Raw genomic sequence first — 223,591 nt, 5'->3', positions numbered from 1 at the left:
GGTGTACAAGACCCACCGCACCTTCGCGCTGCCCGATGACATCTATGCCGCCATCAAGCGCAGCGCCGAGTTCGTCCAGCCGATCAACGATGGCAATGGCCTGGAGAACTTCGAGAAGAGCCGCTACTACGCCTTCCCGCTGCCCAAGAACGGCGTGCAGGCGCTGTGGAACCACCTGACCCGTTACCACGGCGGCAACATCTCCCGCTCGGTAGTACAGGTGGTGCCGCAGACCAACGGCAGCTACACGCCGATCCGCTTCGAGGAATCGATCGCGGTGCCGCAGAACATGGGTGACCAGGATGTCAGCAAGACCGGCAACATCCTCACCTACTTCAAGCAGCAGGTAACGGCGCCGGCGCGCCTGGCCGGTAACGTCCTGCTGGTGCACGAGACCCTGGACCAGGTGAAGGAACCGCGCCTGGCGTGGATCTACAACGCTGGCCAGCGCCGTGTGCGCCGTGCCCCGCAGGTTGCGTACGACGGTCCGGGCACCGCCTCGGATGGCCTGCGTACCTCGGACAACTACGACATGTTCTCCGGCGCCCCGGACCGTTACGACTGGAAACTGGTGGGCAAGCGCGAGATGTACATTCCGTACAACAGCTATCGCCTGAACTCGCCGGCGCTCAAGTACGACGACATCGTCAAGCCGGGCCACATCAACCAGGACCTGACCCGTTACGAACTGCACCGCGTATGGGAAGTGGTGGGCACCCTGAAGTCCGGCGAGCGCAACATCTACGGTCAGCGCCACTTCTACCTCGACGAGGACAGCTGGCAGATCGCGGTGTCCGAGTTGTACGACGGTCGCGGCCAACTGTGGCGCGTCGGCGAGGGCCACGAGATGACCTTCTATACCGAGCTCGCCACCGGCTATGCCGCCGAGTCGCTGTACGACATCCTCGCCGGCCGCTACGTGACCTTCGGTCTGAACAACGAGGAGAAGCGCGGCTACCAGTTCGGCCAGAAGGCCAGCATGGCCGACTTCACCCCGGCAGCGCTGCGTAACACCGGCGTTCGCTGAAACAACGCTTCACTCCTTGGCCCCGGCATTCCTCGTGGATGCCGGGTTTCTTTTTTTGCACCGCCGGCACGGGAGCGCAATCGCTATCAAAGGCCTGAGCGCGGCCCGCGCTATACCGTCCCATGAATCTGGCTGATGGTCCTTTGCCCGCTCCGCTCACGGGCATAGTCTGGCCTGCAAATGGCCGGAAGAAGCCCATGTCGACGATCGCCCAGCACAGTCTTGCACAGCACGGTGCGGCGCTGCCTCGCCTACCCCGCCAGCACCTGCCACGCGAACGGCTGCATGCCAGCCTGAGCGCCACCGAGTGCCGCCTGCGCCTGCTGGTGGCGCCGCCCGGTTGCGGCAAGACGGTGCTGATGAGCGAATGCGCGCGCCTGGCGCCGGCTGGCACCCGCGTGGTCTGGCTGGGGCTGGGGGGCCGGCAGCTTGCGCCCGAGCAGTTCTGTGAGCGTCTGGGCGAAGCGCTGGGTGTGCCCTGGTCCGGTGAGGCGGCCCTGGCGGCCTGGCTGGAGAGCGCCGGCGACCCGGTCTGGCTGATGCTCGACGACTACCCCCGGGCACCCGATTCCGCCCTCGACGACTGCTTCGACCGCCTGCTCGCCGTGGCCTCGCCGCAGATCGGCTGGTGGCTGGCCAGCCGCCGTCGCCCGGCCTGCAACCTCACCCGCTTGCTGCTTGAAGGCGAGCTGCTGGAACTGGGTGCCGGCACCCTGGCCCTGAACCAGGGCGAGCTGGACGCCTACCTGCAGACTGCCGGCCTGGAATGGCCCCAGACCCAACGCCATGGGCTGCAGGACGCAACCCTGGGCTGGTTCGCCGGCGTGCGCCTGCGCCTGCTCAGCCTGGGCAACGATTCCATCGCGCCCTGCGCGACCCAGATGGCCGAGACCGGTAATGGCCTGCTGCAGGATTATCTGCAACGGGAAGTCCTGGCGAGCCTGCCGGCGGAGCTGGCGGAAACGCTCTGTGGCCTGGCGCAGATCGCCCGCTTCAACCGCGAACTGTGCGACTACCTGTTCGATGAGCCCGGCCTCGGCCTGGACGGCCTGCAGGCGTGGGGCGTGTTGATCGAGCCGGTGGACAACACCCAACACTGGTTCCAGGTGGCGCCCATGCTCGCGTCAGCGCTGGCGAGCCTGTCGCGCTGGCCGGCGGCGACCTTGCACCGGCGCGCCTGCCAGTGGTTCACCCAGTGCGGAGAAATCCACTCGGCGTTCGAGCACTCCCTGTACGCCGAGCAGCCGGACGTTTCCGCCAGCCTGCTGCAACGCCTGACCGAGGAGCAACTGCTGCACGGCCGTAACGTCGAGCGGGTCCTGCAACTGCGCGAATCGCTTCCCGAAGAACTGCTGTGCAGCACGCCGCGCCTGCTCATCCTCAATGCCTGGACCTTGCTCTTCGTTGGTCGCCTGGACGACGTGGAAGCGCTGCTGGCCGGTTTCGATCGCTTCCTGCCGATGCCTGGCGAGCACCGCCAGCGCGCGCTGATCGCCCAATGGCAGGGACTCCACGGCATGCTCACCCACGGGCGCGGCCTGCCGGGCGCTCGCGAACAATTGCGCGAGGCGCTTCAGTACCTGCCCGAAGAAGCCTGGGCGCAAACGCTGATCTGCCTGTCGGCGCTGACCCAGCAGGCCCAGGCCGAAGGACGGCTGACCGAGGCTCGATTGATCAATCGCGAAGCCTTGCGCCGCGCGCGTCTGCAAGGCAGCACCACCTTCGAAGCGCTGCTGGAGCTGGACCGCGCCCAATGGCTGGAGCAGCGCGGCGAACTGCAGCGCGCGGATGCGCTGCTGGCGCGGGTGCAGGAATACCTCGACGAGATGCGCATCACCTGTAACGCCATGGCTGGCCGCGTCGCCCTGCGCCGGGGCTGGCTGTGCCTGCGCCAGGGGCGTGACGATGAGGCGCGCGAGCTGTTCATCGCCGGGCTCAACGAAACCCGCCGCAGCCACGATCCCAGTTCGATCTACGGCTTTACCGGCATGGCCTGGCTGGATGCGCTGGACGGCGATACCGATGGCGCCTTCAGCCGCCTGCTGGAGGTGGAGCGGCTGATGCAGTTGCAGCATGTGCCGGAGCCGATCTATCGCGGCCCGTTGCTGCTTGCCAGTGGCGCACTGCATCTGCGCCAGAACCGGGCGGGGCCTGCGCGGGAAATCCTCCAGCGGGTCGCCTCGCGCTACCGCATGGACCGCCTCAGCCCGCCAGCGGCGGCACCGGACCAGATCCTGCGGGTCGAACATCACTTGGCCCTGGCAGAGCTCTACGATGGCGACGTGGAGGCCGCCCTGCAGCGTCTGCTACGGATGCTGCCGGACCTGCTGCGCCAGGGCCGCAACACCCTGGCCTGCGACGTCTGGCTGGCGTTGGCGGAAGCGCACTTCATCGCCGGTAGCCTCGATGAGGCGCGCAGCGCGTTGGACGAAGGGGTCTCGCTGGCGCAGCGCTTCGGGCTGCTCTCCAGCCTGCGCGATACCCAGCGCCGCCAACCTGGTTTGTTCGGCCTGCGCCCCCACGCTGGCGAAATGGCCCCGCACAACCTGCTGAGCCTGCGCGAACTCTCGGTGCTGGAGTTGATCGCCCGCGGCTGCTCGAACCTGGAAATCGGTGAGCGCCTGTACATATCCCTGCACACCGTGAAGACCCATGCGCGCCGGATCAACGGCAAGCTCGGCGTGGAGCGGCGCACCCAGGCGGTGGCGCGGGCGAAGGAGCTTGGTCTGCTGAAGGTCTGAGGCGTCAGTGCAGCGCCTTGGGCGGCACGCTGATGTCGGCCAGGCGCTGGGCCAGGCGCATCTGCTCGGCGGCATCGTCACTGAGCAGCATGGCGCGCTCCAGGTCGTAGCGCTCCGCCTGCGGGCAATCCAGCACGTGGTAGAGGTCGGCACGGGCCAGGTGATCGCTGGCGCTGGGCGGCCCCAGTTCCAGCACGCGCTGGGCGTCCCTGAGCGCCGCCAGCGGTTCACCGGCGGCCAGATGCAACTGCCGCAGATTGCGCGACAGGCGCTGCAGCATGTCGACGGCGCTGGCCGTGCGCAGGTGTTCGGCGGATAGCTCGGCGTGGGCGCCCATCTGGCGTGCCAGTAGATCGCGGCAGTCGCGGGTATAGAGGCGGCGGCCGGTGGCGGGGTCGAGCAGGTGATCGGCGCCGGGGACGCGCAACAGGAAGCGCCCTGGGAAATTCACTCCGACCAGGGTGATGCCGTTGCGCCGCGCCATCTCCAGGGCAATCAGCGCCAGCGACAACGGCTGGCCATGGCGGCGCTGCAACACCTGGGGGAGCAGGGCCGCACGAGGGTGCAGCGGGTACTCGTCGTCTTCGGCGAAACCCAGCTCGCTCAGCCGGCGCAGCAGATATTGCGCGCGCTCCGTATCGCCGGTGCCCTGGGGCAGCGCTACCGCGACCTGGTGCGCAAGCGAGTCGAACAACCGCAGCGCCTGTTCCGGTGACAGGTGCGGTTCGTGCTCGGTGGCGATCCACAGGGCCGCTTCGAACAGAGCGGGCGGCTCCTGGGCAAGACAGGCAAGGCAGGCTTGACGCGGGTCCATGGCGTTCTCCGGCTGACCCTGCGGTTGTAACCGGAGCGCTGGGCACTCGTCCAGTGGCGCGGTCGTCGCCCGTGAAGGTGATGTGACAGGCACTGCCTATACTGAAAGCGTCCGCCTTCGGACCGCTGTCCATTCCCAGCAAGGGAGCGCCGCCATGTTCGACATGATGGAAGCCACCCGGCTCGAGTCGCTGCATCTCGCCCAGGACCCTGCCACGGGACTCAAGGCCATCATCGCCATCCACAACTCCCGGCTTGGGCCGGCGCTGGGTGGCTGCCGTTACCTGCCCTATCCCAGTGATGATGCCGCGCTGCGCGACGCCGCGCGCCTGGCTCAGGGCATGAGCTACAAGGCGGCGCTGGCGGGCCTGAGGCAGGGCGGCGGCAAGGCCGTCATCCTGCGCGCGCCCCACGTCAACAACCGTGGCGAACTCTTCGAAGCCTTCGGCCGCATGATCGATTCCCTCGGCGGCGCCTATATCACGGCAGTGGACAGCGGCACCTCCAGTGCCGACATGGACTGCATCGCCCAGTTCACCCGGCATGTCACCAGCACCACCAGTGGAGGCGATCCCTCCCCGCATACCGCATTGGGGGTGTTTGCCGGCATCCGCGCAAGCGCCCAGGCGCGCCTGGGCAGCGATGATCTGGACAGCCTGCGCGTAGCGATCCAGGGGCTGGGCAATGTGGGCTACGCGCTGGCCGAACACCTGTCCGCCGCCGGCGCGGAATTGCTGGTCAGCGATATCGATGCCGGCAAGGTCCAGCTCGCCGTCGAGCAATTGGGCGCCCGTCCGGTACCCAATGAAGCGCTGCTCACCACGCCGTGCGACATCCTTGCGCCCTGCGGGCTGGGCGGCGTGCTGACGTCACACGTGGTCGGGCACCTGCGCTGTGCCGCCGTCGCCGGCGCTGCCAACAATCAGCTGGCCCATCCGGACGTCGCCGATGAGCTGGAGGGGAGGGGGATCCTTTATGCGCCGGACTACGTGATCAACTCCGGCGGGCTGATCTACGTCGCCTTGCAACACCAGGGCGAGTCCTTGCCGACTATCACCGCGCACCTGTCGCGCATCGCCGAGCGCCTGACCGAGGTCTACGCCCATGCCCAGGCCGATCACCTGTCACCGGCGCGAGTGGCCGACAAGCTGGCTGAGCGAATCCTGTACGGGTAGGCGGCCTGTCGCCGCTGGTCAGTCGAACTCTGCCAGCAGCTCGCCGCCAGCGCTCTTGCAGGCGGCCTGTTGTGCGAGGCTGAGTTGTGCGCGCCAGACGTTGATCCGCCCGACGTCCGGTGGCAGGGTCGTACGCCACTGCTGCCGCAAGCGCTGCTCCTTGCTGACGAGTAACTGTCCGTCGTTCTGGAAGCGAGCCTGGTGCTCCTCCAGGCGCTTGGCTGTTCCCAGGTGGTAGTTGAGCATGGCCGGATGAAAGTCCAGCTCGATGAACTCGCAGATGCGTCTGACCTGTGTCTGTGGATCTTTCAGCAACTGGTCGTAGCGCAACTCCAGATAAGGAAGACCGTGTGCCTGTTGGCGGGCTTCGGCGATCATGCCAGCCCAGCGTTGCACCAGCCGTTCCGGCTCACGCTCGGGGGCAAACCAAGTCTGGCTCCAGGACAGGGCGACGTCCCGGCCGTCGCGCAGAATATGAATGAAGCGGGCTTCGGGCAGCTGTCCGGCGATTGTTCGCATGTGCTGCAGGTAAGCGGGCGTCTTGTCACCGAATCTTGGTTTTCCCAGGCGCGCGGCATAAAGCTGGTAGAACAGCCGTAGCACCTGCGGCAGCCCCGAGGATTTCGGAAGACGGGCTGCGGTTTCGACGAAGTGCTCTGCGTCCAGGGCAAAGTCCGCCCAGGCAGGTGCTGATTCCGGTAACTGGGTCAGTCTTCGGGCGAGCTCTGCGGGAGTCGCTGCCTCATGCAACAGTGGCCCATTCATCAGGAAGCCGGTTTCCGGGGGAATGGCCAGTTGCGGGTGGGCGTCGAGAATGAAGCGCAGCAAGGTCGTGCCCGAACGCGGTACACCCACGATGATCGGCATTGGCCGTGGTACCTGGGTTATAGCGCTCACGCGGGCAGTCCCTTGAGCAGTACGTCGATGACATGTTGTTGTGCTGTTTCTCCCAGCGTGGGGTATAGGGGCAGGCAGAGCACCTGCCGGGAAGCCTGCTCCGCGTTGGGCAGGGCTTCGAAGCGGCAGCGCTCGGCGAAGGCGGGTTGCTGATGGGCGGGGATCGGATAGTGCACGGCCACCTGGACGCCTGCTGCGCGCAGGTGCTCGGCGAGGCGTTCGCGTCCATCGACCAGGATGCCGTACTGCGCGTAGACCGAGCTCGCACCGGCCAGCATCACCTGGCGTCGCAGGTGGCCGCCGGCTGCAGCCAGGCCCTGGTCGTAGCGACAGGCCACTGCTTGTCGCAGGGCCAGTTGCTCCGGTAGACGCTGGAGAGCGACCAGCAGCGCACAGCAGGACAGCGCGTCCAGGCGGCCATTGGTTCCCACCGAGCTGTGCAGGTATTTGGCTGACTGGCCGTGGTCCCGGGCTTCGCGAATACGCTGGGCGAGTTGCTCGTCTTGGGTGAACAGGGCGCCACCTTCTCCGGCGCCGCCGAAAGGTTTGGTGGGAAAGAAACTGGTGCAGCCGATGTCTGCCAGGCTGCCGCTGCGATGACCGTGGAGCGTTGCGCCGTAGCTCTGCGCGGCGTCCTCGATGACTCGCAGGCCGTGCTGGCGCGCCAGGGAATTCAGCGCATCGAAGTCTGCCGGCTGGCCGAACAGCGAGACGGCGATAATGGCGCGGGTACGGGGGCCGATCAGCCTGGCGCAGGACTCCACGTCGAGGTTCAGCGTGTCCGCCTGGATATCGGCCAGCACGGGCGTGGCGCCCTGCAGCAGAACGGCCTCGATGGGGGCGGCAAAGGTGAACGCCGGCACTATCACTTCGTCGCCAGGGCCGATGTCCAGGGCCATCAGCGCCAGCTGCAGGGCCATGGTCCCGGAGCTGCAGGTGAGGGCATGGGCAACGCCGACGTCAGACTCAAGTCTGCGCTGCAGCTCCACCACCTCAGGTCCCATGATGAACTGCCCATGCTCGAAGAGGCGGGCCACTCGTGCCAGGACCTCTTCCCTGAGTGGCTGCCAGTCGGCCACCAGGTCGATGAAGGGAACCGCAATCGTCATGAGTCGCTCCGGGAAAGATTCACAGTACGGCTTCGCCCACACGGCAGCCATTGCGGATACGCTCGCCTAGCAGCACCGCTTGCAGGGCCTGGTTGCCCAGTGCGATGGGGGAGGGTTCGCCACGCAGCGCCATCAGGAATGCCTGCGCCTGGCGGGTGAGGGCGTCCGGTTCGTGGCTGGCATAGCGTACGTCCAGGTCGATCACGCGGTTTGCCACGTCTCCCTCGTAGAGCCGAACATGGCGTTGGCGGTTGGTGCTTTCGCGGCAGGCGGTGAGGTTCACCCGGCGGCCGTCGGCAAAGGTCAGCTGACAGCGGACGTGGGACAGTTGGCCTTCCTGCCGGCGCCATTCGAGGACGCGAACATCATCGTCGGGGGTTCCCAGGGTATCCAGCAACCAGTCGATGTCATGGATCATCAGGTCCTGCACCACATCGCTGTCACTGCGTTGCGAGCCTTGCGCAGCCGGGGCCGCGCGTATCACCTCGACGCAGGGCACATGGCCGGACAGCGCGCTGCGTGCGAGGTGCAGCGCGGGGTTGAAGCGTTCGCTGTGGCCGACGGCCAGAAGGGCGCCGCAGCGCCGGCCGGCTTCGACCAGCTGTCGGCACTCGGAGAAAGTCAGCGCTAGGGGCTTTTCCACCAAGCAATGAATGCCGGCCTCGAGCAGCGGCAGGGCACTGTCGACGTGGCGGTCGCTGGGGGTGGCGATTACCGCTACATCTACTTTGCCCACCAGCGCCTGGGCGCTATCAAGGCAGGGCAGACCCAGCGTTGTCGCCCAGGCGGCCTGCCTGGCGTCGCACTCCACCAGCGTGGTGAGTCGGACATCGGGAATGCGCTGCCAGGCCGAGCAATGCAGGCGGCCCATTTTTCCGAGGCCGACGACTGCGACGCGCAGTGGCTCGTACAGAGTGGCGCTCATCCCTTGCGCAACCAGCGCCTGAGGCGTCGGTACGGAGCAAGGGCGCGCCAGGTACGCGAGCCAATGACTTCGGCCAGGTCTGCTTCGATCTTGCGCAGGTGCTGCTCTCGGCCGGTCGCCAAGGCCAGCAGTTCCTGGTTGTGCAGGTCCTGCTCGGCCAGCTGGCTTTGCGTCTGCTGGTTGTGCTGCTCGTGCTCAGCTACCCGTGCCTGCAATTGCTGATTGTATTGCTCTCTTTCATCCAGTTGCGCCTGCAGATGCAGGCTGTGCCGTTCCAGCCTGTCCCACTGGGTGTGATGCCCTGCAAGTTGTTCGCTGAGCTGGCGAATCCGCTCTTCGGCATGGGCGAGTTGCTGCCTGGCCTGCGCGGCCTCGTGTGCGGTCTGGTGCTGTCTCTTGATGGTCGGCGCCAGCCAGCGCAGGTAGGCGGCGCCGGCTCGCAGTTGGGCCTGCGGTGCGGGGGCGGAGTTGTGGTTCGCCGACTCGTCGATGAGCTGGGTGTAGATCTGCAACCAGCGATCCACCACGTGCTCCATGTCGGCGTCCTGACGGATCCAGTCGCTGACGCGGCGCGCGTCCTGGCTGTCGTAACGGTTGATCTGCGCCAGCAGGGTGTCTTCGTCCAGCGGCAGACGTTGCATGCTGCGCACGCCGAAATTCAGGCGACGCAGCTCGGCCAGGTTATTGCTGTCGACCATCCCCGCCAGGCCGACCTGGTCGGCGACAATGACGGCGCAGCCGCTCGCCATGGCTTCGATGGCGGCTCGTGCCTTGGCGAACACCAGGTCGTAGTTGCCCAGAAGCGTTGCGGGCTCAATGGCCGCGTTGCCCATTCCGGCGCCGATTACATCGATCTTTTCGATACCCGCGCGTTGGCACGCGCTACGAATGGCTTCGAGGCTTGGCTGGCCTGCGGCGTAATTGCTGAAGATCAGCGCAGAACGCGGGCGTTCAGGCAGCGCGGATCGTTGCTTGAAGCGCTGCAGATCGACGAAGTTGTACAGCACCTCGCAACGCTCCGGCGCAATCCCCGGTGTAGTCAGCAAGCGCTCCAGGCACAGGTCGTCCACTGCCAGGTAACGACCGATCGCCGGCAACACCGGGGGGATTTCCTCCCAGGGCAGCCAGCCGTGGCAGATGTACAGCGCCGGTACCTGGGGAAAATGCAGCATCGCGGTGACGGCATCCAGGTGATGCTGGCCGTGGATGACATCGGGCGGGCTGTTCAGCGAATTTAGGTCGTCGATGACCGGAACGGTGGCGCGGCGCAGCTCTTCGGCGACCTCGCCGAGCTGCGAGCTGTAAGCTACCGGCAAATGGCCGCGACGCATGAGCGCCAGCGCCAGGTCGCGGACGTAGAGTTCGGAACCGGCACGGCTCCCCAGCGTGTTGTTGGTGATGAGAATCCGCAGGGGTTTGAAGGGTGCTTCAGACATGGCGTAGCCCCAGGGCGTGGCGTACCGACTTGGCGCTGGCAGGACGCTGATCGAAGTGAGCGGCGAGGTCGACCAGACGCTGGACCATCTGCGCGTTGTTGGCGAGCTGGCGGCGTTGCGGGTCGAGCCACAGGTAGTCTTCCAGGCCAGTACGGGCGCCATTGCCGTACAACAGGCCCTGGGTATTCATCGCCAACTGGCAGGCACCCACGCCGCCACCGCACCAGAGCGCGCCTTGCGGCAATTCGCTGAGCAGCAGCGCCAGGGCTCCGGGCCGGGCCTGGGCGCCGGCCACGTTGCCGAGGATGAAGTTGAAGTACAGCGGTGGCTGGATCAGTCCGCGATCGAGCAGGTAATGCGCGTAATTGAGCATGCCGGCGTCGAACACTTCCAGCTCAGGACGGATGCCTGCTTCCGCCATGCGCTCGGCCAGGCGCTGGATCATCTCGGGGCTGTTGACGCTGGCGCTGCGGCTGAAGTTCAGCGACGACAGCGTGAGGCTGGCCATGTCCGGGCGCAGGTCGCCGGTGAGTCCCAGTGGGTCCGCGCGTTGTTCGAATTCACCGAAATCCCGGCCACTGAGGGACACGCAGATGACCACGTCAGGATGTACCTCGCGGATGCCGCCGATGATGCGCGCGTAAATTTCCCGGTGGTAGGTCGGGCGGCTCTGCTCGTCCCGCGCATGCAGGTGCAGCATGTTCGCGCCCAGGGCAACGCAGCGGCATGCGTCGGCGACTATCTCATCCACGCTCAGCGGCACGTGTGGACTCATTGCCCGCGTAGGCAGCATGCCGGTGGGCGCCAGGTTGAGGATGAATCCTTCCATGGTCGTGTCAGTCTCGTTCGACGGTCACACCAGCGCGGCTGCGCGCCGGGTTGCCAATCACGGTGGCCCCCGCCGGAACGTCCTTGGTGACGACGCTGCCGGCGCCCACCACGGCGTTCTCGCCGACCGTCACGCCCGGCAGGATGACGCTGCCGCCGCCGATCCGCGCGCCACGGCAGATGCGTGGATAAACCATCGGGCCGCCCTTGAGCTTGTCGTTGAGGGTAACCACGTGCGGGCCGATGAAGACATCGTCCTCGATGACGACGCCACGGGTGATGTGACAAGCGGTCTGGATCGATACACGCTCGCCGATACGGCAATCGCAGATGTTGCAATGCGAACCGATAGTGACACCGGCGCCGATCCGCGCGCCGTTGTGGATCAATGTCATCGAGCCCACCCGGCTTTGTGGGCCGATCTCGACGTTGTCCTGCACTTCGGTCAATTGCGGATTGTAGAAACGGACTTCGGGGAAGCGTTGTTCGAGTTCATGCATGGCGTCAGGCGTTCTCGTTCTCGAGTTGGAATTGGTCCTGCCATTGGCGGACGTTCACCTGGTTGGGCAGGTAGCTCTGGGTGTAAATCCAGCCACGCTCGGCTGGCAGCACCTTGAAGGGCAGAGCCACCTCGATAATGTCGTGGAAGATCGCCTGCATGTGCCTGTCGACGGGCTCCGTGATTGACAGGCGCAGGCTGTAGTCGCCGTGCATGAGCGGCAGGCGGGTGCGGTATTCGATGCAGTGGATCTCGCCGGGCTGCATGGCCAGCAGCGGCTGCTCGGTGATCAGGAAGTCAGCGCCGATCACCGAGACCAGATGGCGGTCGCGCACCTTGTAATTGACTGAAACCTCGGCGCTCCGCAGGCATTGGACATGGATGCGGATGATCGCCGGGGCATCGAAGTCAAACAGTTCGGTCGGCTCGCCGGCTGCATTGAGCAACTCCACCAGGCGTACACGGCTGTCTCCGGTGCCCTGGCGCTTGTTGACCCAGCGCTGCTGGAAGTCCTCGCAACGGGCGAGGAAGGCCGCGTCAGTGATTTGCCCGGCCAGCGACTCTCCCTCGGAGTGCGTCACAGGTCGCGCCAGCACCTGGTTCTGAGTCTGGTGGATGTCATGCAAGTAGAGATCGGTAACCTCGCCGCAGGGGCCTTCCGCCTTGATGCGCCCGGTTTCCAGGTAGATGGCACGGTTGCAGATGGCGCGGATGGTGCCCACGTCGTGGCTGACCAGCAGCAGGCTACCGCCGGCTTCCTGGAAACCGCGGAACCAGTTCATGCATTTCGCCTGGAAAGCTGCGTCGCCCACCGACAGCGCTTCGTCGACGATGAGCAACTCCGGATCTGAATGGGCCAGCACGGCGAAGGCCAGGCGGACGTACATACCGCTGGAGTACGTCTTCACCGGTTGCTCGACGAACTCACCAATTTCGGCGAAATCGACGATCGAGGGCAGCCGCTCTTCGATCTCCTTGCTGCTCATGCCCAGCACCGCGGCGTAGAGGCGAATGTTCTCGATGCCGGTGAATTCGGGATTGAAGCCGACGCCCAGTTCGAGCATGGCGCAGACCCTGCCGCACACCTGAACACTGCCGCTGCCGGGGCTGAGCGTACCTGCGATGATTTGCAGCAGGGTCGATTTGCCCGAACCATTGCGCCCGATGATCGCAACGGCCTCACCTGCGTGCAGGGTCAGGTCGATGCCGCGTAGGGCATGGAATTCATTGGCGCTGTTGCGTGGGCGGCCGCCGAGCCAGCGCGGCCAGAAATGACTGAGGTCATCCAGAAGACGATCGCTGGGCCTCGGGTACTGCCGGAAACTCTTGCTCAGGGCGGTGCAGCGGATGAGTTCGGCAGCGGGCGCATCGTGCATCGTCGGTCGTCCTGATCACGACCACGCGGAGGACGTTCACGCACCGGCTAGGCCGGCGCGCCGACAGTTCCCGGTGCACGGTGCGTTAAGAATTTTATAGGAATTTTCTTAGCGCATTCTGGCATCAGCGTGAGTGCCCGGACAAGCCACTGGCCATCGCTGTCATCCGCCGTCAGTCGGGAGACCAGGCGAGGTGGGCAGGGCGATGGGGGAGGCGGACTCGGGCATCGCCGCTGGCCGGTTTTGAAGCGGTTACTCGCTGGCTTCGTGAAGCTCGCCCAGTGCATCGGGCTGGTTCTTGAAGGCGCGGGCAAAGGTGTCACGGTGACGGGCCATATAGATACCGATCTCCTCGACCTGCTCCTCGCTCAGCGAAGGCACTGCCTTGTGCAGGACACTGGCGAGGTTCTCCGCCAGCTCCAGCATCTTGTCGTGCCGGTCGGCTTCTGCCTTATCCATGAACAGACGCTCCGGATCGCGGCTGCTGCGGTACACCACTTCGACGGCCATTCATCACCTCTGTGCCTTCTCTTTGATTGGGGGAATTCCAGATAACTGTTTATTTATACAGTAAAGTGATTGCGCAATGCTACTGCTGCTGTGCGAATCCTTGCCAGCAGCGTAGACGTCAGGGAGGGCGGTGCCTCTATTGGGCCACTATTGGTGGCGGCCCAAAGCAGTGCGCGCGCCCTGTTGGCGCGCGCAGCGAAGCCACGTGACTGGCGCAAGGAATCGTCAGTCAGATGGCTCTGAAGGAAGGAATTATTGCAGGGTGATGCGTCAGGACGCGATCGGCAGGCCGTTCTCGCCGCGTGTCATGGCAGCCAGCAGCTGCGGCGCCGTGCCGCCTTGTTCGATGGCGATGCCGAAGCGGATGCTCTGGATGAAGCGCTGCAGCTGTTCCGGGTCCTGCAGCTGGGTGTTGCGGATGAGGCGGCGCGCGGCCACGCCTGCCTCGGTGGAGAGGGTCAGGACAATGCTGCCGTCGGGCCGTTCAAGGCTGAAATTGACGCGGTATTGGTCCTGGAATGCGTCGGTCAGCTTCTGAAAGGGACTTTCCATCACTCGTTCCTGCCTGTTTTGTGGCGTGCCTCTGGATGGACTCAGGGCGGGCCGAAAAAGTTCGCAGTCATATTCGCGCAGTCGATCTGTGCCATGACTGCGCAAGATCAATGGCGTAGCACTTGCAGGCTTCACGCCAACAAAGCCTTGTATTGCGGAGAACCGACGAATGAAACAGAACTGGGCCGAGCGCCTGAGCGAGCGGATGCACGGCTGTGCCGAGTCCCTGGGCAACCTGCTGGTGGAGGGCTTCCACTATCTGGCGCTGTTCGCCATCGGCGGCACCGTGTTCTGGTCGGCGGCGGTGGCTTTCGGCGAGATGGTTGGCAAGGGGCACGCCAGCATCGATGACATTCTGCTGCTGTTCATCTATCTCGAACTGGGCGCCATGGTCGGCATCTACTTCAAGACCAACCACATGCCGGTGCGCTTCCTGATCTACGTGGCGATGACCGCGCTGACCCGCCTGATGATCGCTGATATCCAGCACAACCATGTGCCCGACGACGGCATCATCCTCGTCTCGGTGGCACTCCTGCTGCTGGCGCTGGCCATCCTGGTGGTGCGCTATGCCTCCTCGCGCTTCCCCTCGCCGAGTTCGCCCCAGCGTGGCGGCGAGCGTGACCTGATCAGCGATGACGAGCGCTGATCGCCCGGCAGCTTGATCCAGGGCCGCCACCCAGGCGGTGGATGCACTACCATCGGTGCATCCGCTGCCTGAGAAGACGACTTCATGAAGGGATGGAAGCTGTTTGCACCCCTGCTGATCCTGGTGATCATCGCCATTACCCTTTACCTGCGCCTGCACACCCAGCCGCTGCTGCTGCAGGGTGAGGCGGACGCCACCAACGTCATTGTCGCGTCCAAGGCCAAGGGTCGGGTCGAAGTGCTGCACGTGCGACGCGGTGATGATGTGAAGCAGGGCCAACTGCTGATCAGTCTCAGCAGCCCGGAGCTGCAGGCTCAGCTGGATTCCCTGCGCGCCGCGCGCAATCAGGTGCAGGCCAACCTCGACGAGTCCCTCCACGGCACCCGCGAGGAAACCCTGCGTGCCCTGCAGGCCAGCCTGTCCCAGGCCCAGGCCGAGTTGCGCAACGCCGAGCTGGAGTACCAGCGCAATGAGGAACTGGCCGGCCGCGGCTTCGTTTCCCAGGCGCAGCTGGACCTGTCCCGCCGTGGGCGCGACGTCGCGCGCAATCGCGTGGCCGAGGCCCAGGCCAATCTCGATGAAGGGACCCAGGGCGACCGCGAGGAACGCCGTCGCGCGCTGGAGGCTGCGGTACGCCGGGCTGACGCGCAGATTCTCGAACTGCAGGCGCAGACCGACGACCTCAACGTGGTTGCGCCGGTGGATGGTGAGGTCGGGCCGATCCCGGCGGAGCAGGGCGAACTCGTCAATGCCTACAGTCCACTGCTGACGCTGGTGCGGCTTTCCGACAGCTATTTCGTCTTCAACCTGCGGGAAGACATCCTTGCCGATATCAAAAAGGGTGACGAAGTACTGATCCAGGTTCCGGCGTTGAAGGGAGCTGAGGTGAAGTCCAAGGTCAGCTATATCGCACCGCTCGGAGATTTCGCCACCAAGCGCGCGACCCGCGCCACCGGCGACTTCGACCTGAAGACCTTCGAGGTGCGGCTGTACCCGGATCAACCGGTGCCCGGCCTTCGCCCCGGCATGAGCGCGCTGTGGCAGTGGAAGCAGTAAGGAGCAACCTGCGGCGTTTCGCCCAGGCCTTCGGCAGCGAAACGCGGGTCGCCCTGCGCAGTTGGACCATCCACTGGCTCGGCTGGCTCTGGCCGCTGCTGCTGTTCGTGGTGATCAGCGGCGTGTACCAGGCGGGCACGCTGTTGGACATGCCGGTGGCGGTGGTCGATGCGGACCACAGCAGCCTGTCGCGGCGCATCGTCCGTGAGCTGGACGCGGGTTCGCACGCCAAGGTCGAAGTGCTCGGCGGCGGCTTGCAGGAAGGCCTGCGCCGCCTGCGCATGGCTGATGACTACGCGCTGCTCTACATCCCCCGTGATTTTGAAGCGGACGCCCTGGCCGGTCGCCAGCCTGTCGCTGAGCTGTACTACAACTCGCTGTTCTACTCCGCCGGCTTCTACTCGACCCAGGATTTCAGCGGCCTGATGAGTTCGGTCAACGCCGAGCTGCGCCCGCGCCTGGCGACTGGCATGGACCGAAGCATGCCTGCGTTGGCCAGCATCAGCGTGTCCTACGAGAGCCTGTTCAATGCCAGCGGCAACTACATCTACTTCCAGCAGTTCGCCGCCATCGTGCACCTGCTGCAATTGTTCGTGATCGTCGCCACGGTGCACGTCCTGGCGCGGGAGGCGCCGGAGCTGCGTGCCTCCTCGCCGCACATCCTTCGCGCCAAGGCGCTGGGCGCGCGCCTGCTGGGCAAGATGGCGCCATACACGCTGCTGTTCAGCACGTTGCTGATGGTCGAGTTGTTCCTGCTGGTCGAACTCAATGGTGCGCGGATCAACGGCAATCCCTGGTGGATGCTGGCGATCACTGTCTGTTACGTGGCAGCGGCGCAGAGTGTGGGGCTGATGCTGTTCATCTTCACCGCCAACCGCTTCAGCGCCTACTCGCTGATCGGCCTGCTGATCGGTGTGGCGCAGACCTATTCCGGCGTGCTGTTGCCGGAGCTGGCGATGCCGCAGATCGCGCGGATCATCTCCGAGGCCGAGCCGCTGACCCATACCTTGCATGGCCTGTTCGACCAGTTCCTGCGCAGGGCGCCCGCCGAATCCGGCCTGTACACCTGCTGCAAGCTGCTGCTCTACCCGCTGATCGCCTACATGATTGCCAAGATGCGCCTGCGCCGGCGCCTCGACCTGAGCCCGGCGTAAGGAGCGGCCATGGAAAACTTCTGGAATGTCTTCCGCCAGTCGCTGAACAACATGCTCGGCAAGCCCTTGTGGTTGATGATGGTGCTGTCCGTGGCGCTCACCACCTTGCCCTACGCCCACCGCACCATGGATGACCTGCCGGTGGCGGTGATCGACATGGACCACAGCGAAGTGTCTCGCGAGCTGGTGCGCCAGCTGGACGCCGCACCGAAGATCGCCACGCGCGCCTACGACCAACTACCCGAAGCCCAGCATGATCTCGCCTGGCGCGAGCTGTTCGGCATCGTGGTGATTCCGGTGGACTTCGAGAAGCGTGTGCTGCGCGGCGAGTCGGTCACCGTACCGATCTTCGGCGACGCCACCAATCGCATGGCCAACGGGCAGATCCAGCAGGACATCAACGCCACCTACAACGAGCTGACGTTGCGCTACAACCGCGAGCGGCTGATGCGCGGCGGCTTCTCCGAGGTGCAGGCGAGCGTCCTGCTGCAGCCCGCCGTCGGCCAGATCACCGACCTGTTCAACCCCGGCACCAGCTTCGCCGCTATCGTCCTGCCGGGGCTGGTGACGCTGATCCTGCAACATAGCCTGCTGCTGTCATGCACACGGGTGAACCTCAACCTGCGCGGCGGCACCCCGCGCTCGCTGCGCCAGCCGACCTCCACGCGATTCGGCCGCTATGCCGCGCAGCTGCTGATCTGGACGGTGCTGTCGATGCTCTTCTACGTGATCTGGCCGTGGATGATGGGTTACCGGCAGACGGCCTCGTTCTTCATGTTGATGGGGCTGGTGCTGCCTTTCCTGATGGCAGTCATCGCCATGAGTGAATTCATCGCCGAGGTGCTGCCCTCCGAGGAGGCGGTGTACCTGACCATGACTTTCATCACCCTGCCGCTGTTCTACATGGCCGGCTTCACCTGGCCGCCGCAGGCCATGCCGCAGTGGGTGCAGCTGCTGGCCGACGCGATCCCCTCGACCTGGGCGATCCGCGCGGTGGTGGAGATGAACCAGATGAACCTGCCGCTTTCGGCCGTGGCCGACCGTATTCTTATCCTTTTCGCCATGGCGGCGGCCTATGGATTGCTGGGTACACTGATCTACCAGTACCGCAACTGGCGCTGGGACCAGCTCAAGGGCTGGTAGCGCGGATCGTTGAGAGGGAGTTTCGACATGAATATGCACCTGACCGGGCTGCTGCTCGGCGCCGCGTTGCTCAGCGGTTGTGGGTCTTACCACACGCTGCGCAGTGACGATGTGGCGAATGCCAGTGACCTGAATCTGAAGGGCAGCTACTGCGGGGCCATCCCGCGGGTATACGGCGGCGTGGTCTGGGACGCCTGCCAGTTGTACGGCGAGCCCCCGGCCAACACCGGCTATACACCGCCCGCCACGCCGGCCAACCACACCTTCGGCCCACCGATCCTGCCGGTGCTGGATATGGCGTTCTCCGGTGTCGTCGATACCTTGGCCTTGCCCTATACCCTCTATCGGCAGAGCCGGGACGGCAGTATCGAGCTACGCCGGAACTGAGCGGAATCCGAACTTCACGGGAGATGAACGATGCTGAGTCGTCTGTTCGCAGTGCTGATAGTCACTGCCGGGGTTACCGGGTGCGGGTCGGTTCGGACGCTGGACAGTGAAAAGCACGAGAGCGTGAGCGATCTGAAACTGGGCAGGACCTACTGCACCGAGATCCCCCGCATCTACAGTGGTGTCGCTTACAACTTCTGCGCCTTGCATGGTGATCCGGGCGGCAGCAATCAGCGTACCGCAGGGCTTTCGCCACCGCTTCCCGACGCTCCCCAGGGGCTTTACTGGCCGCTGTTCGATGGTGTTCTTTCCGCTGCCACCGATACGCTGGTGCTGCCTTACACGATCTATCAGCAGCAACGCGATGGCAGTATCGAGCTGACCCACGACTGAGCCGTCTAGAGTGAGAGTTTCAACTTCTCCGGGAGCTCTCTGATGGACGCATTGAACGGCAAGGTCGCGGTGGTCACCGGCGCGGCCAGCGGTATCGGCAAGCAGATCGCCCTGACCCTGGCGAAGGCGGGCGCGGCAGTGGCCATTGCCGACCTGCAGCAGGACGCCGCCCAGCGTGTAGTGGAGGAGATCGAAGACGCCGGTGGAAAGGCCCTGGCGGTGGCGATGGATGTCACCGACGAGCAGGCGGTGGACGCCGGCATCGACCGCGTAGTCGCCACCTTTGGCGGCATCGATATCCTGGTCTCCAACGCGGGCATCCAGATCGTCAATCCGATCCAGGATTTCGCCTTTGCCGACTGGAAGAAGATGCTCGCCATCCACCTCGACGGTGCCTTCCTCACCACCCGCGCGGCGCTGCGTCATATGTACCCGGCGAAGCGCGGCGGCGTGGTGATCTACATGGGCTCGGTGCATTCCCACGAGGCTTCCCCGCTCAAGTCTGCCTATGTCACCGCCAAGCATGGCCTGCTCGGGCTTGCCCGTACGCTGGCGAAGGAGGGCGGGCCGCACGGTGTGCGCGCCCACGTCGTGTGTCCGGGTTTCGTGCGTACGCCGCTGGTGGAAAAGCAGATTCCCGAACAAGCGAAGGAGTTGGGCATCAGCGAGGAAGCGGTAGTGAAGCAGGTCATGCTCGGAGGCACCGTGGATGGCGAGTTCACCACCGTGGAGGACGTCGCACAGACGGTCCTGTTCCTTGCCAGCTTCCCTTCGGCCGCGCTTACTGGGCAGTCGGTGCTGGTCAGTCACGGCTGGGGTATGCGCTGATTGGATGCGGTTCGCGAGCAAGCTCGCTCCTACAAAAAAGCAGATCAGTCTCGCCTGTAGGAGCGAGCTTGCTCGCGAACCGCTCTGGTGGAGATCAGACGGCCTTGGGTAACGGCGCGAACAGGGCGTCTATATCGGCGTCATCCAGCTGCCAATCAGTACCCGAGCCTTCGAGGATACCGGCTGCCAGCGCGGCCTTGTCGCGCTGCAGCAACTGGATCTTCTCTTCCACGGTGCCACGCGCGATCAGCTTGTAGACGAACACCGGCTTGTCCTGGCCGATGCGGTAGGCGCGGTCGCTGGCCTGGTTTTCGGCGGCCGGGTTCCACCACGGGTCGTAGTGGATCACGGTGTCGGCGGCCGTCAGGTTCAGGCCGACGCCGCCGGCCTTCAGGCTGATCAGGAACAGCGGCACGCGGCCTTCCTGGAAATCCTTCACCGGTGCGCGGCGGTCGCGGGTGTCGCCGGTGAGCAGTGCGTATTCCAGGTTGCGTTCGGCCAGCGCCTCGCCGATGAGCGCGAGCATCGAGGTGAACTGCGAGAACACCAGCACACGGCGACCTTCGGCGAGCAGCTCTTCGAGCATGTCGAGCAGGTAGACGAGCTTGCCCGAGGTCACCGCGCGTGCGGATTTGCCGGTGGGCGGAGGCGCTTCCTTGTTCACCAGGCGTATGTCGCAGCAGACCTGGCGCAGCTTGAGCAGCGCCTCGAGGATGATGATGCGGCTACGCGCCAAGCCACGGCGGGCGATCTCGTCGCGCACCTTGCGATCCAGCGCCAGGCGCACGGTTTCGTAAAGGTCGCGCTGCGCCTCGGACAGTTCGATGTGCTGGATGAACTCGCTCTTGGGCGGTAGCTCCGAGGCCACCTGTTCCTTGGTGCGACGCAGCAGGAACGGGCGGATGCGCGCGGCCAGGTGTGCCAGGCGGCCCTGGTCGCCGTGGCGCTCGATGGGCGTGCGGTAGTCCACAGCGAACTGCCGGGCATCGCCCAGCCAACCGGGTAGCAGGAAGTGGAACAGCGACCATAGCTCGCCCAGGTGATTCTCCAGCGGCGTGCCGGTCAGGCACAGCCGATGGCGCGCACGCAGGTGCCGCGCGGCCTGGGCGGCCTTGGTGGTGGCGTTCTTGATGTTCTGTGCTTCGTCGAGGATCAGCAGGTGATACTCGTGCTGCGCGAGCTTCTCGGCGTCGCGCGGCAGCAGGGCATAGGTGGTGAGAATCAGGTCATGCTCGGCGATCTTCGCAAACGCCTTGCGCCGCCCGGCGCCGTGCAGGGCGAGCACGCGCAGGTCGGGGGTGAAGCGCTCGGCCTCGTCCAGCCAGTTGGGGATCAGGCTGGTGGGCATGATCACCAGCGCCGGGCTGGTCAGGCGGCCGGCCTGCTTTTCCAGCAGCACGTGGGCGAGGGACTGCAGCGTCTTGCCCAGGCCCATGTCGTCGGCGAGGATGCCGCTGGCGTCGACTTCGCGCAGGGTCTGCATCCAGCTCAGACCTTCGTGCTGGTAGCCGCGCAACTCGGCGTTGAGGCCGGCGGGAATCTGCGCCGGCTGGGCGCGGTAGTCGCGCAGGCGGTGGGCAATCTCGCGCAGTTGCTCGCCTCCCTGCCAGGTCAGCGGCAGTTCTTCCAGCTCGGTGAGGCGCGCGGCATCCGGCGCGCCCATGCGCAGACGGCGCACCGGCGGCTGTTCACTGATGTAGAACTCCGACAGTGTGCCCAGCATCGGCTTCAGCTTGCCGAACGGCAGCGAGACGCGCAGCGGGCGGTCGGATGCGGTCTGCCAGGTATGAATCGGATTGCGCCCGGCATCCAGGCGCAACACCAGTTGTTCATCGTCGGCATGGCGGGCGAGGGCGACCGGGTCGAGCAGGGCCGGCATCCGTCGGATCAGTTCGATCAGCGCGGGCAGCAGGCTGATTCGCCGGCCTTCCACTTCGATGCCCAGTTCCAGGTCGAACCACTGACGGTCGTCGGTTTCCTCGATCTCGGCGTACCAGTTCTCCACCGGCGTGAGGTCGAAGACGAATTCGGGGCGGATATCGATTTCCCAGCCCTGTTCGCGCAGCTGCGGCAGGCCTTCGCGCATGAATTGCTGCCAGGCGGAATCGTCGGGCAGTTCGAACATTTCCCCGGCGCTGTCCTCCAGCGCATCACTGCGGCGCATTGCCGGCTTGAAACCGAGGTCGCGCAGGTCGGCGCGCCAGGCGTGTTCGAGTTCCAGCTCGCGGCTGACGCGGACGATCTGGTCATCGCGGAACACCCGGATCTCACGGCCCGAGCGCGGGGTGACGCTGCCTGAAACCGGCATGTCGCCGTACAGAAAGGCCAGTGCGGCACGGTGCCGGGAGATGTTCTGCATGCGCCCGCTGCGCAGGTCGAAGCCGCTGTGTACGTGGCTACCCAGGGTCAGCCGTGGACGGGGCGCGAGTTCGTCGCGCTCCACGTCGAGCTGTGGAGATTCGGCGGGTGGCTTCATCCGAGTTTCCTTCCGGCAGTCCAGCCGAGTACGCAAACGCCCGATGATACCGCGATTATTCTCGGGCGTGACGCGGAAGGAAACCGGCGGTCAGCGGGCGAAGCGTTTCGCCCCCGCTACGCACAGCACCACGGCGACGGTGGCGCCGGCCATCAGCGGGCTGATCTGCTCGTGCAGCAGCAGGCCGGCCAGGGCCAGGCCGAAGAACGGCTGCAGCAGCTGCAACTGGCCCACCGCGGCGATGCCACCGGTGGCCAGACCGTGGTACCAGAAGAAGAAGCCGATCAGCATGCTGAACAGCGACACGTAGCCCAGACTCAGCCAGGCCGGCCAGCTGGCACCGGTGAAGGTCTCCGGCTGGGTGTACCAGGCCAGCGGCAGCATCAGCGGCAGGGACAGCACCAGTACCCAGCAGATCACCTGCCAACTGCCCAGGTGGCGGGCGATGCGTCCACCTTCGGCGTAGCCCAGGCCGCAGACCGCCACGGCCGCCAGCATCAACAGGTCGCCAGTGAAGTTGCCTGCGCCGCTCTGCGACAGGGCGAAGCCGGCCACCACGGCGCTGCCCAGCAACGAGCAGATCCAGAACGCCGGGCGCGGCTGTTCGCCGGCGCGGATCACGCCGAACAGCGCGGTGGCCAGGGGCAGCAGGCCGACGAAGACTATGGCGTGGGCCGAGTTGACGTGCTTGAGCGCCAGCGCGGTGAGCAGTGGGAAACCCACCACCACGCCGCCGGCGACTACCAGCAGGGGGATCAGGTCCTTGCGCGCGGGTAGCTTCTGCCGAAGTACGAGGAGGATCGTCGCCGCCAGCAGGCCGGCAATACTGGCGCGGGCGAGGGTGAGGAAGGTCGGGTCGAAGTCGGCCACCGCTACCCGCGTCGCTGGTAGTGAGCCGCTGAAGATGAGTACGCCGAGGAAGCCACTGAGCCAGCCGCCGAGGTTGCTGTTCGTGGCGAGGGTGTGGGTGCTGTTCATGGTGGGCATCCGGCAGGAGAGCGAGCTTGGAGGATGCGCGCGGAGCTGCCGGGCGGCCAGTGACAGAAGGGTACAATTTGCGCAAACTGTCTGTAAATTATCCCGGTACACATTATTCCCGGGTCGTCGAGGACGGTATGGGCAGACCAAAGAGCACGCGGGTCGATTCGGTGATGCACCACGTGCGCGAGCGTCTGGCTGCGCGAGCCCTGGTGCCGGGGGAACGGCTGCCGTCGATTCGCCAGTTGGCCGAGCAGTTGGAGGTATCCAAGACCACCGTCGTGGAAGCCTACGACCGCCTGGCCGCCGACGGCGTGATCGCCGCCCGGCGCGGATCCGGCTTCTATGTCAGCGGCCACGCGCCGCCGCTGTCCCTGGCGGATGTGAGTCCGGCGTTGGACCGCAGCATCGACCCGCTGTGGATATCCCGACAGTCCCTGGAGGCTGCGGACACCTCGCTCAAGCCCGGTTGCGGCTGGCTGCCGCCGTCCTGGCTACCGGAAGAGGAGCTTCGCCGCGCGCTACGGCAGATCGCCCGTGCGCCGCAATCGAGCCTGCTGGAGTACGGGCGGCCCTACGGCCATTCCGGCTTGCGTGAGCAGCTTGCGCGGCGGCTGGCGGACTACGGTGTGCCGGTCGGCCCGCAACAGATGGTGCTCACGGACAATGGCACCCAGGCCATCGATCTGGTCTGCCGCTTCCTGCTGGAGCCGGGCGATTGCGTGCTGGTGGACGATCCGGGTTATTTCAATTTCCAGGCGCTGCTGCGCGCGCACCGCGTGCAGGTGGTGGGCGTGCCATACACGCCGACCGGGCCGGACGTCGCCGCCATGGCGAGCCTGCTGGAACAGCACCGCCCCCGCCTGTACATCACCAATTCGGCCTTCCACAACCCCACCGGCGCGGTGCTCTCGCCGCTGGTCGCCCACCGCCTGCTGAAGCTGGCCGAGGCCCATGACCTGCTGATCATCGAAGACGACATCTTCGGAGACTTCGAGCACGAGAGTGCGCCGCGCCTGTCGGCCTTCGACGGATTGGAGCGGGTGATCCAGGTCGGCAGTTTCTCCAAGACGCTGTCGGCCTCGGTGCGCTGCGGCTATATCGCCACCAAGCCGGAGTGGTGCGAGCGCCTGGTGGACCTGAAGCTGGCCACCAGCTTCGGCAACAGTCCCTTCAGCGCCGAGATGCTCTACGAACTGCTGCGCAAGGGCAGCTACCGGCGGCACCTGGACAGCCTGCGCGGGCGCCTGGCAGATGCCATGGGCGAGACGCTGCAGCGCCTGCGTGCGCTGGACATCCAGCCCTGGCTGGAGCCGCGCGGTGGAGTATTTGTCTGGGCCTGCCTGCCGGGCGGGCTGGATGCCGCCGAGGTGTCCCGCGCCGCCCTGGCGGACAACCTGGTGCTGGCGCCGGGCAACGTCTTCAGCCTGAGCCAGAGCGCCACCGGCTACCTGCGCTTCAACGTCGCCCAGTGCCTGTCGCCCCGCGTCTTCGAGGGGCTGGAGCGGGCCATGGTGCAGGCGTCGAGTCGCCGATAACGACGACCGGCCCCGCGCCGAGCGAAACGGCTGCGGGGAATTGAACAGTTGGACGAGGGCGTCTTGGACGGACACCTCGCGTGGACGGGGAGATTCCCTCGTGGGGCCGAACCTGTTCAGCCCCCGCGAACAGCCGCTGCCTCGCCGCTCCTGGCAGCGGCCGACGGGACGATGAACAGCCTGCTGCGCACCCTGGGCCTGGTTGCGACCGGCACCGTTCAGCGAATTTTCGACACAGATACTCACAAACAGCGCTGTCAGGTTCTTTTAATTGAGAACCAATATCATATAATTCCGCTTTTCAATCGCGTGCCCGGGAGTTGCCTGGGCCGCCTCGCAGGATCCCGTCCGATGTGCGTCTCCCAGCGCCTGACCCATCCGAGAGCCGACGTATGAGCGGAACCCGATTCGGCGCCGTCGCCGCGCGCATCTTCAGCGCCGTGGTCGTCGGTTATGCACTGGCCTATTCCGCCACGGCCTTCTTCAGCGTGTACCTGCCGATGTCGCGCTCGGACCGTGTCTCCCTCGCGAGCCTAGCCTGCTTCATCGTCTGGGTCGCCGCGATCCTCTACGCATTTGGCGCGAAAAGCCCCTGGCGCGCGGTCTGGGCGCCAGCGGCGCTGAGTATCGCGCTGGGCCTGGCGGCTTTCCTGCCGACAGCCTACGGGGTGCGCCCATGAGCCTGCGTCAGTCGATGTCCGGGCTGCACACCTGGAGTGGGTTGCTGGTCAGCTGGATTCTCTTTGTCGTGCTGTTCTCCGGCACGGTTGCGGTGTTCGACAAGGAACTCACCCGCTGGATGACGCCGCAGCTGCACAAGCTCGAAGCGGTGAACGTCGGCGCCGATCAGGTGCGCGAGCTGATCGTCGAACGCGCGCCCAAGGCCCACGGCTACTGGATGCACCCGCCCAGCGAGCGCATGCCGTACTGGACCGCCGGCTGGGAGCCGGCGGACTTCAGCGAGTTCCAGTCCTTCCTGGTGGACGCGCAGAGCGGCGAGGTGCTGTCCAAGACCGTCGGCGGCAACTTCTTCCTCGAACTGCACTACGAACTGCACGGCGGGATGATCGGCCTCTACGTGGTTGGCGTCGCCGGCGTGTTCATGCTGGTGGCGCTGGTCAGCGGGGTGATTGTCCACCGACGCATCTTCAAGGACTTCTTCACCCTGCGCCCCAAGGCGGCCAAGCAGCGTGCCTGGCTGGATGCGCACAACGTGCTGGGCGTGATTGGCCTGCCGTTCCATCTGCTGATGGCCTACACGGGCCTGGCGATCTTCATCACCTTCTATATGACCGCTGGCATCAAGGTGGCCTACAAGAACGACATGGAGCATTTCTTCCATGACGTGCAGGGCGCCTTCGACCGCGAGGAATTGGGCAAGCCGGCGAAGCCGCCCAAGTCCATCGACAACATGATTATCAAGGCCCGCCAGGCGTGGGGCGACGACAGCCAGGTCGGCTGGATCAACATCGAACATCCCAACGACGCCGCAGCGATGGTGCAGATCCGCAAGGCCGTGGACAAGGGCATGGTCAACGACCAGCGCACCGTGTCCTTCGACTCCGGCACCGGCGCGCTGCTGCACGTGCAGCAGCCCTACAAGCCGGGCTACAAGACCTACGCCTGGCTGACCGGCCTGCACATGGCGCAGTTCGGCAACGATCTGGTGCGGGTCATGTATTTCGTCCTTGGCCTGGTGGGTTGCGTGATGGTTTTCGGTGGCCTGCAGGTATGGGTGAGCAAGCGCGAAACCCGCGGCCACCGAGGCTTGGCGCTGGTGCGGACGCTCAATGGCGCGGTCTGTGGCGGTTTGCCGATCGCATCCCTTGGCTTGCTCGCGGCTTCGCGCCTGCTGCCGGCCGATCTCCTCCAGCGCACCCGCTGGGAAGCCACCGCCTTCGTGGTGATCTGGCTGTTGGCGCTGGCGCACGCGCTGCTGCGTCGTGGCAGCCGTGCCATGGCTCGTGAGCAGTTTGCCGCGCTGGCGGCGCTGGCGCTGCTGCTGCCGATGCTGAGCCTGTTCGGCCCCGAGCCGGGCCGGGTGACGACGCATGTCGCCAACGGCGACTGGATGATGGTCGGTATCGATTTCGGCCTGCTGCTGATTGGCGTGCTCTGTGCCTTGCTCGGTTGGCGACTGGGGCGCGAGCGTGCCGAGCGTGTCCGCCCACGTCGTGCCCGTAGCGAGGAGTACGCCTGATGCTGCTGGTATTCGGTCTCAACCTGCTGGCACTGGCGGCGGCGTGCCTTTCTCTTTCCCGCCATCATCGCGATCTGTTCGGCAGTGCGCCGTCGCAGTCCCGTGTGCGGCTGCTGCGTATCGTCGCGGTGGTGGATGGTGCGTTGGCGCTGGCGTATTCGATCCACGTCATCGGCGTTGAACTGGGGATCGTCTACTGGGCGTGTCTGCTGATGATTGCCGGGGCTGTGCTGGTCCTGCTGCTGGCCTGGCGGCCGCGCTGGGCGTTGCCGGCAGCCGCGGCGATGCCGGTGATCGGCGGCGTGCTGGCCGTACTGGGCTGACGCTTCAGGACTCTGTAGGAGCGAGCTTGCTCGCGAACCTGCAGGGCACGGTGCCAGGCGGTTCGCGAGCAAGCTCGCTCCTACAGGTCGGTTTTTTCCGAAGGATCGGACCTCGTTTCGGACGCACTTTTCAGCGCGCTACTCCTCGAACGCCTGCCGATACTCCCCCGGCGTCCCGCCCACCACTGAGCGGAAGCGGTTGGCGAAATGGCTGGCGCTGGAGAAGCCGCAAGCCAGGGCGACCTGGCTCAGCGGCTGGCGCGTATCGCGCAGCAGCCGCTGCGCCAATGCCACGCGGCGAGCCAGGACATATTGGTGTGGCGGCATGCCGAAGCTTTCGCGGAACATCCGCGCGAAGTGGTATTCCGACAGCGCGGTCTGCATCGCCAACTCGCCCAGCGACAACGGCTGATCCAGGCGCTGCTCGATGTAGTCCGCCACACGCTTGCGCATGGTCGGCGCCAAGCCGCCTTTGAGTTTCAGCCCTTCCCGCAAGCCCACCTGGTTCAACAGCAGATGATCGATCAGGTCATGGGCCAACGTGCTGGTGCGAATGCGTTCGCCCGGCTCGTGCCAGTCGAGCTTCACCAACTGGCGGAAGCGCGCGGCCTGCTGCGGGTCGTCTAGAAAGGTGCGTTCGTGCAGTTGAAGTTCGCGCGGCTCGCGATCGAGCAGGCGGATGCAGCCGAGGGCGAACTGTTCCTGGCCGATGTACAGGTGCGCCAGGCGGATGTCGCCGTTGACGATCCAGGCCGATTCCGCGCCGGCCGGCATCACACAGAGCTTGTCCGGCGCACCCTTGGTTCCCGGCGCGCCGCGGCGGAAGGTGCCGGTGCCGTCGTTCAGGTAGCAGGACAGCGTGTGATGGCTGGGGGCGTGGTAGTCGCGGGCGTCATGGCTGTTGCTCCAGATCGCTGCGGACAGCCCGTCGCCCAGCTCCGCACAGCGCTCCAGGCGGGCGTTGGGCGAGGCGTTCATCGACTGGAAGACTTCGAGCTGCGAAATGGCTGACATGGAGATTCCTCTGTTGTCTTCACTCTACCCGCGCGGGCGCGCCTTGCCAGCCCGGTTGTCGCAATAAGCGCAAGAATCTGCAAGCCGGTGCCGGGGCAGGGCGGGAGACTGTTTGGGTAGGATTTTCGGAGACCGCCATGAACCTTTCGCTCTACCTGCTCACCGTGCTCATCTGGGGCACCACCTGGATCGCCATCAAGCTGCAGGTCGGCGTGGTCGCCATTCCGTTGTCCATTGCCTACCGGTTCAGCCTGGCGGCGCTGGTGCTGTTTGCCCTGCTGCTGGTGTCGCGGCGGCTGCAACCGCTGGGCCGGCGCGGGCAGGCGATCTGCCTGGCCCAGGGGTTGTGCCTGTTCTGCGTGAACTTCCTGTGCTTCTACACCGCGAGCCAGTGGATCCCCAGCGGGCTGGTCGCCGTGGTGTTCTCCACCGCCACCCTGTGGAATGCGTTGAACGCGCGGATATTCTTCGGCCAGCGCATCGCGCCCAATGTGCTGGGCGGCGGCGCGTTCGGCCTGGCGGGGCTGGCGCTGTTGTTCTGGCCCGAGCTGTCCGGGCACCAGGCGACGCGCGAGACCTTCTACGGACTGGGGTTGGCGCTGCTTGGCACGCTGTGCTTCTCGGCGGGCAATCTGCTGTCGAGCCTGCAGCAGAAGGCCGGGCTGCGGCCTCTGTCGACCAATGCCTGGGGCATGCTCTATGGCTCGCTGGTCCTGCTGGTGATCTGTCTGGTACAGGGCGTGCCGCTGACCTTCGACGCCAGCCCGCAGTACGTCTGGTCGCTGCTGTACCTGGCGATTCCTGGCTCGGTGATCGGCTTCACCGCCTACCTCACGCTGGTCGGGCGCATGGGGCCGGAGCGGGCGGCGTATTGCACCGTGCTGTTCCCGGTGGTGGCGCTGAATGTGTCGGCCTTCGCCGAAGGCTACCAGTGGAGCCTGCCGGCGCTGGCCGGGCTGGGGCTGGTGATGGCCGGCAACGTGCTGGTGTTCCGCAAGCCCAAGCCGGTGTTGCAGCCAGCACGGGCGTGACCCTGCAGGAGCGAGCTTGCTCGCGAACAGCCTCGCGGCGGGGTTGGTTCGCGAGCAAGCTCGCTCCTACATGGATACCCTGGCTTTCAGCGCTGGGCCATCAGCTTCGTGGGGCGCATCAGGCCTTCCAGGCCTGCGGATTGACCAGATTCTTCGGGCGCTCGCCACGCAGGGCGGCTTCGAAATTGTCCAGCGCGCACTCGGCCATGGCCTGGCGGGTTTCGTGGGTGGCCGAGCCGATGTGCGGCAGCGTCACGGCATTGGGCAGCGAGAACAGTGGCGACTCCGCCAGCGGTTCGTTCTCGTAGACGTCCAGGCCGGCGGCGAGGATGCGCCTCTCCTGCAGCGCTTCCACCAGCGCGGCTTCGTCGATCACCTGGCCACGGGCGATGTTCACCAGGATGCCGCTGGGCTTCATCAGTTCCAGCTCGCGCTTGCCGATCAGCTTGCGGGTCTTCTCCGACAGCGGCACCACCACGCAGACGAAATCCGCCTCGCCCAGCAACTCCTCGAAGCCGCAGAAACGCGCGCCCAGTTCCTGCTCCAGCTCGGGCTTGCGGCTATTGCCGTGGTAGAGCACGTCCATATTGAAACCAAAGCGGCCGCGACGGGCGATGGCCGCGCCGATGCGACCGAGGCCGAGGATGCCGAGCTTTTTGCCGTGCACGTCGACGCCGAAGTGCTGGGCGTCCACGGTGCGCTTCCACTGGCCGGCCTTGGTCCAGGCGTCCAGCTCGGCGGTGCGCCGCGCGGCCGCCATGATCAGCGCGAAGCCGAGGTCGGCGGTGGTTTCGGTCAGCACGTCCGGCGTGTTGGTCAGCGGGATACTGCGCTGGTTCAGGTAGTTCAGATCGTAGTTGTCGTAGCCCACCGAGACGCTGGAGATGACTTCCAGCTGCGTGGCCTGGGCCAGTTGCTTCTCACCCAGCGGGCGACCGACACCAATCATGCCGTGGGTGGTCGGCAGGGCAGCGGCCAGTTGCGCGTCGACGTCGCCTTGCTTGGGGTCGAGCACGGTGACGTTGAACTGGCTGCGCAGGCGGTCGAGGTGTTCCGCGGCAAGGCGGCTGAAGACGAAGACGTTCTTTTTCATGGCTCTCGGGCGGCGGGGAGGCTGAGGGGGCTTAACCCTACCATTGCCGGGCTAGAGCGGCGCAAGGCTTGCGTGTGCGCCGGGCGATTATCGAACAAGGCCCGTCATTGTAGGAGCGAGCTTGCTCGCGAAGCGCTTGGCGCCGAGGCTGCCGGGGAGTCTGTTCGCGAGCAAGCTCGCTCCTACAGAGGCGGCGGGGTGCGGGAACGAGGGTGGGTTCGCGGGCAAGCTCACTGAACACCGGGGTAGGGAGTTACACAGTGAGCTTGCCCGCGAAACACGACGAAAAGGGTGGTCAGGGTCCCACATCGGCGAGCCCGGCGCCATCGGCCTGGAGCACACCTGGGAGATTTTCTCGCAGATACGCTACCCAGGTCTTGATCTTCGCGTCCAGGTATTGGCGCGACGGGTACAGCGCGTAGACGTTGAGAATCTGCAGCTTGTAATGCGGCAGTACGCGCACCAGCGAGCCGTCGCGCAGGCCGTCGATGGCCGAGTAGACGGGCAGGGCGCTGATGCCCATGCCCGAGCCGATGGCCTCGGTCATGGCGTCGCCGACGTTCACCTGGAAGGGCGAGGGGCCAAGGGTGATCATTTCCTGGCCGTTGGGGCCGTCGAACAGCCACTTGTCCAGCGGCAGCACCGGGCTGATCAGGCGCAGGCAGTCATGCTCCATCAACTCGGTAGGCGTCTTCGGCGTGCCGCGCCGGGCCAGGTAGTCCGGCGAGGCGCAGAGGATGCTGTAGGTCTCGCCGATGCGCTGGGACACCAGGCCCGAGTCGGGCAGTTCCGAGGCGACCACGATGGCCACGTCGAAACCTTCGTCGAGCAGATCCGGCACGCGGTTGGCCATGGTCAGTTCGAAGGTCACGTCCGGGTGCTGCTGGCGATAGTTGGCGATGGCGCGGATCACGTAGTGCTGGCCGATGCCGGTCATCGAATGCACGCGCAGGCGGCCGGCGGGTCGGGCGTGGGCGTCGCTGGCCTCGGCTTCGGCTTCCTCGACGTAGGCGAGGATCTGCTCACAGCGCAGCAGGTAGCGTTGGCCGGCCTCGGTGAGGGCGATACGCCGGGTGGTGCGGTTGAGCAGTCGGGTCCGCAGGTGCGACTCCAGATTGGCGACTGCGCGGGATACGTAGGCGGTGGTGGTGTTCAGCTGCTGCGCGGCGGCGGTGAAACTGCCGGTTTCCGCGACGCTGGCGAACGCACGCATGGTCTGCAGTGTGTCCATTGGGGCCTCGTCAGTGGGGCATCTGTCCCGGGTGGCGACGCCAATGAAGGGATAGGTCGTCGCCGGCGGCATGTCCTTGATGGGTGGCAATGCGCGGAGCAGAGCGGGGGCGGCCTATTGTCACATGGATGACGACACACATTGTTTCATTATCGGTAATAAACAATCACAAAACAGCCGGCTTATCCGTTCCCTTTCCCGTCCCTAGAATTCAATCGCCGCAACTGGCTTTGCCGGCTCTCCACGCTTAAAAGCCCCACGCTGAAAAGCTAGACCACTTCCAGGACCTCCACCGTGTCGCGTCACCTCGTGAAAGGACTGACGTTCGTCGGCTCCTTTGTCATTTTTTCAACAATCGCCGGATGTATCAGCACCAATGGCATCGCCCCGCAGGAACAGCGCCTGGGCGACACCGAGCTGGCCACCGACGCCGCCATCGCGCACGCCAACCAGGAAGCTGGCTGGCCCGCCGAGCAGTGGTGGCGCGCCTATGGTGATCCGCAGTTGAATACCTGGGTGCAGACCGCGCTGGACGGCAGCCCGACTCTGGCACAGGCCGAGGCGCGGGTGCGCATGGCCATGGCCATGGCCGGCGTCGCCGAGTCCGCCGAGTCGCCGCAGATCAGCGGCGATGCCTCGCTGACCCGCCACCGTTGGCCGACCGACTATTTCTACGGCCCGGGCGACCTGGCCGACACCACCACCTGGAACAACAACGCCGCCCTGGGCCTGAACTATTCGCTCGACCTCTGGGGGCGTGAGCGCAGCAACACCGAGCGCTACGTCGACATCGCCAAGATGACCGCCGCCGAGGCGCGCGTTGCCCAGCTGGAGCTGGAGAGCAACATCGTCCGCGCCTATATCCAGCTGTCGCTGCAATACGCCGAGCTGGACATCGGCAAGGCCATGCTGGCGCAACAGCAGGGCATTCTCGCCCTGGCCCAGCGCCGCCTCGATGGTGGCATCGGCACGCATTTCGAAGTCAGCCAGGCGGAAGTCCCGCTGCCGGAAACCGAGCGCAAGATCGAAGCGGTGGACGAGGAAATCCAGCTGACCCGCAACCAGATCGCCGCTCTCGCTGGCAAAGGCCCTGGCGCCGGCGCCTCGATCCAGCGCCCGAGCCTGAAGCTCGCTGGAGGCCCCGGCTTGCCCAGCAAGCTGCCGATGGAGCTGCTCGGCCACCGCCCGGACGTGGTTGCCAGCCGCTGGAAGGTCGCCGCCCAGGCCAAGGGCGTGGACGTGGCCCGCGCTGAGTTCTACCCCAACGTCGACCTGGTCGCGAGCATCGGCTACAGCGCCGTCGGCGGCGGCATGCTGGAATTCCTCAACGCCGAGAAATTTACCTACGGCGTCGGCCCGGCCATCTCCCTGCCGATCTTCGACGGTGGTCGCCGTCGCTCGCAACTGAGCCAGGAATCCGCCGGCTACGACGCCGCCGTGGCGCAGTACAACCAGACGCTGATCAATGCGCTCAAGGGCATTTCCGATCACCTGATCCGCATGCATTCCATGGAACTGCAGCAGGGCTTCGCCGAGAAGTCCGTGGCGTCGGCCCAGCGCACCTACGACATCGCCACCAAGGCATACCGTGGCGGCCTGACCGACTACCTCAATGTGCTCAATGCGCAGACCCGCTTGTTCCAGCAGCAGTTGGTGGAACAGCAGGTGCGCGCCGCGCGCCTGGCTACCCATGCCGGCCTCGTCGTCGCCCTGGGCGGCGGCCTGATGGACAAGCAGGAAGGCCCGAAAGAACACAAGATGGTCCCGGAAACCGTCGACGTGCGCGCGGCACAGGGCGCCGGGCGCTGATATGGCGGCGAACGACTTCAGCGCCCACCCGGCGCCGCTGGACGCCCTGCGTCGCGCGCTGCTGGAGTGGGGGCGCAGCGACGGCGTCACCTGGGTCTACATCGCCAAGGTGCTGCTCGCCGCGCTGCTGACCCTGTGGCTGGCGATGCGTCTGGAGCTGCCGCAACCGAGCACGGCGACCATCACCGTGTTCATCGTCATGCAGCCGCAGAGCGGCCAGGTGTTCGCCAAGAGCTTCTATCGGATTCTCGGCAGCCTCGTCGGGCTCTCCGTGATGGTCGCGCTGATCGCGATCTTCGCCCAGCAGCGCGAGCTGTTCCTGCTGGTTTCGGCGCTCTGGATCGGCCTGTGCACCGTCGGCGCTGCGCGCTACCGAGACTTCCGCTCCTACGCCTGCGTACTGGCCGGCTACACCGCCACGCTGATCGGCCTGCCCGCCACCCTGCACCCGGAAGCCGCCTTCATGTCGGCCATCTGGCGGGTGTTGGAAATCAGCCTGGGCATCCTCTGTTCCATGGTGGTCAGTGCCACGCTGTTCCCGCAGACCTCCAGCACGGCCATGCGCAGCGCGCTGTACCAGCGCTTCGGCGCCTTTGCCGGCTTCGTCCTGGACAACCTGGGGGGTGGTGATCGCAGCAAGTTCGAAGCGTCCAACGTGGCCTTCGCCTCCCAGGCCGTGGGTCTGGAAGCACTGCGCAGCGTCACCCGTTTCGAAGACCCGCACATGCGCCTGCGTTCGGGCCGTCTGTCGCGCCTGAACAACGAGTTCATGGTCCTCACTACCCGCTACCACGCGCTGCACCAGTTGCTCTCGCGCCTGCGTGCGCAGGAAGCGGAAGCCGTGCTGCGCGCCCTGCAGCCGTGCCTGGATGAGCTGACCCAGGTGCTCGCGCCGTGGCGCGGCCAGTCGGTCACCGACCGCGACGCCGAGCGCCTTGCCGCGCAACTGGAAAGCCACCGCACGCGGATGATGCAACGCATCCGTTCCGGCCGCGCGCAACTGCTCGCGGAGCAGGACGAACCCGCCGCATTGCTGGACTACAACACCGCCGGCGAGCTGCTCTACCGGCTGGCCGATGACCTCTACAACTACGCCCTGACCCACGCTTCCCTGGCCGCGCACAAGCACGAGCGGGAGAACTGGAAGCACGGCTTCTCGCCCAAGGCCAACCTGGTCGCCTCGCTCGTAGCCGGCGGGCGCACCGCGCTGATGGTGCTGGTCTTCGGCCTCTTCTGGATCGAGACCGCCTGGCCCAGCGGCAGCACCTTCGTGCTCAACGCCGCCGCCGTCGCCGCCCTGGTATCGGCCGCGCCGGACCCGGCGAAGATGGCCATGCAGATGGCCGTGGGCACTTTCTTCGCGGCGATCCTCGGCTTCTCCGAAACCTTCTTCGTGTTCCCGCACCTGGACGGCTTTGCCCTGCTGGCCTTCGCCCTGGCGCCGGTATTCGCGGTGGGCGCGTTCTTCTCGATCAAGCCCAAGTACGCCGGCTACGGCCTGGGCCTGCTGGTGTTCTTCAGCTTCGGCGCGATCCCGGCGAACCTTACCGTCTACGATCCGGGCCGCATGCTCAACGAGTACATCGCCCTGGTGCTGTCGCAGAGCCTGGCCGCGGTGGTCGCCGCGGTGATCATGCCGCCGACCAGCGCCTGGCTGTGGCGCCGCCTGGAGAAGGACCTGCGCCTGCGCGTGGTGGAAGCCATCAGCGGCAAGCTCGACGGCCTGGTCTCCTCCTTCGAGAGCGGTACCCGCGACCTGCTCAACCAGGCGTACGGTGTCGCCGCGCGCAGCCCGCAGATGCAACGCCGCCTGCTGCGCTGGACCTTCGTGGTGCTGGAGATCGGTCACTCGATCATCGAATTGCGCGTCGAGCAGGAGAACCTGCCGGCCGAGCCCTGCTACGCCGAATCCACGCCCTGGCGGCAGTCGATCCGCAGCATGGGCCGCGCGCTGATCCGCCTGTTCGTCAAACCCTGCGAGGCCAACCGCGAGCGTGCCCTGGCCGCCGTGGAGCTGGCCATCGACTGCGTGAAGACCACCGACGAGCCGCGCGCGCCGGACTTCGAAAGCTCGCCGCTGCGCCGCGTGCTCAGCTACCTGCACTTTATCCGCAGCAGCCTGCTCGACCCGCAGTCGCCGCTGCGCGATGGCGAAACCTCTTCTGGAAGATCGACCCATGTTGCCTGACCTGCCCCGCGAGATCGCGTTCCACGGGGTCTACATGCCGACCCTGACCCTGATGTTCCTGGTTGCCGCGCTGCTTTGCTGGGGCATCGACCGCATCCTCGCCTCCGTCGGCCTCTACCGCTACACCTGGCACCCGGCGCTGTTCCGCGTGTGCCTGTTCGCCTGCCTGTTTGGCGGGCTGTCCCTCACTATCTATAAGTAACGAGCGTGCACCCATGACTCTCAAATCCATCATCAGCCTGCTGGCGACCCTGATCATCCTGGCGGTCGCCGCGTTGATCGGCCGCGCCCTCTGGGTGAACTACATGGATACGCCCTGGACCCGCGACGGCCGGGTGCGCGCCGACATCATCAACGTCGCCGCCGACGTCTCCGGCGTGGTGGTGGACGTGCCGGTGCGCGACAACCAGCAAGTGAAGAAAGGCGACCTGCTGATGCAGATCGACCCCGACCACTACCAGATCGCCGTGAAGCAGGCTGAAGCGCTGGTTGCCTCGCGCAAGGCCACCCTGCAGATGCGCCAGCTCAACGCCAAGCGCCGCCGCGCCATGGATGAGGAAGTGGTTTCCCGCGAGAGCCTGGACGACGCCAGCAATACCGCCGCCGCCTCCGAGGCCGACTACCAGCAGGCCCTGGCCGCGCTGGACGCCGCCAAGCTGAACCTGGAGCGCACCCAGGTGCGCGCCTCGGTGGACGGCTACGTGACCAACCTCAACGTGCACCGTGGCGACTATGCCCGTGTCGGTGAGGCGAAGATGGCGGTGGTCGACGAGAACTCCTACTGGATCTACGGCTACTTCGAAGAGACCAAGCTGCCGCACATCCGCGTCGGCGACCCCGCCGAGCTGCAACTGATGAGTGGCGAGCGCCTTAAGGGCCATGTCGAGAGCATCGCCCGCGCCATCTACGACCGCGACAACCCCGAAAGCCGCGAGCTGGTGGCCGACGTCAACCCGACCTTCAACTGGGTGCGCCTGGCCCAGCGCGTGCCGGTGCGCATCCATATCGACGACGTGCCGGACGGCGTGCTGCTGGCCGCTGGCATCACGGCCACCGTGATCGTCAACCCGCAGAGCCGCAACGCGGAGCATTCCGATGCAGCCGCTGCGCCTGCGCAGTAAGTTGATCGGGTGAATGAAAACGGGAGCCTTGGCTCCCGTTTTCATTTCCATGTACACCACAAGACGCAACCTGGCTGTGTAGGGCCCAGCCCCGGGGGCTCTTCGTAGGAGCGAGCTTGCTCGCGAATAGCCCAGCTCCAGTGCCTTGTGGTTCGCGAGCAAGCTCGCTCCTACAAAAGAGGTTCAGCCTTCGGCGTGCTCGCGTTTGCGGTTCTTGTAGCTGCCGCGGATGTTCATTGCCGCCAGGCACAGTTGCAGCAGCACCAGCGCATACGCCTTGGCCGGAATACCCCAGGCGATCCACAGCGCGTTGCTGGCGAGGAATACCCAGAAGCCGACCTTGCGCCGCTTGCGCTCGCGGGAGCCGACCAGCCAGGCGGCGAGGACGGTGACCAGCATGGCTGGCCATTGCAGCAGGTCGATCAGCTCGTTCATGGGCGGTCCGGTTCAGGTGGGTGTCCTGAACTCAGACCAGCCCTGGTGCGGCAAAGTGCGGACGAACTGGGTAGCCATCGAGCAGTGCGTTGGTTTTCTCCGCGTCCAGTTCGCCATTGAATGGCACGCCCAGCGCCTGGCGGTGGATCCCGGTAGCCGCCAGCCACAGGGTGTCGATGCGCGCCGCCAGTGCACCGGGAACGTCGGTCACCAGGGAGTCGCCGACGAAGAGGATGTGCTTTGCGCCGCGCGCTTCCAACTGGCGCTGGGCGACGCGGAACGCGGAAGGGTCGGGCTTGCCGTACCAGTGAACCTTCCCACCCTCCTCGGCGAAGGCTTCGGCCAGGCGGCCAGCGCCGAATACCGTCTGGCCGCCGGAGACCACCACGCGGTCCGGGTTGGCGCAGAGGAAGGGTTTGTCGGTGGCGCCGCGTAGCGGGGCGAAGCGCTCTTCCAGCTCGTCCTGCGGGAAGCTGCCGACGCCCAGGATCAGCGAAGCGGCGTGAATGTCGTCGCAGAAGCGCTCGCGAATATCCGCCGGCCAGGTGGTCAGCGCATCGCCTACGCCGACGGTGTAGATGCCACCGCGCTGGAACTCGCGCTCGTGGGTGAAGGCGTCAATGGCCAACTGGCCAGAGGTGGTAATGCCGGCGAACAGCTCGCGGGCGACGCCCAGGCGCACCAGGGTGTCGGCCATTTCCGGGACGCTGCGCGAGGCGTTGCTCAGGAACCACACCGGCTTGCCCTCGGCCGCGCGGCGCGCGAGCCAGTCCAGGGCGCCGGGGAAGACGTCGACGCCATCGATCAGCACGCCCCAGAGATCGAGCAGGAAGCCGTCGTAATCGGCGCAGAAGGCATCCAGGCCGGCGTGGTCGATGTAGCGGGTGTGGGTGACGGCGCTGAAGCGGGAAGAAGTCATGGCGTGCCTGTGCAACGGTGGGAGTGCGCCCACGTTAGCGCACTCTCGCCCCTTCGGTGTGACAGACGCGCCGATCAGTGTGTCGGGTGCAGCGGGCGCTCGTCGCCGAAGGTGTCCGCCAGCCAGCCCTTGAGCTGGCAGCCGGCCAAGGCCGAGGTGCTGCATTCGCCGCTGGCCAGGGCTTGCTGCAGTTGGCCGATGTCGGCCTTCTGCACGTACGCGATGGCGTCGGTCATGTCGTCTTCGGTGCCATAACCGCCCTGGGTCATCTCCTTGAGCGCATCTTCCTTGCTCCAGCCCTGGATCACCGTGCGGTACATGGCGGCGAACAGGCCGGTACGGTCACGCCCGTGCTTGCAGTGCATCAGCACCGGGCCGTTCTGCTCGGCGCCCTGCAGAATGCGCAGGACTTTCAGCACATCGGCGTCGTCGACGCGGTCGGCGTGGGTCGGGAAGCTCACGGCCTCGATATCGTGCTGGCCGATCCACTCGCGGTCGTCGTCCTTGATGAAGCTCACCACGGTCTTCACCTGCAGGCGCTGCAGCTCGGGCAGGTCGGCGCTGTCGGGCAGCGCGCTGCGGTAGAGGGTTGGCGACATCTGGTAGAGGTTGAACGACTTGTCCACAGGCTTGGCCCAGTCGGCCGGTGTCTCGCCAGCGGCCAGGGCGAGCGGGCTGATGCTCTGCAGTGCAGCGCTCAGCAGGGCGGCGGCGATGGCGCCACGGAGAATCTGGGGCAGGGACATGGGGACTCCTCTAAGGTCCGCGTCACCTTAGAGGGAGGCCGGTTGTGCCCGGATGAAAAGCAGGTGAAGAAAGCGTGAAGGCCGCTCAGCGGCTGTCGGCGGGGAGAAAGCGCACGAGCACGCCGGGGCGGAAGAACCACCAGACGCATAGCGGATAGCACAGATAGTTGAGCGCGTAGATCAGCAGGGCCGCCGGGCTCGGCGTGTTCTTCCACGCCGCCATCCCGACCAGGATCGCGTAGAGGATTGCCAGGCCGCCGCCGTACAGCGCGGTCAGCCGCCAACGCTCGCCGGCTTCCGCCAGGCGCTTGTGCCGGCGAGCGAACCAGAAGGCCATGGCGGCGGCGATCACGGCTGCTACCAGCAAGGTCGCCGGCACACCGCCGACCCGCAGCAGTCCACGGGCCACCACGTTGAGGAAGAAAGCGGCGAGGATGCCGGCGAGGGCGAGGTAGCGAACGCGATAACTCATCAGAGTTGTCCGTCGAGGCCAAAGCGCTTCTTCAGCACCTTGTCCAGCAGGCCAGTGGGCAGCCAGCGCGAGAGCAGCGGCAGGGCACGGCTGCCATTGCCGATGCGCACCAGGCGCGGACGCGGGGATTTCTGCGCGGCGGCCAGCAGCTCGCGGGCGAAGTCGCTGGCGGGTGTGGGTTTGTCCTGGGACGCGGCGGCGCGCGCCTGGATGAGTTGACGCAGCGGCCACCAGGCGGAGTCCTCGCTGACCACCGCGGCCATTTCGCGGCTGGCGTTGGCGCCGAAGTTGGAGGCGATGGCGCCGGGTTGGACTTCCATCACCTCGATACCGAAGGGCGCCAGCTCCAGGCGCAGCGCATCGTTCAACGCATGCACCGCGGCCTTGGAAGCGCAGTAGGCGCCGGCGAAGGGTGTGACCAGCACACCGGACACGCTGCCGATGTTCACCACCAGCCCGCGCCGTGTGCGCAGCGCCGGGAACAGCGCGCGGGTGATGCCGACCACGGCGAACACGTTGGTTTCGAACTGCCGGCGGATCGCCTGGCTGCCGCCATCGAGCAACGGGCCCATGGCGCCGTAGCCGGCGTTGTTGATCAGCACATCGAGGCCACCGGCTTCGCGCTGCAGCAGCTCGGCGAGGCGCTCGACGGCAGGTTCGTCGTTGACATCCAGCAGCACGCCCCGGAAACCCGCCTGGCCTAGGGCGGCGACGTCTTCATCGCGGCGGGCGGTGGCCCAGACCTGGTAACCGGCGGTCTGGAAGGCATCAGCGAGGGCGCGGCCGATGCCACTGGAGCAACCGGTGATGAGGGCGACGGGTTGGGGCATGGTGGGGCAGTCCTTGGGCTGTGGGCGGGACTACCGTACCGGATTGTGCGGGGCAGGTGAATCAGTTGCCGAAGCGGCCGTTCACGCGCTCGGCGCGGAATTCCAGAGTGCTGGCGCGGTAGCCGGGGCGCAGGGGCGGCAGCGGCAGGCAGTCGCTCCAGCTGTCGCCGGCGAGCAGGGCGCCAGGACCTCGGTAGCGTGGGGCTTCGTAGAGGTTTTCGGCAAGGTCGGTGGTGTCGCCGGGGCGGTAGGCGGCAACCTTCCAGCGCAGCTCCAGCAGCGGGCGGTTGGCGCCGTTCTTCAGGCTGACGGCGAGCGGGCGGCCGGGTTGGCATTGGTCGGGCTGATAGGCGATGCGCAGTTCCAGGTGCTGGAGCTGGCGGGCGTCACTGTTGTCCTGCCAGATGGCAATGGCGATCACACAGGCCAGCCCGACCAGGCCGGCGCCGGAGATCGGAAGAGCGCGGGAGGGGTAGCGGATCAGCAGGATGATCCAGGTGACGATCAGCAGGATGCCGTACAGCATGGAGCGCTCCGCGCAGGGTATCGAGCATTACCTTAGCAGGCCGCGGCGTGGCGCGGGTTGATGTGGCGGGGGTGTTCCCTGTGGGAGCGAGCTTGCTCGCGAACCTGCCTGGGTGCGGTTCGCGAGCAAGCTCGCTCCTACAAAAAAACGGCAGGTGTGGGGCGGGGCTCGCTATGCCTGGCTGCCTGCTCGTTGCTGTCTGCGCGGGATTGCTGCACGTACTCAAACCGGCGAGCGAGGTGGTGGCAGCAGCCCGTTGTTGAGCAGGTGAGCAGCCAGCCAGAGCAGGGTGCACAGGCAGATGGCGAGGGCGACCCACATGAGGATTTTCATGGCCAGGGTGGACTCGGTGCTGCCCGCTGACGGGAGAGGAGCCTCGACAGCGGCGGCAACCACTTCCGCAGGCGGTGCGCTATCGCTGATAGGTGCTACGGCAAGCGCCGGCTGGGCGGGTTCGGCGCTCTGCAGCAGGGCTTCGCCGAAACGCTCCAGGACGCTTTCCACCCGCGACGGCGCGGTTGTGGTCGGTGGTGCCAGCACCTTGCGCCGACTACGGATGATTCGGCTTTCAAGCAGGATGAAGGCTGCGCAGCACAGCGGCACGGCCACCAGCAGCGCGGGCGCCTGTTGTTCGATCCAGTCCGCCACCAGCGGGTCGCTACAGGCGAGCCGTCCGCCGATCCAGGCCAGTACCACGCTGCCGAGGGGAACCAGCCAGGGATTGCGCTCCAGGGTTCGGGCGAGGAACAGGCTGCCGTACATCAGCAGCGGAATGCTCAGTAGCAGGCCCAGCAACAGGGGCAGGATCGCCCCCTCGGTGGCGCCGGCGAGGCCCATTACATTGTCCAGGCTCATCGCCACGTCGGCACTCACCACTGTCAGAACTGCCGCACCCAGGCGGGTAGCGCTGGACTGCACAGGTGGGTGGTTGTCGTCTTCGCCGAGCAACAGGCGCAGGGCTATCAGCAGCAGGACGCCGGCACCGATGATCTTCAGCAACGGGATATATAGCAGCAGGCTGGTCAGCGCCGTGAGGACCAGCCGCAGGCCGATGGCGAGCCCGGTCGCCAGGAAGATCGCGCGCTTGCGCAGTTCCACTGGCAGGGTGTTGCAGACCAGGGCGATCACCAGGGCATTGTCGCCACTGAGCAGCAGGTCGAGCAGGACGACCTGCAGCAGCATCCCCAGTGACTGATTGAAGTGCTCCATCTCCATCACCCCAGCGCTCCCATGCAGCCGGCATACAGGCCGATGCTGGCAGTGAGCAGAAATACCAGACCGACGCAGGCGGCATAACCGCCTTTGAGCCGGTATGGCTCGGGCAGTTCACGGCGCGCCAGAACGAACAGCAGGCCCAGGACGATGGGCAGCAACAGCGCATTGATCACCCCGGTGGCGATGGACAGGCGCAACAGATCGATGCCCGATGCGACCAGCAGCCCGCCAGCCGCGAGCACTGCGCCGAAGGCCGCATAGAACCAGGGCGCCTCCGAGGGTTTGCGGGCCAGCGAGTGGCGTTTGCCGAGCAGCTCGCCGAAGGCCCAGGCGGCCGACAGGCAGATCACGATGGTGGCGACCAGGGCTCCGCCACTCAGCGCCAGGGCGAACAGCAGCTTGCCGCTGCGCTCGCCGAGGACCTGGGTGAAGGCCTCGGCGATCTGCGGAATGCTTTCCAGGGTGATGCCACTGTCGTGCCCGGAGAAGGCGGCGGCTGCGGCGATGAGCACGGCGGCCGTGATGATCTGGCAGAGGATCGCGCCGCTCAGCGTATCGACACGGGCTGCGCGCAGGTGCGAGGTGTCCAGGCCTTTGTCGACCAGGGCGGACTGCTGATAGAAGATCGTCCAGGGCATGATGCTGGTTCCCAGGTTGGCGGCGAGGAGGTACAGGTAGTCGCGGTTGGCGAACGGCACGTGGGCAAGTTGCGCGGCAATCTGTCGGTAGTCCGGATGGGCCCGCCAGGCCACGGCAAGGAATGCCAGTTCGAACAGGCCCAGGCCGATGGCCAGCCGCTCCACGGAGCGGTAGCTGTTGGTGCAGACCATGCCGAACAGGCCGCCGCACACCACCAGCACCACCAGCCAGACCGGCACGCCGAATAACTCGCCCACGCCGGCCAGTCCGCTCAGCTGGGTGACCAGTGCGCCAAGGCAACTGATCGCCAGGGTGAGCATGGCCAGTGTTGCCAGGCCGTGCCCGAAGCGCTGCAGCACCAGTTCGCCGTAGCCTTTGCCGGTGCAGAGGGCGAGGCGCACCGTCAGTTCCTGCGCCACGAACAGCAGCGGCACGATCAATGCCTGCAGGAGCAGCAGCCGATAGCCCCACTGCGCGCCGCTCTGGGCGGCGGTAATGATGCTGCCGGCGTCGGTATCCGCCAGCATCACCACCAGGCCCGGCCCGAGCAGTGCGAAGGTGCGCCGGACGTCCAGCAGCGCCGGTTTCATGGGGCAGCCTTGGTGGGCGGACCATTCTTCAACGCCCGCAGCATGGCGGAGTCGGGCGACAGCAGCAGCGTGGGGGCGGCGCCCGCCAGCGATTGCGAGTAGCTTTGCAGCGCGCGGTAGTAGGCGTAGAACTGCGGGTCCCTGGCATAGGCCGCGGAGAGGATACGGTTGGCCTCGGCGTCCGCCTCGCCACGTGTCACCGCGCTCTGGCTCTGCGCCTGGGAGAGGATCACGGTGCGCTCGCTGTCCGCGGCCGCCTGGATCTGCTGGGCCCATTCCTCTCCCTGGGCGCGCAGTTGCTTGGCTTCCTGCTGGCGCGCTGACTTCATCCTGGCAAAGATGGCCTGGCCGGTTTCGATGGGCAGGTCGCCACGGTGCAGGCGCACTTCCTCCACTTCGATACCCAGTGGGATCGCCCGTTGTGCCACTTCCGCGCGTACCCGCTCGAGGGCCTGGCTGCGGTCATCGGAAAGCAATTGCTGGATTTTCACCCGACCCAGTTCGCGGCGCAGCGAGGTGCTGACCAATTGCGCCAGTTGTTCGCGCGCCTGTGTCTCGTCGCGTACCGCCTGGTAGAAGCGCAGCGGGTCGGCGATCCGGTAGCGGGTGTAGGTTTCCACCTCCAGGCGCTTTTCGTCGCCGAGGATTACTTCCTCGGGAGGCGAGGCGAGCATCTGCAGGCGAGCGTCGTAGTACTGCAGGCTGTCGATGAAGGGCAGTTTGAACTTTGGCCCCGGCGTCTGATCGATGTCTGCCAACGGTGCGCCCATGCGGATCACCAGGGCTTTCTGGCCTTCCGACAAGGTGTAGAAGGACGAGCTGGACAGCCAGAGTGCCGCGATCAGCCCACAGGTGCCGATAACCGGCCAACGCGCGCGCATCAGTGCACCTCCCGCGCAGGTGTGTCCTGCAAGGGCAGGTAGGGCAGTACGCCGGTGGCGGATTTGCCGGAGCCATCGACGATCACCTTGCCCGCCTTCTTCAACAGGGCATCCATGCTTTCCATGTACAGGCGCCAGGCTGTGACCTCGCGGGCCTGGGCGTAGCTCTGGTACAGCGCATCGAAGCGGCTGGCTTCGCCCTTGGCCAGCGCCAGTGTCTGGGTCTTGTAGGCGTTGGCTTCCTGGACGGTGCGGTCGGCGTCACCGCGGGCTTTGGGAATGATGTCGTTGGCGTAGGCTTGCGCTTCGTTGCGGGCGCGCTCCTGGTCGGCGCGGGCGCGTTGCACGTCGTTGAAGGCATCGATCACCGCCGCCGGAGGGTCGACTCGCTGCAGTTGTACCTGGGTGATCTGGATGCCGGCCTGCTCCTCGTCCAGCCACTTCTGCAGCAGTTCGCTGGTCTGCTCGGCGACTTGCTGGCGCCCATGGGACATCGCTGCCTGGATCGGCGTGCGTGCCAGAACGTCGCGCAGGGCGCTTTCCGCGGCGACCTGCAGCGCTGCCTGCGGGTCCTTGATCTGGAACAGGAACTTGCCGGCATCCTTGATTCGCCAGAACACCGTGCATTCCGCCTCGATGATGTTTTCATCGCCGGTGAGCATCTGCTTGTCGCGGATATCGCTTTCGTAGCTGGGTTTGTTGTCGTACTGGTTGCTCAGTTGCAGCTGGTTGATCTGCGTGACCCTGGGCAGCAGCAGCGTTTCCACTGGCCACGGCAACCGGTAATGCAGCCCTGGCGCGCTGCTGCGCACCCATTGGCCGAGGCGCAGCACCACGCCCTGCTCATCGGGCTGGACCTTGTAGATGCCACTGGCCAGCCACAGCAGTACCAGCAGCCCGCCGATCAGCAGTGAACCCTTGCCGTTCAAACCGTAGAGCTGGATGCGATAGGCCAGGATCTGGCCCCAGGCAAAGAGCGGCCGCTCTCGTGCCGCCGCAGGAGTGGGTACCTCGGTGATGCTGGACTGCATGATGTTCTCGCGCTGGGGAGGGGCGCCCTGAGCAGGCGGGTGTTACAGAATGTGTCGGGTATTCAAGGCGTCATCCTCGGTGAAAGGAATGACCCCGATCAACAATCGGCGGGCGGCTTTTTCCCTATCGCACAGTTGTTCAGTTGCCGTTCAGGCAGCCCGGCGCGCGGGCATAAAAAAGCCCCCGCACCGGAGGTGCGGGGGCATTGGCGCTGATGGGGGGAAGCGCCGGGTTCTCGCGTGGAATCAGCGCACCACGGCGCGTAGCTCCACGTTCTCGGTAGTACGGCCGTAGACGTCTTCCAGACGCTCGATGTCGTCTTCGCCGAGGTAGCTGCCCGATTGCACTTCGATGATTTCCAGCGGGATCTTGCCCGGGTTGGCCAGGCGGTGGACCGAGGCGATCGGGATGTAGGTGGACTGGTTCTCGGTGAGCAGGAAGGTCTTGTCGTCACAGGTCACCTGGGCGGTGCCGGAAACGACGATCCAGTGCTCGGCGCGGTGGTGGTGCATCTGCAGCGACAGGCGCGCGCCCGGCTTGACCGAGATGTGCTTGACCTGGAAGCGGCCGCCCATGTCCACCGAGTCGTAGGAGCCCCACGGACGGTAGACCTGGCAGTGGTTCTGGGTCTCGCTGCGGCCGGCGGCGTCGAGCTGGTTGACCACCTTCTTGACGTCCTGCACGCGGTCCTTGTGGGCGATCATCATGGCGTCCTTGGTTTCGACGACCACGATATCTTCCAGGCCGATCACCGAGACCAGCTTGCCGTTGCCGTGCACCAGGCAATTGTGGCTGTCGTGGACCATCACGTCGCCCATGGTGACGTTGCCGTCGCCGTCCTTGTCGTGCACTTCCCAGATCGACGACCAGCTGCCGACGTCGTTCCAGCCGGCGGACAGCGGCACCACGCAGGCGCGGCGGGTCTTTTCCATCACGGCGTAGTCGATGGAGTTGTCCGGGCAGCACTCGAAGGTGGCGGCGTCGATGCTGATCAGGTCGCCGTCGTGCTGGCTGCGCTCCAGGGCGAGCAGGCAGGTGTCGTAGATGTCGGCGTCGTGTTTCTTCAGCTCTTCGAGGAAGCGGCTGGCGCGGAACAGGAACATGCCGCTGTTCCAGAAGTAGCCGCCCTCATCGACGAACTGCTGGGCACGCGCCTCGTCGGGTTTCTCGATGAAGCGTTCGACGCGGATCACGCCATCCGGCAGGCCGCGCTCGTCGCCGGACTTGATGTAGCCGTAGCCGGTTTCCGGGCGATTGGCTGGCACGCCGAATAGCACCATCTCGCCTTTTTCGGCGGCGTTGGTGGCCAGTGCCAGGGCGCGCTGGAAGGCGCGCTGATCGTCGATCACGTGGTCGGCGGGGAGGATCAGCAGCAGCTCGTCACGGCCTTCGGCGAGCAGCTTCATGGCGGCGATGGCGACCGCTGGAGCGGTGTTGCGGCCGAAGGGCTCGAGGAGGATTGACTGGGTCTTCAGGTCCAGCGCTTCGAGTTGCTCCTGGACGATGAAACGGTGTTCCTGGTTGCTCACCACCACCGGCGGCTCCATGCCTTCGAACACCAGGCGTTCCAGGGTCTGCTGGAACAGGGTGTGGTCGCCGGTCAGGGCCAGGAACTGCTTGGGATACTGTTTGCGCGAAAGAGGCCAGAGTCGCGAGCCGCTACCACCGGAAAGGATTACTGGGATCATCGGGTTTCTCCTAAAGCGTTTGCGTTCTGTCGGCCGGCCCACGTCATGCGGGCCAGCGTGCGGTTTGGGTGACCTCTCCTGTGCATGCCGTCGCTGCGGCGCACTGGTTCTTCTGCCGGCGTGGGGCCGGTCTTGTTGTTTGGCTTGGGAGCGGTTGCACAGCGCCCTCTCCCTAGCCCTCTCCCTGAAGGGAGAGGGGACTGTTCGGAGCGAAGCGGGGCTTCCCCGCTAGCCGGGTAGTACTGAACTTTTCGTTCGCACGGATGGCTCCCTCTCCCTTCAGGGAGAGGGCGGGGGAGAGGGGCGGAACTCTCCAACGGCACGCTGCTCACCATCCGCTTCAAGGCCTCAGTCCGCCTTGACCGGACGCTTGACCCATACCGGGTTCAGCTTGCCGGCGTCACCGGTGACGTACAGGCAGACCACTTCGCCGCGCTCGAGGGTGACGGGCTTGAGGTCGCTGACTTTCTTGGCGCCGTCGAACAGGGCGAGGTTGACCTTCACCGGGTTGATCTCGCGGTCACCGTGGCTTTGTGGGGCGACGTTGGCGACGACATCCGTCTTGCCGTCGGCAGTCTTCAGGGTGAGGGCCTTGCCGCTGAGGTTCTGTACGCGGACGAGGGCCTTCTGCTTGTTCTTGAACGGCGGCTCGGGCACCAGGCGCGGTTGGCCGCCGGGTTGGCTGACGAGGGTGTAGTAGGCGTCCGGGTCGAGCTTGACCGGCAGGCTCTGGCTACCGACCTTGGCGGTGTAGTTGCCCGGCGGGAGGAACTTGAAGTCGCTGGAACCCAGCGGGGAAATGTCGTTGAGGGTGGCGTTGCCGACGCTGACGGACAGTTCGCCGCTGCCGGCGTTGTAGGCCCGTACGAAGGTGGAGCCCTTGGGAGCCTGTGGGCCGTAGAGCGCGCCTTCACCACCGGCGAAGGCACCGAAGGACGCCGCGCCCAGGGCAAGGGCCAGGGCAGAGGACTTCAGGGTGCGAATGCTCAGTCGGTTAATGCTCAGTCGGTTCATGGGGTGTACCTCCGTCTATCTCTCGTGTGGGCACGGGAGGTGCCCTGTTCCAGCGCTCGGTGCGCCGTGGGTTTTCGGGTCAGTGAGCGGCCTGGTTGGAGGCCAGGCGTTCGTCGCGGTTACCGTCCGCACGCAGTTGCGCCAGCCAGTCCTGGTTGAACTGGCTGAGGTCGCTGTGCATGGGCAGGTAGCGTTCGGGGAATTCCCAGACCAGCAGTTGCGCCGGCTTCTGCTTGAAGCCTTCGTCCTGCAGGAGTTCGAGCATCGGTTCCAGGGGGCCCTTGCCCTCCTTGGCGTAGTTGATGACATCCGCCGAGAGCGCCTGCTTGAGGGCGCCGGCGAAGTTCCAGCGCGCATTGGCGCTGTAGCTGGTGCCGACCAGGGCGACCTGCGGCTGGGCGCTGTCGCCGAAGAGGTCGCCGCCGCTGCCGTCGGTGGAGCCAGCGGAGCCGGTGGCGTCCTCGGCCGGATGGGTCTGGCGCTGCTGCAGTTGGTCTTCTTCAGGCAGCAGGTTGGTGAACAGCGGGTCCAGGGGCAGGAAGGTCAGCAGGTCGCCCTTGTGTGCGCCGCTCTTGCCGACCTCGGTGACGAAGCTCTGGGTCGGCAGGCCGGAGCCAACGCCCGCGCGGATGCTTTCGCCCAGTCGCTGGGCCACGGCTTCGGCGCCCAGCGGGGTCCAGTGGGTATCGGTGCGCAGGAAGACCTGGCCGTTGTCCTTGGCTTTTTCCATCGTCTCCAGCAGCTCGGGCGCGGCCATGCCGGCCTGGCGGGCGCGCTGCAGGAAGTCGGTGTAGAGCGAGGCGTGCAGGGCCGCCGGTTGTTCCTTGCCGACGTATTCGGGGTAGAGGCGGGTCTTGGCCGGGATGATCGCCAGGACCAGCTTCACGCCACGCCGCTCCAGTTCCTGCTGCACGCCGCGCACCAGCGCCCAGTTGTCGTCGAGCTGCTGCTGGGTGGGGGCTGGCTTGAACTCTTCATCGGTGAACAGCCAACCGTCCTTGCCGATCACCACGCCCGGGCGGCCTTCGTCGAAGACGGTGTAGTCCAGTGCGGCCCAGAGGTTGGTGCCCAGGCGCTTGATGGGGAATTCGTCGTCGTAGTGGCCTTCGAAGGCGTGGGCCAGCTTGCCGTTGAGCACGGTGGTGCCTTCGGCGGCGGAGAAGCTGGGGAAGGCCTTCAGCGACCAGCCGGCAAGGCCCAGCAGCATCCCGCCGAAGGCGGCGATGTAGGCGTACTGGAGGGGTTTGCTGATCTTGGGTTGAGTGGTCGATTGCATGATCCGGCCTCGCTCAGAACTGGAAGTAGAGGAACGGCGAGTAGCTCTGCGCGGAGAGCTTGAGCACCGAGGCGGCGAACAGCAGAAGCAGGGCAACGCGGGTGGCCAGCATCGGCAGCTGGGTCATCCAGTGCGGCTGGTAGACGGCGGCGCCGCTGGGCGAATAGGCGATTGCCGCCGGGTCCTGCTGGGCCATGGCCGGGGTGCGCGGCTGGGCGCTTGCCGGGCCGTCAGCGTCGACCTGTTCGGTCTTGGCGGCGGCCTTGGGTGCCTTGCTCTGCATCGGCTGGTTGTAGAACTGGCGCAGGCCGAAGAAGGCAAGCACGAGGTAGGCGATCACCAGGGTGCCGACCTGCAGGCCGGTGAGGCTGGCGCGGTTGAGCTCGGAGAGCTTCCAGTCGCTGAAGCTGAACATGGCTTCGTACATGCGCCAGGCCACGTGCAGGTTCTCGGCGCGGAAGATCACCCAGCCGACGATCACCAGCAGGAAGGTGAACACCCACTTCAGCGGATTGAGCACGCGCGGAGCGGCGTTCACGCCCAGGGCGCGCTCGATGGCCAGCCACACGCCGTGCCAGGCGCCCCAGATGATGTAGGTGACGTTGGCGCCATGCCACAGGCCGCCCAGCAGCATGGTGAGGATCAGGTTGCGGTAGGTCTGGAAGGTGGTGCCGCGGTTGCCGCCCAGGCTGATGTACAGGTAGTCGCGCAGCCAGGTGGAGAGGCTGATGTGCCAGCGCCGCCAGAACTCGGTGATGGACTGGCTGATGTAGGGCTGGTTGAAGTTCTCCATGAAGCGGAAGCCCATCATCAGGCCCAGGCCGATGGCCATGTCGCTGTAGCCGGAGAAGTCGAAGTACAGCTGCGCGGTGTAGGCCAGCGCGCCGAGCCAGGCGTCGCCCGTAGTCGGGTCCTGCAGGGCGAAGCAATGGTCGGCGACCGCTGCCAGGGTGTCGGCGATGAACACCTTCTTGACGAAGCCCTGCATGAAGCGGGTGCAGCCTTCGGCGAACTTGTCGACGGTGTGGGTGCGGTGGTTGAACTGGTCGACCAGGTCCTTGAAGCGCAGCACGGGGCCGGCGATCAGGTGCGGGAAGATCGCCACGAACGCCGCGAAGTCGATCAGGTTGTGCGTGGCCGGGGTATCGCCGCGGTACACGTCGATGATGTAGCTGATCGATTCGAAGGTGTAGAAGCTGATGCCGATGGGCAGCAGGATGTGGGTCAGCACGAAGGGCTGCATGCCGAACGAGGTGATGATCTCGTTGAGGCTGTCCACACCGAAGTTGGCGTACTTGAAGTAGCCCAGCACGCAGAGGTCGACCACCACGCCGAGCAGCAGCCAGCGCTGCGCAGGTTTGGTACGCACGCCGGCGGCGCCGATGCGCAGGCCGATCCAGTAGTTGAACAGCGTGACGCCGGCGAACAGCAGGAGGAAGTCCACCCGCCACCAGGCGTAGAAGATGTAGCTGGCGACCAGCAGCAGGAGGTTCCGGTAGCGGTTCCCACTCAGGTAGTACAGGCCGAGGAAGACCGGCAGGAACAGGAACAGGAACACGTTGGAAGAAAAGACCATTCCGCGTCTCTCTCTGGAGCTTCAAATCAAAGGCCGCTCCAGCCCTTCTTCCGGCGCCGCGTTGGGCGCCCAAGGAAAGGCCGGATCAACCCGCCAATTCCTCCCCTGGTGGTGCTTAATCTGTTGCGCCCGCCCGCGTCTTTATTGCGTGGGTCGGGTGTGTTGCCGTGTCCCGCGTGTGCGGGATGGGTAGCTCTTCGTAGGAGCGAGCTTGCTCGCGATTCGCCCGGCGCCGGAGCTCCCGCAGACACTGTTCGCGAGCAAGCTCGCTCCTACAGGTCCCGGCCGGATGACGCGGAGCGTTATCCGCCGTGGTTTCTTGCCAGGCCCTAGGTCTACGTCGTTGACTCAGTGCTTCCCGAACACTCGCAAAGCTCCCTCTCCCTTCAGGGAGAGGGTGGGGGAGAGGGGCTCTTGCCTTTCGGCCTCAGCTCCCCGCCCCCTGACGGTTGAAAACCTTGGTCACTTCACCCCCCAGGCGGAAGCTGTTGAACGGCTCCATCTTCTTCTTCCAGTCCTGGGTCTTGGGCGCGCAGCTATAGAGCGCGCAGTAGGGTTCCAGCCAGGCGAACTTGCTGTTCTCCTTCAGGTCACCCATGTCCTGGTCGTTGCCGGTCTTCTCGTCGAATGCGTCCTGGTCGTCCACGCCTTGCATCACGCGGTTGGCCAGGCGCTGCAGGGCGCCGTTGTTTTCCTGGCGCAGGTCGACGCCGTTCACCTGGGCGAAGGCGGCGATCATGGTCAGCGGCGGCAGCGAGTAGTTGTGGTACGACAGCGCGCGCTGGCGGCGCTTGAGTTCGTTGGGCAGGTAGCCGTCGTTGTCCACCTGGTTGGCGGCGACCTTGAACTCCTGCACCGACCAGTCGAACAGGTCGCGGCGGTTGGTCACCACGGCGGTGGACATCACCGACCAGGCGGCCCAGTAGGAGTGGTTGTTGATCTTCTTCAGCGGCAGATCGCTCCAGTCGCGCACTACCTGGCTGCCCAGGGTACTGAACCAGTTCTCGATCTCCTTCGACTGCTCGGAGTAGGCGGCCAGCGGGCGGCTGCTGGAGAACTTCAGGCGCATGTAGGAGGACGACAGGCTGCCCAGCGCCCATTTGCGCATGGACTTGCCGGTGTGGTTGTAGTCGCTGCTCTCCAGGGCGCCGGCTTTTGCCCATGAATCCAGCCAGTTCATCGCGCAGTCCAGGTCACCCTTGTTGCCGCTGCGCATGTACTGGGTGATGAGCTTGGTGGCGCCGCGCTCCATGTCGGTGATGTCCTTGATCTGGCTGCGGAACTCTTTCTCCGCATCCGCGTTCAGGGTTGAGCGCGCCGAGTCCGACCCCTTGTACTTGCTGGTGAACTGCAGGCTGCCGGTGTACGGCGTCGGCGCGGTGGGGCAGCTGTCCGAATCCTTCTTGCTGCCCTTGTCGCCGACGGCGGAGAAGTAACCTGGCGGTGGCATCAGGTCAGCGGCGTAGGTGGCGCTCTCGCCACCGAACAGGGCGCCGAGCACGGCGATGGTCAGGCCGATGCGGGCGACAACGGGCGTCTTGATCTTGTGGAGGCTGGGCATGGTGCTTGTCCCTCGCTTCAGTTGGCGGCCACGTCGGCCGACTTGGCTTTGGGCGTCTGACAGAGCTTGGCCTCGACTTCCAGACCCGCCGGCATGTCTTCCGGCGCCTCGATCTCCAGGGAGAGGAACTGCTGGTTCGACCAGTCTTCGTCGTTGCGCAGTTCGAAGACGTAGCGTCCGCCGGTATCCACGGCCTTGGACTGCTCAATCTTCAGCTGCTCGCGACGACCGTTCATGTACCAGATGGTGTTCTTGAGTTCGTGCACGCCGGGGTCGGAGTAAGTGACGTCGGCGGTGTAGCTGCCCGAGCGGATCGGCAGGGCGCCGCTGTTGAGCAGCACCTCGTTGCTGCCCGCGTGCAGCTTGACCTTGCGGCTGATAGCCGGCTTGCCGTCGGCGCAGCCGTTGTCCACCAGCGGCATGGCCTGGCGGTAGAAGCTCTTCTGCGCCATGTCGTAGTGGGTGGCGAATTCCCAGATGAGGATCTTCGGCGGCTTGTCGTGGAATTCCTTGCTGGTCATGTAGGCCAGCAGGGAGCTATCGAAGCCGCCGCCGGACACGGCGTTGTTGAGGATGTCGACCTTGCCGTACTGCTCCAGGAAACCGGCGAAGTTGTACGCCGGGCCACTGTTGGAGGTACCCACCAGCGCGACCTGGGCATCGCCGCCTTCACCGAACAGATCGCCGCCGCCGGAGTCGCCCACCGGTTCGGTCTCGAAGCGGTCGACGTACTGCGGTGCGTAGCTGCTGCCGCACAGCTGCGCGGCGGCCTTGTGGAAAGTGCCGAGCTTGGACAGCAGGCCCACGCGCTTGCTTTCGAATTCCTTCTTGGGAATGTCGTTGTAGGCGGGGATTTCCTTCAGCGTCTCGGCCACGATTTTCGCGCTGCGCATGGCGCCGTACGGAGTCCAGTGGTGGTCACCCTTGAAGTAGAACGGGTGCTCTTCCTTCTCGTCGAACAGCGGTGAGAAGTCCGGGGTATAGATGCCCGCCTTGCGGAACTGGGCGATGGTCGCCTGGTAGTTCTGCTTGGCCAGGTCGTAGTTGAAGCTGGCCTTCTCCTGCGGGTTGAGCTTCTCGCGGTTCACCAGGCCACGGGTGGGCTGGTAGACGACCACCAGGTCGATGCCCTTGCGCTTGAGTTCATCGCGCAGCTGCTTGAGCTCGCGCCAGCCTTCGGCGCTGGTGCCGAAGTCGGTGCGCAGGTCGTAGGTGGTACGGAACAGCCAGTCTTCCTGGGCCGGTACCAGGTGGGTGAAGAAGCCCAGGTACTTGGTGTTGTATGCCGCTTCATTGGAAGCGGTGGGGCACAGCCCGGCGGCCGGCTGCGCGGAGTAGCTCGGTGCGTCGGCGGCGTTGGCCTGGTGGGCGAGCAGCAGGGCGGCAGAGAGGCCCGACAGGCGCAGCAGGTTGATGGTCAGTCGTTTCATGTGTCGGGTCCTCAATTTTGCAGTTCGGCCTGGCTTTCGACGGGGTCGATCAGCACCGCGCGTTGCTGGCGCACCAGCAGGTCCAGGATCTGGTCCTGCTTCTCGCCGAGCACGCCGTTGAAGGAGATGCCGGAGGATTTGGTCGGGCCGAGCATGGCCACCTTGTAGAGCTCCAGCGACAGCGGCGAATCCACCGACAGCGGGCCCGAGCCATTGCCGGCCAGCTTGCCGCCCACCACGATCAGCGAGACCTTGGTATCGAAGGGGTCGAGGTCGATGTTGCGGTCGGTGTCGGACAGGTCCTTGATGTGGCCGTAGACGCCGATCAGCTTGTTGCCGGCCGCGAGGTTCTCGTACAGGCGGATGTTCACGCTGTTACGGATGCGGATGCCGTGGCGCAGATTGGCCAGCACCTGGTTGCCGTAGATGAGGTTGTCGCCCGACTCGTAGAGCGTGATGCCGTCGGAGTGGTTGCGGTACACCTCGTTGTAGGCCACCAGATTGCGCTCGGAATTACGGTCGAGGACGATCCCGGAGAGGTGGTTGTCGTAGGTCTTGTTGTGGATGATCCAGCTGTCATTCACCTCACGGGAGACGATGATGCCGTGCTTCTTCTTCGTCCCGTAGACGGTGTTCTCGGCGATGATCAGGCGGTGCGAGCGGTCATGCGGGTCGATGCCGTAGACGATGTTGTTCTTGTAGGTGTTGCCGCGCACCACCAGGTCGTCCGCCTCGTAGCAGTAGAAGCCGTACCAGGCGTCCTCGAAGGTCGAATTAAGCACCCAGCCCAGGGGGCGCGGGCGCTTCATGGTCTTGTCCATGCCCGGGCTGTACTGCGAGATGGAGATGCCGTAGGCCTTGGAAGCGTTGTAGCCGAAGCTGGTGAAGTGGCTGTTCACCAGGTAGGCCTCGGCGCCGCCCCAGGAGATCAGGAAGGGGCGGAATTCGTTGGGCGTCTTGTACCAGGCCGGCTCTTTCTTCGCTTCGTTCCAGGCAGTGACCTTGGTGTCCCGCACGAACAGCTTGCCGTCGTTGACCAGGAACGAGCCGCGGTCCTGGGACAGGCGCAGTTCCTTGACCTTGCCGTCGATCTCCAGGGTCGCGCCCTGGCTGACGACGATGGGCAGGCGGGCGATATAGACACCCGGCTCGACCTGTTCCAGCGCGGTCTTGGGCAGCTTGCCGACCAGCTCTGCGAGGTTGACGTAGCCGCCGTCGATGAAGATCGCCTGGGGCATCTGCCGCTGGCGCTTCACCCACTCGGCCAGGCGGTTCTTGCCGCCGGTGAATTCCTTCAGCGGTTGCTGCTGGACCATGCGTTCGACGTGGGCCTGGCCACGCTTGTTGCGCTCGATCTTCTTCTCTACCGCCTCGGCGGTGTAGCCGGTGAGGTCGGGCAGCTTGGGCGGTTCCAGGTGCAGCGGCTCGCTGGGAGCGGCGGTGACGGTGTAGTTGCCGGACTCCTTCAGCGTCTGGGTCTTGCCCGGCTCGCTGCCCGGTTGTTCTGCCGGGGCCTTTTCGTCTGTGGTGGTCTTGCCGGCTTCGGCTTTCGCGGCGTCGGTCTTCTTCGCATGCGCGCTGCTGGCTTCGGCCTTGGCCGCGGGCTGCGCCGCCCAGGCTGGAGTGGTGGCCAGCAGTACGCTGCCCAGCAGCAGGGTGGACCACTGCACGGCGCTGGACTTGCGCTGGCCTTGCGGCCCCCTCACCCCAACCCTCTCCCGGAAGGAGAGGGAGCTGTTCGGAGCGATCGGCTGGCACGGCACGCAACCCAACGCCAGAGCGCCCCCTCTCCCCCTGGGAGAGGGCTGGGGTGAGGGTGTTGGAGCGGGGAAGGGTGCTCGGATAGTCATCGCTACAATCCTCAGAAGTGCCAGATCACGTCGACGAAGGCGTGGTGCATGGTCGAGTCGACGTGGCTGCCGTAGGCATCGCCGGGCTTGAAGACGCCGCCGCGGAAGCGGATCAGCGCCGACGGCTCGTCGATCGCCTGGCTCATGGAAGCCGGCAGCAGGCCCTGCTTGAAGTACTTGGTGACGACCAGATCGACTTCCTGGCCGATGTCCTTGGAGTCATTGACCAGCGGTGCGGTGATGCCGCTGTTGCCGATGTCCGAGTCGCTGTCCACGCGGCGGAACTTGTTGTAGATGACGCTGGCGTCATAGTCGTCGCGCAGCTGCCAGGAACCGAACAGCGTGGCGGCCTCAAGGTTCGACAGCTCACCGCGGAAGGCTTCGCCGAAGCGGTGCGCGCGGGCGCGGGTGCCGGTGAAGTTGGAGCGGTTGCTCTCAAGGCCCGTCTGTTCGAACTGGTCTTCGCCGTTCTTGCCGCCGCCGCTGCCACGGGCGTAGGCGCCACCGACGCGCCACTGCTCGTCGATGTTCCAGCGCAGGCCCAGGTCAGCGCCGTAGGCATCCACATCGCCGCTCTGCTTGCCGGCGGCGACACGCTCGCCGTTCACCGGGACGGTGGTCAGGCGGTCGCGGTTACCGGTGAGCCAGGTGGCGCTGGCCCAGTAGTTGATGGGCATCTGCGAGCGCCAGTTGTAGCCGTCGCCGTTGGCCTCGATGCCAACCCAGGTGAGGTCGCCGGTGGAGCGCTTGTCCAGCGAGTCGACGGTTTCACCCGGGTCCGGCAGGCTGCCGCTGTCGTCGGCGTGGTGGACGCGCAGGCCGACCCAGTGCTGGGGCATCCACTGCGTGGAGATGTCGCCGAAGACGTGGGTGCGGTCCTTGTCGTCCGGCGCCAGGTCGGTGATGTCGGTACGGTAGTCGGAGAAGCGCTGGGCGGCGCCGACATGGGCACGCAGCAGGGTGGTGTCGAAGGTCCAGTTGAGGGCCTCGATGTTGGTGTCCTGCCACATGCCGCTGTCTTCGCGCAGGCGCTGGCGACCGAAGCGCAGGTGCTCGCCGGGGTACTGGGTGAGGCCGGCGTAGTCCACCCAGAATTCGCGCAGGGCGAGGTAGGCGTCGTCGGGCTCGCGCTTGTTGTCGCTGCTACCGCTGCTGTCGTTGTTGACGTCGTCGTTCTGCAGGGTGTCGGTCTGAATGGTGTCAGTGGCGGCAACCGCCTGGCCCATCACATAGGCGCTCCAGTTGCCCCACTGGCCGAAGGCCCAGGGCCGCACATCCAGGCCGAGGCCGTTGAGGTCGCCGCCGTGGGCGGTGCCCAGGTCGCGATCGTCCTCGGATTCGGCGGTCACCTTGATGTCGATGCCGAAGTTCTTCGGTGGCTCTTCCGCCGCGTGGGCGAGGCTGCCGAACAGAGTGCCGGCGAGGCTCAGGCCGACGCCGAGCATGGCGGGGAACAGGCGGGCGCGGCGAATAGCGGTAGCCAGAGCACGCGGCTGAACTCCATCAACGAGAGCAAACAGCGGGGTGGTCATCGGGTCGGTGCGCTTCATAGATTTTCTTGTTCCTGGTTGTTCTGCAGAAGGCTGACGGTGGCTTGCCAGTTGGCGCCGCGAGCCTGTTCTTCACGCTTGAGCAACTGCTGGGCCGCACTGCGGTCGGCCGGCTGGATCTGCGGTTCGATCTGTGCCATCAGGTCGCTTGCGGTGGGGACCTGCTGGCGCTGGGCGAGCTCGCCGAAGACGTAGGCGTTGACCAGGTTCGGGCGGATGCCGCGACCCTGCGAATAGAGCTGGGCGAGGGCCATGTCGGCGCTGGCCTGGCCGGCGCGCGCGGCGATCAGCAGGTGATCCACGGCCTTCTGCGGGTAGACCTGGCCGAGGAAGCCGCGGCGGTAGATCTGGCCCAGGTAGTAGTGCGCCTGGGGCTCGGTGGCGGCGGCCTTGAGCAGGTGCTGTTCAGCCTTCTGCGGTTCCTGCGGGGCCCACTTGCCGTCGTAGTAGAGGCGGCCCAGCAGCAGTTCGGCGCGCGGCTGGGCGGCGTCCTGGGCTTTCTTCAGGTAGTCGAGCATCTGGTCGAGGTCGCCCAGGTCGGGGTTGTCGTACTGCAGCTTGGCCAGGCTGACCCAGGCGGCCGGGTAGGTCGGCGCGATCTCTGTGAGCAGCGCCTGCGCGGCCTGCGGGTCGGCGGTGCCGATGTTCGGATCGGCCAGCACGCCGGCCACCGATTCGACACGCTCGGACGGCACGCGCCCGGCCTTCCAGCCTGCCTTGAGCGCTTCGATGTGGGCCTTCTGCTTATCCGCGTTGCCCTGCTTCTGGTACACGGTGGCCAGTTCCATCCAGCACACGTCCATGCGGTTCAGCCAGCGCTGGCAGACCTGCTCGACTTCGCCCAGGTGCTGGTCGTAGGTGCCCTGGGTGCGGTACAGGATGATCTGCGCCAGGTCGGCTTGCGGCAGGCCCTGGGCGCGCCACTGGTCGATGCGCTGCTGTGGGTTCACGTTCGGCCAGGCCTGCGGGTACTGCAGGTAGAGGACGATCAGCGGCACCAGCGCGCTGTCCTCGCCTTCGTTGAAGGCGCGGCTCAGCAGTTGCTCGGCTTCGCGGTGCTCGGCGTCGGTGCCGCCGGGCTTGGCCGCCAGCCATTTGCCCAGGCGGGCGCGGGCACGCGGCGAGCTCTCGGCCGCTTCGCGATAGAGCTTCTCGGCGCGGGCCTGTTCGTCGGGGTCGCCGGTGGCGGCCTGCATGTCGGCCAGTCCTACCTGTGCGTCGGCGTAGCCCATGGTGGCCAGGGCCTGGAAGTTGGCCTGGGCGGTGGCGATGTCGCCGCGCTCCAGGGCTTCCTGGGCCAGCCGCTGGTCGGGCAGGCCGGCGCAACCGGCGGCTGCGGCGATGGCCAGCGCCAAGGCTAGGTTCGGGGCAAGTCGTGAGACAGGTCGATTCATGGCAGGCGTCCTCTTAGCGGGCGGTGGCCAGGGCCATCGCCTTGTTCAGCAGGGTGCGGCCCGGCAGGCCGCCGATGCTGACTTCAGTCGGGCGGCCAGCCATCTGGCTGTCGAGCGGCTGGTCGGGGGTAATCTGCACGCGGATTTCCGAGGACAGGTCGCCGTCCACCGGCGCGGTGCGCAGGATGCGGCCGCCGCGGACTTCGCTGTCGCCGGCGACCTGGAAGTTCACGTGGGTGCCGGGCGAAAGCTCGGCGGCGTTGCGGTAGGGGAAACGGGCTTCGACGGTGGCCAGGCTGTCGCGCGGGGTCAGGGTGAAGATCACGTCGCCCTTGTTGGCGAACTGGCCGTTGGCGACGCGCTGCTCGACCACGCGGCAATCGCACGGGCTGGTCAGGGTGCCCTTCATCTGGTGGCCGAAGAGCTTCTCGATGTTGCTCGGGTTGAGCTGCTCTTCGGTCAGGTTGCCCTTGAGCAGGTCCAGCAGGTTGGCGGAGAAGGAGGCGATCGGCGCGCCCTTGGCAACTTCGGCGCCGGGCTCCACCAGGCTTTCCACGGTGCCTTCGCGGGGCATGGTGATCTGCTGGTTGGCCACGCTGACCACGCCCGAGTCGGCATGGGTGACGAAGTACAGGTTGTAGATCTGGTTGAGGATCACCGCGAAGGCGCCGACACCGACCACGAAGATCGCGGTGCTCACGGTGACCGCGCGGAAGCGGCCGAAGAAGCCCATGCCGCCGGAGCCTGCGCCGTGCTTGCGGGCCTTGGTGAAGTTCTCGCGCTGCAGGGTGTTGAGCATGTCGCCCACGCTCACCACTTCACCGGCCAGGTAGGAGGTGATCAGGTAGCGCAGGGCGGCGATCTCGCGCGGCTTCAGGTGCTGGAATTCGCAACCGACGCGGCTGGTTTCGCGGTCGTAGGAGCGCACCTGGAATTCCACTTCCAGGGAGAAGCTGATGCTGTCGATCTGGAACAGCAGCTTGCCCTTGTGCAGGTCGCCGACCTGCACCGGCGTGTTGTTCGCGGAAGTGAACGCGAAGCCACCGGCGGACAGGTCCAGCAGGCGGGCGTCGACGCCCTCGCGGTGGGATCCGATGTAGCGGATACGGGCGGGCAGCTTGACCCGTGCGTGCTGGCGCTGGGCTTCGGATTCATGCACGACATTGACGTTGACGGCGGTATTCATGAGGTCGAGTCCTGTTCGTAGCTAATTGGGGAGGGCTTTGCCAAAAAGAGTCAGACGATGGTCAGCAGTACGGCGACGAAAACGCTGGCCGCGGAAAAGGTCATGGCGCGCGAGGACCAGGTGTTGAACCACTGCTGGAAGCTGGCCAGGCCGCGGTCGAGCTTGGTGTTCTGGCGGGTCCACGACTGCTGGTCGAGGCGGAAGAACACGTAGATCTTCACCAGGGCACCGACGATCTGGTTGTAATAGAGAATCGCGGGATAGGCCGGCCCGATGTGGTGGCCCGACAGCGAAAGCAGCAGGGTCAGCACGAAGCGGGTGATGCCGATCCACAGCAGGTAGATGAGCAGGAACGCGATGCTGTACTTGATGCTGGCGATGATCGCGGCGACCAGGCCGAGCAGGCAGGTCCACATCGACAGGCGCTGGTCGAACAGCACCACGCTGGTGAACCAGCCCAGGCGTTGCGGGCCCAGGGCCAGGGCGCGGGAGTTCTGCCGCAGGTTGTTGCCGTACCAGCGGAACATCAGCTTGCGGCTGGCCTTGATGAAGCTCTTCTCCGGCGGGTGCTCGACCGTGTTGATCGCCGCGTCCGGCACGTAGAAGGTGTCGTAGCCCAGGCGCATCAGGCTGTACCAGCTGGACTTGTCGTCACCGGTGAGGAACTGGAAACGGCCCAGGCGCCAGTGGTCCAGGTGGTCGCTTTCCACGTCGGTGATGAAGTCCGGGTCGGTGACCACGGCGGCGCGGAACACCGACATGCGCCCGGTCATGGTCAGCACGCGCTTGGACAGGGCCATGGAGCACATGTTGATGTGGCGCTGGGCGAAGCGCAGCTTGTGCCACTCGCTCATCACGTAGCTGCCCTGCACTTCGCAGAATTCGTTGGTGGTCAGGCCGCCGACGTTGGGGAAGAGCTTGAACCAGGGCACGGTCTTTCTCACCACGCCGGGTTCGAGCACGGTGTCGCCATCGATCACTGCGACCACTGCATCTTCGTCGGGCAGGTGGCGGGAGATGGCGCGGAAACCGTGGGCCAGGCCGTCGCGCTTGCCGGTGCCAGGGATGCGCACGAAGTCGAGTTCGACATGCTCCGGCGGGTTGAGCTTCTGCCACTGCTGCTTGATCAGTACCTCGTCGGACATCTCGACGATGGAGCACACCACGGTGGTGGGGTAGCCGCAGCCGATGGCTTCTTCGATGACCGAGCGATAGACCATGGAGGTGGTCAGCGCGTCGATACGGAAACTGGTGACCATCAGGTACACATGGGACGGGGCGGCCGCGTCGCCGAGCTTGCGCATCTTGCGGCGGTAGTGCGGGTAGACCACGTAGAGGAACAGCATGCCGCGCAGGAAGTGCAGGCCGCCCATGGAATAGCGCCAGATACCGACTGCGCCGATCAGCAACAGGAAGTCCTTGGATTCGGCGTCGAATACGGTTGGCGGCACCAATAACGCCAGCAGCATCAGCAGGCTGAGGAAGACCAGCCAGCCCGTGGCTTCACCGATCACTCGTTTGTAGGTTTCCATCGTCGAAATCCGTCTGTCGCTTGGTGGGCGGGTGGCTCTTGTAGGAGCGAGCTTGCTCGCGAACCCGCCTGGCACACTTGTGCCGTCGGAAAGTTCATTCGCGAGCAAGCTCGCTCCTACGAAGAGCAGGTGGCGCTTACCAGCAGATGCCTTCGGCGCGGTCGTCCGTGACGCTGGGCATGAAGCCGATCAGGTCGACGACCTTCGTGCCTTCGGGCGCCTGCTTCACGACATCGACGAACAGCTCGTCACCGTTGCCCAGCACCAGTACGTCCGAGGACTTCACGACGGCGTCCAGGTCCGAGACCAGCAGCGAGGAGACGTGCGGGATCTTCGATTCGATGTACTCCTTGTTCGCGCCATGGACGCGGGCGTACTCGACGTTGCGGTCGAAGATCTGCAGCTCGTAGCCCTTGCCGATGAGCATCTCGGCCAGTTCCACCAGCGGGCTTTCGCGCAGGTCGTCGGTGCCGGACTTGAATGACAGGCCGAGCAGGCCGACCTTGCGGCTGCCGTGGGCGGCGATGATGTCGAAGGCCTTCTGCACCTGGTGCTGGTTGCTGCGCATGATCGAGCCGAGCATCGGGTGTTCGATGTCCAGCTGGCTGGCGCGGTAGGTGAGGGCGCGTACGTCCTTGGGCAGGCAAGAACCGCCGAAGGCGAAGCCGGGCTTCATGTAGTAGCGCGAGAGGTTCAGCTTGCGATCCTGGCAGATCACGTCCATCACCTCGCGGCCATCGACGCCGACGGCCTTGGCGATGTTGCCGATTTCGTTGGCGAAGGTGACCTTGGCGGCGTGCCAGACGTTGCAGGTGTACTTGATCATCTCGGCGACCTCGATGGTCTTGCGGATGATCGGCGCGTCCAGCTCGCGGTAGATTTCTTCCAGCAGGTCGCCGGTCTGGGCGTCCAGCTCACCGATGACGGTCATCGGCGGGAAGTCGTAGTCCTTGATCGCGGTGGACTCGCGCAGGAACTCCGGGTTGGTGCCCACGCCGAAGTCGTCGCCGGCCTTCTTGCCCGAGCAGTCCTCGATGATCGGAATCACCACGTTGTTCACGGTGCCCGGCAGCACGGTGCTGCGCACGACCACGGTGTGGCGCTCTTTCTTCTCGCGGATGGCGTAGCCGATCTCACGGCACACGGACTCGATGTAGCCCAGGTCCAGGTCGCCGTTCTTCTTGCTCGGGGTGCCGACGCAGATGAACGACACGTCGGTGTCCAGTACGGCCTTCTTGAAGTCGGTGGTGCCCGACAGGCGACCGGTGCGGATGCCCTGTTGCAGCAGTGGCTCCAGACCCGGCTCGACGATGGGCGACTTCCCGTTGTTGATCAGATCGATCTTGGTGGTGGAAACATCCACCCCAACGACTTCATGGCCTCGCGCGGACAGGCAGCCGGCACATACTGCGCCAACATACCCAAGACCAAAGATGCTGATACGCATCGCATTCACCTCTTCAATGGTCGAACTGTTTAAAGTTGCCCGGTAGGGCGATTTTCAAAGGGTGCAAGAACCCCCGGAAGAACCATTAAAAGTTTCTTCCGTACTTCCTTTCAGGCAGGCATGGGAATCGAGTGCTAAACTTTCGAGCACAGTCTTGGCGCAAACTTTGGATGTTTGCCCTGTTATGTTTCAGGCAGATTGCAAAGTTGGTGCAGTCTCTGCCTGGCGTGCTCCAGTTTGGTTAGATGATTGCCTCGTCATCTGAAAAGTTCATTTATTTCATTGAGTTATGGTCCAAGGTCGGAATCGGAAAGAGCTGATCGAAATAACCTTGGAACTAAAACTCCAATTTCCATCGGGGCACTTTTGCGTCGTCATCGATGGATGTTGCGCAAATAGGATTTATCTCAAATGCGGTTAGTTCCTTCCGCCCATCCCGTCTCTGAAATCATTTGAAATATCCAATTGACATCACTTGATGCTGCGCTAATGGCAAAACGCATGTCGTGTTCGTCAGTGCAAAGTGCAATGCCTGGGAAAGTTCCATTGAATTTTTCGTTAAAAACGACCGTGTATCGTCGTTAAGACATTCGTTCAGCTGCCGTTCAGCTTCATCTCTTGCAAAGTGCAATCGTGAAATGCATGTCATGGCCAAAGGCTGTTAATGGCCAATGGATTACAACGCAGGGAGCGAATCAGGACGATTTCCATCCTTCCGACCGGTTCGGACGGTCGAAAAAATTTCTCACGATTAATCCTGAAGCAGACGAACGGTCAATTTGACCATTTCAGGTGTGTGGTCTTCAGGGGGTGTTTTGGGCATTAAACGTACAGAACCGCCACCCATGATCGGTCAGTTCCATGGCCGATGGCTTACAGGCCAGTTGGCATCAACCGCCCCCACCGCGCCTTTCTTGTAGGAGCGAGCTGGCTCGCGAACCGCATTCGCTTCATCGATCGAAGGAGATTCGCGAGCCAGCTCGCTCCTGCATAAAGCAGGCGGCTGCGAAGGAAGGAGGGGGGCGAAACGAAAACGGGAGCCTTTCACGACTGGAAAGGCTCCCGTTTGGTGCAGCAGGGGGGGAAGATCAGTCTTCGCTGTGGTCGCGCAGGAACACCAGCTGATCGGGCTTGGAGTGCTCGGAACTGTAGGCGTAGCCCGCGTAGTTGAAGTCCTTCAGGCCTTCGGGGTTGGTCAGGCGTTCCTTGATCACGTAGCGCGCCATCATCCCGCGGGCCTTCTTGGCGTAGAAGCTGATGATCTTGTACTGGCCGTTCTTCAGGTCCTTGAACTCGGTGTCGATCACCCGTGCGTTCAGGGCCTTGCGCTTTACAGCGCCGAAGTACTCGTTGGAGGCCAGGTTCAGCAGCACGTCGTCGCCCTGCTCGGCCAGGGATTCGTTCAGCCAGCCGCTGATGCGTTCGCCCCAGAAGGCATAAAGGTCCTTGCCGCGGGCGTTGGCCAGCTTGGTGCCCATTTCCAGGCGATAGGGTTGCATCAGGTCCAGTGGGCGCAGCACGCCGTAGAGGCCGGAGAGCATGCGCAGGTGGCGCTGAGCGAAATCGAAGTCGCCCTCGCTGAAGTCCTCGGCCTGCATCCCGGTATAGACGTCACCCTTGAAGGCCAGCAGTGCCTGCTTGGCGTTGGCCTGGGTGAACTGTGGGTGCCAGCTGCCGAAGCGCGCGGCGTTCAGGCCGGCCAGCTTGTCCGACAGGTGCATCAGTTCGGCGATCTGCGCCGGGGTCAGTTCCCGCAGGATGCCGATGAGCTCCTGGGCGTCGTCCAGGTGCTCGGGCAGGGTGTAGCGCTGCGTCACCGGCGCGGTGTCGTAGTCCAGGGTCTTGGCGGGGGAAATCACCATCAGCATCGTGCGGTCTCCTACAAGCGAGCAGCGATTGTAGGGATTCGCGGCCGCCGGCTCCACCTATGGGGACGATAGGAGTCGCTGCTCCACCGGGACCTGTTCCATGCGCTTGAGCAACTCGCCGAGGAAACAGCGCTCGGCCTGCGTGTGTTTCTGTTCGCGGTTCCACAGCAGATGGATATCCACATCGGCCACGCCTTCCTCGGGCGGCAGCGCCCACAGGCGCCCCTGGGCCACGTCGTCAGCGACTATGTGGCGCGGCAGGCAGCCGATGCCGAAGCCACAGCAGACCAGGCGGCGGACTTCCTCAAGACTGGGGGAGGAGGCCACCAGCTTGCCGGTGAAGCCTTGTTGGTCACGGAAGATGGTCAGCGGCGAGAGCACTTCGCCGATCTGGTCGCTGGTGAAGGTGACGTAGTCCTCGCCCTGAAGGTCGGCCAGGCGCAGCTCGCGACGGCCATAGAGCCTGTGGTGGCGGCCGCAGAGGAACACATAGCGCTGGCGCAGGAAGGCGCGCTGCTCCAGGCGTGGCGAGGGCTGTCGGCACAAGGCCAGGCCAAGGGTGGCGGTCTTCTGTTGCAGGGAGCTGAGCACGTCGGCGCTGCGCATGACCTCTACATCCAGTTCCACGCCGGGGTGCGCGCGGTGGAAGTCGGTGAGGAAGTCGTCGTAGAAATCCGACTGGATGCGGCTGATGCTGAGCAGACGAACCTTGCCGACCACCTGGTCGGCAGGTTGCTCCAGGGCGGCGGCCAGGCGCGAGACATTACCGTTGACGTCGCCGGCGATGCGCAGGATTTCCTCGCCCAAGGCGGTGATCTCGAAGCGTGGTCCACGCCGCTGCACCAGGTCTGCTCCCAGTTGTTCCTCCAGCCGGCGCAAGGCCTGGCTGACCGCCGGCTGCGTCAGGTGCAGGCGTGCGGCGGCGCGGCTGATGCTGCGTTCCTGGCCGATCACCAGCCAGGTGCGCAGCAGGTTCCAGTCCAGGCGGTCATTGAGAAAGCGGCCAAGCTCCATCGCAGGGCTCCAGCGGGGGAATTCCTCGATTATAAGCTGTAATTATTCTTTGAATAACGATTAGAAAATTGACTGATTATCCGGCCGGGGGCGATAACGTCCTCAGGCGCCGGAGAGCGCCGAGACCTTGCATACGCTGCCCAAAACAATCGACAAGATCCGGGAGCCTGAGATGTCCCAGCCCGCACCGCAGCCGGTCCGCGCCGCCACGGCCGCTTTCATCGGTACCATGATCGAGTGGTACGACTTCTATATCTACGCCACCGCCGCCGCCCTGGTGTTCGGCACGCTGTTCTTTCCCTCCGACAGCCAGTTCCTCAGCACCATGGCGGCCTTCGGGACCTTTGCCGTGGGCTTCTTCGCCCGACCGCTGGGCGGCCTGATTTTCGGCCATCTGGGCGACCGCATCGGCCGCAAGAAGGCACTCCTGGTCACCCTGGTGATGATGGGCGTCGCCACCGTCTGCATCGGCCTGTTGCCGACCTATGGACAGATCGGCCTGCTCGCCCCGGCGTTGCTGGTGCTGCTGCGCATTGTCCAGGGCATCGCCGTTGGCGGCGAGTGGGGCGGCGCGGTGCTGATGGCCGGCGAACACGCGCCCAGTGGCCGACGCACCTTCTTCGCCTCGTTCGCGCAACTGGGCAGCCCTGCCGGGCTGATCCTTTCGTTGCTGGCGTTCAAGGCGGTGACCAGCATGGACAACGCAGCGTTCCTCGACTGGGGCTGGCGTCTGCCGTTCCTCGCCAGCGCGCTGATGCTGGTGGTCGGCCTGGCGATTCGTCTGGGCGTCAACGAGTCCCCGGAATTCGCGCGGGTGAAGGAGCAGGCCCGACAGCACAAGCTGCCGGCGCTGGAAGTCGTGCGTACGGCCTGGCGGCCGTTGCTGTTGTGCATCGGCGCCAACACCATCGGCATCGCCGGGGTCTATTTCACCAATACCTTCATGATCTCCTACACCACCCAGAACCTGGCCATCGACCGCAAGCTGATCCTCGATTGCCTGTTCTACGTGGCACTCATCCAGTTCTGCGTGCAGCCATTGGCAGCACGCCTGGCCGAGTCCATCGGCTCGGCGCGCTTCCTCAAGCTGGCGGCGCTGCTGGCGGTGGCATCTCCCTACCCGATGTTCGTGCTGGTCAGCCAGGGCCACACGCTAGCCATTGTGCTCGGCATCGCCACGGCCGTGGTCTGCATGTCCAGCTTCTATTCAGTGATTGCCGGCTACGTCAGCGAGGTGTTCGACACCCGGGTGCGCTACTCGGCAATTTCCATCGCCTACCAGGTCTGCGGCGCCATCGCCGGCGGCCTGACTCCGCTGATCGGCACTTGGCTGGCGCACCGTTTCGAGGGCCAGTGGCTGCCGCTGGCGCTCTTCTATTCGCTGCTGGCCGGCCTTTCGCTGTTGTGCATCGTCGGTCTCGACCGTCGTTTGCGCGTGCGCACAGCGTCTGCCGCGGCGTGATTTCCAGGAGACTGCAATGCTGAAGATCGATGGAGCCCGCCTGTGGGCAAGCCTGATGGACATGGCCAAGGTCGGCGCCACCGCGCGTGGCGGCTCGCGGCGGCTGGCGCTGAGCGAAGAGGATCGGGACGGCCGTGAGCTGTTCGAAGGCTGGTGCCGCGATGCCGGCCTGAGCCTGCGCCGCGACCCAGTGGGCAACCTGTTCGCCCGCCGCACGGGTGAAGACGACAGCCTCGAGCCGGTGGTGATGGGCAGCCACCTTGATACCCAGCCCGAGGGCGGTCGCTTCGACGGCGTCTACGGTGTGCTGGCCGGACTTGAGGTGCTGCGCAGCCTGAACGACCGCGGTATTCGTAGTCGCCGTCCGCTGGAAGTCGCGGTCTGGACCAACGAAGAAGGCGCGCGCTTTACCCCGGCCATGCTCGGCTCGGCCACCTTTACCGGCGCCATGTCGCTGGATGCCGCGCTGGCCTCTCGGGATGCCGAGGACGTGAGCGTCGGCGAAGCGCTGCAGAAGCTTGGCTGGCAGGGCGACCTGCCGCTGGGCCGGCGCCTGGATTCTTATTTTGAGGCGCACATCGAGCAGGGGCCGATCCTCGAGGACAATGGCGTCGACGTCGGCGTGGTCACCGGCGGCCAGTCGATTCGCTGGCTGGACGTTCGCGTCAGCGGCCAGGCCGCCCACGCCGGCACCACGCCGATGCCGCTGCGCCAGGATGCTCTGTTCGGCGCTGCCGAGATGATCCAGGCGCTCGAGGCGTTGGCCCAGCGCTTTGCGCCCCACGGGCTGGTGACCGTCGGCCAGCTGGAAATTGCCAAGTCCTCGCGCAACACCATTGCCGGTCTGCTGGACTTCACCATCGACCTGCGCCACCACCGTGACGACGTGATCGCCGCCATGGAGCAGGAGGTTCGCGCGTTGCTTCACGCCATCGCCGTGCGCCGCGGACTGGCGCTGGAGATCGGCCTGCACTGGATCAGCCCGGCCACACCCTTCGACGCCGACTGCGTGGGGCATGTGCGCGAGGCCGTGCGGGCGCTGGGCTACTCGCACCAGGATATCGTCAGCGGCGCCGGTCACGACGCCATCCACCTGGCGCGTATGTGCCCGACCGCCATGGTGTTCATCCCCTGCGTCGGCGGCCTGAGCCACAACGAGGCCGAGGACGTGATTCCCGAACAGGCGACCCAGGGCGCCGACGTACTGCTCAACGCCGTGCTGGCCCGTGCCGGCCGGATCGACTGAAGGAGACACCGATGCAGACCTTCTTCCATCCCGACCAGTTGCTTCACATCCCGCGCAGCTATTTCTCCCGCGGCCAGATGCGCACCCCACAGGAGGTGCCGCAGCGCGCCGAGCACCTGCTGGCCGCCGTGCGCGCGCTGGGCTTTCCGCTCGCCGCACCGCAGGATTCTGGTCGCGAGCCGCTGTTGGGCGCACACAGCGCGGCGTACCTGGAGTTTCTCGAACACGCCTACGAGCGCTGGCACGAGGTGCCGGAGGACTGGGGCGACGAGGTGATGTCCAACGTGTTCATCCGCGAGGGTAATCCGCTGCGTGGAATACTCGCCCAGGCGGCGCGTTACCTCGCCGACGGCAGTTGCCCGGTGGGCGAGCACACCTGGCGCGCGGCCTACTGGTCGGCGCAGAGCGCGGTGGCGGCAGCTCGGACGGTGCGTGATGGCGCCCCGGCGGCCTATGCCCTGTGCCGCCCTCCGGGACACCATGCGCGGGAGGAGGGCGCCGGCGGCTTCTGCTACCTGAACAACGCCGCTATCGCCGCCTCCGAGCTACGCGCGCGTTTCGGCAAGGTCGCCATCCTTGATACCGATATGCACCACGGCCAGGGCATCCAGGAAATCTTCTACGGCCGCGACGATGTTCTCTATGTCTCGGTACACGGCGATCCGACCAACTTCTACCCCGTGGTTGCCGGCTTCGACGACGAGCGCGGCGAAGGCAGCGGCGAAGGGTTCAATCTCAACCTTCCGATGGCCCATGGCGCCAGCGAGCAGGACTTTTTCGTCCAGGTCGGCAAGGCGCTGCGGGCTGTGCGTGAGTTCGGCGCACAGGCGCTGGTGTTGTCCCTGGGTTTCGACATCTATAAGGAGGACCCGCAGTCCAAGGTGGCGGTGACGACCGAAGGCTTCGCCCGGCTCGGGCGCGAGGTGGCAGCCCTGGGATTACCGCAGGTCATCGTGCAGGAAGGCGGTTATCACCTGGCGACGCTGGAGCGCAACGCACAGGCCTTCTTCGGTGGGCTGAGGGGCTGATCCGCGGAAAAAAGGAGATGCTGCAGCGGTAGGTGGGACCCCTAAAACTAGCGCTGTCCGAAGCGCCCGCCAAGGTATTTCGTCGTACGACGAAAAAAACCTTCTTAGGAAGGAAAAAGACTTTTTATCGTCATGTTTTTTCCTGTATTTCTGGAGACGTAGACCGCCGAACCCTGCAGACAGGTGGCGGCCCCGGCCCGGCCCGTCCCCTTCTTGCAGTGCTCTCGAGCCCACATCTCGAGAGCCGGTGGCTCACCGCACGGCGGAGCGCTGTTACGGCATTCCGTCGAACGCCCCCACAAGAGGTGACCCGCGTATGGATGACCACGGACGCTCCCGCCCCACCCAGCCCACCCTGTACGTCCTCGACACCAACGTCCTGATCCACGATCCCAACGCCCTGCTGAACTTCCAGGAGCACCACGTCGCGATCCCGATGACGGTGCTGGAGGAACTGGACAAGCTCAAGACCGGAAAACATACCGTGGCCGCGGAATGCCGTCAGGCGATCCGTCTGATCGATTCGGTGCTGGGCGAGGCCTCGCCGGAGCAAGTAGAGGATGGCGTGCCCATCCAGCGCGGCAAGAGCGGCCCCTGCGGCAGTCTGTCGATCCTCATGAGCAAGCGCGCGGAGCCGATCACCTGGCTGCCCGAACACCTCAACGACAACAAGATCATCAACCAGCTGGTGGAGCTGAAGAGTCGCCATAGCAGCAAGCGTGTGGTGCTGGTGACAAAAGACATCAACATGCGCCTGAAGGCGCGTGCCTGTGGGGTATTCGCGGAGGATTACCACACCGACCAACTGGTCGATGACATCAACCTGCTGTCGCGTGGCTACCACTCGCTCAGCGGGTCGTTCTGGGATCGCGTCAGCAAGGTGGAGACTCGCCAGGACCGCGGGCGCACCTGGCACCGCGTGCAACTCACCGACAACCTGCCAGCCGTGCACATCAACGAATTCATCGTCGATGAGCAAGGCTTCGTCGGCTGGATCAAGGGCATCGACCAGGACGAGCTGACCATTCTCGACCTGCACCAGGAACCGCTGCTGCACCAGGAGGCCTGGGGCCTGCGTCCGCGCGATGTGTACCAGTCGCTGGCGCTGTACGCGCTGCTGGACCCGGACATCCACCTGGTCAACCTGTCCGGTGCCGCCGGTTCGGGCAAGACCATCCTGGCGCTGGCCGCCGCCATCGAGCAGACCATGGTCACCAAGCGCTACAAGCGCATCATCGCGACGCGCAGCGTGCAGGGCCTGGACGAGGATATCGGCTTCCTGCCCGGCACCGAGGCCGAGAAGATGGAGCCCTGGCTCGGCGCGATCACCGACAACCTCGAAGCGCTGCATTCGGATGATGAGTGCACCCATGGCAGCGTCGACTACATCCTCAGCAAGGTGCCGCTGCAGTTCAAGTCGCTGAACTACATCCGCGGTCGCAGTTTCCAGCAGAGCCTGATCCTGATCGACGAGTGCCAGAACCTCACCCCGCACCAGATGAAGACCATCATCACCCGCGCGGGCAACGGTTCGAAGGTGATCTGCCTGGGCAACCTGGCGCAGATCGACACCCCCTACCTGTCGGCCACCAGCTCCGGCCTGACCTACCTGACCGAACGCTTCAAGGACTTCCCGCACGGCGTGCACGTGACCCTGCAAGGGGTGCCGCGCTCGGTGCTGGCGGAGTTCGCTGAAGCGCATATGTAACCGAACTGGGGCAATCGGCTTCCGCCGATTTCCCCTCTCGCTCCAGACAACCCCCTCTCCCTTCAGGGAGAGGGCAGGGGAGAGGGCGGCGGGGTTCGGCCATACCCGGTGTTGGGGCCGATTCCGTTCCCCGTCCCTAACCCTCCCCCGCAGGCGGTGGAGGGGAGTGTTGGGCAGAGCCTGCAGCCGAGTTGTCAGCCGAATGTGCTTTGTTCGCGAGCAAGCTCGCTCCTGCAAGAGCATGTCGTTCCTACAGGTTCTGCGTCCGAGGTGCTGGCTGGCTTTTCGTAGGAGCGAGCTTGCTCGCGAACCCGTCCGGGCTCCCAGCCATCCCGCTTCTACCTCTTCTTGTATACAATCCTCCCCCCAACGCGCCGCTCGCCGGTCTGCCAGCCCCGCGTGTCGGGGTTAAACTGTTCCCCTGATTCTCCGGAGAGTTCCCACCCGTGCTGACCCATCTCGATTCCCAGGGCCGCGCCAACATGGTCGATGTCACCGAAAAAGCCGTGACGTCCCGCGAGGCGGTGGCCGAAGCCCGGGTGCGCATGCTCCCGTCCACCCTGCAACTGATCCAGGACGGCGGCCATCCCAAGGGCGACGTATTCGCCGTGGCGCGCATCGCCGGTATCCAGGCGGCGAAGAAAACCCATGAACTGATCCCGTTGTGCCACCCGTTGCTGCTCACCAGCGTGAAGGTCGAGCTGGCCGCCGAGGGTGAAGACACCGTGCACATCGTCGCCCGCTGCAAGCTGGCCGGGCAGACCGGTGTGGAGATGGAAGCGCTGACCGCCGCCAGCGTCGCCGCGCTGACCATCTACGACATGTGCAAGGCGGTGGACCGCGGCATGACCATCGACAGCGTACGCGTGCTGGAGAAGCTCGGCGGCAAGAGCGGCCATTACTTGGCGACAGATAGTTCCGCAGGAGACACCCCATGATCCGCGTGCAGTACTTCGCCCGCTACCGTGAAGCCCTCGGGCTGGATGGCGAGCAACTGAACTGGAGCTCATCCCTGGCCAGCCTCGACGACCTGCGCCGGCTGCTGCTGGAGCGCGGTGGTGCCTGGGACGTGCTTGGCGAGCAGAACCTGATGTGCGCGCGTAACCAGGAACTGTGCTCCCTGGACGAGCCCCTCGCCGATGGCGACGAGGTGGCGTTCTTCCCCACCGTTACCGGAGGCTGAAGCCATGGCGATCCGCGTCCAGCCGGCGGCGTTCGACCCGGGCGCCGAACTCAACGCGATGCACGCCGCCAACGTCGGCGTCGGCGCGGTGGTCGGCTTTGTCGGCTACGTGCGCGACTTCAACGACGGCCGCGAAGTCGGCGGCATGTTCCTCGAGCACTACGCCGGCATGACCGAGAAGGCGCTGGAAAAGATCGAGGTGGAAGCCAACCAGCGCTGGCCGCTGTTGCGCCTGGAAATCCTGCACCGCATCGGCCGCCTGGAACCGGGCGAGCCCATCGTCTTCGTCGGCGCCGCCAGCGCCCACCGCCAGGCGGCGTTCGATGCCTGCAACTTCGTCATGGATTACCTGAAGACCCGCGCGCCCTTCTGGAAGAAGGAAGACACCAGCGACGGCCCGCGCTGGGTCGAAGGCCGCTGCAGCGACCAGGCTGCCGCCGAGCGCTGGAAGAGCTGAGCCGGTTGGCGATGGCGCCAAGGCTTTCGTAGGAGCGACAGTCTTTCAGCGGGAAATCCGTGTGCGTGCATTCCCCCTCACCCCAGCCCTCTCCCTGTGGGAGAGGGGGCAGATTGCGCCGGCGGACGCTGTGGTTTCATCCTGAACTGAACGGTCCCCTCTCCCTTTGGGAGAGGGTTAGGGTGAGGGCTGATCCGAGCGCGGGACTATCGAGTGAGGCTCGCTCCCAATCATTCGCGCGGCGGACTACTGCCCCGCACGCGCCGGGGCAGTACCTACTCCGAGGAATGGGCGGTAACAGGGAAGGGGCGCAGGCTGGCGCCAGCCCTTTTTGCTCCGAATCGGAGAGCCCCTCATGAGCCATCTCAGCACCCCGGACTTCCAGCCGCTGGAGATCGCTGTCCTCACCGTCAGCGATACCCGCAGCCTGCACAATGACACCTCCGGCCAGGCCCTGGTGACCTCGCTGCAACGCGCCGGCCACGCCCTTGCCGAGCGCCAACTGGTCATCGATGACATCTACCAGATCCGCGCCGTGGTCTCGGCCTGGATCGCCGACCCCAAGGTCCAGGTCGGCCTGATCACCGGCGGCACCGGCTTCACTGCCCGCGATAACACCCCGCAGGCCGTCGCGCCTTTACTGGAGCGCACCGTGGATGGTTTCGGCGAGCTGTTCCGGCAGATTTCCCGCGAGGAAATCGGCACCTCCACCATCCAGTCCCGTGCCATCGCCGGTATCACCAACGGCACCCTGATCTGCTGCCTGCCCGGCTCCACCGGCGCCTGCCTGACGGCCTGGGAAAAGATCCTCGTGCAGCAACTGGACAGCCGCACCAGGCCGTGCAATTTCGTCCCCCATCTCAAGCGCCTGCCCGAGCGCCCGCTGCTGGCCTGTGGGACACGTTCATGAGCGCCTGCGGCTGTTCCGGCTCCGGCCTGCGCCCGGTGGACGAAGCCATTGCCGCGCTGATGGACTTCGTCCCCGTGGCGCCGCCGACCGTGCGCGTCGACCTGGAAAACGCCCTGGGCCGCATCCTCGCCGAGGACATTCACTCGCCCATCGACCTGCCGCTGTGGGACAACAGCGCCATGGACGGCTACGCCTTGCGCAGCGCCGACATGGGCCTATCGGGCGCGCGGCTGAAGATCGTCGGCTACATCGCCGCCGGCGATGCCGCCCAGGTTGAACTGCAACCCGGCCAGGCCATGCGCATCTTCACCGGCGCGCCACTGCCGCCGGGAGCGGACAGCGTGATCGCCCAGGAAGACTGCGAGGTCGATGGCGACTGGCTGCAGGTGCCCGTGGTCGAGCACGGTAGCCACGTGCGCCGCCGCGGTGAAGAGCTCCGCCAAGGCGATGCCTTGCTGAGCGCCGGGAAGAAACTGCGTGCCCAGGACCTCGGCCTGCTGGCCAGCGTCGGGCTGGATCGCGTCAGTGTCTATCGCCCGTTGCGCGTCTGCCTGCTGAGCAGCGGTGACGAGTTGCGCGAACCCGGTGAGCCGCTCGCTCCCGGGCAGATCTACAACGCCAACCGCTTCAGCATCAGCGCGCTGCTGCGCGGCTGGGGTGTCGAGGTACACGACTACGGCGTGCTCGCCGATACCCTGGCGGCCAGCCGCGATGCGCTGAGCCTCGCCGCGTCCGAATGGGATGTGCTGATCACCAGCGGCGGGGTGTCGGTCGGCGACCGCGACTACCTCAAGCAGGCGATCCGCGAACTGGGCGAACTGCACCTGTGGAAGCTGAAGATGCAACCGGGCAAGCCGCTGGCGTTCGGCAGCATCGCCGGCAAGCCGTGGATCGGCCTGCCGGGCAATCCGGCTGCCGCGCTGGTGACTGCACTGGTGGTGGCGCGGCCGTTCCTCTGGCGTGCCCAGGGGCGCAGTACGGCCGATACCTTGCCGGTGACGCTGCCGGCTGGCTTCGACTGGCCCACGGCCAACTCGCGGCGCCAGTACCTGCGCGCGCGCCTGGAACTGGACAACACCGGCGTGGCGCGCATCTGTCTGCACCCGCAGCAGGGCTCGGCCATGCTGCGCGCGGCGAGCTGGGCCGATGGCCTGGCAGTGGTGGAGGCCGGGCGCACCTTGCACACCGGCGAGCCGCTGCCCTTCTTGTCTTTCAGCGAACTCGGCGCCTGACGCCGTTTCCGGCTGCCGGCGGGGGCCGGCGGCCTCCGCACTGCCCGGGGGAAGCATGCAACTGGTCTGCCCGGCGGGAAGTCTGCCCGCCTTGAAATCTGCCTTACGCGAAGGCGCCGACGCTATCTACGTCGGCTTTCGCGACGACACCAATGCCCGGCACTTCGCCGGCCTCAACCTCGATGACCGTCAATTGCGCCAGGGCGTGGAACTTATCCACAGCGCCGGCAAGCAGATGTACGTGGCGGTCAATACTTATCCCGGCGCGGCCGGCTGGGCACGCTGGCAACGTGCTGTGGACCACGCCGCCGATCTGGGCGTGGACGCGCTGATTGCCGCCGATTGCGCGGTGCTCGGCTACGCCGCCAAGCGCCACCCGAACCTGTCGCTGCACCTCTCGGTACAGGGTTCGGCCACCAATGTGGCGGCGCTGGCGTTCTACCACGAGCGCTACGGCATCCGCCGCGCCGTGCTGCCGCGCGTGCTGTCGCTGGCGCAGGTGCGCCAGGTGGCGGCGAACAGCCCGGTGCCCATCGAAGTCTTCGCCTTCGGCAGCCTGTGCATCATGGCCGAGGGACGCTGTCACCTGTCCTCCTATGTCACCGGCGAGTCGCCCAACCTCTGCGGCGTCTGCTCGCCGGCCAAGGCGGTGCGCTGGAGTGAGGAGCCCGAAGGCCTGACCTCACGCCTCAATGACGTGCTGATCGACCGTTACGCGCCCGACGAGCCGGCGGGCTACCCGACCCTGTGCAAGGGCCGCTTCGTGGTCAACGGCGAGCGCTTCCATGCCCTGGAAGAACCCACCAGCCTGAACACCATCGACCTGATCCCGCAGCTGGCGGAAATCGGCGTCGCGGCGGTGAAGATCGAGGGTCGGCAACGCAGCCCGGCCTATGTCGAACAGGTCACCCGCGTCTGGCGCCAGGCGCTGGATGCGTGGCAGCGCGCACCGGCGAACTACCGCGCGCTGACGCAATGGCAGGACGCCCTGGACAAGCTTTCCGAAGGCCACCAGACGACTCTGGGCGCCTACCATCGCTCCTGGCAGTGAGGACATCGTGATGCAACTCAGCCTGGGCCCCGTGCTGTTCTACTGGGACCGCCGGACACTCCTGGATTTCTACGCGCAGATGGCGGAGCAGCCGCTGGACGCCATCACTCTCGGTGAGACCGTCTGCTCCAAACGCCGCGCGCTGTCGTTGGACGATTGGCTCGGCCTTGGGCGCGAACTTCAGCAGCAGAGCGGGGCGCAAATTTTCATCGCGGGGCTGGCGCTGATCGAGGCGGCTTCGGAGCTGTCCGCGCTGCGTCGCCTGTGCGCCAACGGCGAGCTGCAGGTCGAGGCCAACGACATGGGCGCGGTGCAGATTCTCAGCAACCTTGGCGTCGAGTTCGTCGGCGGTCCGGCGCTGAACATCTACAACGGCCACACGCTGGCGGAACTGCACGCAGCCGGCCTGCGCCGCTGGGTGCCGCCGGTGGAGTGCTCCGGCGAGCAGATCCACGCGGTGATCGAGCAGGCTCGCGAGCTGGGCATCAGCGAGGTGGAAACCGAGGTGTTCGCCTACGGCCATCTACCGCTGGCCTACTCGGCGCGCTGCTTCACCGCGCGGGCGGAGAACCGACCCAAGGACGACTGCCAGTTCTGCTGCCTGAACTACCCGGAGGGCATGTCGATGCTCAGCCAGGAGGGTTTCCCGCTGTTCACTCTCAACGGCATCCAGACGATGTCCGGCGAGGCCAGCAACCTGTTGGCGGACTACGCCTCGCTGCGTGATTGCGGCGCCGATTGGTTGCGCCTGAGCCCGCGTGCGGAAGGCATGGTGGACGTCGTGCAGGCCTTCGACCGCGTGCGCAATGGCGCCACGCCGCCGTTGGCGGTGGAGGGTTGCAACGGATACTGGCATGGCCGACCGGGCATGCTGCGCAGTGATGAGGCGAACCTGTGCTGACTCTGGAAACCGGCGCCCTGCGCGCCGCCGATCGACTCCTGCCGCTGGCCGCGCGCGTCCCCTCTGGATTGCAGCGCGCGGTGCTGCAGCGTGCCGCCAACCGGCTGTTCGCCGATGCGCTGGCCGAAGGTGCTTTCGACATACTCGACGGCCACTGGCTGCGCCTGGAGGTAAGCGACCTCGGATTGGCCTGGAGCTTCACCCACGATCGCAACGGCCTGCGCTTCGCCGACGCCTGCTTGCCGAGCGTGACCATCCGCGGAGGCTGGCGCGACTTCCTGCTATTGGCGGGGCGACAGGAGGACCCTGACACGCTGTTCTTCCGCCGGCGCCTGGTGATCGAGGGTGATACCGAACTCGGGCTGGCCGTGAAGAACCTGATCGACAGTCTCGACCCGGACAGCCTGCCGGCCTGGCTGTGGAGCGCCATGCGCCGCGCCAGCCGGGTGGTGCAGGAAAACGCCTGAGTTTCAGGCCGGGGTGCGCACGAGGAACTGCAGTTCCTCGTAGAGCATCTCGAAATCCTGCACCGGCGCGTCCTGGCCGTAGCGTTTCTTTAGGCCATATTCGGTCAGGGTGATCTCATGCCTGGCCTTCACTCCGTGGCGCGCCAGGCAGTTCTGCACGCAGTGCAGGTGGCAGCCGTCGAGGGCAATGATCCGTCGGCCGGAGCAGGCTTTCTTCACCAGTGCCGGCACATCACCGCCGACTCCCGCGATGCAGGACATCTCCGCCAGTCCGTCACGGTCCAGGCGCAGGGCGAGGTCGTTGGCCAGTTGTGCAAGATTGGAGCAGCCGGAGCAGGAATACACGAGGGGCAGGTGCGGCGAGGGCGGCATGGGGACCTCCTGGGTGAGTTCCGCAGTGTCCTGCCGCTGTGGGCTGGCGCGACATGATCTGAATCAAGTCGGCGAGCGGACTACTACCAGTGAGGTAGAGGCTTCCCTGTAGGACCGAGGGGGACGCCCAGACCTTGCCCGCGAAGAGACTCCGTTGCGGGGCTGGTTCGCGAGCAAGCTCGCTCCTACAGGTACGGTCGCGGTCGGGGCGGGCGATCAGACCAGGTGGTTCTCCACCGCCCACACCGCCGCTTCCACGCGCGAGCGCATGCCCAGCTTGTGCAGTACGCGCTTCACGTGGACCTTCACGGTGCCTTCGGTGATGTCGAGTTTGCGCGCGATCATCTTGTTGCTGTAGCCGTGGGCGAGCTGGCGGAGAATCTGCCGTTCGCGGTCGGTGAGCTCCTCGATGCCCTTGGGGCGGTCATCGCCGCGCAGGGCCTGGGCCAGTACCTGGGTCAGCTGCGGGCTGATGGTGAGCTGGCCGGTGGCGGCCTGTCGGATGTGCTCCAGCAGGCGCTCGGGCTCCATGTCCTTGAGCAGGTAGCCGTCGGCGCCGGCCCGCAGCACGTTGATCACGTCGTTGCGGTCATCGGAGACGGTGAACACCACGATGCGCGCGTCCTCGCCGTTCTCGCGCATGGCGCGCAGGGTGTCGAGGCCGGTCATGCCCTTCATGTTGAGGTCGAGCAGGATCATGTCCGGTTCCAGCTCCGCGGCCATGCGCAGCGCTTCCTCGCCACTGCCGGCTTCGCCCACCACTTCCAGGTCGTCCTCGAATTCCAGCAGTTGGACCACGCCCTTGCGCATCATCGGGTGGTCGTCGACGAGCAGGATGCGCGCGCGGTCATCGGTGGGGGCGGCCGTCATGGGTGGGTCTCCGGATACTGCGACAGGGGTTTGTGGGTGAAGCGCACGCTGACCCGCGTGCCTTTGGGCTCGAGCGGGGCAATGTGGAAGTTCGCCTCCAGGGTCTGGCTGCGCTCCCGCATGATGCTAAGCCCATAGTGCCCATTGCGGCTCTGCGCTGGGTCAAAGCCCACGCCGTCATCGTCCACGGTGACGCACACCTGGTCTTCGGCATCCTCGAACAGAGTGACTTTCGCGTGCTGCGCCTGAGCGTGGCGCACCACGTTGGACAGCGCTTCGCGGACGATCTGCAGGATGTGGATTTCCTCGTTGGGGTTGAGCGGGATGTGCGCCAGGTGATTGTCCAGCTCAACGGCAAGGCCACCGCGTTCGCCGAACTCTTCCACGGTCTTCACCAGGGCCGCTTCCAGGCTCGATTGCTCCAGGCTCAGGCGGAAGGTGGTGAGCAATTCGCGCAGTTGGCGGTAGGCGCTGTTGAGGCCCTCGCGCAGTTCGTCGAGGGTCTCGTCGATCTTCTCGGCCGGCACGTCGCGCTTGAGCAGGGTGGCCAGGCGGCTGACCTGGATCTTCAGGTAGGACAGCGACTGCGCGAGCGAGTCGTGCAGCTCGCGGGCGATGGTGCTGCGTTCGGCGAACAGCGCCAGGCGATTCTCCTGTTCCTGCTGCAGGGACAGGGCGAAGGTGCGCGCGATGTTGTCGCAGAAGCCCTCGACGAACTGCTGCTGCCAGTCCTCCAGATGGCCGTCGGGGGTCTCGATGAACAGCTCGCCAAAGCGGTGCTCGCCGATGGACAGCGGCTGCATCAGCAGTGGGTTGATACCACGGATCGGATTGTTGCAGTGGTCGGCCTGGGCACGGCAATCGCCGCAGTTGCCCTGCAGGCAGAAGCTGCCGGTGATGCCGTCGGTGGTCAGCGAGGAATAGGCGCGCTCGACGCCGTCCTTGTTCAGGCACAGCGTTACCTTGCCGGCCTGCAGCACGCGCTCCAGCTGGTTCAGTAATGGTTGCAGGGAGCGCTCGTCGTAGGGGTCCTGGCCCAGCCGGCGGGCACTGTCGTAGAGCAGTTCCAGGCGCTGGTGGCTGTTGGAGAGGGCGCGGGTCTTCTCTTCCACCCGTGCTTCCAGTTCGCGGTAGCTGGTTTGCAGCTCCTCGGCCATCTGGTTGAAGCGCTCGCCGAGCTGGCTCAGCTCGTCCTCGCCGCTGCTGCTGACTCGCGCGTCGAGGTCTCCTTGACCCAGCCGGCGCGCGGTGGTGGTCAGTTCGCGCAGCGGGCCGACCACGTGATAGCTCAGGTCGTAGAGGCTGATGAACACCACCAGCAGGCTGAGGAACAGGCACAGGCCCTGCACCGTGCTGAGCATCTGCGAGCGGTATTCGGCATTGCGCTGCAGGGTGCCGACGAAGCCGTCGATGTGCCCGACAAAGGTGTCCAGCGTGGCCAGCGCCGGGGCTTGGGAAAGGTCGAGTTTCTGCAACTCCTCGCGCAGCTGCTTGTGCTGCTGACGGATCGGCGCGTCGGCATCGGCACGGCGCAGCAGGCGGGTGATCTCGTCGTTGTCCAGGCGTGCGGCCAGGGTCGCTTGCAGTGCCTGGCGGTTGATCGGCGACGGATCCAGCGCCAGGCGGTAGGTGAGCATGCGCAGCGAGCCGGCCTGGTTGATCACCGCCGCATCCTGGTGCGAATAGTCGGCGAACAGCAGGGCGCTGAACATGCCGGCCAGGGCCAGCGACACCAGCAGGGTGAGGTAGCAGCCGAAGCGCACGACGATGGATTTGCGCAGGGAGGTGCGTCCGGCGGGAGGGCTACCTACAAAGAATCGGTCGCTGGCGGTGGTCTCGGATCGAGAGCTGATGCTCATGATAAATGCCTTTTAAAACAATAGGTTAAGCATTCATTTTGGTGATACCCACTAAGGAGTAGCGGCGCGCATCTGCTCATGAATCGCCGTTTCGCTCATTGATGACGATCAAGAGAAGGCGACTAGTCCTTACCTAACGTGCGGGCAAAGGCTGTCAGGAAGTGAGCTTAGCCATGCTGTCCCATCGTCAGAAACAGTACTCCGTGCTCGGCATGAGCACACTGGCGTTCGCCGTGAACTTCGCGGTCTGGACGATGTTTTCGATCATCGGTATCCGCATCAAGGAGGAGCTGGGGCTGAGCGAAGCCCAGTTCGGCCTGATGGTGGCGCTGCCGATCCTTACCGGTTCGCTGGTGCGCTTGCCGCTGGGGTTGATCACCGACCGCTTCGGCGGGCGCATCGTGTTCTTCATCCACATGCTGCTGGTGGCCATCCCGATCTACGGCCTGGCCTTCGCCACGCTCTACTGGCACTACCTGGTGCTCGGGCTGTTCGTCGGCCTGGCCGGCGGCTCCTTCGCGGTGGGCATCGCCTACACCTCCTCGTGGTTCGAGAAGGAACGCCAGGGCACCGCCATGGGCATCTTCGGTGCCGGCAACGCCGGTGCGGCGATCACCAACCTGGTGGCGCCGATGATCGTGGTCGCCTTCGGCTGGCGCATGGTCCCGCAGATCTACTCGGTGGCCATGCTGGTCACCGCGCTGCTGTTCTGGTTCTGCACCTGGACCGACCCGGCCCACACCAAGGGCGGCGACGCCGACCCGAGCCGTCCGCGGCCGACCCTGGCCAAGCAGCTGGCGCCGCTGGGCGAACTGCGCGTGTGGCGCTTCGGCCTGTACTACTTCTTCGTCTTCGGTGGCTTCGTCGCCCTGGCCCTGTGGCTGCCCAAGTACTACATCGCCGAGTACGGCCTGGACCTGCGCACTGCGTCCTTCATCACCATGCTGTTCACCCTGCCGTCGGGCCTGATTCGTGCCCTGGGCGGCTGGTTCAGCGATCACTACGGCGCCCGTTCGGTGAACTGGGGCGTGTTCTGGATCTGCCTGGTCTGCCTGTTCTTCCTGTCCTATCCGCCGACCACCATGACCATCCACGGCATCAAGGGTGACGTCAGCCTCGGCATCGGCCTGAACGTCTGGCTGTTCACCTTCCTGGTGTTCGTCGTCGGCATCGCCCAGGGCTTCGGCAAGGCCAGCGTGTACCGCATCATCCACGACTACTACCCGCAGAACATGGGTACCGTCGGCGGCATGGTCGGGGTCATCGGCGGCCTCGGCGGCTTCTGCCTGCCGATCCTGTTCGGCTTCGCCGCCGACCGCATCGGCGTGCGCTCCTCCTGCTTCATGTTGCTGTTCGGCCTGACCGTGATCTGCATGGTCTGGATGCACTACGCGATCAAGCAGCAACAGCGTCTCGACGGCCAGGCCCGCGCGGCCGACGTCGACGCCTCTCCCATTCCTTCCAGTCATTCCTGAGGTAATGCCGTCATGGGCATGATCGCCAATTCCCAATTCAAAGCCGCCAAAGGACCCCTGCTGGTCGACTGGCGCCCGGAGGACCCGGAGTTCTGGGCCCGGACCGGCAAGCGCATCGCCGCACGCAACCTGTGGATTTCCATCCCGGCGCTGCTGCTGGCCTTCGCCGTGTGGATGATCTGGAGCACCGTCACCGTGCGCCTGAACGCCGCCGGTTTCAGCTTCAGCAACGACCAGCTGTTCCTGCTCGCCGCGCTGCCGTCGATCTCCGGCGCCACGCTGCGAATCTTCTACTCCTTCATGGTGCCGATCTTCGGTGGCCGTCGCTGGACGGCGCTGTCCACTGCCTCGATGCTGATCCCCTGCCTGTGGCTGGGCTTCGCCGTGCAGGACCCGACCACCCCTTACTGGGTGTTCGCGACCATCGCGCTGCTGTGCGGCTTCGGCGGCGGCAACTTCGCCTCGAGCATGTCCAACATCAGCTTCTTCTACCCGAAGAACCAGCAGGGCACCGCCCTGGGCCTGAACGCCGGCCTGGGCAACCTGGGCGTCTCGGTGATGCAGTTCGCCGTGCCGCTGGCCGTGGCCGGTGGCCTGTTCGGTGCCTTCGGCGGTGAGCCGGAGACACTCTCCGACGGCACCCGCCTGTGGCTGCAGAACGCTGGCTGGATCTGGGTGCCGTTCATTGCCGTGGTCTCCGTGGCCGCCTGGTTCGGCATGAACGACATCGCCGACGCCAAGGCCTCGTTCCGCGAGCAATCGGTGATCTTCAAGCGCAAGCACAACTGGCTGATGTGCTGGCTGTACGTGGCCACCTTCGGCTCGTTCATCGGCTTCTCCGCCGGCTTCGCCATGCTCAGCAAGACCCAGTTCCCGGATATCAACCCGCTACAGTACGCCTTCCTCGGCCCGCTGGTGGGCGCTCTGAGCCGGCCGCTGGGCGGTTGGCTGGCGGACAAGTTCGGCGGCGCGCGCATCACCCTGTGGAACTACGCGGCAATGATCGCCGGCGTGTTCGCGGTGATCAGCTTCCTGCCGGGCGCGAACGGCGCTGGCAGCTTCTTCGGCTTCCTCGGTTCGTTCATCGCGCTGTTCTTCTTTGCCGGCATCGGCAACGGCAGCACCTTCCGCATGATCCCGGTGATCTTCCGCAACGAGTGGGCCGCACGCCTGAAGAAAGGCGGCTTCAGCGAGGCCCAGGCCGCCAAGGGCGCGAGCATGGAATCCGCCGCGGTAATCGGCTTCTCTGCCGCCATCGGCGCCTTCGGCGGCTTCTTCATTCCCAAAGCGTTCGGCACTTCGCTGGCCATGACCGGCAGTGCCGAGGGCGCCCTGTACCTGTTCGTCGCCTACTACCTGAGCTGCATCGTCGCCACCTGGTGGTGGTACGCGCGCAAGGGCGCGGAAAGCCCCTGCTGATTTCCCTGCGCGGTCGGCCCCGCCGGCCGCGCCACGAACCGTTTCGCGAGCTTGATTAGCGTTTGAACGCCCGGCGCAGACCGGGTGAGGAGATACCGATGAGTTACCTGCTCGACCGCCTGCAGTTCTTCAAGAAGAAGCAGGGTGAATTCGCCGATGGTCACGGCGAGGTCACCAACGAAAGCCGTGCCTGGGAAAACAGCTACCGGCAGCGCTGGCAGCACGACAAGATCGTTCGCTCTACCCACGGGGTGAACTGCACCGGCTCGTGCTCCTGGAAGATCTACGTGAAGAACGGCCTGATCACCTGGGAAACCCAGCAGACCGACTACCCGCGCACCCGCCCGGACCTGCCCAACCACGAACCGCGCGGCTGCCCTCGTGGCGCCAGCTACTCCTGGTACATGTACAGCGCCAACCGCCTGAAATACCCCAAGGTGCGCAAGCCGCTGCTCAAGCTCTGGCGTGAGGCCCGCGCCACCCACAACGACCCGGTGGATGCCTGGGCCAGCATCGTCGAAGACTCCGCCAAGGCGAAAAGCTACAAGAGCGAGCGCGGCCTGGGTGGCTTCATTCGTTCGAGCTGGAACGAAGTCACCGAGATCATCGCCGCCGCCAACGTCTACACCGCCAAGACCTACGGCCCGGACCGCGTCATCGGCTTCTCGCCGATCCCGGCCATGTCCATGGTCAGCTACGCCGCTGGCGCCCGTTACCTGTCGCTGATCGGCGGCGTATGTCTGAGCTTCTACGACTGGTACTGCGACCTGCCGCCTGCGTCCCCGCAAATCTGGGGCGAGCAGACCGACGTGCCGGAGTCGGCCGACTGGTACAACTCCAGCTACATCATCGCCTGGGGCTCCAACGTCCCGCAGACCCGTACCCCCGATGCGCACTTCTTCACCGAAGTCCGCTACAAGGGCACCAAGACCGTGGCCGTCACCCCGGACTACTCCGAAGTGGCCAAGCTCACCGACCTCTGGCTCAACCCCAAGCAGGGCACCGACGCCGCATTGGGCATGGCTTTTGGTCACGTCATCCTCAAGGAATTCCACCTCGAGAAGCCCAGCGCCTACTTCGTCGACTACTGCCGCCAGTACACCGACATGCCGATGCTGGTGCTGCTCGAACCGCACACCGAAGGCGTGCTCAAGCCGACCCGCTACCTGCGCGCCGCTGACCTGGCGAACAACCTTGGGCAGGACAACAACCCCGAGTGGAAGACCATTGGCCTGGACGAAATCTCCGGCGAGCTGGTCTCGCCCACCGGCGCCATCGGCTACCGCTGGGGTGAGTCGGGCAAGTGGAACATCGAGGAAACCGAAGGCGGCGAGAAGCGTGAAACCCGCCTGGCGCTGACCCTGATCGACGGTCCGGAAAAGGCCTGCGACGTCGGCTTCCCGTACTTCGCCGGCCAGGAACACCCGCACTTCAAGGGCGTGGACAACGACGAGGTGCTGGTGCGCCGCGTACCCTTCCGCGAATTCACCGGCGCCGACGGCCAGACCCTGCGCGTCGCCACCGTGTACGACCTGCAGATGGCCAACTACAGCGTCGACCGTGGCCTGGGTGGCCGCAACGTCGCCGCCTCCTATACCGATGCCGATGTGCCCTACACCCCGGCCTGGCAGGCGCGCATCACCGGTGTGCCGGCGGCACGCGCCATCCAGGTGGCCCGTGAGTTCGCCGACAGCGCCGACAAGACCCACGGCAAGGCCATGGTCATCATCGGCGCGGCGATGAACCACTGGTACCACATGGACATGAACTACCGCGCGGTCATCAACATGCTGATGATGTGCGGCTGCATCGGCCAGAGCGGCGGTGGCTGGGCGCACTACGTCGGCCAGGAAAAACTCCGCCCGCAGACCGGCTGGGTCCCGCTGGCGTTCGGCACCGACTGGAGCCGTCCGCCGCGGCAGATGAACGGCACCAGCTTCTTCTACCTGCACAGCTCGCAATGGCGCCACGAGAAGATCTCGATGCACGAGGTTCTTTCCCCGCTGGCCGATACCAGGCAGTTCCCCGAGCACGCGCTGGACTACAACATCCGCGCCGAGCGCATGGGCTGGCTGCCGTCCGCCCCGCAGCTCAACCGCAACCCGCTGCACATCGCCGCCGACGCCGAGCGCGCTGGCATCCCGGTGCAGGACTACGTGGTGCGCGAGCTCAAGGCCGGCAACCTGCGCGTGGCCAGCGAGCAGCCGGACGATCCGCAGAACTTCCCGCGCAACATGTTCATCTGGCGCTCCAACCTGCTCGGCTCTTCGGGCAAGGGCCACGAGTACATGCTCAAGTACCTGCTGGGCGCGAAGAACGGCGTGATGAACGACGACCTCGGCAAGGCCGGCGGGCCGTGCCCGGGCGAAGTCGACTGGGTCGACGAAGGCGCCGAAGGCAAGCTGGACCTGGTCACCACCCTGGACTTCCGCATGTCCTCCACCTGCATGTACTCGGACATCGTCCTGCCGACCGCGACCTGGTACGAGAAGGACGACCTCAACACCTCCGACATGCACCCCTTCATCCACCCGCTGTCCGCCGCCACCGATCCGGCGTGGGAAGCGAAAAGCGACTGGGAAATCTACAAGGCCATCGCCAAGAAGTTCTCCGAGGTTTCCGTCGGCCACCTGGGTGTGGAGAAGGACCTGGTTACCGTGCCGCTGCTGCACGACACCGCCAACGAACTCGCGCAGCCGTTCGGCGGCAGCGATTGGAAGAAGGGCGAGTGCGAACCGGTTCCCGGCCGGACCATGCCGACCCTGCATGTGGTCGAGCGTGACTACCCGAACACCTACAAGAAGTTCACCTCCCTCGGCCCGCTGCTGGACAAGCTTGGCAATGGCGGCAAGGGCATCGGCTGGAACACCGACAAGGAGATCAAGCTGCTCGGCGAGCTGAACCACAAGGTCACCGAGACCGGCATCAGCCAAGGCCGTCCGCGCATCGAGAGCGCCATCGATGCCGCCGAGGTGATCCTTGCCCTGGCGCCGGAAACCAACGGCCAGGTGGCGGTAAAGGCCTGGGAAGCACTGTCGAAGTTCACCGGCCGTGACCACACTCACCTGGCGCTGCCCAAGGAAGAAGAGAAGATCCGCTTCCGCGACGTCCAGGCGCAGCCGCGCAAGATCATCTCCAGCCCGACCTGGTCAGGTCTGGAAGACGAGCACGTGAGCTACAACGCCGGCTACACCAACGTCCACGAGATGATCCCGTGGCGCACCCTCACCGGTCGCCAGCAGTTCTACCAGGATCACCCCTGGATGCAGGCATTCGGCGAAGGCTTCGTCAGCTACCGGCCGCCGGTCAACACCCGCAGCACCGACAAGCTGTTCAACAAGAAGCCCAACGGTCACACCGAGATCACTCTTAACTGGATCACCCCGCACCAGAAGTGGGGCATCCACTCCACCTACAGCGACAACCTGCTGATGCTCACCCTGTCGCGCGGTGGCCCGATCATCTGGATGAGCGAGCACGACGCGAAGCGCGCCGGCATCGAGGACAACGACTGGGTCGAAGTCTTCAACGCCAACGGCGCCGCGACCTGCCGCGCAGTGGTCAGCCAGCGCGTGAAGGACGGCATGGTGATGATGTACCACGCCCAGGAGCGCATCGTGAACCTGCCGGGCAGCGAGACCACCGGCACCCGCGGCGGCCACCACAACTCGGTGACCCGCGTGGTCCTCAAACCCACCCACATGATCGGCGGCTACGCCCAGCAGGCGTGGGGCTTCAACTACTACGGCACCGTTGGCTGCAACCGCGACGAATTCGTCGTGGTGCGCAAGATGAACAAGGTCGACTGGCTCGACGAGCCGGAGCAGGGCGGACTGGGCGGTGACTCCCTGCCGCAACCGCTGCCCCAGGACATTTGAGGATTACTGCCATGAAAATTCGTTCGCAAGTCGGCATGGTGCTGAACCTCGACAAATGCATCGGTTGCCACACCTGCTCCATCACCTGCAAGAACGTCTGGACCAGCCGCGAAGGCGTCGAGTACGCCTGGTTCAACAACGTCGAAACCAAGCCCGGCATCGGTTACCCGAAAGAGTGGGAGAACCAGGAGAAGTGGAAGGGCGGCTGGAAGCGTAACGCCGATGGCTCCATCGTCCCGCGCATCGGCGGCAAGTTCCGCGTGCTGGCGAACATCTTCGCCAACCCGGACCTGCCGGAAATCGATGACTACTACGAGCCCTTCGACTTCGACTACCAGCACCTGCACACCGCGCCCAAGGCCCAGCACCAGCCGGTCGCCCGCCCACGCTCGCTGGTCTCCGGCCAGCGCATGCAGAAGATCGAGTGGGGCCCCAACTGGGAGGAAATCCTCGGCACCGAATTCGCCAAGCGTCGCAAGGACAAGAACTTCGATCAGGTCCAGGCGGACATCTACGGCGAGTACGAAAACACCTTCATGATGTACCTGCCGCGCCTGTGCGAGCACTGCCTGAACCCGGCGTGCGTGGCTTCGTGCCCGAGTGGTGCGATCTACAAGCGCGAAGAGGACGGCATCGTCCTCATCGACCAGGACAAGTGCCGCGGCTGGCGCATGTGCATCAGCGGTTGCCCGTACAAGAAGATCTACTTCAACTGGAAGAGCGGCAAATCCGAGAAGTGCATCTTCTGCTACCCGCGCATCGAGGCCGGCCAGCCGACCGTCTGCTCGGAAACCTGCGTGGGCCGCATCCGCTACCTCGGTGTACTGCTGTATGACGCCGACCGCATCCACGAAGTAGCCACCTGCGAGAGCGAGCGCGACCTGTACCAGAAGCAGCTGGAGATCTTCCTCGATCCGTTCGACCCGAAAGTGATCGAGCAGGCGCGCAAGGACGGTGTACCGGACAGCGTCATCGAGTCCGCGCAGAAGTCGCCGGTCTACAAGCTGGCCATGGACTGGAAGCTGGCGCTGCCGCTGCACCCGGAATACCGCACGCTGCCGATGGTCTGGTACGTGCCGCCGCTGTCGCCGATCCAGAACGCCGCCGCCGAAGGCCATATCGGTAGCGACGGGGTGATCCCGGATGTCGAATCCCTGCGCATCCCCGTGCAGTATCTGGCCAACCTGCTGACTGCCGGCGACACCGCCCCGGTGCTGCTGGCCCTCAAGCGCCTGCTGGCCATGCGTGCCTACAAACGCTCCGAGCACGTGGAAGGCAAGCAGGACCTGGACGTGCTTAAGAAGGTCGGCCTGACCGTGAACCAGGTGGAAGAGATGTACCGCTACCTGGCGATCGCCAACTACGAAGACCGCTTCGTCATCCCCACTGCGCACCGTGAAGAGGCGCTGTCGGATGCCTTCGCCGAGCGTTCGGGTTGTGGTTTCAGCTTCGGCAACGGTTGCTCCAGCAGCTCTGGCAGCAATTCTGGCGTCAACCTGTTCGGCGGCAAGGCCGTGGACAAGCGCAACGTCATCCAGACCGTGCAGATACAGGAGTGATGGCCATGGATACGCATAGCCAATTACTGAAGCTCAGCGCGCTGATGCTGGATTACCCGCGCCTCGAGCTGCGCGAGGAAAGCCTGGCGCTGCATGCCCTGATCCGCACCTGCGACCTGCCGGAAAAGCAGCGCGACGGCCTCGCCGCGCTGCTCAACGAGCTCTGCAAGGGCGACATCCTCGACGTGCAGGCCCGCTACGACGGGCTGTTCGAGCGCGGTCGCTCGGTCTCGCTGCTGCTGTTCGAACACGTGCACGGCGAAAGCCGTGACCGTGGCCAGGCGATGGTCGACCTGATGGACCGCTACACCCAGGCGGGCCTGGTCATCGACGTCAACGAGCTGCCGGACTACCTGCCGCTGTACCTGGAGTTCCTCGCCCTGCAGGACGCCGAGTCGGCCCGCGCCGGCCTAGCCGAAGTCGCCCACATCCTCGCGCTGATCGCCCTGCGCCTGGAAGAGCGTGGCAGCGCCTATGCGGCGGTCTTCAACAGCCTGCTGGAGCTGTCCGGCGAGCAACCCGACCTCGGCGCGCTCAAGCGCGACCGCGAGCAGGAGGTGCGCGACGACAGCCTGGAAGCCATCGACAAGGCCTGGGAGGAAACCCCGGTGAGCTTTACCGAGCCCGCCGCCGGTTGCCCGTCCACCAGCGCCCGGCGGATTTCCTCCGCCGCCGAACAACCCATGCAGTGGGTCGCCCAGCCGGTGCCGCAGATGCAGTACCGGGCGGCCAGAGAAGGAGTCTGAACATGTCCCTCGATCTTCTAGCGTTCGGGATCTACCCCTACGTCGCGCTCGCCATCTGCCTGATCGGCAGCTGGGCGCGCTTCGACCTCTCGCAATACACCTGGAAAGCCGGCTCCAGCCAGATGCTGAGCAAGAAGGGCATGCGCGTTTACAGCAACCTGTTCCATGTGGGGGTGCTGTTCATCCTCGCCGGCCACTTCGTCGGTCTGCTGACCCCGCACTCGGTCTATGAGCACCTGATCAGCACCGAGCAGAAGCAACTGCTGGCAATGGTTTCCGGCGGCTTCTTCGGCATCCTCTGCTTCATCGGCCTGACCGGCCTGATCCTGCGCCGCCTGACCAACGAGCGCGTACGCGCCACCGGCAACGCGTCGGACCTGATGATCCTGCTGGTGCTCTACGTCCAGCTGATCCTCGGCCTGTCCACCATCGTCGCCTCCACCCATCACCCGGATGGTTCGGTGATGGTCATGCTCGCCAACTGGGCGCAGTCCATCGTCACCTTCCAGCCGCTGGCCGCCGCCGAAGCGATCGCGCCGGTCTCGCTGGTCTACAAGCTGCACGTGACCCTTGGCCTGACCCTGTTCGTGCTGTTCCCCTTCACCCGCCTGGTACACATCGTCAGCGCTCCGGTGTGGTACTTCGGCCGCCGCTACCAGGTGGTCCGCACCAAGCGTCGCGCAGCGTGAAGCGGCGGCGGATAACGCTGGCGCGTTATTCGCCCTCCCTGAAGCTCTTCCCCCTCTGCCTTCAGGGAGGGGGAAGAGGGTTACCAGAGGTGATCGAAAATGAGTTGCTCCCACTATGAAGCCAAGGTCGAACACGTCGACCTGCCGAAAATCGCCGTCAACGGCATTGTCATCGACGAAGACGAACTGGCCCGCGAGCTGCAATACCATCCCGCTTCCAGCCACGCCGAGGCGCTGTACTCCGCCTGCCGTGCGCTGGTGGTGCGGCAACTGCTGCTGCAACGCGCCCAAGCGCTGGGCGTAACTGGCGAGGCAGAGGAGGGCGAGGCCGCCGAAGAGGCGAACATCCGCGCCTTGATCGACCGTGAAGTCGGTGTCCCCGAAGCCGACGAAGCCAGCTGCCGGCAATGGTACGAAGCCAACCCGACCCGCCTGACCTCGCCCTGGCGCATGCGTCTGCGTCATGTGCTGCTGGGCTGCGCGCCGGACGATCTGGAAGGCCGCGCCAAGGCCCGCGAACAGGCCGGGGAACTGCTCGCCGAACTGCGCGAGCACCCCGAACGCTTTGCCGAAAAAGCCATGCGCTTCTCCGATTGCCCGTCCAAGGACGACGGCGGTGACCTGGGCTGGATCGAACCGGGACAGACCGTTCCCGAGTTTGAGAAACGCCTGCTGCAACAACACCCCGGCCTGCTCGGCCATCCGCTGGAAAGCCGCTACGGCCTGCACGTGGTCGAGCTGATCGAGCGTGAAGGCGGTGAGCCGCTGAGCTTCGCCGAGGCGCGTCCGCGCATCGCCGGCTACCTGCGTGCCCAGGTGCTGCAGCGTGCGGTCAGCCAGTACATCAGCGTGCTGGCCGGTGAATCGCGGATCGACGGCTTCGTCTTCGACGGAGCGGAGTCGCCGCTGGTGCAGTAGAGCCGAACCCCTCTCCCTAACCCTGGCTACGCGCCCCGCTCCGAAGGGAGAGGGGACCGTCCGGTGCAGGATGAAATATTGGTGTCAGCCGGCACGGATAGCTCCCTCTCCCTTCATGGGGGGACGCCTAGTCAGAGGGCGGGGGAGAGGGATCGCCCAACTCTGATCTGCCATGGAGCAATGTCAGATGTCCGAATGGATCGACGGCCAGGGCCGCAGGATCGACTACCTGCGCCTGTCCGTAACCGACCGCTGCGACTTTCGCTGCGTCTACTGCATGTCGGAGAACATGCGCTTCCTGCCGCGCCAGCAGGTGCTCACCCTGGAAGAGATCGAGCGGGTAGCACGCCTGTTCGTCGAGCGCGGCGTGAAGAAGCTGCGCCTCACCGGTGGCGAACCGCTGGTGCGCCCCGGCATTGTCCACCTCTGCGAACGTCTTGCTGCGCTGCCGGAGTTGCGCGAGTTGTGCATGACCAGCAACGGTTCGCAGCTCACCCGATTGGCTGGCGATCTAAAGGCCGCTGGCCTGACCCGCCTGAACATCAGCCTCGACACCCTGGATGCGCAACGCTTCGCCGCCATCACTCGTACCGGGCGCCTGGATCAGGTGCTGCGTGGCATCGACGCCGCCCAGCAAGCCGGTTTCGAGCACATCAAGCTGAATTGCGTGGTGATGAAGGGCCGCAATGCCGACGAAGTGCCGGCGCTGGTGGATTACGCCATCGCCCACGGGCTGGATATCAGCTTCATCGAGGAAATGCCTCTGGGCCAGGTGGGCCGTGAGCGCGAGGAGAGCTTCTGCTCCAGCGATGAAGTCCGCGGACTGATCGCCGAGCACCACGAGTTGCTGGACAGCGCCGAGCACAGCGGTGGCCCGGCGCGCTACGCACGCCTGGCACAGCATCCGGGCACACGCATCGGCTTCATCTCGCCGCATTCGCACAACTTCTGCGCCACCTGCAATCGCCTGCGCCTGACCGCCGAAGGTCGCCTGCTGCTGTGCCTGGGCCACGAGAATTCCCTGGACCTGCGCGGCCTGCTGCGTCGCCATCCGCTGCACGATGAACCCATCCTCGACGCGCTTCGCGGCGCCCTGCAGCGCAAGCCGGCGCGCCACGAATTCAGCGTCGGCGATGTTCAGGTTCTGCGCTTCATGAACCTCAGTGGCGGCTGAAACAGACCTCCCTTGGCGGGCATCATGCCCGCCGCGTGCCTTGCGTCCCTGACTAAACCCGTAGGGCGAATAACGCGCAGCGTTATCCTCCACTTCGGTGCGTGCACAGCGAACCCCTTCGCTCCATGAAACGTCGCGGATGCTCGCTTTTCGTAGGAGCGAGCTTGCTCGCGAACAACCCCCGACTTCGGAGTCAGGCGGTTCGCGAGCAAGCTCGCTCCTACAAGCCCCTGCGTTCTTCCCTGGAAACAGGCACAAAAAAGCCCCTGCGACATGAGCGTATCGCGGGGGCTTCGGGCATCTGCCAAAGGTAAAACCGTGGAAGCTACGGTAAATCATGCGAAAGAATCGTTTCGAGTCCTCCTCGGATCGCGTCGGAACGCATCCAGACTAAGGCGCCAGCCCGGTGCGCAACATTCCTCCGAAGGAGTAGCGCAGGCGTCGCAAAGGGGAGTGCGCCGCGCGGTCGCAGGGCGATTGACGTTGTGTACTTTTTAGTCCAGATTGGATTTTAAGTTTACGCGCGCCCGCGCGTGGATGGACCAGAACAAGAAGCCGTTCGCCTGGGTGAGGGCAAGGCAATGCCGCTGCGACCTACTGCGTCGCGCCCCTGGACGAACCAAGAAATGCCGTACTCACTGCCACGACGTATCGGCCGGCGCTCGCCCCGGCGACCACACAACGGAGTTCATCGATGAATCGCAAAGCCCTGCTGGGCGGCCTGATGCTGGCTGCCTTCGCCACCTTCTCCCACGCCGACGACAAGCCCCTGCGCATCGGCATCGAGGCAGCCTACCCGCCTTTCGCCTACAAGACCCCGGAAGGCGGCATCGCCGGCTTCGACTACGACATCGGCAACGCGCTGTGCGCAGAGATGAAGCGCAAGTGCCAATGGGTCGAGCAGGAATACGACGGCCTGATCCCCTCGCTGAAGGTGCGCAAGATCGACGCCGCGCTGTCTTCCATCACCATCACCGAAGAGCGCAAGCACTCGGTGGACTTCACCCACAAGTACTACTTCACTCCGGGCCGCCTGGTGATGAAGGAAGGCTCGCAGCTGGACGAGCAGTTCAGCCAGCTCAAGGGCAAGAACATCGGCGTGCAGCGCGGCTCCACCGCGGACCGCTTTGCCACTGAAGTGCTGGGCAAGGCCGGCGCCAACGTGGTGCGCTACACCAGCCAGGACGAGATCTACCTGGACCTGCTGGCGGGCCGCCTGGACGGCACTTTCGCCGACTCCATCCCGCTGGAGATCGGCTTCTTGGAAACTCCGCGTGGCAAGGGCTTTGCCTTTATCGGGCCGGAATTCAAGGACCCGAAATACTTCGGCGAGGGCGCCGGCATCGCGGTGCGCAAGGGCAATACCGAGCTGGTCGGCCAGCTCAATGCCGCCATCGACGCGCTGCGCGCCAATGGCAAGTACAAGGAAATCGAAGGCAAGTACTTCAAGAGCGATATCTACGGGGACTGATGTTTCCGTCGCGTTGCAACAAAGGCCGCCTTCGAGCGGCCTTTGCTTTTCGTAGGACCGAGGGGGACGCCTAGTCCTTGCTCGCGAACTGCACTCTGCCGTCCCTGTCGATGAGTGCATTCGTAGGATGGGTCGGGCGGCGTTTCGCGAGCTTGCGATACCCATGCTGGCTATGCGCTGGTTGGCTTGGGCATTTTTGCGCCGCTTTGGCGTGTTCGGTTACTTCTTGTTTCGCCCCCTCGGGCGAGTCACTTTCTCAAACGCCAGAAAGTAACCAAAGGGCTTGCCCCCGGACATCCGGTTTTTTGCTTGGGGCGAAAAATACCCTCGTTGAATCGAAGTTTCAGGGGCACGCGGCGAAGGGCCATCCCTGGCCCATCGCCGCTCTCGCGACATCCATGTCGCTCAACCCCTGAAACTCCGCTTCAACGAGGCCTCCTGAACGGGGCATTCGGCGTGTGCGGACGTTTCTCTGGAAGGTTTTTAAAAGCCAAAGCCAAAGCCAAAGTGAGGTTCGCGAGTGTAAGCGCGCGACGGTTTTGGCACTGCCTCGCGGGACTCTTGGCATAGGGCGCCAGTTGGTGGCGCCCCATGTTCTTGCGGGACATTTGGCACGCCGCTTGGTGCATCGCGACTCAGCCTAGGATGGGCCAGTTTTCTAAGCCGCTGGCTGCATCTGCGCGGCGATCACCGTGGCGTCGTAGTACCGCACTATCCGAAACACGTTCGCTCCACTCGGAATGGTGAAGGTGACGGAGTTGTCACCATTCTCCGTCGGCGCGCCCGCCGACTCCGGCACCAGGTAGACCTCGTGGGTGTTCACCGCGTAATCCACCCCCGGCACGATCTTCAAGGTCTTCGCGCTGGAGCCACCTATCACCACTAGCAGCAGTTCGTGGACGTTGTCCTCGGCTGCCATGCCGCGCAGATTGATTGTGTAAGTGGTGTAGCTTCCCGACATGCGGAAGACGACCACCCGACGCCCCAAAGGCCAATTGAGGGCGCTTTGGCCGCCCACCATGAAGTCGTCGTCATTGACGGTCACGGCGTATTCAATGCCGTTGCTCCCGCCGCCGCCTCCAGCTGGCGTGCCCTTGAAGATTGCCTCACCCCAGTCAGCGGCCGAGGCGGTGCCGGTGGACAGGTAGGTCTTTTTGTTCGTCGTATCGACGTACTGTGCCCCTACGCTGGGCGGGGCGCTGGTAGGTGCCCCAGCGCCAGTTACTAGCCCGCTGGCGCCGGTCACAATCGGGAGCCAGTCGGAGGCCGAGGCGGTGCCCACTGCTACGTATGTACGTTTGGCCGCCGTGTCGACGTAGTGCGCTCCAACTATCGGGGGCGCCGCTGCGGGCGCGCTGGTGCCGGTAACGATGGGCAAGACCCCGGTTTGTAGAGGCTGCCCCCAATCTGCCGCAGCAGCGGTCCCCGTGGAGACATAGGTCTTCTTGTTCGTGGTGTCGACGTAGTGAGCGCCGATGCTGGGAGGCGCGGCAGCGGGCGCCCCGGCGCCAGTGACGATGTGTTGTACGTTTGCCATGGTCATACCCCTTTCAGATAGTTTCCTTGTTCATCGGTTAAGCGATTGCCGCCCTGATCGGCGAGCACGTCCTCAGACGGCCCTCCATCCTCCAAAGCCGAAACGCGCTGCTGCAGGTCCTGCACCTGGGAGGCCAGCGCGTCGACCTGGGAAGCCTTTGCCACTAGGCCGGCGATGGTTCCCGCCGTGGGGCCACACAGCACCCAGTCCCCGGCGACGAACGCCCCGGCCTGGGTGCTCTCCTGCTGTCGCACCAGGGCGATAGCGCCGCCAGGCGCCGCCGATGCCTTGACGACCTCCACCCGTGTGCGCTCCCGAATGTCGAGGGAGTCCACCAGGGTGAGCAGGTAGAAGTCTTCCGCCGCCATGGGAAGGCGGGCCGCATCGGCGGCCGCGATGGGCAGCGTGCCTCCAGCTGGGGCCAGCGGCCCGGTCAGCTGGATGAAGTAGTCGTTAACGAATCTCTGCATGGGATTACCTACGCGAAGTTGACGGGCAACTGCTCACCTACCGCCACCTCACCCGTGACCGGGTTCCAGCTGCCGTAGCGCGGCGAGCCGCCTGAGACGAGGAAGGTGCGCGAGTCGACCCCTGAGGGCTGAGCGCTGGGGCCGTAGAGCTGCTGATTGCCGTTCCCCGCCCCCGTGGTGAGCAGGCAGATCAGGTGATTGCCGTAGACCCACGGCCGCGCACTGAGGCCGCGCGTGCCATCGAAGCTGCCGACGACCAGGCTCCGCATCGCCCTGGTGTTGTTGGCGCGGTCATTCGGGTCGAACGGCAGCTCAAACAGCATGTGCGGTGCGATCCGGCTGCCAAAGGGCTGGAAGCCGAGCAACTGGCCGGTGGCATCGGAGACGCTGGTGTCCCAGGTCTCGCCGTTCAGCTCCAGGCGGTACGTCGAGCGCCCCTCATACGGAACGAGCGAGAGATCGCTGGCGCGGCCGGCGCCCTCATTCTTCCGCTCGACGTGGTAGTGGATCGAGGCGCTGTCGAAGATTTCGCCGTCGAGCAGGAGGGAGATGTCGTAGTGCTCGTCGTAGGTGTTGCTTATCAGCGTCTGCCAGTCATAGAGCCCCCCGGTCGAAGAGGTCGACTCGAAGTTACACTCGGTGTTGCTGGAGTTGGGCTTGTAGTGCTGCCGCGTCTGCGCGGGCGTCACTGCGGTGGCACTGCCAGTGTGCGAGTTCTGCTCGTTCAGTGTGTACTCGGCCTGCAGCTCGACCACTCCGATCTCGCCGTCAGGCTTGAACCAGAACGCGACCGGGTAACGGATGCTGCAAGAGCGTGTGCCTTCCCAATACCCGAACTCGTTGACGGGCAATCCTTCCGTCACTGGTAGCAGGGCAATGTTGTAGGCGTCGATGGACCGCACGAAGTCCTTGGGGCAGCTTGCGGAGCTGGGCTCCCAGCGCTCGCTGATAGTGGTTTGCGCCGACCACCGCTTGCGTACAGGGCCCCAGCTACTTGAAGCGCTGTAACCCCCATCGTCCGGCGCATGAAGCACTTCGAGGCGGGCGACGAACTCATCACCTGGCTGCCCGGAGCCACTGATGCGAAGTATCAGAGCACCATTCCCTGCGGCCGGCAGCTCACTACTGCCAGCGATGAACAGCCCCCGGCCACCGTTGGCGTCGACGTCCCAGAGCACGTTTGCCTCCTCGATCCAGGTGTCTGCCGGGCTGATACCGACCAGCTCGACCGGCACCAGGACGGTCTGGGGCTCCCAGGAGTCGGTGGATTTGCGAAGGCGCAGCTCACCAAAGCGTGTGAGCGTCAAAGGCTGAACCAAGGTGCCGCCGTTGATCGCGAATGCCGGGGCCTGAACCCTCCAGAGGTTGCCGGGCGCTACTGCGTACAACCAATGGCACGGCCTGGCACGCTGGGCGCCATGCAGCAACACCTGATCGCCGCCAGGAAAGACAATTACCTCGTTTCGCCACGTCCACCCGCGTATGGCGTCCTGCGCCACCTCTTCAGGGGAGCGTTCGATAGGCGCAACATTTGGCACTTTCAAGCGCCAGGACCAGCCTGGAACCGCGCCGGCATCGTACCCCTCGCGGGTCTTGCCATTCGGCAGTCGCAAGGTGTTGCCCGTGATCCTGCCGTGCCACGGGCAGCCCCAGGCGCTGACCTTGGTCAGTTGCTCAATCATCGGCGGGCTCCAGATAGCGGAATTGCGCCTCGGCGTTGTTGGCGTCCTCGAAGGTGACGCTCTTGATGGGTTTCAGCTCCATGACGTAGACGCCATCGGAGCTGTACAGGTACTGGGTGTCCCAGGTCGTGCGGCTGGTTTCGGTCAGGGGGCTGGCGATGCCTCCCCCCGGCGTTGCTGCGGCGGGCTCCTGGTAGTCCGCACGACCGCGCTGTGCTGCAAGCGCCCCCCGTGGCTCCAGAGTTTTCAGCTGCTTGCTCTGCGCGGCGCTGCCGCCAGTGAGGGCGCGCAGGTCTGCAACAATCGAGGCGCTGCGCGTGGTGTTGGATGCCATGTATCAAAGCTCCAGCAAATCGTCGGGTATGCCGACGCGATAGATGACGGAGACGGGAACCTCGCGCTCATCGCGCAGGGCAGAGTCGATCTCCGGCGCGGTAATCGTCATGCGGCGCGGGAACTCTTCCAGGTTCGGGTTGATGTCGTCGTCGCGGTCGTCGTAGTTCCCCGCGAACCCGTCCAGGGCGTCGTCGTAGATCGGGCTTTCGTTGCGCAGGCCCAACTGGCTGGCTAGCGGGTCGTGGACGAAATCAGCCTGGGTGACGTCGACAGCCGGCTTGGCGGGGGGCGTGAGAGGATCGGAAACACCGCCGCCCCTCATCACGGCGATGGCCAGGGTGGTGATGGCGGTGCCCGCGTCGAAGTCGTACTCATCGACGATGCGGCGGCACTTGCCGCGCACCTTCACCTGGTCGCGCAGTTCAAGCGTATGCACCAGGTCGCAACCGACGCCCATGGGAGTCGGCACTTGCCAGCTAACGGTGGTGCCGCGATGCGCGCCAATGACCGAGACTGCCGCGCGCTGCAACGTGCAGAGGAAGGCAGCCTCGCGGCGTTCGTCGTTCACCAGGTCGGTGGCTCCCGGCTCGCCGGCATCGAACTCGTCGCTCTCCCAGGACTCGCTGCGGCCGTCCTCGATCTCAAACGCGGCGCTTTGGCGGTTGAGTACCTGGACCTCGCTGGCGCCCTCAAGACCGACTTGAGTACCCATGAGGATCGAATAGCGCTCAGTGACCGGCTGCGCCCAGCGGCGCCCGCCTGTCCAGGTCGCGCCCAGCACCAGGTTGGGGAATCTGTTGGTCCAGCCCTGGCCAGTGCCGCAAGGGTCGCCATTGGACGGCGGGAGCCTGTTGTACTCCGCATCGGCCAGCAGCTTCATCCCGGCGCTGGAGGTTGCCTGCTCGATCATGTCGACGTCTGGCAGGTCGGTGGACTGCGGCCGCCAGTGACAGAAGCCGCCCACGCCACCAAGCCCGCCCGTACCGGGGTGCTCCCATGAATAGTGGTCGTGGCGCTCCCACAGCCGGCTGTATCGATAGTCGACGTTCAATTCCACGCGGTTGGTGGCGCTCTGTGCCTGGGCCAGCTCGACGCTCACGGTCTGGTAAAGCGTGCTGCCCTCGGCGAAGACGAACGCCGGGGCCTGGGAGTACCAGGAGGTCACTCGGATCACGCCATCGGCGCTGACGTCCAGCGCTGCTGGCACCGTGCTCAGCCGCTCGGTGGTGTAGTCGAAGCGGCTGCGACCCTCCGCAGCCTCGAAGACGTCGGGCGACCAGGCGCCTCCCACCAGGCCGTCAATCTCGGCAATCTGCATCTGCTCGATGCGCTGCTGCAGCTTGTCGCTGCAGGTGATTTCCATCACCCGGTTGACCGCATCCCAGCGTGGCTCAACGGCCACGCCGGTATATCGGCGGGCGGTGGTCGTGGTGCCGCCTGTCTCGCTGATGAAGTCGACCATCACAGCATCACCGCCCAGGTCGGTCGGAACCGATGCCCCTGGCGGGTAGTACAGCGAGAAGGTGGCAACGCCTGCCGCGCCTTCCTCACGGTCAATCTGCATACGGCCGGTCAGGTTCCCGGCTACCTGCGCGCCGCCGATCAGCACCGACACCCACCAGCGGAACGCATAGCCGGATGCCGGTACGCCCAGCCCTGGTGGCTCGGGCGGCTGGATAACAACGGGCTCACCTGGCGCCTGGCCAAGCACCAGCGCTCCATTGAACGTGACCGAGTTGAACGGCGCGCCGAACATCAGATTTCCTCCGCGCTCAGCGACCAGTCATAGAGCCCACTGGCCTCGTCGAACTCGTAGGTCAGACCAGGAGTGAACACCACCAGGCGCGGCAGCCAGAACACGCGGTAGGCGGTAGCTCCGGCGACCGCCTGCAGCTCGACGCTGTCGCCGTTCATGAGGACAGCCACGTCCAGCCATTGGCCACCAGCGAACGCCCATCCCCAGGGCGCCACATCGGGACGGCGTTGAGCGGCTGGCGGGAGGACGAACTGCCGGCCTGTGCCAATCATCGCGCGAGGGGCAACGCACAGCAGCTCAAGCGGCTGGCTGACATCGAGGGCGAACAGACCGGGGTCAAGGTTGCCAGCCCCGCTGGCGGTGGTCGCGGTCTTGCCCCAGTTGGTCATCTTGATCCCGGTCCCGCCATTCAGGCGCAGCGCGGTGCTGCCTCCAATGGGCTCATAGCTCTGGCGGATCGGACCGGCGCCCGCGTGCTGGATGATCGACAGGCCGCCCAGGATCAGCGGCGTTGGCGTGTTGCTCATGTCAGTTCGCTCCGAACTTGAGGCGGGCCTTGCGCAGGTCCTGGTCGAATCGCTGGACCTCGGACGGCGAGCCTTCCAGGGCGTAGGAGCCGCCCCACGGCATCGCGAGATTGAGCGGCTGGCGCTCTCCGCTTCGCTCCATGGCCGGAAGGCTTGGGATATAGGGCACAAGGTCGGCCCGGCCAGGGGGCAGCGTGCCGGAGCGGTTCATGTGCTCCAGGGCCGTCGCGCCCAGTTGGCGAGCCGCGCGGGCCTGCAACACGAACTCTCCACGGGAGGCGTTCAGGCGGATGCTGTCGCTGGTGTTGCTGCCGGGGCCATCGATCCAGCCGCCCGCCGCGCGGCTGACGCCCTTGTCGATGATGGCCCCGGCATCCTTCTCGCTGCTGGCGACGCTCGGGTCCGCGCCGACGTAGTTGACCGGGATGGTCATGTATTGCTTAAGGCGCGCGGCCAGGTCCAGCGCCTGCTGCTCCAGGGCCTGGACGCTTTTCTCATCGCCGCTGAACTCGATGTTCACCCGCTTCATGGCTTCGGCCTTGGCGAGGATTTCGTCCATGTCGGCCTTGATCGTTGCGAGCTTCGCCGCCTGGTCGCCCTCGATGTTGCCGGCCGCCTTGTTGGCGATGTTGCCCAGCTCATCGGCCAGGCCGCCGAGGCCGTAGCCGTTTTCCCCGGCGTCTTTCAGCTCGCGCAGGACCTTGGCCGCCTCGCGCGCCTGGCGCAGGGCGTCATCGTTGCGCCCGGCCCGAAGCGATTGATTCGCCCTGGACTTGAGGTCGTATACGTCGAACAGCGACGATTGCCCTTGAGGCGCGGCGCGCACGTCCTTGGACAGGTCGGCGAACTCCTTCGCTACCGCTTCGCGTTGCTTCTTCGCGGCCTCCAGAGCCTTGTTGGCGGTCTCGTAGGCGCGCAACTGGGCAGCAAGGGCAGTCTTGAGCTTGCCCAGGTTGTCCGCCCTGATCTTGTCCATGTTGTCGTTGTGGCGCTTCTCGGCGGCCTCCAGTGCCTCCGCCGCTGCGGCCTGGTCGGTGTTCATCTGCTCCAGGGCCTGGCCGTATTCACGCGCTCGGCGAGCAGAAGCCAATGCCTCGTTGCTCACTGGCGCGGTCGGGCCGTCCCGCTGCATGTCGCGCCGGCTGATCAGTTCGGACTGTTTCCGGTAGTGCTCTTCCGCCAGGCGCAACGACTCGGCATAGGCCTTGCGCTGCTCATCGTTCATACGAGCCAGCGCCTGGGTCGGCTGGATCACCACGTCGGCATATTCCACCGTCTTGGTGATGGTGTCGCTGAGCGCCTTCTCGTAGTCCTGCTGGCTCTGGATCAGCTCCTGGTTTTGCTCGTACAGGTCGTACAGCTCCAGGAGCTTGCCGCCGGTCCACGAGAACACGCCCAACGCCAACGCGCCTTTGGCAACGCTGGCGACGGATGCGAGGTTCCGCAGCGTCGGAATCAAGCTGGTAGCGCTGGTGCCGACCTGGGCTAGCCCTCCAGCCGTGGCGGCGGCGGCGGCTGGAGTTGCTGCCAGGTGCCCCAGGAATAGCTGTACGGGGCTCCTGAGCGTTGCGATAGCGCTACGCAGAGCGATAGCTGTGATCGTCATAGCGGCCATTGCCGCGATGCTCACCCGGATGGGTTCTGGCAGGCCGTTGAATGCCTTGAGCGCGTCTCCTGCAACTTCAACGAGTGGGAGAAACGCTGTAGCGGCTTCTCCGAGCTGGAGCTTGGTCTCCGCGAGCGCCGCGTTGAATCGGTCCAGGTCGGCCTGCGGGGTGTCGGCCATCTTCTGATACGCCGCCTCCATGGAGCCCCCAGCCGCGCCCATGGCTGTTACTTCAGCACGCATCTCTTTGATGTATTGGGTCAGGCTTAGAACGGCAGTGCGCGCCTCAACATCAGGGATCAGTTGCCGCATTGCATCAAGCCCGAGCTTGCGGGATGCGATGTCCTCCAAGGTGGCGGTGAGGCCCTTCCAGGTGATGCCCAGCTCATCCATTTTCTTCTGAGCATCCGGCGTTGGCGCGGCCAGAGCGTTGATCGCACCTTTCAGGGCAGTCACGGCCTGCGGAGTGCGAATGCCGGCGATGGTCATGCGGGCGATTGCCGCCGCAACTTCATCGAATCCGACGCCGGCCGCTTTCGCGCTGGGCAGCACGTCGCCCAGGTACTGCGACAGCTCGGGGAAGGTTGTCACGCCGTCGCGCACGGCCAGGAACATCTGGTCGTATCGCAGTTCCAGATTCTCGATGCTTTCGCCATAAGCGTTGACAACGGCCAGGCCGCCAGCCGCCGCCGCCTTTGTTTCGGTGAGGCCCGCGATTGCGGCTTTCGTCGAAAGGGTGAGAACAGAAATACCGTTGTTCTCTGAGACGCCAGACGAAAGGATATCGTTGAGCGCTTCCGCCGATTGCGCCGCATCCCTGCCCATGGCAACCGAGAGCTGGCGGACGTCGCGGGACATGGCCTGCAACTCCGGCCTGGTCATGTTGGTGATGCTATCGACCGCCGCCATTTCCTGGGCAAAGCGGGCATAGAAGGCCAGCAACTGGCCGCCGCCGTACGCGAGAGCGCCGACACTGGCCAGGGCAACGCCGGCCTGGAGGTGGACCTGGCCGAGGGATTTCGCCCAGCCATTGGTACCTTCCAGCAGCTCGGAGGTTCGCTCCCGCAGCCGTACCTGCGCCTGGGCTAGTTCAGCAGAGGACAGACCGCCAACACGCTGCAGCGTCTGGTACTGCTGCTGGAGCAGCGCAACCTCATTGCGTATCTCGCGGTGTGGTCGAATGTTCAGGGCCGCGCGAGCCCCTGCAATTCGCGCCTGCTGGTCGGAGGCCTTCGAGGCCTGTGCCAAGTCTGCCGCCAGACGCTTTTGCTCGTTGCTCAGGTAGTTGGTGTCTACCCCGGCCGCCTTCAGCGATGCAGACAACTGCGCCAACTGTGAGCGCTGGGAGGCAATAGCTTGTTCGAGGGATTTGGCGTCAGCCGTAGCCGCGCGGTAGGCCATTTGCTGGGCCTTCGTCGGCCGCTCGGCGCTGATCAACTCGTTGGAAAGGTCGCGTACCTTGTCGCGGACGGCGTTGAGTTGCTTGTCGTTCTCGACTAGGCTGGATTGCAGGTCGCGCAGGGACGCGATTTGATTGAGCGGGCGCCGCAGCTGATCGACCAGCGCAGAGTAGCCGGCTCGAAAATTCTGCATTTCGGTGCGCCCTTGGCGCGCATCGACGGTTAGAGAGAGGCGAACGTCCGTCATGAAGTTCTATCACCTGGTGCTTATCGTTGGCCTGGTTGCCCTGGTCGCGCCTAAAGCTGCGTGGGGCTTCGTGGCCTTTACCGCTGTTGCAGCGGTTGCACTCTGGCTGCTGGTCCTGTCCGGGGTAGGCAAGAAGCGCGGAGCGCCTAAAGGCTGATCATTACGGCGAAGCATCTACTCGCCGCCGCCTTCGCCTTACTGGAAACACTTCAGTGGAAAGCAGAAGCCCCGCATCGCGCGGGGCTTCTTCGTTGTGGGCTATCGCCCTTCCTTGGTTCTCTCGGCGGCCGCTATAGCCTCTGCGTGTGCCGCCTGCCAGGTGCCCCAGGGGTATTCCCATAGGCCGGTGTGGCCGTGCCGGATTAGGGCACTGGCGTTTCGCTCGAGCTGCCGGAGAGCTTCGCCAGCACCACTCGCCCCGTCTCCTCGACGCGAGCGCGCAGGGCGAAAAAATCCTTATTGATCTCGCGGCAGGCCTCATAGACCTTGCGCAGCTGACTCGGCGCTAGTCCTTCGATGATCTCTTGTTCAAGGTCGGTCATCAGTAGCAGTTCGCGGAGCCCGATCTCTTCCAGGACCGCGTAGTCCACCATGTCACCGTCGCCGCCCTCGGCCATGCTTTTAAGCATCTGGCGGATTTCTCCCACCGTCAGCTCCCGCACCTGCACGATGACTTCGCCAAGGCGAACAGTCTGCGTTAGGGCCATGCTCATTTGCAGTTACTCCAGGAGCCGACCCCAAGCGGGGCCGGGGAGGTGGATGGGTTACAGCCAGTCGATGCGGTAGAACGGCGACTCGTCGGTTGGGCGGCTGGAGTCCGCGAGCACTTCCCCCTTGGCCAGCAGCTTGCCGGGGTTCTCGGCATCGATCAGGGACAGTTCCTCGGCCGGCGGCGCCTTCCAGCGGTGGACGGTAACCACCACCGGACGCCCGCTGTCAGCTTCATTGAGGCCATCGAATACCAGCTTGTACTCCGCACCGGCCTCGATGATGGGCTGGATGCGGGTGCCCTTGGTGCTGGTGTACGCAATGGTGGCCGGAGTCGCTTCCGTGATGGCCGTGCTGTCTGCTGGAACCCGGACCCCAGCCGCCGAAACCACCACGGCGTCAGCAGGAATCGGTGTGCTGCCGGCGGTTTTGGTCAGTACCACGTTAGTGGGGCCGGGGAACTCGGTCGGCGACAGGCCGCCCGGAACCAGGACGATACTCTCGCCGGTTACCGTCTCGACAGCCAGGTTTTCCAGCCCACCCTGCAGAAACAGCGCCTGGTTTTCCGGCGTCCACTCCTGCGCCTGCACGGTCAGGTCGATCCCCTCCAGAGTGTCGAGCTTGGCCAGGTTCCCACCGCCGGGGCGGCGGTGCTGTTTCCAAGTGGTGGAGGTCGTGCGGTGGGCAAACTTAAGCTGCTCCACGTCGCCCATGTCACGCAGGATCGCATCGGCCAGGCCCAGGCGCTGGATGTACAGGACGCCGACGCCCTTGAATACTTGAGGTTGTGCCATGGCTTACTTCGCCTCCACTCGTTCGCCGACCTTGAAACGGTCGATGATCAGTTGTGCATCACCCTCGGTCACGGTGATCACCGCGTCCTTCGGGTGCTTGATGCCGGCGTGACGGTGGCCGCCCTCGGCGGTGATCTTCACCTTCACATCGGCCGGTTTGGATTCGCCCGCCGAGGCGGGGCTCTTTTCGTTCTTCATGTGTCCTCCTAATGGACTCGGGGGTGTTCAAACTTCACCGGCCAAGTCAGCACCCAGGCTGCGGTGCCTTTCTTGTCCAGCTCGGCGTGGTAGAGGTTGGCGGCGCGCATGTCCTTCGCGTTGATGCTGTCCATCAGGGCCAGGCCGCAGCGGCTGCCAGGGAGCGCCGCTTGCAGCGCGGCGGTCACTCTCAACACGTTGCTGGCGCGGCTGCCGCCCTTGCCCAAGTCGCCGGCCAGGGCAACCACCACCGCGTGGGCGGTGACTATCAACTGGCCCTTGCCGTTGGTTTCGAACTTCAACCCCTCCAGGGCGAGCCGGCAGGCCGTGGTGCTGGTCGAGTAGCGTTCTAGGTCGGTCGGGGTAAAGCGCCCGCCGTGAAGTGCCGTCTCAACCTTCATGCCGGCCAACTCGAAAACTTGAACTGCCCAGGTCTTCAGACCGGCCAGCACCTGGTCGGCGGTTAACTCACTCATCTGCGATGTCCTCCAGGTAGTCCTCGATCAGGCCGACGACGTCTTCCAGGTCCTCGCCCTCCAGGCCAAGGTACTCGCGCTGCGGAATGCCTCGATCCTCGTCGCCGAACTGGTGGGTTGCGGCATACACCAGGGGACTGCCGACCAGGACGCTGTCAGCAAGTACCTGGTACGTCAGGCTGTTCAGCAGGTGCCCGCCCCCTTGCAGCAGGCTCTGCCCGCTGTGCCGGGTCTCGGCGTAGTCCGCAGACCACTCCGGCCACGGAGTGCCGGAGGGACTGGCCTTGTCGACCTGGATGCGTCTGCGCGTCTGGCTCTCTACCTCGGCGCCGATGCCCTCCAGAAGGGGCCCCAGGTCCAGCTCGGCCAGGCGGTCCAATCGCCGGGCCAGGCGCTGGTCCTGGAGCAGGTTGACGTTGATGGCTGCGCCGCTCACAGCAGCCCCCTGAAGCGCACGGGCTGGGCTTCGAACCACGCATCGCCGCTGCTTTCCTGCTCAGGCGGTGTCGGCAGGCCAAGGGAGACCTCCCCCGAGGCGATCCTGCGCAACAGGGCTACCGCGTCCTCATAGCGCTTGCGCTTCTCTTCCGTTGAGCTGTTCCCATCTGCCGACAGTCGATAGAGCGCGATGTCGGAGCAGAGCCGCACAAGAACTTCAGGAACCGAGGGCAACGGCAGGCGGTTCTTGGCGCCGACGTAGGTGTCGATTTCGGCGCTTGCATCCAGCAGCGCCTGGTCGACCACGTCGTCATCGAGCACGCCGTCCTGGTCGCGATCCGCTACGACCAGGAGGGCGTCCATGCCCCAGCGTTCCACCATGTTCGTGCGCGTGGCGTAGGGCATGGCGTTTACTCCTTGCCACCCTCGGCGCCTTCACCTTCCGCAGACTTTGCGGAAGAGTTGGCGCCGTCGCCGCCCGGCTGGTCGTCCTTGGCAGCCGACCCTGCCGGCTTCCCTGCCGCCTTGGCCGCGCCATTGCTCTTGGCCGCGCCAGGCTTGGCGGCGGTATTGGGCTTGGGCGCCTTTGCCGGCGCCTTCACGGCCTTTGCGACGGGCGCAGCAGGAGGCTCAGCCGAAGCGGAGCCACCATCCGGGGGTGCTCCATCGCCACCAGACTGACCGGCTTCGCCGGCCAGCTCGCCATCCTCCAGGGTGACGGTCAGCACCGGGTCGCCCTGGAGTCGCTCCAGCTCGTCCTGGGTGAAGCGGTCCTCGGCGAAGTCCTGGGGCTGCTTTCCGAACACGACGCCCAGGCGGCGGTAAACGGGGCGACCTGCCTTGATGCGCACGATCATGACGACGCCCCCTTAGGCCAGCTCGTTGCATACGAACAGCTCGGCGGTGCCGGCCCATTCGTTGCCGCCGTTCTCGTCCTTGATCAGCAACCGGCGCGCTGCGGCTTCCAGCTGGGGTGGAACGACCAGGAGTCGAGGCGTGATGTTCAGCGGGCGACCGCCATCGGCCTTGAACTGGCCCATGGCTGCACGTGCCTTGCCGTAGAACTCACCGGTCAGCGGTTGCTGACTGGCATAGGCCATCTGCCAGAAGCCGAAGCCGGCATTGCAACGGTAGCGAATACCGTGCTCGAACTGGTCTTCGTCGAAGACAGTGTCGCTGCTGTTCGGGTTGGTCTTGCTGGTCAGCTCCGGCCTGGTACGCTCCTGGAAGATGATCGGCTTGATCGCGCGCGAGACGTCCAGCAGATACCAGGTCGGCCCCGGACTAGCGCCGGGAATGTCCAGGTTGCTGACGGGCACCGCAGTACCGGTGCCGTCGACCTCGGGATACACAGGGTGTTCGGTGTCGAAGAAGTTCTGGCCGTCGTAGCAGGCCGAGGTCATACCCGCTTTCAGCGCCTCGAACACCAGGGAGTCGGGGTGATAGGCAGCGGCGCGGCCCATCTCCTCGAACATGGGCAGATAGATGCCGGCCTGGTCGTCCTCGATGGCGGTACGCGGAACGCCGACGGTGCCTTCGAACAGCTTGTTCGTGATTTCGTAGCCTTCCGCCGCCATCTGCTTGACGACGCGAGCGCCTACCCACTCGCGCAGCATGGGGAACTGGCCCAGCCAAGCGTAGAGGCTGGAAGCGCTGACGCTGGGCACCAGCGTGGCGATGTTCTTCCATTGGGCTTTGGCTTGGTTTTCGCTCAGCGCGCGCTGGAACTCGGAGCGGTAGCCCTTGAACAGCGGGGCGAGTACGGCCGGCGTGATGATAGTAGGCATGGTTACTTGATCCCCTTGGTTTTTTCGAGGTACTGCTCATCGGTCCAGCCGAACTGGCGGGCGGCCGCCTGCTCTTCCGAGTTGAGCGCTGTCTTTTCGGTCCGGCGCTCGCCGTCCGGCGCGACCGGATCGGTTACGGAAGGCGCGGCGGCCACGAACTGGCGGAAGCGCTCCAAGCCGCCCGCCTCCTGGCAGGCCGCCAGGTGGTAGTCCTTGGTTGCCGGGGTGATCTTGCCGGCCTTGAGGGCGTCCTCGATCTCGGCGTTGATCGCCGTAGCGAGTTGGGTCTTAGCCTGCTGGTCGAGCTTCTGCTCGGCATTGAGGGCGCGTTTTTCCAGGTTGTTGTAGTCCTGGCGCGGGACGTAGAGGTCCAGCGACGGAACGCGCGTCTCGCTGTTCGCGGCGGTCTGCAGGGCGACTTTCTTGTCTTCCAGCAGCTTGTTGATGGCTGCCACGGCTTCCTCTTCCGTAGCGGTTTCCGGCAAGCCAAGGGCCGCCAGGATGGCTGCAAGCGCCATATCGGATTCCTCCGGTTGTTGGGATAGGGATGGGGCCTGCTCGGAGTTGAGGGCCTTGGTGACGAGGTTCGGCTTGTTGACCAGGCCAAAGCTGCTGAAGCGGTAGATGTGGCCGGTGCGGTCGTCGTAGGCGAAGACGGGCGAGATGTAGCGGTACTGGCGCGCTTCAATAGCGTTGCGGGCTTCTTTGGTCCACTCGACGCGGGCTTCCAAGGCGCCGCGTTCGTTTATGCGGTACTCACGCGCCCAGCCGGAGGCCTCGGCCTTCTCGCCTTTGGGGGCTTTCAGCTCGGTAGCGTGCTCGTAGTCGAATGGCAGATCGGCGCCCTGGGTGTGGGCAACCGTCTCGGCGATGACCTGATTAGCGTCGTAGGTCCACTTCCGGCCATCGCGGCCGGTCACGTTCGGACCTGGCGGGAGCACCTCGACCCACTCGGGCACGTCGGTGCCCAGCTCAAAACAGAGCGCGGTGGCGAGGGAGGATTGCAGAGTGGGCTTCTTCATGCCGCCATAGTCGGCGGCATGAAGGTGGCGGTTTACCGGAAAGGTTTCAGTGGATCTTTGAAGCTGCTTTAACACCCATAGGTGTTAGTGCATAAAGCCTTCGTTCGTATCGATCAGTATCCCATTCAACCAAACCGTCATTGCTTAACTTCTCTAATATTTTTATGACGGTTCCCACCTTTAATTTTCGCTTGTCTGCTATCTCCACGGCCGTTGCTGGCCTATCGACTGAGTGCAGAAACTTTAATGCCGCCGCCGAAATTATGTTGTAGGTGAAAGGCCTCACGTCGGGGGTATCGGCCCCAAGGCTAGCCTCAGGAGCGGGGGCGGACTGACTCACCGTAGGTGCAGGTACCTTGGGCGCATCTTGCCCAAGCAGTCGAGCAACCTCCTCAGTGACCCGAGCCAATTCTTGCCGCCTCTGCTCAGCGATTCTGGATTGGCGCAACTCGGATTTAGCCCGCCAAATGACGAAGGACCGCCGTCCCAACTGAACAGAGAGAGCAGCTAATGCAGCGAGGACCGCAATGTAGGCAATCATGATTACCCAAATCGGCACCTCAAAAGTAAAGGGAAGGGGCGTGGCTAACCATTCAACGAGCCCAGATGCAGCGCTGCTGTAGTTGTCCCACCCCTTTTTTGCTAGCGACCAAAGCGCGGCAAGAATGGCTAAATAGACGCCGCCCAGCAGTGTGTCTCTGACCGTTTTGTTCCAGAAGTGCTCTTTCCAGTTTGTCACTGAACTAATCCCTAGGTTTCTCCCTGGGCGTTAGATTATCGGCACTTTGCCACTAGCGCCTACCCTGGCCGACGAATTCCCCGTCCAAGTCACCATGGTGAAGCGCCTATCGTCAGGACGTGGGCCTTTCCTCCATAAAATGCTGCATTTATGAGCAGTGCGTCGCCAGCGGCTGGGGAGCAAACGCGGGCTCCCAGGTCGCCAGGGTTTCATCCTGCGCGGCCCCCGTGCAGGGTTCGCCTCTGGCGAGAGCCGCGAGCGTCTCAGCAAACAGGCTCACGCCCATTGGCCCCAGTTCGCGGCGCCACAGATCAGCGGCGCTATCCCCCGGCCGCACATGGCACCAGCGCTGGGCAACTACTGCACCAGTGTCGGCGCCGTCATCCATCCAGTAGAGAGACCCGCCAGTTACCGGCTCCCTCATGTGCAGCGCCCAGCGGATGGCGTCTCGCCCCCGGTGCCTTGGCAGTAGCGACGGGTGATAGCCGAGCGCGCCAAGCCTGGCCCGGCCCCTCGCGCCGGCCGTGATGAAGGCGTGTGCGTGTGCCGCCAGTACCACGTCGCAGGCAGGGACGTGGTCCGCAGTTACCCGGCGTGCCTCCTCAATCACCGGAAGCCCCCGGTGCTGTGCCTCTGCCGCCAGGCTGTCGCCTGGCGGGCAGATGACAGCAACAACGTCCTGGTCGCTCTCCACGCAAAGGCGAAGCACCTGCAGGGCCAGCCACTTCTGTCCAACGATCACGACTTGCATTCGGACTCTCCCAGGTAGCGGAAGCCCTGGACCGCTCGGAAGTGGCCCCCATATCCAGCGCCGGATGCAACATGCCGGCCCAGCCGCCGGTTGCTTTCGAGCATCGACTCCTTCGACCTGGCCTTGTTGCCGCCCAGCAACTGGGCAGAGACCTGTGTCCAGTGCCGGTCGCGCCGCAGCGCCGCTGCCAGTCCGGGGTGGCTGGTGTGGAACAAGGTGCGCAGCGGCTTCTGATATCGGTTCTCGCCTTCCAGCCAGCGAGCGCACAGCGCATTGAGGAACCTCATTCCAACTCCCGCGCCTTGCCATTCCGGCATGACCACCAGGCGGCAGGCCCGCGCCTCGATCAAGCCGGGCCGCGTCGAGAAGGCTATGTGCGCCACTGGCTCGCCGTCGACCCAGCCCGTGTAGTGAGACGCGGCAACCATCGGGGGCAGCTTCAGATAGTGATGCGGCTCAAACAGGGCATAGTCGCGCTGGCGAGACTCCCGAATCTCAAGGTCGAAGCGGGGCCTTGGCCGATGCCACCCCCTGTGGAACTGGCCAGATGCGGTGTCGTACACCCAATCCGGCTGGACCCAATCCAGGATGTCGTAGTGGCAGGACAGAAGGACCGCCCGCCCGCCTGTCCGGCGCCAGGCTTTGGCGAAGGCGCCCGCGCCGATCCGGGCGATCTGCCTGTCGACCACCGAGCTGAACTCATCAACGACCGCCAGCTCGGGCGCCTCGCAAACAAGGCGCGCAAGGTTCGCCCGGAACTGCTCGCCGTTGGACAGCACCGGGAAGGGGCGGAGCCAGGCCGGCACGCTGCCCAGGCCTACCGCAGACAGCGCCGAGGTAACCGCATCAAAGGAGCCGTCGGGCGCAATGGCGTCAATGATGGGCTTGCGAGCCGGCCAATCCGGCGCGTAGAGGTCGCCGATTGCCCGGCCAAGCGTGGTCTTGCCGCTGCCGGATGGGCCAACGATGACGCCGATCTGCCAGGCCATGTCCTCGATTGGCAGGTCTGCCTGGACTTCCACCTGGTTGCCGGCCTCCACGTTGAACAGCGACTTCACCCGCGCGGCGCGGTAGCTATCGAAGTCTGGGCACTGATGAAGTGTCGAGAGCCTCATACGCACACCACCCGGACCTTGAAGCCCTGCGCCTTGAGGCGCTGGTAGGCCTCCTGCTGCTGCTGTTCAGTGGGGCAAACGACGATCACGCCGAAGCGCGGTTTGTACTGGAACCCGTTACGTCCGGGCGCCTTCTTTTGTTGTGCCATGGTGGCCTCCGTGTCCGGCGCTCGGCGGCGCTCTATTGGGGAGGCTCTCGGCCTTCTGGTGGTTTAGCGTCCCGCAACGGGAGCACTTGATCTGCAGCTCGGTCAGTTGCCCGACCTTGGCGAGCAACCGCCCGCACTTTCCACAACGAACCTCTTTCAACATCTCTGCTAAGCCTTCTGGTTTCTGGTAGGCTCGCCCGGCTCGACGTCGAGCGGGAGGGCCTCGGCTGGCTTGCAGGAATCGTCTGCTTGTCGGCGCCTGACTGGGGTGTTCCCGCACACCAATCTGGCGCCCTCTCTTCACTTCTCCTTCGACTACCGCTTCATCCTCACCCCCCGCTTACCGTTAGAGCCCCGTTAGATTTGCGCGCAAGGCCTCTCAAGCCTTCTGCCGCGCCCATGGCCTAGCCCCGCAGCCGTTTCGCTTAAACAGGGGCCTTCTAGGGCGTTTCGCCTTTTTGCAGCACGGTCGATGCCTTCTCCTTGTCCTCCAGAAGCTGCTGCGCCTGTTTCAAACGGGGCACCGCGCCGGGGTTGTACGCCCAGCCGGGCTCGATTCCTTCCGGCACCTGGAGCACCTGGCCGGTGCGGCGGTTCACGTACTCCTGCAACTTGCCGTTGGGCGCCTCGGTCGAGTACTTGCCGCTAGCTTGCAAGCGCTCGGCCTCTCGCCGGCTGACCTGCCGCACCCAACACTTGCAGCCCCACCCATTGGGCGGGAAGTGGGTTTGCCAGAACGGGTCGTCTGCGCGCAGCAGGAGGCCTGACCATGCGACGTGCTGGTCTCGGTGGTGCCGGCTGGGGCCGAGCTGGTAGAGCAGGTACGGGTGAGTCTTCCTGGTGCGCTCGATGCGCTCCCATTGCCCCGCTGCGTTGGCTGTGCGCAGGTTCGTGTCATAGATGACGCGAAGTCGGCGCGGGCTGCCCAACTGCACCTCGCGGGTCTGCCCGGTCAGCGGGTCCGCCATTTCAGCCTTGCCCCACCACCCAAGCTTGACCAGGAGCGGCTGCAGCTCGCGCCGGAAGGTGTTGTAGTCCTGGCCGCCATCGACCATCTCGTCCACGGCGGCGCGGATCGCTTCCAGGATGTCCAGCTTCATCGCCTTGGCCACCGTCCAGGTGGTGGCGTGTTCCTCCTGGAATACGTCCCGGTGGTCAAAGCTGGGCTTGATGCCCTTGGCGCGAAGCCAGTCGAGCGCTTCCTTTGGCACTGGAACCTTAGGCTGTTCTGGCGTCACAGCGCATCTCCAGCGTCGCCCAGCGCGCGGGCCTTAAAGCTGGCCAGCGCAAGCGCCTCGACCAGCTTGGCCGGGTCCATTTCGGCGAGCAGCCCGCTTAGGCCGGCGCGGAACTCTTCAAAGCTACCGGCCTTGTCGGCCAGCGCCTGGATGGGGTCCAGCACTGGGCGCACCAAGGGCTCCCAGTCGCTCAGGTCGTTGTCGGCCAGTTGGTCCAACTGGTCGCGCTGCCCCTCGGCGTTGAGAGCCTTGCGGTGCGTTGCGCCGGCACCACACTGGCAAGCGTGCTCTTGGTTGATGGCCGACAATGGCTGCATGCCGCCGGATGGGCGGAGCACGGCAGCGCCTTCGGCGGGTGCGGCCAGACCGAACCTGTCCAGGATCGCGGCGGCCTCGACCGGCAGGCCTCGGTCAATGAACGGGGTCAGCGCGTCGGCCAAGGTCTTGAGGTCTTCCGGCTCCGTGACCTGGAGGACAACACGCGGGTAAATCTTCTGCGGCCCATAGTTCAGGTCGATGAAGATGCGCACCAGGTGATTGACGGTGGCGGCCAGTTGTTTGGCATCGGCGCGCAGGATGTCTTTGCGAACTTCGTTATGGACGTTCGCCTGGCTCTGGCTGGACCCGTCATCCGTGGTCATGGTCTGCCCCAGGACGGCCTTGCTGATTTGCTTGTCCAGCCACTCGGCCAGCTTCTCGAACAGATCGGCGCCGCCCGCCGCGTTAGCGATCTCCTCGAAATCGATCTTCATCCCTTCCGGGAGAATCGCTGCAGCGTCCGCCGCAAGCTGGGCAACTGCCCGCCGCAACACGGCGATGTCGTCAGGCTTCGCGCCTGGGCCATAACGCCCGATCCGCAACGGCATGCCGAACAACTCGGCAAAGCGCATCCAGTCCTTCAGGGAGAACGACTTGCACATGTACGACACGGCCACCAAGCGCGCGACCCCGCCGCGAATGGGCAGGCCCGACTTGAGGCGGGGCCGGTGGATCAGAAGGCGATCCGGGGGCAGCTCCAGGCCCTGGCCGGTCGAGTCGATCAGTTGCAGGCGCTTGCCCGTCACCCGGTCGAACTGGAACCAGCGCGGGTCGCGGTACTCGTAGCTCTTCGGCCAGAACTTCCCATCCCTGTATTCCCAAAGCGGCTCGACTACGGAGTAGCCCTTGCCGATGGCGTCCAGAAGGTCGTCCAACATGTCGCCGAACTCGGGCAGCTCCACCAGCTCGCGCACCGCGACCGCCAGCTCTTCGGCGCGCGGGTCTCCGCTGGCCGCTTCCACGCTGATCGGCAGCCCTGAGACTGCGCGCTTACGAGTGCCCAGGACTGCCGCGTAGTGCGGGTCCTTCTCTTCCATTTCCTCGGCAAGGGTCAGGTAGTCGCGGGCGTCTCCCGTTGCAGCGGCGTTGAGGATGGCGCGAAGCCGCGCCGGGTCCAGCGAGGTGGATACGGTATCGGTCGACCACGCCTGATAGACACCCGTGACGCTTGCGTGTACGACCTCTTGCAGGATGTTCACCTGTTCGAAGGGGCGCCCGCTGGCGTCGAGGATTGCGGATTCAGCCATTACAGAACACCTCTAATGCCCCAGCCGGAGGGCTGGTCATCATCGAATTTATCGGAGTTGGTGGGCCTCACGGCCTCATAGGCGTACCGCTCGATTTCCATGCGGCTGGCGAAGCGCGCCAGGGCCATGGCAATGCCCGCGTCGCCATGGCGCTTGCCGCCTTCTTTCTCGGTCGTGCGAGTGTCAGGAACTCGAGCCACGCCCCTGACCATCTTGAATGCGCGCAAGTCGCCGATGACGTCGCGGTCGCTTGGCAGGTCGTAAAGCGTCCCATCTTCCAGGTCGGCCTTGAGGCCCGGCATGTTGTCCCGATACCAGCCCTCGGTGAGCATCACCTGGCTGATACGGTTGTGCCCGTACTTGATCGCCGCTGCCTCGGCCAACTGCTGGCCATTGCCGCGCGCATCGTTGGCGCCTGCCATGAAGCTGGGCAGCCGGTCCACGATGTAAAACAGAATCTGTTCCTGCTGCTTGAACGGCACGCCCCTCAGCTCCACCAGGAAGGGAGGCCGCTTGCGGCTGTCCTGCTCCTGGAGCAAGGGCACGATCACGGACAGGTCGCCGCTGCGGGCGAAGTCCATGCCGTAGAAGCTCCAGGCGTTGGGCGGCAGCAGTGCCAAAAGCGGCGCAAGCTCTCGCTCGCACCACGCGAAACTGTCCGCCAGGCGCAGCGCCTCGTCAGTGGTTACATAGCCCGGCTTGTACGCCAGGCGCAGCACCGGAACGCCGGACCTGCTGCGCTGTTCCAGCAGCGCCAGAGACAGGTAGGTGCCGCCACCCTGGCTGGGTATGCAGTCCAGCTCTTCCTCAGCGGCGTCGCCGTAGAAGGCGTACACGTCATCCACCCAAGCCTGTTCCTCGGCGGCTTCGTAGGGGATGCCCTTGCGCAGGCATACGCGGTTGTACAGCCCATCGGCTACAGCCTTCTTGAAGTCGCAGTGAAAGAGCACGCCCTTGCGTTTGCCAGCGCGGATCTGCTCGATCAGCTCATTGAAAGGGTTGTCCGTGCCGTCGTGGGTGCTGATGACGTGTACCTCGCCGCCCCAAATCAGCAGGGCAAGTGCGGCCTTGAGCAACTGCGCCAGGTCGGCGTGGAAGGCCGCCTCATCGATAACCACAATGCCCTGGCGGCCCCGCAAGTTGGAGGGCCGACTCGTAAGGGCGACGATGCGGTTGCCGCTGGGGAAGGTGATCGCATAGGTCTTGATGTTCTTGTCCGGGCCATCCGGCCAGATGCCTTCCTCGATCTCCCCGGCGGCGTAGTCGAACGCGCGGGCCCACATCGCGCAGGCCTGGATGTACTCGACTGTCATGTCCTGGTTGTAGCCGAGGTAATAGACCGTCTGTCCCCCGGCATTCTTTGCGGCGGACGCGACCAGGACGTTGTCTGCCGCCTCGGCCCAGGTCAGGCCGATACGACGGCTTTTCTCGCCGACCTTGAGCGGCGCGCGAATACCAATCCACTCCTTCTGGTAACCCAGGAGCACCGCAGGCACCGACAGGTCCGTAGCTTGTGGCTCGGCCTCAAACAGCGGAGAAACTACATTGCTCATGTTCGGGGGCTCACGGTTATAGTTTTGGTGGCCGATGTGGCTTGTATAGGAGAAGCAACATGCTGGAATGGTTTGCGGCAGCGGTCAGCAGTACTCAAACGGCTACAGACATTGCCAGGGCGCTGGTGGAGCTTCGAGACGGCGAGCTGATCCGCAGCAAAGTTTTCGATTTGAACCAAAGCTTGATGAGTCTTCAGCAACAGCTCATGACAGCTCAGGTACAACAAATGGAAATGCAGCAACGCATCTCTGACCTTGAGGCTGCCTTGCGCAAAGCGCAGGAGCGAAATGACGACCGAAGCAAGTATCAGCTCGTCAGGCTCCCAGCAGGAGGGATGGCGTATGAATGCATGGAGCCCGGAAGCCACCACTTCGTCTGCAGCAATTGTTTCGACCAAGGAGAAAAGTCGGTACTGCACCTTCACTATCTTGCCATCGGCAGCAATTACTCCTGCCCCCGCTGCAAAACGGTCGCTCGGCATTACCGGCATGAGGGGTAGCGAGGTCAACTCGCGACTCCCAGAATTTCTCGACGTATTTCGGCCACAGTGTCGGCGCTGAGGCCGCCTTTTTTGGCGATCTTCTCGACCTTTGCGGCGGCATCTTCGGCGCGGTCGCGGTACTCGGCCTTCCACTTTGCCTGCACAACCGAGGCGCGCCCCAGTTCGGCCACCGCCTTGGCGACCTTGGGCAGGTCGAGCTTGCCCTCGGAGGCCATCAGCAGCTTGAACAGGTGGTCCTGGACCAATCGCATGAGCGCTTCGTTGACGGCGCCCTCGTCATCAGGGGCGGCCCTGACGACGGCCTGTGCCTGCTCGCTGGACTGGCGTAGAGCCGCCAGCCGGTCTTCGAAGTTCTGGCCATAGGCGTGCAGGGCAGACTTGCCGATGCTGAAGCCGCGCGCTTCCAGCTCGGCTGAAAGCGCCTCATAGCCGGAGAAGTTGGACTCCACCAGCGACTGGTCGAGCCATTCCTTCACCGAGGGCGGAAGCTGTTTGACCTTCGAGCGGGGCGGCATATCAGGCGCCCCCGTTTGCCCAGTACTTCTCGGGGCGTGCAATACCTGGGTGGCACTCGATGGTGTACTCGGCGATGTCCGCGCCGATGTGGGTCAGGCCACATACCCAGTGGCCGGAGGGCTTTTTATCCAAAGTGACCAGCATACGGTCGGCTAGGTAGTCCAGCTCCCTCCGCAGCTCCAGGGGAGTGGCGTCCGGGTAGATGCCCTGGATGGTGGAGAGCACGACGGTTTCGTGTGGGTCCACGGGCCGCGAGGTGTTGAGGGTCAGCAGGATGAACCAGCGTAGGGATTCCCGGCGAGCCTTGGCGGGGTCAATCATTGCGTGCTCCTTTGAGCAGGATGTTTTCGAACTTGAGCGCCAAGCCGTCGAGCTTGGCCTCGATCACTGATTGCCCGCGTACCCAGTCTTCGCGGCGGACGTACTCCATGGGCAGCTCGGCCTTGAAATTGAGGAAGGCTCGCTCCAACTGCTGAACCGCAAGCGCGTCCTTGTCCTGGCGCTCCAGGACCTTGGCGAAGTTCTTCTCCCAGTGCTCGCCAGCCTCGCGGCGCGCCTCGTCCTGGGCGGCGAACTTCTCAGAAAGGCGTTTCTCGAACTGCCACAGCAGTAGCCGGACCAGGCCGACCACAATCCCGGCGAAGGTGGACAGCAGCGTGATTGCCCAGCCGATCATTTCGGTTGCCATCAATGGCCCTCCAAGACGTTGATCAGAGCGTCCAGCTGAGTGGCGGTGCCTTGGCACTGCTCGGCATAGCGGACGTGGTGGGCCAGGACGGCGCGCTGGTCGATGCCTGAGGGGAGTTGCTCAGCGGGGTCGCCTGTGGTGGCCGGCGCATCAGCTCCTGCGGGATCAACCACGGCTGGCATCCGGGCTCCGGTTGCTTCGTCGTAGATTCGCACCCAGCCGCGAGTAAGCACGCAAGCAGGCACAGGCTTAGGCGGCGCGTCGAGCGCGTCCCGGTATAGGTCGTTGACACGGGCTATCTCTCCAGAGAGTCGGTCGGTGGTGTTGCGGTACTGGCGTTTTTGCTCGGCCAGGTCGGCGGCAAGCCGGTCAGCTCGCGCGGCCTGTTCTGCCTCCCGCTTCGCGCTGGCTTTGGCATCAGCCGCTACCTGCTGGGCTCTGCGGGCTTCCGCCTCGGCGTATTTGCGCTGCTGCAGCTCCAGGGCGGCCTTACCCTCGGCCTGTGCTGTGGCGTACCCCTGAGCCCGCGCGGTGGACTGCATGGCCTCGGCCCCGAGTACGACCAGGCCAAAGATGATCAGGACGGCTACTACACCGGAGAGTCGTTGAACCCAGTTCACAGGTTGGCCTCGCACAGTTCGCGCTCGGCCGCACGTCGACGGACCAGGCCGCGAAGTTGCACACCGCCAGCGCGGGTCCAGTTGGAAAGCTGCGCGCAGGCCTGGGCGATCCGGCCCGCCTGCAGCTCGCGCAGCATGGTTGAGTGGGCGCCGCCCTTGAGCCAGACGAATCCATCCTTCACGCCCGGACCACCGGGGCCGACGTTGTAGATGAAAGACAGGTAGGCGGCGATGGTCTTGGCCGGCAGGCGGTCGATGACGTCCTGAGGCACCCAGGCGCCGAACACCTGGGCGGCTTCCTCCAGGCCCTTGCGGGTCAGTGCGTCGCACTGGGCCGGCGTGGCCTGGTCGCCCAGCTTCACGCCTCGGGTCCAGCCGTCGCAGATAGTTGGGATGCCCACCGGATCGGCGTAGGCCAGCAGATTGCGGCCTTCGAAGTAGCCCACCAGGGGCGTGGCGACGCTCAGCGCGACGGCCAGCACACGGGTCTTAATCCCCATTGCCGCCTCCCACCAGGGCCTTGAGCTTGGCCAGCTCGCGCTGGCCTACCTCGGGCGCCGATTTCTTGAAGTCGCTGATGCGGTAGCTGGTGTCATCGCGGCGTGGTGCAGGCTGCGGGCCCTCGGCCATCGACTGACGGCGGCCGCTGATGAACTTGCGGTAGGCCTGGATACGGGAATAGCCCGTCTTGACGTGCTCTTCGACCAGCTCGCGCCAGTGTTCAGGGCAGCGCTCCATCAGGCTGCGGCGGCGTTCCAAGCCCGGCTCGGCAAGCACCATCGCGGCGTAGTCGCGCGGGCTGGTGGGGGCGTGAGAAATAGGCTGCGTGTTCATGCCGCCATATTGCTAAGGCGGTGACCGCTACCTCAGGTGAAGGGTTTCAGTGGAAACGAAAAGCCCCGCAGGGTGCGGGGCTTAGTGGAACAGGTCGGGCGTCTGCGGCCCAGGTTCCTGAAGCGGCTGCTTGAGGATGTTCCAGATTTGACGGTCGCTGAGCTTGTTAGTTCGCGCCAGCTCCGCGACCACGGTATTGGCGGTGACGCCCTCGCGTACCGCCTGGACGAACTGCTGGTTAATCTCCAAGTCGCGCAAGCGCCGGAGGGCTACGGCGCAGCGCGGGATGTAGATGTTGTTCCCTTGCAGACGGTCGGTGAGGCGCTGCGCGGCCTCGTCGCCCACGATATCGGCCAGTGCGGCGACACGGATGCGGCCGTTGCGGTTCGCCCCCTTGGCAAACTCCCAGGAGGTGCCGCCCAGTTCCTCAACCAGTTGCAGGGCGGAGGACATTCCCACCGCCTCAGCGATCTCCAGGACTACAGCGGGAAGCTGGTCGCGCACCTGCTCCAGATTCATACCGGCCGCCCGTTGCGCTTCGCGTCGTAGGCCAGAGCCGCAACCAGCTTGCCGAGCTGCTTGCAGTCCATCCACTCGATCTGATCCACCTTGCAGATGCGCTTGCCCATAGCTTCTGCGTAGCTCCAGGGGCGCCCGGCCTCTGCCAAGAAGGCCTCGATCTTGGCCACCAGGGGCTTGCGGTCTTCGGACACTTCCGGCGCCGGGCGATCTGCTGGCTTCGCGGTGGACGTCCAGCCCAGGCGCTCCAGCTCGGCCAGGACGCGGCCGATCTGGCGAGGGGTCAGCTTGGTCGATGACGATACGCCAGCCACGCGCTCCAGGAGCGCGCGATAGGTGTCGTCTTCCATGCCCAACTGGCGGCGGGCGATCTGGATCAATTGGCGGCCTTTACTACTCATGCCAGGTTCCTCGGGTTGAGGGCGCGGCGATATTCCTCAGGCTCATTCCGCGCCATGTTGCCCAGGTAGCGGAGGCCGAGAGTGATGGCCTCGTCTTCTTCTTCGAAGCCGCCGACCCGGCACATGTCGTCAATGTCTGCGCGAGTGCCGGCGTAGATTTCAAGCTTGAGCTTTTGCGCGCCCACCGCATGTTTGTGTGCCGCTTCTCGGTCGCGCAGATTCTGCTGGCGCTTGGCGTCCTGATTTCGGACCCTGTCAGTGCGTGGCTTCTTCATAGTGATTCATCATTTCCTTGGCTGCTCATCAGTACCCAGCCACCACGCTGGGCAGACCATCCCGGCCTCACCGGGGTGGTTTCGCTCAGTGGACGGCGTTGCTGCTCTGCTGCCGATGAATCGGGATCGCCTGCAGGGCCATTTCGAAGTTGATCAGCTCCAGCACTTTGATGGAGGTGAGCTGCGCGGGTGTCCCCCCCAGGTGCTCGCGGGCACCTGACGCGGTGCGGCGCATGTCGAGCGACATACCGCTCGGGGTGTCTTCCAGGGTGATAGTGACTTTGGCCATGTGATTCCCTCAGCGCTGGCGGTGAAACTTGATGTTGAAATCGCGGATGATCTGGCGGGCGTGCTTCTCTCCAATTCCCACCGCTTTGGCTGCTTGGCCGGGAGCGGCCCCCAGCGCGGCCTGGACAATGAGTCGGGCTGCCAACGTGCGTGCATCGAGCAGCGGAGCCGGGGTTGCCCGCTCGGGCTTGGCCTGCGCGGTTAGCGGACGTTCCACGGGCGGGGCCTCCGGCGCCGGGGCCGGCTGCTCGAACAGGTGGGCGTAGACCGGGCTCCTGGCGGGGTTCAGGACAAAGGTGTACTTGTCGCGCATCTGGTGGCCGACCTGCTGAATCTCGCCGCCCTGGGCGAGAAAGTCGGTGGTCAGTTGCTCCAGGCGCTGCCGCTCGGCTTCGTGGTATGGCGAGCGCAGCGGTAACGGGTCAGTCTGAGTGTCGTGGTAGCGCTGCATCTCAAACCCCCGCGATATCAAGCGAGAGGGCTTTCCACTGGTCGCTATCTCCGACCCGTTCATAGACCCGGATGTAGTCCTTGGAGCCGGCTACTTGGCAGGCATCGCCGATGGCGTCCATCGCCTGTTTCCAGCGCTCGTCCTTGATATCCAGGCGGCGCAGCGCCAAGACTCGGGCGGTGCGAATTTCGCCCTTGGTGTCTACCCGGAAAGCGTCGTTGATGAGCACGACCACCTCGGGGCGAGCGCCCTCGGTCCATTCGAGCAGGCATGCGTCGATCAGCTCGCGCGCGGCAACAAGTCGCTCATCGAACCGAATAGATTCCTGCACCGCCTTGGTGATCTTGTAGCGCCCGTCGAAGGACAGCAGAGAGACGTTGCCCTTCGTGCCGCGACGTTTGACTCCGTACTGCTCGACGGACAGGTCCACGAAGGCGGCAACATCACCGAAGGCGCTCACCTTGAAATCGGCCAAAGCCTTGTTCAGGGCTTTGGCCTTGTCGACAAGCTCCAGCACTAGCTCGTCGCGCTCCCGGTCGATGGGCTTGATCATGTCTTCGTGAACCAGGCGGCGCTGGGCGTCGTATCGGTAGCCGGCGGGGATTGCAGTTGCGTTCATATGGTTGCTCCTTGGGATCAATGCAGGGTTAGGTCGATGGCGGCGGGGCTGGCGAAGTCGCGGTAGCTGATCGGTTCGGACCAGGTGACTTCCACACCCTGGAACAGCGCGCTGTAACGGGTGCTCCCCGCAGAGGCGTGGCGCTGGTAGCCGCAGACCTTCTGCAGGCCAAGAAGGCGGCGGCCGTCCTCGGGGCTAACGTCGAGGCGGTAGGCCACGGGGTCAATGGCGTGCATACGGATGCCCAGGCGCTGCAACTCCCGTGCGGCGTCGTTGAAGGTCTTCAGGCGGTTAGCCAGGTGTGGAGTCAGGACTTTCAGGGGAGCTTTAGTGCTGGGTTGCATGGCTCGCCTCCAGGGCTTTGGCGCAGTTGGGGTTGTGGGCGCAGTGCTGGCAGGCCTTCCACTGCTGCATGGCCTGCGGGTTGTGCGTCGGTGCCTTGCGTTCGCGGTAGCTTTGGCACTCGATCAGGCCGATCACCTCGCCCTGAGCCGGGCACTCCATCGCGCCGAGTGCGGCCACAACGCGGCGCTCGACAGCGGAAGTACTCGGCGAGGGGTAGCGGTTGGAGAGCACCAAGCTGACGGCAGAGCGGCTCATGCCGATGCGCTCACCGGCACGGGTGCGGTTGGTCTGCTCGACCTCGGCGGCTAGCAGGCAGACCCATTGCGGGGGCTGCTCACCCCAGGCGGACAGATCGACGCGGGCATTCATGCGTGCACCTCACGCACCAGGTCGTTGAACAGGCGCAGCACCTCGATGCCCTCGGCGCGCTCGCTGTCGGCGCTGTGGAACTGAGCCACCATCCGATCAGCCAGCCGGCCAACTGGCTTGGCAGCCGCGCACAGGTCCGCCAGCAGCTTTTCCAGACGCGCCTTTTCGAGCCTCAGACCGGACAGCTCGGGGCTATCCGGTACGTCTTTGCTCCACACCACCTGGTCTAGGTTCGGGTCGTAGACCTGTTCGAAGGTGCTGCGCTGATAGACCGGATGCTGCGGGCCGGTGTATCGCTGGCGGACCAGGTGGTAGCGGGCAGGCTTGCCTGGCGTACCATCGGTGCGGGTGACGTAGCCGGCCAGGGTCAGCCCTTGCAGGTAGGTGCGGGCAGCCAGCTCGGTCATGGTCACACCGTTGACGCTGGCGTGTTCCGCCGCCTCCGTTGCGCTCAGCGAGCCCAGAATGCGCAGGGTGCGCCAGACGTTCTCGACGGCGGAAGACGGGACGCGCTGGCCACTCTTGTTCACACGGGGCGCTTCGGCGCCTTCGTCACGGGTGAGCTTCCAGCGCGCATTGCGCTTCCCCAGGGACTCCAGGTGCTCGACGATGCCGGCCTTTTTCAGCGCCCGCAGGTAGCTGCTCACGGCTTCGTCATCCTGACTGGAGAGACGTGCCACGTTGTAGGTGGTTAGACCTTTGGGGTCGCGAGACAGCGAGCGGAGGGCTTCCCACATGTGCTGGCGTGGCAGCTTGCCGCCGGTCATGGCGAGGTGGATGGGTTTGCGGGCCATCTTTAAGCCCTCCGCGCTGCCGGGGCTTCGCCGGTAAACCAGCCACGATTACCCCACAGGGCCATGCCGAAGCTGTTGACGCCGTGGGCTTGGGCCTCGGTATTGATGCGGTAGAGGTTCACCGCTGCCCGGCGCAGGCAGCCGCGAACTTTGCGGCGCAGGTCATCGAGCAGCTCGTCCTCGATCTCCAGGCCCGGATAGGCTGTCTCGGCCAGGGTGCGTAGGTCGTCCAGCGTGGCGGGCTGAGCGGGAACCCACTCCAGGACGCGGTTGTGCAGGCGCTCCAGCTTGGCCAGGCTGGATGGCACGCGCTCTTCACCGATCAGCACGATGGTTCCCTGACTGGCGTTGTATATGTCGGTGATGACGTTGGCGATGGCCTTGTCCAGCAGGTACTGGGCATCGTCGATCAGCAGCGGGCGACCGGAAAGGGTCAGCTGCTCGGCCACCTGGTCCACCATCTCGCTCAGGGTTCGACTGGGAACGAGCCCCATTTCACGCAGGATCGCCAGGAGGAACGCCTTTTTCGTCCAGGTATCGCGGCACTCCACGTAGTAGGCGCGGTGGCGGTTGGCGGCGACTGCGGCGGATACCGACTTGCCCAGGCCTGATGCGCCGTACATGGCCACCAGCCCCGGAAGCCCCAGCGGGCGTTGCAGTGCGCGGTCGATGGCGCTGGACAGCAGGCCCACGTTGGTCAGCGGTGCGATTTTGGCGTTGCTCATTTTGCTCACTCCTTGGCCGCTCTCATGCGGCCGTCTGGTTATGCGGTGGTCGCGACGAACTCGAAGGTGCGGCGGATCGAATCAAGGTTTGGGTTGTCGGCGTAGCTCTCCAGCCACGCGGCTTCTGCTGCGGTTAAGGCGTGGCCGGCATCGCGGCGGGCGGCCAGGCGGTTCCACAGGCGATAGCGGGCCATGTCGTCGTCAGGCAAGACGAAGGCCGGCTCGTCAGAGATCAGCTCCAGGGCGGTCTGGCGAGCGTCAGCAAGCTGCTCAGGGGCAAGCTCACGGCTCGGGGCATCGGTCGTGGCGATCAGCTCGACACGGCGGCCGGTGAGCGTCTCCAACTTGTTGATGGAGCGCTTCATCTGGCCGTGCTCGCGGCGCTCGTAGGCCTGTTCCAGCATGGTCTTGGGCATGTAGTCGCTGGCGTTGCCATCGAGCAGGGCCTCGCCGATCAGCACACCTTCCAGGGTGCGAACCCAAACGCGGGAAGCATCACGCACGTCGTAGGCGACTCGGACTTCTTCCTGGTGCAGGGCCACTAGGTCCTGGAGGAAGTAACGCTGATTGGCCCAGGTGACTTCGCCGCGACGAGTCGGGCGCACGACCTGGGGACGCAGCAGGTCCTGTACCAGCTCGGCGGGCGCCATCATCGGTTCCCAGCCACCGTCAATGGCGGCTTCCCATGCTTCGTTCGGACTCATGTGGCGGGGCTTGCCACTCTGCGGGTCGCGAATCTTGGCCAGTCCACGATGCGGGCGGTTGTTGTACTGCTCCAGTTCGTACTCGACGCCGGCTATGAACTCCGCGAAGGTCGGAATCAGGCGCGTGGCCCCCGACTCGCGCAGTTGCTTGCGACTGATGCGGTGCACAGCGGTCCCCGCGTGCTTGTCCATATCGGCGCCGATGTAGCTGGTCAGCTTCTTCGCCGCCGTCACCCAAATGGACTGGTGCGCACGTTCGACCAGGCCGCGCGCCTGGCTGTTGTAGGGCAGCGCGTGGGTCATGGTGCCGCCCAAGCGGTCGACCACCTCGCGCACTGTGTCGTTGGCAAAGCCCGACCCGTTGTCCACATAGAAGATGGCGAACATGCCGCCGCGCTGGATGGCATCACGCAGCGCATCGAGCACACCCACGGTGGACTCGGCTTCGCCGATGGAGATGCCCATGGCGCGCCGAGTCGCCACGTCCAGGACAGTGGTCGTTTCCGGGCGGTACGGCTTGCCGGTGCGGGGGTTGATGACCTCGGCGTCGAACTTGTGGCCGTCGGCGGTATAGACATCGCCCGGCATCAGGTTCTTGGTGTCGCGGCGCTTGAAGCCCTGCAGAGCCTTAAGTTCTTGCGGGCTACGGCGCCCCTGCTCACGCGCTTCTGGCGACAGCTTGTCGAGGAAGCGGCGGACCTGGTGAATGCTGGGGCGGTTGCCTTCGCATTTCGCGGCATATTCGGCATAAGCCGCTTCGACGCTGGGCTTAGTCGGCCGCTGAAAGTGACGCAGGAAAGCCTGCGCCCAGTCGGGTACGCCCATGTCCGGTTTGCGGCGTGCGGGAGCAAGCGCCACCTCGCCACCGTTGCGGTAGTCGCTAAGCCAACGCTTGAGGGTCCGCTCGGACAGGGTACGTTCTGCTGTCTTGCGGTCGTTTGCTTGCGCCGCCTTGCCGGCCAAGTACGGGCTGAGTTGTCCATCGCGCGCCAGGGCAACGAGCGTTTCGATGGCCCGCTGCTGGCTGACCATACCGCTCATGCGCTCGATTTCACGCACGAAGGCGATGCGCGCACTCATGACGTTGCGCTGATCATCGGTTAAGCGTGACGCAGAAATAGCGTCACGCTTGGGCGCTGGATTGGCCTGTACGGGGACCACCTGCTGAGAGGGTGCGCTCTGCTGATCGGCTACAAGGCGAACTAGCAAGGCGGACTGGGATTCCTTCGGCAGCGCAGCGAAGCTGTACTCCACGGCCTTCGACCCAAGTCGGCGCTGTCCTTCCCAGCCCTCGCGCTTGGCCAACTTGAGGACCCCGCGCTCAGTGCCCGGCAGTCCGGGGAGCCCGGCCAGTTCGCTGGCGGTAAACCACTTATGCATGGGGAGCCTCGCTTGCCGCATCTTGGGCGAGCAGGGCTTCACCGAGCTTCAGAGCGGAGCTAGCAAGCCACGTGCGTGCGGCCTCCTTGGTTTCTTCCTTGGCTTGATCCTGAGTCGCGTTATAGAACTCAGTCGCGGCGCACAGGTCGTCAAGCAGGCTCTTCTGGATGCTCAGCAGGCGAGTCATTGGGCACCCCCAATCTGGCGGCGCAAGGCGCGGGCGAGGCGGCCGGCTTCATCGCGGACGCTTTCGAGTCGGCCCAGTTCGGCCAGAAGTGCGTCCCGCCCCCAGGCTACGCGGCCGCCTCTCACCGAAACGATCAGGTCAGAAAGGCGGTGGCCACCGCAGACCTCCTCCAGGAGCGCGGCGCGGTAGAAAGGCAGGTTGTGGTCAACCCGAGCGGGAGAGGACCAGGCGTCAAGCATTGCCTTGCTGATGTCTTCACCAGCAAGGCGGGACATTTGGGCCGCTACGTCAGTGCGGCCGTGTCCGCAGCCCTTGGCGCTTTCCAACATCTCGCTGACGATTTCGCTAACCTGAACCCGGAAGTCGCAGGCCGTAATCAGCTTCGGCTGGGGCACGTCAAAATCAATGTCAATCGTGCGGTCGTCTTTTCCGTGACGCATGTTCAAGCCTCCGTTCCGGTTTTACGGTGCCCTTCGGCACAACCTGCGTTATGCTTTTGGCGCGTTGCCCCAGCGCTTTCCGCGCGGTTTGGGCGCTGCCGGTAAGGCTCATCGTTGGAGGCCCAGCGCTCCGGCCAAATTTCCATGGTTTGGAGCCCAAGCTTTTGGGCGATAGCGCGCTCGACGTGTGGGTACGGGCGCCGCTTGGCGTTCTTAACCGCTGAGCCGGTGAGGTCTAGTTCGCGAGCCAGAATGGCTAGCGACGAGCCCTTGGCGCGGAGCTGGTACTTGATCCACTCCCAGCGCTGGGAAATGTCGTTTGGAATCTCGGCTGTGTTCATACCTGACGTCTCACTGCCACCCTTGAGTGGCATTTTTGGGATGTCTAACGTGACTTACGGCACAAACATAGCCCGTATTTGGGAATAGGTAAACCCATAAGTGAGACGTTCCGATTCCACATTCGGAAGTTTCATACCCAAAAACAGGAATAGAGTCTTATAAATCAATGCCTTACGAACAATCGGAACTGACTGCGCAGGATGATCGTCCAGTTCCGTTCCCGTTTACGGGATTCGGAACCAGGATCGGGGCGGTAGCGGACCTGTATGTGTCGCGTAAAGCGGCAGCTGCAGCGGCTGGCGTATCGCTCTCGACGCTTCAGCGATGGATTGCAGAAGAAGGGGCGCCAGCTTTCGACTCGCTCGCAAGGCTGGCCTATGGAAATGGCGCCTCATTGGATTGGATCGCCACCGGGCAGGGCGCCATGCAGCCCAATGGAATAGCTACGACGCAGGGCGCGCCGGTTGCTCAACCCGAGCCGGACGCGGACGGCGCCTATGCGTTCATCCCGCTCTATGACGCACGTTGCAGTGCGGGCCACGGCGCTTGGAACGAGCGGGCCAAGGTGCTCACCAACCTGGCATTTACGCGCTATTCGCTGCGGAAGAAGGGCCTCAACCCCGCGAACCTGGCATGCCTACGGAATGACGGCGACTCGATGCTCGGCCTTATCAATGATGACGATACCGTCATGATTGACCTGAGTCGTGACAGCCTTGAAGGAGAAGCTGTCTACGTCATCCTCCTGGATGACCACCTGTACGCGAAGCGCCTGCAGCGCCAGTTCGATGGCTCTGTGCTGATCATTAGCCACAACAAGGACTATCAGCCCATGACGGTTCCCAAGGATCGCCTGGCTGAGTTGCAGATCGTGGGTCGTGCGGTCTGGGCGGGCGGCTGGCTGATCTGATCGCGTTGCCATGGGGTATGCCAATTACCCCGCTAGTTTTATCCGTTCGCCCTGCTTGCCAGCTTTGGCACTACTCAGCAGGGCATATCCGGGGAGGCCCCATTATCCGGGGCTCTCCGGTGTCTTCCGGTTTCTTCCGGCTTCCTCCAGCCCTGTGCCAATACTTCCACTAGCTCACAGCGAGCAAGCTCGCTCCTACAAAAAGCGCGCTGCACGTTCCGGCTACCTGTAGGAGCGAGCTTGCTCGCGAACCGGAGCAAAAGCGCGGGAAGAAGTCGGCTCAAACCTCCTCCTTCAACTCCTTCAGGTGCTTGTACACCGTCGCCCGCCCCATGTTCAGCACGTTGGCCACATAGTTCGCCGCGCTCTTGCCCTTGAATGCGCCCTCCGCATGCAGCGCCAGGACCAGCTCGCGCTTGTGGTCGCGGCTGAGGGTGGACAGGCTCAGCTGGCGCTGCCGCAACCAGGCATGGAGGAAGGTATTGATGCGCTCCTGCCAATCATCGCGGAACAGCGCATCGGGTTGCGGCACGATCTTGCTCGAGGACAGGAACAGGTCCAACGCCGCCTTGGCGGTCTCGAACAGGGTGATGTTGAGGTTGATGCACAGCACCGCCAGCGGCTCGCCCTTGGCGTCGCGCAGCACGGTGCTGATGGAGCGGATCTTCTGGCCGTCCCAGTTGAGCTTCTCGTAGGGGCCGATGTTGCGCTCGTCATGGCCGCCTTCGAGCATGTCCTCCAGCGCCGAGTCGTCGCCGATCTCGCGCTTGGAGATGTTGTTCGCCAGATAGGCCACGCGCTGGTTGCGCAGGTCGTGAATGACCACTTCGGCGTGGGGGAAGAACAGCGCGGCGATGGCGTCGGCAATGGCCTTGTAGTTGTCCAGCGGATCAGCGGTGGTCATGGGCAAGGCTCTCGAGGGCGAAGAGGCGGGCGATGGGCGGGCGCTGGCGAGTGTGCCGCAAGCGCCCGCAGGCTGTCACGACTGGCGGCTCACTTGGTCAGCAGGCGCGCCGGGGACAGCATCTCGGCGCTCAGGCCGTGGCGGGTCAGGTGCTCGGGCAGCGCTTCATGGCGGATCAGCGCGGCGCTGGCTTCACCCATCGCCGCCGAGGTCTGGATGCCATAGCCGCCCTGGCCGGCGACCCAGTACAGGCCGGGCGTGGTCGGGTCGTAGCCGGACACCAGGTCGCCGTCGGCGAAGAACGAGCGCAGGCCGGCCCAGGTGTGGCTCGGGCGGCGGATGCTCAGCGTGGTGTGTTCCTCGATCTGGTAGATGCCCATCGCGATGTCCAGCTCTTCGGGCTGCACGTCGTGGGGTTCCACCGGGTCGGCGTTGGCCGGCGAGCCGAGCAGCATGCCGGCGTCAGGCTTGAAGTAGAAGGATTCGTCCAGGCTGACCAGCACCGGCCAGGCGTGGCTGTCCACACCCTCGGGCGGGCTGAACAGGAAAGCAGCGCGGCGCTTGGGCGTGAGGCCCAGGGGCGTGGCACCGGCAAGTTCGGCAATCTTGTCGGACCAGCTGCCGGCGGCGTTGACCAGCACCGGCGCGCGGTAGGTCTGCTGTGCGCAGCGTACTTCCCATACGTCGTCGATACGGCTGATTTCCAGGGCTTCGCTATCGAGTTGAACGCTGCCGCCGTTGCGGCGGACGCCGCGGAGATAGCCTTGCAGCAGGCCATCGGTGTCGATGTCGGCGGCGCTGGGGTCGAGCATCGCGCCGTGGACTTTCTCGCGGCGCAGCACCGGCACGATGGCGCAGGCTTCATCGGCATCCAGCAGGCGCATTTCCGGCACGCTGGCGAGGGCGCTGTCGTACTGGCGCCGGAGCTCTTCCGGGTTGCCTTCGAAATCCACGGTCATCTCGCCGCGCGGGGTGAGGATCGGGTGTTCGACGAAGCCTTCGGGCGGGGTGTCGAAGAAGGCGCGGCTGGCAGCGGTCAGGGCGCGTACCTGCGGCGTGCCATAGGCGACGGTGTAGAGCGCGGCCGAGCGGCCGGTGGAGTGGTAGCCGGCGTGGGACTCGCGCTCCAGCACGGCGACCTTGCCGTGGCGGGAGAGGAAGTAACCAGTGGAGGCGCCGGCAATGCCGCCGCCGATGATGAGGAAGTCGACTTCGATCATGTTCGTCCCCGGCTCAGGCTTTGGTGGTCTGGAGATGGTAGAGCGCATTGGCCAGGGCGACGTCTTCCAGGCCCAGGCCGATGGAGCGGAAGAAGGCGTGGCGCTGGTAGTCCGGTTTCGCGGCCTGGCCGCTGACCAGTTCCGGCAGGTCGCCGTGGATGGCGCCGTCCCAGCCGTGCTCGTCGCGGGCCAGGCGCATCTCGCCGGCGGAGGCCGGGGTGGTGGCGCGGTAGTCGCAGTAGACATCCATCTGCGCCAGCGATTGCGGCGGCACTTCATGGGCGCGGGCGACGTTGGTGCTGATGGAGGTGATCAGCGCCGGTTTGCCGAGGATCGCCGGGTCGAGCACCGGGGTACCGGAAGAGGTGCACAGCAGCACGACGTCGGCATCGGCCACGGCGGACTCGACACTGGTGGCCGGCTCGGCGCGGGAATCGATAGCGCCGAACTGGGCCAGCACGCCGGCGTTCAGGTTCGGCGAATAGACGCGGATGCTCTGCCAGTCGCGCAGGCCTGCTACATAGCGCAGGTGCGCACGAGCGACCGGGCCGCTGCCAACGATGGCCAGGCGCTTGGCGTCCGGGCGGGCCAGTTCCTGTACCGCCAGGGCGGTGGTGGCGGCGGTGCGCGCCGTAGTCAGGCTGCCGGCGTCGCACAGCAGCAGCGGCTGGCCGCTTTCCATGGACATCAGCAGGCTCCAGGCGGTGACCAGCGACTTGGGCTGGCGCACGATGTACGGCGAAGTCTTCACGCCATAGACCTTCTGCGAGGCCAGCACGCCCAGGTAGTTGATGAAATCGCCGCCGCCATTGGGGAACTCCACCAGTTGCTGCGCGGGTTGCACGGCGCTGCCGCCAGCCAGTTCGACGAACATGTCACGCATCGCCTGGAGCACGTCGACCTGTTCCAGCAGGCGTTCGGCGTCAGCCTGGTTGAGGGTGAAAGGTGTGGCGGCGGACATGGCGAAACTCCAGATATGGATTTATTTTTCCATTCTGGACTCTGTTGTCTTGATCAGCAAGGGCGAGTGGTCGGATGAGCGCCGTGTAGGAGCAAGCTTGCTCGCGAACGCATTTTGCCGGAGGCTCCGGTGCCGCGCGGTTCGCGAGCAAGCTCGCTCCTACAGGGGGCGTTACAGCTTGAACTGCGCCACCAACTCCTCCTGGCTGCCGGCCACGCGGCGCAGGTGCTCGCCGCAATCACGGGTGTGCGCAGCGGTCTTGCGGTTTTCCACGGTCATGTCGCTCAGGCGGTGCATGTGCTGATTCACTTCCTGGGTCGTCGCGGCCTGCTGTTCGGCAGCGGCGGCGATCTGGAAGGCCATGGCGTGCACGCCCTGCAGCGAGTCGTCCAGCGCGCCGAGGGCTTCGATCACGGCCTGGGTGTCCTGTTCCAGGGTGTGGGCCTGCTCGCTGGCGCCGCTCATGCTCGACTGCGCCTGGATGGATGAGTCGCCCAGGCTGCCGACGATGGCGACGATCTCGTCGGTGGCGCTGCGGGTGCGCTGGGCGAGGCTGCGCACCTCGTCGGCGACCACGGCGAATCCACGACCCGCTTCGCCGGCGCGGGCGGCTTCGATGGCGGCGTTGAGCGCGAGCAGGTTGGTCTGTTCGGCGATCGAGCGGATCACGTCCAGCACCGAGCCGATCTGCTGGCTCTCGCCGGCCAGGGTCTGTACCACGCCGTCGGCCTGGCGCAGGCCGACCAGCAACTGGTCCTGGCGGCCGATCATGTGCTGCAGGGTGCCCTGCATGGCGACGAAGGCCTGCCGCGCGGCGGCGCTGCCATCCGCGCTGCGGCTGGCGCTGCCAGCGATCTCCTGCACGGTGGCGGCCATCTGGTCGACGGCGCTGACCACCATTTCCAACGCTTCCTGTTGCTGGTCGAGGTGATTGCTGGTGCGTCCGGCGGCGTCGAGGATGTCGCCACTGGCATCGCCCACGGCCTCGCTGGCCTGGCGCAGGCGCTCGACGACCTGGCGCCAGGCCACGGTCATCTCGCGCAGGGCCTGCATCAGGCCGCTGCTGGCGCTGGCGTCGTCGCTCAGTTTGAGTTCGCCGCTGGCCAGGCGCTGGGCGAGGGCCGCCATGCTGGCCGGCTCGCCGCCCAGAGGGCGCATCACGCTGCGGCTGACCAGCCAGGTGCCGGCTGCCACGCCCACCAGCGTCAGCAGGCCGAGCACGAGAATCTGCCACATCAGTTTGCGTACCGGAGCGAAAGCCTGGGCCTGGTCCATCTCCGCCACCAGTGCCCAGTGCAGGCCGTCCAGGTTCAGCGGGACGAAGGACTTGAGTGCCGGCTCGTCGCTCAGGCCCGCTTCGGTAAGACGCCCCTGTTCACCGGCCAGGGCTTTCTCGATGGCCTGTCCGGGCAGCGCGGTGGGGCTTTCCTTGTCGCGGCGTACGTGGTGGTCGGCGAAGCGCACCGAGTCCGAGCGCAGGCTGCCGTCGCCGCCTACCAGGTAGGTCTCGCCGTCGTCGCCCAGGCCCTGGCGGTTCTGCATCACTTCGTTGATTGCCGCCAGCGGCAGTTCCAGCACCAGCAGCAGTTGCAGCTTGCCGTTGTCCTTGATCGGCGCGGCCAGCCATTGCACTGGCTGCTGGTCGTTGGGCGCCTGCTCCAGGTCGCTGATGCTGGCCTTGCCGCTGTCCAGTGCCTTGCGGATGAACAGGCCGAACGGCGTGTCGCGCCACTGCGGATCACCGATGTTCTGCTGGTAATCGACGCCGCGGCCGAGGCTGAACACCACCTTGCCGTCGCCAGCGACCAGCCGCAGCTCGCGGTAGCCGAAGGTCTTGATGAAGTTCTCGAACACCGGGCGGTCGTAGTTGGCGGTGGTCACCAGGGATTCGCTGTCCAGCCCGGCGTAGTTGCTGCCCAGGTTGGTGGCGAGGCTGCTGAGTTGGTCGTTACGGGCCTTCCACGCGTCCATCAGCTGCCGCTGCTTGATGCTGGCGACCGCCTCCAGGGCGTTCAGGCTTTGTTCTTCGAGGGCTCGGCTGGCCTGGAGATAGACCACGATGGCCATCACCAGCACGGGGATCAGGCCGACCGAGAGGAAACTCAGAGCAAGTTTGGCGCGCAAGGGCATGGGAGGATTCCGACGAGTTCTTGGAATTGTTCTCGCGTGCTTTGCAAGAAGCGTGCGAATTTTTTTACGTCTGTAAATAAAACTGATCAGAAATGGCCGGGGCGGGGCTGATTTCCTGGCTGAAGATGGCGCGGTGCCATTGTTTGCGCGGATTCCCGTACGGTCGTCCCAGCGGGTCCGGCGGGAAAAACCCGAGGCTCTGGTGCGTGGATAGGCTTGGGGGTGAGCGGGGGAGAGGAGGTGGCGTCACCGGACGTAACGTCGATGGAAACAAAAAAGGCGAAGCCCAGGGGCTTCGCCTTCTTGTGGTGCAGTACTCGATCAGTGCTTGCGCGGTACCGGCTTGAGCAGCTCGGTGGGCGGCATTTCGCAGGTGATCTTGCGGCCCAGCAGTTCCTCGATCGGCGGCAGGGCGAAGGCATCGTCCTCGCCGGCGAAGCTGATCGAAGTACCGGTGCTGCCGGCGCGGCCGGTACGGCCGATGCGGTGTACGTAGTCGTCCGGATCTTCGGGCAGGGTGAAGTTGATCACGTGGCTGATGCCGTCGACGTGGATGCCGCGGCCGGCAACGTCGGTGGCGACCAGGACGCGGATCTTGCCTTCTCGGAAACCTTCCAGGACCTTGATGCGCTTGTGCTGCGGCACGTCGCCAGACATCTGGGCGGCGCTGATGCCGTCTTTGGTCAGGCGTTCTTCGATGCGGCGCACCTCGTCCTTGCGGTTGGCGAAGACCATCACGCGGGTCCAGTCGTTCTGCGCGATCAGGTTGTACAGCAGCTTGTACTTGTCGCTGCCGGCAACGGCGTAGACGTGCTGCTCGACGGTATCGCTGGCGACGTTCTCCGGCTCGATCTCGACGATGGCCGGGTCGACGGTCCACTGCTTGGCCAGGTTCATCACGTCGTCGGTGAAGGTGGCGGAGAACAGCAGGGTCTGGCGTTCGCCCTTGTACGGGGTCTGGCGGATGATCTGGCGGACCTGCGGGATGAAGCCCATGTCGAGCATGCGGTCGGCCTCGTCCAGCACCATCACCTCGACCATGTCCAGGTGCACCTCGCCGCGCTGGTTGAAGTCCAGCAGGCGGCCGGGGGTGGCGACCAGGATGTCGCAGAAACGCGATTCCAGGGTGCGCAGCTGCTTGTCGAAGTCCATGCCGCCGACGAAGCTCATGACGTTCAGGCCGGTGTACTTGGCCAGGCCGATGGCGTCGTTGGCGATCTGCACCACCAGTTCGCGGGTCGGCGCGATGATCAGCGCACGCGGCTCGCCCATGTAGCGCTCTTTCGGCGGCGGGGTCTGCAGCAGCTGGGTGATGATCGAGATGAGGAACGCGGCGGTCTTGCCGGTGCCGGTCTGGGCGCGGCCGATGGCGTCCTGGCCACGCAGGGTGAAGCCCAGTACCTGCGCCTGGATCGGCGTGCAGTAGGGGAAGCCCAGGTCATGGATGGCATGCATCAGGCGCGGGTCGAGGTTGAAGTCGTGGAAACGCGTCTTGCCTTCGGCCGGCTCGACCACGAAGTCTTCCAGCTTCCAGTTGTCCACCACCGGTGGGCGCGGCTTGCGCTCGCGGCGCGGTTTCGGCTCGCGGGGTTTGTCGGTGCCTTCGGCCTTGGCATGCTCCTGCTTCGGAGCGTGCTCGCGTTTCTCGCCGCGTTCACCTTTGTCGGAACGCTCGGCGCGGGGTTTGTCGCTCTTCGGGCCGCGGGCCGACTTCTCGGCTGCATCGGCTGTATCGGCCGCTTCGCGGGGCGGGCGCGGGCTACGCGGTTTGCGCGGACGTTTCTCACCGCTCTGGGCGGGCTTTTCTGCGGCGGGAGCGGGGGCCGCTGGCGTGGCTACGGGTTGCTCGCCGTCGCCCTTGCTGAAGATTTTCTTGAGTGCTTTGAGCACGGCTGTCTCGTGTTGGTTAAGGAATGAACGGCCGCCAGTGTAATGCAAGATGCCCGCAGGGCGAAGTGCCGCGGGCATCCTGCCCATTGACTTGGGCTACGGAAGGTTCTCCAGCAGCAGGCGGCGCACGTTGCCACCCATGATCGCAGCGATGTCCTGGTCGCTGAAACCGGCCTTCGCCAGGCCCTGGGTCAGTTGCGCCAGACCTGTGGTGTCGAAGGGGGCATTCACTGCACCGTCGAAGTCCGAACCCAGCGCGATGTGCTCGACGCCCACCTTGTCGGCGGCGTAGCGCATGGCCTTGACGATGGCGTTCACCGACGTTTCGCAGACTGCGCCGTCCCAGTAACCGATGCCGATTACACCGCCGGTATTGGCGATGCCGCGCAGATGGGCGTCAGTCAGGTTGCGCGGGCCGGGGCAGGTGCCGGCGACGCCGGTATGGGAAACGATCACCGGGCGCCTGGCGATGGCCAGCACGTCGTCGATAAGCGGGCGCGAGGCGTGGGCCAGGTCGATCAGCATCTTCTTGTCTTCCAGGCGCGGGATGACCTGGCGGCCGAACTCGGTCAGGCCACCCTTCTTCAGGCCATGGGCGGAGCCGCCGACCTCGTTATCGAAGAAGTGGGTCAGGCCCATGATGCGAAAGCCCGCGTCGTACATGCGGTCGATGTTTTCCAGCTTGCCTTCGAGCGGGTGCAGGCCTTCGGTGGCCAGCACGCCGGCGAGTTGTTTCGGGTCTTTCTGCCAGGCGGCGAGGTAGCGGGTCAGGTCCTCGCGGCTGCGGATCAGGGTGAGCCTGCCCTGGCTGTCGGCGGCGGCCTTGTCCAGCAACTCGCCTTGATAGAGGGCGCGCTCCAGCAGGCTGTTCCAGGTCCGCGCCGGCCAGCGCTGGGCGATGATCAGCGGGGTGATGTTGTCGCTGTCGGCGCTGTTGCTCTCGTAGTTCAGGCCGCGTGGGGTCTTGGTGACGGTGGAGAACACCTGCAGGCCGACATTGCCCTCGATCAGGCGAGGCAGGTCGGTGTGGCCGTGGTTGTGGCGGTCCAGCAGGTTGCGATCCCAGAGCAGGGCGTCGTCATGCAGGTCGGCGACGAACAGGCTCTGGTGCAGCGCCTGGGCCTCGGGGGAAGCAGGGTAGGGCGGCGGGCTGGCCACGGTATTCATCTTCCGGTCCATGTAGCCCGGCAGGTTGAAGAAGATTCCCAGGCCAACGGCCAGCAGGACGAGCAGAACGATCAGCAGCTTGCGCATGTCAGCTTCCCAGCTTTGTTGTTATTCGAGTTTTGCCGGGATGGAATCTAACAGACGGGAAAGTACAGCGGGAGGTCAGCCGCAGAGGCAGTTGCGGCCCTTCTGCTTGGCCTGGTAGAGAGCACCGTCGGCGCGCAGGATCAGGCTCGGCAGGTTTTCCTGGATGTCCATCTCGGCCAGGCCGAGGGAGACGGTAACGCCGGGCAACACGCCCACCGGCGAATAGAAGGAGGCGATCTGCTCCAGGCTCTGGCGCAGGCGATTGCCAATGCGCCGGGCTTCGTCGATGGCGATCTCCGGCAGGAGGATGACGAACTCCTCTCCACCGTAGCGTGCCATGCTGTCCTTGGGCCGCAGCTGGCTGCGCAGGGTGTGGGCAACCAGGCACAGCGCATAGTCGCCGGCCAGGTGGCCGTGTTCGTCGTTGTAGTTCTTGAAGTGGTCGACATCGAGCATGAGCATGCACATGGGCTGTTCATTGAACGCGCAGCGCGTGCTTTCGCGATCGTAGATGTGCTCCAGCCAACGTCGGTTGAACAGCCCGGTGAGGGTGTCGATGTTGGCGTTCTGCTCGGTGTCGAGAATGATCCGGTTACCCTCGCGCACCCGCTCGCACAGGACCGTGAGGAGATTCTGCATGACTTGCGGTGAGTGCTCGAACAGGCCGATCAGCGCCTCGCGGTGCAGGCGCAGCACGGTGGTCGGTTCGCTGGCGACGACGTATGCCGAAGGGTGGTCGCTGTCGATGAAGCTGATCTCGCCGGCGCAGTCCCCCGGATGCAGGGTACTCACCGGCTGGTTGTCCAGCGAACCCAGGTACACCGTCAGGTGCCCGGAGAGAACCATATAAAGGAAGTGATTGCGGTTGAACGGCGACAGCAGGATTTCCCCGCGCTCCAGTTCGCAGGCGCGGAAATCCTTGAGCAACTGCTGCAGGTGAGCCGCGGCCACGTTCTGGAACAGGCGCAGATGCTGGAGCTGGCGAATGTCCTCGTTCCACTGCGCGGCTTTCATGACGCAGCGGAGGACGGGTGATGGCTGGTGATGTGCACGACTGACTCTCCCTGTAGTCCTCTTCGCACATTGAGACATCAGTATTAGTCAGATTTGATTACTGGCAATTCGCAGCCACACCCGGCCGACCGGCGGTCGGCCGGGTGTTTCATCAACTTTCCAGCAGCTCCACATGCACCGCATAGCCGCCCAGACGGTCGGCCAGTGCAGCGCGCGAGTCCAGGCCGAGGCCGCCGACGAACAGGCGGGCTTTCTGGCCAAAGCGGTCATCGGCGATCACTTCGATGCGTGGCGCCGGGGACAGGTGCCGGGTCTCGTCCTCGAGCACGCGACGAATGGCATCCAGGCGCAGCGCCGGCTTGAAGGTCTTGCCCACTGCGGTGACCGGGATGGCGTCCAGCAGCCAGACGTCCTTGGGCACCGCCGCACGTTCGGGGACATGGCGGGCGGCGTGCTCCAGCAGCTCCTTCTCGCTCGCCTGCATGCCGGGCTTGAGCTGGATGTACACCACCGGCAGCTCGCCAGCCTTCAGGCACGGCTTGCCCACGGCGGCGGCCATGGCCACGGCAGGGTGGCGATGCAGGGCTTCCTCGATCATCTGCGGATCGATGTTGTGCCCGCCGCGGATGATCAGGTCCTTGCTGCGGCCGGTGAGCCAGATGTAGCCGTCGGCGTCGATGCGCCCCAGGTCGCCAGTGTTGAACCAGTCGCCGTCGACCCAGATGTCCTTGTTCTTGCTGGCCTGCAGGTAACCCTTGAACACGGTGGGACCGCGCAGGCAGATGTTGCCGATCTCGTCCACGGCAGCATCGCGCAGGTATCGGCCTTCACCGTCGAGGATCACCGATTTCAGTTCGCAGTAGGGCAGGCGCAGGCCGATGGAACCGGGCCGCCGCTCGCCGCCGCGCGGGTTGCAGCTGGTGCCGCAGGTGCCTTCGGTCATGCCATAGCCTTCGATGATCGCAAGGCCCGTCTTCGCCTCGAACTGGCGGATCAGCTCCACCGGCATCGGCGCCGCGCCGCACAGGGCGAAGCGCAGGCTGGAGAGGTCGCGGCCTTCGCTGGGCACCTGCAGGAGGGCGGCGTAGATGGTCGGCACGCCGCTGAAGCTGGTGACCTTGTAGCGCTCCACCAGTTTCCAGAAGTCCTGGATCAATGTCGGGTTGCGGTAGCCCTGGGGGCCGGCCAGCAGTACTTCACCGCCACGCATGAAAGGTGCGAGGCCGGTAACCATCACACCGTTGACGTGGAACAGCGGCAGGCCGCAGAGCAGCACGTCGTGGCCGTCGTAGTCGGCGTTCAGGCCCATGATCTCGGCCATCGCCACTTCGTTGAAATGGCTGTGCGGCGCAAGCTTGGGCGTGCCGGTGGTGCCGCCGGTGTGGAAGTAGGAGGCGACTTCGTCCGGACCGATCACCCGGCCGCTTTCCAGGTGGTCGTCCGGGCACTGGGCGAGCAGTTCGTCGAAGTCCAGCACGCCCTCGGGCAGCGCGCCGCGGGCGGTCTTGATCGCCGAACGCTGCGGTTCTGGAAGCAGGTTGGCGATGTCGACGGTGACGATGGCGTTGAGGTCGGGCAGGTGGTCGCGCAGGGCGGCGACCTTGTCCCACAGGTCTGTGCCGGGGAAGGGCGCCAACGTGACGAGAACACGGGAGTCGGCGGCGCGCACCAGGTCGGCGATGTGCTCGGGGTCGAGCAGCGGGTTGATCGCATTGACGATCCCCGCCGCTTCGCCGCCCCAGATCACATAATGGGTCTGCGGCAGGTTGGGAAGCAGGAACGACACCGAAGTGCCTGGACGCACGCCGAGACGGTGGAAGGCGTTGGCCGCCTGGGTGAGGCGGGCAAACAGCTCGGCGTAGCTCACCCGGATCGGCTCCTCGGCCGCCGAGCCCTGCAGCAGGAAGCTCAGGGCGGTGGACGTGCCGAACTGCTGCGCGGAGCGGCGCAGCAGTTCATAGGTGTTGGGTGGCAGGTCGCGATCGTGCAGGGGGACCTGTTCCAGGGCTTCGACGTCACGCAGGCTACTGATCGGGGCGTTCATGCTTCTTCTTGTTCTCCGCAGGGTCAGGGGATCACAGGCGCTCCCGCAGCCAGGCGCCGATATCGCCAAGCTCCTCGTTGCTCACTTCGTGGCTCATCGGGTAGGTGCGCCACTGGGCGGGCACCTCGTTGGCCTGCAGGAAGTCGTACGCGGCGCGGCCCATGGCAGGCAGCACCACGTCATCGAAAGTGCCATGCAGGCAGAGTGCGGACAGTTGTCTTTTTGTAGCCGGCAGGCTTATGCCTTCGCTGAATGTCGGGCCATAGGTGGAGAGCGCCATGACGCCGCCCAGTTCGCCGTCCCAACGCAGGTAACCGGTATGCAGCACCACCGCGCCGCCCTGGGAGAAGCCGGCGAGGATGATGCGCTTGGCCGCGACGCCCTGGTCGATCTGCCCCTGGATCAGTGCGATCACGCTGTCGGCCGAGGCTTCCAGCTGCGCTTCGTCGATGGCGCGGGCCGGGGCCATGGCGAGGATGTCGTACCAGCTGGGCGCCGGCATGCCGTTGAACACGGTAACCGGGCGGGTCGGCGCCTGGGGCAGGATGAAGCGCGTCGACTTGAAGCTGCGTTGCAGCATCTGTGCTACCGGCTCGAAGTCGTAACGGTCGGCGCCCAGACCGTGCAACCAAATGACGCAGGAATCGGCAGGTTGGGACGGATCGAGGATCAGCGGCTGGGTCATGAAGGCTCCAGGATGGGGCAGGCGCTCTAGGAAGGGGCGCTGCGTGCGAGAAAGGGCGGAGGGGCGATGCAAGAAGATGTCGCATGGCCATAACTTGTGGGACTTGACTGAACGAAATTGCACGAACGTTCCTCGGCTGGTACGCCCCTTGCTATCGCTACTGGCAGGCTGTGCGGCCCCACTTCCGGTAACACTCTACCGACCCCATCCGGAAAGCTGTACCGGAAGTGGCGCCGCGAAAGCCTTGGGCTGCTTCAGGGCCTGTCGCGCCGGCTGCGGTCAACAGCCGGCGCGGCGGGCCTTCGCCTTCACGCAATGATCCCTTGATGACCCGTTCCAGCGCGCAAGACCTGCGCGCTCGAAGGTGTGTTCGCGGCTCGGCGAAGGATTTTTCGCAGGCCGTCTAGACTCACTTTCAGGTCTCCATCCCGTTTGTTGTCTTGCTGGTGCCTCACAAGGGTACGGCGGTGGAACCGGGACTCCAAAACACTAAAAAAGCAACGGAGAAGATCGATGAAGATGGTGAAATCCACCCTGGCAGTGCTGACCACCGCCGCCGTGTTCGGTATCAGCGGCCTGGCGCATGCTGGCGCCACCCTGGATGCTGTGAAGAAGAAAGGCTACGTGCAGTGCGGTATCAGTGACGGTCTTCCCGGCTTCTCCTATGCCGACGCCAAGGGCCAGTACAAAGGCATCGACGTGGACGTCTGCCGCGCCGTGGCGGCGGCCGTGTTCGGCGACGCCAGCAAGGTCAAGTACAGCCCGCTGACCGCCAAGGAACGCTTCACCGCGCTGCAGTCCGGCGAGATCGACATCCTCTCGCGCAATACCACCTGGACCAGTTCCCGCGACAGCGCCATGGGCCTGAACTTTGTCGGCGTGACCTACTACGACGGCCAGGGCTTCCTGGTGAACAAGAAGCTCGGCGTTTCCAGCGCCAAGGAACTCGACGGCGCCACCGTGTGCATCCAGGCCGGCACCACCACCGAGCTCAACCTGTCCGACTACTTCCGCTCCAACAACCTCAAGTACACCCCCATCACCTACGACACCTCCGACGAGAGCGCCAAGTCACTGGAGTCCGGCCGTTGCGACGTGCTGACCTCCGACCAGTCGCAGCTTTACGCCCAGCGCATCAAGCTGGCCGCGCCGGACGACTATGTGGTGCTGCCCGAGGTGATCTCCAAGGAACCCCTCGGCCCGGCCGTGCGCCAGGGTGACGAGGAGTGGTTCGACATCGCCCGCTGGACGCTCTTCGCGATGCTCAACGCCGAGGAGCTGGGCATCAACTCGAAGAACGTCGAGGAACAGGCCAAGAGCACCAAGAACCCCGACGTCGCGCGCCTGCTCGGCGCCGAGGGCGACTATGGCAAGGACCTCAAGCTGCCCAAGGACTGGGCGGTACAGATCGTCAAGCAAGTGGGTAACTACGGCGAGATCTTCGACCGCAACGTCGGCGACGGCAGCGAGCTGAAGATCAAGCGTGGCCTCAACGCCCAGTGGAACAAGGGTGGTCTGCAGTACGCACCGCCGGTGCGCTGACCTGACCCGTTCCGGCGCCCGGAGTGTGGGCGCCGGACTGTTTCGAACGACGTGAAGCCTTCCGGGCGGCCACGGGCGTAGCCCCGTGGTCGCCCGGCGGCCTTCCGAGAGGGCTTACATGCAGAATTCCGTCAAGGCCCAGCGCCCGCGGGGGGTATCGCTCAACGATCCCGTCGTGCGCGGCTGGGCATTCCAGGTCATCGCCGTCATCTTCGTCGTGGCGGTCGGCTGGTTTCTCTTCGACAACACCCAGACCAACCTCGCCCATCGCGGCATCCAGTCCGGTTTTGGTTTCCTTGACCACAGCGCCGGCTTCGGCATCTCCCAGCACCTGATCGACTACAGCGAAAGCGACACCTACGGACGGGTGTTCATGGTCGGCCTGCTGAACACGCTGCTGGTCACGGTGGTGGGGATCTTCTTCGCCACCATCCTGGGATTCATCCTCGGTGTGGCGCGGCTGTCGCCCAACTGGCTGATCCGCAAGCTGGCGACCCTGTACATCGAGACCTTCCGCAATATCCCGCCGCTGCTGCAGATCTTCTTCTGGTACTTCGCGGTACTCGGCCCGCTGCCGGGCCCGCGCCAGAGCATCAGCTTCGGCGACCTGTTCTTCGTCAACAACCGCGGCCTGCAGATGCCCGCGCCGATCGCCGCCGACGGCCTCGGCCCGTTCATCGTCGCGGTGATCCTGGCGCTGGTTGGCTGGGTAGTGATCTGGAAGTGGGCCAAGGCCCGCCGACATGCCACCGGCAAGGCCTTCCCGGTGTTCCTCAGCGGCCTGGCGCTGCTGATCGTGCTGCCGGGGCTGGTGTCGCTGGTCGCCGGTGCGCCGTTCCACTGGGACGTGCCAGTGCTGCAGGGCTTCAACTTCCGTGGCGGCTGGGTGGTGATCCCCGAGCTGGTGTCCATCGTGCTCGCCCTGTCGGTCTATACCGCCGCCTTCATCGGCGAGACGGTGCGCGCCGGTATCCAGGCGGTCAGCCATGGGCAGACCGAGGCCGCTGGATCGCTGGGCCTGCGCCCGGGGCAAACGTTGCGCCTGGTGATCATCCCGCAGGCACTGCGAGTGATCATTCCACCGCTGACCAGCCAATACCTGAACCTGGCGAAGAACTCCTCGCTGGCCGCCGCCATCGGCTACCCGGACATGGTCTCGCTGTTCGCCGGCACGGTACTCAACCAGACCGGCCAGGCCATCGAAACCATGGCCATCACCATGAGCGTGTACCTGGCCATCAGCATCAGCATTTCGCTGCTGATGAACTGGTACAACAAGCACATCGCGCTGGTCGAGCGGTAGGGGAAGCAGACTATGACAACGCATACCTTCAAGCCCGACCTGCCGCCACCGGCGATGAGCGTGGGCGTGCTCGCCTGGCTGCGCGCCAACCTGTTCTCCAGCTGGTTCAACACCCTGCTGACGCTGGTCGGCATCTACCTGGTCTACCTGATCGTGCCGCCGCTGCTGGAGTGGGCGATCATCAAGGCCGACTGGACCGGCACCACCCGCGCCGACTGCTCCCGCGAGGGCGCCTGCTGGGTGTTCATCGGCTCGCGTTTCGGCCAGTTCATGTACGGCTTCTACCCCGAGGAACTGCGCTGGCGCGTGGACCTCACCGTGCTGTTCGTTGTGTTCGGTGCCGCGCCGCTGTTCCTCAAGCGCTTTGCGTACAAGGTGAAGTACGGCCTGGGCTTCCTCGTGGCGCTGCCGATCGTGGCCTACTGGCTGCTGCACGGCGGCTTCCTCGGCCTGGAAACCGTGCCGACCAGTTCCTGGGGCGGGTTGATGCTCACCGTGGTGATTGCTGCGGTCGGCATCTGCGGGGCGATGCCGCTGGGCATCCTGTTGGCGCTCGGGCGGCGTTCGAAGATGCCGGCGATCAAGGTCATCTGCGTCACCACCATCGAGTTCTGGCGTGGCGTGCCCCTGATCACCGTGCTGTTCATGTCCTCGGTGATGCTGCCGCTGTTCCTTCCCGAGGGCATGAACCTCGACAAGCTGCTGCGGGCCATGGTGATGGTGGTGCTGTTCGAGGCCGCCTATATCGCCGAGGTGGTGCGCGGTGGCATGCAGGCCATCCCCAAGGGGCAGTACGAAGCCGCGGCGGCGATGGGCCTGGGCTACTGGCGGACCATGGGCCTGGTGATCCTGCCGCAGGCGCTCAAGCTGGTGATCCCCGGCATCGTCAACACCTTCATCGCGCTGTTCAAGGACACCAGCCTGGTGATCATCATCGGCCTGTTCGACTTCCTCAACAGCATCAAGCGCGCCACCGCGGACCCGGCCTGGCTGGGCATGGCCACCGAAGGCTACGTGTTCGCTGCGGTCGTCTACTGGATTTTCTGTTTCGGCATGTCCCGCTACTCCATGCACCTGGAGCACAAGCTGGACACCGGCCACAAGCGTTAGGAGCGATTCGTCATGTCTGAAGCCACCCAAAAGACCGCACAGCCGGCCGTCGGCGATCACGTGATGATCACCATGAAGGGCGTGAACAAGTGGTACGGCCAGTTCCACGTGCTCAAGGACATCAACCTGGAGGTCAAGCAGGGCGAGCGCATCGTGCTCTGCGGTCCGTCCGGATCGGGCAAGTCCACCACCATCCGCTGCATCAACCGCCTGGAAGAGCACCAGCAGGGCAGCATCGTGGTCGACGGCACCGAGCTGACCAACGACCTCAAGCAGATCGAGGCGATCCGCAGCGAAGTCGGCATGGTGTTCCAGCACTTCAACCTGTTCCCGCACCTGACCGTGCTGCAGAACTGCATCCTGGCGCCCATGTGGGTGCGCAAGATGCCCAAGCGCCAGGCCGAGGAAGTCGCCATGCATTACCTGGAGCGCGTGCGCATCCCGGAGCAGGCGCACAAGTTCCCCGGCCAGCTCTCCGGCGGCCAGCAGCAGCGCGTGGCGATTGCCCGCGCGCTGTGCATGAAGCCGAAGATCATGCTGTTCGACGAGCCCACCTCGGCACTCGACCCGGAAATGGTCAAGGAAGTGCTCGATACCATGATCGGCCTGGCGCAGAGCGGCATGACCATGCTCTGCGTGACCCACGAAATGGGCTTCGCCCGCACCGTGGCGAACCGGGTGATCTTCATGGACAAGGGGGAGATCGTCGAACAGGCGCCGCCGGACCAGTTCTTCGACAACCCGCAGTCGGATCGGACCAAGTTGTTCCTCAGCCAGATCCTGCATTGATATAGCTCTTCGTAGGAGCGAGCTTGCTCGCGAACGGGTTTTCCGGCCGCGACAGCGTTGGGCGGGTTCGCGAGCAAGCTCGCTCCTACAAGGACGCCACGCCATCTTTCACGTGACGGGGCTGACCTCGTCACGCTCGTCCCCCCCGATAGCAAGCCCACGCTGCAACGGCGTATGCTGCCAACTCCACCGCACACACCGGCGGCATCGCGACAAACCGGCTGAACTCGGCCGTCGGATCGGTGTTCCCATGTGCAGTGGTTCGTCAGGGATGGGCTACCGTTTGAAGTAGCTCCCCTGCACCCGCCGTCCAAAGGAAGAGAGCCGACGTGAACCTGATCCTATCGCCAATGAACCTCAGCAAAGCCAAGGCCTGGGGCGCCCACGCGGTGACCTCCAGCGGTGTCATCCTCGCGCTGCTTGCGCTCCTCGCGCTGGTCGACAACAGGCCCCAGGCCTGCCTGCTGTGGCTGGGCGTGGCGCTGCTGGTGGACGGCCTGGACGGCACCCTGGCACGCAAGTTCGATGTCAAGGCGGTGCTGCCGCACTTCGATGGCTCGACGCTCGACCTGGTGATCGACTACCTCACCTACGTCTTCATCCCCGCGATCTTCATCTACCGCTACGTGCCGCTGCCCGTGCATACCGAGCTGCTGGCCGTGGGAGTGATCCTGGTGTCCTCGCTGTTCTGCTTCTGCAACGTCAACATGAAGAGCAAGGACAACTACTTCGTCGGCTTCCCGGCGGCCTGGAACGTGGTGGCGGTTTACTTCTTCGTGCTCGACCTGCACCCCTGGGTGAGCTTCGTCACTGTGCTGGTGCTGGCCGCGCTGACCCTGACTCGCATGAAGTTCCTGCACCCTTTCCGCGTGCGTCAGTTCATGCCGCTGAACATCGCCGTGACCTTCGTCTGGATGCTCAGCAGCGCGCTGCTGATTCTCCAGCAGCCGATCGACCAGCCGTGGCTGCTCGGCCTGTGGTTTGCGGCTTCGGCCTACTTCGTCGGCGTGTGCGTATGGCGCACGGCAATGGAGTGGTTCCACTGATCGCGGAATCTCCATTCCCTCCATCCATCCTGTGATGCTGATCCTCACCCTGTAGGAGCGAGCTTGCTCGCGAACCGCCCAGCGCTGGAGTGGCCGGGAAATGGTTCGCGAGCAAGCACGCTCCTACAGGTTCACCTTAAGCCTGCCGCCCCAGCAAGCGCTGGCGGAAAGCCCCCGGCGTCTCCCCGCAAACCTGCTTGAACAACCGCGCGAAGCTCGCCCGATCGGCGTAGCCCACGTCGCTTGCGATGCGCTCCAGCGAGCGCGCCGGATCACCCAGCGCCTCCTGCGCCGAGGCGATGCGCAGGCGCTGCACATAATCGTTCGGCGACATTCCCACCTGCTCGCGAAAGCGCCGCAACAGCGTGCGCGTGGAACAGTGCACGCGTTGCGCAAGCGTGGCGAGATCGAAGGGTTGCGCGTAGTTATCCTCCAGCCACGCCAGCAGCGGCTCCAGTGGCGAGCCAGCGGGCAGCGGCTCGGGCAGCAGCGGAGTAAAGCGCCGCTGGCGGCCGCGCCCATGCTCGAACACCAGGGTTGCCGCCGCGCGCCGCGCCAGCGCCGCCCCGGCGTGCCGCTCGATCAGGTACAGGCAGAGGTCCAGCCCGGCCTGTGCGCCACCGGAGCAGAGCCGGCCCTTGTCGTCGGTGCACAGGGCATCGATGTCCAGCCGGACCTGGGGATAACGCGCGCGGAATGCTGCTTCCAGCGCCCAGTGCGTAGTCGCGCGGCGGTCGTCCAGCACGCCGGCTTCCGCCAGCAGAAAGGCACTGCTGCACAGGCTGCCCAGTTGGACGGTGTCAGGTGCGCGGCGCAGCCAGTCGAGCAGTGGTTGATTGGCGGCGAAGGTGGCGTCGATGTCCGCGCCGGTGGCGGGGATCAGCAACAGGTCGCAGCGCGCAGCAAGATCGAGCCCGCCTTCCACTTCCACCAGCCCGAAGGGCAACGTCACGGGCGTACCGTCTGCACTGACCCGCAGCACCTCGAAGCGTCGCTCGCCGGCCAGGCGGTTGGCGAGGTGGAAACTGTCCATGGCCAGCCCAAGGCTGGAGCACAGGGTTTGCGGGCAGACGAACAGGGCTATCCTGAACATGGCGTCTCGCTTTGCGCTGGCGGTAGGTGTGGCGATTTCGATCATAATGTTGTCGATATTGCCAATCGTGTCCAGTCGCTGCAATCCCGATACTGCACACATTCCTCCCGACCCGAGCCCAACCATGGCCCACGCCAACGCACAACTGATCGAACGCTTCTACCAGGCCTTCCAGCGCCGCGATGGCGAGGCCATGGCCGCCTGCTACAGCGCCGACGTGCAGTTCAGCGACCCGGTCTTCACCGACCTGCGCGGCGCCGAGGCCGGCGACATGTGGCGCATGCTCACCGCTCGCGCGCAGGATTTCTCGCTGACCTACGAAGGCGTCGAGGCCGATGAGACGCGAGGTTCCGCACGCTGGGTGGCGTCCTACACCTTCACCCAGACCGGTCGGAAAGTGACTAATCACATCCAGGCACATTTCCACTTTCGCGACGGATTGATCTGTCAGCATGAGGACAGATTCGACCTGTGGAAATGGTCGCGCCAGGCCCTCGGCACCAAGGGAGCGCTGCTGGGCTGGGCACCGCCGGTGCAAAGGGCAATTCGTGCGCAGGCCGCCAAAGGCCTCGCAGCGTATCGCGCACAACGGGTGGCGGCGGCCTGATCGCGGGCTTTCGGGCTCGCCCGCGGCGGCTGGATAGGCTTAAATGACAGGCGACTGAGAGCCGGACGCCGCCATGATCACACTTTTCCAGTTCCCGCCCGCCTTCAACGTACCCAACGTCAGCCCCTTCTGCCTGAAGCTGGAGACCTTCCTCCGCCTGGCCGGGCTGGAGTACCAGGTCAAGCATGTGATGGACCCGCGCAAGGGGCCCAAGGGCAAGCTGCCGTTCATTACCCTGGACGGCAAACCCGTCGCCGACACGGCGCTCATCATGCGCACCCTGCAGCAGTACTACGAATTCGACCTGGACGCCGGCCTCGACGCTCGCGGCCGTGGCTGGGCGGTTTCGATCACGCGGCTGTGCGACGAGCACCTGGTACCTCTGCTGGTGTATTTCCGCTGGCTCGACGAGCAGGGCTTCCGACAGGTGAAGGACGTGATGTTCCGCAGCATTCCCGCGCCGCTGCGCCCGGCGGCGGGTATGTTCATGCAGCGCAAGATCCGTGGCGACCTCAAGGGCCGTGGCCTGATGCGCCACAGCCGTGAAGAACTGCTGAGCTTCGCCCGCGACGACCTCGAAGCCCTCGACGGTATGCTCGGCGACCTGCCGTACTTCGGCGGGGCCCAGCCGTGCAGCGCCGACGCCGCCACCTACGGCGTGCTGGCCAACCTGATCCTCAGCACCCTGGAAACCCCGCTCAACGACATGGCGCGCAGCTACGAGCGCCTGGTTGCCTATTGTGACCGCATGCAGGCGCGGGTCTGGGCGTCGTGACGGCCGCCGAGCCCAAGCCCTGGTTCGTCTACCTGGTGCGCGCCGAGAACGGCGCGCTCTACTGCGGTATCAGCGACGACGCGCAACGCCGGTTCGAAACCCATCGCACCGGCAAGGGCGCGCGCTTCTTCCATTCCAGCCCGGCCCAGGCGCTGGTCTACGTCGAAGCCTGCCCCGGCAAGGGTGATGCCCTGCGCCGCGAGCGTGCGATCAAGGCGCTGACCAAGAAGGCCAAGGAGCGCCTGGTGCTGGCCAGCCCCTTCACCATCAGCGCCGTGGATGTCGTGCCATCCGAGGGATGAGGTAGGACTCGCGCGAAGCACGGGTTAAGCTGCCGGACCACTTTACGGCCGCTGGAGCGACCCATGTCCGAGCTGATCCTGCACCATTACCCGACTTCGCCCTTCGCCGAAAAGGCGCGTCTGATGCTGGGCTTCAAGCAGCTGTCCTGGCGCTCGGTGATGATTCCGCCGCTGATGCCCAAGCCGGACCTGATGCCTCTCACCGGCGGCTACCGCAAGACCCCAGTGCTCCAGGTCGGCGCCGACATCTACTGCGACACCGCACTGATCGCCCGCCGCCTGGATCAGGAAAAGGCCGTGCCGGCACTGTTTCCCGAAGGCCACGAGTTCACCGTCGCCAGCTTCTCCTCGTGGATCGACTCGGTGATCTTCCAGCATGCGGTCAGCCTGGTATTCCAGCCCGAATCCATCGCCATGCGTTTTGGCAAGTTGCCGCCTGAATTCCTCAAGGCCTTCGTCGCTGACCGCAGCCAGCTGTTCAGCGGCGGCACCGCCAGCAAGCTCTCCGCCGAGCAGGCCAAGCACCAGTGGCCGGCGTTCATGGCCCGTGTCGAGGAACAACTGGCCCGCGAGGAAGGCGACTTCCTGTTCGGCGAGCCCTCGGTGGCCGACCTGTCTCTGGCCCATTGCCTGTGGTTCGTCAAGGCTACGCCGGTCACCTCGCCGCTGGTGGATGCCTACCCGGCCGTCAGCGCCTGGCTCGGCCGCGTGCTGGGCTTCGGCCATGGTGCGCCCAGCGAAATGAGCGCCGAGGAGGCCATCGCCGTGGCCCGCGACAGCCAACCGGCGGCGCTGCCGCAGGCAGACTTCGTCGACCCCAACGGCTTCAAGCCTGGCCAGCGCGTGGTGATCGCCGCCACCGACTACGGCTGCGATCCGGTAGAAGGCGAGCTGGTCCATACCGGACTGGAAAGCCTGATCCTGCGTCGCGAGGACCCGCGCGCCGGCACCGTTCACGTGCACTTCCCGCGCGTCGGCTTCAGCATCCGCCCGGCCTGAGTCCGGCCGGGCCAGGGCATTGCCGCGTCACCGGCGTACGCAGGCGCGGCAGGTTCTCGGCCATCTCGCGGAAGTGTTGCAGGCGCTCGTAGCAGAGCGCCATTTCCCCGCTGTTGCTGTTGTACCAGGCGTCTGGAGCGCCGCAGCTGACCAATCGCAGATTCAGCGGGCGTGGCGGGCGAAACAGGCGAAACACCTCGTTGACCATCAATTGCAGGTGATCGCCGTCGCGTAGCAGCGCGATCAGAGGCTCGGTCTCGTCACGGTTCACCGACGGTGTATCCCAGGTCAGGCGCCACGCCGCGTGGTGCTGGATCGACGCGGTGCGCCGCGAATGCCGGATCCATTCCAGCGCCTTGCTCGCCTGGCGGAACTCCTGGTCGCAGTAGACGGCCCGCTCGTAGGGCAGGCCGGTAAGCGGCGGCAGCCAGTCCAGCCGCGCCATGTCGCTGCCGTAGAGCAGGCAGGCGATGTTGTAGTAGCGCTGCTCGTCCAGCGGGTGGCTGTCCCAGGCCAGCACCTGATCCGGCGGCGGCTTGGGCGTCTGCCACTCCAGTCGCCAGTAGTCGGCGATGTCCAGCAGGCGGGCATCCACCTCGTCGCGCGGCAGCCTGGCGTAGAGGTGGAACAGCAGGATGAAGCCGAGCTGGTCCGCCGCGTCCTCCTCGCGGCCCAGCACCGGGAGATCGTACTCGGCGATCAGCACATGCCCCATCTCGTGCATCACGCTGAACTCGGCGTTGGCCAGCACGAAGCGCGCGACATTGGGAGTCAGCGCCTGGGGTGCCGGGGCGGCGAAAAGGAGTTGGGTGCAGAGCAGCAACAGCAGCGCCAGGTACGAGCGATCCACCCGGGGATGCCCGGAGAGCGGCGACGCAGCGACAGTGAAAGCATGCAAGGCGGACATGGCGGCCACCGAGCGAGAGGCGCCTGATTTCACTGTAGCACCCGCATCACGCGGGCTGCGGAGTGCTTGTCGGAAGTTGGCAGGTTCGCGAGCAAGCTCGCTCCTACAACGAGCGCGCCGTGCTGACCGACTGCCTGTAGGAGCGAGCTTGCTCGCGAACCGCCCAGCGCTCAATCGTCACGCACAAAAAAGCCCATCTCGCGATGGGCTTTTTTTGTCAGCGCACGGACCTCAGTCCTTGCGCCGCTTGAGCTGGTCCTGCAACTGGGTTGGCAGGCCACGGATGATCAGCATGTCGCGGGCCTCGTCGTACTCCACCTTGCTGCCCAGCAGGTGCGCCTCGAAGCTGATCGACAGCCCCTCGGCGCGGCCGGTGAAGCGGCGGAACTGGTTGAGGGTGCGCTTGTCGGCCGGGATCTCCGGCGACAGGCCATAGTCCTTGTTGCGGATGTAGTCGTAGAAGGCGCGCGGCGCCTGGTCGTCCATCAGCTCGGAGAGCGCGTCCAGGGCCATCGGCTCGCCGATCTTGGCCTGGCTGGTGGCATAGTCCACCAGCACGTCGGTCTTCTCGCGGGCCTGTTCTTCGGGCAGGTCTTCGCTTTCCACGAAGTCGCTGAAGGCCTTGAGCAGGGTGCGGGTCTCGCTCGGGCCATCGACGCCCTCGGTGCAGCCGATGAAGTCGCGGAAGTAGTCAGAGACCTTCTTGCCGCCCTTGCCCTTGATGAACGAGATGTACTGCTTGGATGTCTTGTTGTTCTGCCACTCGGAGATGTTGATCCGCGCGGCCATGTGCAACTGGCCGAGGTCCAGGTGGCGCGACGGGGTCACTTCCAGGGCGTCGGTCACCGCCACGCCTTCGCTGTGGTGCAGCAGGGCGATGGACAGGTAGTCGGTCATGCCCTGCTGGTAATGGCAGAACAGCACGTGGCCGCCAGTGGAGAGGTTGGACTCTTCCATCAGCGTCTTCAGGTGCTCCACCGCCTGCTTGGAGAAGGCGACGAAGTCCTTGCCGCTGTCCAGGTACTCGCTCAGCCAGCCGCTGAAGGGGTACGCGCCGGACTCGCCCTGGAACAGGCCCCAGGCCTTGTTCGGCTTGGCGTTGTAGCTCTCGTTGAGATCGGCCATCAGGTTTTCGATGGCCTGGGAGTCGCCCAGCTCGGCGTCGCGCGCGTGCAGCGTCGCGGGGTTGCCGTCGGGCTTCTTATCGATCAGGTGGACGATGGCGTGGCGAATCGGCATGGCGGACCCGGATGTTCAGTGCCGGCGACGCCGCGCGCATCGAAGCGGCGGCGGGGCGGGCGGATTGGAAAACGCCAGAGTTTACCCGACCCGGCGGCGGGATGCGCGACGCCGATCAGTCCGCTGCCGGCACCAGCCCCTCGTCGCGCTCGCGCCGGTTGCGTCGCAGCTGGCGCAGGCGACGGATCACGTAGTTCAGGTGCAGGTGCAGCTCGTACAGCTCGTTGTAATAGGACAGCGGCACTTCGACCTTGGCCAGCTCGGCCTCCAGCTGTTCCAGGCGCTCGATCTCGGTGCTCAGCTCGGCGCTGCCAGTGCGCTCGTCCAGGCGCCGGTCGATCTCGCGCAGGTAGCGATACCAGCGGTAGATGCGCGCGCGGATGCGCCAGCGGTACAGCGGACCGATGGATTTCATCAGCGGGATGAGGATGGCGATGAAGGGAATCAGCAGGATGATGTAGCGGTCCGCCAGGGAGGCGATACGGAATGGCAGGAAGCGCTGCAGCAGCGGCGGCCCGCTCTTGTAGTAGCGCTCGGCGTCTTCCTGCAGGGCCAGGGTGCGCGGCTCGGCGCTGGGGAAGGCGCCAGCGGCGTCGAGCAGGGTGCCGCTCTTCATGACCGTGCGCGCGGCTTCGAGAATCAGCGGGGTAAGCGCCGGGTGGAAGTCGCCGTTGACCACCAGGGTGGCGACCGGCGCCAGGGTGGCCAGGTCCTGATCCGGCACGTTCTGCGACAGGTTCAGCAGACCTTCGCTGACGTCCACGCGCTTGAGGAAAGGAATCCGCGCCTCGTAGGCGTGGGCGCGACGGAAGCCGGCAAGCTTCAGGTCAGGGCTGGCTGCCAGGCGCTGCACCAGCGGATTTTCTGCCGGGCCGACGAAGAAGGCGGCATCCAGCTCGCCGGCCAGCAGTTCATTGGCCACCGCGTTACCGCCACGCGCCTGCCAGCCGGCAGGCAGCGGATCGGTGGGAATCTCGTTGGCCTTGAGGATGGCCTCGGTCACGGCCTCGGTGCCGCTGCCGGAGCCACCGATGGCCACACGCAGGGCGAGCAGGTCCGCGAGGCGGTCGATCTTCGCCTCGCGGCGCTGGAACAGCCACAGCGGCTCCTGGAATACCGCGCCAAGGGTCTGCAGCTGGGCGCGCTGCTTGGGTTCCAGTTGCTGCTCCTGGCCGCTCTGCACCAGTGCGACATCCACGCCGCTCTTGCCATCCAGCAGTTTGCCCAGGTTCTCCCGCGAGCCAGAGGTGCGCACCAGTTGCAGGTCGAATCCCTGCTTGGCCAACTCTTCCTTCAGTCGCTGGCCAAATACCGCGTAGCCGCCACCCGGTGCGCCGGTGGCCAGGGTGGCACTCATCGGTGGAGGCGGAGCGACGAAGTAGAAGACCGCGGCGACCAGCGCGGCCAGCACCGGCACCAGCCAGAGGTTGGCGCGAACAAGAATGGCGAGGTCCTTGAGCATGTTCAGAAGGCGTTGCATGGGGAGTCCTTGTGACGACGTGCTGTCCTGAAAAGATAGCCAGCCTGCGCGGGGGCGGCCGGCGAATCCGCCCCCGATGGAGCTTGAACCGCTATCATCCGAGGCTTCGAAATACGGCTGCGGACATCACGGCATGCGCATTCTCCACACCTCCGACTGGCACCTGGGCCAGCATTTCATGGGCAAGAGCCGCGAGGCCGAGCACCAGGCGTTCTGCGCCTGGCTGGTCGAACAGGTGCGCGAGCAGGCCGTGGATGCGGTGATCATCGCCGGTGACATATTCGATACCGGTGCGCCGCCCAGTTACGCCCGCGAACAGTACAACCGCTTCATCGTCGAGCTGCGCGATACCGGCGCTCGCCTGGTGGTATTGGGTGGAAACCACGACTCGGTGGCGATGCTGGAGGAATCCCGCGACCTGCTGGCTTGCCTGGATACTCAGGTGATCGCCGCCGTCGGCACCGATCTCGAGCGCCAGTTGCTGGTGCTGCCGCAACGTGACGGCCAGCCCGGCGCCATCCTCTGCGCGATCCCCTTCATCCGCCCACGGGACGTGCTCACCAGTCAGGCCGGGCAGAGTGCGCAGGACAAGCAGCTGGCCTTGCAGCAGGCGATCCAGGCGCACTACCGCGAGCTGTTCCAGCGCGCCGAGGCGCAGCGCGAAACGCTCGGCCGACACTTGCCGATCATCGCCACGGGACATCTCACCACCGTGGGCGCCAGCGCCAGCGAATCGGTGCGGGAAATCTACGTCGGCACCCTGGAGGCCTTCCCCACCAGCGCCTTCCCGGCAGCGGACTACATCGCCCTGGGCCATATCCACCGGCCGCAGAAGGTCGGCGGCCTGGAACACATCCGCTATTGCGGCTCGCCCATTGCGCTGAGCTTCGACGAAGCGACCCAGGGCAAGGAAGTGCTGCTGGTGGACCTGGATGACAGCGGTCTGCGCAGCGTCACCGCGCTGCCGGTGCCGCGCTTCCAGCCGCTGAAGTCGGTATCCGGCAGCCTCGCCGAACTGCCCGCCGAACTGGCCCGCGTCGCTCGCGAAGGCAACGTGGAACAACCGGTGTGGCTGGAAGTCCTGGTGCACACCGACGACTACTTGACCGACATCCAGCTGCGCGTCGAAAAGCTCTGCGAAGACCTGCCGGTGATCGTCCTGCGCACCCGCCGCGAACGCGGCACCGCGCAGGCGGCGTTGTTCAGCGAGGCGAAGGAAACCCTCGACGAACTCAGCCCGGAGGACGTGTTCCGCCAACGCCTCGATGCCGAGGACCTGGAGGCGCCGCTGCGCGAGCGCCTGACCGGGCTCTACCGCCAGGTCGTTGCTGACCTCCAGGAGGAGCGCCCGTGAGAATCCTCAGCCTGCGCCTGAAGAACCTCAACTCGCTCAAGGGCGAATGGAAGATCGACTTCACTGCCGAGCCCTTCGCCGGTAACGGCCTGTTCGCCATCACCGGCCCGACCGGGGCGGGCAAGACCACGCTGCTCGATGCCATCTGCCTGGCGCTGTATCACCGCACGCCGCGCATGAGCGTGCTGTCGCAGAGCGGCAACGAGCTGATGACCCGGCACACCGCCGATTGCCTCGCCGAGGTGGAATTCGAGGTGAAGGGCCAGCCTTACCGAGCCTTCTGGAGCCAGCGCCGCGCCCGTGACAAGGCCGAAGGTGCGTTGCAGGCGCCGAAGGTGGAGCTGGTGCGCATCGACCGCGCCACCGGCGAGGGGCAGATCCTCACCGACAAGATCAACGACAAGCTCAAGCAGACCGAGACGCTTACCGGCCTGGACTTCGAGCGCTTCACCAAATCCATGCTGCTGGCCCAGGGTGGCTTTGCCGCCTTCCTCGAAGCCAACGCCAACCAGCGCGCGGAGCTGCTGGAGGAACTCACCGGCACGGAAATCTACGGACTGATTTCCCAGCGCGTATTCGAGCGAACCCGTGAAGTGCGTGGCGTGCTGGACCAGTTGCGCGCCCGTGCCGATGGCTTCGAACTACTCAGCACTGAACAGCGCGGCGAACTGGAACAGCAAGGCCGCGATGCCGCCGTGCAGGAAACCGCTCTGCAATCACAGCACGCGGCCGTTCAGGCGCAGCGTCGCTGGCGCGAAGACCTGACCCGTGCGCAGCAGCAGGTCGAGCAGGCCGCTGTGAAAGAGTCTGACGCACGACAGGGGCTGGAACAGGCACAACCTGACCTCAAACGCCTGGCGGACAGTGAGCCCGCCGCTCGCCTGCAGCCGTTGTACCAGGCCTGGCGCGGCAGCCACGAGAGCGTCGAACAGGTCCGCGCGGCGCTGGGGGACAACCGCACACAGCAGGTGTCCAGCCGTGATGAGGTCGCCCAGGCTCTGTGGGCGGCCAGCCAATATGCTCAACAGGCGCAAGAGGCGCGCGCGAGTGAGCACAAGGCTGTCAATGAGCAGCGGCAGGCGTTGCAGGCGCGCCTGGCGCAGCATCCGCAGCGAGCGAAGCTGGGCGAGCTGCTCGGTGGCTGGCGCGCGCAGTTTGCCCAGCGCTCGCGGCTTGCCCAGGCCATCGCCGACCTGCAGCGGCAGGCGCAGGCGACCGATCAGGCGTTGCAGGCCGCGACGGCGCAGCGGCAGACCCTGCAGGGCAACGTCGCCTTCATGCAGCAGCAATTCGATTCGGCTGGCACGCAGGAGAAACAGCACCAGCAACAGCTCGATGCGTTGCTGGGCGGCGCCACCGAAATTGCTCTGCGTGAGCGTCTGCAACAGGCGCAACTGCACAGCCGTGGGCTCGACCGTCTGGAACAACTGGCCCAGACCCGCGCCCAGACCGCCGCACAGTTGGAGCGCTGGCAGCCGGAGCTGAACTCGTTGCGCCAGCGCAGGGCCGAGCGCGACACGGCCATCGTCGCGCTGCGCGAGCGCTATCAGGCGACCAAGCTGCAGGTCGCCGACAAGGAAAAGCTCCTGCAGCAGGAGCAGCGGATTCACCAGTTGGAGCACCTGCGCGCGCAGTTGCAGCCCGGTGAGGCCTGCCCGCTGTGTGGCTCGCCGGAACACCCGGCTATTGCGGCTTACCAGGCACTGGACGTGTCTTCCACGCAGACGGCGCTGGAGCGGGCGCGCCAGCAATTGGCCGAGCTGGAAAGCCAGGGCATTGCCCTGCGTGGTGAGCTGGCCGAGATCGATGCGCAACTGCAACAGGGGCAGCGCCAGCTGGACGAAGCCCTGGCCGCACAGGTGCAGCATCAGCAGGCGTGGCGGCAGCAGTGTGAAGCTCAGGGCGTTGCGCTGGAGAATGACCAGCAGCTCGCCGCCGAGCGCGAGCGCCATGAGACGTCGCTGGCCGCCTTGCAGCAGCAACTCAAGGCACTGGACGAACACCGGGCCCAGCTCGAGCAGGCGCAACAGCAACGCCAGCGCGCCGAACGCGACCATGCCGAGGCCGCTCAGCAACTGGCGCTGTTCGATCAGCAGCAGACCCATGAACGCCAGCGCCAGGCAGAGCGTGCGCAGCAACTCGCCACTCAGCGGGCAGAGCTGCAACAGCAGGATCAGGCGCTGGCCGCCGCACTGGGCGAGCTGGATTACGAGATGCCGGAAGACGGCGAGCAATGGCTGGCCGAGCGCACCGCAGAGTGGCAGCAATGGCAGCAGGACCAACAGCGCAGCCAGGAACTGGCAGCGGCCGAGCGTGATGCCGAACAGGCCGCCCGTGCGGCGCAGCAGATCGCCGCGCAATGGCAGCAGCGCTGGCAGGTTGCCGGTTTTGATACGCGTCAGGCGCTGCTCATTCATGCGGCGCCGCAACAGGCGTTGGCGCAGGCCGAGGAACAACTGGCTGCCGCCCAACGCCAAGCCGATGCCTTGCAGGGCCGCGAGCAATCGCTGGTGGAGCGCCTGGAGCAGGAGCAGGCACGTCTTTCGGAGCATCTGGCGAGCTGGCAGCAGGCGCTGGCGGCGAGCCCCTTCGCCGATGAGGCGACCTACCTCGCTGCGCTATTGGACGATGCCCAGCGCACCGAACTCAGTCAGCTGCGCCAGCGTCTGGAAACGGCCATCACCGAAGCCGTTACCTTGCGCGCGGTCGCGACCCGGGATGTCGAGCGCTTGCAGGCCGAGCCTCACGGCGAGCAAGCGTTGGAGGAACTCGACCAGCAGTTGCAGGCGCTCGCCACGCAGCTGCGCGAGCTTGGCCAGCGCCAGGGCGAGATTCGCGCCCAGTTGCAGGGCGACGACAATCGCCGCGCGAGCCAGCAGAGCCTGTTCGCGGAAATCGCCCGGCAAGAGGAAGAGCACGACCTCTGGCAACGTCTCAACAGCCTGATCGGCGCCTCCGATGGCGCGCGCTACCGACGCTTCGCCCAGGGCCTGACTCTCGATCACCTGGTGCACCTTGCCAACCGTCAGCTACAGCGGCTGCATGGTCGCTACCAGCTGGCGCGGCGCAGCGACGGCGAGCTGGAACTGGAAGTGGTGGATACCTGGCAGGGCGACACCGCGCGTGACTGTAAGACGCTGTCGGGCGGCGAGAGCTTCCTGGTCAGCCTGGCGCTGGCGCTGGCGCTGTCCGATCTGGTCAGCCACAAGACCAGCATCGATTCGCTGTTCCTCGACGAAGGTTTCGGCACCCTCGATGGCGAGACCCTGGAGGTCGCGCTGGATGCTCTCGACAGTCTCAACGCCACCGGCAAGACCATCGGCGTGATCAGCCACGTAGAGGCGCTGAAGGAGCGCATCCCGGTGCAGCTCAAGGTGCACAAGGGCGTTGGCATGGGTTACAGCCAGCTCGACGCGCGCTTCCGTTTCAACCCTGAGCGCTTCGAGCCGGAGAAAGCCTGATGGACATGTCGGTACTGCATTGCGTCGCGAGCGATCTGGCCGACTGGGTCGACCTGCGCCTGCAACTCTGGCCAGGCGATCATGCGGAAGAGTTCTTCGAGGAGGCGCGCGACATTCTCGCGCAGCCGCAACGCTTCGGTGCGTGGTTGGCCCGTGATGAAAAGGGCAGGGCGCTGGGCCTCGCGGAAGCCGCGGTGCGCAGCGACTACGTGAATGGCACGCAAGGGACGCCCGTGCTGTTTCTCGAAGGCATCTATGTGCGTGAGGACGCCCGCCGGCGAGGCGTGGCGCGGGCTCTGGTGCGCGCGGTACAGGCCTGGGGCAGTGCATGCGGCTGCGTGGATTTCGCCTCCGATGCGGCGCTGGACAACACAGTCAGCCACGCCTTGCATCGCGCCCTGGGCTTTGTCGAAACCGAGCGTGTCGTGTTCTTCCGCAAGCCCCTCGACGATTGATCCACATCAGTCGGAACGTGAGTACGGTACTGCGGTCAACTTGCAATCGACGTCAGGCGAGATAGGCTCAAGACCGCGTAAGTCAGCCGCTCCCGCCCGGGTCGGCATCCACAGGTATCGTGATCTTTCGTAGAGGTGATTTGTGATGAAGCAATCCGCATCGGCTCCGAAGAAACCCGCAGCGGCCAAACCCGCCGCGAAGCCGGCTGCGAAAGCGGCCAGCAAACCTGCCGCAAAACCTGCCGCTGCCAAGCCGGCAGCCAAGCCCGCTGCCAGCAAACCCGCTGCTGCCAAGACCGCAGCCGCCAAGCCCGCTGCCGCAAAACCGGCGGCCAAACCGGCCGCAGCCAAGTCCGCGCCGCGCCGCGCCCCCGCACTGGCCACGCCGTCGGACCTGAGCAAGAACGCCACCCGCGATCTGTCGGCTGCGCTCAATCGCCTGCTGGCGGATGTCTTCGCGCTGTACCTGAAGACCAAGAACTTCCACTGGCACGTGAGTGGTCCGCACTTCCGTGACTACCACCTGTTGCTGGACGACCATGCCACCGAAATCTTCGCGATGACCGATGCGATTGCCGAGCGCAACCGCAAGATCGGCGGCAACACCATCCGCTCCATCGGCCATATCTCGCGCCTGAAGCGCATCCTCGACAACGATGCCGAGTTCGTCCAGCCGCTGGACATGCTGGCCGAACTGCAGGAGGACAACAAATCGCTGACCTCCTACATGCGCGAAGTCCATGACCTGTGCGACGAGTACCACGACATCGCCACCGCCAGCCTGATCGAGAACTGGATCGACGAGACCGAGCAGCGCACCTGGTTCCTGTTCGAGACCAGCCGCCGTGGGGACAGTACCGGCCACTGATTGCAACGACAAGAAAGACAAGGCCGCCTCCGGGCGGCCTTGTCTTTTGTAGGAGCGAGCTTGCTCGCGAACCGGGTCATATCGGGCTCACCGGCTGGATCGTTCGCGAGCAAGCTCGCTCCTACGGCTGTGGCTGACTCTGCCAGAAGGTGGAGAACTCCTCGAATGGATAGCGCGTACCGTCGTAGCTGACGGTGGTGCGTACGGTCTTCGGCGTACCGACATCGTCACCTTCGTGCTCGCGCTGGACCTTCGACGTCACGATCAGGTCGGCATAGCCGTGATGACTTTCCTTGCCCATGGCCAGGGTGAGTTGCGAGCGTTCGATGACCAGCTTGTCAGTGCCGCCGCAGACCACGCCTTCCAGCGTCGTCCATTGCCGCAGGTAGGTGCGGAACACTTCCTTGAGCTTGTCGCCCTGCGGCGCGTACAGGCTGAAGTCGTCATAGGACCAGGCGTCCGGACAGCTTGCGCCGCGTGCCACGCTGCCGATGATCAGGCCGAAGCCGCGCACCTCCGGTGCCAGGCGATAGCGCGCGGTGTCGAGCCACAGGCTGGAGCTGTCGATTTCCACCATGGCGTCCTCGCCGATGCTGTCGTCGCTGCGCGTCACCAGCTTGCCGCTGCTGGTATCGAGCTGGCCGACCAGCAGGTTCAGGTTGCGCTCGCCCGGCTCGGCCTTGTCGCCGGCCGCGCTGTAGGCGACGGCGACTACCTGCAGCGTCGGATCGTCCGGCCAGGGCTTGCAGGCAGCGGCCACCACGGGCGTCGTCGCTCCGGACTGCGGTGCCTGCCAGCCCTGCTGGCCGAGCAGCCCGGCCAGGGTCTGCAGGGTGGCGGCGTCGCAGGGTTGCGCGGTGCGCTCCGCCGCGCCGGTGCTGCCGGCAAGTACCAGCAGCGCGGCGCAGGTCCATTTCCCTATGGGGTACATCGGGTGCTCCTTGGGTTCATCGAGGAGGATCAGCGGCCTTCGCTGTCCTTCCACTTGTTCATCAGGGTGTTCGATTCCAGGCCCTCGTCGAGCAGCTTCTTCGCTGTCTCCACACCGGCTACCGGCAGCCCGGCGGGGTCGAGCAGGCCGATCTGCACCAGTACGCTGGCCTGGTCCCAGTAGATATGTTCGTGGCACAGCTTGTCACCACGGAAGCGGATCACGCCGAGCATGGGGATCTCCACGTACTTGCCGGTGGGCGGCACGCCGGGGAGCATCCAGTCGATCTCGCTGGTGTGGGTGAAGCACATGACGAACTCGTCCACCACCTGCAGCGCGCCGACGGTGCGGGAGATCGGCACCAGCTTCATGTCCGGCGGATTGCCGTGGACGAAGTGGTTGCGGTAGAAGCGCGCCAGTTCGTCCTGGCCGACGCCGCCGGTCATGGTGGGGATGTGGTTGACGTAGGGCTGGGCCACCATCGTCGCCATGGTGGCGGGCACGTCGCGGGCGGCGAATTCGTGGTGGATGTGGTCTTCCCACAGCTGCGACAGGTCGAAGTCCGGGCCGATCTCGCGTTTGAGCGCACCGATGCTGCGCTCGTGGGCCATCAGCGCGGCGGGCTTGTCGAAGTGCATGCCGTTGGGGCGGGCGAAGGCATGGTCGACGCCGGGGTAGCTGTAGATTTCCGCCTTCGGCAGCTTGCCGAGGACTTCGCCGATGGCCGCGCGGGCGTTGGCGTCGCAGTACACGTCCTGCTCGGCGAAGTGCAGCACCAGGCGGCCCTTGATGTTCGCTGCCTCGTCGAGCATCTGTTCGATGCCCATGCCGTAGTAGCCCACGGAGCATGCAGCGTCGGTGCGCGCGGCGGTGAGGTAGGCGAGCTTGCCGCCCAGGCAGAAGCCGACGTAGCCGAGGCCGCGATCCTCGACTTCCGGGAGGGCGCGCAGGGCATCCATGGCAGCGGCAATGTCGTCTACGCCCTTGTCCACGTCGAAGCGTTGGAACAGGCCGATGGCCTGGCCGAATTCGGCCTCGCTGTAGCCCAGTTCGAGGTTGGGTTGCAGGCGCCAGAACAGGTCGGGCACCAGGGCGACGTAGCCTTCCTCGGCATAGCTGTCGGCGATGCTGCGCATGTTGGCGTTGACGCCGAAGATCTCCTGGCCGATCACCACGCCGGGGCCGTGCCCGCTGGCCGGTACCGCGAGATAACCGCTGAAGCTGCCGCTGCCGTCACGTGCGGCGATGCTGATGCTCTTGCCCATGTTCCCTTCTCTCCCAGGCTCGTTGTTGTGTTGTTCTGGCGGCATAGGGTGCGTGCTTGAGCGGCGCCTGCCAAGAGGGCCTGCAGCTTGTGAGGGAAAGTGGCGCAGCGCTACCATCGCGCCCCTCATGAAAATGGAGCTTCAGGATTGGATCGCATGGAGAAAGCAAAGGGTATCGCGCGCATCGGTCTGCTGCTGGCGCTGGCAGTATTGGCGGCATGCAGCAGCACAAAGAAGGACGACGCGCCACGGCTCGTTGCACGTTACATGGCTCCTCCGGAGTATCCTCAGGAGTTCCGGCCCCTTGGGATCGATGGTTCGGTGAAGACCACGTTCGATATCGAGCCCAGCGGCGAGGTTTCCAATGTGCAGATCGTCGAATCGACCCATCCCGCGCTGGCCGATGCCGTACGCGAGCGCGTGGCCCAGTGGCGGTTCGATCCCTGGACGCCGACTGCCACCCATCCGGCGCCGCAGGAGGTGATCAAGACCTTCAACTTCAAGCAGGTCGAAGCCGGCACGCCCATTCTGGGCGCGGACAAATCCGCGGACGAAAACGAAGCGAACCCTGGCGTGGGGCTGGCGAACACGATTCGCGACCTGCTCGCCCAGCCGTGCAGTGCGATCAGCAGCCAGTACGCCGATTTCCACAAGGCCTACCCGGATCGTCCACTGGATCAACTGCCGAGCTTCCGCATGACCAGTGGTGCGCTGTTCCTCGTTCAGCTCAGCGGCAAGCTGGATGTCGAGAAGAACCTCCAGGTCGGCAAGCTCTTCGATGCTGCTTTGCCCGGTGTACTGGAGCGCTGCCAGCAGCAGCCGCAGGCCGTCTACTCGGACGTCCTTTTTGATGAGATGCGTCGCGCGCGTGTTGACAGCGCCCGCTCCTGAGCCCAAAAACAGGGCTGGACCTGCGAGGAATTTCTCCATGCTGATGCGCGCCCAAACCTCCTGCCTGCTGATCATCGACATCCAGGAGCGCCTGTTCCCGGCCATCCACGACAACGAGGCGGTGCTGGAACACAGCGCCTGGCTGCTGGCCATCGCCCGGCGGCTGGGCGTTTCGGTGCTGGCCACCGAGCAGTATCCGAAGGGCCTCGGGCCGACGCTGCCGACGCTGCGTGACGAACTGGCGGAAGTCGAGGTGCTGGAGAAGATCGCCTTCTCCGCCGTCGCCGATCCGGGGCTGTTGCAGATGCCCGGCGGCGATAGTCGGCAGTTCGTGGTGTGCGGCACCGAAGCACACGTCTGTGTGTTGCAGACGGTGCTCGGGCTGCTCGCCGAGGATCGCCAGGTCTATGTGGTGGACGAGGCCGTCGGCTCGCGCCGCCCGCAGGACAAGGCGCTGGCGCTGGAGCGCATGCGTCAGGCCGGGGCGGTGATCGTCTCGCGGGAGATGGTCGCCTTCGAATGGATGGAGCGTGCCTGCACGGAAGTCTTCCGCGAGATCAGCAAGCAGTTCATCCGCTGATCGGTCTGTGAGTCCACCCTCAACGGGTGACGAACAGGCGGTCGCCGAGAAAGTCGAGGAACACCCGTAGCTTCAGCGGCATGCGCCGACCCGCCGGCCACAAGGCGTGGAAACTGCCCTGGTGCGTGGTGTGTTCGCTCAGCACCTGCACCAGGCGGCCATCGCTCAGCGCGCTGCGCACCGAAAAGTCGGGCAGGCAGGCGATGCCCATGCCCTGGCTGGCGACGTTGATCAGCATGTCGGCGGTGTTGCAGATCAGCCCGCCGTCGAGGCGCGGTTCCGTTTCGCCCGGTGCGAGGTTCAACGGCCAGCGCTGTACCAGCCCGCTGCTGGGGTAGCGGTAGTGCAGGCACAGATGCTGGTTGAGGTCCGCCGGGCGCCGGGGCGTACCGTACTGGCGCAGGTAGGTCGGGGCGGCCACCAGCAGCAGGCTGAAGTCGCCCAGCTTGCGCGCCTTGAGACGCGAGTCGCGCAGCTCGCCGCCGCGCACCACGAGATCGAAGCCCTCGTCGATGACGTCCACCAGGCGGTCGGTGAAATCGATGTCCAGCTGGATGCGCGGATAGCAGCGGAGGAACTCCGGCAGCACCTGGGGCAGCAGCCCGGCCACCAGCGGCATGCTGACCTTCAGTCGGCCGCGAGCCTGCTGGGTGGACAGCGCCAGTTCCTGCTCCGCTGCTTCCAGCTCGTCGAGGATGCGCCGGCAACGCTCGAGAAACAGTTGGCCTTCGTTGGAGAGGCTGAGGCTGCGTGTGCTGCGATGGAACAGGCGCACGCCCAGGCGTTCCTCCAGGCGGGCGATGCTCTTGCCCACCGCCGAGGCGGAAAGGCCGAGCAGGCGCGCGGCCTGGGCGAAGCTCAGAGTCTCGGCGACCTGGAGGAATACGCGAAGGCCGTTGAGGCTGTCCATGTACATGCGTCCGTTTGGGCGGGCGGCCATTGTGCCGCGCCGCGAACCTTCGATTGCGGACAGTGATGTCCGTTTTGTTCGGAATCCTAGCCTGTTTTTCCGCAATGCCGGGTTGGGTAGCGTTCGGCGGGTCTTCTTCGGATCATTGCGGACCCACCATGAACCCTTCCCACGACACTTCCGAAAACCAGCCCGCCACGTCGCGCTGGCTGCTGTTGCTGGCGGCCAGCCTGACGGCGGTGCTGATTCCTCTCTGCTTCACCGGCCCTGCCGTGGTGTTGCCAGCCATCGCCCTTGAACTGGGCGGCTCGGCCGTGGCGCTGAACTGGATCGTCAACGGTTACGTGCTGGCCTACGGCGCGGCGATGATGGCGGCCGGCAGCCTGGCGGACGTGTATGGGCGCAAGCGTGTCTGGCTGGTCGGCCTGGCGCTGTTCTGCGTCACTACGCTGGCGATTCCTCTGGCCGGTTCGGTGGCGACCATCGATGTGCTGCGCCTGTTGCAGGGCGCCGGTGGTTCGGCGGCCTTCGCCGCCGCCATGGCGGCGCTGGCACAGGAGTTCGACGGACCGATCCGCACGCGGGTGTTCAGCCTGCTGGGCACTACCTTCGGCGTCGGCCTTGCATTCGGCCCGTTACTCGCCGGCTGGCTCACCGATGGGCCGGGCTGGCGCTGGGTGTTCCTGGTGCCAGCGGTTTGCGCGCTGGCTTCGGTGCCGGTGGTGGTGCGCCATTGCCGCGAGACACGAGACCCGCAGGCGCGCGGTCTCGACTGGCCGGGAGCGCTGAGCTTTACCGCTGCGCTCAGCCTGTTTACCTACGGTCTGTTGCTGGCACCGGAACAGGGCTGGAGTAGCCTTGTGGTCATTGTCACCCTGGTGGCGAGCGCCCTGCTGCTGGCGGCGTTCATCGTCATCGAGCAGCGTGTGGAGCGCCCATTGCTGGACCTGTCGCTGTTCAGCCAATGGCACTTCGTCGGCGTGCAGTTGCTGGGTGCGTCGCCGGCGTTCGCCTACGTGGTCTTGATCGTGCTGCTGCCGGGGCGCTTCATCGGTATCGAGGGGCAGGGCGCGCTCCAGGCAGGCTGGACCATGCTGGCGTTGTCGGCGCCGCTGCTGGTGGTGCCCTTTGTTGCGGCGTTATTGGCGAAGCATTTCAGTGCGGGCAGCCTGTCGGCGATCGGGCTGTTGATCGTGGCGGGCGGGCTGCTCTGGCTGGCGCGCAGCCTGGAGGCGGGCATAGCGCCGGATGCGCCGTTGCTGGTAATCGGCATCGGTATCGGCTTGCCCTGGGGGTTGATGGACGGGCTGGCGGTGAGCGTGGTGGAGCGCGAACGCGCGGGCATGGCCACCGGTATCTTCAACACGGTGCGGGTGTCCGCCGATGCGGTGGCCATCGCGCTGGTCGGTGCCTTGTTGGCGACCTTGATCGCGGCGCAGCTGGAGCCGCTGGGGTTGCCCACGGTGGATCGGCTGATGAGCGCCAACCAGCTGGCCATCGGCAACCTGGCGGCGGTGGTCGAGCAACTGCCGCAGCTGGCGCCTGAGCAATTGCGCCGTGATTACGTGGCGGTGTTCAGCCGAGTGCTGCAACTGCTCGCGGGCGTGACCTTCCTCGTTGCCGGGCTGGTGTTCCTGCTGCTGGGCCGGGAGCGCATACCGGCCATGGCAGCCGAAGTCTGATAGCGGCGCTTATCCGCCCAGCTCTCGACGACGGCGCATAACGCGTGCCGCGTTATGCGCCCTACGGTTGGGCTCGGCGGTGTTCCGGCTCGAGGAAGGTCCAGGCGACGAAGCGGCTCTGTTTCTGCCCCTGGGCCATGTCCACGGTGCGAATGGAAATGGCGCCGGCCTTTTTCAGCGCACGGCGGAAGTCGTCGAGGTTACCGGCCTTGGACACCAGCGAGCTGAACCAGCGCACCTGCTGGCCGACCTCGGCGCTCTCCGCCGCCAGCTTGCGCAGGAAGGCGATCTCGCCGCCTTCGCACCACAGCTCGTTGCTCTGCCCGCCGAAGTTCAGCTTGGGCAGTTGGCGCGACGGGTCGAGCTTGCCGAGGTTCTTCCATTTGCGCCGGCTGCCGCTGCTGGCTTCCTCGGGCGAGGCATGGAAGGGCGGGTTGCACAGGGTTGCGTCGAAGCGCTCAGCGGCACCGAGCAGGCCGCGGAAGATGTGCTTCGGATCGTGCTGCTGGCGCAGTTCGATGGCATCGGCCAGGCCCGGATTGCCGTTGACGATGGCGTGGGCGGAGGCGAGGGCGGCCGGCTCGATGTCCGAACCGAGGAAGCGCCAGCCATAGTCGCGGTGGCCGATCAGCGGGTAGATGCAGTTGGCGCCGACGCCGATGTCCAGCACGCGCACATCCGGCCCGCGCGGCACGCTGCCGCCGTTTTCCTCGGCGAGCAGGTCGGCGAGGTAGTGCACGTAATCCGCACGACCGGGGATCGGTGGGCAGAGGAAGCCGGCGGGAATGTCCCACTGGCCGATAGCGTATTGCGCCTTGAGCAGCGCGCGGTTGAACACACGCACTGCTTCGGGGTTGGCGAAGTCGATGCTTGGTTTGCCGTAGGGGTTGGTGATGACGAAACGGCCCAGCTCCGGGCAGCCCTCGATCAGCGCCGGGAAATCGTAGTGGCCCTGGTGGCGGTTGCGCGGGTGCAGCAGGTTCGGTCGCTTGGCAGCGGGATCGCGCAGCGCCTGGGCAGGTTTCGCGGGCGCGGCGGGACGTTTTGACGGTTTTGGCGGTTTCGACATGGGGGCGCGCAGGGCAGGGAAGCGGTGGACGATTTTCCCACAGATGGGCGCTTCAGCCGAGCAGCACGTTGCTCAGTCGGTCGAACAGCAGGCAGCAGAGCAGCAGCGGTATCGGCAGGCCGAGCAGGGTGCCGAGCATGTAGGGCCAGAAACCGATGCCCGAGAGCGCCAGGCTGTAGTTCAGCGTCGGTGAAGTGATGAAGGCGTGACGCAGCAGGAACACGCTGCTGGCGGGGCGCTGGTCGAGATGGCTGAACACTGCGCGGGTCAGCTTGTTGTTCAGCAGGCGCAGGCCGTTGCCACCGACAGCACGCACGACCAGGAAGGTGAAGCCGCAGGAGAACACCGCCGCGCAATAGGTGATCAGCCCGCCCCAGAGTTTGCCCATGGCCAGCACGGCGGCGGCGAGGAACAGCAGGCCGGGGATGTGCAGCAGGTTGCCCAGGGCGAACAGCCCGACGAACAGCAGCAGGCCGTGCAGGCGGTTGTCGGTCAGCTCGCTGCGCAGGTAGTCGAGGCTGAACTCTTCGTGCAGGCCGCTGGCGCGGTAGAGCAGAACCAGCACCACGGCGAAGGCCAGCAGCAGGATCAGTCGACGAATGCGCCAGAGGGCGGGTGGGACGGCAAGCATGCGGGCGGGCTCAGGGGTACTGCAGGATGTCCTTGATCTTCGGCAGGTGCGCAGCGATCCAGCGCGGATCGATGGCGCCCCAATCGCGGATGCGGTAGTGACCTGCGTTGTTGCGCTCGCCGTCGTGCTGTTCGAAGACGCAGTCGATATCCAGGTCGGCCAGCGCGGCCAGGGTGTCCTGGGCAGTGCGGCGGGGCATGCCGGTGGCCTCCATCAGCGCCGGGACGCTGGTCGCGGTGCCGCTGTCGATCAGCCAGGCGACGTACAGGCGACGGTAGAAACTGCTTTTGGTCTTGCTGACTTCCATCGGGACATTCCTTTGTGGACTGCTACAGCGGCAGCAGCCAGGGTACCAGCACAACGCTGACGATCATCACCAGAATCGTGAAGGGTACGCCAACCTTGACGAAATCGGCGAAGCGATAGCGCCCCGGCCCCAGCACCAGGGTGTTCACCGGCGAGGAGATCGGCGTCATGAACGCGGCCGACGCGGCCAGCGCGACGATCATCGCGAAGGCTTCCGGGGATGCCCCCAGGGCCTTGGCCGTGGCGATGGCGACCGGAGCCATGAGCACGGCGGTAGCGGTGTTGGAGATGAACAGGCCGATCACCGCCGTCAGCACGAACAGGCTGGCAAGGATGGCATAGGTTCCCGCGCCGCCGAGGGCGCCGACCAGGCCATTGACCGCCAGGGTGATGCCGCCGGTCTTCTGCAGGGCGAGAGCGAAGGGCAGCATGCCGACGATCAGCAGCAGGCTCTGCCAGTGGATGGCACGGTAGGCACTGTCCATGTCGATGCAGCGGAACGCGCCCATCAGCAGGCAGGCGATCAGTGCGGCCATGACGTTGGGCACCAGCCCGCTGACCATCAGGATCACCATCACCGCCAGGCTGAACAGCGCGTGTGGCGCCTGGCTGGCGGCAGGGGCGGCCTCATCGACCTCGGCGGGCAGGCTGAGCACCAGGAAGTCGCGGGCGCGCGCCTGCAACTGGCGGATCTCCTTCCAGCCGCCGATCACCAGCAGCGTGTCGCCGACCTTCAGCTTGGCGTCCAGCAGGCCTTCCACCAGTGCTTCGCGGTTGCGCCGCAGGCCGACCACGTTGAGGCCGAACTGGCTGCGGAATTCCAGGTCCAGCACGCTCTTGCCTTGTAGCGCGGATTCCGGCGGCAGGGTGACTTCGGCCATGCCGACCTCGTGGGCGCGCTCGGTGAAGTAGTCGCCCTGCAGGCTCAGCGGCTCCAGGCCGAATTCGTGGTACATGCCCAGCAGGTCGCTGCGGTCGCCGTAGATATCCACCAGCAGCACGTCGCCGGCATGCAGCACGATGTTGGCGCTGGGGCTGAGGATCTTCAGGCGGAAGTGCACCATGCGCTCGATGGCGACCACGTTGGTGCCGGCGCGGGCGCGCAGTTCGATGTCGCCCAGGCTCATGCCCACCAGTTGCGAGTCGGCACGGATGCGCAGGCGGCGCTCGCGGCCGGCGAGCTGGTAGTCGCGGATCAGGTCGCTGAGGGTGCGACGCTTGACGCTCTGTTTGTCGTCGTCGCTGTCATCACCCAGCCAGCGCCGCGCCACCAGCATGTAGCCGACGCCGAGCACCAGCACCACCAGGCCGAACGGCGTGAAGCTGAAGAAGCCGAAGCCCTTCGAACCTTCGCGCACCAGCTCGCTGTGGATAACCACGTTGGGTGCAGTGGCGACCAGGGTGAGCATGCCGCTGATCAGCCCGGCGAAGCTCAGCGGCATCATCAGCCGGCGCGGCGACACGTGCAGGCGCGCAGCGATGCTCAGCACCACGGGGATGAAGATGGCGACCACGCCGGTGGAGCTCATCACCGAGCCCAGGCCGGCCACGGCGAGCATCAGCAGCACCAGCAGGCGCGTCTCGCTGGCGCCGGCCCGGCGGGTCAGCCATTCACCGATGCGGTAGGCCACGCCGGTGCGCACCAGGCCTTCGCCGATGACGAACAGCGCGGCGATCAGGATGACGTTGGGATCGGCGAAGCCGGCCAGCGATTCCTGCACGCTGAGGATGCCGGACAGTGGCAGGGCGACCATCACCAGCAGGGCGACCACGTCCATCCGCGGACGGTTGATGACGAACAGCCCGACGGCGGTGGCGAGCAGGGCGAGGACCCAGATCAGTTGCAGACTCATGCGCTTCCCTAGCGGATTTTCGGCGCCATTGTGCCCGCTGGCGCGGGCGCAATGCCTTGACCCGGTGCAGCTTAGCGAAGCCTGCGCTGCTGCGTGTGAAGCGAAAAGTCCTCAGGGCAGCCGTGCGACCGGGGTGATCTGCCGCGGATCGGTACGCAGCTCGATCAGTGCCGGCTTGCCGCTGGCCTGGGCGCGCTGGAAGGCGTCGGCGAAATCCTCGGTGCGTTCGACCAGTTCACCATGGACGCCGAAGGCGCGGGCGAGGGCGACGAAGTCGGGGTTGCGCAGTTGCGTGGCACTGATGCGGCCAGGGTATTCGCGCTCCTGGTGCATGCGGATGGTGCCGAGCATGCCGTTGTTGGCCACGATGACGGTCAGCGCGGCGCCATATTGCACGGCGGTGGCCAGTTCCTGCGGGTACATCATGAAACAGCCGTCGCCGGCGAAGCACACCACGCTGCGCTGCGGATCGCGCAGCTTGGCGGCGATGGCGGCGGGGAAGCCGTAGCCCATGGCGCCGTTGGTGGGCGCGAGCTGGCTGCGCGGCGAGCGATAGCGGTAGAAACGGTGCACCCAGACGGCGTAGTTGCCGGCCCCGTTACTGACCACGGCGTCGTCCGGCAACGTCTCGTTCAGGTACTGGACGACCTGCGTCAGGTCCACGCCCCGCGGCGGTTCTGCGTTCTGCGGCGGGGTGATGTAGCTGAGGTAATCGGCGCGGGCAGCGGCGGTCCATTCGACCCACGGCGTTTCGGCGAGAGGCGCGAGGCCGGCCAGGGCGGCGGCGATCTCCGGCATGCCGGATTCGATGGTCTGGTCAGCCTGGTAGACGCGGCCCAGTTCGCTGGCGTCGGCGTAGACGTGGATCATCGACTGCAATGGGCGTGGGCTCTGGATGAGGGTGTAGCCGGCGCTGGGCGTTTCACTCAGGCGCGAGCCGAGCACCAGCAACAGGTCCGCTTCCTGGACGCGCGCGCTGAGCATGGGCGAGGCGCCGAAGCCGAGTTGGCCGGCGTACTGCTCGTCGCGGTTGTCGATCAGGTCCTGACGGCGGAACGAGGCCACCAGCGGCAGATGGTTGGCGCGGGCGAAGGCTCGTACCTGTTGGCAGGCTTCGGTGGTCCAGCCGGTGCCGCCAACGATCAGCAGCGGGCGTTTTGCCCGGGCGAGGCGCTCGCGCAGTTCGGCCAGTGCGTCGGCGCTCGGAGCGGCGCGGGTAATCGGCGTCGGCTGCACATCAGCGACTTGTGCCGCGCCGAACAGCACTTCCTCCGGCAGCCCTATGACCACCGGGCCGGGCCGCCCGGACTGGGCGACGCGGAAGGCGCGGGCGACGATTTCGGGGATGCGGCGGATGTCATCGATCTCGGTGGCCCACTTGGCCAGGCCGCCGAACATCTGCCGGTAGTCCACCTCCTGGAAGGCCTCGCGGCCCTTGAAGGCGCTTTCCACCTGGCCGATGAAGAGGATCATCGGCGTCGAGTCCTGCATCGCCGTGTGCACGCCGTTGGCCGCGTGGGTCGCGCCCGGCCCCCGGGTGACGAAGCAGATGCCGGGCCGGCCGGTGAGCTTGCCGTAGGCATCGGCCATGTTCGAGGCGGCGCCTTCGTGGCGGGTGACGATGGTCTGGATATCGGCGGCGTCGTGCAGGGCATCGAGCACCGGCAGGTAGCTTTCGCCGGGGATGCAGTAGACGGTGTCCGTGGCGTGGTGCAGCAGGGCATCGACGAGGATCTGGCCGCCGTTGCGGGCTGGAGAGTCTGGCATGGCTGTTCGCTTGAGGGGGGACGGGTGCCGGTGATCTTCAGCCAAGCAGCGGCGCCTTCCAAGCGACGATTCTTCCGGAGGTCATTCCGGCAAGGAATGGCGCCACAGCGGGCCGAACCTGGCTGTCGGCAAAAAGACACTGGTCGATCTTTCGAGGGCACGGCACTATCTTCCTGCCATCTGGGAGGGCGTAGTCAATGAACGGATTCGATCTGGAACCCTGCGTCGCGGCGGGCAGCGTCGCGGACATCGCGCACATCGAGCGGCTGTGCGACATCGGCAGATTTCAGGATGCCTACGAGCAGGCCTTGAGGCTGGGGCCGCTGGAGGAGTGGCGGGGGCCGCAGGCCCTGGCGCTGGCCTCGCGACTGCTGCGGCACCTGGGGGCGCAGCGGCTGGCACGGGTTTTCGCCTGGCGCGCCTGGCGTGCCGACCGACGCAGCTATGCCGGTTGTCTGGTGCATGGGCGAGAGCTGTTGTCGCGGCGCGGACACTATTTCGTCTGGCGCTGGATCCATCAGCTGGCTCCGCTCCACGGCACCGCCGATGAAGAGGCGGAGTGGCTGTCTTTCATCGCGCTGCAGGCTGCACATCTGCGCGACTTCACTCGCTCCCGCGAGACCATGGAGCGCGCCCTGGAGTTGAGCCCGGGGCAAGCCTGGTTGCACGTCGAGCAGGCTTACTGCCTGGAACAGGAGGACCGCTTCGCCGAGGCGTTGCAGGCCTGCGAGCGGGTGCTGGAAACCTGGCCCGATTACCGGGCGGCCCAGCAACAGGCCGCGTCGATGGAGATGCTGTTGGGCTGCGACGCCGAGGCTATGGCGCGCTTGCAGGTTGCGGCCCGGGACACCCAGAGCGCGGCATTGCTCTCGCAGCTTGGCGGGTGGCTGATCGAGCATCAGCGCCTCGACGAGGCCGAGCAGACCCTGCGGCGGGCCGAGGCCTGCGCCATCCTCAACGACGCAGGGCTCAAGCGCTGGTATGCGGCGCGCTACTGCGATATCGCCTGCCTGCGCGGCGACTACGAAAACGGCCGGCACTATGCCGAACAGGCCGGCCCTGGCTTCTACCAGGGGATCGCTGAAAAACTGCGGGCGCCCCAGGGGCAGCGTCGCCTGCTGCCGGTATCTTTCGTTCGGCAGCACCACGTCACCTGCGGCCCCGCGACATTGACCGCGATCGCCCGGTTCTGGGGGCGAGGTGTCGAACATCTGCAGGTCGCGGAGGAGATTTGCTACGACGGCACACCACATTTCGCGGAGCGCAACTGGGCCGAGCGCAATGGCTGGCTGGCGCGTGAGTTCACTGTCGACTGGGGTAGTTGTGTCGCGCTCATAGACCGCGGCATCCCGTTCACTCTCACCACGCAGACCACCGGCAGCGGACACCTGCAGGCTGTCATCGGTTACGACGCCCCCCGTGGCACCTTGTTGCTGCGCGATCCATCTCAACGCGATTACAACGAACTGCTCGCCGAATCCTTCTTTGCCGAACGCAAGGCTTTCGGTCCGCGCGGCATGCTGATGCTGCCGGCTGACGAGGCAGCGCGGCTGGAGGGCTTGGAGCTTCCCGACGCGGCGCAGTGGGATGCCTATTACGCCGTGATCGGCGCCCTGGAAGTGCATCATCGGGAACAGGCGCGGGAAGGACTCGCCAGGATGCTGCAGCACTGGCCCGATGACCGCCTGACGGCACAGGCCGAACGAGCCCTGGCCGGGTACGACGGCAGCGAGGCGGGCCGCCTGGCGGCCACCGAAAAATTGCTGAGGATGTTCCCCGAGGACGCCAACCTGAGGTTGTCCAAGGCGTCGTCGCTGGAGCAGCTGGCGACCCGCGCGGAACAGCAGGAGTGGTATTCGCAGATCGCGGAGCACAGCGCGGACGTCTGGGTGCTGGTGCGCCACGCGCATTTCCTCGCCGAGGACGGTAGCCGCCAGGCGCAGGCACAGGCGCTTTTCCAGCGGGCCCTGTATGGTCATCCGACGCTGGCGACGGCCTGGCAGGGCCTTGCTTCGCTGCTCTGGGGCGAGGGCCGGCAGGAGGAGGCCACCGAGTTGTATCGGGTTGCCGCCTGCCTCGATGAGTTCAATGAAGGCCACGCGCTGGCCTTCTTCCGCTCCAGCCGCTGGTTGCGCCAGGGCGAAGTGGCGCTGGAATTCCTCCGGCAACGGGCTGAACGCCTGGGAAATCGCAACAGCGGGCCGGTGATCAGTCTGTGCCAACTGCTCGATGAACTGGAGCGCGTGCAGGAGATGTTCACGTTGCTGGAGCGGGGGCTCGCGCGACTGCCCGAGGACCCTGAACTGCTGCTGTACGCCTCGGACGCCTATGGGCGCTACGGCCGGCTCGAGGAAGCCGAGGCCTGCCTGCGCCGGGCCGAGTCGCGCTGCCAGCGCGGGCGCTGGGTGCGCGCCCACGCCTGGCACCTGCAGCGCAGTGGCGCCGACCATGATCTGGCCTTGCAGGAGGTGGGCGAGGCGCTCGAGCAGGAGCCGCTCAACCTGGGCCTGCAACGCCTGTACGCCGATCTGCTGCAGAAGCGCCAGGGACGGGCGGCGGCACTTGCGCACCTGGCTGACCTCGTGGCCCGTTACCCCCATCACTGCGGGGTAGCGGAGATGCACTACGGATGGCTTTCGAGCGAGCCGCTGGTCGACAAGGAGCGCGCATTGCGCCATCTGCTGGCGATCAACCCGGCCTATCCCTGGGCGCTGCGCGAACTGGCGGTCAACCTGGCCAACCAGGCGCGCGGCGATGAGGCGCTGGAGCAGGCCGAGGTCGCGCTTGGATTGGAACCGCGTTCGTCTAACGGTGCCTCGACCATGGCCTTCGTGCGCCTGCGGCGCGGCGAGCGCGAGATGGCGCGGGAATACCTGCGACTGGCGCTGGAGCGCTCGGTAGACAACGACTACGCCATCGAGACACTAGTGGAACTGGCCGCCAGCCGGGAAGAAAGCCTGCAGGCGCTGACCCTGGTGGCCGACCAGCTCAGGCGGCAGGTGACCTTTGGTGACGGCCTGCTGGGCTACCAGCGCGTCGCGCAGCCACTGCTCGAAGCGGAGGCGGTTCTGCAGACGCTGCAGGAGGCGCTGGCGCAGCGCCCCGACCTGTGGCAAGCCTGGCTGGCGGTCGCGATCCAGCAACGCGCGTGCGGCCAGCAGGAGGCCGCCAGCACCCTGCTGAGCAGCGCCATCGAGCGCTTCCCTCTGCTGCCGCGCCTTTACCTGGAGCTGGCCCAGCTGCACCTTGTCGCGAAGGACTTTGCCGCGTGTCGCGAGGTGCTGGAGAAGAGCTTCGCCATCAACCTCGTCTGGGTTCCGGCCATTCGCACCTACCTGGAATCGCTGCTGGAGGAAGATGCCGAGCTGGCGCCGGGGCTGGCGCTGCTGAAGCGTGCGCTGCTGCGCGAGCCGGAGAATACTGCTTTGCGGGTCTGGCAGGCATATCTGCTGGGGCGCGTCGAGCGCTTCGTCAAGCAGCGCGAGGCGCTGGAAAGGGCCCTGAAGGAAGAGCCGGATAACCAGTGGGCGTGGAATCAGCTGCGAGAGCTGGACGAGCGCGAGCGCACGCCGGAAGCGGCCGTCACGCTGGCCAGGCAACTGGTGGAACTGCGCGCCGGCGATCCGGCCGCCTGGCAGGCCTTGGCCGAACTCAGCCAGGGTGACGAGCGTGGCGCGGCCCTGCGTGAAGCGTTGCGCCTGGCGCCTTTCGGCTGGGCGGCGGGAGAGGGCTATCTGAAATGGCTGATCGAGCAGCGCCGCTTCGAGGAGGTGGGCCAGTGGCTCGATGGGCCGCCCTGGCAGGGCAACGCGCCGGTGGAGTTCGAGTTGTACCGCGCTCGCGCCCAGCGCGCCGCGGGGCGGAACCGGGAGGCGGTTGGCGCGCTGCGGCAACTGTTGGCGCGGGCGGAAAACTTCTTCGAAGGCTGGCGCCAACTGGCCGACTATCACGACGAGGATGGCGAGGCCGCGCCTTATGTCGAAGCCGCCCGGCAGATGGTCGCACTGCGCCCGCAACTGGCGATGGCCCATGGCTTCCTGGGGCATGCGCTGGTCGCCGCCGCGCAGCCTGCCCAGGCGGAGGCCTCCTTCGAGCGCGCCCTGGAACTGGACGCCAACTACCCGTTCGCCTGGTTCCAGCTGTTCGACCTGCGCCTGGATCGCCAGGCGACTGTCGCCTGCGAGGAAATGCTGCACGCCATGGCCGTCCACACGACGGGGCCGGCCCTCGATCTGCGGATGGTGCGCCTCGGTGTGGCCGAGGACCGTTTCGCCGCGCACCTTCGCGACGGCCTGAAACGCCTCGCGCAGAGTGACGAGGACGTCGGGGAAGTCTGGAGCCGGGCCGAAGACGCCGTAATGGGGGCCGCGCGCGAGCATGTTCTGGTGCAGGAGGTTGAGCAAAGCCTGCAGCAGGGCAGCGCCAATACGGTCGCCGCTCGCGCCTGGCTGCGCCGCCAGGCTGGGGCGCTGGTGCCGGGGGGCCTGCTGAGGGCGTTCAAGCGCATGCTGCCCAAGGACCGCCAGGGAAATCTCGCCGTGGCGATGTTGGGCCTGCTGGCCGACCGCCCCGCTGATAGTGCGGTGCTGCGCAGCACCTGTTACCTGCTGCGCGAAACGATGAAAAGAGACATGCGGATCTGGTCCCATGCCAGCTACGCGCTCTCCAACCATGACGAGTGGTACACCCTGACCAGCATGCTGGGCGACTGGCGCGAGCGCAACGACGCACCGGCCTGGGCGCTGGACAACCTTTCCCTGGGCCTGCGCGAGCTGGGCAGGGACGAGGAGGCGGGCGAAGTCTCCCGGCGCGCCCTTGCCCTGGATGACGGCAACCTGGAGGCCCGGTTGTGGCTGACTGTCGATCACGCGATCAGCGATGACCTGGGCGCGTTGGCCAGCGGCCTGGCGGTGATTCCCGTGGAGTCGCTGCGGCCTTACTACGCCTGCCTGTGGCACCTGGCGGAGGGCTATCGCGAGGCGCGCGAAAGTGGGCATGCGCGTCATGCGCAGGGGCAATTCGAACTGGCGCGCCGGCAGGCGGCGGGCAGTCGCAGCCACGGGGTCTATCGTCGGCTGCGCCGCAGACTGGCCGCGGCGCTGGCAAGGCGTCAGCGCTCCTGGCTGGAACGCCTATGGTGGCGGATCCAGCTGCACTGAGTCGCTGTTGCCGACATCAACAGGCGGCGCCGGCGGCCATTCAGGGCAGCCGGGCCGCTCGGCGACGCAGGGCGCGACGACGAACCGCGCTGGTATTTGCCCAGGGTTGACTATGGTTGATGCACGGACGCACCTGCGTCCGCAGGACGTTTTGTTGCAGAAGGAGACCCTCCCATGTACCCCCTTTCGTCCCGAGCGCTACTCGCCGGCCTGTTCGCCACCTCCAGCCTGCCCCTATACGCCGCCCTGCCTTCGGCGCCGGGGTATGTCGATGACAGCGGTTACAGCGCCGCGGCCAAGACCCGAATCCTCCCGGCGATGTTCGAGCAGAAGCTCACCAGCACGAAGTACATCGCCAAGTCCGACAATCCCTTGATCACCCTGGCCGAATCCAGCGGCTTCAAGGAAACTTCCGATTACCACCAGACCCGCGCCTGGTTGCAGAAGCTGGCGGATGCCTCCGGCGGCGCCGTCACCCTGAGCGACCTGCCGGAGAACAGCGCCACCGGCGAGCCGATGCTGCTGGTGACCGCCAGCCGCGAGGCGGACAAGTCCGTGGCGGGGTTGAACAAGTCCGGCAAGCCGACCATCTTCGTCGAAGCGGAAATCCACCCCGGCGAAGCCAACGGCAAGGATGCGATGTTCATGCTGCTGCGTGACATGACCACTGGCGACAAGCCACTGGCGGGGCTGCTGGACAAGATCAACATCGTCTTCATCCCCACCGTGAACATCGACGGCGACCTGCGCCGCAGCCCCTACGGGCGGATCAACCAGAACGGCCCGGAGGTCACCGGCTGGCGGGTCAACGGTCTGAACTACAACCTCAACCGCGACTTCACCAAGCTCGACAGCGCGGAAATCCGCAACGTCGCCTCGGTGTTCAACCAGTATGACCTGAGCTTCTTCGCCGATACCCACTCCACCGATGGCGCCATGTACCCCTACGACAGCTCCTATTGCCACAACGGCAATGGTTGGTCGCCGGCCTCCAGCGAGTGGATGGACAAGGTCATGCGGCCACCGGTGTACAAGGAGCTGGAAGGCGACGGCCATGTGGTCCACGAGTGCATCAGCTTCAACGACAACCAGGACCCGACCAAAGGCTATTACCCCTATCGCACGGACCTGGCGCGTTTCTCCAACCAATACGGCGACATCCGCAACGTGCCGTCGATCCTCATCGAGCAGCACGCGCTGCATCCTTATGAAACCCAGGTGCTGGGCAACTATGTGATGCTCAAGGCGATGTTCCAGGTGATCGGCGACAACGCCGAATCGCTCAAGCAGGCCATCGCCAAGGACCGCGAGCGCCTGGCCGCGCAGAAGGAGGTGATCCTCACCTGGAAGCCTGGCAAGGAGCAGCACACGCCGTTCACCGTCGGCGACTACCGCTACGAGGAATCACCGATCACCGGCAAGAAGACCATCGTCTGGAGCAACAAGCCCAAGCAACTCAACGTGCCGATCAGCGACAACTCGGTGCCGGACCTGGTGGTGAAGCGGCCGAAGCAGTTCGTGGTGCCGGTGCAATGGAGCGAGGTGATCGCTCGGCTGAAGTCCCATGGAATCCAGATGAAGACCCTGGACAAGGCCACGCCCATCGAGGTGACCCTGAACCGCATGGACGACATCAAGCTGGCGGGCGGCTTCGAGCCTGACCGCGCCGCCACCAACGAGATTCCCGGCTACGAGGGGCACCTGCTGGTCAGCGGCGTGGGCAAGCCGTTCCAGAGATTGCAGACCTACCCGGCGGGCTCGGTGGTGATCGATACCGACCAGCCGCTGGGCGTGCTGGCGATTAACCTGCTGACGGCGGAAAGCCCGGACTCGTTCTGGTCCTGGGGCTTCTTCAACTCGACCCTGGTGGTGGCCGAGGAGCCGGAGGAGTACGTGATGGAGCCGATGGCGCGCAAGATGCTCGCCGAGGATCCGAAGCTCAAGGCCGAGTTCGAGAAGAAGCTCAAGGACGACAAGGCCTTCGCCAAGGACGCCCAGGCGCGCCTGCAGTGGTTCTACCAGCGCACGCCGTTCTATGACGTGAATGCCTACGTGTATCCGGTGGGGGCGGTGTACTAGAAGCTGACTCTAGGAGCGAGCTTGCTCGCGAACAGGCCTGGAGCTGGGCGGTTCGCGAGCAAGCTCGCTCCTACAGAGGGCTGCGGAAAGCACAAGGCCCGCATTGGCGGGCCTTGTGGTGGCACTTACAGGCTGGCGATCTTCTCGCGCTGCTGGATCAGGTTGGTCACCGCCTGCTCGGCTTCAGCCAGCTTGGCGCGTTCCTTCTCGATCACTTCCGGCGGGGCCTTGGCGACGAAGCCTTCGTTGGACAGCTTGCCGCCCACGCGTTTGACTTCGCCTTCCAGGCGCTGGATTTCCTTGTCCAGGCGCGCCATCTCGGCAGCCTTGTCGATCAGGCCGGCCATCGGTACCAGTACCTGCAGATCACCGACCAGCGCGGTGGCGGACATCGGCGGTTCTTCGCCTTCGTCCAGCACACGGATGGTCTCGAGCTTGGCCAGCTTCATCAGCAGCGGCTCGTTGTCGGCGAGGCGACGGTGGTCTTCGGGCGATGCGTTGTTCAGTACCAGGTCGATGCGCTTGGCCATGGAGATGTTCATCTCGCCGCGGATCTGGCGGATGCCCAGCATCAGGGCCTTGACCCACTCGATGTCGCCTTCGGCGGCCGCGTCGATCTTCGCCTCGTCGGCAATCGGCCAGGGTTGCAGCATCAGGGTGTCACCGGACTTGCCAGCGGCGGTCTTGATGCGCTGCCAGATTTCCTCGGTGATGAACGGCATGAACGGGTGCGCCAGGCGCAGTGCGGTTTCCAGCACGCGCGCCAGGGTGCGACGGGTGCCGCGCTGACGTTCGATCGGCGCGTTTTCGTCCCACAGCACCGGCTTGACCAGTTCCAGGTACCAGGCGCAGTACTCGTCCCAGATGAACTCGTAGAGGGCCTGGGTGGCGAGGTCGAAGCGGAAGGCGTCGAGCTGACGGGCGACTTCGATCTCGGTGCGCTGCAGAGCGGAGATGATCCAGCGGTCCACCGAGGACAGCTCGACCGGCTCGCCATTCACGCCGGTGTCCTTGCCATCGGTGTTCTCGATGACGAAGTTGGCGGCGTTCCACAGCTTGTTGCAGAAGTTGCGATAGCCCTCGACGCGGCCCATGTCGAACTTGATGTCACGACCGGTGGACGCCAGCGAGCAGAAGGTGAAGCGCAGGGCGTCGGTGCCGTAGCTGGCGATGCCTTCGGGGAACTCGGCCTTGGTCTGCTTGGCGATCTTCTCGGCGAGCTTGGGCTGCATCATGCCGCTGGTGCGTTTCTCCAGCAGCTCGTCCAAGGTAATGCCATCGACGATGTCCAGCGGGTCGAGCACGTTGCCCTTGGACTTGGACATCTTCTGGCCCTGGCCATCGCGTACCAGACCGTGGACGTAGACGGTCTTGAACGGGATCTGCGCGGTGCCATCGCCATTCTTGATCAGGTGCATGGTCAGCATGATCATGCGCGCAACCCAGAAGAAGATGATGTCGAAGCCGGTCACCAGCACGTCGGTGGGGTGGAAGGTCTTCAGGTACTCGGTCTGTTCCGGCCAGCCGAGGGTGGAGAAGGTCCACAGGCCCGAGCTGAACCAGGTGTCCAGTACGTCTTCGTCCTGGCGCAGGTTGGCGTCGCCCAGGTTGTGCTTGGCGCGGACTTCGGCTTCGTTGCGGCCGACGTAGACGTTGCCGGCATCGTCGTACCAGGCCGGGATGCGGTGGCCCCACCACAGCTGACGGCTGATGCACCAGTCCTGGATGTCGCGCATCCAGCTGAAGTACATGTTTTCGTACTGCTTGGGCACGAACTGGATGCGGCCATCTTCCACGGCGGCGATGGCGGGTTCGGCCAGCGGCTTGGTGGAGACGTACCACTGGTCGGTCAGCCAGGGTTCGATGACGGTGCCGGAGCGGTCGCCCTTGGGCACTTTCAGTGCGTGGTCGTCGATCTTCTCGAGTAGGCCGGCGGCCTCGAAGTCGGCGACGATCTGCTTGCGTGCGACGAAGCGGTCGAGGCCGGCGTAGGCGGCCGGCAGGCTGGCGTCGAACTCGGCGTTGACGCTGCCGTCGAGCTGGAACACCTGGGCGGTACCGAGCACGGCGGCGTTCTTGTCGAAGATGTTGATCAGCGGCAGGTTGTGGCGCTTGCCGACTTCATAGTCGTTGAAGTCGTGGGCCGGGGTGATCTTCACGCAGCCGGTGCCGAACTCGCGGTCGACGTAGTCGTCGGCGATGATCGGGATGCGCCGGCCCACCAGCGGCAGGTCGATGAAGGTGCCGATCAGAGCGGCGTAACGCTCGTCTTCCGGGTGCACGGCGACGGCGCTGTCACCCAGCATGGTTTCCGGACGGGTGGTGGCGACGATCAGGTGATCCTTGCCGTCGGCGGTCTTGTTGCCGTCGGCCAGCGGGTAGCGCAGGTGCCAGAGGTGGCCCTTCTCGTCGTGGTTCTCCACTTCCAGGTCGGAAATGGCGGTGTGGAACTTGGTGTCCCAGTTGACCAGGCGCTTGCCGCGGTAGATCAGGCCGTCGTCGTGCAGGCGCACGAAGGCTTCCTTGACCGCTTCGGAGAGGCCGTCGTCCATGGTGAAGCGCTCGCGCGACCAGTCCACGGAGGAGCCCAGGCGACGAATCTGGCGGGTAATGGTGCCGCCGGACTGGTCCTTCCATTCCCAGACCTTCTCCAGGAACTTCTCGCGGCCCAGGTCATGACGGGCGATGCCCTGCGCGGCCAGTTGGCGCTCCACCACCATCTGGGTGGCGATGCCGGCGTGGTCGGTGCCCGGCTGCCACAGGGTGTTGCGGCCCTGCATGCGGCGGTAGCGGATCAGCGCGTCCATGATGGCGTTGTTGAAGCCGTGACCCATGTGCAGGCTGCCGGTGACGTTCGGCGGCGGGATCATGATGGTGTACGGCTCGCCGGAACCTTGCGGGGCGAAGTAGTTCTCTTTCTCCCACAGGGGGTACCAGTGGGATTCGATGGCGTGGGGCTGGTAGGTCTTGTCCATGAGCGCGGCGGGACCCTGATAAGGCTAGACGGAAAACCGCTGAGTATAACGGGAGGCGGGGCGCTCAGGCCACCGGCGCGGATGGCCATGCGCCCAAAGGGGGCTGTAGGAGCGAGCTTGCTCGCGAACCCGCCTGATGCCTGATGGTTCGGGCATGAAGCTTCGCGAGCAAGGGCTAGGCGCTCCCTCGTTCCTACAGAGAGGGATCGGGTTTGGCAGTCAGGGCTTGCGCTGCGCCAGCAGGCGCTGCATGCGCGCTTCGAGGCGGCGCTGCAGTTCGGCTTCGATCTGTGGGGCGAAGTCGTCGAGGACGTCCTGCAGGATCAGCTGGGCGGCGGCGCGCAGCTCCAGGTCCAGGCGGCTCAGCTCGCTGGCTGCAGGCGATGCCTGCGGCGCGGCGGGTTGCGCAACGGCCGGCTCCGGCGCCTGCGGCGCGGGCGTGACGACGTCGGAGAGCAGCGGAATGTTATCCGGCTCGAAGGATTCGGTGAGCAGGGGCGGCTCGGCGCCCGACTCGTCCAGCAGGTCCTGGATCTTCTTCAGGTCTTCCAGCAGGTGGTCGGGGTCGTGCGGGGGCTTGCGGTTGTCCATGGTCTTGGCGGAGACGCTCTCAAGGGCGCGGCAGGCGGTGATCCTGCAAAGGATAGCCCTGCTCGCGGTAGCGACGGAAATTCTCCCGCGCGGCCTGACGAATCGCCGGTTCCTCGATCACCAGTTCGGCGACCCGGTTGAAGCGGTCGACGAAGACGGGGATGGCCAGGGTCAGGTTGATCAGCAGGTCCCGGTGGCTCTCCGGCGGCTCGCCGAGGGCGAGTACGATCGGCGAGTCGGCGTCTTCTTCCACCGCATTGTGTGGGATGAAGGTTTCGCCCCGGAAGTTCCACAGCCGGGCATCCAGCGCTTCGCGCTGGGCCTCGTCGCTGCACAGCACGAAGATGCGCATGCCTTGCCGCCAGGCCTTTTCGGCGAGGCGGCAGGCGATGGTCAGGCGTGCGTCGGGATCGGCGCTGGGAATGACGTAGAAATCTACACGCGTCATGCGTTCGATCCCATCGGCAGGTTGCACTGTGCCATTACTTGGCGCGGTCCAGCAGGTACTGGGTCAGCAGCGGAACCGGGCGGCCAGTGGCGCCCTTGTCCTTGCCGCCGCTGATCCACGCGGTGCCGGCGATGTCCAGGTGCGCCCAGTGGAACTTCTTGGCGAAGCGCGACAGGAAGCAGCCGGCGGTGATGGTGCCGGCCTTCGGCCCGCCGATGTTGGCGATGTCGGCGAACGGGCTGTCCAGCTGCTCCTGGTACTCGTCGAACAGCGGCAGTTGCCAGGCGCGGTCGTCGGCGACTTCACCGGCCTTGAGCAGTTGCTTGACCAGCGCGTCGTTGTTGCCCATCAGGCCCGAGGTGTTGGAACCCAGGGCGACGATGCAGGCGCCGGTGAGGGTGGCAATGTCCACCACGGACTGCGGCTTGAAGCGCTCGACATAGGTCAGCGCGTCGCACAGCACCAGGCGGCCTTCGGCGTCGGTGTTGAGGATTTCGACAGTCTGGCCGCTCATGGTGGTGACGATGTCGCCCGGACGGGTGGCGCCGCCGCTGGGCATGTTCTCGGCGCAGGCCATGACGCCCACCAGGTTGATCGGCAGTTGCAGCTCCAGCACGGCGCGGAAGGTGCCGAACACGGAGGCGGCGCCGCACATGTCGAACTTCATCTCGTCCATGCCCAGGCCTGGCTTGAGGCTGATGCCGCCGGTGTCGAAGGTGATGCCCTTGCCGACCAGGACGTGCGGAGCCTCGTCCTTCTTCTTCGCGCCGTTGTATTGCAGCACGATCAGGCGCGGCGGCTGGTCGCTGCCCTGGGCGACAGCGAGGAAGGAGCCCATGCCCAGTTCGCGCAGTTTCTTCTCGTCGAGCACTTCGACCTTCAGGCCCTTGTATTCCTTGCCCAGCGCCTTGGCCTGCTCGCCGAGGAAGGTCGGGTGGCAGAGGTTTGGCGGCAGGTTGCCCAGGTCGCGGGTCAGGGCCATGCCGTTGGCGATGGCCTGGGCTTCCTTGGCGCCTTGCTCGACGGCAGCGGTATCGGCCTTGTCGGTGAGCAGGGTGATTTTCTTCAGCTTCGGCGCTTCGGCCTTCTGGCTCTTGAAACGGTCGAAGACGTAGGTGCCGTCGGCCAGGGTTTCCACCTGCAGGCGGGCCTTGCCATGGGCATTACGGCCTTTCACGGCCAGGTCGCCCAGGGCCAGGACGGCGTCGCCGCCGCCCAGGTTCTTCAGGTTGCCGAGGACGGCGGAAACCAGTTTGCGGTAGGCGCGGTCGGAGAGTTCGCGCTCTTTGCCGGCGCCGACCAGCAGGACGCGCTCGGCCTTAAGGTTGGGTAAATCCTGCAGTAGTAGAGTCTGGCCCACCTTGCCTGCCAGATCGCCACGCTTGAGCAGGTTGGCGATGGCTCCGCCGGTGGCTTCGTCGACGGCCTTGGCGGTGGCGCCAAGCTTGCGGCCTTCGCCCACGGCGATGACCAGGGTGGCGGTCTTGAGAGTTTCCGGACGTACGCTTTTTACAAGGAATTCCATGGCTGAGTGTCCCCGGGACAAAGAGCAGAATGGTCTGCGAATGAAGATGGACTGCGCAGTGACAGGCCTGGCGAATCGCAGGATAATGCCGGCTATTTGCGCTGGGTCGCGTCCGCGCGCACCCGGCAATGCTTCACGGCGGCTAGTTTGAGCGTAGCCGCCTGAGCGTGACAACCCTGGAGTGTCCGGTTTGATTGTCTTCCGTTACCTGTCCCGTGAAGTGCTGATCACCATGAGCGCGGTGAGCGCCGTGCTGCTGGTCATCATCATGAGCGGCCGTTTCATCAAGTACCTGGCGCAGGCGGCCCAAGGCCTGCTCGATCCGGGTTCGCTGTTCATGATCATGGGCGTGCGCCTGCCGGGCTTCCTGCAGCTGATCCTGCCGCTGGGCCTGTTCCTCGGCATCCTGCTGGCCTATGGCCGCCTGTACCTGGACAGCGAGATGACCGTGCTCACCGCCACCGGCATGAGCCAGCAGCGCTTGCTGGCCATCACCTTGGCGCCGGCGCTGTTCATCGCCCTGCTGGTGGCGTGGTTGAGCCTGTGGCTGGCGCCCCAGGGCATCACCCAGATGCAGCTGCTGCTGAACAAGCAGGACGCGATGACCGAGTTCGACACCTTGGCGCCGGGGCGCTTCCAGTCGATGCGCGACGGCACGCGGGTGACCTATACCGAAACCCTGGCCAACGAACGGACAGAGCTGGGCGGGGTGTTCATCTCCGACAAGAACCGCCCGCGCAACGGCAAGGACGGCGGCACTTCGGTACTGGTCGGCACCACCGGCGTGCAGGAAATCCACGCGGACGGCAGTCGCTACCTGATCCTCAAGGATGGCTACCGCTACGACGGTACGCCTGGCCAGGCCGATTACCGCGAGATCAAGTACGACACCTACGCCGCGCTCCTGCCCAAGCCGGAAGTGAGCAGCGAGATCGACGACCGCGACGCCATCCCCACCTCCGAACTGCTGGGCAGCGATGACCCGCGCATGCAGTCCGAGCTGCAGTGGCGCCTGTCCATCCCGTTGCTGGTGTTTGTAGTGACTGTGCTGGCGGTGCCGCTGTCGCGTGTCAACCCGCGTCAGGGCCGCTTCCTCAAGCTGCTGCCGGCGGTGCTGCTGTACATGGCCTACCTGGCCCTGCTGATCGCCGGGCGCGGCATGCTCGACAAGGGCAAGATCCCCATGGCTCTCGGCTTGTGGTGGATCCACGGGATATTCCTGGCCATTGGCCTGTTGTTGCTGTACTGGGAGCCGCTGCGTCTGAAGCTGGCCGCCAAGCGAGCGAAGTCGGGCGGGGAGCTGAAGCATGCGTAAGCTGGATCGTTACATCGGCACGACCGTCTTCGTTTCCATTCTCGCGGTGCTCGGGGTGATTCTCGGGCTGGCCGAGCTGTTCGCCTTCGTCGACCAGTTGGGGCAGATCAGCGACACCTACACCCTCGGCGAGGCGCTCAAGTTCGTCCTGCTGACCGCGCCCAGCCGCGCCTACGACATGCTGCCGATGGCCGCGCTGATCGGCTGCCTGGTGGGCCTGGGTACCCTGGCCAGCAACAGCGAGCTGACCATCATGCGCGCCGCCGGTGTATCGCTGCAGCGCATCGTCTGGGCGGTGATGAAGCCGATGCTGGTGCTGATGTTTGCCGGCATCCTGATCGGCGAGTACGTGATTCCCTACACCGAAACCGCCGCCCAGAGCGGCCGCGCCCTGGCCCAGAGCGGCAACGGCTCGCAAAGCTCCAAGTCGGGACTGTGGCACCGCCAGGGCCACGAGTTCATCCACATCAACGTGGTGCGCCCGGACGGTGTGCTGCTGGGTGTGACCCGCTACAACTTCGACGACAACCGCCGCCTGCAGTCCGCGAGCTTCGCCCGCCAGGCCGTGTTCGAGAACAACCAGTGGCAACTGCAGGACGTGACCACCAGCGTGCTGCACGCCGCGGAAAAACGCAGTGAAGTGGTGAGCGCGGCGAGCGAGACCTGGAACATCCAGCTCAGCCCGCAGTTGCTCAACACCGTGGTGATGGAGCCCGAAGCGCTGTCGATCACCGGCCTGTGGGGCTACATCCATTACCTGCAGGACCAGGGCCTGAGCTCGAACCGCTACTGGCTGGCGTTCTGGACCAAGATCCTGCAACCGCTGGTAACGGCCGCCCTGGTGCTGATGGCGATCTCGTTCATCTTCGGCCCGCTGCGCAGCGTGACCCTCGGTCAGCGCGTGTTCACCGGCGTGCTCGTGGGCTTCACCTTCCGCATCGCCCAGGACCTGCTCGGCCCGTCCAGCCAGGTGTTCAACTTCCCGCCGCTGCTGGCGGTGCTGGTACCGGCGGCGATCTGCGCCTTCCTCGGCACCCTGTTGTTGAAGCGAGCCGGATAAGCCCTGTAGGAGCGAGCTTGCTCGCGAACCTCTTGCCACCGAGTGGGGATGTATCGCGAGCAAGCTCGCTCCTACAGAGAGCAAAAGCAAAAAAGCCGGCAATCGCCGGCTTTTTTGTGCCCCGAGGATCAGCCTCGGCCCTGTGTGGCCTTGCGCACAGCCTTGGGAATCTGGATCACCACGCTTTCCGAGTAGCGGTCCTGCCAGGTGCGCTTGTCCTTGTCCCAGAGCATCCAGAGGAAGCCGAGGCCGGCGCAGGCCCACGAACCGATGGCGATGACGAAGCGCAGCAGCGCCTGCATCAGGCTGATGCGCGTGCCGTCGGCGTTCTGTACGCGCACGCCCCAGACCTGCATGCCCAGGGTCTGGCCGCTGTGGGTCCAGAACTTCGCGAAGAAGGCGAACACGCTGATGAACAGCAGGCTGGAGAGCAGCGGGTCGCCGGTCAGCGCGCCCTGGTCGGCCAGCATCCGGAGCTTCTCGCTTCCATAGATCAGGCGCAGGAAGCCTTGCTGGTAGATCAGTGTCACGACCATCAGCAGGGCCACGCAGAGCAGGAAGTCGTAGAACATCGCGGCAAGGCGACGGAGGAGCGTGGCGGGCGGGAAGTTTCCCACGGGCTGGAGCTGCTGCGGCTTGGACATGAGCGTCTTCTGTGGCGATCAGGGTGGATGGGGCCGGGATTATACGGATTCCGCCGCGCAGCGCCCGACGGCGGAGGCTGTTCTAAGCTCAAACCACGCCGCTGCCCACGGGGGAGTGGCAATGCGTCGCAGGTCGCGGCGCCGTCAAGCAAGGAACAAGGATGCCGCTACGCAGCTACACCCGGCGCAGGCTCTTGCCCCGTCTGGTCTTTTCCCTTTCCATGGCGCTGCTGCCGCTGTTGCTGGGCAGCGTGATCATCTACTGGCAGACCTTGCGTGCCCTGTCTGGCGAGGCTCGTACCGCCTCGAACGAGGCGGTGCGCCTGTTCGACGTGATGCTCAGCAATGCCACGGCGGCGGCGCGGGTCGCGTTGCTGCATGACGATGAGGCTTGCGACGATGCCACCCAGGTGCTCAGGGAGCAGGTCGCCGTCGTGCCATTCGTCCGCTCGCTCAACCTGACCCGCGACGACGACATCTATTGCACCTCGCTCTTCGGTGAGTTCGACGAACGCATCGATCCTACTCTTTATGTGGACGGCACCCTGCGCATGATGGCCGGCAACCGGGTGACGCCGCACTATGCCCTGCTGATCCTGCGCCGCGCGGAAGGTCCTCATGCGGCCCTGGCGACCGTGGACGGGCGTTACCTGAGCAATACACTGCAACTGGTCGACCAGCGCAGCGACCTGCAACTGCACGTCGGCGGGCAATGGATGGACGAGGCGGGCATCGTTCGCGACGGTTCGCCCACCCCCCTGCCGCTGGGGCAGGTCGTCCAGCACTCGGAGCGATTCCCCTACTCGGTGGTCGGTGGCTTCCCTGCCGGCGCGCAGTGGCAGCACATCCGCGAGGATTCGCTGCCCCTGGTGACACTGATGTTCATGTTGGGGGGGATTTCCGGATTTGTCTGTTTCTGGCTCTGGGGGCGTTCGGCCACGCCGAGCCTGGAGTTGGAGAGGGCCCTGCTGGCTGGCGAATTCGTGCCCTACCTGCAACCGCTGGTGGATGCCCGGGATGGGCGCTGGGTGGGCGCGGAAGTGCTGATGCGCTGGATTCACCCGCGCGAGGGCATGGTCGGCCCTGATCTGTTCATTCCCATGGCGGAGCGGTCAGGGCTGATCGTGGCGATGACCCGTGAACTGATGCACCAGGTTGCAGATGGGCTGGCGCCGCACGGGCAACTGCTGGGTCAGGGCTTCCACCTGGGCTTCAACATCAGCGCTCGGCACTGCACCGAGTCGGGGCTGTCCGACGATTGCCGGGACTTCCAGGCGCGTTTCCTGCCCCATCGCCCCGAGCTCACCCTGGAGCTGACCGAGCGTGAGCTGATCGTGTCCAGCGAAGTGACTGACGAGCTTTTCGACAACCTCCATGGGCTGGGCGTCAAGCTGGCCATCGACGACTTCGGCACCGGCAACTCGAGCCTGGCCTACCTGCATCGCTTCAAGGTGGATGCGCTGAAGATCGACAAGAGCTTCGTGGCGATGATCGGCGTGGATGCGCTGTCCTCGCACGTCCTCGACAGCATCGTCGAACTCTGCGGCAAGCTCGACCTGATGATCATCGCCGAGGGCGTGGAAACCGAGGAGCAACGGGCCTATCTCGCCCTGCGCGGCGTTGAGGTGCTCCAGGGGTATCTGTTCGACCGGCCAATGCCATTGGCGGCGTTCGTCCAGGCGCTGCAGGAGCGACAAGGGCCGAGCTGAGGCCACTTGCTGTCCTTCACCCTGCTGCCCGGTTGATCGTGAGCGGGCTCTCCCGCCCTCGCGAGCAACGGGGCGCTGGCTATTTCCGTCGTGAAAATAGTTGACTCGATAGTTTGCTTATGAATAGCCGGATAAATATAGGTTGAAGATGTAATAAGTTATCGTCTGTTGTTGGATGGCTGCTGCTTTGAATAAGTTATCAGTAGGGTTGGTTGTTAATTTCAAAGGCGATATGGGTGGTGGTTTTTACTTTTTTTTCACACTTTTTTTATGTGAATTTAATGATTGGTACTGTTGTTCGTGAAGTTTGCCTGGGAATACTTCTAGCGCTCCTTTTCTGATGCCTGTCTGGCCGGTTTTCGGCACTTGCCGTTGAGGCTCTGTTTGGCTCTAATGCGCGTGGTCAGCGGGGTGTTGGCTTTTTGGCGCTACATATTCGTTCATCTTTTTCGCTAGCTATTTGTATATATAGCGACGCATCGGCGACGACTGGTATTGAATTACCGCGTCGGTGGGGTGGCGATTCGCCATTTAACTAATAGAGTCTTTGAAAAGGACCCGAAAAGAGAGTCTTGATAATGTCTGTTAGTTCCCGTGGTTTTACCCTGATCGAGTTGATGGTGGTGGCGGCGATAGTGGCGATCCTGGCCGCAATTGCTTATCCCAGCTATCAGCAGTACGTCATCCGGGGCAAGCGGTCCGCGGCCCAGGCACAGATGATGGATATCGCCAATCGCCAGCAGCAGTTCCTGCTGGCCAATCGCGCCTATGCCAGCAAATCCGCACTGGAAGGCGGCGGCTACGCGCTGCCCACCGAGGTGTCCGCCAACTACGGTTACGACATCACCGTGGGCAGCGGCACTCCGCCCACCTTCACGATCACCTTCACCCCAAGTGGCGCGCAGGCCAGCGACGGCAACCTGACCCTCAGCAGCGACGGCACCAAGACGCCGTCCGCCAAGTGGTGATCGTCATGATGACCTCCCGCCAGAACGGTGTGACCTTGATTGAGCTGCTGATCAGCATTCTGATCATTTCCCTTGGCCTGCTTGGCCTGGCCAAGCTGCAGATGCGCATGCAGTTGTCGGACATGGAGTCCTACCAGCGCGCCCAGGCGCTGCTGCTGCTCAATGACATTTCCAGTCGGATGCTGGCCAATTCCAACAATGCGTCCAGTTACGTCACGGGTGCCTCGTCGCCGGTCGGCTCGGGCATGACCTGCTCGACCTCATCCGGAACCCGCCAGCAGGCGGATATCGCCGACTGGTGCAACAGCCTGCAGGGCGCGGCGGAGGTAGGCGGGGGCAACGTCAAGGCCGGCGCCATGCTGGGCGGGCGCGGCTGCATCCAGTCGCTAGGCAGCAATCAGTACATGATCACGGTCGCCTGGCAGGGGATGAGCCCGATTTCGGCGCCGCCTTCGAGCGTGGCGTGCGGCACCGGCAGCTATGACGGCAGCTCGGGCTGCAGCAGCGATCTATGCCGGCGCGTGGTGACCACCGTCGTGCGGGTGGCCACCCTATGAACCGCGCCTGTCCGCAGCGTGGATTCACGCTGGTGGAGCTGATGGTCGCCGTTACCATCGGCTTGATCATCATGGCGGGGGTCTTGTCGCTCTATCTGAACCTGAGTCGTACCAACGACGACATGGCCAAGACCAACGCCCTGATCGAAAACGGTCGGTTCGCGGTGGGGCTGATGCAGGAAGACTTCGCCCATGCCGGCTTCTGGAACGGATACATCCCCCAGTTCGATGACCTGACGGTGACCGGTATTCCCGGCGACGTGCCGACGGCCCTGGCGCCAGTGTGCTCGGACTTCTCCACCTGGACCGCTGCCGACAAGGTCAATGCCGTCGGCATCGTGGTACAGACCTACTCGGCGGTGCCCAGCGGCTGTTCGGGAATCATCTCTGACCTGGCGGCGAACTCCGACGTGGTGGTGATTCGCCATGCGGAGAACTGCGTGCCCGGCGTTGGCAACTGCGAGGCACTGACGGCCGGCAAGGTGTATTTCCAGGCATCCTTCTGCGACACCGATGCCGGCCCTACGACCCCCAATCCGTTTGTTCTTGCGACTACCGGTTTTACCCTGCGCAAGCGCGACTGCACGACCCTGGGCGAGCGCCGCAAGTTCATCACCAACGTCTATTACGTACGGACCTATGCGGTGACGGCCGGGGATGGCATTCCCACCCTGATGCGTGCGCAGTTCGATACCTCCGGGGGCGCCACGCCGACTAATGGCCTGCAGGCGGCCGTGCCGCTGATCGAGGGCATCGAGTCCTTCCGGGTCGAGCTGGGACTCGATAACGTCAGCGACTCCGGCGCAGCGGTGAACTACGCCCAGGGCGTGTCCTGGGCTGACAGCAGTACCAAGACCTCGCCCACCAATCGGGGTGACGGTTCCCCAGACGGCAGCTTCATTCACTGCGGTTCGACTTCCTGCACCGCAGATCAACTGGTCAATGTCGTCGAGGCGCGTCTCTACGTCGTCGCGCGCACCCGCTCCCCGACACCGGGCTACAGCTCCGACAAGACCTATGCCCTCGGCTCGACGACCCTCGGCCCCTACACCGATGGCTACAAACGGCACCTGTTCACTTCCAGCGCCACGCTGGTGAACGTATCCCGGCGGAGGCAGACGCCATGAAGACGCACCGCAGTATGAGAAGCCAGCAGGGCGCAACCCTGGTGGTCACCCTGGTGATGTTGCTGATGCTGATGCTGATGGTGGGCAGTTCCTACACCCTCAGCGGCACCAATCTCAAGGCCGTGGGCAACATGCAGTTCCGCAACGAGGCGATCGCCTCCGCCAACATCGGCATCGAGCGGGTGCTGGGGTCAGCCTTTACCTCTGCACCGACGGCGGAACAGCTCAACGTCGACATCAACAATGACGGCACCACCGACTACCAGGTGTCGATGGCGACCCCGATCTGCCTGAGCGCGAAACAGGGGGCCGGGTCTTCGCTCTGCGGCAAGCAGACCCAGAGCATGTGCAGCCAGGACTGGAACACCGTCTGGGAATTGAACGCGACCGTGACCGATGCCGTGACCGGGACGGCGGTGAAAGTTCGCTCGGGCGTGCGCGTGCAGCTCACCGATACGCAGAAGCAGACCGTGTGTGGAGCATGAAGATGAAAACTCAGGGCAGTCTCATGATCTTCCGGCGTGCACTCGCCTGCTGTGTGCTGTGCTTCACCTCAGTGGCGGCCTGGGCGGAGGATATCGACCTGTTCGTCGGTACGCCGCCCAATTCGACGGATGCGCCGAACGTGTTGATCATTCTCGACAACACCGCCAACTGGAACACGCCATTCGATAATGAAAAGGCGGCGCTGGTATCGGTGATCAACGGCCTGACCGCGAACAAGTTTCGTGTCGGCCTGATGATGTTCACCGAGACAGGTGGTGGCGACAAGGGCGATGACGGCGCCTATGTGCGGGCTGCCATCCGCTTGTTCGATACGGCGAACAAGCCCAAGTACCAGGCTCTGGTAAACAGCCTGGACGTTGGAGGGGACAAGTCCAACGGCGGCAAGATCAGCAAGGCGATGGAGGAGGCCTGGCTCTATTACTCGGCCAGCGCGCCCAATTCGGGCAACAAGAAGGTGAAGACCGACTACGTCGGCAACGTCTCGGGTACCGCGTCCTCCAAGGCCATCTACGCCCTGACTGGCAACGCTTTGCCATCGAAGGATGGCTCACCTTACGTCAGCCCCATCGTCGCCGGCTGCGCGAAGAATTTCATCATCTACATAAGTAACGGTGCGGCGCAGGACAACACCAACGATATCAAGCAGGCAACGGACGCATTGACCGCGGCCGGCGGCAATGCCACCGCGATTCCGATTTCCCCCAGCGGCTCCCAGGACAACGTGGCCGACGAGTGGGCGCGCTTCATGAAGAAGAGCAGTCTCGCCATTACCACCTACACCGTAGACATCAACAAGGATACCCAAGGGCAGGGGCCTGGCTGGACCGCGCTGCTCAAGAGCATGGCCAACGTCAGTAGCGGCAAGTACTTCGACGTGACTTCCAGCGGCACTCAGATCGCTGACGCGCTGAACGCGATCTTCTCCGAGATCCAGGCCACCAACAGCGTGTTCGCCTCGGTGACGCTGCCGGTCAGCGTCAATACCCAGAGCACTTACCTGAACCAGGTGTTCGTCGGCATGTTCCGGCCTGACACCGATTCCTTCCCGCGCTGGCCCGGCAACCTCAAGCAGTACAAGCTGGGCATGGTCGGCGGCGCGCTTAAAACAGTGGATGCCGACGACAGAAGCGCCATCAACAGCAGTACCGGATTCATCACCGAATGCGCGCGCAGCTTCTGGACGCCCAGCACCACCGACAACTACTGGGCGTTCAAGCCGCAGGGCGGCTGCCTCACAGTCACCGGGGCCGACGCTTCCAACTATCCGGATGGCAACATCGTCGAGAAGGGCGCCCAGGCCTATCGCCTGCGCCAAGGCGGCACGCGGACGGTGAAAACCTGCGCCGCCAGCGCCTGCACCACCCTGACCAACTTCAACACCGCCAACGGTACCGCCATCGGGCTGCTGGGCACGGCGAACACCACTGAACGCGACACCCTGATCAACTGGGCGCGGGGCGATGACAGCCAGGACGAGAACACCAACGCCAACCTGACCGAAGTTCGTTCGTCGGTGCATGGTGACGTGGTCCATTCGCGCCCGGCGGCGGTCAATTACGGGACGGCGGCTTCGCCACAGGTGGTGGTCTACTACGGCGGCAACGATGGCCTGCTGCGGGCAGTCAACGGCAACCGTACCGCCGCCATCGGGTCGGTGCCGGCCGGTAGCGAAATCTGGTCGTTCATGCCGCCGGAGTTCTACCCCAACATCAAGCGCCTGCGTGACAACACCGTCACTATCGCCTTCCCCGGTCACACGACCGGGACGCCGACACCGCTGCCCAAGGCCTACGGCATGGATGGCTCGGTGACCACGGTCCGGCAGGGCACCAGTACCTGGATCTACGCGGCCATGCGCCGTGGTGGTCGGGCGCTGTATGCCTTCGATGTCAGCACGCTGGCCAGCCCCAGCCTGAAATGGAAGATAGGCTGCCCGAACCTGACCAACGATACCGGCTGCTCCACCGACTACAGCGGCATCGGGCAGACCTGGGCCACACCGACCACCTTCACGGCAGCCGGCTACGGCAGCGGTGTCTCGACCATCCTGGCGATGGGCGGGGGCTATGACGCCTGTGAGGACGGCGACCCGAACACCTGCACCTCGTCCTCCAAGGGCAACCGGATCTACATGATCGATGCCGACACCGGGGCTGCGCTGAAGACCTTCACGACTGACCGTGGTGTCGTCGGTGACGTGACCATGGTGACCAACAGCAGCGGCCAGGCGGTCTACGGCTATGCTGCCGACCTGGGCGGCAACGTCTACCGGATTTCCGGGGTGGACGCCGTTTCGCCCATCGGAACGACCGTGCCGGCGAACTGGACCATCACCAAGATTGCCGCGCTGGGTTGCAATTCCGCTTCCAGCTGCACGGCAAACCGCAAGTTCCTCTATGGCCCTGAGGTCGCCGTCAGCAATGGGCAGTACGTCATCCTGCTCGGCTCCGGCGACCGCGAGAAGCCGCTGCTCAGCTACACCTCGGCCGCCAGCGTGGCGAACCGCTTCTACACCCTGCGCGACAACCCCACCGAGTCGACCTGGCTGACGTCCGAGAACGCCACCTGCGGCGCCAATGTGATCTGCAATGCGTCGCTGCTGGCCATCACCAGCACCGCCAACCCCAGCGACGCGGACCTCGCTGCGCACCCGAAGGGCTGGTACCTGGGCCTGGCATCGACCGAACAGGTGGTGACTTCGGCGTTGTTGCTGTTCGATACCATCATCTTCAGTACCCACACCCCGCAGGTCGCGACCACGACCAGCTGCGTCGGCCTCGGCACTGCGCGCAATTACAACATCAACTACCTGAACGCCTCGGCAACCGGCGATCGCTTCCAGGTGATTGCCGGCGGCGGCTTGCCGCCCTCACCGGTGGCCGGTGTCGTGGTGCTCGATGACGGCACGCAGAAGCCCTTCATCATCGGCGGTGGTACGTGTGCCACCGACTCCTCGCTGCAGGGCTGTGAAGCGGTGCCGCCGACGTCCGGAACCCGGCCGAAGTCCTGGGTTTTCTGGGATATCGAGCGATAGGAGGGCTGCATCATGAAAGCAGTTTCCCGGCATGCAGACAGCGGTTTTACCCTGCTGGAACTGATGGTCAGCCTGGCGGTGCTGGCAATCCTGATCGGTATCGCCGTGCCTTCGATGAGCGACGCGACGCTGGCCAGCAAGCTCAAATCCAGCGCCAATGACCTGGTGGCCGGCGTGGCGATGGGGCGCAGCGAGGCGATCAAGCGCAATGCGGTGACCAGCATGTGTGTGTCGAGTGATGGCACCAGTTGCGGTTCGGGCGGATGGGAGCAGGGCTGGATCGTCATTTCCGGCTCGACGGTGATCCAGAAGCACGCCGCAGCCCCGACGGGGTTCAAGGTCACTTCCAGCGTCGCCAAGGTCGACTTCCAGCCGACCGGCGTGGGCAATACCCAGGCGAGCATCACCGTCTGCCGCTCCGCTCCCAGCGCCGGGGCGCAGGAGCGGGTGGTGAGCGTCAGTGCCACCGGACGCGCCTACGTCAGCAAGACCACGACTGGGACCTGTTCCTGAGGCAATCAAAAATCGCAGGCAACAAAAAACCGGCCAGAAGGCCGGTTTTTTGTGGGTTTCGACAGTTCATCGGAACTGCCGAAACGATGTGGTGGTGCCCCGGGAGAGACTCGAACTCTCACTCTGTCGCCAGAAACGGATTTTGAATCCGCCGCGTCTACCATTCCGCCACCGAGGCAATGGGCGCGCAGTATAGGGAGGCGCTCTGCGCCGGTCAATCGGCTCGAATGGTCAGAATTTGGCATTTCCAGTAAGATACGCGCCCCTTCGAGATAGCTCTTCCCATGCGTGTCGCTGACTTTCATTTCGACCTGCCCGAGGCGCTGATCGCCCGCCATCCGCTTCCTGAGCGCCGTTCCAGCCGCCTGCTGGTGCTGGACGGTCCGAGCGGCGAGCTCAGCCATCGGCAATTCGCTGACATCCTCGGCTTCCTCAAGCCGGGTGACCTGATGGTGTTCAATAACACCCGGGTAATCCCTGCCCGCCTGTTCGGCCAGAAGGCTTCTGGCGGCAAGCTGGAAATCCTCGTGGAGCGCGTGCTGGACAGCCATCGCGTGCTGGCCCACGTGCGTTCCAGCAAGTCGCCCAAGCCGGGTTCGAGGATCCTCATCGACGGCGGTGGCGAGGCGGAAATGCTGCTGCGCCACGATGCGCTGTTCGAGTTGGGCTTCAGCGAGGAGGTGCTGCCGCTGCTGGAGCGCGTCGGCCACATGCCGCTGCCGCCTTATATAGACCGCCCGGACGAAGATGCCGACCGGGAGCGCTACCAGACCGTCTATGCCGAGCGCGCCGGTGCCGTTGCGGCGCCGACCGCCGGGCTGCACTTCGATGAGGCGCTGCTCGAGTCGATCCGCGCCAAGGGCGTGGATACCGCGTTCGTCACCCTGCACGTCGGCGCCGGCACCTTCCAGCCGGTGCGCGTGGAGCGCATCGAAGACCACCACATGCACAACGAATGGCTGGAAGTCAGCCAGGAGGTGGTCGACGCCGTGGCCGCCTGCAAGGCGCGCGGTGGTCGTGTGGTCGCTGTTGGTACCACCAGCGTGCGTTCGCTGGAGAGTGCCGCCCGTGATGGTGTTCTCAAACCCTTCAGTGGCGATACGGACATTTTCATTTTCCCCGGGCGGCCGTTCCACGTGGTCGACGCCCTGGTCACCAACTTCCACCTGCCGGAATCCACCCTGCTGATGCTGGTCTCCGCCTTCGCCGGCTACCCCGAGACCATGGCCGCCTACGCGGCGGCAGTGGAGCAGGGCTATCGCTTCTTCAGCTACGGCGATGCCATGTTCATCACCCGCAACCCGGCACCGCGCGGCCCCGAGGACTGATCCATGAGCTTCATGAAATTCGAACTGCTGGCCACCGAGGGCAAGGCCCGTCGCGGCCGCCTGAGCTTCCCCCGCGGCGTGGTGGAAACCCCGGCGTTCATGCCGGTGGGCACCTACGGCACCGTGAAGGGCATGCTCCCGCACGACATCGAGGGCATCGGCGCGCAGATCATCCTCGGCAACACCTTCCACCTGTGGCTGCGTCCGGGCACCGAAGTGATCCAGAAGCACGGCGACCTGCATGACTTCATGCAGTGGAAGGGTCCGATCCTCACTGACTCGGGCGGCTTCCAGGTGTTCAGCCTGGGCGCGCTGCGCAAGATCAAGGAAGAGGGCGTGTACTTCGCCTCGCCGGTGGACGGCGCCAAGGTCTTCATGGGGCCGGAAGAGTCCATGGCCGTACAGCGCGCGCTGGGCTCGGACATCGTGATGATCTTCGACGAGTGCACCCCGTATCCGGCCGAGTTCGACGTCGCCAAGCGCTCAATGGAGCTGTCGCTGCGCTGGGCCAAGCGTTCGAAAGTCGCCCACGGTGATAGCCCGTCGGCGCTGTTCGGCATTGTCCAGGGCGGCATGCACGAAGAGCTGCGCATGCGCTCGCTCGAGGGGCTGCAGGAAATCGGTTTCGACGGCCTGGCCATCGGCGGCCTGTCGGTGGGCGAGCCCAAGGAAGAGATGATCCGCGTGCTGGACTTCCTGCCCAAGCACATGCCGGCTGACAAACCTCGTTACCTGATGGGTGTGGGCAAACCCGAAGACCTCGTGGAAGGTGTGCGCCGGGGCGTCGACATGTTCGATTGCGTCATGCCCACCCGCAATGCGCGCAATGGCCACCTTTTCGTTGACACCGGGGTGATCAAGATCCGCAACGCGGTTCACAAACATGACGAATCGCCGCTGGACCCGACCTGCGATTGCTACACCTGCAAACACTTCTCCCGCGCCTACCTCTACCACCTGGACAAGTGCGGCGAAATGCTCGGCAGCATGCTCAATACCATCCACAACTTGCGGCATTATCAGCGGCTTATGGCTGGTTTGCGCGAGGCAATCCAACAGGGTACATTGGCGAACTTTGTCGACGCCTTCTACGCCAAGCGCGGCCTACCCGTGCCGCCGCTGGCGGACTGACCTTATTCATCGAAAAAGCTTTGAGACAGGAGTTTCCAATGAGTTTTCTGATTCCCGCTGCCTACGCTGACGCCGCAGCCCCCGCCGCTGCTGCAGGCCCGGCCGGCACTGGCTTCGAGTGGATTTTCCTGGTCGGTTTCCTGGTCATCTTCTACCTGATGATCTGGCGTCCCCAGGCCAAGCGCTCCAAGGAGCACAAGAACCTGCTGTCCGGCCTGCAGAAGGGCGATGAAGTCGTCACTTCCGCCGGTATCGCCGGCAAGGTCACCAAGGTCGCCGAGGACTTCGTCGTCGTCGAGGTTTCCGACAACGTCGAGCTGAAGTTCCAGAAGGCCGCGATCGCCGCCACCCTGCCGAAAGGCACCCTCAAGGCGATCTGATCCACCTCTTAGAAACCCAACCGACGGGGCGCAAGATGCGCCCCGCGTCATAACGGGCGGTGTCATGCTCAACAAGTATCCCCTGTGGAAGTATCTGCTGATCCTGGCGGTCCTGGCCGTCGGTTTCATCTACTCCGCACCCAACCTCTATCCTGACGATCCGGCCGTGCAGATCAGCGGCGCAAGCACCGCGCTGCAGATTTCCCAGGCTGACCTGGACAAGGCCAGCAAGGCGCTCGCCGACGCTGGCATCGCCGTCAAGGCGGGCTCGCTGGGCAAGAACAGTGGTCTGATCCGCCTGGTCAAGCAGGAAGACCAGCTGCCGGCCAAGGACATCGTCCGCCGTGCACTGGGTGACGACTACGTAGTCGCCCTGAACCTGGCCCAGACCACGCCGAACTGGCTGCGCAATATTGCTGCCCACCCGATGAAGCTGGGTCTCGACCTGTCCGGTGGTGTGCACTTCCTGCTGGAAGTGGACATGGACAAGGCCGTCGATGCCCGCATGAAGGTGTACGAGAACGAGGTCAAGAGCGCCCTGCGTAAAGAGCGCGTGCGCTACCGCAGCCTGCCTGTGCAGGACGGCGGCATCCAGCTGGGCTTCACCGAAGAAGCCGACCTGGACAAGGCCAAGTCGATCATCGCCAAGGATTTCCGCGATTTCGAAACCGCCCAGAGCGAGCGCAATGGCATGCAGGTCCTGCGCCTGGCCATGACCGCCACCAAGCTGGCCGAAATCCGCGAATACTCGATCAAGCAGAACCTCACCACCGTCCGCAACCGCGTGAACGAGCTGGGCGTGTCCGAGCCGCTGGTACAGCGCCAGGGCGCCAACCGCATCGTCGTCGAGCTGCCGGGCGTGCAGGACACCGCTGAAGCCAAGCGTATCCTGGGCAAGACTGCCAACCTGGAGTTCCGCCTGGCCGCCGAGCCGGATGCGATCAAGTCCTCCACCGAAACCTTCGAGTTCCGCGAGCCGCGTCGTCCGCCGGCGAGCCTGGAGCGTGGTGTGATCATCACCGGTGACCAGGTCACCGACGCCAGCGCCAGCTTCGACGAGAACGGCCGTCCGCAGGTGAACATCCGTCTGGATGGCCACGGCGGCGAGCTGATGAACCGCGCGACCCGCAACAACGTCGGCCGCAGCATGGCGGTGGTGTTCATCGAGCAGAAGCCGATTACCCGCTACACCAAGCAGGTCGTCGACGGCGTCGAGCAGGACGTTGCTGTCCCGGCGTTCAAGGAAGAGAAACAGATCATCAGCCTGGCGACCATCCAGTCGCCGCTGGGTAACCAGTTCCGCATCACCGGCCTGGACGCTCCGGGCGAGTCCTCGGAACTGGCCCTGCTGCTGCGCGCTGGTGGCCTGGCGGCGCCGATGTACTTCGCCGAAGAGCGCACCATCGGCCCGAGCCTGGGTGCGGACAACATCGCCAAGGGTATCGACGCATCCCTGTGGGGCATGGTCTTCGTTTCCCTGTTCATCATCGTCATCTACCGCTTCTTCGGCGTGATCGCCACCGTCGCCCTGGCCTTCAACATGGTCATGCTGGTGGCATTGATGTCGATCCTCGGCGCAACCCTGACCCTGCCGGGCATCGCGGGTATCGTGCTGACCATGGGCATGGCGGTGGACGCCAACGTGCTGATCTTCTCGCGGATACGCGAGGAACTGGCGGCGGGCATGTCGACGCAGCGGGCGATCCATGAGGGCTTCAACCGTGCCTTCACCGCGATCATCGACGCCAACCTGACCTCGCTGCTGGTCGGCGGCATCCTCTACGCCATGGGCACCGGCCCGGTGAAGGGCTTCGCCGTGACCATGTCCCTGGGTATTCTCACCTCGATGTTCACTGCCATTCTGGTCACCCGCGCAATGGTGAACCTGATCTACGGCGGCCGCGACGTTAAGAAGCTGTGGATCTAAGGGGCCAGAGATGAATATCAAGATCGGTACTATCAACTTCATGGGCGTTCGCAATATTGCGTTCGCCGCAACCCTGATCCTCACCCTGATCGCCCTCGGCAGTTGGGTCTTCAAGGGCATCAACTTCGGCCTGGATTTCACCGGCGGTACGTCGATCAAGCTGACCTACGAGCAGCCTGCCGACCTTTCCAAGGTGCGTGAGCAACTGGTCGCCGCGGGTTACAGCGAAGCCGTGGTGCAGAGCTTCGGTGATACCCGAGACGTACTGGTGCGCATGCCCAGCGAAGATCCGGAACTCGGAAAGAAGGTCGCCACTGCGCTGCAGAAGGCTGACGCTTCGAACCCGGCCAAGGTGAACGGCGTCGAGTACGTCGGCCCGCAGGTGGGTGAAGAGCTGCGCGATCAGGGCGGCCTCGGCATGCTCCTGGCGCTGGGCGGCATCCTGCTGTACGTGGGCTTCCGCTTCCAGTGGAAGTTCGCCCTGGGGGCGATCCTCTCGCTGATCCACGACGCCATCATCGTGATGGGCGTGCTGTCGTTCTTCCAGATCACCTTCGACCTGACCGTGCTCGCCGCGGTGCTGGCGGTGGTGGGCTACTCGCTGAACGACACCATCGTGATCTTCGACCGGGTGCGCGAGAACTTCCGTGTACTGCGCAAGGCCAGCCTGATCGAGAACATCAACATCTCGACCAGCCAGACCCTGCTGCGGACCATCGCTACCTCGGTATCGACCCTGCTGGCCATTGCCGCTCTGCTGTTCTTTGGCGGCGACAACCTGTTCGGCTTCTCCATCGCCCTGTTCGTCGGGGTAATGGCGGGTACCTACTCGTCGATCTACATCGCCAACGTGGTGCTGATCTGGCTGAATCTGTCCAGCGAGGACCTGATTCCTCCGCCGAGTAAGGAAGTCGACGAACGCCCGTAATAGAGCGCTTCCGGCCCTCCACAGAAAACTCCCGCTTCGGCGGGAGTTTTCGTTTGTAGGGGGTGTGTCACGTATTTGCCGGAACTTTCTTACAAAAGAGCTGCTCCAAGGCAAGGTAAAGGGCGAGGCCCGAATGAGAAGAAAGACCAGGAGAACCCTATGAACAAGTCGTTGCTAATCGGTACCGTGCTGGGCGCTGTAGGCGTGACTGCCGGTGGCGCCGTGGCTACCTACAGTCTGGTGGACCGCGCACCGCAATACGCCGAGGTGCTCGCCGTTCAGCCGGTCAAGGAAACCATCAAGAATCCGCGCCAGGTCTGCAAGGACGTGGCAGTGACCCACCAGCGCCCGGTCAAGGACCAGCATCAGATTGCCGGTACGGCAATTGGCGCCATCGCTGGCGGCCTGCTGGGCAACCAGATCGGTGGCGGCAACGGCAAGAAGATCGCCACCGTGGCAGGCGCCATCGGCGGCGGTTATGCGGGCAACAAGGTGCAGGAAGGCATGCAGGAGCGTGATACCTACACCACCACTGAAACCCGCTGCAGCACCGTCAATGACACCAGCGAGAAGGTCGTCGGTTACGACGTGAAGTACCTGCTCGACGGCAAGGCCGGTCAGGTCCGCATGGATCGTGATCCGGGCTCGCAGATTCCGGTCGACAAGAGCGGTCGGCTGGTCCTGGGGCAGCAATAAGTAGTCGCCAGGTGAAAGTGAAAAAGGCGCCCATTGGGCGCCTTTTTCTTTTCTGCTTTCTGTAGGAGCGAGCTTGCTCGCGAACCGCCTCAAGCCCTGGTGGCAGGATAAAAAACTTCGCGAGCAAGCTCGCTCCTACAGGGAGTGCGTTCTTGCAGGCACAAAAAAGCCCGGCATCGCCGGGCTTTTCTTGCGTCGCTCAGGCTCAGCGCTTGAGCGAGGCTGGCAGGTGCGGCTGGATGCTGGTCAGCAGGGCCTTGAAGCACTTGGTGTTGCCGGCAACGATCTGGCCCTTCTCGAGGAATTCGTGACCGCCGGTGAAGTCGCTCACCAGGCCGCCCGCTTCCTGGATCAGCAGGGCGCCAGCAGCCATGTCCCACTCGGACAGACCGAATTCCCAGAAGGCGTCGTAACGGCCGGCGGCGACGTAGGCCAGGTCCAGGCTCGCGGCGCCGGCGCGGCGGATGCCGGCGGTCTGGCCGACCAGGCTGCGGAACATGCCCAGGTAGGCGTCCAGGTTGTCCATCTGGCTGTCGCGGAACGGGAAGCCGGTGCCGAGCAGGGCGCCTTCCAGGCTCTTGCGATTGCTGACGCGCAGGCGACGGCCGTTCAGTGCGGCGCCACGGCCGCGGCTGGCAGTGAATTCTTCCTGGCGGACCGGGTCGAGGACTACGGCGTGCTCGAGGCGGCCGCGGTATTTGCAGGCGATGCTGACGGCGTAGTGCGGAACGCCGTGGATGAAGTTGGTGGTGCCATCCAGCGGGTCGATGATCCACAGGTAGTCGGCGCCTTCGCCGCTGCCTTCGAGCATGCCGCCTTCTTCGCCCATGATCCCGTGGTTCGGGTAGGCCTTGCGCAGGGCGGTGACGATGGAGAGTTCGGCCGCGCGATCGACTTCGGTGACGTAGTCGTTGGCTTCTTTCTCGTTGACCGACAGGGTGTCCAGGCGTTCGATGGAGCGGAAGATCAGTTCACCGGCGCTGCGAGCGGCGCGCAGGGCGATATTCAGCATAGGCTGCATGGAGAGGTCACCTGGGTCGTTAAAGAAAGCCGAACATTCTAGCAGAAAGCCATGGAGTTCATAGAGCGACCTGTCGCCTGCGTGGCGCAAGACCCACCGCTGCGGTAGGATTCCCTCCCTTTTTCGCTTTTGTGTGGAGTCGCGCGTTGCTCGACAAAATTCGCGTGGTGCTGGTCAACACCAGCCATCCCGGCAATATCGGCGGTACGGCCCGTGCGATGAAGAACATGGGGCTGTCGCGCCTGGTGCTGGTCGATCCGATGGATTTCCTTAGTGGCGAGGCGCGTGCGCGTGCTTCCGGCGCCGATGACATTCTCGACGCGGCCGTGGTCGTTCCCACGCTCGAAGATGCCCTGGCGGGCTGCAGTCTGGTGCTCGGCACCAGCGCGCGCGATCGCCGCATTCCCTGGCCGCTGCTCGATCCCCGCGAGTGCGCCACCACCAGTCTGGAGCATGTCCAGCAGGGTGGTGAGGTCGCTTTGGTGTTCGGTCGCGAGTACGCCGGCCTGACCAACGAGGAGCTGCAGCGATGTCAGTTCCATGTGCACATCCCGGCCAATCCCGAGTTCAGCTCGCTGAACCTGGCGACGGCGGTGCAGGTGCTGGTCTATGAGGTGCGCATGGCCTGGCTGGCCGCTCAGGGGCAGCCGACCAAGCAGGAGAAGGTAGAGTCCACCGCGATGCTCAACAGCGTTCCGGTGACGTCGGATGAGCTGGAGCGCTTCTACGCGCACCTGGAATCGACGCTGGTGGATATCCAGTTCCTCGACCCGCAGAAGCCGCGCCACCTGATGTCGCGCCTGCGTCGCCTGTACGGTCGCAGCGGCGTCAGTAAGCTGGAGATGAATATCCTGCGGGGTATTCTCACCGAGACACAGAAGGCTGCCCGTGGGGAGCTTTCCAAGCGGAGTGATGAAGATGTTTGAGCGTGTACGCGAAGATATTCAAAGCGTATTCCATCGTGACCCGGCGGCGCGCAACGCCTTCGAGGTGCTCACCTGCTACCCGGGCCTGCATGCCGTCTGGCTGCATCGCCTGGCCCATGGCCTGTGGACGTCCGGCTGGAAGTGGCTGGCGCGCATGGTGTCGAACTTCGGTCGCTGGATGACCGGCATCGAGATCCATCCGGGTGCGAAGATCGGTCGCCGCTTCTTCATTGACCATGGTTTGGGAATTGTCATCGGCGAAACTGCCGAGATCGGCGACGACGTGACTATCTATCAGGGTGTGACCCTGGGTGGCACCAGCTGGAACAAGGGCAAGCGTCACCCAACGCTGGCCGATGGCGTGGTGGTTGGGGCGGGCGCCAAGGTGCTGGGTCCGTTCACCGTTGGTGCCGGCGCCAAGGTCGGTTCCAATGCCGTGGTGACCAAAGAGGTACCGCCGGGTGCCACTGTTGTGGGTATTCCGGGCCGCATCATCGTCAAGGATGATGCGGATCAGGCTGCCAAGCGCCAGGCTATGGCGGAAAAGCTCGGGTTCGATGCCTACGGTGTCAGCCAGGACATGCCCGACCCGGTGGCGCGCGCCATCGGCCAACTGCTCGATCATCTGCAGGCAGTCGACGGCCGGTTGGAGGGCATGTGCAAGGCTCTGACAGCGCTGGGCAGTGACTACTGTGCGAAAGATCTTCCGATTCTGCGGGAAGAGGACTTCGCCGGAGTGAAGGATCAGGAGAGCAGCAAGTCGGCGCAGTGATGCGCCGGCTCTTGCATTGCTGCTACAATATGCCGCCGTTCGCTGGCTAATTCCGACTAAAGTAATAGGTCTTATAGTTGACTTAAATAGTCGGAAAAGAGCATACTCCCGCCATACCAGCGATTCTTCCGGATTTCCCCATGCGATTGACCACCAAAGGCCGCTATGCCGTCACCGCCATGCTCGATCTGGCGTTGCACGCCCAGCGTGGCCCGGTTTCTCTCGCCGATATCTCCGAGCGCCAGGGTATCTCCCTGTCCTACCTGGAGCAGCTGTTCGCCAAGTTGCGCCGTGGCAACCTGGTGGTCAGCGTGCGCGGTCCGGGCGGCGGCTATCAGCTGTCCCGCGACATGACGGGCATCCACGTCGCCCAGGTGATCGATGCAGTCAACGAGTCGGTCGACGCCACCCGCTGTCAGGGGCAGGGCGACTGCCACTCCGGCGATACCTGCCTGACCCACCACTTGTGGTGCGACCTCAGCCAGCAGATTCACGAGTTCCTCAGTGGCATCAGCCTGGCCGACCTGGTCGAGCGCCGCGAAGTTCAAGAGGTCGCCCAGCGCCAGGACGAGCGTCGCTGCTCGGGCAGTAAGCCGCTGCGCCTCGACAAGATTGAAGCGTCCGCCATCGATTGAGCGAACGCCCGCCTGTAGGAGTTACCTGATGAGATTGCCGATTTACCTCGACTACTCCGCCACCACCCCGGTGGATCCGCGTGTCGCTCAGAAAATGGCCGACTGCCTGCTGGTTGACGGCAACTTTGGCAACCCGGCTTCGCGTTCCCACCTCTTCGGCTGGAAGGCCGAGGAAGCGGCTGAGAACGCCCGTCGCCAGGTCGCTGAGCTGGTCAATGCCGATCCCCGCGAGATCGTCTGGACGTCCGGTGCTACCGAGTCCGACAACCTCGCCGTCAAGGGCGTCGCGCACTTCTACGCGACCAAGGGCAAGCACATCATCACCTCGAAGATCGAGCACAAGGCGGTCCTGGATACCTGCCGCCAGCTGGAGCGCGAAGGCTTCGAAGTGACCTACCTGGAGCCGACCCCCGAGGGCATCATCACCCCGGCGATGGTCGAGGCCGCCCTGCGTGACGACACCATCCTGGTCTCGGTCATGCACGTGAACAACGAAGTCGGCAGCATCAACGACATCGCCGCCATCGGCGAGCTGACCCGCTCGCGCGGCATCCTGCTGCACGTCGACGCCGCCCAGTCCGCCGGTAAAGTCGACATCGACCTGGAGAAACTCAAGGTCGACCTGATGTCCTTCTCCGCCCACAAGGTCTACGGCCCCAAAGGCATGGGCGCGCTGTACGTGCGCCGCAAGCCGCGCGTTCGTCTGGAAGCCCAGATGCACGGTGGCGGCCATGAGCGCGGCATGCGTTCGGGCACCCTGGCGACTCACCAGATCGTCGGCATGGGCGAAGCCTTCCGCATCGCCAAGGAAGAAATGCACCAGGAAATGGCTCGCATCGAAGGCCTGCGCAAGCGCTTCTTCGATCAGGTGCAGGACCTGGAAGAGCTGTACCTCAATGGCAGCCCCACTTCCTACGCGCCGAACATCCTCAACGTCAGCTTCAACTACGTCGAAGGCGAGTCGCTGATGATGTCGCTCAAGGACCTGGCCGTTTCGTCCGGTTCCGCCTGCACCTCGGCTTCGCTGGAGCCGTCCTACGTGCTCCGCGCCTTGGGTCGCAACGACGAACTGGCGCACAGCTCCATCCGTTTCAGCTTCGGCCGCTTCACCACTGAAGAAGAGGTCGATTACGCCGCCAAGAAGGTGGTGGAAGCCGTTTCCAAGCTGCGTGAGCTCTCGCCGCTGTGGGATATGTTCAAAGAGGGTGTCGACCTGTCCAAGGTCGAATGGCAGGCCCACTGACCCGCCCCGTAGAAGTGAGGATTAGCCATGGCTTACAGTGACAAGGTCATCGACCACTACGAAAACCCGCGCAACGTCGGCAAGCTCAACGCCGAAGATCCGGACGTCGGCACCGGCATGGTCGGCGCGCCGGCCTGCGGCGACGTAATGCGCCTGCAGATCAAGGTCAACGAGCAGGGTGTCATCGAAGACGCCAAGTTCAAGACCTACGGTTGCGGCTCGGCCATTGCCTCCAGCTCCCTCGCCACCGAGTGGATGAAGGGCAAGACCCTGGACGAAGCCGAATCCATCAAGAACACCACCATCGCCGAAGAACTGGCCCTGCCGCCGGTGAAGATCCACTGCTCGGTACTCGCCGAGGACGCCATCAAGGCGGCCGTACGCGACTACAAGCAGAAGAAAGGTCTGCTCTGAAGCGATCCGTTGAGTAAGGAGTTCCCATGGCCATCAGCATGACCGAAGCCGCCGCCAATCACGTTCGCCGCTCCCTCGAAGGGCGCGGCAAGGGCGAAGGTATTCGTCTTGGCGTGCGTACCACCGGTTGTTCGGGCCTTGCCTACGTGCTGGAGTTCGTCGACGAACTGGCGGCCGAGGACGAGGTCTTCGAGAGCCACGGTGTGAAGGTCATCATCGACCCGAAAAGCCTGGTTTACCTCGACGGCACGGAGTTGGACTTCACCAAGGAAGGCCTCAACGAGGGCTTCAAGTTCAACAACCCGAACGTACGCGGTGAGTGTGGCTGCGGCGAAAGCTTCAACGTCTGAGGCTGGGTGTGGGTAGTCCCTGTCACTTCGCGCTGTTCGACCTGCAGCCGGGCTTCCGGATCGATCTGGAAGCCCTCGGCAATCGCTACCGTGAGCTGGTGCGAACCGTCCATCCGGACCGTTTCGCCGATGCTTCCGAGCGCGAGCAGAGACTGGCGCAGGCCAAGGCCGCTGAACTCAACGATGCCTACCAGACGCTGAAGAGCGTTCCGCGTCGTGCCCTGTACCTGCTGGCCCTGCGCGGCGATGCTCTGCCGCTGGAAGCCACGGTGCAGGACCCGGAGTTTCTTCTGCAGCAGATGCAGCTGCGGGAGGATCTGGAAGACCTGCAGGACAGTGCCGATCTCGACGGCGTGGCGCAGTTCAAGCGTCAGCTGAAGTCCGCCCAGCAGCAGCTCGAGGCGGATTTCGCCGAGTGCTGGGATGACGCCGCCCGCCGCGATCTGGCCGAGCGCCTTGTGCGTCGCATGCAGTTCCTCGACAAGCTGGCGCAGGAAGTGCGGCAGCTGGAAGAGCGACTCGACGATTAATCCGCGCGGCCCACGCCGCGCCCGATAGCCTGATTAGATACCGCATGGCCTTACTGCAGATCGCCGAGCCCGGACAAAGCCCCCAGCCACACCAGCGTCGTCTGGCCGTGGGGATCGACCTGGGCACCACGAATTCCCTCGTCGCTGCCGTGCGCAGCGGCGTCGCGGCTCCGCTGCCGGACGATCGCGGTGAAGTGATCCTGCCGTCGGCGGTGCGTTATCTCGCTGATCGCATCGAAGTGGGGGAGAGCGTTCGCGCCACTGCCGCGCAGGATCCACTCAACTCCATCATCTCGGTCAAACGCTTCATGGGCCGCGGCCTGGAAGACGTGAAGCAACTGGGCGGCCAACTGCCGTACCGCTTCACTCAGGGCGAGTCGCACATGCCCTTCATCGAGACCGTCCAGGGCGCCAAGAGCCCGGTGGAAGTCTCGGCTGAAATCCTCCGTGTCCTGCGTCAGCGCGCCGAATCCACCTTGGGTGGCGAGCTCGTCGGTGCGGTGATCACCGTCCCCGCTTATTTTGACGACGCCCAGCGCCAAGCCACCAAGGACGCCGCGCGTCTGGCCGGCCTGCATGTGCTGCGCCTGCTCAACGAGCCGACTGCCGCCGCTGTCGCCTATGGCCTGGACAAGAATGCCGAGGGCCTGGTCGCCATCTATGACCTGGGTGGCGGCACTTTCGATATCTCGATCCTGCGCCTGACCCGCGGTGTCTTCGAAGTCCTGGCCACTGGCGGCGATACCGCCCTGGGCGGCGACGACTTCGATCATGCCATCGCCGGCTGGATCATCGAGCAGGCGGGCATCTCGGTCGACCTCGACCCGGGTACCCAGCGCCGCCTGTTGCAGGCTGCCTGCGCGGCGAAAGAGGTTCTGACCGATAGCGACGTCGTTTCCGTTGCTCATGACGGTTGGACTGGCGAGCTTTCCCGTGCCCAGCTCGAGGCCCTGATCGATCCGCTGATCCAGCGCAGCCTCAAGTCCTGCCGTCGCGCCGTGCGTGATTCCGGTGTCGAGCTGGAAGAAGTCAGCGCTGTGGTCATGGTCGGTGGCTCCACTCGCGTGCCGCGCGTTCGTGAGCTGGTAGGTGAGCTGTTCGGTCGCGAGCCGCTGACTGATATCGACCCGGATCAGGTGGTCGCCATCGGCGCCGCCATCCAGGCTGATGCCCTGGCCGGCAACAAGCGCGGCGAAGAGCTGCTGCTGCTGGATGTGATTCCCCTGTCGCTCGGCCTGGAAACCATGGGCGGGCTGATGGAGAAGGTGATTCCGCGCAATACCACCATCCCGGTGGCGCGCGCCCAGGAGTTCACCACCTACAAGGATGGCCAGACGGCCATGATGATTCACGTGCTGCAAGGCGAACGTGAGCTGGTCAAGGACTGCCGGTCCCTGGCGCGCTTCGAGCTGCGCGGCATTCCGCCGATGGTGGCGGGCGCGGCGAAGATCCGCGTCAGCTTCCAGGTCGATGCCGATGGCCTGCTGGGCGTGTCCGCCCGCGAGCTGTCTTCCGGTGTCGAGGCGAGCATCCAGGTCAAGCCGTCCTACGGTCTGACTGACGGCGAAATCGCCCGCATGCTGCAGGACTCCTTCCAGTACGCCGGCGACGACATGGCCGCCCGCGCTCTGCGCGAGCAGCAGGTCGAGGCCCAGCGTCTGCTGGAGGCTGTGCAGTCGGCGTTGGACGCCGATGGCGAGCGCCTGCTGGACGCCGACGAGCGCCTGGTCATCGATGCCGGGATGGATTCGCTGCGCGAGCTGGCTACCGGCAGCGATGCCACTGCCATCGAACTACAGATCAAGCGTCTGTCCCAGCTGACCGACGCCTTTGCCGCGCGCCGTATGGACGCCACCGTCAAAGCCGCACTGGCCGGTCGCCGGCTCAACGAAATCGAGGAATAAGCGAAGATGCCGCAGATTGTCTTTCTGCCCCACGCCGAACACTGCCCTGAAGGCGCGGTGATCGAAGCCCAGCCGGGCGAAACCATCATGAAGGCGGCGCTGCGCAACGGCATCGAGATCGAGCACGCCTGCGAGATGTCGTGTGCCTGCACCACCTGCCACGTGATCGTGCGCGAAGGCTTCAACTCGATGGAGGCCTCCGACGAGCTGGAAGACGACATGCTGGACAAGGCCTGGGGCCTGGAGCCGGATTCGCGCCTGTCCTGCCAGGCGGTGGTCGGCGAGACGGACCTGGTAGTGGAAATTCCGAAGTACACCATCAACCAGGTGTCCGAAGGTCACTGAAGCGGAGCGTCCACATGAGTCTGAAATGGGTTGATGTGCTCGAAATCGCCATCCAACTGGCCGAATCCAAGCCGGACGTCGATCCGCGTTACGTGAACTTCGTCGATCTGCACCGCTGGGTGCTGGCATTGCCGGAGTTCAGCGACGATCCTTCCCGCGGCGGGGAAAAGGTCCTGGAGGCCATTCAGGCTGCCTGGATCGAAGAAGCCGACTGAGGGCGCGGCTCACCAGAGCCGCGTACCCATTTGTCATGAACCCGCGTATAATTCGCGGGTTTTATCTTTAGGTGAGCTGTCGAAAATTCCCTCGGGGAGATTTTCCAGCCGCCGGCCCTGTCGCAGTCGGGCCGGCTTCGCGGTCGCCACCCATCGGGCGCGGCGCGCGGCAAACCCTAGAATCGCAGGAGCTCCTGGCCACGCCAGGGGCTTCTTGGCATTACCAACCTTGCTTTTCGGAGTTATTTCCATGGCCCTGCAACGTACCTTCTCCATCATCAAGCCCGACGCTGTTTCCAAGAACGTCATCGGCGAAATCCTGACCCGCTTCGAGAAAGCTGGCCTGCGCGTTGTCGCTTCCAAGATGGTTCAGCTGTCCGAGCGCGAAGCTGGCGGTTTCTACGCCGAGCACAAAGAGCGTCCCTTCTTCAAGGACCTGGTTTCCTTCATGACCTCCGGTCCGGTCGTTGTTCAGGTTCTGGAAGGCGAAGATGCCATCCTGCGCAACCGTGAACTGATGGGCGCTACCGATCCGAAGAAAGCCGACGCCGGCACCATCCGCGCCGACTTCGCCGTTTCCATCGACGAGAACGCCGTACACGGTTCCGACTCGGAAGCTTCGGCTGCCCGCGAAATCGCTTACTTCTTCTCCAGCACCGAGGTGTGCGAGCGCATTCGCTAATCCAGGCGAATGAGCGAGGGTGAATCCATGACTGATACCGCTGTAAAGGCCAACCTGCTGGGCATGACCAAGCCCCAGCTCGAGGAATTCTTCGAGTCCATCGGTGAAAAGCGCTTCCGCGCCGGCCAGGTGATGCAATGGATTCACCACTTTGGCGCTGTCGAATTCAGCGCCATGACGAACGTCGGCAAGGCCTTGCGCGAAAAGCTCGAGGCCGTTGCCGAAATTCGTCCGCCGGAGATCGTCAGCCAGGATATTTCCGCTGACGGTACCCGCAAGTGGGTGGTGCGCGTGGCCTCGGGCAGTTGCGTCGAGACCGTGTACATCCCGCAGGGCGGCCGCGGCACCCTGTGCGTGTCGTCCCAGGCCGGTTGCGCGCTGGACTGCAGTTTCTGCTCCACCGGCAAGCAAGGCTTCAACAGCGACCTGACCTCCGCCGAGATCATCGGCCAGGTGTGGATCGCCAACCAATCGTTCGGGACCATCCCGGGCAAGATCGACCGTGCCATCACCAACGTGGTGATGATGGGCATGGGCGAGCCGCTGCTGAACTTCGACAACGTCGTGACCGCCATGAGCATCATGATGGAAGACCTCGGCTACGGCATTTCCAAGCGCAAGGTGACCCTGTCCACCTCCGGCGTGGTGCCGATGATTGACAAGCTCGCCGAGGTGACCGACGTGTCCCTGGCCCTGTCGTTGCACGCACCCAACGACGAACTGCGCAACAAGCTGGTACCGATCAACAAGAAGTACCCGCTCGAGATGCTGCTCGACTCCTGCTACCGCTACATCACGCGCCTGGGCAAGGAGCGCGTGCTGACGATCGAGTACACCCTGCTGGCCGGCGTCAACGACCAGCCCGAGCATGCTGAGCAATTGATCGCACTGCTCAAGGATTTCCCTTGCAAGATCAACCTGATTCCGTTTAATCCGTTCCCGCATTCCGGCTACGAGCGGCCAAGCAACAATGCCATTCGCCGTTTCCAGGACATGCTGCACAAGAGCGGCTTCAACGTGACCGTTCGTACCACACGCGGCGACGATATCGATGCTGCCTGTGGTCAGCTGGTGGGGCAGGTGATGGACCGCACCCGCCGCAGCGAACGCTATATCGCCGTACGACAGCTGGCCGCGGATGCCGAACAGGCTCCGACCAACGCCAATCGAAACTGAACTAGGGAGGAATCCGATGACCCTGCGCGCCGCGCTGTGCTTACTGTTGGCAACCGTGCTGACGGGTTGCGTGACGACTGGTAAACAGGATCCTCTGAAAACCGAAAAGGGCCGGGATGAGGCACGCGATGCCTTCATCCAGCTCGGTATCGGTTACCTGCAGATGGGCAACACCGAACAGGCCAAGGTGCCGTTGCGCCAGGCCCTGGACATCGATTCCTCCAGTGCCGACGCCCACGCCGCGCTGGCGGTGGTCTATCAGGTGGAAAAGGAGCCCAAGCTCGCCGAGAGCGAGTTCCGCAAGGCGCTGTCTTCGCGCTCCGGTGATGCGCGCATCCTGAACAACTATGCGGGCTTCCTGTTCGAGCAGAAGCGCTACCAGGAAGCCTACGACACCTACATGAAGGCCACCGAAGACGGACTCTATTCCGAGCGCTCGCGCATCTTCGAGAACCTCGGCCTGGTCAGCATGAAGCTGAACAAGCGTGCCGAGGCCAAGGAGTTCTTCGAGAAGGCCATTCGCCTGAATCGCAACTCGACAGGCGCTCTGATCGAATTGGCCGACCTGAACTACCAGGACCGCGAGTATGTACCCGCTCGCGCGTTCTACGAGGAATACCTCAAGCGGGGCCCGCAGACTGCGCGCAGCCTGCTGCTGGGGATTCGACTGGCAAAGATCTACGACGACCGGGATACCGCTGCCAGCTACGGGCTGCAACTCAAGCGCCTGTATCCCGCTTCTCCTGAATACCAGGCATACCAGGCGGATAAATGATGAATACGTCGCAGCCCGATGTCATCGGCACGACCCGCGCCAACCCTGGCGAAACCCTGCGCCAGGCGCGTGAGAACAAGGGCTGGAGCACCGCTCAGGTCGCCGGCCAGCTGAACCTGACCGAGAACGCCCTGCGTTCGCTGGAGCAAGGTTCCTTCGATCAGTTGCCCGGTCATACCTTCGCCCGTGGCTACATCCGCGCCTACGCCAAGCTGCTGGGCATGGACCAGGCCCAGATGGTCACCGCCTTCGACCAGTACACCGGCACCGACGCCACCGGCAGCAACGTCCAGGCGCTCGGCCGCGTGGTCGAGCCCGTTCGCCTGTCGCGCAACCTGCTGCGCCTGTTCAGCCTGGCGCTGCTGGCCGTGCTGATCGGCTTCGGCTACTTCTGGTGGCAGGAGCGCTCCGCGCGCCCGGCCGAGGCCGGCAGCCTGAACATGGAGCACGTCGAGGTCGAGAGCGCCGACGGCACCACCGAGATCCACACCCTCGACGAGCCGGAAGACCAGGCTGTCGCCGAGGATCAGGCCAATACTCCGGCGGTTCCGAACGAACCGGTCGGCGATAACGGCAGCGCCGAGGCACCCGCCGAAGCCGCTCCGTCGACCGCGCCGGCTCCGGCCGCTCCGGGCGTGCCGGCTGCTGCCGAAACCGCTCCGGTTCAGGTTCCGGCGATCCCGGGCCAGCCACCGGCTGCACAGCAGCCCGCCGCTGCGGCCAGCTCGGCCGCTCCGGTTGCCCCGGTGACTCCGACCGAGGTGCCCGCCGCTCCGGTGGTTGCCGCCGCGGGGCAGGGCGTGGTCAAGGTTCAGTTCAGCGCCGATTGCTGGACCCAGGTGACCGATGCCGATGGCAAGGTCGTCCTCGAGGGCCTCAAGCGCAAGGGTGACTCGCTGGAAGTCGCTGCCAAGGCGCCGGTGCAGTTGCGCCTGGGTTACGCCCAGGCCGCCCAGGTCAGCTACAACGGCCAGCCGGTCGAAGTCACGCCGGCGCGCGGTGGCACCGCGCGCCTGAAGTTGGGTGGACAGTAAGATGCATTGCGAGTCTCCGATCAAACGTCGCCTTTCCCGCAAGATCTGGGTAGGTAACGTGCCGGTGGGTGGGGATGCTCCCATCGCCGTGCAGAGCATGACCAACACCGACACCCTGGATGTGGCCGCCACCGTGGCCCAGATCCGTCGTCTGGAAGACGCCGGCGCCGACATCGTCCGCGTCTCCGTGCCGGACATGGACGCCGCCGAGGCGTTCGGCAAGATCAAGCAGCAGGTGAAAGTCCCGCTGGTGGCCGATATCCACTTCGACTACAAGATCGCCCTGCGCGTGGCCGAACTGGGCGTCGACTGCCTGCGTATCAACCCCGGCAACATCGGTCGCGAAGACCGGGTGAAGGCGGTGGTGGACGCGGCGCGTGACAAGAACATCCCGATCCGTATCGGCGTCAATGCCGGTTCCCTGGAGAAGGACCTGCAGAAGAAGTACGGTGAGCCCACCCCCGAGGCCCTGCTGGAATCGGCCATGCGCCACGTCGACCACCTGCAGCGCCTGGACTTCCAGAACTTCAAGGTCAGCGTGAAGGCTTCCGACGTGTTCATGGCCGTCGCCGCCTACCGTCTGCTGGCCAAGGAGATCGAACAACCCCTGCACCTGGGCATCACCGAAGCCGGTGGCCTGCGTTCGGGGACCGTGAAGTCTGCGGTGGGCCTGGGCATGCTGCTCGCCGAAGGCATTGGCGACACCATCCGCATTTCTCTTGCTGCCGATCCGGTGGAAGAGATCAAGGTCGGCTTCGATATCCTCAAGTCGCTGCGCCTGCGCTCCCGTGGCATCAACTTCATCGCCTGCCCGAGCTGTTCGCGGCAGAACTTCGATGTGGTGAAGACCATGAACGAGCTGGAAGGCCGCCTCGAGGACCTGCTGGTGCCGCTGGACGTCGCCGTGATCGGTTGCGTGGTCAACGGTCCGGGCGAGGCCAAGGAAGCTCACATCGGCCTGACCGGCGGTACGCCGAGCAACCTGATCTACATCGACGGCAAACCGGCGCAGAAGCTGCAGAACGATAACCTGGTGGATGAGCTGGAACGGCTGATCCGCGAAAAAGCGGCCGAGAAGGCCGAGGCCGACGCCGCACTGATCGTGCGCGGCTGACCGCAACAAGGATCCTAAGTGAGCAAGTCCCTGCAAGCCATCCGTGGCATGAACGACATCCTGCCGGACCAGACCCCGGCCTGGCGCTACCTGGAGCGCACCTTCGCCGATCTGCTGGACGCCTATGGCTACAGCGAGATCCGCATGCCGATCCTGGAATTCACCGAACTCTTCGCCCGCGGCATCGGTGAAGGCACCGACGTGGTCGACAAGGAGATGTACACCTTCCTCGACCGCAACGGCGAATCCCTGACCATGCGTCCGGAAGGTACTGCCGGTTGCGTGCGCGCCGTGCTCGAACACGGTCTTTCCGGTGGCGGCCAGGTGCAGAAACTCTGGTACACCGGCCCGATGTTCCGCTACGAGAAACCGCAGAAAGGCCGCTATCGCCAGTTTCACCAGATTGGCGTGGAAGTCTTCAACCTGCCAGGCCCGGACATCGACGCCGAGCTGATCATCCTCACCTGGCGCCTGTGGCAGAAGCTGGGCATGGCCGACGCCGTGACCCTGCAACTGAACACCTTGGGTTCCAGCGAAGCGCGCGCGCGTTTCCGCGAGGACCTGGTGGCCTACCTGCAGGAGCGCTTCGATCAGCTAGACGAAGACAGCCAGCGCCGCATGACCACCAACCCGCTGCGCATCCTCGACAGCAAGGTGGAGAGCACCCAGGCCCTGCTGGTCGGTGCGCCGAGCCTGCATGACTACCTGGACGAAGAGTCGATCGCTCACTTCGAGGGTCTGAAGGCTCGCCTGGACGCGGTCGGCCTGCGCTATGAAATCAACCAGAAGCTGGTGCGCGGCCTGGATTACTACTGCCGCACCGCTTTCGAATGGGTCACCGACAAGCTCGGTGCCCAGGGCACCGTCTGCGGCGGGGGCCGCTACGATGGCCTGGTCAGCCAGTTCGGCGGCAAGCCGACTCCTGGCGTGGGTTTCGCCATGGGCGTGGAGCGCCTGGTGCTGCTGCTGGAAACCCTGGGCGTAGTCCCGGCTGAGCTGAGCCGCCCGGCCGACCTCTACGTCTGCGCCTTCGGCGAGCCGGCGGAGCTGGCCGCGCTGACCCTGGCGGAAAAGCTGCGTGAAGCCATTCCGGGTCTGCGCCTGCTGGTCAATGCCGGCGCTGGCAGCTTCAAGAGTCAGTTCAAGAAGGCCGACAAGAGCGGCGCACAGTTCGCAATGATTCTGGGTGACGACGAACTGGCCAACCGCGTGGTAGGTTTCAAGCCCCTGCGTGGCGAGGGCGAACAACAGAATATCGCCTGGGATGCTCTGCCCGAGCACCTGGCTGCCTGCCTCAAGCAGGCCTGAATCGAGCGGATAGGAGTATTGGGGTGAGTAACCGTACCGAAGAAGAACAGATCGCTGACATCAAGGACTGGTGGCAGCGTAACGGCATGCCCCTGCTGACCGGCGCCGCTCTGGCGCTGATCGTGGTGTTCGGCTGGCAGGCCTGGAAGAAGTACCAGAACAACCAGTCCCAGGGCGCCTCCATCATTTACCAGGCCCTGCTGGAAACCGCGCTGAACCCGACCGGCAAGCCTGACACGGCCAAGGTCGCCGAGCTCGCTGGCAAGCTGAATACCGACTTCGCCGGCACTCCGTACGCCCAGTACGGCCGCCTCTTCGTCGCCAAGGTCGCGGTGGACAGCGGCAAGCTGGATGACGCGGTCCTTGAGCTGAAGGCCGTGGTCGACAAGCCGGTTGACGCCACCCTGGGCGAGCTGGCCCGTCAGCGCCTGGCCCGTGTCCTGGCAGCCCAGGGCAAGGCCGAGGACGGCCTGAAGCTGCTCGACGGCAACGTCGACAAAGCCTACGTTGCCACCCGCGAAGAACTGCGCGGCGACCTGCTGCTGCAGCTCAAGCGCAATGACGACGCCCGCGTCGCCTACGAAAAGGCCAAGGCAGCCCTGCCCGAAGACGCCGCTGTCGGCGCCCTGCAGATGAAACTCGACGACCTGGCCAAGGGAGACGCCTGAGATGTTGCGTTGGAAACACGTTGCACTGCTGGCACTGACCCTGATGGCTGTGGGTTGCAGCAGCAATAGCAAGAAAGAACTGCCGCCGGCCGAACTGACCGATTTCAAGGAAGAGGTTCGCCTGGAGAAACAGTGGAGCCGTTCGGTCGGTGATGGCCAGGGCGACCTGTACAACCTGCTCGAACCCGCCGTGGATGGCCAGACCATCTACGCCGCGTCTGCCGAAGGCCGCGTCATGGCCATGCAGCGCGAAACCGGCGAAGTGCTCTGGAAGAAAGACCTCGATCTGCCGATTTCCGGCGCCGTCGGCGTGGGCAACGGCATGGTCCTGCTGGGCACCCTGCGCGGTGACGTGATCGCCCTGGATTCCGGTTCGGGCGAGCAGAAATGGCGCGCCAAGGTCACCAGCGAAGTGCTGGCTGCCCCGGCCACCAACGGTGACGTGGTGGTGGTGCAGACCCAGGACGACAAGCTGATCGGCTTTGACGCCTCCACCGGCAACCAGCGCTGGATCTACGAAGGCACCGTACCGGTGCTGACCCTGCGTGGCACCGGCGCTCCGTTGATCGCCGGCCGCCTGGCCCTGGCGGGTCTGGCCAGCGGCAAGGTCGTCGCCGTGGATGTGGAGCGTGGCCTGCCGGTCTGGGAGCAGCGCGTTGCCGTCCCGCAAGGCCGTTCCGAGCTGGACCGCGTGGTCGATATCGACGGTGGCCTGCTGCTGGTCGACAACGTTCTCTATGTCGCCAGCTACCAGGGCCGTACCGCGGCGCTGGACCTGGGTACCGGCCGCGTACTCTGGCAGCGTGAGGCTTCCAGCTACGTCGGCGTCGCCGAAGGCACTGGCAGCGTGTTCATCAGCCAGGCCAGCGGCACCGTGGAAAGCCTCGACTCCCGTGGTTCGTCCTCGCTGTGGAGCAACGACGCACTGGCTCGCCGCCAGCTGTCCGCTCCCGCCGTGCTGTCGAGCAACGTGGTGGTCGGTGACCTGGAAGGTTATGTGCACCTGCTCAGCCAGGTGGACGGTCGTTTCGTTGGCCGCGAGAAGGTCGACGGTGACGGCGTGCGGGTTCGCCCGCTGGTAGTCGGCAGCTGGATGTACGTGTTCGGCAACAGCGGCAAGCTGGTCGCCTACACGCTCCGCTAAGCTGAGTGTTACTGCCGGCCGCTGCCGTGAAAAACGGCAGCGGCCGTCGTGTTTTCTGAAATTCAAATTCCTGGAGAGCCGCATGGTTCCCGTAATAGCCCTGGTGGGCCGCCCGAACGTCGGCAAGTCCACCCTGTTCAACCGCCTGACCCGCACCCGTGACGCCATCGTCGCCGAGTACGCAGGTCTGACCCGAGACCGCCAGTACGGCGAGGCCAAGTGGCAGGGCAAGAAATTCATCGTCATCGATACCGGTGGTATCTCCGGTGACGAAGAGGGTATCGACGCCAAGATGGCCGAGCAGTCGCTGCAGGCCATCGAAGAGGCCGATGCCGTCCTGTTCATGGTCGATTCCCGCGCCGGCCTCACCGCCGCCGACGAGATGATCGGCGAGCACCTGCGCAAGAAGAACAAGCGCACCTACCTGGTGGCGAACAAGGTCGACACCGTCGATCCGGACATCGCCCGCGCCGAGTTCAGCCCGTTGGCCCTGGGGCATGCGATCCCGATCGCCGCCGCCCATGGCCGTGGCATCACCCAGATGCTCCAGGAAGCCCTGGGCGAGATGTTCGCCCCCGAGCCGGAAGCGCCGGAAGACAACGACCTGCCCAGCGAGCTGGAAGAAGTCGCCGAGGGCGAGGAAGCCAAGCGCATCCCCGGCCCGAGCGAGAAGGATGGCATCAAGATCGCCATCATCGGCCGCCCGAACGTTGGCAAGTCCACCCTGGTCAACCGCATGCTCGGTGAAGAACGGGTGATCGTGTACGACCAGGCGGGCACCACCCGCGACAGTATCTACATCCCCTTCGAGCGCAACGAAGAGAAGTACACCCTGATCGACACCGCCGGCGTGCGCCGCCGCGGCAAGATCTTCGAAGCGGTGGAAAAGTTCTCCGTGGTGAAGACCCTGCAGGCGATCCAGGACGCCAACGTGGTCATCTTCGTCATGGACGCCCGCGAAGGCGTAGTCGAACACGACCTCAACCTGCTTGGCTTCGTGCTGGAGACCGGCCGTGCGCTGGTCATCGCGCTGAACAAGTGGGACGGCATGGAATCGGCCGAGCGCGACTACGTGAAGACCGAGCTCGAGCGCCGGCTGATGTTCGCCGACTTCGCCGACATCCACTTCATCTCCGCGTTGCACGGCACCGGCGTTGGCCACCTGTACAAGTCGGTACAGGATTCCTTCCGTTCCGCCGTGACCCGCTGGCCCACCAGCAAGCTCACCCAGATCCTCGAGGACGCCATCCAGGTCCACCAGCCGCCGATGGTCAACGGCCGCCGCATCAAGCTGCGCTATGCGCACCTGGGCGGTGCCAACCCGCCGCTGATCGTGATCCACGGCAACCAGGTGGACGCGGTGCCCAAGGCCTATACCCGCTACCTGGAGAAGACCTTCCGCCGCGTGCTGAAGCTGGTCGGCACGCCGATCCGCATCGAGTACAAGGGCGGTGACAACCCGTTCGAGGGCAAGAAGACCCAGCTCACCGATCGCCAGGTCAACAAGAAGCGCCGTCTGATGTCGCACCACAAGAAGGCGGAGAAGAAGAAGAAGGACAAACGTAAATAACGTCTGTCAGGCTTTAGACCGCAAGCCGCAGGCGATAGAGTAGGGACTTCCCTCTCATCGCCTGCAGCCTGTAGTCACGCCATGCTTACCAGCAAACTGCCGAATGTCGGCACCACTATCTTCACCCGCATGTCCCAGCTCGCCGCCGAAAGCGGGGCGCTGAATCTCTCCCAGGGCTTCCCGGACTTCCCCGGCCCCGCGCCGCTGCTCGAAGCGGTCGCCCGCCACGTCATGGCCGGGCACAACCAGTACAGCCCGATGACCGGCCTGCCGGCGCTGCGCGAACAGGTAGCGCTAAAGGTCGCCAGCCTGTATGGGCGTAGCGTCAGCGCCGACACCGAGGTAACCATCGTTCCCGGAGCGACGGAAGGGATCTTCTGTGCCGTACAGGCGCTGATCCGCGCCGGCGATGAAGCCATCGTCCTCGACCCCTGCTACGACAGCTACGAGCCTTCGGTGGAACTGGCCGGTGGCCGCTGTGTGCACGTCGCACTGAGCCAGGCGGACTTCCGCATCGACTGGCAACGCCTGGCCGATGCCATCACCCCGCGCACCCGCCTGATCTTCCTCAACAGTCCGCACAACCCCAGCGGCGCACTGATCGACCGTGCCGACCTGGATCGCCTGGCCGAGCTGATCCGCGACCGCGAGATCTACGTGATCAGCGATGAGGTCTACGAGCACCTGATCTATGACGGCGTGCAGCATGCCAGCGTGCTGGCCCATGACGAGCTGTACCCGCGCGCCTTTGTCATCAGTTCCTTCGGCAAGACCTACCACGTCACTGGCTGGAAGACCGGCTACGTGGTGGCACCGCCGGCGCTGTCGGCGGAAATGCGCAAGATCCACCAGTACGTGAACTTCTGCGGCGTGACCCCGCTGCAGTGGGCGCTGGCTGACTTCATGGCCGCGCATCCCGAGCACCTGCGCGAGCTGCCCGGCTTCTACCAGGCCAAACGCGACCTGTTCTGCGACCTGCTGGACGGCTCGCGCTTCACCTTCCAGCGCGCCGCCGGCACCTACTTCCAGGTGGTCGATTACTCGGCGATCCGCGCGGACCTCGATGACGTCGCCATGTCCGAATGGCTGACTCGCGAGCACGGCGTGGCTGCCATTCCGGTCTCGGTGTTCTACCAGCAGGCACCGGCGGACACGCGCCTGGTGCGCTTCTGCTTCGCCAAGAAAGAGGAGACGCTGCGCCAGGCAGCGGAACGACTATGCGCGATCTGAGCCAACTGCCAGACCTCAAGCTTGCTCTTGTGCAGACCACCCTGGTCTGGCACGACGCCAAGGCCAACCGTGAGCGCTTCGACGCGCTGCTGGAAAGCGCCCGTGGCGCAGACGTGGTGATCCTGCCGGAGATGTTCACCACCGGCTTCTCCATGGATTCCGAAGCGCTGGCCGAAGCGGAGGAGGGCGAGACCTACGTCTGGCTGCGCGAACAGGCGGCGAAGCTGGACGCCGTAGTCTGCGGCAGCGTGATCATCCGCGCCGCTGACGGCAGCCATCGCAACCGCCTGCTCTGGGCGCGCCCGGATGGCGAAGTGCAGCACTACGACAAGCGCCATCTGTTCCGCATGGCCGGCGAGCACAAGCACTACACGCCGGGCGAGCAGCAGGTGCTGCTGGATTGGAAGGGCTGGCGGATTCGCCCGCTGGTCTGCTACGACCTGCGCTTCCCGGTGTGGAGCCGAGATACCCAGGACACCGACCTGCTGCTCTACACCGCCAACTGGCCGGCCGCGCGCCGCCAACACTGGAATCGGCTGTTGCCGGCGCGGGCTATCGAAAACCTGTGCTACGTCGCGGCAGTCAACCGGGTCGGTGAAGACGGCAAGGGCCACGCCTATTCCGGCGACAGCCAGGTGCTGGATTTCCAGGGAGACAATCTGCTGGCAGCCGGGAATGCCGATGGCGTTTTCCAGATAGCCTTGAGCGCGGCGGAGCTGGCGGCTTACCGGGAACGCTTCCCGGCGAACCTGGATGCAGATCGGTTCGACATCCAGTTTTAATCGGATGCCAATCGCGGACGGAGTCCGCTCCTACAGGTCGGCCCGTCCTTCAATACGCGCTGGCGGTATTCAACCGCTGGATCGCCTCGTCACTGAGCTTCAGGTCGACCGCCGCGATCAGGTCCGGCAACTGCTCCAGCTTCGATGCGCTGGCTATCGGCGCGGTGACGCTCGGGCGGGCCATCAGCCAGGCGAGTGCGACCTGGGTCGGCGTAGCGTTCAGTTCGCCGGCCACTTCCTCCAGTGCATCGAGGATGGCGAAGCCGCGCTCGTTCATGAAGTTCTTCACCTTGTAGCCGCGCACGCTGCTCTTGCCCAGGTCCGCTTCGCTGCGGTACTTGCCGGTGAGGAAGCCCGCCGCCAGCGAATAGAAGCTGATGACGCCCAGCCCCAGCTGCTGCACCGTGGGCTCAAGGTTGGTTTCGTAGTTGGCGCGGTCATACAGGTTGTAGTTGGGCTGCAGGCTCTGGTAGTTCGGCAGCTTCAGGCGCTCGCACACCTCGCGCGCTTCGCGAAGGCGCTTGGCCTCCAGGTTCGAGGCGCCGATCACCCGCACCTTGCCGATCTCGATCGCTTCGGCGAAGGCGCCCATGGTCTCCTCCATCGAGGTGTGCGGGTCATCGCAATGGGACTGGTAGAGGTCGATGTAGTCGGTCTGCAGGCGCTTGAGCGAACGCCCCAGCGCCTGCTCGATGTACACCGCCGACAGGCCCTTGTGGCCGTTGCCCATGTCCATGCCGACCTTGGTGGCGATCTGCACCTGGTTGCGCTTGCCGGTCTTCTTCAGCCATTTGCCGATCAGGATTTCCGACTCGCCGCCCTCGTGGCCGGGCACCCAGCGCGAATAGACGTCGGCGGTGTCGATGCAGTTGAGCCCGGCGTCCACCAGCGCATCCAGCAGACGGAACGAGGTCGCCTCGTCGGCGGCCCAGCCAAACACGTTGCCGCCAAATACCAGGGCGGGAATCTTCAGGCCCGATTGGCCGAGTTCGCGTGTACGCATCTGTTTTGGCTCCTGTGGCTGCGCGGGAACCCTCAGTGTAGACGCCGCCCATCCCTTCGCCGGGGCGAATGACCGGCAGCCAGAGGCCAGCTGGTCTATCATGGCGGCCAGCCCATTTGCCGAGTGCCGAACATGACCACGACTCCCTACCTGCTGGATCAGCTGGAAACCGCCGACATGCTGTTGATCGACGGTCTGCATGCCTGGCAGTTCGAGCTCAACGAGGCATTGCTGGACCAGGCCGACGCTGCCGCCCATGCGGACAAACCCTTCGCCAGCGAGGATGTGGTGCTGCAGATCGAATCCCTCGACGGCCGCGACCGCCGCGAATGGCGCTTCAGCTACAACCAGGTGATGGAAGCCAGCTACCAGGCCGAAGACGAGACCTGGCTGCTGCAGGCAGCGGACAAGCAACATCGCCTCTGCTGTCTGGGCGCCGTCACCGCCAGTGGCGACGACGAATAAGAACGAAGGCCCCGAGAGGGGCCTTCTTCATTTCCGGGTTCAGAAAGCCAGCGGATAGCTGGTGATGAAGCGCACCTCGTCGTAGTCGCTGGCATAGCTGCTGCGGACCGTGGAAGTGCGCAGGAGGAACGACAGCGTCTTCAGTGGCCCGTTCTGGATGGTGTAGCCCACGTCGGTATCGCGCTCGTACTCATGGCCATCGCTCTTGCCCGGTCGCGAGATATCGGTGCCCTTGGTGTAGCGCGTCATCAGGGTCAGGCCCGGCAGGCCGAGGCTGGCGAAGTCGTAGTCGTAACGCAGCTGGTAGGAGCGCTCCTGCGCCCAGAAGAAGCCGCCGTTGGTGACCCAGTTGACCAGGTAGGGTTGTGGCGTGTTGCCCAGCAGCATGGGGAACATGTCTTCGCCCAACATCCGCTGATAGGTGGCCGAAAGCGTGTGGCTGCCGTGCTTCACACCGAGCCGTGCGCCGTAGGCGCGGTTGTCGATGCGCCCGGACAGCGCCTGCCCGGACTCCTCGTTGTGGAAGTAGCTCAGGGTGCCGAGCAGAGCGGTGTTCTCGCCCAGCGGCTGCTTGAAGTTGGCGCCGACGTAGTGCTGGTCGTAGATATCCTCGAGCTGGGCGAAGTAGTAGCTGGTGGACAAGCCAGGCGTCCACTGCGCATCGACACCGCCCAGGTTCAGCTTGTTGCTGTCCTGGCTGGCGGGACGGGTGGCCAGGTAGAACGCTTCGCGGTCGCTGGAGGCGCGGGTGCTGGTATTCCACAGCTGGGCGGCGGTGAACTTGAAGCGATCCGACTCCTTCGACTCGAGCATCACGCCCTGGAAAGTCTGCGGCAGCACGCGCACGTCATCCTGGAAGATCACCGGCAGGCGTGGCTCCAGCAGGCCGACTTTCAGCGTGGTCTTTGAATAACGCAGCTTGAGCGTGGCGCCGCCACGGCTGAAGTCATCCACCGGCTCGCCGGTCGTGCGGTCATAGGGCAGGTTGCTGTCGTTGCTGGTGCCGGCGCCGCCGTCGAGTTTCAGGGCGTAGAAACCGGTGAAATCCACGCCGACGCCAATGGTGCCTTCGCTGAAGCCGGAGCTGAAGCGCGCCAGCACCGCCTGGGACCAGCTG

At 65.0% G+C, this 223,591-nt stretch carries 213 protein-coding genes, 1 tRNA gene, 1 other RNA gene and 1 pseudogene (2 of these 216 only partly in view); 99 read left to right on the top strand and 117 right to left on the bottom strand.

Annotated features, from left to right (window positions below; translation table 11 throughout):
• Both ACNFH5_RS05655 and ACNFH5_RS05650 read left to right on the top strand, forming a co-directional pair.
• Positions 1 to 1,027: the 3' portion of a DUF1329 domain-containing protein gene (locus ACNFH5_RS05655; RefSeq protein WP_416744712.1), read on the top strand. The gene continues 344 nt to the left of window position 1, outside the view; only the last 1,027 of its 1,371 coding nucleotides appear in the window; its start codon lies beyond the left edge, outside the window; its stop codon occupies positions 1,025 to 1,027.
• Positions 1,028 to 1,224: 197 nt separating this feature from the next.
• Positions 1,225 to 3,768, top strand: coding sequence for a LuxR C-terminal-related transcriptional regulator (locus ACNFH5_RS05650; protein WP_416744711.1), 2,544 nt, complete (start codon positions 1,225 to 1,227; stop codon positions 3,766 to 3,768).
• A gap of 4 nt (positions 3,769 to 3,772) precedes the next feature.
• Here the strand turns inward: ACNFH5_RS05650 and ACNFH5_RS05645 are convergent, their stop codons facing one another.
• Positions 3,773 to 4,582: a SirB1 family protein gene (locus ACNFH5_RS05645; protein ID WP_416744710.1), complete on the bottom strand. Its 810-nt coding sequence runs from the start codon at positions 4,580 to 4,582 to the stop codon at positions 3,773 to 3,775.
• A gap of 154 nt (positions 4,583 to 4,736) precedes the next feature.
• Between ACNFH5_RS05645 and ACNFH5_RS05640 the strand changes: the two genes are divergently transcribed.
• On the top strand, positions 4,737 to 5,756 hold the full coding sequence (locus ACNFH5_RS05640; protein ID WP_416744709.1) for a Glu/Leu/Phe/Val dehydrogenase dimerization domain-containing protein: 1,020 nt from the start codon (positions 4,737 to 4,739) through the stop codon (positions 5,754 to 5,756).
• An 18-nt stretch (positions 5,757 to 5,774) separates the two neighbouring features.
• Here the strand turns inward: ACNFH5_RS05640 and ACNFH5_RS05635 are convergent, their stop codons facing one another.
• The 9 genes from ACNFH5_RS05635 to ACNFH5_RS05595 all read right to left on the bottom strand — a co-directional run bounded on the left by ACNFH5_RS05635 (position 5,775) and on the right by ACNFH5_RS05595 (position 13,888).
• Complete coding sequence (locus tag ACNFH5_RS05635; RefSeq protein WP_416744708.1) at positions 5,775 to 6,623, bottom strand: sulfotransferase family protein; 849 nt, start codon at positions 6,621 to 6,623, stop codon at positions 5,775 to 5,777.
• A gap of 26 nt (positions 6,624 to 6,649) precedes the next feature.
• Positions 6,650 to 7,762, bottom strand: coding sequence for a DegT/DnrJ/EryC1/StrS family aminotransferase (locus ACNFH5_RS05630; RefSeq protein WP_416744707.1), 1,113 nt, complete (start codon positions 7,760 to 7,762; stop codon positions 6,650 to 6,652).
• 19 nt (positions 7,763 to 7,781) lie between these two features.
• On the bottom strand, positions 7,782 to 8,687 hold the full coding sequence (locus ACNFH5_RS05625; RefSeq protein ID WP_416744706.1) for a Gfo/Idh/MocA family protein: 906 nt from the start codon (positions 8,685 to 8,687) through the stop codon (positions 7,782 to 7,784).
• Positions 8,684 to 10,123, bottom strand: coding sequence for a glycosyltransferase (locus ACNFH5_RS05620; protein ID WP_416744705.1), 1,440 nt, complete (start codon positions 10,121 to 10,123; stop codon positions 8,684 to 8,686). The genes ACNFH5_RS05625 and ACNFH5_RS05620 overlap by 4 nt, the downstream gene beginning before the upstream one ends.
• A complete protein-coding gene (locus ACNFH5_RS05615) occupies positions 10,116 to 10,952 on the bottom strand; it encodes a 3-keto-5-aminohexanoate cleavage protein (protein ID WP_416744704.1) in 837 nt (278 codons plus the stop codon). The genes ACNFH5_RS05620 and ACNFH5_RS05615 overlap by 8 nt, the downstream gene beginning before the upstream one ends.
• Positions 10,953 to 10,959: 7 nt before the next feature.
• Entirely contained in the window at positions 10,960 to 11,451 is a 492-nt protein-coding gene (locus tag ACNFH5_RS05610; RefSeq protein ID WP_416744703.1) for an acyltransferase, read from the bottom strand.
• 4 nt (positions 11,452 to 11,455) lie between these two features.
• Positions 11,456 to 12,826 carry an ABC transporter ATP-binding protein gene (locus ACNFH5_RS05605; RefSeq protein ID WP_416744702.1) on the bottom strand — a complete coding sequence of 457 codons (1,371 nt, stop codon included), beginning with the start codon at positions 12,824 to 12,826 and terminating at the stop codon, positions 11,456 to 11,458.
• 252 nt (positions 12,827 to 13,078) lie between these two features.
• Entirely contained in the window at positions 13,079 to 13,336 is a 258-nt protein-coding gene (locus ACNFH5_RS05600) for a YebG family protein (RefSeq protein ID WP_416744701.1), read from the bottom strand.
• Positions 13,337 to 13,606: 270 nt separating this feature from the next.
• Positions 13,607 to 13,888, bottom strand: a complete 282-nt coding sequence (locus ACNFH5_RS05595) for a DUF3509 domain-containing protein (protein WP_138216095.1) — start codon at positions 13,886 to 13,888, stop codon at positions 13,607 to 13,609.
• A 169-nt stretch (positions 13,889 to 14,057) separates the two neighbouring features.
• Here ACNFH5_RS05595 and ACNFH5_RS05590 point away from each other — a divergent pair, with 169 nt between their 5' ends.
• The 7 genes from ACNFH5_RS05590 to ACNFH5_RS05560 all read left to right on the top strand — a co-directional run bounded on the left by ACNFH5_RS05590 (position 14,058) and on the right by ACNFH5_RS05560 (position 19,498).
• The gene (locus ACNFH5_RS05590; protein WP_253451532.1) at positions 14,058 to 14,537 is read left to right on the top strand and encodes a phosphate-starvation-inducible protein PsiE; all 480 of its coding nucleotides are present in this window, start codon (positions 14,058 to 14,060) and stop codon (positions 14,535 to 14,537) included.
• Between the two features lie 84 nt (positions 14,538 to 14,621).
• Positions 14,622 to 15,593 (top strand): HlyD family secretion protein, encoded by a 972-nt coding sequence (locus tag ACNFH5_RS05585; RefSeq protein WP_416744700.1) that lies wholly within the window; start codon positions 14,622 to 14,624, stop codon positions 15,591 to 15,593.
• A complete protein-coding gene (locus tag ACNFH5_RS05580) occupies positions 15,575 to 16,747 on the top strand; it encodes an ABC transporter permease (protein WP_416744699.1) in 1,173 nt (390 codons plus the stop codon). Before ACNFH5_RS05585 ends, ACNFH5_RS05580 begins: the two co-directional genes overlap by 19 nt.
• A gap of 9 nt (positions 16,748 to 16,756) precedes the next feature.
• Positions 16,757 to 17,890, top strand: coding sequence for an ABC transporter permease (locus ACNFH5_RS05575; RefSeq protein ID WP_416744698.1), 1,134 nt, complete (start codon positions 16,757 to 16,759; stop codon positions 17,888 to 17,890).
• A gap of 27 nt (positions 17,891 to 17,917) precedes the next feature.
• Positions 17,918 to 18,277: a YceK/YidQ family lipoprotein gene (locus tag ACNFH5_RS05570; protein WP_416744697.1), complete on the top strand. Its 360-nt coding sequence runs from the start codon at positions 17,918 to 17,920 to the stop codon at positions 18,275 to 18,277.
• A 30-nt stretch (positions 18,278 to 18,307) separates the two neighbouring features.
• Positions 18,308 to 18,670, top strand: coding sequence for a YceK/YidQ family lipoprotein (locus tag ACNFH5_RS05565; RefSeq protein ID WP_416744696.1), 363 nt, complete (start codon positions 18,308 to 18,310; stop codon positions 18,668 to 18,670).
• A 42-nt stretch (positions 18,671 to 18,712) separates the two neighbouring features.
• The gene (locus tag ACNFH5_RS05560) at positions 18,713 to 19,498 is read left to right on the top strand and encodes a 3-hydroxybutyrate dehydrogenase (RefSeq protein ID WP_416744695.1); all 786 of its coding nucleotides are present in this window, start codon (positions 18,713 to 18,715) and stop codon (positions 19,496 to 19,498) included.
• 94 nt (positions 19,499 to 19,592) lie between these two features.
• On the opposite strand, the gene ACNFH5_RS05555 is transcribed toward ACNFH5_RS05560, so the two are convergent.
• Entirely contained in the window at positions 19,593 to 21,623 is a 2,031-nt protein-coding gene (locus ACNFH5_RS05555; RefSeq protein WP_416744955.1) for a DEAD/DEAH box helicase, read from the bottom strand.
• A 441-nt stretch (positions 21,624 to 22,064) separates the two neighbouring features.
• Positions 22,065 to 22,952: a DMT family transporter gene (locus tag ACNFH5_RS05550; RefSeq protein ID WP_416744694.1), complete on the bottom strand. Its 888-nt coding sequence runs from the start codon at positions 22,950 to 22,952 to the stop codon at positions 22,065 to 22,067.
• A gap of 137 nt (positions 22,953 to 23,089) precedes the next feature.
• Here ACNFH5_RS05550 and ACNFH5_RS05545 point away from each other — a divergent pair, with 137 nt between their 5' ends.
• The 4 genes from ACNFH5_RS05545 to ACNFH5_RS05530 all read left to right on the top strand — a co-directional run bounded on the left by ACNFH5_RS05545 (position 23,090) and on the right by ACNFH5_RS05530 (position 27,013).
• A complete protein-coding gene (locus tag ACNFH5_RS05545; protein WP_416744693.1) occupies positions 23,090 to 24,490 on the top strand; it encodes a PLP-dependent aminotransferase family protein in 1,401 nt (466 codons plus the stop codon).
• A 392-nt stretch (positions 24,491 to 24,882) separates the two neighbouring features.
• Complete coding sequence (locus tag ACNFH5_RS05540; RefSeq protein ID WP_416744692.1) at positions 24,883 to 25,170, top strand: DUF3649 domain-containing protein; 288 nt, start codon at positions 24,883 to 24,885, stop codon at positions 25,168 to 25,170.
• Positions 25,167 to 26,690, top strand: a complete 1,524-nt coding sequence (locus tag ACNFH5_RS05535; RefSeq protein ID WP_416744691.1) for a PepSY-associated TM helix domain-containing protein — start codon at positions 25,167 to 25,169, stop codon at positions 26,688 to 26,690. Before ACNFH5_RS05540 ends, ACNFH5_RS05535 begins: the two co-directional genes overlap by 4 nt.
• Positions 26,690 to 27,013: a DUF3325 domain-containing protein gene (locus ACNFH5_RS05530; protein WP_416744690.1), complete on the top strand. Its 324-nt coding sequence runs from the start codon at positions 26,690 to 26,692 to the stop codon at positions 27,011 to 27,013. The genes ACNFH5_RS05535 and ACNFH5_RS05530 overlap by 1 nt, the downstream gene beginning before the upstream one ends.
• 138 nt (positions 27,014 to 27,151) lie before the next feature.
• Here ACNFH5_RS05530 and ACNFH5_RS05525 read toward each other — a convergent pair whose 3' ends face one another.
• Positions 27,152 to 28,027 carry a helix-turn-helix domain-containing protein gene (locus ACNFH5_RS05525; protein WP_416744689.1) on the bottom strand — a complete coding sequence of 292 codons (876 nt, stop codon included), beginning with the start codon at positions 28,025 to 28,027 and terminating at the stop codon, positions 27,152 to 27,154.
• 137 nt (positions 28,028 to 28,164) lie between these two features.
• Between ACNFH5_RS05525 and ACNFH5_RS05520 the strand changes: the two genes are divergently transcribed.
• A complete protein-coding gene (locus tag ACNFH5_RS05520; protein WP_416744688.1) occupies positions 28,165 to 29,058 on the top strand; it encodes a DMT family transporter in 894 nt (297 codons plus the stop codon).
• A gap of 118 nt (positions 29,059 to 29,176) precedes the next feature.
• On the opposite strand, the gene ACNFH5_RS05515 is transcribed toward ACNFH5_RS05520, so the two are convergent.
• Both ACNFH5_RS05515 and ACNFH5_RS05510 read right to left on the bottom strand, forming a co-directional pair.
• Complete coding sequence (locus tag ACNFH5_RS05515; RefSeq protein ID WP_416744687.1) at positions 29,177 to 30,151, bottom strand: 2-hydroxyacid dehydrogenase; 975 nt, start codon at positions 30,149 to 30,151, stop codon at positions 29,177 to 29,179.
• Positions 30,152 to 30,446: 295 nt separating this feature from the next.
• Positions 30,447 to 31,382, bottom strand: coding sequence for a LysR family transcriptional regulator (locus ACNFH5_RS05510; protein ID WP_416744686.1), 936 nt, complete (start codon positions 31,380 to 31,382; stop codon positions 30,447 to 30,449).
• Positions 31,383 to 31,676: 294 nt separating this feature from the next.
• Between ACNFH5_RS05510 and ACNFH5_RS05505 the strand changes: the two genes are divergently transcribed.
• From ACNFH5_RS05505 to ACNFH5_RS05490, 4 genes are read left to right on the top strand one after another with little or no spacing between them, the layout of a single operon-like run.
• The gene (locus ACNFH5_RS05505; protein WP_416744685.1) at positions 31,677 to 33,191 is read left to right on the top strand and encodes an efflux transporter outer membrane subunit; all 1,515 of its coding nucleotides are present in this window, start codon (positions 31,677 to 31,679) and stop codon (positions 33,189 to 33,191) included.
• A gap of 1 nt (position 33,192) precedes the next feature.
• Positions 33,193 to 35,379, top strand: coding sequence for an FUSC family protein (locus ACNFH5_RS05500; protein ID WP_416744684.1), 2,187 nt, complete (start codon positions 33,193 to 33,195; stop codon positions 35,377 to 35,379).
• Position 35,380: 1 nt separating this feature from the next.
• On the top strand, positions 35,381 to 35,581 hold the full coding sequence (locus ACNFH5_RS05495) for a DUF1656 domain-containing protein (RefSeq protein WP_416744954.1): 201 nt from the start codon (positions 35,381 to 35,383) through the stop codon (positions 35,579 to 35,581).
• Positions 35,582 to 35,594: 13 nt separating this feature from the next.
• Entirely contained in the window at positions 35,595 to 36,500 is a 906-nt protein-coding gene (locus tag ACNFH5_RS05490; RefSeq protein ID WP_416744683.1) for an efflux RND transporter periplasmic adaptor subunit, read from the top strand.
• A gap of 183 nt (positions 36,501 to 36,683) precedes the next feature.
• Here the strand turns inward: ACNFH5_RS05490 and ACNFH5_RS05485 are convergent, their stop codons facing one another.
• The 24 genes from ACNFH5_RS05485 to ACNFH5_RS05370 all read right to left on the bottom strand — a co-directional run bounded on the left by ACNFH5_RS05485 (position 36,684) and on the right by ACNFH5_RS05370 (position 65,171).
• Positions 36,684 to 36,935 (bottom strand): hypothetical protein, encoded by a 252-nt coding sequence (locus tag ACNFH5_RS05485; protein WP_416744682.1) that lies wholly within the window; start codon positions 36,933 to 36,935, stop codon positions 36,684 to 36,686.
• Between the two features lie 31 nt (positions 36,936 to 36,966).
• Positions 36,967 to 37,854 (bottom strand): TIGR01459 family HAD-type hydrolase, encoded by an 888-nt coding sequence (locus tag ACNFH5_RS05480; RefSeq protein WP_416744681.1) that lies wholly within the window; start codon positions 37,852 to 37,854, stop codon positions 36,967 to 36,969.
• A gap of 74 nt (positions 37,855 to 37,928) precedes the next feature.
• Positions 37,929 to 38,600, bottom strand: coding sequence for a dual specificity protein phosphatase family protein (locus ACNFH5_RS05475; protein WP_416744680.1), 672 nt, complete (start codon positions 38,598 to 38,600; stop codon positions 37,929 to 37,931).
• An 85-nt stretch (positions 38,601 to 38,685) separates the two neighbouring features.
• The gene (locus tag ACNFH5_RS05470) at positions 38,686 to 39,072 is read right to left on the bottom strand and encodes a hypothetical protein (protein ID WP_416744679.1); all 387 of its coding nucleotides are present in this window, start codon (positions 39,070 to 39,072) and stop codon (positions 38,686 to 38,688) included.
• On the bottom strand, positions 39,072 to 39,902 hold the full coding sequence (locus ACNFH5_RS05465) for an SDR family oxidoreductase (protein WP_416744678.1): 831 nt from the start codon (positions 39,900 to 39,902) through the stop codon (positions 39,072 to 39,074). Before ACNFH5_RS05465 ends, ACNFH5_RS05470 begins: the two co-directional genes overlap by 1 nt.
• Positions 39,903 to 39,963: 61 nt before the next feature.
• Positions 39,964 to 40,428, bottom strand: coding sequence for a multidrug transporter (locus ACNFH5_RS05460; RefSeq protein ID WP_416744677.1), 465 nt, complete (start codon positions 40,426 to 40,428; stop codon positions 39,964 to 39,966).
• A gap of 222 nt (positions 40,429 to 40,650) precedes the next feature.
• Positions 40,651 to 41,637 (bottom strand): YjbE family putative metal transport protein, encoded by a 987-nt coding sequence (locus ACNFH5_RS05455; protein ID WP_416744676.1) that lies wholly within the window; start codon positions 41,635 to 41,637, stop codon positions 40,651 to 40,653.
• A 5-nt stretch (positions 41,638 to 41,642) separates the two neighbouring features.
• Positions 41,643 to 42,872, bottom strand: coding sequence for an NRAMP family divalent metal transporter (locus tag ACNFH5_RS05450; protein ID WP_416744675.1), 1,230 nt, complete (start codon positions 42,870 to 42,872; stop codon positions 41,643 to 41,645).
• Complete coding sequence (hflC, locus tag ACNFH5_RS05445) at positions 42,869 to 43,753, bottom strand: protease modulator HflC (RefSeq protein ID WP_416744674.1); 885 nt, start codon at positions 43,751 to 43,753, stop codon at positions 42,869 to 42,871. Before hflC ends, ACNFH5_RS05450 begins: the two co-directional genes overlap by 4 nt.
• Positions 43,753 to 44,784 (bottom strand): FtsH protease activity modulator HflK, encoded by a 1,032-nt coding sequence (hflK, locus tag ACNFH5_RS05440; protein WP_416744673.1) that lies wholly within the window; start codon positions 44,782 to 44,784, stop codon positions 43,753 to 43,755. The genes hflC and hflK overlap by 1 nt, the downstream gene beginning before the upstream one ends.
• A 246-nt stretch (positions 44,785 to 45,030) precedes the next feature.
• The gene (locus ACNFH5_RS05435) at positions 45,031 to 46,473 is read right to left on the bottom strand and encodes a mannose-1-phosphate guanylyltransferase/mannose-6-phosphate isomerase (RefSeq protein ID WP_416744672.1); all 1,443 of its coding nucleotides are present in this window, start codon (positions 46,471 to 46,473) and stop codon (positions 45,031 to 45,033) included.
• 348 nt (positions 46,474 to 46,821) lie between these two features.
• Positions 46,822 to 47,487, bottom strand: coding sequence for an alginate O-acetyltransferase AlgF (algF, locus tag ACNFH5_RS05430; RefSeq protein ID WP_416744671.1), 666 nt, complete (start codon positions 47,485 to 47,487; stop codon positions 46,822 to 46,824).
• Between the two features lie 79 nt (positions 47,488 to 47,566).
• Positions 47,567 to 48,763, bottom strand: coding sequence for an alginate O-acetyltransferase (locus tag ACNFH5_RS05425; RefSeq protein ID WP_416744670.1), 1,197 nt, complete (start codon positions 48,761 to 48,763; stop codon positions 47,567 to 47,569).
• Between the two features lie 13 nt (positions 48,764 to 48,776).
• Positions 48,777 to 50,339 carry an MBOAT family O-acyltransferase gene (locus tag ACNFH5_RS05420; protein ID WP_416744669.1) on the bottom strand — a complete coding sequence of 521 codons (1,563 nt, stop codon included), beginning with the start codon at positions 50,337 to 50,339 and terminating at the stop codon, positions 48,777 to 48,779.
• A 427-nt stretch (positions 50,340 to 50,766) separates the two neighbouring features.
• Positions 50,767 to 51,882: a mannuronate-specific alginate lyase gene (locus tag ACNFH5_RS05415; RefSeq protein WP_416744953.1), complete on the bottom strand. Its 1,116-nt coding sequence runs from the start codon at positions 51,880 to 51,882 to the stop codon at positions 50,767 to 50,769.
• A 35-nt stretch (positions 51,883 to 51,917) separates the two neighbouring features.
• A complete protein-coding gene (locus ACNFH5_RS05410) occupies positions 51,918 to 53,330 on the bottom strand; it encodes an alginate O-acetyltransferase (RefSeq protein ID WP_416744668.1) in 1,413 nt (470 codons plus the stop codon).
• Positions 53,331 to 53,341: 11 nt separating this feature from the next.
• Positions 53,342 to 55,078, bottom strand: coding sequence for a mannuronan 5-epimerase AlgG (gene algG, locus ACNFH5_RS05405; protein ID WP_416744952.1), 1,737 nt, complete (start codon positions 55,076 to 55,078; stop codon positions 53,342 to 53,344).
• A gap of 113 nt (positions 55,079 to 55,191) precedes the next feature.
• A complete protein-coding gene (locus ACNFH5_RS05400; RefSeq protein ID WP_416744951.1) occupies positions 55,192 to 56,625 on the bottom strand; it encodes an alginate export family protein in 1,434 nt (477 codons plus the stop codon).
• 101 nt (positions 56,626 to 56,726) lie between these two features.
• On the bottom strand, positions 56,727 to 58,124 hold the full coding sequence (gene algK, locus ACNFH5_RS05395; RefSeq protein WP_416744667.1) for an alginate biosynthesis TPR repeat lipoprotein AlgK: 1,398 nt from the start codon (positions 58,122 to 58,124) through the stop codon (positions 56,727 to 56,729).
• Between the two features lie 13 nt (positions 58,125 to 58,137).
• The gene (locus ACNFH5_RS05390) at positions 58,138 to 59,310 is read right to left on the bottom strand and encodes an alginate biosynthesis protein Alg44 (RefSeq protein ID WP_416744666.1); all 1,173 of its coding nucleotides are present in this window, start codon (positions 59,308 to 59,310) and stop codon (positions 58,138 to 58,140) included.
• Between the two features lie 50 nt (positions 59,311 to 59,360).
• The gene (gene alg8, locus ACNFH5_RS05385) at positions 59,361 to 60,842 is read right to left on the bottom strand and encodes a mannuronan synthase (RefSeq protein ID WP_416744665.1); all 1,482 of its coding nucleotides are present in this window, start codon (positions 60,840 to 60,842) and stop codon (positions 59,361 to 59,363) included.
• A 136-nt stretch (positions 60,843 to 60,978) separates the two neighbouring features.
• A complete protein-coding gene (gene algD / locus ACNFH5_RS05380; protein ID WP_416744664.1) occupies positions 60,979 to 62,289 on the bottom strand; it encodes a GDP-mannose 6-dehydrogenase in 1,311 nt (436 codons plus the stop codon).
• Between the two features lie 1,088 nt (positions 62,290 to 63,377).
• Entirely contained in the window at positions 63,378 to 64,157 is a 780-nt protein-coding gene (gene yaaA / locus ACNFH5_RS05375) for a peroxide stress protein YaaA (RefSeq protein ID WP_416744663.1), read from the bottom strand.
• A gap of 57 nt (positions 64,158 to 64,214) precedes the next feature.
• Positions 64,215 to 65,171: a LysR family transcriptional regulator gene (locus tag ACNFH5_RS05370; RefSeq protein WP_416744662.1), complete on the bottom strand. Its 957-nt coding sequence runs from the start codon at positions 65,169 to 65,171 to the stop codon at positions 64,215 to 64,217.
• 172 nt (positions 65,172 to 65,343) lie between these two features.
• Between ACNFH5_RS05370 and ACNFH5_RS05365 the strand changes: the two genes are divergently transcribed.
• The 12 genes from ACNFH5_RS05365 to ubiT all read left to right on the top strand — a co-directional run bounded on the left by ACNFH5_RS05365 (position 65,344) and on the right by ubiT (position 76,816).
• Positions 65,344 to 66,633, top strand: coding sequence for an MFS transporter (locus ACNFH5_RS05365; protein WP_416744661.1), 1,290 nt, complete (start codon positions 65,344 to 65,346; stop codon positions 66,631 to 66,633).
• A 16-nt stretch (positions 66,634 to 66,649) separates the two neighbouring features.
• A complete protein-coding gene (locus ACNFH5_RS05360; protein ID WP_416744660.1) occupies positions 66,650 to 67,879 on the top strand; it encodes a Zn-dependent hydrolase in 1,230 nt (409 codons plus the stop codon).
• Between the two features lie 11 nt (positions 67,880 to 67,890).
• On the top strand, positions 67,891 to 68,907 hold the full coding sequence (locus ACNFH5_RS05355) for a histone deacetylase family protein (RefSeq protein ID WP_416744659.1): 1,017 nt from the start codon (positions 67,891 to 67,893) through the stop codon (positions 68,905 to 68,907).
• Between the two features lie 316 nt (positions 68,908 to 69,223).
• Complete coding sequence (locus tag ACNFH5_RS05350; RefSeq protein WP_024765838.1) at positions 69,224 to 70,615, top strand: PhoH family protein; 1,392 nt, start codon at positions 69,224 to 69,226, stop codon at positions 70,613 to 70,615.
• A 446-nt stretch (positions 70,616 to 71,061) separates the two neighbouring features.
• Positions 71,062 to 71,553, top strand: coding sequence for a cyclic pyranopterin monophosphate synthase MoaC (gene moaC / locus ACNFH5_RS05345; protein WP_416744657.1), 492 nt, complete (start codon positions 71,062 to 71,064; stop codon positions 71,551 to 71,553).
• Complete coding sequence (locus ACNFH5_RS05340; protein WP_416744656.1) at positions 71,550 to 71,798, top strand: MoaD/ThiS family protein; 249 nt, start codon at positions 71,550 to 71,552, stop codon at positions 71,796 to 71,798. Before moaC ends, ACNFH5_RS05340 begins: the two co-directional genes overlap by 4 nt.
• A gap of 4 nt (positions 71,799 to 71,802) precedes the next feature.
• Entirely contained in the window at positions 71,803 to 72,255 is a 453-nt protein-coding gene (gene moaE, locus ACNFH5_RS05335; protein WP_037015984.1) for a molybdopterin synthase catalytic subunit MoaE, read from the top strand.
• Between the two features lie 355 nt (positions 72,256 to 72,610).
• Positions 72,611 to 73,165, top strand: a complete 555-nt coding sequence (moaB, locus tag ACNFH5_RS05330) for a molybdenum cofactor biosynthesis protein B (protein ID WP_416744655.1) — start codon at positions 72,611 to 72,613, stop codon at positions 73,163 to 73,165.
• Complete coding sequence (glp, locus tag ACNFH5_RS05325) at positions 73,162 to 74,397, top strand: gephyrin-like molybdotransferase Glp (protein WP_416744654.1); 1,236 nt, start codon at positions 73,162 to 73,164, stop codon at positions 74,395 to 74,397. The genes moaB and glp overlap by 4 nt, the downstream gene beginning before the upstream one ends.
• 55 nt (positions 74,398 to 74,452) lie before the next feature.
• Positions 74,453 to 75,448: a ubiquinone anaerobic biosynthesis protein UbiU gene (ubiU, locus tag ACNFH5_RS05320; protein ID WP_416744653.1), complete on the top strand. Its 996-nt coding sequence runs from the start codon at positions 74,453 to 74,455 to the stop codon at positions 75,446 to 75,448.
• A 10-nt stretch (positions 75,449 to 75,458) separates the two neighbouring features.
• A complete protein-coding gene (locus ACNFH5_RS05315) occupies positions 75,459 to 76,349 on the top strand; it encodes a U32 family peptidase (RefSeq protein WP_416744652.1) in 891 nt (296 codons plus the stop codon).
• Positions 76,343 to 76,816: a ubiquinone anaerobic biosynthesis accessory factor UbiT gene (gene ubiT, locus ACNFH5_RS05310; protein ID WP_416744651.1), complete on the top strand. Its 474-nt coding sequence runs from the start codon at positions 76,343 to 76,345 to the stop codon at positions 76,814 to 76,816. Before ACNFH5_RS05315 ends, ubiT begins: the two co-directional genes overlap by 7 nt.
• 3 nt (positions 76,817 to 76,819) lie before the next feature.
• Here ubiT and ACNFH5_RS05305 read toward each other — a convergent pair whose 3' ends face one another.
• The 3 genes from ACNFH5_RS05305 to ACNFH5_RS05295 form a co-directional block, all read right to left on the bottom strand.
• A complete protein-coding gene (locus ACNFH5_RS05305; RefSeq protein WP_275608429.1) occupies positions 76,820 to 77,188 on the bottom strand; it encodes a putative zinc-binding protein in 369 nt (122 codons plus the stop codon).
• Positions 77,189 to 77,404: 216 nt separating this feature from the next.
• Positions 77,405 to 78,058 (bottom strand): two-component system response regulator NarL, encoded by a 654-nt coding sequence (narL, locus tag ACNFH5_RS05300; RefSeq protein ID WP_088419505.1) that lies wholly within the window; start codon positions 78,056 to 78,058, stop codon positions 77,405 to 77,407.
• Positions 78,055 to 79,917, bottom strand: coding sequence for a histidine kinase (locus tag ACNFH5_RS05295; RefSeq protein WP_416744650.1), 1,863 nt, complete (start codon positions 79,915 to 79,917; stop codon positions 78,055 to 78,057). The genes narL and ACNFH5_RS05295 overlap by 4 nt, the downstream gene beginning before the upstream one ends.
• A gap of 173 nt (positions 79,918 to 80,090) precedes the next feature.
• Here ACNFH5_RS05295 and ACNFH5_RS05290 point away from each other — a divergent pair, with 173 nt between their 5' ends.
• From ACNFH5_RS05290 to ACNFH5_RS05250, 9 genes are all read left to right on the top strand, one after another.
• The gene (locus ACNFH5_RS05290; protein WP_416744649.1) at positions 80,091 to 81,392 is read left to right on the top strand and encodes a nitrate/nitrite transporter; all 1,302 of its coding nucleotides are present in this window, start codon (positions 80,091 to 80,093) and stop codon (positions 81,390 to 81,392) included.
• Positions 81,393 to 81,404: 12 nt separating this feature from the next.
• Complete coding sequence (locus ACNFH5_RS05285) at positions 81,405 to 82,811, top strand: NarK family nitrate/nitrite MFS transporter (RefSeq protein ID WP_416744648.1); 1,407 nt, start codon at positions 81,405 to 81,407, stop codon at positions 82,809 to 82,811.
• A gap of 98 nt (positions 82,812 to 82,909) precedes the next feature.
• A complete protein-coding gene (locus tag ACNFH5_RS05280; RefSeq protein ID WP_416744647.1) occupies positions 82,910 to 86,689 on the top strand; it encodes a nitrate reductase subunit alpha in 3,780 nt (1,259 codons plus the stop codon).
• A gap of 11 nt (positions 86,690 to 86,700) precedes the next feature.
• Positions 86,701 to 88,248, top strand: coding sequence for a nitrate reductase subunit beta (gene narH / locus ACNFH5_RS05275; protein WP_416744646.1), 1,548 nt, complete (start codon positions 86,701 to 86,703; stop codon positions 88,246 to 88,248).
• A 5-nt stretch (positions 88,249 to 88,253) separates the two neighbouring features.
• The gene (gene narJ / locus ACNFH5_RS05270) at positions 88,254 to 88,994 is read left to right on the top strand and encodes a nitrate reductase molybdenum cofactor assembly chaperone (RefSeq protein ID WP_416744645.1); all 741 of its coding nucleotides are present in this window, start codon (positions 88,254 to 88,256) and stop codon (positions 88,992 to 88,994) included.
• A gap of 2 nt (positions 88,995 to 88,996) precedes the next feature.
• A complete protein-coding gene (gene narI, locus ACNFH5_RS05265; protein ID WP_416744644.1) occupies positions 88,997 to 89,683 on the top strand; it encodes a respiratory nitrate reductase subunit gamma in 687 nt (228 codons plus the stop codon).
• A 99-nt stretch (positions 89,684 to 89,782) separates the two neighbouring features.
• The gene (locus ACNFH5_RS05260) at positions 89,783 to 90,601 is read left to right on the top strand and encodes a peptidylprolyl isomerase (RefSeq protein WP_416744643.1); all 819 of its coding nucleotides are present in this window, start codon (positions 89,783 to 89,785) and stop codon (positions 90,599 to 90,601) included.
• 187 nt (positions 90,602 to 90,788) lie between these two features.
• Positions 90,789 to 91,775 (top strand): GTP 3',8-cyclase MoaA, encoded by a 987-nt coding sequence (gene moaA, locus ACNFH5_RS05255; RefSeq protein ID WP_416744642.1) that lies wholly within the window; start codon positions 90,789 to 90,791, stop codon positions 91,773 to 91,775.
• A 694-nt stretch (positions 91,776 to 92,469) separates the two neighbouring features.
• Positions 92,470 to 93,246, top strand: a complete 777-nt coding sequence (locus tag ACNFH5_RS05250; protein ID WP_045210677.1) for an ABC transporter substrate-binding protein — start codon at positions 92,470 to 92,472, stop codon at positions 93,244 to 93,246.
• A 658-nt stretch (positions 93,247 to 93,904) separates the two neighbouring features.
• Here the strand turns inward: ACNFH5_RS05250 and ACNFH5_RS05245 are convergent.
• The 7 genes from ACNFH5_RS05245 to ACNFH5_RS05215 are packed head-to-tail and all read right to left on the bottom strand — an operon-like array spanning position 93,905 to position 102,807.
• A complete protein-coding gene (locus tag ACNFH5_RS05245; RefSeq protein WP_416744641.1) occupies positions 93,905 to 94,783 on the bottom strand; it encodes a hypothetical protein in 879 nt (292 codons plus the stop codon).
• Positions 94,784 to 94,785: 2 nt separating this feature from the next.
• Positions 94,786 to 95,253, bottom strand: a complete 468-nt coding sequence (locus ACNFH5_RS05240; RefSeq protein WP_416744640.1) for a hypothetical protein — start codon at positions 95,251 to 95,253, stop codon at positions 94,786 to 94,788.
• Between the two features lie 8 nt (positions 95,254 to 95,261).
• Complete coding sequence (locus ACNFH5_RS05235; RefSeq protein ID WP_416744639.1) at positions 95,262 to 96,935, bottom strand: hypothetical protein; 1,674 nt, start codon at positions 96,933 to 96,935, stop codon at positions 95,262 to 95,264.
• The gene (locus ACNFH5_RS05230; RefSeq protein WP_416744638.1) at positions 96,928 to 97,269 is read right to left on the bottom strand and encodes a hypothetical protein; all 342 of its coding nucleotides are present in this window, start codon (positions 97,267 to 97,269) and stop codon (positions 96,928 to 96,930) included. The genes ACNFH5_RS05235 and ACNFH5_RS05230 overlap by 8 nt, the downstream gene beginning before the upstream one ends.
• 3 nt (positions 97,270 to 97,272) lie before the next feature.
• The gene (locus ACNFH5_RS05225) at positions 97,273 to 98,982 is read right to left on the bottom strand and encodes a hypothetical protein (RefSeq protein ID WP_416744637.1); all 1,710 of its coding nucleotides are present in this window, start codon (positions 98,980 to 98,982) and stop codon (positions 97,273 to 97,275) included.
• 44 nt (positions 98,983 to 99,026) lie between these two features.
• Positions 99,027 to 99,554, bottom strand: coding sequence for a hypothetical protein (locus ACNFH5_RS05220; protein ID WP_416744636.1), 528 nt, complete (start codon positions 99,552 to 99,554; stop codon positions 99,027 to 99,029).
• A gap of 1 nt (position 99,555) precedes the next feature.
• On the bottom strand, positions 99,556 to 102,807 hold the full coding sequence (locus ACNFH5_RS05215; RefSeq protein ID WP_416744635.1) for a phage tail tape measure protein: 3,252 nt from the start codon (positions 102,805 to 102,807) through the stop codon (positions 99,556 to 99,558).
• Between ACNFH5_RS05215 and ACNFH5_RS05210 the strand changes: the two genes are divergently transcribed.
• On the top strand, positions 102,806 to 102,964 hold the full coding sequence (locus ACNFH5_RS05210; protein WP_171039456.1) for a hypothetical protein: 159 nt from the start codon (positions 102,806 to 102,808) through the stop codon (positions 102,962 to 102,964). The genes ACNFH5_RS05215 and ACNFH5_RS05210 overlap by 2 nt on opposite strands.
• 205 nt (positions 102,965 to 103,169) lie before the next feature.
• Here the strand turns inward: ACNFH5_RS05210 and ACNFH5_RS05205 are convergent, their stop codons facing one another.
• The 17 genes from ACNFH5_RS05205 to ACNFH5_RS05125 form a co-directional block, all read right to left on the bottom strand.
• Complete coding sequence (locus tag ACNFH5_RS05205; protein WP_416744634.1) at positions 103,170 to 103,520, bottom strand: hypothetical protein; 351 nt, start codon at positions 103,518 to 103,520, stop codon at positions 103,170 to 103,172.
• Between the two features lie 51 nt (positions 103,521 to 103,571).
• Positions 103,572 to 104,309, bottom strand: a complete 738-nt coding sequence (locus ACNFH5_RS05200) for a hypothetical protein (protein WP_416744633.1) — start codon at positions 104,307 to 104,309, stop codon at positions 103,572 to 103,574.
• A 3-nt stretch (positions 104,310 to 104,312) separates the two neighbouring features.
• Entirely contained in the window at positions 104,313 to 104,507 is a 195-nt protein-coding gene (locus ACNFH5_RS05195; RefSeq protein ID WP_416744632.1) for a hypothetical protein, read from the bottom strand.
• Between the two features lie 8 nt (positions 104,508 to 104,515).
• On the bottom strand, positions 104,516 to 104,983 hold the full coding sequence (locus ACNFH5_RS05190) for a hypothetical protein (RefSeq protein WP_416744631.1): 468 nt from the start codon (positions 104,981 to 104,983) through the stop codon (positions 104,516 to 104,518).
• Positions 104,976 to 105,419 carry a phage virion morphogenesis protein gene (locus ACNFH5_RS05185; protein WP_416744630.1) on the bottom strand — a complete coding sequence of 148 codons (444 nt, stop codon included), beginning with the start codon at positions 105,417 to 105,419 and terminating at the stop codon, positions 104,976 to 104,978. The genes ACNFH5_RS05190 and ACNFH5_RS05185 overlap by 8 nt, the downstream gene beginning before the upstream one ends.
• The gene (locus tag ACNFH5_RS05180) at positions 105,416 to 105,826 is read right to left on the bottom strand and encodes a gp436 family protein (RefSeq protein ID WP_416744629.1); all 411 of its coding nucleotides are present in this window, start codon (positions 105,824 to 105,826) and stop codon (positions 105,416 to 105,418) included. The genes ACNFH5_RS05185 and ACNFH5_RS05180 overlap by 4 nt, the downstream gene beginning before the upstream one ends.
• 5 nt (positions 105,827 to 105,831) lie before the next feature.
• A complete protein-coding gene (locus ACNFH5_RS05175) occupies positions 105,832 to 106,278 on the bottom strand; it encodes a hypothetical protein (RefSeq protein ID WP_416744628.1) in 447 nt (148 codons plus the stop codon).
• 12 nt (positions 106,279 to 106,290) lie between these two features.
• A complete protein-coding gene (locus ACNFH5_RS05170) occupies positions 106,291 to 107,208 on the bottom strand; it encodes a Mu-like prophage major head subunit gpT family protein (RefSeq protein ID WP_416744627.1) in 918 nt (305 codons plus the stop codon).
• 2 nt (positions 107,209 to 107,210) lie between these two features.
• Positions 107,211 to 108,230, bottom strand: coding sequence for a phage protease (locus ACNFH5_RS05165; protein ID WP_416744626.1), 1,020 nt, complete (start codon positions 108,228 to 108,230; stop codon positions 107,211 to 107,213).
• Positions 108,231 to 108,276: 46 nt separating this feature from the next.
• Positions 108,277 to 108,969, bottom strand: a complete 693-nt coding sequence (locus tag ACNFH5_RS05160) for a hypothetical protein (protein WP_416744625.1) — start codon at positions 108,967 to 108,969, stop codon at positions 108,277 to 108,279.
• A 148-nt stretch (positions 108,970 to 109,117) separates the two neighbouring features.
• Positions 109,118 to 109,720 (bottom strand): formyltransferase family protein, encoded by a 603-nt coding sequence (locus tag ACNFH5_RS05155; RefSeq protein WP_416744624.1) that lies wholly within the window; start codon positions 109,718 to 109,720, stop codon positions 109,118 to 109,120.
• Complete coding sequence (locus tag ACNFH5_RS05150; protein ID WP_416744623.1) at positions 109,708 to 110,835, bottom strand: GNAT family N-acetyltransferase; 1,128 nt, start codon at positions 110,833 to 110,835, stop codon at positions 109,708 to 109,710. The genes ACNFH5_RS05155 and ACNFH5_RS05150 overlap by 13 nt, the downstream gene beginning before the upstream one ends.
• Positions 110,832 to 110,984: a hypothetical protein gene (locus ACNFH5_RS05145; protein WP_171039455.1), complete on the bottom strand. Its 153-nt coding sequence runs from the start codon at positions 110,982 to 110,984 to the stop codon at positions 110,832 to 110,834. Before ACNFH5_RS05145 ends, ACNFH5_RS05150 begins: the two co-directional genes overlap by 4 nt.
• A complete protein-coding gene (locus ACNFH5_RS05140) occupies positions 110,953 to 111,147 on the bottom strand; it encodes a Com family DNA-binding transcriptional regulator (RefSeq protein WP_138215960.1) in 195 nt (64 codons plus the stop codon). Before ACNFH5_RS05140 ends, ACNFH5_RS05145 begins: the two co-directional genes overlap by 32 nt.
• Before the next feature lie 277 nt (positions 111,148 to 111,424).
• Positions 111,425 to 112,222, bottom strand: a complete 798-nt coding sequence (locus tag ACNFH5_RS05135) for a phage minor head protein (RefSeq protein WP_416744622.1) — start codon at positions 112,220 to 112,222, stop codon at positions 111,425 to 111,427.
• On the bottom strand, positions 112,219 to 113,787 hold the full coding sequence (locus ACNFH5_RS05130) for a DUF935 domain-containing protein (RefSeq protein WP_416744621.1): 1,569 nt from the start codon (positions 113,785 to 113,787) through the stop codon (positions 112,219 to 112,221). Before ACNFH5_RS05130 ends, ACNFH5_RS05135 begins: the two co-directional genes overlap by 4 nt.
• On the bottom strand, positions 113,787 to 115,340 hold the full coding sequence (locus ACNFH5_RS05125) for a hypothetical protein (protein WP_416744620.1): 1,554 nt from the start codon (positions 115,338 to 115,340) through the stop codon (positions 113,787 to 113,789). Before ACNFH5_RS05125 ends, ACNFH5_RS05130 begins: the two co-directional genes overlap by 1 nt.
• 59 nt (positions 115,341 to 115,399) lie before the next feature.
• Between ACNFH5_RS05125 and ACNFH5_RS05120 the strand changes: the two genes are divergently transcribed.
• Positions 115,400 to 115,840: a hypothetical protein gene (locus tag ACNFH5_RS05120; protein WP_416744619.1), complete on the top strand. Its 441-nt coding sequence runs from the start codon at positions 115,400 to 115,402 to the stop codon at positions 115,838 to 115,840.
• A gap of 5 nt (positions 115,841 to 115,845) precedes the next feature.
• On the opposite strand, the gene ACNFH5_RS05115 is transcribed toward ACNFH5_RS05120, so the two are convergent.
• From ACNFH5_RS05115 to ACNFH5_RS05015, 21 genes are all read right to left on the bottom strand, one after another.
• Positions 115,846 to 116,358 carry a DUF3486 family protein gene (locus ACNFH5_RS05115; RefSeq protein WP_416744618.1) on the bottom strand — a complete coding sequence of 171 codons (513 nt, stop codon included), beginning with the start codon at positions 116,356 to 116,358 and terminating at the stop codon, positions 115,846 to 115,848.
• 1 nt (position 116,359) lies between these two features.
• A complete protein-coding gene (locus ACNFH5_RS05110; protein WP_416744617.1) occupies positions 116,360 to 116,680 on the bottom strand; it encodes a hypothetical protein in 321 nt (106 codons plus the stop codon).
• The gene (locus tag ACNFH5_RS05105) at positions 116,673 to 117,047 is read right to left on the bottom strand and encodes a hypothetical protein (protein WP_054906978.1); all 375 of its coding nucleotides are present in this window, start codon (positions 117,045 to 117,047) and stop codon (positions 116,673 to 116,675) included. The genes ACNFH5_RS05110 and ACNFH5_RS05105 overlap by 8 nt, the downstream gene beginning before the upstream one ends.
• Positions 117,047 to 117,667: a hypothetical protein gene (locus ACNFH5_RS05100; protein WP_416744616.1), complete on the bottom strand. Its 621-nt coding sequence runs from the start codon at positions 117,665 to 117,667 to the stop codon at positions 117,047 to 117,049. The genes ACNFH5_RS05105 and ACNFH5_RS05100 overlap by 1 nt, the downstream gene beginning before the upstream one ends.
• A complete protein-coding gene (locus ACNFH5_RS05095) occupies positions 117,664 to 118,167 on the bottom strand; it encodes a lysozyme (protein ID WP_416744615.1) in 504 nt (167 codons plus the stop codon). Before ACNFH5_RS05095 ends, ACNFH5_RS05100 begins: the two co-directional genes overlap by 4 nt.
• Complete coding sequence (locus ACNFH5_RS05090; protein WP_416744614.1) at positions 118,157 to 118,501, bottom strand: hypothetical protein; 345 nt, start codon at positions 118,499 to 118,501, stop codon at positions 118,157 to 118,159. Before ACNFH5_RS05090 ends, ACNFH5_RS05095 begins: the two co-directional genes overlap by 11 nt.
• Before the next feature lie 81 nt (positions 118,502 to 118,582).
• Complete coding sequence (locus ACNFH5_RS05085; protein ID WP_138215951.1) at positions 118,583 to 119,020, bottom strand: Mor transcription activator family protein; 438 nt, start codon at positions 119,018 to 119,020, stop codon at positions 118,583 to 118,585.
• Complete coding sequence (locus ACNFH5_RS05080; protein WP_416744613.1) at positions 119,017 to 119,421, bottom strand: gp16 family protein; 405 nt, start codon at positions 119,419 to 119,421, stop codon at positions 119,017 to 119,019. The genes ACNFH5_RS05085 and ACNFH5_RS05080 overlap by 4 nt, the downstream gene beginning before the upstream one ends.
• Positions 119,418 to 119,696, bottom strand: coding sequence for a hypothetical protein (locus tag ACNFH5_RS05075; protein WP_416744612.1), 279 nt, complete (start codon positions 119,694 to 119,696; stop codon positions 119,418 to 119,420). The genes ACNFH5_RS05080 and ACNFH5_RS05075 overlap by 4 nt, the downstream gene beginning before the upstream one ends.
• A gap of 15 nt (positions 119,697 to 119,711) precedes the next feature.
• Positions 119,712 to 119,783: hammerhead ribozyme type II (locus ACNFH5_RS05070), an RNA gene on the bottom strand.
• The gene (locus ACNFH5_RS05065; protein WP_416744611.1) at positions 119,782 to 119,985 is read right to left on the bottom strand and encodes a hypothetical protein; all 204 of its coding nucleotides are present in this window, start codon (positions 119,983 to 119,985) and stop codon (positions 119,782 to 119,784) included. The genes ACNFH5_RS05070 and ACNFH5_RS05065 overlap by 2 nt, the downstream gene beginning before the upstream one ends.
• Positions 119,986 to 119,994: 9 nt before the next feature.
• On the bottom strand, positions 119,995 to 120,435 hold the full coding sequence (locus tag ACNFH5_RS05060; RefSeq protein ID WP_416744610.1) for a hypothetical protein: 441 nt from the start codon (positions 120,433 to 120,435) through the stop codon (positions 119,995 to 119,997).
• Position 120,436: 1 nt separating this feature from the next.
• On the bottom strand, positions 120,437 to 121,054 hold the full coding sequence (locus tag ACNFH5_RS05055; RefSeq protein ID WP_416744609.1) for a DUF3164 family protein: 618 nt from the start codon (positions 121,052 to 121,054) through the stop codon (positions 120,437 to 120,439).
• 17 nt (positions 121,055 to 121,071) lie between these two features.
• Positions 121,072 to 121,398, bottom strand: coding sequence for a hypothetical protein (locus ACNFH5_RS05050; RefSeq protein ID WP_416744608.1), 327 nt, complete (start codon positions 121,396 to 121,398; stop codon positions 121,072 to 121,074).
• A complete protein-coding gene (locus tag ACNFH5_RS05045; RefSeq protein WP_416744607.1) occupies positions 121,382 to 121,768 on the bottom strand; it encodes a hypothetical protein in 387 nt (128 codons plus the stop codon). Before ACNFH5_RS05045 ends, ACNFH5_RS05050 begins: the two co-directional genes overlap by 17 nt.
• Positions 121,765 to 122,562, bottom strand: coding sequence for a hypothetical protein (locus tag ACNFH5_RS05040; RefSeq protein WP_416744606.1), 798 nt, complete (start codon positions 122,560 to 122,562; stop codon positions 121,765 to 121,767). The genes ACNFH5_RS05045 and ACNFH5_RS05040 overlap by 4 nt, the downstream gene beginning before the upstream one ends.
• 2 nt (positions 122,563 to 122,564) lie before the next feature.
• Positions 122,565 to 123,287 (bottom strand): AAA family ATPase, encoded by a 723-nt coding sequence (locus ACNFH5_RS05035; RefSeq protein WP_081516494.1) that lies wholly within the window; start codon positions 123,285 to 123,287, stop codon positions 122,565 to 122,567.
• A gap of 38 nt (positions 123,288 to 123,325) precedes the next feature.
• Positions 123,326 to 125,371 (bottom strand): DNA-binding protein, encoded by a 2,046-nt coding sequence (locus ACNFH5_RS05030; RefSeq protein WP_416744605.1) that lies wholly within the window; start codon positions 125,369 to 125,371, stop codon positions 123,326 to 123,328.
• Positions 125,364 to 125,558 carry a hypothetical protein gene (locus ACNFH5_RS05025; RefSeq protein ID WP_416744604.1) on the bottom strand — a complete coding sequence of 65 codons (195 nt, stop codon included), beginning with the start codon at positions 125,556 to 125,558 and terminating at the stop codon, positions 125,364 to 125,366. Before ACNFH5_RS05025 ends, ACNFH5_RS05030 begins: the two co-directional genes overlap by 8 nt.
• Positions 125,555 to 125,998, bottom strand: coding sequence for a hypothetical protein (locus ACNFH5_RS05020; protein WP_081516491.1), 444 nt, complete (start codon positions 125,996 to 125,998; stop codon positions 125,555 to 125,557). The genes ACNFH5_RS05025 and ACNFH5_RS05020 overlap by 4 nt, the downstream gene beginning before the upstream one ends.
• Before the next feature lie 2 nt (positions 125,999 to 126,000).
• Entirely contained in the window at positions 126,001 to 126,339 is a 339-nt protein-coding gene (locus ACNFH5_RS05015) for a helix-turn-helix domain-containing protein (protein ID WP_416744603.1), read from the bottom strand.
• Between the two features lie 167 nt (positions 126,340 to 126,506).
• On the opposite strand from ACNFH5_RS05015, the gene ACNFH5_RS05010 reads away from it, so the two are divergent.
• Entirely contained in the window at positions 126,507 to 127,250 is a 744-nt protein-coding gene (locus ACNFH5_RS05010; RefSeq protein ID WP_416744602.1) for a LexA family transcriptional regulator, read from the top strand.
• Positions 127,251 to 127,530: 280 nt separating this feature from the next.
• Here ACNFH5_RS05010 and ACNFH5_RS05005 read toward each other — a convergent pair whose 3' ends face one another.
• From ACNFH5_RS05005 to ACNFH5_RS04965, 9 genes are all read right to left on the bottom strand, one after another.
• A complete protein-coding gene (locus tag ACNFH5_RS05005) occupies positions 127,531 to 128,154 on the bottom strand; it encodes a helix-turn-helix transcriptional regulator (RefSeq protein ID WP_416744601.1) in 624 nt (207 codons plus the stop codon).
• 89 nt (positions 128,155 to 128,243) lie between these two features.
• Positions 128,244 to 129,374: an NAD(P)/FAD-dependent oxidoreductase gene (locus ACNFH5_RS05000; RefSeq protein ID WP_416744600.1), complete on the bottom strand. Its 1,131-nt coding sequence runs from the start codon at positions 129,372 to 129,374 to the stop codon at positions 128,244 to 128,246.
• 13 nt (positions 129,375 to 129,387) lie between these two features.
• A complete protein-coding gene (locus ACNFH5_RS04995; RefSeq protein WP_416744599.1) occupies positions 129,388 to 130,335 on the bottom strand; it encodes an ornithine cyclodeaminase family protein in 948 nt (315 codons plus the stop codon).
• Positions 130,336 to 130,506: 171 nt separating this feature from the next.
• Positions 130,507 to 132,465, bottom strand: coding sequence for a methyl-accepting chemotaxis protein (locus ACNFH5_RS04990; RefSeq protein WP_416744598.1), 1,959 nt, complete (start codon positions 132,463 to 132,465; stop codon positions 130,507 to 130,509).
• A gap of 321 nt (positions 132,466 to 132,786) precedes the next feature.
• Positions 132,787 to 134,355, bottom strand: a complete 1,569-nt coding sequence (gene rhlB / locus ACNFH5_RS04985; protein WP_416744597.1) for an ATP-dependent RNA helicase RhlB — start codon at positions 134,353 to 134,355, stop codon at positions 132,787 to 132,789.
• A gap of 96 nt (positions 134,356 to 134,451) precedes the next feature.
• Positions 134,452 to 135,609, bottom strand: a complete 1,158-nt coding sequence (locus ACNFH5_RS04980) for a dipeptidase (RefSeq protein ID WP_416744596.1) — start codon at positions 135,607 to 135,609, stop codon at positions 134,452 to 134,454.
• Between the two features lie 75 nt (positions 135,610 to 135,684).
• Positions 135,685 to 136,623, bottom strand: a complete 939-nt coding sequence (locus ACNFH5_RS04975) for a GGDEF domain-containing protein (protein WP_416744595.1) — start codon at positions 136,621 to 136,623, stop codon at positions 135,685 to 135,687.
• Between the two features lie 151 nt (positions 136,624 to 136,774).
• Positions 136,775 to 138,667 (bottom strand): acyl-CoA synthetase, encoded by a 1,893-nt coding sequence (locus ACNFH5_RS04970; RefSeq protein WP_416744594.1) that lies wholly within the window; start codon positions 138,665 to 138,667, stop codon positions 136,775 to 136,777.
• 31 nt (positions 138,668 to 138,698) lie between these two features.
• Positions 138,699 to 139,352, bottom strand: a complete 654-nt coding sequence (locus ACNFH5_RS04965; protein ID WP_416744593.1) for an alpha/beta hydrolase — start codon at positions 139,350 to 139,352, stop codon at positions 138,699 to 138,701.
• Positions 139,353 to 139,865: 513 nt separating this feature from the next.
• Here ACNFH5_RS04965 and ACNFH5_RS04960 point away from each other — a divergent pair.
• The 5 genes from ACNFH5_RS04960 (at position 139,866) to pcsA (ending at position 145,142) form a co-directional block, all read left to right on the top strand.
• Positions 139,866 to 140,894 carry an amino acid ABC transporter substrate-binding protein gene (locus tag ACNFH5_RS04960; protein WP_236174233.1) on the top strand — a complete coding sequence of 343 codons (1,029 nt, stop codon included), beginning with the start codon at positions 139,866 to 139,868 and terminating at the stop codon, positions 140,892 to 140,894.
• Positions 140,895 to 141,012: 118 nt separating this feature from the next.
• Entirely contained in the window at positions 141,013 to 142,197 is a 1,185-nt protein-coding gene (locus ACNFH5_RS04955; protein ID WP_416744592.1) for an amino acid ABC transporter permease, read from the top strand.
• A 12-nt stretch (positions 142,198 to 142,209) separates the two neighbouring features.
• Positions 142,210 to 143,307, top strand: a complete 1,098-nt coding sequence (locus ACNFH5_RS04950) for an amino acid ABC transporter permease (protein WP_416744591.1) — start codon at positions 142,210 to 142,212, stop codon at positions 143,305 to 143,307.
• Positions 143,308 to 143,319: 12 nt separating this feature from the next.
• Positions 143,320 to 144,096, top strand: coding sequence for an amino acid ABC transporter ATP-binding protein (locus ACNFH5_RS04945; protein ID WP_301532925.1), 777 nt, complete (start codon positions 143,320 to 143,322; stop codon positions 144,094 to 144,096).
• A 350-nt stretch (positions 144,097 to 144,446) separates the two neighbouring features.
• Complete coding sequence (gene pcsA / locus ACNFH5_RS04940) at positions 144,447 to 145,142, top strand: phosphatidylcholine synthase (RefSeq protein WP_401033782.1); 696 nt, start codon at positions 144,447 to 144,449, stop codon at positions 145,140 to 145,142.
• A gap of 136 nt (positions 145,143 to 145,278) precedes the next feature.
• On the opposite strand, the gene ACNFH5_RS04935 is transcribed toward pcsA, so the two are convergent.
• On the bottom strand, positions 145,279 to 146,235 hold the full coding sequence (locus ACNFH5_RS04935; protein ID WP_416744590.1) for a GlxA family transcriptional regulator: 957 nt from the start codon (positions 146,233 to 146,235) through the stop codon (positions 145,279 to 145,281).
• Between the two features lie 124 nt (positions 146,236 to 146,359).
• Here ACNFH5_RS04935 and ACNFH5_RS04930 point away from each other — a divergent pair, with 124 nt between their 5' ends.
• From ACNFH5_RS04930 to ACNFH5_RS04915, 4 genes are all read left to right on the top strand, one after another.
• Positions 146,360 to 146,842 (top strand): nuclear transport factor 2 family protein, encoded by a 483-nt coding sequence (locus ACNFH5_RS04930; RefSeq protein WP_416744589.1) that lies wholly within the window; start codon positions 146,360 to 146,362, stop codon positions 146,840 to 146,842.
• 73 nt (positions 146,843 to 146,915) lie between these two features.
• On the top strand, positions 146,916 to 147,617 hold the full coding sequence (locus ACNFH5_RS04925; RefSeq protein WP_416744588.1) for a glutathione S-transferase C-terminal domain-containing protein: 702 nt from the start codon (positions 146,916 to 146,918) through the stop codon (positions 147,615 to 147,617).
• A complete protein-coding gene (locus ACNFH5_RS04920) occupies positions 147,614 to 147,919 on the top strand; it encodes a GIY-YIG nuclease family protein (protein WP_416744587.1) in 306 nt (101 codons plus the stop codon). Before ACNFH5_RS04925 ends, ACNFH5_RS04920 begins: the two co-directional genes overlap by 4 nt.
• Before the next feature lie 63 nt (positions 147,920 to 147,982).
• On the top strand, positions 147,983 to 148,918 hold the full coding sequence (locus ACNFH5_RS04915; protein ID WP_416744586.1) for a glutathione S-transferase family protein: 936 nt from the start codon (positions 147,983 to 147,985) through the stop codon (positions 148,916 to 148,918).
• Here ACNFH5_RS04915 and ACNFH5_RS04910 read toward each other — a convergent pair.
• The 3 genes from ACNFH5_RS04910 to ACNFH5_RS04900 form a co-directional block, all read right to left on the bottom strand.
• Positions 148,899 to 149,825 carry a DUF4344 domain-containing metallopeptidase gene (locus tag ACNFH5_RS04910; RefSeq protein WP_416744585.1) on the bottom strand — a complete coding sequence of 309 codons (927 nt, stop codon included), beginning with the start codon at positions 149,823 to 149,825 and terminating at the stop codon, positions 148,899 to 148,901. The genes ACNFH5_RS04915 and ACNFH5_RS04910 overlap by 20 nt on opposite strands.
• 231 nt (positions 149,826 to 150,056) lie before the next feature.
• A complete protein-coding gene (gene yejK, locus ACNFH5_RS04905) occupies positions 150,057 to 151,064 on the bottom strand; it encodes a nucleoid-associated protein YejK (protein ID WP_184591109.1) in 1,008 nt (335 codons plus the stop codon).
• 115 nt (positions 151,065 to 151,179) lie between these two features.
• The gene (locus ACNFH5_RS04900; protein WP_416744584.1) at positions 151,180 to 152,544 is read right to left on the bottom strand and encodes a TAXI family TRAP transporter solute-binding subunit; all 1,365 of its coding nucleotides are present in this window, start codon (positions 152,542 to 152,544) and stop codon (positions 151,180 to 151,182) included.
• 133 nt (positions 152,545 to 152,677) lie between these two features.
• On the opposite strand from ACNFH5_RS04900, the gene sbcD reads away from it, so the two are divergent.
• The 5 genes and pseudogenes from sbcD (at position 152,678) to ACNFH5_RS04875 (ending at position 158,682) form a co-directional block, all read left to right on the top strand.
• Complete coding sequence (gene sbcD, locus ACNFH5_RS04895; protein WP_416744583.1) at positions 152,678 to 153,898, top strand: exonuclease subunit SbcD; 1,221 nt, start codon at positions 152,678 to 152,680, stop codon at positions 153,896 to 153,898.
• A complete protein-coding gene (locus ACNFH5_RS04890; protein WP_416744582.1) occupies positions 153,895 to 157,359 on the top strand; it encodes an AAA family ATPase in 3,465 nt (1,154 codons plus the stop codon). Before sbcD ends, ACNFH5_RS04890 begins: the two co-directional genes overlap by 4 nt.
• Positions 157,359 to 157,814, top strand: coding sequence for an aminoglycoside 6'-N-acetyltransferase (aac(6'), locus tag ACNFH5_RS04885; RefSeq protein ID WP_416744581.1), 456 nt, complete (start codon positions 157,359 to 157,361; stop codon positions 157,812 to 157,814). The genes ACNFH5_RS04890 and aac(6') overlap by 1 nt, the downstream gene beginning before the upstream one ends.
• Positions 157,815 to 157,980: 166 nt before the next feature.
• Positions 157,981 to 158,205 (top strand): annotated as a pseudogene (locus ACNFH5_RS04880) (hypothetical protein); the annotation flags it as partial.
• The gene (locus tag ACNFH5_RS04875; protein WP_279828683.1) at positions 158,191 to 158,682 is read left to right on the top strand and encodes a Dps family protein; all 492 of its coding nucleotides are present in this window, start codon (positions 158,191 to 158,193) and stop codon (positions 158,680 to 158,682) included. The pseudogene ACNFH5_RS04880 and the gene ACNFH5_RS04875, both read left to right, overlap by 15 nt.
• 121 nt (positions 158,683 to 158,803) lie before the next feature.
• Here the strand turns inward: ACNFH5_RS04875 and ACNFH5_RS04870 are convergent, their stop codons facing one another.
• Together ACNFH5_RS04870 and ACNFH5_RS04865 are read right to left on the bottom strand one after the other, a co-directional pair.
• The gene (locus ACNFH5_RS04870; protein WP_416744580.1) at positions 158,804 to 159,613 is read right to left on the bottom strand and encodes a hypothetical protein; all 810 of its coding nucleotides are present in this window, start codon (positions 159,611 to 159,613) and stop codon (positions 158,804 to 158,806) included.
• A gap of 29 nt (positions 159,614 to 159,642) precedes the next feature.
• Positions 159,643 to 160,878 carry a dienelactone hydrolase family protein gene (locus tag ACNFH5_RS04865; protein ID WP_416744579.1) on the bottom strand — a complete coding sequence of 412 codons (1,236 nt, stop codon included), beginning with the start codon at positions 160,876 to 160,878 and terminating at the stop codon, positions 159,643 to 159,645.
• Between the two features lie 156 nt (positions 160,879 to 161,034).
• Here ACNFH5_RS04865 and ACNFH5_RS04860 point away from each other — a divergent pair, with 156 nt between their 5' ends.
• Both ACNFH5_RS04860 and ACNFH5_RS04855 read left to right on the top strand, forming a co-directional pair.
• Positions 161,035 to 161,769 (top strand): energy transducer TonB, encoded by a 735-nt coding sequence (locus ACNFH5_RS04860; protein ID WP_416744578.1) that lies wholly within the window; start codon positions 161,035 to 161,037, stop codon positions 161,767 to 161,769.
• Between the two features lie 37 nt (positions 161,770 to 161,806).
• The gene (locus ACNFH5_RS04855; RefSeq protein ID WP_416744577.1) at positions 161,807 to 162,349 is read left to right on the top strand and encodes a hydrolase; all 543 of its coding nucleotides are present in this window, start codon (positions 161,807 to 161,809) and stop codon (positions 162,347 to 162,349) included.
• A 19-nt stretch (positions 162,350 to 162,368) separates the two neighbouring features.
• Here ACNFH5_RS04855 and ACNFH5_RS04850 read toward each other — a convergent pair whose 3' ends face one another.
• Complete coding sequence (locus ACNFH5_RS04850) at positions 162,369 to 163,259, bottom strand: LysR family transcriptional regulator (protein ID WP_416744950.1); 891 nt, start codon at positions 163,257 to 163,259, stop codon at positions 162,369 to 162,371.
• Between the two features lie 158 nt (positions 163,260 to 163,417).
• On the opposite strand from ACNFH5_RS04850, the gene ACNFH5_RS04845 reads away from it, so the two are divergent.
• The gene (locus ACNFH5_RS04845) at positions 163,418 to 164,941 is read left to right on the top strand and encodes an MFS transporter (RefSeq protein ID WP_416744576.1); all 1,524 of its coding nucleotides are present in this window, start codon (positions 163,418 to 163,420) and stop codon (positions 164,939 to 164,941) included.
• Positions 164,942 to 165,002: 61 nt separating this feature from the next.
• Here the strand turns inward: ACNFH5_RS04845 and rlmF are convergent, their stop codons facing one another.
• The 5 genes from rlmF to ACNFH5_RS04820 form a co-directional block, all read right to left on the bottom strand.
• On the bottom strand, positions 165,003 to 166,010 hold the full coding sequence (gene rlmF / locus ACNFH5_RS04840) for a 23S rRNA (adenine(1618)-N(6))-methyltransferase RlmF (RefSeq protein WP_416744575.1): 1,008 nt from the start codon (positions 166,008 to 166,010) through the stop codon (positions 165,003 to 165,005).
• Positions 166,011 to 166,062: 52 nt separating this feature from the next.
• On the bottom strand, positions 166,063 to 166,641 hold the full coding sequence (locus ACNFH5_RS04835) for a VTT domain-containing protein (protein WP_416744574.1): 579 nt from the start codon (positions 166,639 to 166,641) through the stop codon (positions 166,063 to 166,065).
• 10 nt (positions 166,642 to 166,651) lie between these two features.
• Positions 166,652 to 166,948 carry a winged helix-turn-helix domain-containing protein gene (locus ACNFH5_RS04830; RefSeq protein WP_416744573.1) on the bottom strand — a complete coding sequence of 99 codons (297 nt, stop codon included), beginning with the start codon at positions 166,946 to 166,948 and terminating at the stop codon, positions 166,652 to 166,654.
• A 22-nt stretch (positions 166,949 to 166,970) separates the two neighbouring features.
• Positions 166,971 to 168,800: an SLC13 family permease gene (locus ACNFH5_RS04825; RefSeq protein ID WP_416744572.1), complete on the bottom strand. Its 1,830-nt coding sequence runs from the start codon at positions 168,798 to 168,800 to the stop codon at positions 166,971 to 166,973.
• Between the two features lie 111 nt (positions 168,801 to 168,911).
• Positions 168,912 to 170,567: a thiamine pyrophosphate-binding protein gene (locus ACNFH5_RS04820; RefSeq protein ID WP_416744571.1), complete on the bottom strand. Its 1,656-nt coding sequence runs from the start codon at positions 170,565 to 170,567 to the stop codon at positions 168,912 to 168,914.
• A gap of 197 nt (positions 170,568 to 170,764) precedes the next feature.
• Here ACNFH5_RS04820 and ACNFH5_RS04815 point away from each other — a divergent pair, with 197 nt between their 5' ends.
• Together ACNFH5_RS04815 and ACNFH5_RS04810 are read left to right on the top strand one after the other, a co-directional pair.
• The gene (locus ACNFH5_RS04815; protein WP_416744570.1) at positions 170,765 to 175,726 is read left to right on the top strand and encodes a C39 family peptidase; all 4,962 of its coding nucleotides are present in this window, start codon (positions 170,765 to 170,767) and stop codon (positions 175,724 to 175,726) included.
• A 174-nt stretch (positions 175,727 to 175,900) separates the two neighbouring features.
• Positions 175,901 to 177,805 (top strand): M14 family metallopeptidase, encoded by a 1,905-nt coding sequence (locus tag ACNFH5_RS04810; protein WP_416744569.1) that lies wholly within the window; start codon positions 175,901 to 175,903, stop codon positions 177,803 to 177,805.
• A 125-nt stretch (positions 177,806 to 177,930) separates the two neighbouring features.
• On the opposite strand, the gene ACNFH5_RS04805 is transcribed toward ACNFH5_RS04810, so the two are convergent.
• The 4 genes from ACNFH5_RS04805 to ACNFH5_RS04790 form a co-directional block, all read right to left on the bottom strand.
• The gene (locus ACNFH5_RS04805) at positions 177,931 to 180,780 is read right to left on the bottom strand and encodes a valine--tRNA ligase (RefSeq protein ID WP_416744568.1); all 2,850 of its coding nucleotides are present in this window, start codon (positions 180,778 to 180,780) and stop codon (positions 177,931 to 177,933) included.
• A 219-nt stretch (positions 180,781 to 180,999) separates the two neighbouring features.
• Positions 181,000 to 181,371 carry a DNA polymerase III subunit chi gene (locus ACNFH5_RS04800; RefSeq protein ID WP_416744567.1) on the bottom strand — a complete coding sequence of 124 codons (372 nt, stop codon included), beginning with the start codon at positions 181,369 to 181,371 and terminating at the stop codon, positions 181,000 to 181,002.
• Positions 181,372 to 181,390: 19 nt separating this feature from the next.
• Entirely contained in the window at positions 181,391 to 181,819 is a 429-nt protein-coding gene (locus tag ACNFH5_RS04795; RefSeq protein ID WP_416744566.1) for a DNA polymerase III subunit chi, read from the bottom strand.
• 34 nt (positions 181,820 to 181,853) lie between these two features.
• Positions 181,854 to 183,344, bottom strand: coding sequence for a leucyl aminopeptidase (locus ACNFH5_RS04790; RefSeq protein WP_416744565.1), 1,491 nt, complete (start codon positions 183,342 to 183,344; stop codon positions 181,854 to 181,856).
• Between the two features lie 190 nt (positions 183,345 to 183,534).
• Between ACNFH5_RS04790 and lptF the strand changes: the two genes are divergently transcribed.
• Positions 183,535 to 184,659 carry an LPS export ABC transporter permease LptF gene (gene lptF / locus ACNFH5_RS04785; RefSeq protein ID WP_416744564.1) on the top strand — a complete coding sequence of 375 codons (1,125 nt, stop codon included), beginning with the start codon at positions 183,535 to 183,537 and terminating at the stop codon, positions 184,657 to 184,659.
• Positions 184,652 to 185,719, top strand: a complete 1,068-nt coding sequence (gene lptG, locus ACNFH5_RS04780) for an LPS export ABC transporter permease LptG (RefSeq protein WP_416744563.1) — start codon at positions 184,652 to 184,654, stop codon at positions 185,717 to 185,719. The genes lptF and lptG overlap by 8 nt, the downstream gene beginning before the upstream one ends.
• Before the next feature lie 128 nt (positions 185,720 to 185,847).
• Here the strand turns inward: lptG and ACNFH5_RS04775 are convergent, their stop codons facing one another.
• Positions 185,848 to 186,363, bottom strand: coding sequence for an RDD family protein (locus tag ACNFH5_RS04775; protein WP_416744562.1), 516 nt, complete (start codon positions 186,361 to 186,363; stop codon positions 185,848 to 185,850).
• A 161-nt stretch (positions 186,364 to 186,524) separates the two neighbouring features.
• On the opposite strand from ACNFH5_RS04775, the gene ACNFH5_RS04770 reads away from it, so the two are divergent.
• From ACNFH5_RS04770 to ACNFH5_RS04740, 7 genes are all read left to right on the top strand, one after another.
• Positions 186,525 to 188,072 (top strand): EAL domain-containing protein, encoded by a 1,548-nt coding sequence (locus ACNFH5_RS04770; RefSeq protein WP_416744561.1) that lies wholly within the window; start codon positions 186,525 to 186,527, stop codon positions 188,070 to 188,072.
• Between the two features lie 578 nt (positions 188,073 to 188,650).
• Complete coding sequence (locus tag ACNFH5_RS04765; RefSeq protein ID WP_416744560.1) at positions 188,651 to 189,040, top strand: type IV pilin protein; 390 nt, start codon at positions 188,651 to 188,653, stop codon at positions 189,038 to 189,040.
• A gap of 5 nt (positions 189,041 to 189,045) precedes the next feature.
• Positions 189,046 to 189,597, top strand: a complete 552-nt coding sequence (gene pilV / locus ACNFH5_RS04760) for a type IV pilus modification protein PilV (RefSeq protein ID WP_416744559.1) — start codon at positions 189,046 to 189,048, stop codon at positions 189,595 to 189,597.
• Entirely contained in the window at positions 189,594 to 190,724 is a 1,131-nt protein-coding gene (locus tag ACNFH5_RS04755; protein WP_416744558.1) for a PilW family protein, read from the top strand. The genes pilV and ACNFH5_RS04755 overlap by 4 nt, the downstream gene beginning before the upstream one ends.
• A complete protein-coding gene (locus ACNFH5_RS04750; RefSeq protein WP_416744557.1) occupies positions 190,721 to 191,209 on the top strand; it encodes a hypothetical protein in 489 nt (162 codons plus the stop codon). Before ACNFH5_RS04755 ends, ACNFH5_RS04750 begins: the two co-directional genes overlap by 4 nt.
• A 2-nt stretch (positions 191,210 to 191,211) precedes the next feature.
• Positions 191,212 to 194,265, top strand: coding sequence for a pilus assembly protein (locus ACNFH5_RS04745; protein WP_416744556.1), 3,054 nt, complete (start codon positions 191,212 to 191,214; stop codon positions 194,263 to 194,265).
• Between the two features lie 12 nt (positions 194,266 to 194,277).
• Positions 194,278 to 194,778: a GspH/FimT family pseudopilin gene (locus ACNFH5_RS04740; protein ID WP_416744555.1), complete on the top strand. Its 501-nt coding sequence runs from the start codon at positions 194,278 to 194,280 to the stop codon at positions 194,776 to 194,778.
• Positions 194,779 to 194,870: 92 nt separating this feature from the next.
• Here ACNFH5_RS04740 and ACNFH5_RS04735 read toward each other — a convergent pair.
• Positions 194,871 to 194,956: transfer RNA gene (locus tag ACNFH5_RS04735), tRNA-Leu, on the bottom strand.
• 106 nt (positions 194,957 to 195,062) lie between these two features.
• Here ACNFH5_RS04735 and queA point away from each other — a divergent pair.
• The 6 genes from queA to ACNFH5_RS04705 all read left to right on the top strand — a co-directional run bounded on the left by queA (position 195,063) and on the right by ACNFH5_RS04705 (position 201,168).
• On the top strand, positions 195,063 to 196,106 hold the full coding sequence (queA, locus tag ACNFH5_RS04730; protein ID WP_416744554.1) for a tRNA preQ1(34) S-adenosylmethionine ribosyltransferase-isomerase QueA: 1,044 nt from the start codon (positions 195,063 to 195,065) through the stop codon (positions 196,104 to 196,106).
• 12 nt (positions 196,107 to 196,118) lie between these two features.
• On the top strand, positions 196,119 to 197,237 hold the full coding sequence (gene tgt, locus ACNFH5_RS04725) for a tRNA guanosine(34) transglycosylase Tgt (RefSeq protein ID WP_416744949.1): 1,119 nt from the start codon (positions 196,119 to 196,121) through the stop codon (positions 197,235 to 197,237).
• 38 nt (positions 197,238 to 197,275) lie between these two features.
• Positions 197,276 to 197,617 (top strand): preprotein translocase subunit YajC, encoded by a 342-nt coding sequence (yajC, locus tag ACNFH5_RS04720; protein ID WP_017522301.1) that lies wholly within the window; start codon positions 197,276 to 197,278, stop codon positions 197,615 to 197,617.
• A 64-nt stretch (positions 197,618 to 197,681) separates the two neighbouring features.
• A complete protein-coding gene (gene secD / locus ACNFH5_RS04715) occupies positions 197,682 to 199,544 on the top strand; it encodes a protein translocase subunit SecD (protein ID WP_416744553.1) in 1,863 nt (620 codons plus the stop codon).
• A gap of 10 nt (positions 199,545 to 199,554) precedes the next feature.
• A complete protein-coding gene (gene secF, locus ACNFH5_RS04710) occupies positions 199,555 to 200,472 on the top strand; it encodes a protein translocase subunit SecF (RefSeq protein WP_416744552.1) in 918 nt (305 codons plus the stop codon).
• A 159-nt stretch (positions 200,473 to 200,631) separates the two neighbouring features.
• Positions 200,632 to 201,168 (top strand): glycine zipper 2TM domain-containing protein, encoded by a 537-nt coding sequence (locus ACNFH5_RS04705; RefSeq protein ID WP_037010115.1) that lies wholly within the window; start codon positions 200,632 to 200,634, stop codon positions 201,166 to 201,168.
• A gap of 205 nt (positions 201,169 to 201,373) precedes the next feature.
• On the opposite strand, the gene suhB is transcribed toward ACNFH5_RS04705, so the two are convergent.
• A complete protein-coding gene (suhB, locus tag ACNFH5_RS04700) occupies positions 201,374 to 202,189 on the bottom strand; it encodes an inositol-phosphate phosphatase (RefSeq protein ID WP_081515987.1) in 816 nt (271 codons plus the stop codon).
• A 146-nt stretch (positions 202,190 to 202,335) separates the two neighbouring features.
• On the opposite strand from suhB, the gene trmJ reads away from it, so the two are divergent.
• The 21 genes from trmJ (at position 202,336) to ACNFH5_RS04595 (ending at position 221,006) form a co-directional block, all read left to right on the top strand.
• Positions 202,336 to 203,115, top strand: coding sequence for a tRNA (cytosine(32)/uridine(32)-2'-O)-methyltransferase TrmJ (trmJ, locus tag ACNFH5_RS04695; protein ID WP_416744551.1), 780 nt, complete (start codon positions 202,336 to 202,338; stop codon positions 203,113 to 203,115).
• Positions 203,108 to 203,887 (top strand): serine O-acetyltransferase, encoded by a 780-nt coding sequence (cysE, locus tag ACNFH5_RS04690; RefSeq protein WP_416744550.1) that lies wholly within the window; start codon positions 203,108 to 203,110, stop codon positions 203,885 to 203,887. The genes trmJ and cysE overlap by 8 nt, the downstream gene beginning before the upstream one ends.
• A 140-nt stretch (positions 203,888 to 204,027) precedes the next feature.
• Positions 204,028 to 204,522 carry a Fe-S cluster assembly transcriptional regulator IscR gene (gene iscR / locus ACNFH5_RS04685; protein WP_088419609.1) on the top strand — a complete coding sequence of 165 codons (495 nt, stop codon included), beginning with the start codon at positions 204,028 to 204,030 and terminating at the stop codon, positions 204,520 to 204,522.
• A 28-nt stretch (positions 204,523 to 204,550) separates the two neighbouring features.
• Complete coding sequence (locus ACNFH5_RS04680) at positions 204,551 to 205,765, top strand: IscS subfamily cysteine desulfurase (protein WP_081515981.1); 1,215 nt, start codon at positions 204,551 to 204,553, stop codon at positions 205,763 to 205,765.
• Positions 205,766 to 205,792: 27 nt separating this feature from the next.
• On the top strand, positions 205,793 to 206,179 hold the full coding sequence (iscU, locus tag ACNFH5_RS04675) for a Fe-S cluster assembly scaffold IscU (RefSeq protein WP_015478505.1): 387 nt from the start codon (positions 205,793 to 205,795) through the stop codon (positions 206,177 to 206,179).
• Positions 206,180 to 206,205: 26 nt separating this feature from the next.
• Positions 206,206 to 206,529 (top strand): iron-sulfur cluster assembly protein IscA, encoded by a 324-nt coding sequence (gene iscA / locus ACNFH5_RS04670; RefSeq protein WP_024762955.1) that lies wholly within the window; start codon positions 206,206 to 206,208, stop codon positions 206,527 to 206,529.
• 8 nt (positions 206,530 to 206,537) lie between these two features.
• Positions 206,538 to 207,059, top strand: a complete 522-nt coding sequence (hscB, locus tag ACNFH5_RS04665; RefSeq protein ID WP_416744549.1) for a co-chaperone HscB — start codon at positions 206,538 to 206,540, stop codon at positions 207,057 to 207,059.
• Positions 207,060 to 207,103: 44 nt separating this feature from the next.
• A complete protein-coding gene (gene hscA, locus ACNFH5_RS04660) occupies positions 207,104 to 208,963 on the top strand; it encodes a Fe-S protein assembly chaperone HscA (protein WP_416744548.1) in 1,860 nt (619 codons plus the stop codon).
• 6 nt (positions 208,964 to 208,969) lie between these two features.
• Positions 208,970 to 209,308, top strand: a complete 339-nt coding sequence (fdx, locus tag ACNFH5_RS04655) for an ISC system 2Fe-2S type ferredoxin (protein ID WP_017522289.1) — start codon at positions 208,970 to 208,972, stop codon at positions 209,306 to 209,308.
• 14 nt (positions 209,309 to 209,322) lie between these two features.
• Positions 209,323 to 209,523 carry a Fe-S cluster assembly protein IscX gene (gene iscX / locus ACNFH5_RS04650; RefSeq protein ID WP_017522288.1) on the top strand — a complete coding sequence of 67 codons (201 nt, stop codon included), beginning with the start codon at positions 209,323 to 209,325 and terminating at the stop codon, positions 209,521 to 209,523.
• 250 nt (positions 209,524 to 209,773) lie between these two features.
• Positions 209,774 to 210,205 (top strand): nucleoside-diphosphate kinase, encoded by a 432-nt coding sequence (gene ndk / locus ACNFH5_RS04645; protein ID WP_024762960.1) that lies wholly within the window; start codon positions 209,774 to 209,776, stop codon positions 210,203 to 210,205.
• A 27-nt stretch (positions 210,206 to 210,232) separates the two neighbouring features.
• Positions 210,233 to 211,381, top strand: a complete 1,149-nt coding sequence (gene rlmN / locus ACNFH5_RS04640; RefSeq protein WP_416744547.1) for a 23S rRNA (adenine(2503)-C(2))-methyltransferase RlmN — start codon at positions 210,233 to 210,235, stop codon at positions 211,379 to 211,381.
• Between the two features lie 16 nt (positions 211,382 to 211,397).
• Complete coding sequence (pilW, locus tag ACNFH5_RS04635) at positions 211,398 to 212,156, top strand: type IV pilus biogenesis/stability protein PilW (RefSeq protein WP_416744546.1); 759 nt, start codon at positions 211,398 to 211,400, stop codon at positions 212,154 to 212,156.
• Positions 212,153 to 213,190: a RodZ domain-containing protein gene (locus tag ACNFH5_RS04630; RefSeq protein ID WP_416744545.1), complete on the top strand. Its 1,038-nt coding sequence runs from the start codon at positions 212,153 to 212,155 to the stop codon at positions 213,188 to 213,190. Before pilW ends, ACNFH5_RS04630 begins: the two co-directional genes overlap by 4 nt.
• Position 213,191: 1 nt before the next feature.
• Entirely contained in the window at positions 213,192 to 214,304 is a 1,113-nt protein-coding gene (ispG, locus tag ACNFH5_RS04625; RefSeq protein ID WP_138524985.1) for a flavodoxin-dependent (E)-4-hydroxy-3-methylbut-2-enyl-diphosphate synthase, read from the top strand.
• An 18-nt stretch (positions 214,305 to 214,322) separates the two neighbouring features.
• Positions 214,323 to 215,612 (top strand): histidine--tRNA ligase, encoded by a 1,290-nt coding sequence (gene hisS, locus ACNFH5_RS04620; protein ID WP_416744544.1) that lies wholly within the window; start codon positions 214,323 to 214,325, stop codon positions 215,610 to 215,612.
• A 23-nt stretch (positions 215,613 to 215,635) separates the two neighbouring features.
• Positions 215,636 to 216,280 (top strand): YfgM family protein, encoded by a 645-nt coding sequence (locus ACNFH5_RS04615; protein ID WP_138215440.1) that lies wholly within the window; start codon positions 215,636 to 215,638, stop codon positions 216,278 to 216,280.
• A gap of 1 nt (position 216,281) precedes the next feature.
• On the top strand, positions 216,282 to 217,424 hold the full coding sequence (gene bamB / locus ACNFH5_RS04610; protein ID WP_416744543.1) for an outer membrane protein assembly factor BamB: 1,143 nt from the start codon (positions 216,282 to 216,284) through the stop codon (positions 217,422 to 217,424).
• Positions 217,425 to 217,506: 82 nt separating this feature from the next.
• Positions 217,507 to 218,994 carry a ribosome biogenesis GTPase Der gene (der, locus tag ACNFH5_RS04605; protein WP_045210518.1) on the top strand — a complete coding sequence of 496 codons (1,488 nt, stop codon included), beginning with the start codon at positions 217,507 to 217,509 and terminating at the stop codon, positions 218,992 to 218,994.
• 81 nt (positions 218,995 to 219,075) lie between these two features.
• A complete protein-coding gene (locus ACNFH5_RS04600; RefSeq protein WP_416744542.1) occupies positions 219,076 to 220,224 on the top strand; it encodes a pyridoxal phosphate-dependent aminotransferase in 1,149 nt (382 codons plus the stop codon).
• Positions 220,212 to 221,006: an amidohydrolase gene (locus ACNFH5_RS04595; RefSeq protein ID WP_416744541.1), complete on the top strand. Its 795-nt coding sequence runs from the start codon at positions 220,212 to 220,214 to the stop codon at positions 221,004 to 221,006. The genes ACNFH5_RS04600 and ACNFH5_RS04595 overlap by 13 nt, the downstream gene beginning before the upstream one ends.
• 49 nt (positions 221,007 to 221,055) lie before the next feature.
• On the opposite strand, the gene ACNFH5_RS04590 is transcribed toward ACNFH5_RS04595, so the two are convergent.
• Entirely contained in the window at positions 221,056 to 222,009 is a 954-nt protein-coding gene (locus ACNFH5_RS04590; RefSeq protein ID WP_416744540.1) for an aldo/keto reductase, read from the bottom strand.
• A gap of 132 nt (positions 222,010 to 222,141) precedes the next feature.
• On the opposite strand from ACNFH5_RS04590, the gene ACNFH5_RS04585 reads away from it, so the two are divergent.
• Entirely contained in the window at positions 222,142 to 222,474 is a 333-nt protein-coding gene (locus ACNFH5_RS04585; protein WP_416744539.1) for a DUF5629 family protein, read from the top strand.
• 39 nt (positions 222,475 to 222,513) lie between these two features.
• Here ACNFH5_RS04585 and ACNFH5_RS04580 read toward each other — a convergent pair whose 3' ends face one another.
• A protein-coding gene (locus tag ACNFH5_RS04580; protein WP_416744538.1) for an OprD family porin crosses the window boundary here: on the bottom strand, positions 222,514 to 223,591 show its 3' portion. It continues 161 nt past the right edge of the window; the window shows 1,078 of its 1,239 coding nt (coding positions 162-1,239); the start codon falls outside the window, past its right edge — the gene reads right to left on this strand; it ends in the stop codon at positions 222,514 to 222,516.

Origin of the sequence: Pseudomonas sp. NY15435 (genome assembly GCF_048068295.1) — a bacterium.
Taxonomy (GTDB): Bacteria; Pseudomonadota; Gammaproteobacteria; order Pseudomonadales; family Pseudomonadaceae; genus Pseudomonas.
Note: the sequence above shows the minus strand (reverse complement) of the source record. Positions and strands in the feature narration are given on the sequence as shown.

Bases quoted from the DNA above. Each gene is read 5' to 3' on its own strand.
- ACNFH5_RS05650 (WP_416744711.1), top strand. From the start codon at position 1,225: ATGTCGACGATCGCCCAGCACAGTCTTGCACAGCACGGTGCGGCGCTG.
- ACNFH5_RS05645 (WP_416744710.1), bottom strand. From the start codon at position 4,582: ATGGACCCGCGTCAAGCCTGCCTTGCCTGTCTTGCCCAGGAGCCGCCC.
- ACNFH5_RS05640 (WP_416744709.1), top strand. From the start codon at position 4,737: ATGTTCGACATGATGGAAGCCACCCGGCTCGAGTCGCTGCATCTCGCC.
- ACNFH5_RS05635 (WP_416744708.1), bottom strand. From the start codon at position 6,623: ATGCCGATCATCGTGGGTGTACCGCGTTCGGGCACGACCTTGCTGCGC.
- ACNFH5_RS05630 (WP_416744707.1), bottom strand. From the start codon at position 7,762: ATGACGATTGCGGTTCCCTTCATCGACCTGGTGGCCGACTGGCAGCCA.
- ACNFH5_RS05625 (WP_416744706.1), bottom strand. From the start codon at position 8,687: ATGAGCGCCACTCTGTACGAGCCACTGCGCGTCGCAGTCGTCGGCCTC.
- ACNFH5_RS05620 (WP_416744705.1), bottom strand. From the start codon at position 10,123: ATGTCTGAAGCACCCTTCAAACCCCTGCGGATTCTCATCACCAACAAC.
- ACNFH5_RS05615 (WP_416744704.1), bottom strand. From the start codon at position 10,952: ATGGAAGGATTCATCCTCAACCTGGCGCCCACCGGCATGCTGCCTACG.
- ACNFH5_RS05610 (WP_416744703.1), bottom strand. From the start codon at position 11,451: ATGCATGAACTCGAACAACGCTTCCCCGAAGTCCGTTTCTACAATCCG.
- ACNFH5_RS05605 (WP_416744702.1), bottom strand. From the start codon at position 12,826: ATGCACGATGCGCCCGCTGCCGAACTCATCCGCTGCACCGCCCTGAGC.
- ACNFH5_RS05600 (WP_416744701.1), bottom strand. From the start codon at position 13,336: ATGGCCGTCGAAGTGGTGTACCGCAGCAGCCGCGATCCGGAGCGTCTG.
- ACNFH5_RS05595 (WP_138216095.1), bottom strand. From the start codon at position 13,888: ATGGAAAGTCCCTTTCAGAAGCTGACCGACGCATTCCAGGACCAATAC.
- ACNFH5_RS05590 (WP_253451532.1), top strand. From the start codon at position 14,058: ATGAAACAGAACTGGGCCGAGCGCCTGAGCGAGCGGATGCACGGCTGT.
- ACNFH5_RS05585 (WP_416744700.1), top strand. From the start codon at position 14,622: ATGAAGGGATGGAAGCTGTTTGCACCCCTGCTGATCCTGGTGATCATC.
- ACNFH5_RS05575 (WP_416744698.1), top strand. From the start codon at position 16,757: ATGGAAAACTTCTGGAATGTCTTCCGCCAGTCGCTGAACAACATGCTC.
- ACNFH5_RS05570 (WP_416744697.1), top strand. From the start codon at position 17,918: ATGAATATGCACCTGACCGGGCTGCTGCTCGGCGCCGCGTTGCTCAGC.
- ACNFH5_RS05565 (WP_416744696.1), top strand. From the start codon at position 18,308: ATGCTGAGTCGTCTGTTCGCAGTGCTGATAGTCACTGCCGGGGTTACC.
- ACNFH5_RS05560 (WP_416744695.1), top strand. From the start codon at position 18,713: ATGGACGCATTGAACGGCAAGGTCGCGGTGGTCACCGGCGCGGCCAGC.
- ACNFH5_RS05555 (WP_416744955.1), bottom strand. From the start codon at position 21,623: ATGTTCGAACTGCCCGACGATTCCGCCTGGCAGCAATTCATGCGCGAA.
- ACNFH5_RS05550 (WP_416744694.1), bottom strand. From the start codon at position 22,952: ATGAACAGCACCCACACCCTCGCCACGAACAGCAACCTCGGCGGCTGG.
- ACNFH5_RS05545 (WP_416744693.1), top strand. From the start codon at position 23,090: ATGGGCAGACCAAAGAGCACGCGGGTCGATTCGGTGATGCACCACGTG.
- ACNFH5_RS05540 (WP_416744692.1), top strand. From the start codon at position 24,883: ATGAGCGGAACCCGATTCGGCGCCGTCGCCGCGCGCATCTTCAGCGCC.
- ACNFH5_RS05535 (WP_416744691.1), top strand. From the start codon at position 25,167: ATGAGCCTGCGTCAGTCGATGTCCGGGCTGCACACCTGGAGTGGGTTG.
- ACNFH5_RS05530 (WP_416744690.1), top strand. From the start codon at position 26,690: ATGCTGCTGGTATTCGGTCTCAACCTGCTGGCACTGGCGGCGGCGTGC.
- ACNFH5_RS05525 (WP_416744689.1), bottom strand. From the start codon at position 28,027: ATGTCAGCCATTTCGCAGCTCGAAGTCTTCCAGTCGATGAACGCCTCG.
- ACNFH5_RS05520 (WP_416744688.1), top strand. From the start codon at position 28,165: ATGAACCTTTCGCTCTACCTGCTCACCGTGCTCATCTGGGGCACCACC.
- ACNFH5_RS05515 (WP_416744687.1), bottom strand. From the start codon at position 30,151: ATGAAAAAGAACGTCTTCGTCTTCAGCCGCCTTGCCGCGGAACACCTC.
- ACNFH5_RS05510 (WP_416744686.1), bottom strand. From the start codon at position 31,382: ATGGACACACTGCAGACCATGCGTGCGTTCGCCAGCGTCGCGGAAACC.
- ACNFH5_RS05500 (WP_416744684.1), top strand. From the start codon at position 33,193: ATGGCGGCGAACGACTTCAGCGCCCACCCGGCGCCGCTGGACGCCCTG.
- ACNFH5_RS05490 (WP_416744683.1), top strand. From the start codon at position 35,595: ATGACTCTCAAATCCATCATCAGCCTGCTGGCGACCCTGATCATCCTG.
- ACNFH5_RS05485 (WP_416744682.1), bottom strand. From the start codon at position 36,935: ATGAACGAGCTGATCGACCTGCTGCAATGGCCAGCCATGCTGGTCACC.
- ACNFH5_RS05480 (WP_416744681.1), bottom strand. From the start codon at position 37,854: ATGACTTCTTCCCGCTTCAGCGCCGTCACCCACACCCGCTACATCGAC.
- ACNFH5_RS05475 (WP_416744680.1), bottom strand. From the start codon at position 38,600: ATGTCCCTGCCCCAGATTCTCCGTGGCGCCATCGCCGCCGCCCTGCTG.
- ACNFH5_RS05470 (WP_416744679.1), bottom strand. From the start codon at position 39,072: ATGAGTTATCGCGTTCGCTACCTCGCCCTCGCCGGCATCCTCGCCGCT.
- ACNFH5_RS05465 (WP_416744678.1), bottom strand. From the start codon at position 39,902: ATGCCCCAACCCGTCGCCCTCATCACCGGTTGCTCCAGTGGCATCGGC.
- ACNFH5_RS05460 (WP_416744677.1), bottom strand. From the start codon at position 40,428: ATGCTGTACGGCATCCTGCTGATCGTCACCTGGATCATCCTGCTGATC.
- ACNFH5_RS05455 (WP_416744676.1), bottom strand. From the start codon at position 41,637: ATGGAGCACTTCAATCAGTCACTGGGGATGCTGCTGCAGGTCGTCCTG.
- ACNFH5_RS05450 (WP_416744675.1), bottom strand. From the start codon at position 42,872: ATGAAACCGGCGCTGCTGGACGTCCGGCGCACCTTCGCACTGCTCGGG.
- hflC (WP_416744674.1), bottom strand. From the start codon at position 43,753: ATGCGCGCGCGTTGGCCGGTTATCGGCACCTGTGGGCTGATCGCGGCA.
- hflK (WP_416744673.1), bottom strand. From the start codon at position 44,784: ATGCAGTCCAGCATCACCGAGGTACCCACTCCTGCGGCGGCACGAGAG.
- ACNFH5_RS05435 (WP_416744672.1), bottom strand. From the start codon at position 46,473: ATGATCCCAGTAATCCTTTCCGGTGGTAGCGGCTCGCGACTCTGGCCT.
- algF (WP_416744671.1), bottom strand. From the start codon at position 47,487: ATGAACCGACTGAGCATTAACCGACTGAGCATTCGCACCCTGAAGTCC.
- ACNFH5_RS05425 (WP_416744670.1), bottom strand. From the start codon at position 48,763: ATGCAATCGACCACTCAACCCAAGATCAGCAAACCCCTCCAGTACGCC.
- ACNFH5_RS05420 (WP_416744669.1), bottom strand. From the start codon at position 50,339: ATGGTCTTTTCTTCCAACGTGTTCCTGTTCCTGTTCCTGCCGGTCTTC.
- ACNFH5_RS05410 (WP_416744668.1), bottom strand. From the start codon at position 53,330: ATGAAACGACTGACCATCAACCTGCTGCGCCTGTCGGGCCTCTCTGCC.
- ACNFH5_RS05400 (WP_416744951.1), bottom strand. From the start codon at position 56,625: ATGCTCGGCGTCGGCCTGAGCCTCGCCGGCACTCTGTTCGGCAGCCTC.
- algK (WP_416744667.1), bottom strand. From the start codon at position 58,124: ATGAATCGACCTGTCTCACGACTTGCCCCGAACCTAGCCTTGGCGCTG.
- ACNFH5_RS05390 (WP_416744666.1), bottom strand. From the start codon at position 59,310: ATGAATACCGCCGTCAACGTCAATGTCGTGCATGAATCCGAAGCCCAG.
- alg8 (WP_416744665.1), bottom strand. From the start codon at position 60,842: ATGGAAACCTACAAACGAGTGATCGGTGAAGCCACGGGCTGGCTGGTC.
- algD (WP_416744664.1), bottom strand. From the start codon at position 62,289: ATGCGTATCAGCATCTTTGGTCTTGGGTATGTTGGCGCAGTATGTGCC.
- yaaA (WP_416744663.1), bottom strand. From the start codon at position 64,157: ATGCTGATGGTGATTTCCCCCGCCAAGACCCTGGACTACGACACCGCG.
- ACNFH5_RS05370 (WP_416744662.1), bottom strand. From the start codon at position 65,171: ATGGAGCTTGGCCGCTTTCTCAATGACCGCCTGGACTGGAACCTGCTG.
- ACNFH5_RS05365 (WP_416744661.1), top strand. From the start codon at position 65,344: ATGTCCCAGCCCGCACCGCAGCCGGTCCGCGCCGCCACGGCCGCTTTC.
- ACNFH5_RS05360 (WP_416744660.1), top strand. From the start codon at position 66,650: ATGCTGAAGATCGATGGAGCCCGCCTGTGGGCAAGCCTGATGGACATG.
- ACNFH5_RS05355 (WP_416744659.1), top strand. From the start codon at position 67,891: ATGCAGACCTTCTTCCATCCCGACCAGTTGCTTCACATCCCGCGCAGC.
- ACNFH5_RS05350 (WP_024765838.1), top strand. From the start codon at position 69,224: ATGGATGACCACGGACGCTCCCGCCCCACCCAGCCCACCCTGTACGTC.
- ACNFH5_RS05340 (WP_416744656.1), top strand. From the start codon at position 71,550: ATGATCCGCGTGCAGTACTTCGCCCGCTACCGTGAAGCCCTCGGGCTG.
- moaE (WP_037015984.1), top strand. From the start codon at position 71,803: ATGGCGATCCGCGTCCAGCCGGCGGCGTTCGACCCGGGCGCCGAACTC.
- moaB (WP_416744655.1), top strand. From the start codon at position 72,611: ATGAGCCATCTCAGCACCCCGGACTTCCAGCCGCTGGAGATCGCTGTC.
- glp (WP_416744654.1), top strand. From the start codon at position 73,162: ATGAGCGCCTGCGGCTGTTCCGGCTCCGGCCTGCGCCCGGTGGACGAA.
- ubiU (WP_416744653.1), top strand. From the start codon at position 74,453: ATGCAACTGGTCTGCCCGGCGGGAAGTCTGCCCGCCTTGAAATCTGCC.
- ACNFH5_RS05315 (WP_416744652.1), top strand. From the start codon at position 75,459: ATGCAACTCAGCCTGGGCCCCGTGCTGTTCTACTGGGACCGCCGGACA.
- ACNFH5_RS05305 (WP_275608429.1), bottom strand. From the start codon at position 77,188: ATGCCGCCCTCGCCGCACCTGCCCCTCGTGTATTCCTGCTCCGGCTGC.
- narL (WP_088419505.1), bottom strand. From the start codon at position 78,058: ATGACGGCCGCCCCCACCGATGACCGCGCGCGCATCCTGCTCGTCGAC.
- ACNFH5_RS05295 (WP_416744650.1), bottom strand. From the start codon at position 79,917: ATGAGCATCAGCTCTCGATCCGAGACCACCGCCAGCGACCGATTCTTT.
- ACNFH5_RS05290 (WP_416744649.1), top strand. From the start codon at position 80,091: ATGCTGTCCCATCGTCAGAAACAGTACTCCGTGCTCGGCATGAGCACA.
- ACNFH5_RS05285 (WP_416744648.1), top strand. From the start codon at position 81,405: ATGGGCATGATCGCCAATTCCCAATTCAAAGCCGCCAAAGGACCCCTG.
- ACNFH5_RS05280 (WP_416744647.1), top strand. From the start codon at position 82,910: ATGAGTTACCTGCTCGACCGCCTGCAGTTCTTCAAGAAGAAGCAGGGT.
- narH (WP_416744646.1), top strand. From the start codon at position 86,701: ATGAAAATTCGTTCGCAAGTCGGCATGGTGCTGAACCTCGACAAATGC.
- narJ (WP_416744645.1), top strand. From the start codon at position 88,254: ATGGATACGCATAGCCAATTACTGAAGCTCAGCGCGCTGATGCTGGAT.
- narI (WP_416744644.1), top strand. From the start codon at position 88,997: ATGTCCCTCGATCTTCTAGCGTTCGGGATCTACCCCTACGTCGCGCTC.
- ACNFH5_RS05260 (WP_416744643.1), top strand. From the start codon at position 89,783: ATGAGTTGCTCCCACTATGAAGCCAAGGTCGAACACGTCGACCTGCCG.
- moaA (WP_416744642.1), top strand. From the start codon at position 90,789: ATGTCCGAATGGATCGACGGCCAGGGCCGCAGGATCGACTACCTGCGC.
- ACNFH5_RS05250 (WP_045210677.1), top strand. From the start codon at position 92,470: ATGAATCGCAAAGCCCTGCTGGGCGGCCTGATGCTGGCTGCCTTCGCC.
- ACNFH5_RS05245 (WP_416744641.1), bottom strand. From the start codon at position 94,783: ATGGCAAACGTACAACACATCGTCACTGGCGCCGGGGCGCCCGCTGCC.
- ACNFH5_RS05240 (WP_416744640.1), bottom strand. From the start codon at position 95,253: ATGCAGAGATTCGTTAACGACTACTTCATCCAGCTGACCGGGCCGCTG.
- ACNFH5_RS05235 (WP_416744639.1), bottom strand. From the start codon at position 96,935: ATGATTGAGCAACTGACCAAGGTCAGCGCCTGGGGCTGCCCGTGGCAC.
- ACNFH5_RS05230 (WP_416744638.1), bottom strand. From the start codon at position 97,269: ATGGCATCCAACACCACGCGCAGCGCCTCGATTGTTGCAGACCTGCGC.
- ACNFH5_RS05220 (WP_416744636.1), bottom strand. From the start codon at position 99,554: ATGAGCAACACGCCAACGCCGCTGATCCTGGGCGGCCTGTCGATCATC.
- ACNFH5_RS05210 (WP_171039456.1), top strand. From the start codon at position 102,806: ATGAAGTTCTATCACCTGGTGCTTATCGTTGGCCTGGTTGCCCTGGTC.
- ACNFH5_RS05215 (WP_416744635.1), bottom strand. From the start codon at position 102,807: ATGACGGACGTTCGCCTCTCTCTAACCGTCGATGCGCGCCAAGGGCGC.
- ACNFH5_RS05205 (WP_416744634.1), bottom strand. From the start codon at position 103,520: ATGAGCATGGCCCTAACGCAGACTGTTCGCCTTGGCGAAGTCATCGTG.
- ACNFH5_RS05200 (WP_416744633.1), bottom strand. From the start codon at position 104,309: ATGGCACAACCTCAAGTATTCAAGGGCGTCGGCGTCCTGTACATCCAG.
- ACNFH5_RS05195 (WP_416744632.1), bottom strand. From the start codon at position 104,507: ATGAAGAACGAAAAGAGCCCCGCCTCGGCGGGCGAATCCAAACCGGCC.
- ACNFH5_RS05190 (WP_416744631.1), bottom strand. From the start codon at position 104,983: ATGAGTGAGTTAACCGCCGACCAGGTGCTGGCCGGTCTGAAGACCTGG.
- ACNFH5_RS05180 (WP_416744629.1), bottom strand. From the start codon at position 105,826: ATGCCCTACGCCACGCGCACGAACATGGTGGAACGCTGGGGCATGGAC.
- ACNFH5_RS05175 (WP_416744628.1), bottom strand. From the start codon at position 106,278: ATGATCGTGCGCATCAAGGCAGGTCGCCCCGTTTACCGCCGCCTGGGC.
- ACNFH5_RS05170 (WP_416744627.1), bottom strand. From the start codon at position 107,208: ATGCCTACTATCATCACGCCGGCCGTACTCGCCCCGCTGTTCAAGGGC.
- ACNFH5_RS05165 (WP_416744626.1), bottom strand. From the start codon at position 108,230: ATGAAGAAGCCCACTCTGCAATCCTCCCTCGCCACCGCGCTCTGTTTT.
- ACNFH5_RS05155 (WP_416744624.1), bottom strand. From the start codon at position 109,720: ATGCAAGTCGTGATCGTTGGACAGAAGTGGCTGGCCCTGCAGGTGCTT.
- ACNFH5_RS05150 (WP_416744623.1), bottom strand. From the start codon at position 110,835: ATGAGGCTCTCGACACTTCATCAGTGCCCAGACTTCGATAGCTACCGC.
- ACNFH5_RS05145 (WP_171039455.1), bottom strand. From the start codon at position 110,984: ATGGCACAACAAAAGAAGGCGCCCGGACGTAACGGGTTCCAGTACAAA.
- ACNFH5_RS05140 (WP_138215960.1), bottom strand. From the start codon at position 111,147: ATGTTGAAAGAGGTTCGTTGTGGAAAGTGCGGGCGGTTGCTCGCCAAG.
- ACNFH5_RS05130 (WP_416744621.1), bottom strand. From the start codon at position 113,787: ATGGCTGAATCCGCAATCCTCGACGCCAGCGGGCGCCCCTTCGAACAG.
- ACNFH5_RS05125 (WP_416744620.1), bottom strand. From the start codon at position 115,340: ATGAGCAATGTAGTTTCTCCGCTGTTTGAGGCCGAGCCACAAGCTACG.
- ACNFH5_RS05120 (WP_416744619.1), top strand. From the start codon at position 115,400: ATGCTGGAATGGTTTGCGGCAGCGGTCAGCAGTACTCAAACGGCTACA.
- ACNFH5_RS05115 (WP_416744618.1), bottom strand. From the start codon at position 116,358: ATGCCGCCCCGCTCGAAGGTCAAACAGCTTCCGCCCTCGGTGAAGGAA.
- ACNFH5_RS05110 (WP_416744617.1), bottom strand. From the start codon at position 116,680: ATGATTGACCCCGCCAAGGCTCGCCGGGAATCCCTACGCTGGTTCATC.
- ACNFH5_RS05105 (WP_054906978.1), bottom strand. From the start codon at position 117,047: ATGGCAACCGAAATGATCGGCTGGGCAATCACGCTGCTGTCCACCTTC.
- ACNFH5_RS05095 (WP_416744615.1), bottom strand. From the start codon at position 118,167: ATGGGGATTAAGACCCGTGTGCTGGCCGTCGCGCTGAGCGTCGCCACG.
- ACNFH5_RS05090 (WP_416744614.1), bottom strand. From the start codon at position 118,501: ATGAACACGCAGCCTATTTCTCACGCCCCCACCAGCCCGCGCGACTAC.
- ACNFH5_RS05085 (WP_138215951.1), bottom strand. From the start codon at position 119,020: ATGAATCTGGAGCAGGTGCGCGACCAGCTTCCCGCTGTAGTCCTGGAG.
- ACNFH5_RS05080 (WP_416744613.1), bottom strand. From the start codon at position 119,421: ATGAGTAGTAAAGGCCGCCAATTGATCCAGATCGCCCGCCGCCAGTTG.
- ACNFH5_RS05075 (WP_416744612.1), bottom strand. From the start codon at position 119,696: ATGAAGAAGCCACGCACTGACAGGGTCCGAAATCAGGACGCCAAGCGC.
- ACNFH5_RS05065 (WP_416744611.1), bottom strand. From the start codon at position 119,985: ATGGCCAAAGTCACTATCACCCTGGAAGACACCCCGAGCGGTATGTCG.
- ACNFH5_RS05060 (WP_416744610.1), bottom strand. From the start codon at position 120,435: ATGCAGCGCTACCACGACACTCAGACTGACCCGTTACCGCTGCGCTCG.
- ACNFH5_RS05055 (WP_416744609.1), bottom strand. From the start codon at position 121,054: ATGAACGCAACTGCAATCCCCGCCGGCTACCGATACGACGCCCAGCGC.
- ACNFH5_RS05050 (WP_416744608.1), bottom strand. From the start codon at position 121,398: ATGCAACCCAGCACTAAAGCTCCCCTGAAAGTCCTGACTCCACACCTG.
- ACNFH5_RS05045 (WP_416744607.1), bottom strand. From the start codon at position 121,768: ATGAATGCCCGCGTCGATCTGTCCGCCTGGGGTGAGCAGCCCCCGCAA.
- ACNFH5_RS05040 (WP_416744606.1), bottom strand. From the start codon at position 122,562: ATGGCCCGCAAACCCATCCACCTCGCCATGACCGGCGGCAAGCTGCCA.
- ACNFH5_RS05035 (WP_081516494.1), bottom strand. From the start codon at position 123,287: ATGAGCAACGCCAAAATCGCACCGCTGACCAACGTGGGCCTGCTGTCC.
- ACNFH5_RS05030 (WP_416744605.1), bottom strand. From the start codon at position 125,371: ATGCATAAGTGGTTTACCGCCAGCGAACTGGCCGGGCTCCCCGGACTG.
- ACNFH5_RS05025 (WP_416744604.1), bottom strand. From the start codon at position 125,558: ATGACTCGCCTGCTGAGCATCCAGAAGAGCCTGCTTGACGACCTGTGC.
- ACNFH5_RS05020 (WP_081516491.1), bottom strand. From the start codon at position 125,998: ATGCGTCACGGAAAAGACGACCGCACGATTGACATTGATTTTGACGTG.
- ACNFH5_RS05015 (WP_416744603.1), bottom strand. From the start codon at position 126,339: ATGAACACAGCCGAGATTCCAAACGACATTTCCCAGCGCTGGGAGTGG.
- ACNFH5_RS05010 (WP_416744602.1), top strand. From the start codon at position 126,507: ATGCCTTACGAACAATCGGAACTGACTGCGCAGGATGATCGTCCAGTT.
- ACNFH5_RS05005 (WP_416744601.1), bottom strand. From the start codon at position 128,154: ATGACCACCGCTGATCCGCTGGACAACTACAAGGCCATTGCCGACGCC.
- ACNFH5_RS05000 (WP_416744600.1), bottom strand. From the start codon at position 129,374: ATGATCGAAGTCGACTTCCTCATCATCGGCGGCGGCATTGCCGGCGCC.
- ACNFH5_RS04995 (WP_416744599.1), bottom strand. From the start codon at position 130,335: ATGTCCGCCGCCACACCTTTCACCCTCAACCAGGCTGACGCCGAACGC.
- ACNFH5_RS04990 (WP_416744598.1), bottom strand. From the start codon at position 132,465: ATGCCCTTGCGCGCCAAACTTGCTCTGAGTTTCCTCTCGGTCGGCCTG.
- ACNFH5_RS04980 (WP_416744596.1), bottom strand. From the start codon at position 135,609: ATGCGCAAGCTGCTGATCGTTCTGCTCGTCCTGCTGGCCGTTGGCCTG.
- ACNFH5_RS04975 (WP_416744595.1), bottom strand. From the start codon at position 136,623: ATGAAAGCCGCGCAGTGGAACGAGGACATTCGCCAGCTCCAGCATCTG.
- ACNFH5_RS04970 (WP_416744594.1), bottom strand. From the start codon at position 138,667: ATGAACGCCCCGATCAGTAGCCTGCGTGACGTCGAAGCCCTGGAACAG.
- ACNFH5_RS04965 (WP_416744593.1), bottom strand. From the start codon at position 139,352: ATGACCCAGCCGCTGATCCTCGATCCGTCCCAACCTGCCGATTCCTGC.
- ACNFH5_RS04960 (WP_236174233.1), top strand. From the start codon at position 139,866: ATGAAGATGGTGAAATCCACCCTGGCAGTGCTGACCACCGCCGCCGTG.
- ACNFH5_RS04955 (WP_416744592.1), top strand. From the start codon at position 141,013: ATGCAGAATTCCGTCAAGGCCCAGCGCCCGCGGGGGGTATCGCTCAAC.
- ACNFH5_RS04950 (WP_416744591.1), top strand. From the start codon at position 142,210: ATGACAACGCATACCTTCAAGCCCGACCTGCCGCCACCGGCGATGAGC.
- ACNFH5_RS04945 (WP_301532925.1), top strand. From the start codon at position 143,320: ATGTCTGAAGCCACCCAAAAGACCGCACAGCCGGCCGTCGGCGATCAC.
- pcsA (WP_401033782.1), top strand. From the start codon at position 144,447: ATGAACCTCAGCAAAGCCAAGGCCTGGGGCGCCCACGCGGTGACCTCC.
- ACNFH5_RS04935 (WP_416744590.1), bottom strand. From the start codon at position 146,235: ATGTTCAGGATAGCCCTGTTCGTCTGCCCGCAAACCCTGTGCTCCAGC.
- ACNFH5_RS04930 (WP_416744589.1), top strand. From the start codon at position 146,360: ATGGCCCACGCCAACGCACAACTGATCGAACGCTTCTACCAGGCCTTC.
- ACNFH5_RS04925 (WP_416744588.1), top strand. From the start codon at position 146,916: ATGATCACACTTTTCCAGTTCCCGCCCGCCTTCAACGTACCCAACGTC.
- ACNFH5_RS04915 (WP_416744586.1), top strand. From the start codon at position 147,983: ATGTCCGAGCTGATCCTGCACCATTACCCGACTTCGCCCTTCGCCGAA.
- ACNFH5_RS04910 (WP_416744585.1), bottom strand. From the start codon at position 149,825: ATGTCCGCCTTGCATGCTTTCACTGTCGCTGCGTCGCCGCTCTCCGGG.
- yejK (WP_184591109.1), bottom strand. From the start codon at position 151,064: ATGCCGATTCGCCACGCCATCGTCCACCTGATCGATAAGAAGCCCGAC.
- ACNFH5_RS04900 (WP_416744584.1), bottom strand. From the start codon at position 152,544: ATGCAACGCCTTCTGAACATGCTCAAGGACCTCGCCATTCTTGTTCGC.
- sbcD (WP_416744583.1), top strand. From the start codon at position 152,678: ATGCGCATTCTCCACACCTCCGACTGGCACCTGGGCCAGCATTTCATG.
- ACNFH5_RS04870 (WP_416744580.1), bottom strand. From the start codon at position 159,613: ATGTACCCCATAGGGAAATGGACCTGCGCCGCGCTGCTGGTACTTGCC.
- ACNFH5_RS04865 (WP_416744579.1), bottom strand. From the start codon at position 160,878: ATGGGCAAGAGCATCAGCATCGCCGCACGTGACGGCAGCGGCAGCTTC.
- ACNFH5_RS04860 (WP_416744578.1), top strand. From the start codon at position 161,035: ATGGAGAAAGCAAAGGGTATCGCGCGCATCGGTCTGCTGCTGGCGCTG.
- ACNFH5_RS04855 (WP_416744577.1), top strand. From the start codon at position 161,807: ATGCTGATGCGCGCCCAAACCTCCTGCCTGCTGATCATCGACATCCAG.
- ACNFH5_RS04850 (WP_416744950.1), bottom strand. From the start codon at position 163,259: ATGGACAGCCTCAACGGCCTTCGCGTATTCCTCCAGGTCGCCGAGACT.
- ACNFH5_RS04845 (WP_416744576.1), top strand. From the start codon at position 163,418: ATGAACCCTTCCCACGACACTTCCGAAAACCAGCCCGCCACGTCGCGC.
- rlmF (WP_416744575.1), bottom strand. From the start codon at position 166,010: ATGTCGAAACCGCCAAAACCGTCAAAACGTCCCGCCGCGCCCGCGAAA.
- ACNFH5_RS04835 (WP_416744574.1), bottom strand. From the start codon at position 166,641: ATGCTTGCCGTCCCACCCGCCCTCTGGCGCATTCGTCGACTGATCCTG.
- ACNFH5_RS04830 (WP_416744573.1), bottom strand. From the start codon at position 166,948: ATGGAAGTCAGCAAGACCAAAAGCAGTTTCTACCGTCGCCTGTACGTC.
- ACNFH5_RS04825 (WP_416744572.1), bottom strand. From the start codon at position 168,800: ATGAGTCTGCAACTGATCTGGGTCCTCGCCCTGCTCGCCACCGCCGTC.
- ACNFH5_RS04820 (WP_416744571.1), bottom strand. From the start codon at position 170,567: ATGCCAGACTCTCCAGCCCGCAACGGCGGCCAGATCCTCGTCGATGCC.
- ACNFH5_RS04815 (WP_416744570.1), top strand. From the start codon at position 170,765: ATGAACGGATTCGATCTGGAACCCTGCGTCGCGGCGGGCAGCGTCGCG.
- ACNFH5_RS04810 (WP_416744569.1), top strand. From the start codon at position 175,901: ATGTACCCCCTTTCGTCCCGAGCGCTACTCGCCGGCCTGTTCGCCACC.
- ACNFH5_RS04805 (WP_416744568.1), bottom strand. From the start codon at position 180,780: ATGGACAAGACCTACCAGCCCCACGCCATCGAATCCCACTGGTACCCC.
- ACNFH5_RS04800 (WP_416744567.1), bottom strand. From the start codon at position 181,371: ATGGACAACCGCAAGCCCCCGCACGACCCCGACCACCTGCTGGAAGAC.
- ACNFH5_RS04795 (WP_416744566.1), bottom strand. From the start codon at position 181,819: ATGACGCGTGTAGATTTCTACGTCATTCCCAGCGCCGATCCCGACGCA.
- ACNFH5_RS04790 (WP_416744565.1), bottom strand. From the start codon at position 183,344: ATGGAATTCCTTGTAAAAAGCGTACGTCCGGAAACTCTCAAGACCGCC.
- lptG (WP_416744563.1), top strand. From the start codon at position 184,652: ATGCGTAAGCTGGATCGTTACATCGGCACGACCGTCTTCGTTTCCATT.
- ACNFH5_RS04775 (WP_416744562.1), bottom strand. From the start codon at position 186,363: ATGTCCAAGCCGCAGCAGCTCCAGCCCGTGGGAAACTTCCCGCCCGCC.
- ACNFH5_RS04770 (WP_416744561.1), top strand. From the start codon at position 186,525: ATGCCGCTACGCAGCTACACCCGGCGCAGGCTCTTGCCCCGTCTGGTC.
- ACNFH5_RS04765 (WP_416744560.1), top strand. From the start codon at position 188,651: ATGTCTGTTAGTTCCCGTGGTTTTACCCTGATCGAGTTGATGGTGGTG.
- pilV (WP_416744559.1), top strand. From the start codon at position 189,046: ATGATGACCTCCCGCCAGAACGGTGTGACCTTGATTGAGCTGCTGATC.
- ACNFH5_RS04755 (WP_416744558.1), top strand. From the start codon at position 189,594: ATGAACCGCGCCTGTCCGCAGCGTGGATTCACGCTGGTGGAGCTGATG.
- ACNFH5_RS04750 (WP_416744557.1), top strand. From the start codon at position 190,721: ATGAAGACGCACCGCAGTATGAGAAGCCAGCAGGGCGCAACCCTGGTG.
- ACNFH5_RS04745 (WP_416744556.1), top strand. From the start codon at position 191,212: ATGAAAACTCAGGGCAGTCTCATGATCTTCCGGCGTGCACTCGCCTGC.
- ACNFH5_RS04740 (WP_416744555.1), top strand. From the start codon at position 194,278: ATGAAAGCAGTTTCCCGGCATGCAGACAGCGGTTTTACCCTGCTGGAA.
- queA (WP_416744554.1), top strand. From the start codon at position 195,063: ATGCGTGTCGCTGACTTTCATTTCGACCTGCCCGAGGCGCTGATCGCC.
- tgt (WP_416744949.1), top strand. From the start codon at position 196,119: ATGAAATTCGAACTGCTGGCCACCGAGGGCAAGGCCCGTCGCGGCCGC.
- yajC (WP_017522301.1), top strand. From the start codon at position 197,276: ATGAGTTTTCTGATTCCCGCTGCCTACGCTGACGCCGCAGCCCCCGCC.
- secD (WP_416744553.1), top strand. From the start codon at position 197,682: ATGCTCAACAAGTATCCCCTGTGGAAGTATCTGCTGATCCTGGCGGTC.
- secF (WP_416744552.1), top strand. From the start codon at position 199,555: ATGAATATCAAGATCGGTACTATCAACTTCATGGGCGTTCGCAATATT.
- ACNFH5_RS04705 (WP_037010115.1), top strand. From the start codon at position 200,632: ATGAACAAGTCGTTGCTAATCGGTACCGTGCTGGGCGCTGTAGGCGTG.
- suhB (WP_081515987.1), bottom strand. From the start codon at position 202,189: ATGCAGCCTATGCTGAATATCGCCCTGCGCGCCGCTCGCAGCGCCGGT.
- cysE (WP_416744550.1), top strand. From the start codon at position 203,108: ATGTTTGAGCGTGTACGCGAAGATATTCAAAGCGTATTCCATCGTGAC.
- iscR (WP_088419609.1), top strand. From the start codon at position 204,028: ATGCGATTGACCACCAAAGGCCGCTATGCCGTCACCGCCATGCTCGAT.
- ACNFH5_RS04680 (WP_081515981.1), top strand. From the start codon at position 204,551: ATGAGATTGCCGATTTACCTCGACTACTCCGCCACCACCCCGGTGGAT.
- iscU (WP_015478505.1), top strand. From the start codon at position 205,793: ATGGCTTACAGTGACAAGGTCATCGACCACTACGAAAACCCGCGCAAC.
- iscA (WP_024762955.1), top strand. From the start codon at position 206,206: ATGGCCATCAGCATGACCGAAGCCGCCGCCAATCACGTTCGCCGCTCC.
- hscA (WP_416744548.1), top strand. From the start codon at position 207,104: ATGGCCTTACTGCAGATCGCCGAGCCCGGACAAAGCCCCCAGCCACAC.
- fdx (WP_017522289.1), top strand. From the start codon at position 208,970: ATGCCGCAGATTGTCTTTCTGCCCCACGCCGAACACTGCCCTGAAGGC.
- iscX (WP_017522288.1), top strand. From the start codon at position 209,323: ATGAGTCTGAAATGGGTTGATGTGCTCGAAATCGCCATCCAACTGGCC.
- ndk (WP_024762960.1), top strand. From the start codon at position 209,774: ATGGCCCTGCAACGTACCTTCTCCATCATCAAGCCCGACGCTGTTTCC.
- rlmN (WP_416744547.1), top strand. From the start codon at position 210,233: ATGACTGATACCGCTGTAAAGGCCAACCTGCTGGGCATGACCAAGCCC.
- pilW (WP_416744546.1), top strand. From the start codon at position 211,398: ATGACCCTGCGCGCCGCGCTGTGCTTACTGTTGGCAACCGTGCTGACG.
- ACNFH5_RS04630 (WP_416744545.1), top strand. From the start codon at position 212,153: ATGATGAATACGTCGCAGCCCGATGTCATCGGCACGACCCGCGCCAAC.
- ispG (WP_138524985.1), top strand. From the start codon at position 213,192: ATGCATTGCGAGTCTCCGATCAAACGTCGCCTTTCCCGCAAGATCTGG.
- bamB (WP_416744543.1), top strand. From the start codon at position 216,282: ATGTTGCGTTGGAAACACGTTGCACTGCTGGCACTGACCCTGATGGCT.
- der (WP_045210518.1), top strand. From the start codon at position 217,507: ATGGTTCCCGTAATAGCCCTGGTGGGCCGCCCGAACGTCGGCAAGTCC.
- ACNFH5_RS04600 (WP_416744542.1), top strand. From the start codon at position 219,076: ATGCTTACCAGCAAACTGCCGAATGTCGGCACCACTATCTTCACCCGC.
- ACNFH5_RS04595 (WP_416744541.1), top strand. From the start codon at position 220,212: ATGCGCGATCTGAGCCAACTGCCAGACCTCAAGCTTGCTCTTGTGCAG.
- ACNFH5_RS04590 (WP_416744540.1), bottom strand. From the start codon at position 222,009: ATGCGTACACGCGAACTCGGCCAATCGGGCCTGAAGATTCCCGCCCTG.
- ACNFH5_RS04585 (WP_416744539.1), top strand. From the start codon at position 222,142: ATGACCACGACTCCCTACCTGCTGGATCAGCTGGAAACCGCCGACATG.